Origin of the sequence: Pseudomonas sp. B21-017 (genome assembly GCF_024749245.1) — a bacterium.
In the GTDB taxonomy this organism is placed as follows: Bacteria; Pseudomonadota; Gammaproteobacteria; order Pseudomonadales; family Pseudomonadaceae; genus Aquipseudomonas.
Map to the genome: position 1 here is coordinate 4,327,430 of NZ_CP087194.1, position 230,686 is coordinate 4,558,115.

The following is a 230,686-nucleotide window of genomic DNA, read 5'->3' on the forward strand; positions in this document are numbered from 1 at the left end:
TGCTTAGCGGAGCAACGATTGTCTAAAACGGCTACAGATTCATTGACCATCATCTCGGGAGAAAGTCCCGCCGGAGCAAAAATCAAAAGGTCACCGCCCGTGGCAGCGCCTAAAGATGACCGCGCCCCCTCCCTGAAAGCGCTAGCGCAGGCTGCGATCTTTTCGTTTCCCCCATAAAAAAACCCCAACCTTTCGGCTGGGGTCCTTTGTGTCGCGCAAAAACTCAGTCAGGCATCAGAAACGCTTGATCTCAGCCTCACGCTCCAGCAGCTTGCGGTAGGCCGCGAAGTCTTGCTGGCCAATGCGCGAGGCGAGGAAGCGACGGTATTGAGCCTTCTCTTCTTCGGTCGGCGCAGCGCCTTCATTCACGCCGTTCAGACGCACGACCACCAGGCTACCATCGGCCAGGGTCACGCTGCTGAAGGTCGGCTTGTCCTTGGAGACTGGCTTGGGCATGCGGAACAACGCTTGCAGCACGGTTGGGTCGACCCCTTCCTGAGCGCGAGTCGCGGTTGCAGTGACTTTCCAGTTCTGACCATCGATCGCCTTGTCCAGCGCGGTCTTGCCATCACGCAAGCTGGCGATCAGTTGATCGGCCTTGGTCTTGGCGGCGGCACTGGCGTGCTCCTTGGTCAATTGCACGCGGATGCTGGCAGCCACGCTTTCCAGCGGCAGTTGCTCAGGCTTGCGGTGCTCCTTGGCGCGCAGCACGATCACGGTTTCCGGATCCAGCTCGATGGCGGTGCTGTTGGCACCCTCATCCAGCACTTCAGGACTGAATGCAGCGGTCACCACGGCACGATTGGCCGCAACGCCTTCGCCACCTTCACGGCCGAATGGCGCGGACGTGTGAACGGTCAGCTTCAGGTCTTGTGCCGGCTGGGCCAGATCAGAGGACTCGAACGAGGAGTCTTCCAATTGCTTGGTCGCTTCGACGAAACGCTGCTCGACTTGCTGGGTTTTCAACTCGCGGGTCAGCTTGTCTTTCAGGCTGGCGAACGTTGGCACTTCAGGCGCTTCGACACCCAACAGCTTGATCAGGTGGAAACCGAAGTCAGTGCGAACCGGCTCCGAGACCTGATCCTTGGCCAACGAATACAGGGCTTTTTCAAACGCTGGATCGTAGACGCCAGGACCTGCAAAACCGAGGTCACCGCCGTTGTTCGCCGAACCAGGATCCTGAGAGAACTCCTTGGCCAGGGCCTCGAAACTCTCGCCTTTGGCCAGGCGCGCCTGAACTTCTTCGATCTTGGCCTTGGCTTGCGCCTCGGTCACCTTGTCGTTCACTTCGATCAGAATGTGCGCAGCCCGGCGTTGCTCGGACAGGTTCGCGGTTTCTTTCTGATACGCCGCTTGCAAGTCTTCGTCCTTGACGCTGACCTGATCGAAGAAAGATGCCTTCTTCAATTCGAGGTAATCGATGACCACCTGATCCGGCGTCATGAACTCCTTGGCGTGTTCGTCGTAGTAGGCCTTGACCTCATCGTCGGTCAGTTTCACTGCCGCCGGGTCTGCCTTGATGTTCACAGTGGCGAAATCGCGGGTCTGTTTTTCCAGACGGGCGAAGGCCAACACCTGTGCATCGGTGACGAAACCGCTACCGGCCAGGCCAGCGCGCAGCTGACCGATCAGCATTTCCTGAGCCAGCATCTGACGGAATTGCAGACGGCTGTAGCCCAGTTGACGGATCACCTGGTCGAAACGCTCGGGGCTGAACTTGCCGTCCACCTGGAATTCAGGCGTTTGCAGGATCACCTGATCCAAAGCGGCTTCGGAGAAAGCGAATTTCGATTTTTCTGCGCCTTGCAGCAGCAGTTTGCGATCGATCAGGCCTTTGAGGGCCGATTCGCGCAGCATTTTTTCGTCGAGCAAGGAAGCATCGAAATCCTTGCCCAGCTGTTGCATGAGCTGACGGCGTTGCATATCGACCGCCTGGCTCAGCTCGTTCTGGCTGATTTCTTCGCCGTTGACCTTGGCCGCGTCATTTTTATGCGTCGTGGCCTTGAAAATAGCGTCGAAACCGGTCAAAGCCATCAGTGCAACGATGACCCCGATAATGGTCTTGGCAATCCAGCCTTGTGAATTGTCCCTGATATTCTGCAGCATGCGTCCCCCAGAAACGGTTGAACTTCAAAATTAGGCAACCGTGGAGCGTGGGTAGAATCCGGATAGAAGAAAGGCGCATCCGAGGATGCGCCTTCTCGTAACTGGCGGAGCGGACGGGACTCGAACCCGCGACCCCCGGCGTGACAGGCCGGTATTCTAACCGACTGAACTACCGCTCCGCTGCCAAGTCAGGAATGACCCCGACCCGGATAGGCAAAAACCTGAATCGAACTTAGTTGACAGCTTCTTTCAGTGCTTTACCGGCTTTGAAACCTGGTTTTTTGGCTGCTGCGATTTCCAGCGTCTTACCGGTCTGTGGGTTACGACCGATGCGAGCTGGACGATCAGTCACGGAGAAAGTACCGAAACCAACCAGAACAACAGAATCACCAGCCTTGAGAGCGCCAGTGACGGATTCGATTACAGCGTCCAGCGCACGGCCAGCAGCAGCTTTCGGGATATCAGCGGATGCAGCGATAGCATCAATCAGTTCCGACTTGTTCACTCTAAGTCCCCTTATATCTATTTGAGTTTGATTCTAAGTTTTTTGGTGAAAGCAAAAAAAACGAGTGCTGAATGGCCTACAGACACTTAAGAGCCGCTTTATAACAAGGGCTCTAAAAAACTGTCAAGGAAGCCCCCCAGGCAAATGCGTACTAATGCGTGCTAATTCTTTCCTTAGAGTCAGACTCGCGTTTGTCATCCTTTGCAACGATCTCCGGAACCACATCCGGCAAGGGTTCCGGCGCGTATTGCAGCGCAATTTGCAGGACCTCGTCAATCCATTTAACGGGTTTAATCTGTAGATCTTGCTTGATGTTGTCAGGAATTTCCTTCAGATCGCGTACGTTCTCTTCAGGAATGATCACCGTCTTGATTCCGCCACGGTGAGCAGCCAGCAGTTTTTCCTTCAAGCCACCGATCGCCAGCACCTGCCCACGCAAGGTGATTTCGCCGGTCATGGCGACGTCCGCTCTTACAGGAATGCCAGTCAATGCCGACACCAGGGCCGTGCACATGCCTACACCGGCGCTAGGGCCGTCTTTCGGTGTTGCCCCTTCAGGCATGTGGATATGCGTGTCGCGCTTCTCGTGGAAGTCCAGGGGAATCCCCAGGCTCTTAGCACGGCTGCGAACAACGGTCAGGGCTGCGGTGATCGATTCGACCATCACGTCACCCAGAGAACCGGTCTTGATCAGCTGGCCTTTACCCGGCACGACTGCGGCTTCGATGGTCAGCAATTCGCCGCCCACCTGGGTCCACGCCAGGCCGGTGACCTGACCGATCTGATCCTGCTGTTCAGCCAGGCCGTAACGGAATTTACGCACGCCCAGGAAGTGTTCCAGCATCTCGGCTGTCACCTTCACCGAGAAGCGTTTTTCCAGCGCATGCTCTTTGACCGCCTTGCGGCAAACCTTGGCAATCTGGCGCTCCAGCCCACGCACACCGGCTTCGCGGGTGTAGTAGCGAATGATGTCGCGAATCGCTTCGGCGTCGAATTCCAGCTCGCCTTTCTTCAGGCCGTTGGCAGCAATCTGCTTGGGCGAAAGGTATTTGACGGCGATGTTGATCTTCTCGTCTTCGGTGTAACCCGGCAGACGAATCACTTCCATCCGGTCCAGCAGCGCCGGTGGAATATTCATCGAGTTGGAGGTGCACAGGAACATCACATCGGACAGGTCGTAGTCGACTTCCAGATAGTGATCGTTGAAGTTGTGGTTTTGCTCGGGGTCGAGCACTTCCAGCAACGCCGACGCTGGATCGCCACGCATGTCGCTGCCCATTTTGTCGATTTCATCGAGCAGGAACAGCGGGTTACGGACGCCCACCTTTGTCATCTTTTGAATCAATCTTCCTGGCATCGAACCGATATAAGTCCGGCGATGACCACGAATTTCCGCCTCATCGCGCACGCCACCGAGGGCCATGCGGACGAATTTGCGGTTGGTTGCATGCGCAATCGACTCCGCCAGAGAGGTTTTACCCACCCCTGGAGGACCGACCAGGCACAATACCGGGCCGCGAATCTTCTTCACGCGCTTCTGCACGGCGAGGTATTCGAGGATCCGCTCTTTGACTTCTTCCAGACCGTAGTGGTCGGCGTCGAGAATGTCTTCGGCACGGGCCAGGTCCAGGCGCACTTTGCTCTGGGCTTTCCATGGCACTTGAACCAGCCAGTCGATGTACGAACGCACCACGGTCGCTTCCGCGGACATTGGCGACATTTGCTTCAGCTTGTTCAGTTCGGCCTGAGCCTTGGCCAACGCATCTTTCGGCAGACCGGCGGCATCGATGCGCTTTTTCAGCTCTTCGATTTCGTTGTGGCCTTCGTCGCTGTCACCCAGCTCTTTCTGAATGGCCTTCATCTGCTCATTCAGGTAGTACTCGCGCTGGCTGCGCTCCATTTGCTTCTTAACGCGGCCGCGAATGCGTTTTTCGACTTGCAGCAGATCGATCTCGGCATCCAGCAACGCCAGAACGTGCTCGACCCGGGCCGACAAATCGATGATTTCGAGGATTTCCTGCTTCTGCTCGATCTTCAGGGCCATGTGCGCGGCCATGGTGTCGACCAGGCGGCCCGGCTCGTCGATGCTGTTGAGCGACGACAGGACTTCAGCGGGGACTTTCTTACCCAGCTGCACATATTGTTCGAACTGAGCCAGCAGGCTGCGGACAAACACTTCCGATTCGCGCTCTGGCGCTTCGGTTTCGTCGATCAACGAGACTTCGGCACGGCAGTGGCCGTCGACTTCGCTGAAGCGCTCCACGGCGCCCCGCTGCTCGCCTTCGACAAGAACCTTGACGGTGCCGTCAGGCAGTTTGAGCAGCTGCAGAACGGTAGCAATGGTGCCTACGCGATAAAGTGCTTCTTCACCGGGATCGTCGTCAGCAGGATTCCGCTGAGCCAGCAGAAGGATCTGCTTGTCGCCCGTCATCGCTGCCTCGAGAGCTTCGATGGATTTCTCGCGCCCCACGAACAGCGGGATAACCATGTGCGGATAAACCACGACATCACGCAATGGCAGGAGAGGCAATTCGATGGTCGTCTTCATGATTTCGCCTCTACGGCGGCCATAAGGCCGTAAACAGATGGAAGTAAGCTTGAAACCAAGATGGGGGCTGTTTTCAAAAAAAACAAGCGGATAAAAGAATCACTTAAAAAATCAGAGCTTACGGTAGCGCCTGCATTTATCCCGGCGCATCCAGAAATTCAGGTTAGCTGCCCCGTCTCCCACAATAGCAAAGGGGCCCGAAGGCCCCTTCTTTATTCCAGCAGTGTGACGCTTAAGCGTCTGGCGCCGCCTTGGCAGTCGGCTCACTGTTCTCATAGAGATACAGAGGCTTGGACTTGCCTTCTATAACGCTTTCGTCGATCACTACTTTACTCACCTCGGACTGCGAGGGGATTTCATACATAGTGTCGAGCAATACACCTTCGAGAATCGAGCGCAGGCCACGGGCACCGGTTTTGCGTTCCAGGGCACGTTTGGCGACCGATTTCAGCGCGTCGGCCCGGAATTCCAGGTCCACGCCTTCCATCTCGAACAGCTTGGCATACTGCTTGGTCAGGGCATTCTTCGGCTCGGTGAGAATCTGCATCAGCGCAGCCTCATCAAGCTCGTCCAGCGTGGCAAGTACCGGCAGACGCCCGACGAATTCCGGGATCAGACCGAACTTGACCAGATCGTCAGGCTCGACTTCACGCAGGGATTCACCGACTTTCTTGCCTTCTTCCTTGCTGCGCACTTCTGCGTTGAAGCCGATGCCGCCACGGGTGGAACGGTTTTGAATAACCTTTTCCAGACCGGAGAACGCACCACCGCAGATGAACAGGATGTTACGGGTGTCGACCTGAAGGAATTCCTGCTGCGGATGCTTGCGACCACCTTGAGGTGGAACGGAAGCGACCGTGCCTTCGATCAACTTGAGCAGGGCCTGCTGCACGCCTTCACCGGAAACGTCCCGGGTAATCGACGGGTTGTCAGACTTGCGCGAGATCTTGTCGATCTCATCGATGTAGACAATGCCCATCTGGGCCTTTTCTACGTCGTAATCGCACTTCTGCAGCAGCTTCTGAATGATGTTCTCGACATCTTCGCCCACATAACCCGCCTCGGTGAGGGTGGTTGCGTCGGCGATGGTGAACGGAACGTTCAGCAAGCGGGCCAGAGTTTCGGCAAGCAGGGTTTTACCCGAGCCTGTCGGGCCGATCAGCAAGATGTTGCTTTTGCCGAGTTCGACGTCGTCATTCTTTTTGTCGCGCTGGTTCAGACGCTTGTAGTGGTTATACACCGCTACGGCCAGAACCTTTTTCGCACGTTCCTGACCAATCACGTACTGATCAAGGATGCCGCTGATTTCTTTAGGCGAAGGCAATTTATGCGCGCTGCTTTCGGCCTGGGCTTCCTGCACCTCCTCACGGATGATGTCATTGCACAGGTCGACGCACTCGTCGCAGATAAAGACCGAGGGGCCGGCAATCAATTTGCGCACTTCATGCTGGCTTTTGCCACAGAAGGAGCAATAGAGCAGTTTGCCGTTGTCCTCGCCGTTGCGGGTGTCAGTCATTCGATCGATCCAAATCCGATAGGCTTGCAACACAAGATGAAGGCAATTGCAGGCTTTTTCAAGCCCGCAGGCGGTCAGTTACCCCGACCACCTACATTTGGGCTGCTTAGGCGGGCATTTTACGCTTGTCGATCACAGAGTCGATCAGGCCATATTCAGCCGCACGCTCAGCGCTCATGAAGTTGTCGCGCTCGGTATCGCGCTCGATGGTTTCGAGGCTCTGACCGGTGTGATGAGCCAACAGCTGGTTCAAACGCGAACGAATGTGGAGGATTTCCTTGGCATGGATGTCGATGTCCGACGCCTGACCCTGGAAGCCGCCCAACGGCTGGTGAATCATCATGCGCGAGTTCGGCAGGCAGAAACGCTTGCCGGCAGCACCACCGGCAAGCAGGAAGGCACCCATGCTGCAGGCCTGACCGATGCAGGTGGTGGAAACGTCTGGCTTGATGAACTGCATGGTGTCGTAGATCGACATGCCCGCAGTCACCGAACCGCCTGGTGAGTTGATGTAAAGATGGATGTCCTTGTCCGGGTTTTCCGCTTCAAGGAACAGCAGTTGCGCCGCAACCAGGTTGGCCATGTAGTCTTCTACCGGACCTACCAGGAAGATCACTCGCTCCTTCAACAGGCGCGAGTAGATGTCATAGGCACGTTCGCCACGGGCAGACTGCTCGATAACCATCGGGACCAGACCGCCTGCGGCCTGGATGTCAGAGCTCTGATAATAAGAATTGCGGGACATGTCTCGCAGTCACTCCCAAATAGTTATGTCTTGAATACGCATAAGCCAGCACGAAGGCTGGCTTATGGTGTGTACTTCTTACCGCAAAACCAATCAGTCGGCTTGTGGAGCTTCTACCGGCTTGACCGCTTCTTCGTAAGAGACCGATTTGTCGGTCACGCTAGCTTTCTGCAGAACAGTATCCACAACTTGCTCTTCCAGCACAACCGAACGGACTTCGTTCAGTTGCTGGTCGTTCTTGTAGTACCAGGACACAACCTGCTCAGGCTCTTGGTAGGCCGAAGCCATTTCCTGAATCGTCTCGCGAACGCGGGCTTCGTCAGGCTTGAGGTCGAATTGCTTGACCACTTCAGCCACGATCAGACCCAGCACGACGCGGCGCTTGGCTTGCTCTTCGAACAGCTCGGCCGGCAGTTGGTCAGGCTTGATGTTGCCACCGAACTGCTGAACAGCCTGCACGCGCAGACGGTCGACTTCGTTGGACAGCAGAGCCTTAGGCACTTCGATCGGGTTGGTGGCCAGCAGACCATCCATCACCTGATTCTTGACCTTGGATTTGATCGCCTGACGCAGTTCGCGCTCCATGTTCTTGCGAACTTCGGTGCGGAAGCCTTCCAGACCGGTTTCCTTGATGCCGAATTGAGCGAAGAACTCTTCGGTCAGCTCTGGCAGTTTAGGCTCGGAAACGGTGTTCACGGTCACGCTGAACTCAGCAGTTTTGCCTGCCAGGTCGAGGTTCTGGTAGTCCTCTGGGAAGGTCAGGTTCAGAACGCGCTCTTCGCCGGCTTTAGCGCCAACCAGACCGTCTTCGAAACCAGGGATCATGCGGCCGGAACCCAGCACCAGCTGAGTACCTTTGGCAGAACCGCCTGCGAACACTTCACCGTCGACCTTGCCGACGAAATCGATGTTCAGCTGGTCTTCGTTCTGGGCAGCGCGTTCGGCCACTTCAAAACGGGTGTTCTGCTTGCGCAGGACTTCCAGCATCTTGTCCAGATCGGCGTCAGCCACTTCGGCGCTCAGGCGCTCGACGGTGATGCCTTCGAAACCGGCAACGGTGAACTCAGGGAACACTTCGAATACGGCTACGTATTCCAGGTCCTTGCCCGCTTCCAGGGTTTTAGGTTCGATCGAAGGCGAACCAGCCGGATTCAGCTTCTGCTCGACGACAGCTTCGTAGAAGGAAGACTGGATCACGTCGCCCACGGCTTCTTGACGTGCATCAGCCCCGAAACGCTGACGGATCACGCTCATTGGCACTTTGCCTGGACGGAAGCCAGCGATCTTGGCCTTTTGGGCAGTCTGCTGCAGACGCTTGTTGACCTGAGTCTCGATGCGCTCAGCCGGCACGGTGATGCTCATGCGGCGCTCAAGAGCAGAAGTATTTTCAACAGAAACTTGCATGGATATTCCTCGTTGCACAGACGTTAGCCGGCCGTTTCCGACCCCAGAATCAAGGGCATGCATTCTAGTGGGTCAAACTCAAGAAGTCACCCTACTGAAAACGGGTAAAAAAACAGCAGGCAATTTATAGGCGGGGACAAACGGTTGTGCCTCGCCCTGTTAGCAAATACAGCCAATCAAGCCAGGGCTCTGCACCCACCTTCCTATATATAGAAGGAATCGGCAATCCGTCCCTGACAGCCAACCCCGCGAGGGGATCGGCGGGCAAATCAGGCATCATCGAGAAACATAAATACGACGAAGCGACCTGCCCCTGCGGCCCACAACCTGCAGCCACCAACACTCAAACCACTGAAACAAAAAAGGCGCCAGACTGTTAAATCTGGCGCCTTTCGGAATATGGGGTGGACGATGGGGATCGAACCCACGACAACGGGAGTCACAATCCCGTGCTCTACCAACTGAGCTACGCCCACCATATTGCGTGACAAAGAAGCCAAACAACTTCTTTGTTGAACCTCAATCATGCCAATCGGCATGAGTGAAGCTTTATTTGGTGCGGATGAAGAGACTCGAACTCTTACGCCTCGCGGCGCTGGAACCTAAATCCAGTGTGTCTACCAATTCCACCACATCCGCGGGTTGAAGCTGTTAAAGCAAAGGCGCCAGACTATTAATCTGGCGCCTTTCGAAATATGGGGTGGACGATGGGGATCGAACCCACGACAACGGGAGTCACAATCCCGTGCTCTACCAACTGAGCTACGCCCACCATATCGCGCTACTTGTGCCAATGCTGCCTAATGGCGCACCCGGCAGGACTCGAACCTGCGACCATCCGCTTAGAAGGCGGATGCTCTATCCAGCTGAGCTACGGGCGCCTTGTTAATCTGTACCCTTGAAGGACTACAAACTAAGTGCTTTTCAGTCTTGCGGAACCGTAACTCCGCTCGACCTTCTTAACCAGTGCTAGGCTGTGCCCGACAAGTGCGACGAATAGTATAGAGCCCCCTGAAGGTCGTCAAATCCTTTTTGAAAAAAATTCATTTAATTAAAGGAGTTAGGGGAATTTGCAGACCAAGCGCCTTTGCCCTCACCTCGTGACATGCGAGAATGCGCTCTCTTTTTTTCCCCTCTCGATGGTTAATCACGCGCAATGACTGCACAACTAATCGACGGCAAATCGATCGCCGCCAGCCTGCGCCAGCAGATCGCCAAACGAGTTGCCGAGCGTCGCCAGCAAGGCCTGCGCACACCCGGCCTCGCGGTGATCCTGGTCGGCAGCGATCCTGCCTCTCAGGTTTATGTCTCGCACAAGCGTAAAGACTGTGAAGAGGTCGGCTTCCTATCCCAAGCCTATGACCTGCCTGCCGACACCACTCAAGCAGCGCTGACCGATCTGATCGATCGCCTGAACGACGACCCGGCAATCGACGGCGTTCTGCTTCAGCTGCCTCTACCTGAACACCTGGACGCCTCCAAATTGCTGGAGCGCATTCGTCCCGACAAGGACGTCGACGGTTTCCACCCTTATAACGTCGGTCGCCTGGCCCAGCGCATTCCGCTGCTGCGCCCGTGCACGCCCAAAGGCATCATGACGCTGCTGGAAAGCACCGGCGTCAATCTTTACGGGATGGACGCGGTCATTGTCGGGGCTTCCAACATTGTTGGTCGTCCGATGGCGATGGAACTGCTGCTGGCCGGTTGCACCGTGACTGTCACCCACCGCTTCACCAAGGATCTGGCCGGCCACGTCGGTCGCGCCGACCTGGTAGTGGTTGCCGCCGGCAAGCCGGGCCTGGTCAAAGGTGAGTGGATCAAGGAAGGCGCGATCGTGATCGACGTCGGCATCAACCGTCAGGCAGACGGCAAACTGGTCGGCGACGTGACTTACGAATCCGCCCTGGCCCGTGCCGGCTGGATCACTCCGGTACCGGGTGGCGTCGGCCCGATGACCCGCGCCTGCCTGCTGGAAAACACGTTGTACGCCGCCGAAACACTGCACAGCTGAGTTAACTCTCACCCTGCTGCACCCAAAAGAACCCCGCCCATCGCGGGGTTCTTTTTGCCTGTAGCAAACAGCTCGATCACAGAGGTCGGACAACTGCAAAGCCAAATAGTAAAGAAAGAGTTACAGCATTAAATATTCTTCACTTTTACCCCCCGTCTTGCAGGCGCCTATGGCTTTCCTGGCACATACTCCTAAAATGCGTCGTTTTTAAGAAACAGCCCGTTACAGAACGGCATATCCACCCTTTATGAGTCTGCCAGCGTGAAAATCCGTCTTTCCATCCTGAGCCTAGTTTTTGCAGTTACAGGGACTTTCATCACGCCAACGGTCAACGCCGGTGAAACCACCGCGGCACCACGAGACACTGCACAACTGAAGATCGCTTCCGGCAGCGCTTTGCTGATGGATCTGCAAACCAACAAAGTCATCTATGCCAGCAATCCTGACGTCGTCGTACCCATCGCCTCCGTCAGCAAACTGATGACCGGCCTGGTGGTCGTAGAAGCGCGGCAGAACATGGACGAATATATTCCCGTCAACATCAGCGACACCCCGGAAATGAAAGGCGTGTTCTCCCGAGTCAAACTCCAAAGCGAATTGACGCGCCGCGAGATGCTGCTGATCGCCCTGATGTCATCGGAAAACCGTGCCGCCGCAACCTTGGCGCATCACTATCCGGGCGGTTACGTCGCGTTCATTGCCGCCATGAACGCCAAAGCCAAGGCGCTGGGCATGACCAGTACCCACTTCGTCGAACCGACGGGTCTCTCCCCGCGCAACGTGTCCACCGCCCGCGACCTGAGCAAACTGCTGATCGCCGCGCACAAGTACCCACTCTTGACCGAGCTGAGCACGACCAAGGAAAAAACCGTTACATTCCGTAAACCCAACTACAGCCTGGGTTTCCACAATACCGACCACTTGATCAACAAGCCGAACTGGGACATCAAGCTGACGAAAACCGGGTTTACCAACCAGGCCGGTCACTGCCTGGTGCTGGTGACCAGCATGGGCAACCGTCCGGTTGCGCTGGTGATTCTCGATGCCTTCGGCAAGTACACGCACTTTGCCGATGCAACCCGTATTCGCAGCTGGGTTGAAACCGGCAAGAGCACCAACGTGCCGTCCGTCGCCCTGCAATACAAGTCAGACAAGAACCTCAAGCATCGCCAGAGCGGTGTGATTGAAGCCTCAAAATAAGGTCGAAACATCCGTAAATAAAAAGCCCCGAATATTCGGGGCTTTTTTTGTCCGGCGGTCAATCATTGGGCAACGGCATCTGATCGTCATCCGGAATGCCGTCCCCGGCACTCGGGTCTCGCCAGCCCTGCGGATGCTTCGTCGGCACCACCATCGGCCTGGCCAAGGGATCCCTTAACGGGCTGTCTGGGTCCATCACCGGATCCACGTCCGGCTCAAGGGTTGTTGGAACACTGTCGGGAGAGTCCGGATGTTTGTCATCGAAGCTCGAATCGGTAGACATATGCACCTCTCACTAAGACTTGGGTCTCAGATTACCGAGTGGGTCGTAAGGCTTGGCCGGCTTCTTCTTGCCCTCCTCACCCGGCTTTATGTCCCTGGGCGCCCTGGCAGGTCCGATGGGGTCGACCTGAGGATCAGCAACGTCTGGAGAATCGGGGTCAAACCCCAACTCATTATCGGACGAATGCTCGGACGAGTGCGGGCCGTCGGGGGTATTGGGATGAGCCATGGGCGCCTCCTGGTCACGACCCGGCGAGAATCCGGGCCCTTTATATAAGAGACCAAAAACGCTGAGTCGTGCCTTGCAGATGACGAGCGGAAACTACTGCGCGGTCAGCGCCTTCTTCGCCCTGGCTGCCGCCTGCTCCTGACCTGACTGGGCAAGATCGTTCGCCGCTTTCAGCCAGCGCTGCTGATCGACGTTGGCCGGAATCTGGTCCGGCTTCTGGATCAAAACGGCCCAACCGCCTGCATTCTCGAGCGCCGACTCAAAGGCGCTGAACCCCATCAGCAACCGACGATCCATCCCGGTGCGCAGCAACACGGTCTGCTTCTGACGGTTGTAACCGGCAAGAATGGCGTATCGCGGCCCGGCCCAGAATGCCGAGCCTTCAGTAATGCGTACCATCACCGGATAACCGGCTGCGACCTGGGTCAGCAGCGCCGGCAATTGGCTGTCGAGGGGATAGACCACCATCCCGTATTCGCGGGCGAGGTTTTGCATGTTCTGCTGCAACCGGTCTTCGGCGCCCGGTAAATTCAGGGGCTTTTCGAGCAACCCCGGAGTTATCACGATGTCCTGTTGGGACAACAGGCTGGCCAGCACTTGAGGCCCGCTCTGATAACTTTGCCCACGGTAGAACGTACCGCTGAGTTCGACACGCTCCGGCAGACGCTTGATCTCAGGCGCTACGCTCCCCGCGCAGCCAGCCAGGCCGGCAACGCAGCCAACGATCAGTGCCAAAGATCGAATTCGAGAAAATACCCGCACCATCATCACTCTCTTGTTCAGACGCCAGGCGATCACGCAGCCGGCTTGGCCGTCGATCATAGGATGCCGCGCGACAGCGGTATAGCCTTAACCGGCAGTTGTTTGCATTTGATAGAGCGAACGGGTTGATGACAGGCGACCTTTGGTCAATAGCCTGAAACACAGCAACGGCTAGACTGTCCTTTACCAAGGAAGAGTGTGCGCCCGCGGCAGGGCAAAGAGGAGGCACTGATGAGCCTGACAATGACCATTGTGATGTTGATTTCCGGCTGGCTGGCAGTGGCCGCCGCCATGTTGTGGGGCGTTTTGCGCATTACCCGTCGGCACCATCACCACCCGATTCAATCGGCGCCCGCGGCCAAAACCGATAAACCGGCTACACACCCCATCACCGCGCACTGACTGGCGCTTTTCAGTCGTACAAACAAAAAACGGCCGCCTGGACTCTCGCGAGTTCAGGCGGCCGTTTCGTTTATCGGCGATTAAGCTTCTGCGGCAACGCGCCTCTGTTTGGCCCGCCGCGACAGCATGTTCAAGCCTTCGATCGTCGCCGAGAACGCCATGGCCGCGTAGACATAGCCTTTCGGTACGTGGGCGCCGAAACCTTCGGCGATCAGCGTCATGCCGATCATGATCAAGAAGCCCAGCGCCAGCATCACCACCGTCGGGTTGTCGTTGATGAACTTGGCCAACGGGTCAGCAGCCAGCAACATCACCAGGACCGACACCACCACCGCAATGATCATGATCGGCAAATGCTCGGTCATGCCGACGGCGGTAATGATGCTGTCGATGGAGAACACCATGTCGAGCATCAGGATCTGACCGATGGCGGCGGCAAAGCCCAGGGTCACGGTCGAGGTGGCCGACGTCGCATCTTCCGGCGACGGGTCCATGCTGTGATGAATCTCGGTGGTCGCCTTCCACAACAGGAACAGGCCGCCGGCGATCAGGATCATGTCCTTCCAGGAGAACGCGTGGCCGAGAATGTCGATCACCGGTTCAGTCAACTGGACGATGAACGCGATGGTACTCAACAGCGCCAGGCGCAGGATCAACGCCATGCCGATACCAATGCGCCGCGCCTTCTGGCGATGCTGCTCGGGCAGCTTATTGGTGAGGATCGAGATGAAGATCAGGTTATCGATGCCGAGCACGATTTCCATCACCACCAACGTGGCCAGGGCGACCCAGGCGGTGGGGCTTGCAGCGAGTTCTAAAAGGTATTCCATGGGTCAGTCCTGACTCGTTGTAGACGGTTTAGATTTCCTGGGACGAAGAGTCGGTTTTGCCCGTCTCTTTGGCCGGTTGTTCTTTCTTGCTGATCAGGCCACTCGTGGCCTCGCTCAACGCTTGTTCGGCGGCTTTGTGGGTATCGTCGATCGCCTGTTTGGCGCTTTCGGCGGCCTTGCCCATCAATTGCTGAGCACTTTTCTCGGCCTGGTCGCAACCGGCCAACACCAGTAAAGAGGTGATCAGCAGCGCGGTGGTTTTAAGCTTCATGATGCTTTCCTCGATAGAACAGACAGAACCGAAAGGCAATCCGTCGATAGCGAGGCAGTCTAAAGAGGCAAATACTTCAGGAAAATTCGTATTTTCAGCGGTTATACTTCGGTTTTTACGAATCCATAGCAAAACAGACGCTACGGGGAACATGAATGCTGAATTATCGACAGCTGCATTATTTCTGGGTGGTGGCCAAGACCGGCAGCATCGTGCGCGCCTGCGAGCAGTTGAACCTGACACCACAGACCATCAGCGGGCAGATTTCCCTGCTCGAACAAACCTATGGCATTGAATTGTTTCGCCGGGTCGGGCGGCAGCTGGAACTCACCGAAGCCGGGCGTCAGACCCTGCCCTACGCCGAGCAGATGTTTCAACTCGGGGGCGAGCTGGAGCTGATGCTGCGGGCGCAGCCCAATGAGCAACAGATTCTGTTTCGGGTGGGCGTCGCCGATGTGGTGCCCAAATCCATCGTCTATCGCCTGATCGCGCCGACCATGGAGTTGAGCGAGCCGCTACGCATCACCTGCCGCGAAGACAAACTGGAACGATTGCTCGCCGACCTGGCGATTCAACGCCTCGACCTGGTGATTTCCGACAGCCCGATGCCCTCGCATCTGGACATCAAGGGCTACAGCCAGAAGCTCGGCGAATGCGGTATCAGCTTCTTTGCCACCGCTGAATTGACGGCGCGATACGGCCAGGATTTCCCCCGCAGCCTGCACGGCGCCCCGTTGTTGATTCCCGGGCCGGAAACCGTGGTGCGCAGTCGCTTGCAACGCTGGTTTGCCGAACAGCAGATTCAGCCGCGAATCGTCGGTGAGTTCGACGACAGCGCTTTGATGCAGGCCTTCGGCCAATCCGGTAGCGGGATTTTCATCGGCCCGAGCGTGATTGCCGACGAGGTGAAACGCCAATGCGGCGTGGAGTTGATCGGCCAGACCGACGCGGTGCGCGAGTCGTTTTATGCCATTTCGGTGGAACGCAAGGTCAAGCACCCCGGCATTGTCGCCATTACCGAAGGTGCCCGACGCGAGCTGTTCACCGAGATGTGAAGCCTCAGGCGCAGATTTCGCGAGGTTTGAAGGTCATCAGCGCCATGGCCAGGAGAATCGAAACCAGGATAAAACCGGCTGCGGCGAAACCCAGTCCGCCCAGGCCCACACTGTCGATCACCCGGCCGCCAACCATGGCGCCCAGGCCGATCCCGAGGTTGGCCCCGGCAATGTTCAACGACGCCGCGAAGGCCGGCGCTTCAGGTGCCGCCTTCATCAACCGCACATGACTGACCAGGAACAACGCCGCCTGGGTCACCCCCCAAATCCCCATCGCCGCCGCCAGCCCCAGCGGCGAGTGAATGTTCGGCACCAGCGTCACCATGCCGGCAATCATGAACGCGCAAAACGTCATAGAAGCGATCAGCGGGTGACGATCCACCGCGCGACCGCCCAGCGAGTTGCCGATCAGCCCGACCGCGCCGAAGCCCATCAGACACCAGCCGACCACGGTGCCGTTGAAACCGGCGAGGCGTTCAAGAATGTCGGCCAGGTAGGTGTAGGCGGTGAACATGCCGCTAAACACCAGGATCGACAGCAGAACATGACCCAGCATCAGCGGGCTGCGCAAGATCTTGAATTGCGAACGAAAACTTACCTGATGCTGGTGCAGGCTGGTTTTCGGCAAATAGATAAACAGCAGCAGCGCCTTGGCAAACGCAATCACCGCCAGAATGCCGAAAGCACTGCGCCAACCGAACGCATCGGAAATCAACGTGCCGACCGGAATGCCGAATACGGTGGCGCAGACGATGCCGAAACCAATCTTGGCAATCGCCCGCCCGGCGTAGTCCGGCCCGACGATGTCCACCGCGGTTTCACTGGCCAACGCCCAGAACACCGGCAACCCCAGCGCCGGAATCAACCGGGCAATGGCCATCACCCAAATGTTCGGCGCAAACGCCGCCAGCGTGTTGGCCAGGCCGAACATGATCAACACGCTGATGAACAGTTTGCGCCGTTCAAACCTTGCGAAATACGCTGTCAGGAACGGCCCGAACGCGGCCACGGTGAACGCAAACAGGGTCACCAGCAAACCCGCTTGAGGGATGCTGACGTCCAGGTCACGGGCGATTGCCGGCAACAGGCCGACGATGATGAATTCCGTGGTCAGCACCGTGAAACCGGCGGCGGACAACAGAAGAATGGGCAACAGCATGCAGAACTCCAGGAAAACGACGACACCAGCGACAGCCCGAAGGCCCACTGGCAGAACTAGAAAATGAGGATGGCGAAGCTTAACAGAGTGTTTCCAAACGAAGTTGCACGAACCTGCAAATCGCGTTGAACAATCGGGTGGCAGATCGTCACAGGTCTGAAGGATCGCGGCTACGCTGTGATAAAGTCCGCGACCCGCGAGATTGACACCTTGCTCATCGGCCATTGATTGGCATTGATGTGGCGACCCCTTCGGTTCCCTCCATGTAGCCTGCCCGGCTTTTTGCTGCATGAGCCAAGGAACCCTGCACCCTAATAAAATCAGAGATACCGTTATGACCGCTTCATCCCCTTCTCTTTTGCAACGCCTGAAACGCAGCAGCCTGGTCACGCAAATCATCATCGGCCTGATCGCCGGGATTGCCCTGGCCCTGTTCGCGCCTGAGGTGGCGAAGTCCACCGCCTTCATTGGCAAAGTATTCGTGTCGGCGCTCAAGGCTGTCGCGCCGATTCTGGTGTTCGTGCTGGTCATGGCCTCGATTGCCAACCATAAGCACGGCCAGGAAACCCATATCCGGCCGATCCTGTTTCTGTATCTGCTGGGCACCTTCGCCGCAGCCGTGGTTGCAGTGATCGCCAGTACGCTGTTTCCGTCGAGCCTGGTGCTGTCGACCCAGGACGTTGCGGTCACCGCGCCGGGCGGCATCAGCGAAGTGCTGCAAAGTCTGTTGCTGAGCGTGGTCGATAACCCGGTCAGCGCACTGATGAACGCCAACTTCATCGGCATTCTGGCGTGGGCGATCGGCATGGGCATTGCGATCCGCCATGCTGGCGAGACGACGCGCGAAGTGCTGGGCGACCTGTCCAATGGCGTGACCGTGATCGTGCGCCTGGTGATTCGCTTTGCGCCGCTGGGGATCTTCGGTCTGGTGGCTTCGACCCTCGCCACTTCCGGTTTCGGCGCATTGATCGGCTATATGCACCTGCTGGCGGTGCTGCTGGGCTGCATGCTGTTCGTCGCGTTGGTGATGAACCCGGTCATCGTGTTCTGGAAACTGCGCCGCAACCCGTATCCGCTGGTACTCACCTGCCTGCGCGAGAGCGGCATCACCGCCTTCTTCACCCGCAGCTCGGCGGCGAACATTCCGGTCAACCTGGAATTGAGCAAACGCCTGGGCCTGCATGAAGACACCTATTCGGTATCGATCCCGCTCGGCGCGACCATCAACATGGCCGGCGCGGCGATCACCATCACTGTGCTGACCCTGGCCGCCGTGCACACCCTGGGCATCGCCGTGGATATTCCGACGGCCATTCTGCTCAGCGTCGTCGCGGCAATTTGTGCCTGTGGCGCCTCGGGCGTGGCGGGCGGTTCGTTGTTGCTGATTCCGCTGGCGTGCAGCCTGTTCGGCATCCCGAGCGAAATCGCCATGCAAGTGGTGGCGGTCGGCTTCATCATCGGTGTATTGCAGGACTCGGCGGAAACCGCGCTGAACTCCTCCACCGACGTGCTGTTCACCGCGGCGGCTTGCCAGGGTGAAGAGTTGAAGGCGCAGCGTTTGGCGTAAACGCACCGACGAAAACGAAAAAGCCCGCCAAGGCTTACACCTTGGCGGGCTTTTTTGTACCTGGGTGGTTTAGAACGCGCCCATGTAATCGCGCTTGCCCACTTCCACACCGTTGTGACGCAGCAGCGCGTAGGCGGTGGTGACGTGGAAGAAGAACTGCGGCAGACCGTAGCTCAGCAGGTAAGCCTGGCCAGTGAAGCGCTTCTCTTTAGGGGTGCCAGGACGGGTCACGATTTCGATGCCTTCCTTGCCGTTGATTTGCTCGGGTTTGATCTCGCCGATGAAGGCCAGAACCTTGGCGATCAACGCTTGCAGTTCGGCGAAGGTGGTTTCGGTATCGTCGTATTTCGGCAGTTCGATTTCAGCCAGACGCGCCGAAACACCCTTGGCGAAATCAACGGCGATCTGCACCTGACGCACCAGCGGGAACATGTCCGGGTACAGACGGGCCTGCAGGAATGCGTTCGGGTCGATGTTTTTCGCGGTAGCGTGGGCTTCGGCCTTGCTCAGGTTGTTGCTCAGGGCGTTGAGCATTTGCTGGAAAACCGGAACGGATGCGGCGTACAGGGAAATAGTCATGGCAGTCTCGTGTGGTGACGGGAGTAAAAAACGTGGAGCGATTATAGCCATGCCGGCGCGCCCTGCGACTTGTCTTTTATCCAGCAAGGATTAGGCTAGGCGGCTCGACTGCCTAGGGAAAAGCGCGATGAGCACTGAACAAGAGACGACCTTCGACGAACCGCGGCTCAACAGCACGGAAATCCGCATTTTGGGCTCGTTGATCGAAAAACAGGCCACCAGCCCGGAAACCTATCCGCTGACCCTCAATGCCCTGGTGATTGCCTGCAACCAGAAAACCAGCCGCGAACCGGTGATGAACCTCAGCCAGGGCCAGGTTGGCCAGAGCCTGCGCGCCCTTGAAGGTCGCGGCTTCACCCGGCTGGTGATGGGCAGCCGTGCCGACCGCTGGGAACATCGGGTCGACAAGGCGCTGGAACTGGTGCCGGCCCAGGTGATTCTGACGGGGCTGTTGTTCCTGCGCGGTCCGCAGACGGTCAACGAACTGCTGACCCGCAGCGGCCGCATGCATGACTTCGAAGATGCCGAACAAGTGGTGCATCAACTGGAGCGCTTGATCGCCCGAGGCCTGGCGCTGTTGATCCCGCGCCAGGCCGGTCAGCGCGAAGATCGTTACATGCATGCGCTGGGTGATCCGGCGGATATCGAAGCGATCCTCGCGGCCCGACAGAATCCGGTGGAACGTGGCACCGGTGGCGGTGTGTCGGTTGAGCGAATCGAAGAGCTTGAAGCGCGAATCGCGGCACTGGAAGAACGCCTGGCGCGCCTCGAATAACCCTTCCCGATGTACCGACTTCCCTGTGGCGAGGGAGCTTGCTCCCGTTCGGCTGCGAAGCAGTCGAAAGGCCGGCAAACTCGGTGTGCTGACTGCTTTGGGGCCGCTTCGCGACCCAACGGGAGCAAGCTCCCTCGCCACAGGTCCAACCGATAATCGGAATTCAGCTCCGGGCAAACGCCACGGCTTTCTGAAACTGCTCATCGGTCGGACGCACGCCGGTGTACAACACGAACTGCTCCAGCGCCTGGATGGCAATCACTTCCAGCCCGGTGATCACCCGTTTGCCTTCGGCACGAGCACGCACGATCAGCGGTGTTTCCGAGGGAATCGCCACCACATCGAAGACCGTTTCAGCGGCAGCGATGGCTTCAGGGGGAAACGCCAGTTGATCGGCTTCCGGGCCACCGGTCATGCCGATCGGCGTGACGTTGATCAGCATCTGCGGGCGTTGAGCACCCAGTTCCGCCTGCCATTGGTAACCCAGCGATTCGGCCAGGGCACGCCCGGCGCGTTCGTTACGGGCCACGATCAAGCCGTTTTTGTAGCCGCCATCGCGCAAGGCACTGGCCACGGCCTTGGCCATGCCGCCGCTGCCGCGCAGGGCAAAGGTCGAATCCTTGGGCACCTGGTGGGTTTCGAGCAACTGGGCGACGGCGATGTAATCAGTGTTGTAGGCCTTGAGGTGGCCGTTGGTGTTGACGATAGTGTTGATCGATTGAATAGCCTCGGCCGATGCATCCAGCTCATCGACCAGCGCGATGCAGGCCTCCTTGAACGGCATCGACACGCCGCAACCGCGAATACCCAACGCACGAATGCCGCTGACAGCCCCCGTCAGGTCCTGGCTGCTGAAGGCTTTGTAGTAAAAATTCAGCCCCAGTTGTTCGTACAGATGATTGTGAAACCGCAGGCCGAAATTGCCGGGACGGCCCGAGAGTGACATGCACAACTGGGTGTCTTTGTTGGGGTTCATCTGCATCCGAATCTCCTTCAGTAGCACTTTCAGATGGACGGAATTAACAATTCCACCGGATTGTGGTCGATCATAAGGGTATGTCTGTACCAGACAGCACCGTAAAGAAACCGGTACAGACCTTACACAAAATTTACCCAACGGCTGTGCTGATTTTCAAAAAATTGCTGTCTTAGAAGTATCCCCGCGACAACTTGTGTCTATTGCAGACCCAAGCGCCGGGTCGAAGAACCGAGGACTTATCATGATCCGTAAAATCCCCACAGTAGCCTTGCTGATCGGTGCTCTCGCTATCGCAGGGCAGGCAGAAGCAGGTGGTCGTGGCTGGGAAGGTCCGGCTGTGTTTGGTGCGATCGTCGGCTCGGCAATCATCGGCTCGGCAATTATCGGCCGCGACCGGCCGGTGTATGTAGAGCAACCGGTTTACGCTCAGCCTCAACCGGTTTACGTACAGCCACCGCCCGTTTACTACCAACCGGCGCCGGTCTATGTCCAACAACCGATGTACTACCGCCCGGCACCGATTTATTACGGTCCACCACGCGGCTACTATGGCCCACCGCGCGGCTACTATGGCCATCCCCATGGTTATTACCGTGACGACCGCTGGTAACAGACTCATCAGGCCCCGCCTCAACAGCGGGGCCTTTTTTGTGGCCGCAAGGCGAACGGAGTCTGAATAAATCTCGTCAAGGTCGCTGTCGGGACAGTACCGGCAGGTAAAGTCGGTCATATTTATGTCATGACAGGCCCGCAAGCTTGATCTGTCCATAAACAACAGGTTGATAAAAACAAGGACGACCTCATGCCCACACAAAACCCGCACCGCATTGTCGGCTTGTGCACATCCAGCAAGGCGTACAACGCACTGACCGAGCTCAAGCACCTGGAAGGCCATCGCAGCGCCAAGTTTCTCTCGCTGCTGGCGGAAAACCTGGTGCGCAAAGGCCTGCTCAATGAACAGGAAGTCGTGCATATGCTCGATCAAGTCGTGGACTGATCGCCAACACTCACTGGCATCAATGACGACTATCGAAAGCGTTGATTTTCCACTCAAGCGTCCGATCCGTAAGGTAACCCCACAGATTGATGGAGGTACTTATGGCTCAGGTTCAGATTATGTCCGTTATCGGCAGCGCCGTTCCCGCACCGCTCAGAGCACTGGGATTGCTTGCCTGCTGGTATCTCGTACAGGACGGCGAACCGATCAGCGGCCCGCTCACTTCGCTTCCCGACGCCCAAGCCCTGTCGCAACGTATCGGCTCAGGCCAGCTCAACGCTTAAGGCAGCTGAACCCGCTGTTTGGTATCGACGAAAATCGCCCAGCTCGACATAAACAACGCGGCAATCAACGGGCCGATGACAAAACCGTTCAGGCCGAAAATCGCCAGGCCGCCCAGGGTCGAGATGAGAATCAGGTAGTCAGGCATTTTGGTGTCCTTGCCCACCAGAATCGGTCGCAGGATATTGTCCACCAACCCGATCACGAACACCCCGAACAACGCGAGCACCGCGCCCTGCCAGATCGCACCGCTGAGCAGGAAATACGCCGCCACCGGCACCCAGACGATACCCGCCCCCACCGCCGGCAACAGCGACAGGAATGCCATCAACACCGCCCAGAGCAGCACGCTCGGGATATCCAGAAACCAGAAAATCAACCCGCCCAACGCCCCTTGCGTGATCGACACCAGCAAACTGCCCTTCACCGTGGCCCGCACCACCCGATTGAATTTGAGTTGCAAGCGACGCTTCTGGTTATCTTCCAGCGGTATCGCCGCGCGCACTTTGCGCGCCAGTTCAGACCCGTCCCGCAGAAAGAAAAACAGCAGATACAGCATGATGAAAAAACCCACCACGAAATCGAACGTCCCCTGGCCAAAACTGAACGCCTGGGACGCCAGAAACTGACTGCCTTGCATCATGCTCTTGATGATTTTCTCGCGAAGCCCACTCAGTTCACCCATGCCGAAACGATCGAGCAAGTGCTGAAAGTACGGCGGTAAGCTGTGTTTGAACTGCGACACATGCCCGGCAATGTCCAGTTCGCCGCTTTCGATTCGGCCATAAAGCGCCGCACCCTCCTGAACCAGCAAGGTACTGATGATGATTACCGGCAGGATCGCAATCAGCACACATAGACTCAAGGTGCACAGGGCCGTCAGGTTGCGTGACCAACCGAATCTCAGCTGCAACTGATGCTGCAAGGGCGCAAACAGAATGCCGAGGATGGCCGCCCAGAACACCGCACCGTAGAACGGCAGCAGAATCCAGACGAAGGCAACGGTCACCACAGCCAGCAAGACCATCAGCGAAGTGTTCTGGAGCTTCGTTTCGTTCATGTCCGGTCCATGCCAATGCGCAGAGGCGAAAATTCGCGTCCTTATGTTTAGTCCGCCACGGTTGGCGCGAGTGCCATCTGTTTGTTGGTCAAGCATAGATCCAGATCAATAAACCCCGCGTGCAGGCCGCTTACCCTTGCCGGCTTTTGCGATCGACACTGCCATGACTTGCGCCATGCCACTCATCCCCCCGGAACTGCTCGCCCCTGCCGGCACCCTGAAAAACATGCGTTATGCCTTCGCCTACGGCGCCGATGCGGTATACGCCGGCCAACCGCGCTACAGTCTGCGGGTGCGCAACAACGAATTCGATCACGCCAATCTCGCGCTCGGCATCAGCGAGGCCCAGGCTCAGGGCAAGCGCTTTTATGTGGTGGTCAATATCGCCCCGCACAACGCCAAGCTGAAAACGTTCCTCAAGGATCTGGAACCGGTGATCGGCATGGCGCCGGACGCGCTGATCATGTCCGATCCCGGCCTGATCATGCTGGTGCGCCGGCACTTCCCGCAAATGCCGATCCACCTGTCGGTGCAAGCCAACACAGTGAACTGGGCCAGCGTCGAGTTCTGGCAGCAACAGGGCTTGAGCCGGATCATCCTGTCCCGCGAACTGTCGCTGGAAGAAATCGCCGAAATCCGCCAGCACGTCCCGGCGATGGAGCTGGAAGTGTTCGTACACGGCGCGTTGTGCATGGCCTATTCCGGGCGCTGCCTGTTGTCGGGCTACATGAACAAGCGTGACGCCAATCAGGGCAGCTGCACCAATGCCTGTCGCTGGAAATACTCGGCGACACCGGCCAGCGAAAATCAACTGGGTGAAATCGTCCAGCACCACTCACCCGAACCGACCCTGGGCCTCGGCACGCCGACCAATCAGATGTTCCTGTTGCAAGAGGCCAATCGCCCCGGCGAACTGATGCCGGCATTCGAGGATGAACACGGCACGTACATCATGAACGCCAAGGACCTGCGCGCCGTCCAGCACGTCGAACGCCTGACACAGATGGGCGTGCACTCACTGAAAATCGAAGGCCGGACCAAATCGCATTTCTATTGCGCGCGCACCACCCAGGTTTACCGCCGCGCGATTGATGATGCGGTGGCTGGCCGAGTGTTCGATCGCAGCTTGATGACTGATCTGGAGTCCCTCGCTCAGCGCGGCTACACCGAAGGTTTTCTGCGCCGGCACGTGCATGACGAATACCAGAACTACCAGAACGGCAGCTCGGTTTCAGAGCGCCAACAGTTCGTTGGGGAGTTGACCGGTGAACGCCGCGACCGGCTGGCCGAGGTACGGGTGAAGAATCGTTTTGGCCTGGGCGATCACATGGAACTGATGACGCCCAAGGGCAACTTCCACTTCGACCTGCATCAACTGCAGAACCTCAGGGGCGAGGTGATTGAAGTGGCGCCTGGGGATGGGCACACGGTGTATTTGCCGATTCCGGATGCGGTGGATTTGCGTTATGGATTGCTGATGCGCGATATAGCGCCCCTGTAGGAGCGAGGCTTGCCCGCGAAGAACGATGACGCGTAATACCTGAAAAAACGCGGTGTATTCTTCGCGGACAAGTCGGATCGCCGCACTGCTCGCTCCTACGCACTGACGAATCAGCTGCCGCCCGCCGAAAAGCGGTCGCGGCTGTTGGTCAGGTGCAACCACATGGCTGCCCGCGCAGCATCCGGATCCTGGCGCTTGATGGCGTTGAGAATCGCCTCGTGTTCGAGGTTGGCGAGCTGCCCCAGCTTGCTCAAGTCCGCTGACCCGCGCTCGGCGGCATTGACGCGGGTGCGGGGAATCATCGCATTGCCCAAGTGCTGCATGATCTCTGTGAAGCATACATTGCCGGTGGCTTCGGCGATCAGCAGGTGGAAACGTTTGTCGGCCTCGACGCAGCTGTCATTGTTGGCCAGCAAACTTTGATAGTCATCCAGCGCTTCACGCATCTGCGCCAATTGCTGATCGGTACGACGCACCGCCGCCAGCGCGGCGGCCTGGGTTTCCAGGCCCATGCGCAACTCCAGAATGCTGCGCACCCCCAGCGCGGTATCGACATTCAGCCGCAACCCCTGCTCCGGTGCGCGCTCGATGACAAAGGTGCCGATACCGTGACGGGTTTCCACCAGCCCAGAAGCCTGCAATTTCGAAATCGCCTCGCGCACCACCGTACGGCTGACCCCATGCTCCTGAACAATCGAGTTCTCCGACGGCAGCTTGTCCCCCGGCAGCATCTGGCCGAGCAGGATGCTCTGGGTCAGCTTGGCCACCAGATCATGGGCCAGGTTGTGAGCGCGCTTGCGGGCGGGTGCGTCGATGTCTTCTTGCATGGTGATTATCCGTAAAACAGGGCTATCCGGATCGTAGCACCGGAATCGATTGGAATCCCCAGAAAACAGCCTCAAGCTTGTATGACAACACTCAACAAATTGACCACTCGAACACTATCACAACCCCACACCCGACCCAAAAAGGCATAGAAAACACCCGATAAATAGCCATTTTATTGGAGTACAGTGCTTGTCGAATCAAAAAAACCAGTTGTATGATGTCTATCAACAACGCTACGCCCAGCCACACCCCGCATAAAAATAACGAGTGGGAGAAAAACAAGTGAATACATCCATATCCGGGATGAACGATGGCGCCGATTCGGTCCTGAAGTCCGCCATCTCAAAAGTGAAACGCCACGTCCTGCCGCTGTTCGTGATCATGTTCATCGTCAACTACATCGACCGGGTGAACATCGGCTTCGTCCGCGCCCACATGGAACATGACTTGGGGATTGGCGCTGCCGCCTACGGCCTCGGGGCCGGTCTGTTCTTCATCGGGTACGCGCTGTTCGAAGTGCCCTCCAACATCCTCCTGCAAAAAGTCGGCGCGCGAATCTGGCTGACCCGCATCATGCTGACTTGGGGCCTGGTGGCCGCCTGCATGGCGTTCATCCAGAACGAAACCCACTTCTACATCCTGCGTTTTCTGCTCGGCGTGGCTGAAGCCGGGTTCTTTCCCGGGGTGATCTATTACTTCACCCGCTGGTTGCCCGGTGTGGAACGCGGCAAGGCGATTGCGATCTTCCTCAGCGGCTCGGCGATTGCTTCGCTGATCTCCGGCCCGCTGTCGGGGCTGCTGCTGCAAATCAACGGTTGGGGCATGCACGGCTGGCAGTGGATGTACTTCATCGAGGGCATGTTCTCGGTCGGGTTGTGCGTGTTCGTCTGGTGCTGGCTGGACTCCAAACCCCACGACGCCAAATGGCTGACCCTGGCTGAACAGGACGCGCTGGTCAAAGCCATCGATGACGAACAACTGGCCCGCGAAGCCGCGACGCCGATCAAACCGTCGCTGGGCACACTGCTCAAGGACCGCCAGATCATCCTGTTCTGCCTGATCTACTTCTTCATTCAATTGACCATCTATGCCGCGACCTTCTGGCTACCGAGCATCATCAAGAAAATGGGCGACCTGAGCGACATCCAGGTCGGCTTGTTCAACTCGATTCCGTGGTTGCTGTCGATCGTCGGCATGTACGCCTTTGCCTCACTGTCTGGCAAATGGAAGCACCAGCAAGCCTGGGTCGCCACTGCCCTGCTGATCGCTGCGGCGGGAATGTTCATGTCCACCACCGGCGGGCCGATCTTCGCCTTCGTTGCGATCTGCTTCGCCGCATTGGGTTTCAAATCGGCTTCGTCGCTGTTCTGGCCGATTCCCCAGGCGTACCTGGATGCGCGGATCGCTGCCGGCGTGATCGCGCTGATCAACTCGGTGGGCAACCTCGGCGGCTTCGTGGCGCCGACCACCTTCGGTTTGCTGGAAGAGCACACCGGTTCAATCCAGGGCGGGCTCTACGGCCTGGCCGCTACCTCGATCATCGCCGCGATCATCGTTTTCGCCGCGCGCAATAAACCGAAACCCGCACCGGCCGTTGCACTGGGCAAACCAGCGCCGAATCACGCTTGAATATTGGTTGAAAGGACAAAAAAATGAACCCACAAGAAGCCGCAAAAGCCCCGATCATCACCAGCATGCAGGTTGTGCCGGTGGCCGGCCACGATGGCATGCTGCTCAACCTGAGCGGCGCCCATGGCCCGTTCTTCACCCGCAATATCGTGATCCTCAAGGACAACGCCGGTCACACCGGCGTCGGCGAAGTACCCGGTGGCGAGCGCATTCGCCAGACCCTGGAAGACGCGCGCGCACTGGTGGTCGGCAGCCCGATCGGCACCTACCAGAAGATCCTCAATCAAGTGCGCCAGACCTTCGCCGATCGCGATGCCGGCGGTCGCGGTTTACAGACGTTCGACCTGCGCATCACCATTCACGCGGTCACCGGCCTGGAAGCGGCCCTGCTCGACTTGCTTGGCCAGCACCTGGACGTGCCGGTGGCCGCACTGCTCGGCGAAGGCCAGCAACGCGATGAAGTGAAGATGCTCGGCTACCTGTTTTACGTCGGTGATCGCAACGAAACCGATCTGGCTTATCGCGATGAACCGGATGCCGACAATGACTGGTTCCGCGTACGTCACGAAAAAGCCATGAGCGCCGACGCCGTGGTGCGCCTGGCGGTCGCCGCTCACGCCCGCTATGGCTTCAAGGACTTCAAACTCAAGGGCGGCGTGTTGAGCGGTGACGAGGAAATCGAAGCGGTCACGGCCCTCGCCGAGCGCTTTCCCGATGCGCGCATTACCCTCGATCCGAATGGCGCCTGGTCGCTCAAGGAAGCGATCCGCCTGTGCCGGGATCAGCATCATGTTCTGGCTTATGCCGAAGACCCTTGCGGGGCGGAAAACGGTTACTCGGGCCGCGAAGTCATGGCTGAATTTCGTCGTGCCACGGGCCTGAAAACCGCGACCAACATGATCGCCACCGACTGGCGAGAAATGGGCCACGCGATCCAGCTACAGTCGGTGGACATTCCTTTGGCCGACCCGCACTTCTGGACCATGCAGGGCTCGGTGCGGGTGGCGCAGATGTGTCACGAGTGGGGCCTGACCTGGGGCTCGCATTCCAACAACCACTTCGATATTTCCCTGGCCATGTTCACCCACGTCGCGGCCGCCGCGCCGGGCGAGATCACAGCCATCGACACCCACTGGATCTGGCAGGACGGCCAGCGCCTGACCCAGTTACCGCTGCAAATCGTCGACGGCTGCGTGAAAGTACCGAAAAAACCTGGCCTGGGGGTTGAGCTGGACATGGATCAACTGGCCAAGGCCCATGAGCTGTACCAAGGCATGGGGTTGGGCGCGCGGGATGACAGCATGGCGATGCAGTTTCTGATTCCGGGATGGAAGTTCGATAACAAGCGGCCGTGCCTGGTGCGCTAAACCTCTGGAAACACCGCTCCCACAAGGAGTGGTGTTCACACTATTGCATCTGGGCTGCTTGCAGCAGCCAGCCCCGGAACGCCGCCATCGCCGACGTTTCGGGACGCGACTGCAAGCGGGTCAGCCAGTAGCTGCCGGTGGTGATCCCGATGGCGAACGGTTGCTCGATTGCGCCCGCCGCCAGTTGCCGGGCAAACATCAGCGGCGGCGCCAATGCCACTCCTGCACCTTGCAACGCAGCCTCCATCATCGCCAGCGAGGAATCGAAGACGATGCTTCGGGGCAGCACGGCATGGGCCGAAAGACCGGTCGCCTGAAACCACTCCGGCCACTCATCCGTGCGATAGGAGCGCAACAGTGTTTGCTGCAACAGATCCTCTGGCGCCTGCAATTGCCGGGCGATCTCCGGCACACAGAGCACCGACAGTGGTGCCTCGATCAACCGCACCGCTTCAATCCCATGCCACGCCCCCGCGCCAAAGCGGATGGCGTAATCCAGGCCTTCAGCGGCCACGTCCACCCGGTTGTTATTGGTCGACAGGCGCAAATCTATGTACGGATGTTTCTTCTGAAAATCCGCCAATCGCGGCAACAGCCAACCGACCGCGAACGTCCCCACAGCGCCCACCGTCAACACTTCACGAAAATGTCCACCCTCGAAACGCTCCAGGGTTTCGGCAATCCGGTCGAAGGATTCGCGCAACACCGGCAGCAGGGTTTCACCTTCGCTGGTCAGCATCAGGCCGCGGGGCAGGCGTTTGAACAAAGTCACGTTAAGCTGAGCCTCAAGGCTTTTGACCTGATGACTCACCGCCGCCTGCGTGACGCACAACTCCACGGCCGCCCGGGTGAAACTCAAATGGCGCGCCGAAGCCTCGAAAGCGCGCAGCGCATTCAGCGGCAAATGAGGTCGAATCATGCCAGCCCCCAAAATTTTCTAATGGCTCATCCGAAATATCGTCGTTTGCCGGTCTTCGCCAAACTGCCTAGATTTGGCTCGCCCAACAGCGGACCGCCTTGAAAAACCGCTCGGAGTGTAGCGGTTAACACCACGAACAATCATGGACAGCGTCTCAATCATGCGTAAAAAAAATCAGAAGAAACTCATATCCTACAGCGCTTTCGCACTTCTCCTCGGTGCCAGCCACAGCTTTGCTGACGAGCGCATCGAAACCATCGTTAAAGCCGCCATCGAACCGGTGATGCAGCAACAGAAGATCCCCGGCCTCGCGATCGCAATCACCGTCCATGGTCAGCCGCATTACTTTAACTACGGTGTGGCCTCGAAAGAAAACGGTAAAGCCGTCACCGAAAACACCCTGTTCGAGATCGGTTCGGTGAGCAAAACCTTCACCGCCACCCTCGCCGCCTATGCCCAGGCGAGCGGCAAACTGTCCTTGTCGGACAACGCCAGCCAGGTACTCCCGGCCTTGCACGGCAGCGCGTTCGATAACATCAGCGTGCTGCAACTCGGCACCTACACCGCCGGCGGTCTGCCCCTGCAATTCCCCAGCGAGGCAGACCATCAGGACAAGATGCTCGGCTATTTCAAGCAGTGGAAACCCACCTACGCCGCCGGCACTCATCGCCAGTATTCAAACCCCAGCCTCGGGTTGTTCGGCTATCTGGCGGCCCAAAGCATGGGGGTGCCGTTCGATGAGCTGATGGCAAAAACCTTGTTGCCGAAACTCGGCCTCAAGCACAGCTACCTCAAGGTGCCGCAGGATCAGATGGCGCTTTACGCCCAGGGTTACAGCAAGGATGACAAGCCTGTGCGGGTCGAGCCGGGTGCGCTGGATTCCGAAGCGTACGGCGTGAAAACCAGCGCCGCGGACCTGCTTCGCTATGTTGAGGCGAACATGAATCCCGCGTCGCTGGAAAAGCCTTTGCAGCAAGCCATCGCCAGCACTCACACCGGGTATTACCGGGTTGGCGAGATGACTCAAGGGTTGGGATGGGAGCTCTACAATTACCCGGTGACGCTCGACACCCTACTGGCCGGCAACTCGTCGCAGATGGCATTTGAGGCCCATGAAGTCCGGTGGCTGACCCCGCCACAACCTCAACGCGACACCGTGCTGATCAACAAAACCGGCTCAACCGGCGGCTTTGGCGCCTACGTCGCTTTTATCCCGGCGAAGGACATCGGCATCGTGATCCTGGCCAACAAAAACTACCCGAACCCGGAGCGGATCAAAATCGCCTACCAGATTCTGAGTGCGCTGACCAAATAGCCGAGGGCGACGCCCCGTAGCAGCTGCCGAGCCTGGAAATCATTGGCCGGATTGGCACAGAACCTGTGGCGAGGGAGCTTGCTCCCGCTGGGCTGCGCAGCGGCCCCAAACCAGTCACCGCGGTACATCAGATAGGCCTAGGGTGCAGGGTTTACGACTGCTACGCAGCCGAACGGGAGCAAGCTCCCTCGCCACAATGGATCACCAAGTTTCAGATTTCCGTTGGTAAACAAAATGGGCGACCTGTTGAGGTCGCCCATTTTCGTTACTGCATTTAAATCTGTGCCTGCAATCGTCGCCCGATCACATCCATCAAATCACAGCCGTCGCGCAGCGGAATCGCCAGCACCCGCGCGAAGTCCTGCAACAGCAATGCATCGCGGCTGATCCCCTCGCCGATGGAGAGGGTTTCCAGTAGTTGAGTCACGCTTCTGATGCGGTAGGCCGCCGTGTCATGCAACACATCCACAGGTGCTTCGGTATCAATCAGCAACGACGGGATTTTGCAGTCGATGCCCGTTATCGGCATGTATCGAGCCATAACTGAACCTCCCTGATCAATGTTGAGTGCCTGGCTGAACTGCAGTTGCGCCTTCGGGCGGATCGATAGTGTCCAGTGCGCGGTTCACCAACAATTCGGCGACTACCGCCAACTGCTGAATCGTCAGCGCCACGTTGCGGTTGGAGCTTTCCAGCTTGCAGGCCAGATCGGTGATCAGGACATTCAGGGACGCGAGGGTTTCGCAGGCGTGGCTTAGCAGGGTTTCTGTGTGGACACCGGGGACGATGGTGAAGATGTGGCTGATCGGGTCGGCGCGCCTGGGGTTACGTAAGCGAGCGCTGATGGCGGGTTCGGTCACTTCGGAAAGTTCGACGGGATCTAGGGAATCGTCATCGGCTTGGGTTTCGGGAGGGTTAGGCGTTTGTTTCTTCATATGGGAAGTACTCTGTTGAGTTTCAGGGGGAGCTACCCATCTCACTTCCACATGAGGGTGGCAGCTGTACGCAGGTGTGGAAGACCAGGGAAACTCACCAAAACCCGGCGCACCCGAAGGTGCTCCCGCGCACAGCCGCCATAACGCGGCAATGTTGACATAAAAAATGTCGCCATGCGCTTTACAAGCGTTGGTAAGTATCTCTGACCACGGACTTCCACATCCGACCACTGATTTTGCAGCGGCAGAAGAAGGTTATCCGGGCAGTCGACGGGGCGATAGTTCATGGAATGCGCTACGTCTTGCAGGAAATGTCCGACGCAAACGAAGGCGCAGACTTAACGTCCTAGGACGCCCCAATTCCGTAGCAGCTGCCGAGCCTGGAAATCATTGGCCGGATTGGCACAGAACCTGTGGCGAGGGAGCTTGCTCCCGCTGGGCTGCGCAGCGGCCCCAAACCAGTCACCGCGGTACATCAGATAGGCCTAGGGTGCAGGGTTTACGACTGCTGCGCAGCCGAACGGGAGCAAGCTCCCTCGCCACAATGGGTCACCAAGTTTCGGATTTCCGTTGGCAAACAAAATGGGCGACCTGTTGAGGTCGCCCATTGGGGTAAGCCTTCTCACCACTACTCAGCTCAATTCAATCATCCGGCTGCTCAGCCGGCTTGGCGGGCTTCGCCGGTTTGCCTTTGGTGCCTTTAGCACCTTTGACCGGTGCGACTTCAGCCACCGGCGCTGGCACCGGTACTGTTGCTTCCTTCTCGGCCGTCGGCAGCTGGTCGACGGTGTTGAATATCTCTTTCAACTCGACCGCATCCGACTGCTCAAGCTTCTTTTCGCCATCCTTGCCGATCAGGATGATTTTGCTCTTCGCCCCGGCGCCCAGCTTGAGTGAGCGGATCAACGCCATCGTCGATTGCGGGTCGAGGTCTTTGCCGTCCCGTTGGCCCATCGTATTGATCACGGTGTACAGCACCATGTTTCGATCGGTGAAACCCTTGTGGTTGGCAGAGTCGTCCAGTGACTTTTTCAGGTTGAGCCAAACCGGGTCCACCGAACTGGGCGCGATGACTATCAGGGGACGAGCCCGGCCCACGTCTTTAACCAGAGGGGAATCGTCATCGGCGGCAAATGAAGGACCGACGAAAGCCAACAGGGTAGCCAGGGTCAAAGACCTGATGAGCATGCGCATCTCCTTTTGATATCCACGCTCTAATGATTGCGCATCGCGGTGATCGTTCCGGGCGATGCACCGCGATTGTGTTCCGCCTTGCCCAAGCTTAGGTCAGGGCGGTCATTGCGCAACAGCCTGAGCTAATCTCATAGCTGATTCATCGTGAGGGTTTATCCATGAGCGCTCAGCTGAACCACACCATCGTCTGGTGCCGTGACAAACAGGTTTCGGCACGCTACCTGACCGACCTCCTCGGCCTGCCCGATCCCGAGCCGTTCGGGCCGATGCTGGTGGTCAAGTTTGATAACGGGGTGTCGCTGGATTTCTACAACAACGACCCGCCCATCGCGTCCCAGCACTATGCGTTCTTGATTGGAGACGACGACTTCGATGCGGCCTTCGCTCGCCTGCAGGCGATCAAGCAGCCGTGGTGGGCCGACCCCGGTAAGCAGCGGCCCAACGAGATCAACGATTACGCCGGTGGCCGGCGGGTGTATTTCGATGACCCGGACGGGCATCTGCTGGAGTTTTTTACTCGGGAAGCGGTATCGGATCAGAACGCCAGTTTATAGCCGATCAGCACCAGCATCGTGGCCAGGCACGGACGCAGCAGTTCGTCGGAGATGCGCCCGGTCAAATGGCTGCCCAGGTAAATCCCTGGCAGCGAACCGACCAGCAAGAAGCCCAGGACGTGCCAATCCATATTGCCCATGCTCGCGTGGCCCAGGCCGGCGACCAGGGTCAGGGGCACCGCGTGGGCGATTTCGGTGCCGACCAGGCGACGAGTGGGCAGCAGCGGATACAGAATAAACAGCGCAACGGTGCCCAGGGCGCCAGCGCCGATGGAGGTCAGGGCCACCATGGTGCCTAGCACCAGACCGGTGATCACGGTCAGTGCATTCAACCGGGAACCGCTGGGGTTGTAGTGACCGCCCGCCCGTTTGTGAGCGAAATCGAGCAAGCGTTTCTTGAAGAAAATCGCCAGCGCCGTGGCGAACAATACGAAGCCCAGCGCCTGTTTGATGACGGCGTTCATCGCCTCGGGCGAGGTCTGCAAAGTGCTCAGGAACCACAGCGTCAGGGCTACCGCCGGCACGCTGCCGAGGGTCAACCAACCGGTGATCGCCCAGTCGATGTTCTTGTTCTTGCGATGAACCAGCACACCACTGGATTTGGTAATGGCCGCGTACAGCAAATCCGTGCCCACCGCCGTGGCCGGGTTAACGCCGAACCACAGCAGGATTGGCGTCATCAACGAACCGCCCCCAACACCGGTCATGCCGACAATAAAGCCGACCACCAGACCCGCTACGACCAACCCGAAATTACCGAAATCCATTAATACGCCCAGAAATTCGCAGGAAACAAACCGGTCAGCAGCATAGCGATTTTTCTTATAACCACATATATCGATGCGGTCTATCGTTATGCCAATTCACCGATTTGAAACAGCGACTCCCCACTCAATACCAACCCCACAAGAATTGCGCTTTATCCGACATCTCACTGCACCGGCAAAAAATTCAGGAACAGCAGACTCTGGGCGTAGTTCAGGCCGATCCGCCGGTACCGCTCATCGAGCATCTGGGTCAGCAGGTCCAGTCGCGCGACGATTTTGCCGAACTCCACGGCAAAACTCAGGTTGCTGCCCTCCTCCGAAATTTCATTGGAGAACAGCAAAGGCTCGCCTTGCCTGTTTTGCCGTTGGCTCAAGATCCAGGTGGCTTTTTCGATGTTGCGCGCGGCATTGCTGACGAAGGTCGGGTTGAGCGCATCCGTCATGTAGAACTCCAGCCGATTGCCATGGGCCGTCACCAGCATGCTGCCAATCGCATAGATGAATGCGCCGACCCGGTCACCGAGGAATTCCGGGCTCATGGCGAAGCTCAGCGCCGCGAGGTCTTTTTTGCCGCCGAGGGTGGGCAGCGGCTCTTGCTGTTCGATGGCCATGCGCACCTGCTTTTCTGCGGTACCAACATCGAGGAAGCCGGATTTTTTCAGCTCCTGCGGGTTGCGCAGGTAGAGCTTGTTCATCAGCAGGTAGAGGCTTTCGAGGTTGTCGCGCATCGTCAGGGTCGCCATGCGGTCGACGCTGGTCTGGAGGAATTCCTGGGGTTTGCCATCGCGAAACTGGCTGATGACATCGTTGCCCGGCTGATGGCTGCAACCACTGGCGAGGAGCATCGACAGGCTAATCAGCAGCAAGCAATGACGGCGAATGTGCAGAGTAAAACGGGGTAAAACTCGAGCCATGGGTTCTTGAACTTGGGCATGGGCCGGCAGTGGGGATCGCCGCGGGCTGGCCAAGGATAGAACCGTGAAAGCTGAAAAAGTGCAGTGCCGGTGGTCCGTAAGCTCTGGTCACCATGAAAGCGATCTCTTATTAGTCATACTTTTAATTGCAAAGCTCGAGACATAAGCTATAAATCCTTCCTTGATCGCACTTAAACACGATCATTAGTATGACTACTTCTTAAAAACAACAAAAAGGAAGGTCAACCATGCTTCAATCCCGACACCTGCTCTCCGGCCTCGGACTGTCCCTGATGATCGCCACCCTCTCCGCTCACGCCACTGGCTTGTCCAGCGAACAAAAAGCCTTCGGCAAAACCAATGACGGCACGCCCGTCGAGCAATACATTTTGCGCAACAGCCACGGCCTGCAGGCCACGGTCATTACTTACGGCGGGATTCTCCAGTCGCTGAAAGTGCCGGATAAAAACGGCAAGCTCGACGATGTGGTGCTCGGTTTCGACGACGTGCAGGGTTATCAAAGTGGCACGGCGTTTTTCGGCGCGACCATCGGCCGCTTCGGCAATCGCCTAGCCAACGGCGCCTTCGAGCTGGATGGCAAGCGCTTTCAAGTGCCGCTCAACGACGGCAGCAATTCGCTGCACGGCGGGGCTCAAGGTTTCGACAAGCGGGTGTGGAAAGCCGAACCGAGCAAGGGCAAGGATTCGGTGGGCGTGACGCTGACGTACCTGTCGTCGGATGGCGAAATGGGTTTCCCCGGCAACCTGAAAACCGAGGTCACCTACAGCCTCACCGAGAACAATGAGCTGCGCATCGACTACAAGGCCAGCACCGATAAGCCCACGGTGCTGAACCTGACCAACCACAGCTATTTCAACCTGGCCGGCGCGGGTAACGGCGATGTGTTGAAGCAGTTGGCGACCTTGCACGCCGCCCGTTACACGCCAGTCACCGGCAAACTGATCCCCACCGGTGAACTGGCCCCGGTCGCCGGCACGCCCATGGACTTCACTCAACCGACCGCCATCGGTCAACACATCAAGGCCGATCACCCACAGTTGAAATTCGCCGAACCGAAACAAGGCGGTTTTGACTTCAACTGGGTGCTGGACGCCAAGGGCGACCTGGGCAAACTCGCCGCCGATGTCAGCGATCCGCAATCCGGCCGTCGCTTGCAGCTCTACACCACCGAACCTGGCGTACAGTTCTACACCAGCAACTTCCTCGACGGCTCGGTCAAGGGCAAGGCCGGCAAGATTTACCCGCATTGGGGTGCCTTTACTCTGGAAACCCAGCATTATCCGGACTCGCCGAACCAGCCGAGCTTCCCGTCCACGCGGCTGGATCCGGGCAAGACCTATGCCCAGACCACCGTGTTCAGGTTCTCCGCCCGGTAGATCAAAAGATCGCAGTTTTCGGCAGCTCCGGGGGGCTGGGTACACCCGTGATATCGCGGGTGTGCCCCGCCCTCGCAGGAGCTGCCGCAGGCTGCGATCTTTCATGATGACGACGGAACCACCCTGCTATTTTGCTGCCAACTGTAGTATCGATCGGACTTCGACAAGGAGGATTCATGCGGACTCTTGAGCTGGCCGGCCGCCCTGTGCCGGTCATCGGCCAAGGCACCTGGCACATGGGAGAGGAACGCTCCCGACACACCAGGGAAGTTGCAGCGCTGCGCCTGGGTATCGAGTTGGGCATGACCCTGATCGACACCGCTGAGATGTACGCTGAAGGGGGCGCCGAAGAGGTGGTGGGTGAAGCCATCACAGGCCTGCGCGACCAGGTTTTCCTGGTGAGTAAGGTCTACCCTCACAACGCCAGCCGCAGAGGCATCCCCCAGGCTTGTGAACGCAGCCTGCGTCGGCTGAATACCGATTACATCGATCTCTACCTGTTGCACTGGCGCGGCGAGTATCCCCTTGAGGAAACCGTCGAGGCCTTCGAACGCCTGCGCGAAGACGGCAAGATTGGCCGTTGGGGCGTGTCCAATTTCGACCTGGATGATCTGGAAGAGCTGGCCTCACCGGCCTGCGCCACCAATCAGGTGCTGTATAACCTGGAAGAGCGCGGCATCGAATTCGATCTGCTGCCCTGGAGCCAACGGCAAAAGATGCCGGTGATGGCCTACTGTCCGATCGGCCAGGGCGGACACATGCTGGCCAATCCAATACTCAAACAAGTTGCCGCCCGTCACGAGGCGACACCTGCGCAGGTAGCGCTGGCATGGATTCTGCGTCAGAGCGGAGTGATCGCCATCCCCAAAGCGGCCCACCCCGAGCATGTGCGGCTCAACGCACAAGCGGCGCAATTGCGTCTGGAGGCTGGGGATCTGGAGGCGCTGGACCAAGCGTTTCGCGCGCCACAACGCAAGCAGCGGTTGGCCATGGTCTGAGCCATCGCGGATCTATCAGAGGGCATCGGCATGAGAAGTACCGATCAGCTCGACTCTTTCAATTTGCCACGCTTCGTCCAGGCGCAGGATCCTGTGTTCGAGTGGGTTCAGGATGAACTGCGCGCCGGCCAAAAGCGCCGACACTGGATGTGGTTCATCTTTCCGCAGTTTGCCGGATTGGGTGACAGCGAAATGTCCCGCTACTTTGCCATTCGCTCCAGTGAAGAGGCCGCGGCGTACCTCGAGCATCCGTTGCTGGGGCCGCGCTTGCGCACCTGCACGCAATTGGTGCTGGATGCTCCTCAACGTTCGATCACCAAGATTTTCGGGCACCCCGACAACCTCAAGTTTCATTCATCGATGACGCTGTTCGCCCAGGTCTCGCCAAAAGGCAGCCTGTTCCATCAGGCGCTGGATCAGTACTTTCACGGCATACCGGATGACTGGACGCTGTCGCTGCTGGACTCAAAACAGGCCCAGCTGCCCCCCAATCAGCGTTGAGAAATCGTCATCCACGAACGGCAGGATAGCGTCCGCCACCGGTTGCAGCTGCCGGGTGATGTAATGGTCGTAGTCGATGGGCGTGCTGCGCACTTCCAGCGGCTCGGGGCCAGCAACCGTGATCACGTAACGGATCCAGCCGCCGTTGTGATACTGCCGCGGTCGCCCCTGTTGGTCGTTGTAGTCATCGGCGATCCGCGCGGCCCGCACATGGGGCGGCACATTGCGCTGATAGTCATCGAGGGGCCGACGCAGGCGTTTGCGGTAGATCAGGCGCTCATCGAACTCACCGGCCAACGTCTTGCGCACATAGTCACGCACGTAATCCTGATAGGGCTTGCGGTTGAAGATGCGCAGGTACAACTCCTGTTGGAATTGCCGGGCCAGCGGCGACCAGTCGGTGCGCACGGTTTCCAGGCCTTTGTAGACCATCTCGTCGGTGCCGTCGGCGCGGGTGACCAACCCGGCATAGCGTTTCTTGCTGCCCTCCTCGGCACCGCGAATGGTCGGCATCAGAAAGCGTTTGTAGTGGGTTTCGAACTGCAACTCCAGGGCACTTTCCAACCCGTACTCCTGCTTCACATGCTCGCGCCACCATTGGTTGACGTGGTCCACCAGCGCATGGCCGATTTGCGCCGCTTCGACCTGACCGTGGGGGCGACGCAGCCAGACGAAAGTCGAGTCGGTATCGCCGTAGATCACCGCGTGGCCCTGAGCTTCGATGAGTTGGCGGGTACGCAGCATGATCTCGTGCCCGCGCAAGGTGATGGACGAAGCCAACCGGGTATCGAAGAAGCGACAACCGCTGGAACCCAGTACACCGTAAAACGCATTCATGATGATTTTCAGCGCCTGGGACAGCGGCGCGTTGTGTTCGCGCTTGGCGGTTTCGCGGCCTTCGGCGACTCGGGCGACAATGGCCGGCAGGCAATGCCGGGTCCGTGAGAAACGTGCGCCGCGAAAGCCTGGCACCGACTCGCTGTCGTCAGGATGCTTGAGCCCCTCGATCAAGCCCACCGGGTCGATCAGGAAGGTGCGGATGATCGACGGATAGAGGCTTTTGTAGTCGAGCACCAGCACCGACTCGTATAACCCCGGCTGCGAGTCCATGACAAAACCGCCGGGGCTGGCCTGCGGTGGTTTATTGCCAAGGTTCGGTGCGACGAAACCCTGGCGGTGCATCAACGGCATGTACAAATGGGTGAACGCCGCTACCGAGCCGCCGCTGCGGTCCGCCGGCAATCCGGTGACGCTGGCGCGCTCCAGCAGGAAAGTCAGCAACTCGGTCTTGGCGAAGATTCGCGTCACCAGTTCGCAGTCCTTGAGGTTGTACTTGGCCAGGGCCGGTTTGTCCTCGGTGAACATGCGATTGATTTCGTCCATGCGCTGGTACGGGTTGTCGATCGACTTGCCCTCGCCCAACAGGGTTTGCGCGACGTTTTCAAGGCTGAACGAGGGGAAGCTCCAGGTGGCCGAGCGCAACGACTCGATGCCGTCGATGATCAACCGGCCGGCAGCCGAGGCGAAATAATGATTGCCGCTGCCGTGCTCGCGCCACTGCATTTCTTCGCCGCCACGCCCCAGCTTCAGCGGCACCGCCAGGCGGCGGGCATGTTCGTGCAGGACGCGCAGGTCGAACTGCACGACGTTCCAGCCGATGATGGCGTCGGGGTCATGCCGGGCGAACCACTCATTGAGTTTTTTCAGCAGCAGGGTTCGCGAATCGCAGTATTCGAGCTGGAAATCCACCCCACTGTCATCACCATTGGGCGACCCGAGCATGTACACCTGACGCTCGCCGCAGCCTTCCAGGGCGATGGAGTACAACTCGCCCTGGGCGGTGGTTTCGATGTCCAGCGAGACCAGCCGCAGGTTCGGCCGATAGCCGGGGGTGGGTTTCATTTGCGCGTCGAGCAGCAGGCCGTCGGCGCCAGCCGTGCCACCGAACAAAACCGGCGCGGTGATGAACCGCTCCATCATGTAGCGTTCCGGCGGGCGGATGTCGGCTTCAAACACCTCGACGCCTGATTTGCGCAGTGCGGTTTCCAGGCGCATCAGCTGGCCGTGCTGCTGGCAATACAGGCCCAGCACCGGGCGGTGCTCGAAGTCCAGCAGCGCCAACGGCCGCAGTTCAACGTTCTTTTCGCCGCGCAACACCGCTTCGGCTTGCTCGCGCATGGCCTGTGGAATGAACGCGACCGACGGTTGATGCGGCAGGCGGATGCGCCGGGGACCGGCATCGGTCGCCAGCCAGAACTCGACTTCGGTGCCGGCCGGGGTATCGCGCCAATGCCGGGTCAGGACGAAGCCCTGCTGTAAATCCACCACTGCGACCTCAACGATTTGATTCAAGGGGTGATTCTACGCGTGATCGCCGGTGTGGCGAGGGGCTTGTCGGAACGCCGCACCGCCCCGTTGGCCTGCGAAGCGGGCCTCAAACCTGCCAACACGGTCTCTCAGGCACACCGCGTTTATCGGATTGCGACTGCTACGCAGCCGAACGGGAGCAAGCTCCCTCGCCACAATTGCGCAGGGTGCCCGGGAGGGCTGCGGACTTTTACAAAGAAAAATCACTGAATGACGCTATTTGCGTGTTATCTGCCGCTTTGCACCTTGCTCTGTGAGCGTGTCTCTACGATTCTTCAAGAACAACGACAACACCCGAGAAGCCGTCATGAAAACCGTCGCCCAGTTGCTCAAGTTAAAGGCCCAACAGAATCAGGCAGTCCACACCATTGCGCCTCATCAAATGGTGCTGGAAGCGCTGATGGTGATGGCCGCCAAAAACGTCGGCGCGTTACCGGTCCTCAAAGACGGAAAGGTCGTCGGCATCATCAGTGAGCGGGACTATGCGCGCAAACTGGTGCTCAAGGGGCGCTCCTCCGTCGGCACACCGGTCAGCGACATCATGGTGTCGCCGGTGATCACCGTGGACACCCATCAAACCGTCGAAACCTGCATGGGCATCATGTCCGACAAACGCCTGCGGCATTTGCCGGTGGTGGAGGACGGTGAGCTGATGGGCTTGCTATCGATCGGCGACCTGGTCAAGGAAGCCATTGCCGAACAGGCTGAACTGATTCGGCAGCTGGAGCAGTACATTCGCGGCGAGTGATTGCACACTGTGCGAGGGGCTTTTGTGGCGAGGGGGCTTGCCCCCTCGCCACAAAAGCTCCCTCGCCACAGATAAGCCCGCCCCTCCCCCACAACATATGTTTGGCGGTGTTCCTATGGCCAATGCCGAGAGAAGACCGGCGCCAATGCAGGGTGGCGGTCGAAGCGTTCGAGCCAGGCGAAGAACCCCGGCCGCGCAATGCGCAAGTGTTCCCGGGTGCCCGCCCACCGCGTTACCACCGCTGCCAGAATATCCAGCGCGCCCGGTTTTCCATCGTCCAGGTACAACTTGCCGGCGAACTGATCGGCAAACACCTCCCAATGCCAATGCAGGCGTTGGCGGGCACCGGCCATGAGGTTTTGCCGGGACGACTCGTCCGCCTCGGCCAGCCAGCGTTCGGGGTAATCGATGATGCCGATGGCGGTGTAACAATTGCTGACGATATACACCAGGCCATGAATCACCTGATCGCGCTTGATCGGATTTTCCGGCAACAGATTCGACTCCGGAAACGTAAGGCCCAGGTGAATCAGGATGGCCGCACTCTCGGTAAGAACGCCGCCATCAGGCAGTTGCAGAGTGGGAACCTGCTTCAGCGGGTTGAGCTTCTCCAGCGCATGCAGCGCCTGCGGGGACGATGAAACGTCGATGAAGCGATAAGGAACCTCGCACAGTTCCAGCGCGGCTTCGATGGCGGCCGCCCCCGAATTCTGATGCCCATAGAGCTGGTACATGACTAAATCTCCTCTGCGACTCTCTCTTTGTAGCAGATGCCAAAGACTGCGCACGAACCATGTGGGAGCGAACTTGCCCGGTTACCCTCCCGCGCGCTTCATACAGCGCTGATAGCGCTCGTCGACCCGCTTGGCAAACCACGCCGTGGTGAGTTTTCGGGTGATTTTCGGGCTTTGCAGCACGATCCCCGGCAACACCGCCCGGGGTAATGGCCGGCCTTCGGCCTGTTCGGCCAAAGCGAAGACGCGTTGATAGAGCGTGGTGTCCTCGAACTGAAGACTTTTGCCCTCCTCCAGTTGATCCCGAATGGTCGGGTTGCGCATGTCCAATTGCTTGCCAAGGGTGCGCACCGCCAGTTCCGTGGTGCCGGGCATGATCGAGTCGTAGCGCACCAGGTCGCCATCCAGCGCCAGCGGGATACCCGTCGCACGACTGACCGCGTTCTGAAACGCCGCATTGCGGCTGGCATACCAACCGGCGTTGAAATCGGCGAAGCGATACAGCGGCTGCTTATAGCTCACCGGATAGCCGAGCAAGTGGGCGATACCGAAATACAGGCCACCGCGACGGGTGAACACTTCGTGACGAATCGAGCCGTTCACCGGGTAGGGATAATCCCGCGCCTGCTGCTCGGCAAAGTCGATGCTGACCTGCATCGGCCCGCCGGTGTGCACCGGGTTGAAGCCACCGAACAAGGTCCGGCCCATGGGCACCATGCCGATGAAGTCATCGAAAATCTCGCTGAGCTCTTTCTCGCTGCGCACGGCATTCAGCCGGTCGCTGTAGCTTTTGCCGTTGGGTGAACGCACCTGCAACGCACCGCTGACCAGCAAGCTGGGGATGTGGGCCTTATCGGCGCGGCGGTCGATTTCATCCCGGGCGATCTTGCCCAGGCCTGGCACCAGCGGGTCAGCCTGAAACGTCGACTCCTGCTCAGCGACCGCAAGTACCGAACACAGGTTTTGCGTGGTCGGCGAAATCTTTTGCGCGGCAAACGCCGCGTAGATGTCGGTGGCCCAACCTTGGCGGTCGACCGTTTTGGCCGGCAGCAGGCTGACGATCTCGGCCTTGACCTCGGCAGGCTTGCGGGCCGGCGGTTCCTGAGGGCGCTGAGTGCCGCAACCGGCCAGTACCAACAGCGCGGCCACGCTCATGATCAATCGATTGGCTTGCATGGTGCTCCATCAAATCCGTTGAGCCGGGTTAACCATACGATCAATGGCATGGCGCAGGCTATGACTATCCCGCCCTCTCCCTGTTCCGTAGCCGCTGTCGAGCCTGCGAGCGCGTCCCGGTTGAACCATACTTGATCCACACACCGAGGAGGACAGGCTCATGAACCGTAGCGACGTGCTGATCATCGGCGCCGGCCCGACCGGGCTGGTCCTGGCGCTGTGGCTGAGCAAGCTGGGGATTGGGGTGCGGATTATCGACAAGACCTCGGCCCCCGGTACTACCTCACGCGCGTTGGCAGTACAGGCCCGAACGCTGGAGCTGTATCGCCAGCTCGACCTCAGCGACGCCGTGGTGCAGAACGGCCATAAAGTGTGCGCCGCGAATTTCTGGGTCAAGGGCGAACCGGTCGCACACCTGCCGCTGAGCGCCATCGGCGAGGGGTTGACGCCCTATGCGTTCCTGGAAATCTATCCGCAAGACGAGCATGAACAACTGCTGATCGAACGCCTGGAGACCTTTGGCATTACGGTGGAGCGCAACACCGAATTGCACAGTTTCGAGGAAACTGGCGATGGCATCACCGCAACGCTGCGCTTGCCCGATGGCCAGCAGCAAACCTGCCAGGCCTGCTACCTCGCTGGCTGCGACGGCGCCCGCTCGATCGTGCGCAAATCCCTGGACACCGATTTTCCGGGGGGCACCTACCAACAGATTTTCTACGTGGCGGATGTGCAGGCCCGCGGCCCGACGTTCAACGGTGAATTGCATGTGGACCTCGACGAAGCCGACTTTCTCGCCATTTTTCCTTTGTCCAGCGAAGGTCGCGCCCGACTGATCGGCACGGTTCGCGACGAACGCGCCGAGCGCGCCGAAACCCTCCAGTTTGCAGACGTCAGTAGACGGGCCATCGAGAATTTAAAGGTGCAGATCGATCAGGTGAACTGGTTCTCGACCTACCGCGTGCATCACCGGGTAGCGGATCACTTTCGTACCGGACGCGCGTTTCTGTTGGGTGACGCCGCCCATGTCCACAGCCCGGCGGGTGGCCAAGGCATGAACACCGGGATTGGCGACGCGATCAATCTGGCCTGGAAGCTCGCGGCGGTGTTAAGTGGCAGCGCCACGGCCAAACTGCTCGACAGTTATGAAACCGAACGCATCGCCTTTGCCCAGCGTCTGGTGGCCACCACTGATCGGGTGTTCAATTTCGTCACGGCCGATGGGCCAATTGCCGACGTGATGCGCATGCGCGTGGCGCCCTTTTTGATCCCGAAAATGATCTCGTTCGAGGCCGTCCGCGAGTTCATGTTTCGCACGGTGTCACAAACCACCCTCAACTATCGCGGCATGCCATTAAGTGAGGGCGTTACCGGCCATATTCACGGCGGTGATCGCCTGCCCTGGGCCCACGACGATGAAGGGGACAACTTCGAATCGCTGAAATACCTGACCTGGCAGGTGCATGTGTATGGCGAAACCAGCGACGAGATGATCGCCTGGTGCAAGGCGCATCACCTGCCGCTGCAGGTGTTCGACTGGCGACCGGTATTTGAAACCGTGGGACTGGCGCGCAACGGGTTTTACCTGCTGCGCCCCGATACCTATGTGGCGATCGCCGATTACAGCGCCGATCCGAAGGTGATCGAACGGTATTTCCGCGATCATGGGATACGGCCTTATATCACCTGAAGATCTTTTGATTTGTTAGATCCCGGCCAGGGCCAGGTCCATTGCGAAGTAGGTGAAGATCAAATCCGCCCCCGCCCTTTTGATCGCCCCCAGACTCTCACGCACGACGCGATCTTCATCGATCGCCCCAGCCTGGGCGGCGAATTTGATCATCGCGTATTCACCGCTCACCTGATACGCCGACAACGGCAGACGCGAGGCTTCGCGGATGTCGCGGATGATGTCCAGGTACGCGCCGGCCGGCTTGACCATCAGCGCGTCGGCGCCTTCCTGTTCGTCCAGCAACGACTCACGCACCGCTTCACGACGGTTCATCGGGTTCATCTGATAGCTTTTGCGGTCACCCTTGAGCGCACTGCCGCCGGCTTCGCGGAACGGGCCATAAAGCGCCGAGGCGAATTTGGTCGAATAGGCCATGATCGCGGTCTGGCTGAAGCCCGCTACATCGAGCGCCCGGCGAATCGCCTGGACCTGCCCGTCCATCGCCGCCGACGGCGCGATCACATCGGCACCGGCCCGGGCGGCGGCCACGGCTTGTTTGCCGAGGTTGATCAGGGTCTGGTCGTTATCGACTTCGTGCTGGTGCAACACGCCGCAATGGCCGTGGTCGGTGTACTCACAAAAACAGGTGTCGGACATCACGATCATTTCCGGCACGGCGTTTTTGGCGATGCGCGACATGCGCGACACCAGGCCGTTATCGTTCCAGGTGTCGCTGCCGTTGCTGTCCAGATGATGAGACACGCCGAACGTCATCACCGACTTGATCCCGGCCCGGGCGTAACGCTCGATCTCGCCGGCCAGTTTCGACTCGGGAATGCGCATTACCCCGGGCATGCTCTTGATCGGCACGAAATCGTCGATCTCTTCCTCGACGAAAATCGGCAGCACCAGGTCGTTCACGCTGAACTCGGTTTCCTGGAACAGGCTGCGCAGGCTCGCATTGCGGCGCAGACGGCGTGGACGTGCTTCGGGGAACTGACTGGACATGGACCTTCCTGAAGAGACGAAATTCGTAGGGCGCAAAGCTTATGCCCTGCAAGGTGCGGGACACAAACCTCGATCGCTCAAGACAACGTTACCGCGGCGGCAACAATCGCCCGCATCGAATACCGCCTGCTCTCACAGGTTAGATCGTCAGCGTTCCGGTAATACACGTCACTACAGAACCACCAATCCAGATCTCATCCCCCACCTGCTCCACCCGAATCCGCCCGGCGCGGCCCATGGTCAGGCCCTGACTGACGACATAAGACGCCGGAGCCAACCCTTCGCTGAGCAACCATTGAGCGATCCCGGCGTTCAGGCTGCCGGTGGCCGGGTCTTCCGGCATGCCGTCGCCGGAGATGAATGCACGCACCTCGAACTGCGCGTCAGCACCATCATTCTCGGGGTGCCATGGCGCGATGACACCAACGGCGAGGCCGAGCATCTGTGCATGATCCGGCTGCAAGTCCAGAATCTGCTGGCGGTCCTCGACCATCACCGCAAGCCAACCGGCACCGTTGTCGACCCATTGCGTGCGCACAATCGCTCCCGGCGCCAATCCGAGGCCCAGCCGTACACGCTCGACCAGTCCGGCATCCACCGGACCGGACCTGAGCAGCGGTGGCGCGAGAAACGCCAGCTCCGCCCCCTGCCGACGCACCCGCACCAGGCCGACACCACACTCCTGAATGATCTCCTCACCCTTGGGCACCCCACCGGCCTCGAGCCAGGCATGGCACGTGCCCAGCGTCGGATGACCGGCGAACGGCAACTCTTGCAGGGTGGTGAAGATACGTACTCGATAGTCGGCCCGGGGGTCTCGAGGCTCGAGCACGAAAGTGGTTTCGCTGAGGTTGGTCCAGTTCGCGAACGCCGCCATGCGTTCATCGCTGAGCCTGTCTGCGCCGAACACCACCGCCAGCGCGTTGCCCTTGAGCGCGACGGGGCTGAAAACATCTACTTGCTTGAAATCGAATGCGCTCATTGCCTGCCTTGGTGATGAAGGATTCAAAGGGATTGCTTGGGGATTTCCAGACCGCGAATTACCGCCGGTCTTGCCAGGAAACGCTCCAGCACACGGGTGACGTTGGGGAAATCCTGGATACCGACCAGGTCGCCGGCCTCGTAGAAGCCGATCAGGTTGCGCACCCACGGAAAAGTCGCGATGTCGGCAATGGTGTAGCGCTCGCCCATGATCCAGTCGCGCCCTTGCAGACGGCCATCGAGGACCTTGAGCAAGCGCTTGCTTTCGTCGACGTAGCGATCACGGGGACGCTTGTCTTCGTAGTCCTTGCCGGCGAATTTGTTGAAAAAACCGAGCTGGCCGAACATCGGCCCGATACCGCCCATCTGAAACATCAGCCACTGAAGGGTCTCGTAACGCGCTGCCGACTCCTGCGCCAGCAGTTGCCCGCTCTTGTCGGCGAGGTAAATCAGAATCGCCCCGGACTCGAACAGCGCTAGCGGTTGGTCGCCCGGGCCGTGGGGGTCGAGGATCGCCGGAATCTTGTTGTTGGGGTTCAGCGACAGAAACTCAGGGGACAGCTGATCCTGAGTGTCGAAGCCCACACGATGCGGCTCGTAGGGCAGCCCGATCTCTTCGAGCATGATCGAAACCTTGACGCCATTGGGCGTTGGCAAGGAATAGAGCTGGATCCACTCCGGGTACTGGGCCGGCCATTTTCGAGTGATGGGGAATGCAGACAAATCGGTCATCGGGAGCTTCCACGGGAAAATCGGAGTGAAGATCATAAGGGGGACGGGGCTAAGATGTGTACTGTGTCCATAAATCCGAAACATCCTGTCGATAACCTTCCCCCCAATCCGTTCAAGGTTGCCGCTAAAGTGCCAGGCACCTCGCTCGGATCGAAGCTCGAATCGAACCAAAAGGGCTTCATCGGACTCTGAGCATTGCCCTGTTAGAAATGGACCGGGTCAACGACATGGAAAACACCCTATGCTAGGAGCTTGAGGTGTCAATGTTTGTCAGCCTTAACCAAATGCGCTGAAGATCACCTATTCGATGATGAATCCTTTGAAATTCACCAACCGCTTCAAACATCGCGCTTATATCTTCCTGCCCGCTCTGTTGGCGGCCAGCGCGTTGCTTTTGTCGCTGGAGTCCAGTGTAAGCCGCGCCCAGCCGGTGGACGGTACACAGACGCTGGTGTTTTTGCGTCACGCGGAAAAACCGGCCGGCGGCCTGGGTCAGCTCAATTGTCAGGGACTGAACCGCGCCATCGACCTGGCCACCTTGCTGCCGGAAAAATTCGGCAAGGCCAACTACGTGTTTGCCGCCAACCCGACGCGCAATGTAGAGGAAGGCGAACTGGATAATTCATACAGTTACATTCGCCCCCTGATGACCATCAGCCCCAGCGCGATCAAACTCGGCTTGCCGGTGAACATCGAATTTTCGGCCAACGACACCAGCGACCTGGCCGATGAACTGCTTCGCGACAAGTATCACAACTCGATCATCTATACCGCCTGGTCCCATGGCTACCTGCCCGAGCTGATCAACAAGGTCGCCGGGGAAGCCGTCGGCTCAGAACAGCGCATTACCGATGACTGGGCATCCAGCGACTATGACTCGCTGTACGTGCTTACGCTGACCTGGCACAACGGCAAGGCCAGCCTGCAGAGCCACAGCTACAAGCAAGGGCTCAATAACGGTCAGGAGACTTGTCCGACGTAAGCGGTCGGGCACCTGCCAGCCCCCATCGTGAGCAAGCCCGCGATGAGGCCAGCAAAAACAACATTACCCCCGCCGTTTACCCCGCTCCCGCAGATATTCGAGAACGGCGCTCCGTTCCCCGACAAACTCGATACGCGCGCCCTTTTTCTCCCGCTGAAACACATACATCGGGTCGTAATACTCGCGCAATAACCCTTCGATCCAGCCCCGGTGCAAGTCCACCGCGCCGCTATTGGCCTGTTCCGCCAGCGCGTCTTCCATCAAGGTCAGCATCCGCCGATGGCGTTCGCCGCCCAGGCGTTTCTGGACATTGTTCAGGCTCGCCAACATCCGCTCGGAAAACAGCGCGAAGCCTTCATCGCCATACACCTCGGTGAACTCGGCGCATAAATCCACCACGTAATCGCGCAGGATCCGCTCGACGCGCCCTTCCAGGCTGTCTTCCAGCCAGACCATCGGAAACTGCTGCATGCCCTGATACAGCGGCAACGGCAGCGCACAACTGCCGATCGCGCGGCTCTCGTCTTCGAGCACAAACTGCTCGATACCGCTGGCACGCTTTTTCAGCACGTCCACGGCCAGGCGGTTTTCAAAGTCGATGTTGGAGGGTTGGCCGGTGGCGCGTTTGCCGAAGCTGGAGCCGCGATGATGGGCATGACCTTCAAGGTCCAGCGCGTTGCTCAATAGCGTGAGCACCTCGGTCTTGCCGGTGCCGGTCATGCCGCCCAGCAAAACGAAATCGCACTGGGCAACGGCCTGGTCGAGCGTGTCGAGCAAGAAGGTGCGCATGGCCTTGTAGCCGCCACCGACCCGCGGATAGTCGATGCCCGCTTCGTCCTTGAGCCACTGCTGGGTGATCTGCGAACGCAGCCCACCGCGAAAACAATACAAATAGCCATCCGGATGCGCCCGGGCAAAATCGGCCCAGGCCTGGATACGCTCGGCCTTGGTCGCGCCGGCCACCAATTGATGCCCCAGCGTGATGGCTGCTTGCTGACCGTGTTGCTTGTAGCAAGTGCCGACCCGTTGCCGCTCGTGGTCATTCATCAGCGGCAGGTTGACCACACCAGGGAATGAGCCCTTGAGGAATTCGATCGGCGCGCGCACATCCATCATCGGCCGGTCGTTGAGGAAGATGTCGCGGTAATCGGTGAAGTCTCTGGACATCAAACCACCTCAACCGCGTGGGTCTGTCGCTCAACCAGTTCGCCGATCGGCTGAAGGGCCAGCCCAAGTTCGGCCGCCACCGCCAGGAACGCTGCGTCGCCTTCGGGCGTGACTGCAATCAGCAAACCGCCGCTGGTCTGCGGGTCGCAGAGCACGCGTTTGTGCAACTCCTGGAGCCGACCGACCTTGCTGGCGTAGCTGTCGAAATTGCGCAGTGTGCCGCCGGGCACGCAGCCCTGATCGAGGTAATACTCGACGCCCGGCAGGCGCGGCACACGGTCATAGCCGATGCGGGCGGTCACGTTGCTGCCGTCGGCCATTTCCACCAGATGCCCGAGCAGGCCGAAACCGGTGACGTCAGTCATTGCGGTCACGCCATCGAGCTTGCCAAAACGGCTGCCGGGTTTGTTCAGGGTGCACATCCAGTCGCGGGCCAGGCCGATGTCGGCATTGCGCAACTTGCCCTTTTTCTCGGCGGTGGTGAGGATGCCGATGCCCAAGGGTTTGGTGAGATAGAGCCGGCATCCGGCGGTGGCGGTGTCGTTGCGCTTCATGTGGCGCTTTTCCACCAGTCCGGTCACGGCCAGGCCGAAGATCGGCTCAGGTGCGTCGATGGAATGGCCGCCGGCCAGGGGGATTCCCGCTTCATCGCAGACCGACCGCCCGCCGCGAATCACTTCCCGGGCAATCTCCGGCGCCAGCACATTGACCGGCCAGCCGAGGATCGCAATCGCCATCAACGGATCGCCGCCCATGGCGTAAATGTCGCTGATGGCGTTGGTGGCGGCGATACGGCCGAAATCGAACGGGTCGTCGACGATCGGCATAAAGAAGTCAGTGGTCGACACCACGCCACGTTCTTCGTCGATGGCATACACCGCCGCGTCATCGCGCGAGGCGTTGCCAACCCAGAGTTTCGGGTCCAGGTTCTGCGCCCCGCTGCCGGCCAGAATCACCTCCAGCACCTGGGGCGAAATCTTGCAGCCGCAACCTGCGCCGTGGCTGTATTGGGTCAGACGTATCGGCTCGCTCATGGGATGCACCTTGTGAAGTCAATGGCGAGGATTCTACAGCAACCCCATTTGGCAGAAGCCGCGTAAGAACGATCTTTGTGCAGCGAAACTCACTTTGGTGCATTCAGCTCCCCCGCCTTTCCCCCGCCCCTCGAAATCCTTGACCAAAAGGACAGCAAAACCGCCAATTCCTCCGGCTTTTCAGCGCATTGCGAAAATTGGTATAGCTTATGCAAACGTTTGCGAGCCGCCGATACCGGCCTGTTCGCCACTTAAACCGCACAAGCCCGCACCACCGGGGCTTCGATCCGCACGAAAAGGGACTTTTAATGCATTGCACCCCCAGTCGCGTGACTTGCTCGCGCACGTTTGCTGTTTCCTTGCTGTTGGCCAGCGTTACAGGACTACTCAGCAGCTCCGCGTTGGCCCAACCGGCCACCACCGAAGAATCCGCCCAGGGCGAAGCCCTCAGCCCTGAAGCCAACCCACCAAAAAAAGGCGCGTACCTGTCGGACTGGTTCAATCAGGACCTGACCGTCATCGGCAGCAAGGACATCAGTTTCGGCCCGCAACCGGCCGACGACATCTACTTGGAATACGAGTACTTCGGCCGCAAGGGGCCGTTCGAGTTGTACGGCTACATCGACATTCCGAAGATCTTCGACATCGGCAACAGCCATGACAAAGGCGTATGGGACCACGGCTCGCCAGTGTTCATGGAGCACGAACCGCGGATTTCCATCGACTACCTCGCCGGCCGCAGCCTGGCCGTCGGGCCGTTCAAGGAATGGTACGTGGCGTTCGACTGGATCTACGACCACGGCAGCAACAGTGCCAACCGCGCCAACACGCTGTACAGCGGCCTCGGCACCGACATCGACACCCATTCGCGGGTCAACCTGTCGGCCAACTTCTACGGTCGCTACCAGTGGGAAAACTATGGCGCCAGCAACGAGTATTCGTGGGACGGCTACCGCGCCCAGCTCAAATACATCGTGCCCATCAGCAGTTTCAGCAACGGCGCTTCGTTGACCTACATCGGTTTCACCAACTTCGACTTCGGCTCCGATCTGCACAAGGACAACCCGGCCCGCACCGCCAATGCCACCGTGGCCACCAACGTGTTGCTCTACGCCTTCACCCACTTGCGTTTCACCCTGGTCGGCCGTTACTTCCACAACGGCGGCAACTGGGAGGACGGCAGTGAGTTGAATTTCGGCGACGGCGACTTCCGCGCCCGTTCCAACGGCTGGGGTTACTACGCCGGTGTCGGCTATCAGTTTTAAGGCTCATTTGAATCAGGAGGTTTTATGAAAGCAATGACGCGTATTTCCCTGTCTGTCGGTTTTGCGGCAAGCACCCTGCTCTCTTCCTGTGCCTGGGCGGTAGAAGCGCCGATCCAGCCGAAAGTGATGCTGATCACTATGTTCGCTCCCGAGGCGCAGAACTGGATCGATCGCCTGGAACTCAAGCAGGAAGTGCGAGTACCGGGCCTCTCCGCCGAGTACCCGAACATTCGCTGCAACATCGAACAGGTATGCCTGATGGTCACCGGCATGGGCCAGACCAATGCGGCGGCCTCAACCCTGGCCCTGGCGCTGTCGCCGAAATTCGACCTGCGCAAAAGTTACTTCCTGATCGCCGGGATTGCCGGCATCAGCCCGAAACACGGGACCATCGGCACCACCGCGTGGGCGCACTACCTGGTGGAGTTCGGCACCCAGTGGGAACTGGACTCCCGGGACGCGCCGAAAGACTGGCCGACCGGTTACCTGGGCATCAACACCAAAGGCCCGAACGAAAAACCGCCGCTGGATTACAAGACCGAAGTCTTCGAACTCAATCCGAAGTTGCAGGCCAAAGCCTTCGCCCTGAGCCACAAGGTCGAACTGAGCGAGAGCAAGGAGTCGGCGGCGTGGCGCTTGAAGTATCCGTCGGCCCCGGCCAATCAGCCGCCGGTGGTGACCCAGTGCGACACGCTGGCGGGCAATACCTGGTTTTCCGGGACGCGCTTGAGTGAGCGGGCGGAAGTCTGGACAAAATTGCTGACCAACAACGAAGGTGTCTACTGCACCACTCAGCAGGAAGACAACTCCACCTACGAGGCACTGCTGCGGGCCAGTCGCGAAGGTCTGGTGGATGTCCGCCGTTTGGCGGTGGTACGCGCCGGTTCCGACTTCGACCGGCCCGCGCCGGGCCAGAGCGAGGTGGATAACCTGCTCAAATACGCCGATCAGGGCGGGTTTGTGCCGGCACTGGAGAACCTGTACCGCACGGGGAATCCGTTGGTGCAGGAGATTTTAAAGAATTGGTCGGCTTGGGAGAAAGGCGTGCCTGAGGTTTGAGTTCGGCTTGAGGACGCTTTCGCGGGCAAGCCTCGCTCCTACGGTTCGAAATCGACACCAACCTGTAGGAGCGAGGCTTGCCCGCGAAGCTCTTTACGGCAACAAAATCACCTTGTCGCCACTGCCCTGATTCACCTCGGCATACCGTTCCAGCCCCTCGGCCAACGGCGATTCAACTAGCCCTTCCGGCAACGGCAACAGGCCCTGATCGAAAAAGCTTCCGAACTGTTCGAGCATCGCCGCACACGCCTGAACCCCGTACAGCAACGAATTGATCCCCACCACCGAACCGCCCTTGCGATACAGCGCCAGGGCCGGCAATTGCACATGCCCATCCGCCGGCGCGGCGATGATTGCGATGCGACCGAACGCGGCCAGCGCCGGGACCGAGGCCGGTAGCCAGAAACCGGTGGTGTCGAAGATCACATCGGCGCCGCCGGCATACACGGCGTTGACCTGTGCGCCCAGGTCCTCAGGCTTATCCAGTTGCAGCGTCTGATAACCCTGAGCCTGCAAATCCTTGACCTGCTCTGGCCGCCGCGCCGCCGCCAGCACTTGGGCGCCCCGGACTTTGGCCAGCGCCAATGCTGCGCTGCCCACCGCCCCGCCGCCGATCACCAACAACCGCGTTCCGGTCGTGACAAGACTGCGTTCCAACGCATCCCACGCCGTGGTGTACGGCACACCGAGGCTGGCAGCCTGGGCAAAGCTCAGATGCGTCGGCTTCAGCGCCACGCCATTGGCTGGCAGTTTGACGAATTGCGCGTGGGAACCGTCGGCAAAGAAGCCCAGCTCCCGGCCGGTGCCCCAGACTTCCTGGCCGATCAGCGCCTGCGGGCCTTCGACGACGATGCCGGCGAAATCACGCCCGGGAATCCGCGGCAATGTGGTGTAGGGAAAGCGCCCCAGTACGTTTTTCACATCGCTGGGATTGAGGCCCGCCGCCTTGATCTGGACCAGCACTTCGTCAGCGCCGGGAACGGGGGTGGGCACCTCAACGTAGCGCAGGGCCGAGAGGTCGCCGGTTTTGTCGAATTGCAGTGCTTTCATGGGCATTTCCACCAAATGGATAAGAGGTTTCAGGAGATCCAGCCCGCCACCAGTTGCCGACCCAAGGGCCACAACTGCTCACCGGCAAGCATGCCCAGCAGGCCCACCAGCGCGATGGCCGGCGGTGCGGGGGAACGAAAATCCAGCGCGCCATAGAGCAGGCCGACGCCCAGACCGATACCCAACGAGATAAGGTAGTTCATGACAGACTCCGTGGCATAAGGGGGTATGCGCAGAGTCTAGAGAGAGGTCGCCACGGACGTCGGCCAAGTACTTCTGAATGTCGGCCAAAGCGCTTTTTACGCAGCGCCGCCCCGTTGCTGGCTCACGCAAAACTGCGAAGGCGCGACACCCAGTTCCCGGCGGAACATGTCGCTGAAGCTGCTCGGCGAATAACCCAGTTCCCGGGCTATCGCACTGACCGGTACGCCCTGAATCAATTCGGCCGCCGCGGTCGCCAGTTGCACCTGCCGCCGCCATTCGGCGAAGCCCATGCCCAAACCGTCCTTGAACAACCGCGCCAGGGTACGCACGCTGGCACCGGCATTTTCGGCGTGCTGCTCGAAGGGAATGTCCAGCGACGGTGAGGCCATGACCGCCTGGCACAGGTTCATCAGCCGCCGGTCGGAATCGTCCGGTAGCGGTATTTTCAGCAATGAGCGCCGGGCGCGCTTGAGCTCCAGCAAGGCCAGGCCGACCAGCGCGTCGTAGTAATCCGGGGCACCGTCGTCGCCCTGCTCCACCAACCCGACGATCAGTTCGCGCAGCAAGCCGCCGACTTCAATCACTTGCACACTGTCGTCCAGTGTCGCCGCCAATGACGGCCGCAGGTAGATGTTGCGCATCTGCAAGTCAGAGACCACGCGAATCCCGTGCGGCACACCCGGCGGCAGCCAGACCGCCCGTTGCGGCGGCACCACCAGTGCTTCATGGGGTGTCTCGACCCACATCACGCCGCTCATCGCGTACAGCAACTGGCCCCACACATGTTCGTGAGGCTCGATATACAACCCACGCGGGTAAGTACGTGCCAGCGGTTGCACCGGCACATCGGTATCGCTTAAATCAGGGGGTGCGGCCTTGGCCATAGGCTAGGATCATTGAGGGGCGGAAAGGCTCCATGGTAGCGAGGCCTGCGACGTGTCGCCAGTCGCTGTAACCGACTGACAATCCGACTGAATTTTTCGCGCGCCTGGCGATCCTTCTATTACAACAGGGAGGAATACAGGTTTTATGAACAACGCAAAACTTTTCGTCATTGAATACACACTTCATGGCAAGCCCAAGTCTTTCATCATCCGCCAGGACAAAATGGACAACGCAGAAGCCTGGCACTGGGCAAGTTGCGACGCCGGAATAGGCCGGATCCCGCGTTTTGGCCGTGAGCGGGTGCAAAAGACCAGCAAACCTGTGGCGGAAAAATTCGGCGTCGAGAATGTGACCTGGCGGCCGACGAGTTGAGCTTTGAAAGGGAGAGTGAATATTCAAACTGAAAGTGGAGCCGCAGCGGCTCCACTTTTTTGGGTGAGCGGTCAGGGCTTAGCGCACTTGCAGCCTTTGGTGGAGCATTCTTCGCCGTGTTGGTGATGGTGGGCGCAGGCTTCACAGCAATAGTGCTTGCCGTGACGCACGATGGGGTGATCGCCCAGTTTGCAGGAGCATTTCGGGCAGTCGCAGGTACCGTCGTTCATGAGTCTGACTCCATGGTTAGGGTCGTCCGGGTGCCGCGGGTGCGCGGCACCTGAAGCAAATGACCGCCCGTTGCAGAAACCGGTTCAAACAGATGCCTGGACGGAGTTTGCTTACTATTGAGGGTAGTCGCGATGTGGCTCCCCCGTAGCAGCAGCCTCGCGGGCTCGGCAGCTGCTACAGATCGCATAACTCTCTCAGCGACATCAATCAAATACGGAATTGCCCGACCAATTGCCCCAGGCGCTGACCGAGATCGGCCAGGCTGCGCGAGGTTTGTGCGCCGCGCTGGGTCTCGTCGGCGACGCTGTCTACCGCCACGGCGATCTGGTGCACGCTGCGGTTGATCTCTTCGGCCACGGCGGTTTGCTCTTCGGCGGCGCTGGCAATCTGCGCGTTCATCGAGTTGATGGTGCCGATCAACTGGGCCATGGCGTCCAGCGACGCCCCGGCCTCGTTGGCCTGGGCCGATGTGCCGTCGCCGGCCTCGCTGGAGCGGCGCATGGACTCGACCGCCGATTGGGTGCCGGCCTGCAAGCGGTCGATCATGCCCTGGATTTCCTGGGTGCTGATTTGCGTGCGACTGGCCAGCGCCCGCACTTCGTCGGCAACCACCGCAAAACCACGTCCGGCCTCACCGGCGCGGGCCGCTTCAATGGCGGCGTTGAGCGCCAGCAGGTTGGTCTGCTCGGCAATCGAACGGATCACCCCGAGCACGCTGACAATCGACGACACGTCTTTCTGCAGGCTGTCGAGGGACACGCCGCTGCTGCGAATGTCGTTCACCAGTGCATGAATCTTCACGATGCTGCCGGCCACCACGCGCTTGGCGGCCTGGCCTTCTTCGTCGGTCTGCTGGGCAGCGACCGCGGCGTTTTGCGCGCTCTTGGCCACTTCCTGGGCCGCCGCCGACATTTGGTTGATCGCCGTGGCCACCTGATCGGTCTCGTGACGCTGGCGCTCCATGGCCTGATCCGAGCGTTGGGCCTGATCGGAAACCTGATTCACCAGCCCGGTCAGTTGCGAGGTCATTTCGGTGATCTGCCGCACCAGGCCGTGGATCTTGTCGACGAAACGGTTGAACGAGCCGGCCAGTTCGCCGAGTTCATCCTGGCTGGTGATGGTCAGGCGCCGGGTCAGGTCGCCCTCGCCCGCCGCGATGTCGTCGAGGTTGGCTTTCATCAGGTTCAGCGGACGCAGAATGGTATTGGCCAGCAGCATCCCGGCCGCGGCGATCACCAACAGCACCAGCACGGCAATCCCGACAATGCTCAGCACCACGCCTTGCATGCGTTCCTGGACCTTGATCTCGACCAGCGCCACTTGCGCTTCAATGCCGTCGAGGTTGACCGAGGTGCCGACCGCCATGTCCCACTTCGACAGGTATTCGGTGTAGCCGAGCTTGGGCACCTGTACTTGGGTATTACCAGGCAGTGGCGAGCTGTATTGCAGGTAGTGGGTACCGTCCTTGGCGACTTTCACCAGGTCGCGGTTAACGTAGATGCCGTTCGGGTCGCGGTTGTCCTTGAAGCTCTGGCCCACGCCTTCGGGGCTGTTGGCCTTGAACAGGCGCACGGTGTTGGAGTCGTAGCCGAAGAAGTAGCCGTCCTTGCCGTAGGTGATGCTCGACAGCAACTTGATCACCTGCGCCCGCGCCGCGTCATCGCCGGGAGCGGCCGCGTCGTAGAGCGGTTTGATCGCGGTCATGGCCACGGCAACGTAGCTTTGCAGGGTTGCCTTGGCATCGCTGAGCAGGCGCTGACGGGTTTCCTCGACTTCCTTACGGGCCTGTTCCTGCAGGATGAACAGCGTGGTCAGGCTGATGACCAGCGCAAAGAGCAACACCGGGAGGACGGCAAGGGACAGGACTTTGGCCTTCAGGCTCATGCGCATGACGTTCACTCTTTTGATTTTATTGGCGTGGTTAAAGGCTATAACGGCACGCCAGATCAAAAGTTGAACGCGGTCCCACAAGGTAGAGTGGTTACAGAACCATCGCCGCCACCCAACCGAACGCCAGCAACGGCAGGTTGTAGTGCAGGAAGGTCGGGACCACGGTGTCCCAGATGTGGTGATGCTGGCCGTCGATGTTCAGACCGGAGGTCGGGCCCAGGGTCGAGTCCGACGCCGGTGAACCGGCATCGCCCAGCGCGCCGGCCGTGCCGACGATGCACACGATGGCGATTGGGCTGAAGCCCAGTTGCACGCACAACGGCACGAAAATCGCCGCCAGAATCGGTACGGTGGAAAACGACGAGCCGATGCCCATGGTCACCAACAGGCCCACCAGCAGCATCAACAGCGCCCCGATGCCTTTGCTGTGGTCGATCCACGAGGCCGAGGACTCCACCAGTGTCTGCACATGACCGGTGGCTTTCATCACTTCAGCAAAACCGGATGCGGCGATCATGATGAAGCCGATCATCGCCATCATCTTCATGCCTTCGGTGAACAGGTCGTCGGTTTCACGCCACTTGACGATGCCCGACGCCGAAAAGATCAGGAAGCCCACCAGCGCCCCGATAATCATCGAGTCCAGCAACAGCTGAATAATGAACGCCACGACAATCGCCAGACCGGCGACCATCAGGCTCAAGGGGTTGTACTGCACCGCGACCTGTTCGACTTGCTCGATCTTTTCCAGGTCGTAAACGCGCTTCTTGCGGTAGCTGATGAAGGCTGCCGCGAGGCCAAACACCATGCCCAGCGCCGGAATGCCCATGGCATGGGTGACGTTGATGCCGCTGATGTCCACCCCGCTACGGGCGACGTTGGCCAACAGGATTTCATTGAGGAAGATGTTGCCGAAGCCCACCGGCAGGAACATGTACGGCGTGATCAGCCCGAAGGTCATCACGCAGGCGATCAACCGCCGGTCCAGTTGCAGTTTGGTCAGCACATATAAAAGAGGCGGCACCAGCAACGGGATAAACGCGATATGAATCGGCAAAATGTTCTGCGAGGCGATGGCCACCACCCAGAGCAGGCCGATCAGCAGCCATTTGACATTGCCGCCACCGTTGGCGTGCTGGCGATCGACCATGGCCAGGGCTTTATCCGCCAGGGCGTGGGCCAGGCCGGACTTGGCAATGGCCACGGCGAACGCGCCGAGCAAGGCGTAGGACAACGCCACTGTCGCCCCGCCGCCGAGGCCGCTGTTGAAGGCTTTGAGGGTCGCATCGATCCCCAGGCCACCGGTCAAACCACCGACCAGCGCGCCCACAATCAGCGCGATTACCACATGCACGCGGGACAGGCTGAGTATCAGCATGATGCCGACCGCGGCAATTACTGCATTAATCATCGTTACCTCAAGGCAAGCGGAAAGAGTCCGTCCGGCAGTGCGCACAAGCGCCGCCAGCGGATTGAAGAGAGGGTTTTATTAGAGGGCGCGCACTGTGCCGCAGCATCGTCCCCTTGTCAAAGCGAACGGCTATTGCCGATATTTAACGGATTGTGCTCCCACAGGGTTATGGGTTGGCTTCCGCTCTGTGTCAGCGTTTGGGCAGTTCGATCATCACTTTCAAGCCGCCCCACTCGCTTTCCTCCAGCCTCAACACCCCGCCCCACGTGTCGACGATGTCGCGCACGATGCCCAATCCCAATCCATGCCCATCGGTCTGTTCATCAAGCCGTGTACCGCGGCTGAACACCTGGTCTCGCTGGTCTTCGGGAATCCCCGGCCCATCGTCTTCCACGCTCAACTGAAAACTTTCAGCCGTTTCAACCACGCTTAACCGAACCTCGGCATCCGCCCATTTGCAGGCGTTGTCCAGCAGGTTGCCCAGCAACTCCAGCAGATCTTCGCGATCCCACGGCAGTTGCAAACCGGCCGGTGCGCGGTAGCTCAGGTCGAGGTGTTCACCGTGAATCATGTTCAGCGTGGCCAGCAACCCCGGCAGCTCGGCATCGCAATCAAACAACGCACCCGGCAGTGCATCGCCGGACAACCGGGCGCGGTTGAGTTCGCGATTGAGTCGCTGCTGGACCTGCTCCAGTTGCGCTTGAATCACCTTGCGCAGCTGCGGGTGCGCATCGAGCTTCTCGCTGGAAGCCAGGCTCAACAACACCGCCAACGGGGTTTTCAACGCATGCCCCAAGTTGCCCAAGGCATTGCGCGAGCGCTTGAGGCTGTCTTCGGTGTGGGCCAGCAAATGGTTGATCTGCGCCACCAGCGGTTCCAGCTCCACCGGCACGGCTTCGTCGAGTTGCGAACGCTGGCCCTGCTGCAACTGGGCGATTTGCTCGCGGGCCTTTTCCAGCGGGCGCAAGGCGCGGCGCACGGTGATCCGTTGCAACAGCAAAATCAGCAACAGCCCCGCCAGCCCCAACCCGAGACCGACTTGTTGCATGCGACAGAAACTCTCGCGCACCGGCGTGTAGTCCTGAGCGACGCTGATGGAAATCGCCTGGCCCAGCCGCCGGTAGTCCGAACGCAGCACCAGCAACTGCTGCCCTTCCGGCCCCAGTTGCAGGTTGCTGTTCAGGCCCGGGTGTTCGAGCCGCGGTAGGTCCTGATCCCATAACGAGCGGGAGCGCCAATGGCTGTCGGCAAAGTCGATACGAAAATAGTGCCCGGAAAACGGGCGCTGATAGGCCGGCGACAGATGGCGCTCATCCAGCTGCAACCCCTGCGGGCCACGCACCAGCGCCACCAGCAGGTTTTCACTGTCGTTGCGCAACCCGGCTTCGAGGTAGCGCTGCAAACCCATTTCGAACAGCCACAGGCTGGTTTGCGCCAGCACCAGGCCGACGATCACCATCACGCTGATCAGGCCCAGGCTCAAGCGACGCTGGATCGACCTCACTGGGCTTGCCCGCCGAACAGGTAACCCTGACCGCGACGGGTTTCGATCACGCTGCGGCCGAGCTTGCGGCGCAGGTGATTGACGTGGACTTCTAGCACGTTGGAGTCGCGCTCGGTTTCACCGTCATAGAGGTGTTCGGCGAGGTGGCTTTTGGAAAGGATCTGTTCGGGGTGCAGCATGAAATAGCGCAGCAGGCGAAATTCGGCGGCGGTGAGCTGGATGTCGGCGCCGTCGCGGGTCACGCACTGGCGACCTTCATCCAGGTGCAGCCCGGCGGCCTTGAGTGTCGGCTGATTGGCCTGGCCGTGGGAGCGGCGCAACAAGGCCTGAATGCGCAGGTGCAGTTCTTCGGGGTGGAAGGGTTTGCTCAGGTAATCGTCGGCGCCGGCCTTGAGGCCTTCGATCCGCTCGGCCCAGGAACCGCGCGCGGTGAGAATCAGCACCGGCGTGGCCAAGCCACCGGCCCGCCACTGCGCCAGCACCTCAAGCCCCGGCAAACCCGGCAGGCCGAGGTCGAGGATGATCAGGTCATAAGGCTCGCTGCTGCCCTGGTACACCGCATCGCGGCCGTCGGCCAGCCAGTCCACGGCGTAGCCTTGCCGATTGAGGCCGGCCATCAATTCGTCGGCCAGCGGCACGTGGTCTTCCACCAGGAGCAAACGCATCGATCAATCTTCCTTGTCTTTCAGCACGTGGCCGGTGGTGGCATCGACGTCCAGCTCGCGCACCACGCCTTCGGCGGTCAGCAGCTCGACTTCATAAACATAGACGTCGTGTTTTTCTTCAAGCTCGGCTTCCAGCAACTTGGCCCCGGGATAGCGGTCCAGCGCTTGCTGCAAGAGCTGCTCCAGCGGCAGGATCACGCCCTGTTGGCGCAGGCGCAGGGCTTCGTCCTGATCCAGGTCGCGGGCCACGGCCACCGAGCAAAAAGCCAGAAGCACCAGCGCCATGCTTGAAAATGAAAGCACCTTCATTACGTATCCTGATGATCCCTGAGAACCTGCCCGCTGACCGCATCCAATTCCATATCCCACTCAATGCCTTGCGGGTCGCGCAGTTCCATCTGGTATTTGTACTTGCCGTACTCTTCTGCAAGCTCGGTGCCGGTGATGGTCGAGCCGGGGTGTTTGGCCAGAGCGGTGGCGTTGAGCTTCTCGAAAGACACAATGGTACCAGCGTCGCGCAGTCTCAGGGTTTCGTCGGGACCCAGGTCGCGGGCATGAGCGAGGCTGGCGGTCAGGCAGATGAGGGACGCGGTGAACAGGGCAGTCAGGATTTTCATGGGGTGGCTCCGTATTTTCTTATGTGTTGCCGACGGCGCGACCTTAGCGATTCGAACTTAACTGAAACTGAATTGCCATCATTGGGAATAGCTTACGCATAACCCGGAGCTGCCGAAGGCTCGGGCCGCGATCGGACGATCTTTTGATTTGGATTTTTTGCGTGCATGACGCAGCCAAAGATTAAAGCATCGCAGCCTTCGGCAGCTCCTGCATTGATCGGGGACAATCGCAGCCCAAGAGGTGCTTATAATCCCTGCTTGCCAGACATCGAGACCGGTATGACCGCTATCCACATCAAGTTCCCTTCCCTGACCCTCAAGGCCGGCCCGCGTGCTCTGGCGCGCATCCGTGCCAACGGCTTGAACGCTGCCGATGTGGGCACGTTGCCGGGCGCCGCCGGTGGCCCGAAAGCGCTGGGGATTCAGGGTCTGGACCTGGCGCTGTTTGGCGAATGGCTGCCGGCGGCGCCCCGGGAGCGTTCGCTGATCGGCGCCTCGGTGGGTTCCTGGCGGTTCGCCAGCGCCTGCCTGCCGGATGCCGCCGAAGGCATCCGCCGCCTCGGTCATCTGTACACCGAGCAGAACTTCGCCAAAGGCGTGACCATGGCGCAGATCAGCCAGAGCTCCCGACGCATGCTCGATGACTTGCTCGACGGCCGCGATGCCGCGATTCTGGATAACGCCCACTACCGCCTGAACATCATGGTGGTCAAAAGCCACGGCCTGTTGGCGGACGATCATCGCGGCCGGTTGGGGCTGGGCCTGTCGTCAGTGATCGCCGACAACCTGCGCGGTCGTTCACGGCTGTCGCGGCATTTCGAGCGGCTGATCATCCACGACCCGCGCCTGGCACCACCGGTCAACGCGCTGAACGACTTCCCGTCGCGCTTCATCTCACTGAATGCCGGCAACCTGCGCCAGGCCCTGCTGGCCTCGGGTTCGATCCCGATGGTCATGCAAGGCGTACGCGACTTGCCGGGGGCCGGCGCGGGGACGTTCCGCGATGGTGGTCTGCTGGACTATCACCTCGACCTGCCCTACAGCGGCAACGACATCGTGCTGTATCCGCACTTCACCGACCGGGTGATCCCCGGCTGGTTCGACAAGACGCTGCCATGGCGCCGCGCCTGCCCTGAGCGCTTGCAGGATGTTCTGCTGCTGGCCCCGTCGAAGGAATACCTGGCACGCCTGCCCTACGGCAAGCTGCCGGACCGCAACGACTTCAAGCGCTTCATGGGCGATGCCCCGAGCCGACAGAAGTATTGGCGCGCAACGATGGATGAAAGCCGTCGCCTGGGCGATGAATTCCTTGAACTGACCGCCAACGGTCGCCTCGGCGAGCGCTTGCTGACCCTTTAGTCAGTGTTTTGCCCGGAGCTCTGGTAAACTCGCCACCTGCCCACATCGCCGCGGCGATCGCCACCTGAAAGAGCTGAACATCACTGTGGAAATCTTCAAAGAATTTACCTTCGAATCCGCCCATCGCCTGCCCCACGTACCGGACGGCCACAAGTGCGGCCGCCTTCATGGTCATTCGTTCAAAGTGGCGATTCACCTGAGCGGCGACCTCGATCCGCACACCGGCTGGATCCGCGATTTCTCGGAAATCAAAGAGATCTTCAAGCCGCTCTACGAGCGCCTCGATCACAATTACCTGAACGACATTCCCGGCCTGGAAAACCCGACCAGCGAAGTGCTGGCCAAGTGGATCTGGAATGAGTTGAAGCCGTTGTTGCCGGAACTCAGCGCGATCCGCATCCACGAGACCTGCACCAGTGGTTGCATCTATCGCGGTGAGTAAACAGCCTAAAGCAACGCAAATCCCTGTGGCGAGGGGGCTTGCCCCCGTTTGAGTGCGTAGCGCTCACAAGATTTTTGGTATATCAGAGATTTTGGGGCTGCTTCGCAACCCAACGGGGCGATGCGGCGTTCCGATAAGCCCCCTCGCCACAGGGCTCCCACCAGGAAAATGCGTTTCGTCAGTGATATGAAAAACAGCCTTCAATGGCTGTTTTTTTATGCCTATGCTTTTGGGCTCGCACACGCCAAGAGGACGCACCCATGACTGACTGGCCGCTGGCTCAGACCTATCGTTTCAACGGGCACTCCGTTCGCTACGCCGTACGTGGCGACGGTCCGCCGCTGGTGTTCGTGCATGGCACGCCCTTCTCTTCTCATGTGTGGCACAGGATCGCGCCGCACTTCATCACCACGCACCGGGTGTATTACTTCGATTTGCTGGGTTACGGGCAGTCCGCACAGCCGGACGGCGATGTGTCGCTGGGCGTACAGAACCAACTGTTGGCGCAATTGCTGGAGCACTGGGGCCTGGAACGGCCAGACGTGGTAGCCCACGATTTCGGCGGCGCCACTGTGTTGCGCGCGCATCTGCTCAATGGCAAGGATTACCGCAGCCTGACGCTGATTGACCCGGTGGCGCTGTCGCCCTGGGGTTCGCCGTTCGTGCAGCATGTGCGTCAGCATGAAGCGGCGTTCAGCGGGCTGCCTGATTACATTCAACGGGCGATTGTGCCGACCTATATTCGTGGCGCGATCAAGCGCGAGATTTCCGATCAGGAGCTGGCGCCTTACGTGCAGCCCTGGCTGGGTGATCCGGGGCAAGCGGCGTTCTATCGGCAGATCGCGCAGATGGATGAGCGTTATACCCGCGAGATCGAAACGCTGTACCCGACGATTCGCTGCCCGGTGCAGATTCTCTGGGGGGAAGACGATCAGTGGATTCCCATTGAACGCGGGCGGGCGTTGCATCAGATGATTGCGGGGTCGCAGTTTCATCCCGTTGCGAATGCCGGGCATCTGGTGCAGGAGGATGCACCGGAGGCGATCATGGCGGCGATATTGCGGTTTTTGCCGTTGGCACAGAACGCCTGATCGACGGAGACCCTGTGGCGAGGGGGCTTGCCCCCGTTGGGTCGCGAAGCGGCCCCAAAATCTCTGATATACCAAAGATCTTGTGAGCGCTACGCACTCAAACGGGGGCAAGCCCCCTCGCCACAGGACTTTGTGACTACCTGATTGCTGCGTTCCAATTTGAACCACTGCCGCACTGCTTTCGTGCCCCTCTTCAGGCTAAATCCGCCGGCTCGGCTATAAAGAACAACACCCTCGCGCCATTGGCACGAGCACTGCAACACCCTCGCGTCCTCCATCCAGCAAGGAATGCCACATGACGCAGAACGATCCGGGCAACGATTACCCTTTAAGCGAAGTCCCGATGCATGCCCGCAAGGGGCTCGCCTCCACAGCCATGGTGCTGCTGGGTTTTACCTTCTTCACGGCGACCATGTTTGCCGGCGGCAAGCTCGGGGTGGCATTCAGTTTCAGCGAGATGCTGGCGGTGATCATCGCCGGCAATCTGCTGTTGGGAATCTACGCAGCCGGACTTGGCTACATCGCCTTCAAAAGCGGCCTCAATTCGGTGTTGATGGGCCGTTTCTGCTTCGGCGAAGTGGGCAGCAAGCTCAGCGACCTGATCCTCGGCTTCACCCAGATCGGCTGGTACGCCTGGGGCACCGCGACCGCAGCCGTCGTACTCGGCAAATATTTCGAACTGAATGAAAGCACCGTTCTGGGGCTGATGGTGCTGTTCGGCCTGGGCTTTTGCGCCACGGCGTACATCGGCTATCGCGGGCTGGAGATTCTGTCGTACATCGCCGTACCCGCCATGATGTTGCTGCTGACGCTGTCGATGTGGGTCGCGACGGTGAAGGTCGGCGGGCTCGAGGGTTTGCTCGCCGTGGTGCCGACGGCAACACTGGACTGGTCGACCGCGATTACCCTGGTGTTCGGCACCTTCGTCAGTGGCGCGACCCAGGCGACCAACTGGACACGTTTCTCCCGTTCGGCGCGAGTCGCGGTGCTGGCGAGCCTGATCGGCTTTTTCATCGGCAACGGCCTGATGGTGTTGATCGGTGCCTATGGCGCGATCGTCTATCAGCAACCGGACGTAGTCGAAGTGCTGTTGCTGCAAGGCTTCGCCATGGCCGCGATGGCGATGTTGCTGCTCAACATCTGGAGCACCCAGGACAACACGATCTACAACTTCGCCGTCGCCGGCTGCAATCTGTTGCGCACCGGCCGGCGCAAAACCGTGACCCTGGCCGGCGCGGTGATCGGCACGCTGCTGGCGCTGCTGGGCATGTACGACATGCTGGTGCCTTACCTGATTCTGCTGGGCACGGTGATTCCGCCGATTGGCGGGGTGATCATGGCGGACTTTTTCTTCCGTTACCGTGGGCAATATCCACGCCTGGCCGATGCCCGGTTGCCGGCGTTCAACTGGCCTGGCCTGAGCGCTTATGCGGTCGGCACCGTCGCAGCATTCAGCTCGCCGTGGATCGCGCCGCTGGTAGGGATTGCCACTGCCGCGCTAACGTATGTGTTATTGACCGGCGTACTGGGTGCCCGTACCGCCGAAGCACCACTACAAGATCTCTAAAAGGACTCGCCTGATGCATATCATCAACGCCCGCCTGCGCAACCAAGAAGGCCTGCATGAGTTGCACCTGGAAAACGGCCTGATTCACAGCATCGCCCGGCAAACCGAAGCCCCGTCACTGGGGCCGGATGACCTGGACGCCGGCGGTAATCTGGTGGTGCCGCCCTTCGTCGAACCGCACATTCACCTCGATGCCACCCTGACTGCCGGCGAACCGCGCTGGAACATGAGCGGTACGCTGTTCGAAGGTATCGAGTGCTGGGGCGAGCGCAAGGCCACCATCACTCAGGAAGACACCAAGACCCGCGCCAAAAAAACCATCCAGACCCTCGCCGCCCACGGCATTCAGCACGTGCGCACCCACGTCGATGTCACCGACCCGGAACTGATCGCGCTCAAGGCGATGCTCGAAGTCCGCGAGGAAAGCCACCACCTGATCGACTTGCAAATCGTCGCGTTCCCCCAGGAAGGCATCGAGTCGTACCGCAACGGGCGCGAGCTGATGGAAGAAGCGATCCGCCTGGGCGCCGATGTGGTCGGCGGCATTCCGCATTTCGAATACACCCGGGACCAGGGCGTAAGCTCGGTGAAGTTCCTGATGGACCTGGCCGAACGCACGGGCTGTCTGGTGGACGTGCATTGCGACGAAACCGACGACCCGCACTCACGCTTCCTTGAAGTGCTGGCCGAAGAGGCCCGCAGCCGCGACATGGGTTCGCGCGTCACCGCCAGCCACACCACGGCGATGGGCTCCTACGACAACGCTTACTGCGCGAAACTGTTTCGCTTGCTCGGGCACTCGGGGATCAGTTTTGTTTCTTGCCCCACCGAAAGCATTCACCTGCAAGGCCGCTTCGACAACTTCCCGAAACGCCGTGGCGTGACTCGCGTGAATGAGTTGCTCGAAGCGGGGATGAACGTGTGTTTCGGTCAGGACTCGATCGTCGACCCGTGGTATCCGCTGGGCAATGGCAACATCCTGCGGGTGCTCGAGGCCGGTTTGCACATCTGCCACATGCTCGGTTATCGCAATTTGCAGAGTGCGCTGGACCTGGTCACGGACAACAGTGCCAAGGCGATGAACCTGGGCGATCGCTATGGTCTGGAACGGGGCCGGCCGGCGAATCTGCTGATTCTGTCGGCGGACAGCGATTACGAGGTGATCCGCAGCCAGGGTCTGCCGCTGTATTCGATTCGCGGGGGCAAGGTGTTGATGAAGCGACAGATGCCGGTGGTTGAGTGGGCGGATCGGCTCTGAATCTTCGCTGACCGTTCGGGCGTCATCGCGAGCAGGCTCGCGATGACGGTCTCAAAATCACCCCATCAACCGCGCCGTCCCAAACAACCTGACCCGACTCAATTCGCCCTCCCGTTCTTCCAGCAGAATCGGCGCCGTGCCGCCGGGCATGACCACTTGCACTTCCCCCGCCGCCACCCAACCCACTCGCCACGCCGCGCACGCCACCGCACTGGCGCTGGTACCCGACGACGCGGTCGGCCCTTCGCCACGCTCGAACACCCGCGCAACGATTCGCCCTTCGGATTCAAGCATAGCCCATTGCAGGTTCACCCCGGCCGCACACGGCTGCCCCGCCCCGGTCGGCGTGGCGTAAGCGATGCGGGTCAACCCTCCAGACAACTCCGGCTCGCGCATTTGTGCGTTGCTCGGCAACGCATCGGCGCCTGTCACTAACGTCACACAATGGGGGTTACCGATGCGCACGAACTGGCTGCGGTTCCAGGCTGGGTCGAGCGTCGACAATGGCCGCACGTGACTGACATCACGCCCGTTCAACACCACGGTTTCGACCCCTTGCGCACCCACCGCTTCAGGCCCGAACGAAGGCTGCCCCAAGTCCAGCCAGAACCCTTGCACGCCATCGATTTCGGCGGGGTTCACCGAAGTCGCCACTGGCGAGAGCGCATCGCGCTTGTCGTGATGAACCCTGAGCAGGCAAGCCTCCTCCCTCGGCATCAGCCCTTGTTCACTCAGGGCCTGGGAAAAAATCGTCAGGCCATTGCCACTGCGCTCGGCCAGGCTGCCGTCGGTGTTGACGATCAGCAGGTCAAACGGCGGCGAAGATTGAAACGGCCCCACCAGCAAGCCATCGCAACGATGCGCCTTGCTGCCGGGCGGTTGTGTCCCGGGAGCCCAGCCGCAGAATGCCTCGATGGCCGACAACGCCCAGGCCTCACGGGTTTGCGCCGCCTGGCTGGCCTGTTCAGGCAGCTCGATACCGCTATCGCGCAGGGCGTCAGGCGCCACCACCGCGTAGATATTGCCTCGAGCATCGTACATCCGCGTCATGGCGCCCCCCCTATGAACAATTGATGCGTCGACAATATCGCGAAACAACGGCTGGCTGTGCAAGGATGTCACTCTGCGTGACTGCTGCCCCCGCCTGAACGTGGTGATCGAACCCTTTGCGGTTGTTCACTGTCCTTTGGGACGCGACGTTTTTTGCCAAGGATCGATATGACCAACCTCAACACCCAAGCCACCTTCGTCCCCGGACGTCTGGAACAGATGTCCACGCGCATCGCCTTCTTCATCGCCGGTTTCGGCATCGCGGCCTGGGCGCCGCTGGTGCCTTACGCCAAGGCGCGGGCCGGGCTGGATGAAGGCACCCTCGGGCTGTTGCTGTTGTGTCTGGGGGTGGGTTCGATTCTGGCGATGCCCATGGCCGGGATTCTGGCGACGCGTTTCGGCTGCCGTCGGGTGTTGAGCGGCGGCACCTTGTTGATCTGCGCGGCGCTGCCACTGTTGGCGACGGTATCCTCGATTCCGGCGTTGATCGCGGCATTGTTCATGTTCGGCGCCGGCCTGGGCACGGTGGATTCGACGGTGAACCTGCAAGCGGTGATCGTCGAGCGGGCCAGCGGCAAGACCATGATGTCGGGTTTTCATGGGCTGTTCAGCCTCGGCGGGATCGTTGGCGCGGCGGGTGTCAGCGGCCTGCTCGGTCTGGGTTTTTCGCCGCTGGGGGCGATGTGCGTGGTGATCGTGGTGCTGGTGCTGGCATTGCTTAAAGCCGCGCCGCACCTGTTGCCTTACGGCAGTGAAAGCTCCGGCCCGGCATTTGCCGTGCCCCATGGCATCGTGCTGTTTATCGGCGGGATGTGCTTCATCGTATTCCTGGCTGAAGGTGCGGCACTCGACTGGAGCGCGGTGTTCCTGGCGCAGGAACGCGGGATCGACACCGCGTATGCCGGGCTGGGTTATGCGGCATTTGCGCTGACCATGACCGCCGGGCGATTGACCGGTGACGCGATTGTCCGGCACCTGGGCGCCACGCGGGTGATTCTGTTCGGCGGACTGATGGCTGCGGCAGGATTGTTTCTGGCGACCTTCGCACCGGGATGGCAAGCCGCGCTGCTCGGTTATGCGCTGCTCGGTGCCGGTTGTTCGAACATCGTGCCAGTGCTGTACACCGCCGTGGGCAAGCAGACGGTGATGCCGCAAAGCATCGCGGTGCCGGCCATCACGACCCTGGGTTATGCCGGGATTCTGGCGGGACCGGCGGTGATCGGTTTTGTGGCTCATGGCAGCAGCCTGAGCTTCGCGTTCGGTCTAATGGGGGGCCTGCTGGTGGCGGTGGCGATTGGAGGGAAAGTGCTGAAGGTCTAATGCTCAGCAGCACGAAAAACGACAGGAGGTCGTATTTTTCGCCGCTTTACTATCAGTTCTGACAGTAGACACGTTTTGGCTGCGCATCGACCATGAGTTGAATATCCCAGGCGGGTGAGCTCCTCATGAACACGTTCAACCTCAAGGTTCTGCTGGTTTTGTTGCTGCTGATGGGCGCGAACGGTTGCAGCAAATCGCCGCTTGCCCAACATGACTGGGGCGAAGGTATTGAAAATTTCGCACCGGCACGTCTCTTGTCCAATGCCGACGGGCGATACAACCATTGGCAGTCCATCGCCAGGGTCAAGGTTGATGAAGGCCGGATCTGCAGCGGCAGCCTGATCGATACCCGTGGAGCAAACGATGATCGCAGCGGCCCAGCGTATGTGCTCACCTCAGGTCATTGTGCAAAAGGTAATGTCGGTCGATTTATCGTGAACGAGCCTGCGTCCGGACAGGCTACCTTCAATTTTTTCCGGGACACGACGCCACAACAAAAAAACTATCCCGTCACCAGAATCGCCTGGAGCACCCTGCGTGGCCAGGACATTGCGCTGCTGGTACTCGATCGCACCCTCGGCCAAGTGATGAACGATGGCATCCAGCCCTTGAAAGTTGCGAGCCATGCCCTGACCGAAGGCACCGATACGCTGGTGGTTGGCGCCGCTGTCGATGATTTTATCCAGCGTTCGGCATGTCCGCAGGAACACCGCGCAGGAATTCTCGAAGCCGGGTGGGTTTGGGTGGATCAAATCAGCAATCGATGCCTGGGGGTCATCAATGGAATCTCTGGCTCTCCACTCCTGAATCGCTACACCAACGAAATCGTCGCGGTGATTGGCACCACCACGCGCGACAGCGGGCGATCGCGATGCAGTATCAGCGCACCTTGCGAAGTCATCGAAGGCATGCCCAATAAAGCGCAAGACACCAATTACTCGACGCCCGCCAATGGCCTGGATACCTGTTTTAGAGGGGGGCGCTTCGTTGGGGACCGCGAGCCCTGTGTACTGGGGCCCGTGTCGGAATTCGGCTCGAAGTATGGCGATCACTTCCTCAAACAGCCCCGAGATGAACAAGGGAACTACCTGCCGTTGTTGTGGGAGCATCGTTTTTCGAGCAACCAACCCTTCTTTCGCTTCAAGTACACGCGCACTGCCGAAAATTGTGCAGATATCAGGGATTACAGTGAGGTGCGTACCACTGACTCAGGCGGCGAGAGCGAGTTACGCTATGAACTGCGCCAAGGACCAGGGCTGTATTTCTTGTGCGTGATGGGGCAAAACCATCAGGCGGGACCACCCGGAAAATGGGATGCGCGAAACGCCAGGATTTTTTGGCGGTGGGTATTGGCAGAACCCGCTCAAATGGCGCCAGTATTCAACATCACGAATAGAGGAGAGGGCGTCTATTCTGTAGCGCCTTCTCAGGTCACGCCCGATCTGGATGTAGCAGGGCATCAATACAAGATCGGTACATCGGCCACGATTGATTGCCAACAAGCTGAGGGATATAAGCAGGTCAGGCCGCCACTGCTGGATTTTGAAGTGGACACGAGCGACGGCGAGAAAAAAATCTGCCTCAAGACCGTGGACATGGCAGGTAATCCTTCGCCCGTCATCGACTTCCGACTGCCAGACGCCGCCCCGTAAGCCTGTGTCGACACCTATCAGAAGCTGATCGGCAACCCGGAATTGCCGACCAGTCACTCATCAGAATCCGACGCTGGCCTGCACAAAGAACGTGCGTGGCGCACCGACGTACATCCCCGAGTTGTTGTCGCTGGAACGGGTGAAATACTGCTTGTCGAAGATGTTTTTCACCCCGGCGCCGACTTTCAGGTTCGACAACTGCGAACCGAAGTCATAACCACCGCGCACGTTCCAGGTCACGTAACCCGGAATGTCACCGTACTGCCCGTCTGCGGAACCTTCGGTGATGTAGTTGCCGCTGAAGCTGCCATCGGCATTCACTCCGGTCCCCGGTGAACGCTGCCTGGACTGGGCAAAGGCATCGAGGTTGTAGGTCCAGCGGTTGATGTCGTAACGCAGCCCGGCGGTGGCCACCTGACGCGAGTAGAACGGCAGATCACGGCCCTTGAAGCCCGGGATCTCGCCTTCATACGTGGCGCGGGTGTAGGTGAAACCGGCGTTGGCGGTCAGGCCATCGAGCATCGGGTTGAGCGCCGACAGGTCGTAATGCACCGACGCTTCAAGGCCCTGGTGCTTGGTCGCGCCGAGGTTGGTCCAGCCCACGTCGTTGCTGATGTATTGCAGTTCGTCATCGAAGTCGATGTAGAACAGCGTCACTTCCCCGCCCCACACGTCATCGTTGTAGCGCGTACCGAGCTCGTAGGTCTTGGCTTTTTCCGGGCTCAAGCCATTGGCGGTGTTGTCACCCGAGCCACCCTGGCCGAGCTGGAAATATTGCAGGCTGCCGAATGAGGTTTCGTAGTTGGCGAACAGTTTCCAGGCGTCAGACAAGTGATACATCACGCTCAAGGCCGGCAGCGGTTCGTTGCTGTCGATGCTGCGGCGTTTTTCCTGCACGCGTTTGCCGGCGGTGTCGAGCACCGGCCTGTCGTGCCATTCGGTGCTGATGCTTTCAAAACGGATGCCGGGGGTCACGGTCCAGTTGCCGACGTCGATCTTGTCATCGATGTAAACGGCGTGGGCCTCGGTGCCACCGGTGCGGTCCTGGAACACATGGCCATCGGACGTTTTGCTGACCACCGGCTGATTGTTCACCAGCGCCAGACGGCTCGACTCTTCGTTCATGCCTTCTTTCAGATAGCGATAACCGACGCTGGCTTCCTGCGTGGTCGGGCCCAGGTCGAACACATGGGACACCCGCGGTTCGATGCCGAAGGTGTAGTAAGTGCGTGGATAAGAGCTGAGGGTTTTCTGGTCGCGCGCGGCGATGGTGCTGCCACGGAAGCTGTCGGAATAGTAGGTCAGCACTTCGGCCTGGGTACGGTCATCGATCTGTCGCGCCCATTTGAACGACACGTCCTTGCGGCGGCCGCTGAAGTTGTCATGGTCGCGGTCGGACTGGAACGGATCGGCGTCGTACTGCTTCTGCGTCAGGCCGCCGGGCATGTCGGCGCTGGCGTCGTAGTAATGGAAGTTGAGGCTGAAATCGTCCTGATCGGTGGGCGCCCAGTGAGTCTTGAGGATCACGTCGTCGATGTCATTGCCGTTGTTGCTTTTGCGATAACCGTTGCCGTTCACCCCGGAATACAACAGCGCCACGCCCATGCCGTTATCGGCGGTGCCACCAAGAAACGCGGTGTCGATGTGTTTCCAGCCACCGCGCTGGGTGGTTTCCAGGGTGGTGCCGATTTCACCGGTGGCTTTCTCCGGGATCGCGCGGGTAACGAAGTTGATCACGCCACCGACGTTCTGCGGCCCGTAACGCACGGAACCGGCGCCGCGCACCACGTCGATGCTGTCGAGGTTGCCGGAGGAAATCGGCGCCATCGACAGCTGTGGCTGGCCGTAAGGGGCGAAGGCAGCCGGCACACCGTCGATCAGTACGGTGGAGCGTGGCGACAGGCGCGAAGTCAGGCCGCGCACACCGACGTTCAGGGAGATGTCGCTGCCGCCAGTGCCGTTGGCGTCCTGCACTTGCACGCCGGGAACACGCCGCAATACGTCGCCGACATTCATGGCGCCCTGCTCGACCATCGCTTCACGGCGGATCACCGTGCGCGCGCCGGGATGGTTTTGCACCACGGCGGCATCGGCGTCACCGAGCCAGTCACCCACCACCTTGATGTCGGTCACGCCCAGTTCCAGCGGGCCATTTGAGGCGGAATTCGGTGCCGGCATCAGCGTGACCGAACCCTCATCGATCTGGTATTGCAGACCGCTGCCTTGCAGCAATTGGCGCAAGGCCTGTTCCGGCGAGAGGTTGCCGTCCACTGCCGGAGCCTGTTTGCCGGCCACCAGTTCCGGGCTGAAAAAAACCTGCAGCGAGGTTTGCTGGCCCAGCTGACTCAAGGCCTGGCCCAATGGCTGCGCCTGAATATGAATGGCATCGGCGGCGAATGCCTGAGGCAGCGCCGAGCTGACCGCCAGGGCGAGCGCGAGGGGCAGCCAGGATGACTTGTTATTTTTAGCGGTGGTTTTCTTCACGTCGAACGTTGTCCTGTGGATCGCAAGAGTGTGCGTCTGTTAATGCAAACCAGTTGCAGTTGGACAAGAAGACGAAGAACTCGAAAAAAACCTGAATCTATCGGGAAATTATTTCCTGGCTGCCGTCATCAAGGGTGCGGATGGCCACCGGCAGAATGCTCGGAAAGGCCTTGAGCAGCGCATCGGTGTTGTCGGATTTGAACACGCTGGTCAGGCGCAGGTTGCCCACGTTGGCGCTGCCGACTGTCAGCGGTTTCTCCCGATAACGCGACACTTCTTCGGCCACTTCGCTGAGGCTGGCGTTGTTGAACACCAGTTTGCCGCTGCGCCATGCGGTCAGTTCCGCAGGGTTGACCATATAGGCGGTGGCCACCTTGCCCTGGGCATTGATGCGAGTGCCGAAGCCGGCGGTGAGGCTGACGAAATCATCGCCACCCCCTTGAACCCTGACCGTGCCCTGCTCCACCGCGACCCGGGTTTCGGCGCTGTCGCGGCGCACATCGAACCGGGTGCCGGTGACCGTGACCCTGCCGCTGCCCGCCTCGACCACAAACGGTCGACTGCTGTCGTGCTCGACGCTGAACATCGCCTCGCCTTGCATCAACTCGATGCCACGACGGTCCTTTTCATAGCGCACCTGCACCCGGCTGCGGCTGTTCAGATCAATCACCGAACCGTCCGGCAACGCCACATGACGACGCTCGCCAAGGGCCGTGGAATATTCAGCCGTGTAGGTCGCCGGATGGTTCAAGCCGCTGAACAGCCCCAGGCCGAGCGCCACCGCCAACACGCTGGCGGCCACCGCGTAACGCACCAGCGGACGACGTTTACTGCGCGCCACCGGAGTTTCACACAGTGCGTGCAGACGCTTGGCCGGCAATCGATCGGCCGCCACCCACAGGTTCTGGAGTATCTGATATTCGTTGCGATGCTGAGGGTGTTCGTCCAGCCAGCTCTCGAAGCGGCGCTGCTCTTCGGCGCTGGCGGCAGGTTCCTGCAAACGCACAAACCACCGCGCCGCGTCGTCGCGAACCGTTGTTTGCCCGCACGCACAATCACGAGTATCCATCATGGCTGTGCCCCGTCTAGACGATCACGCAGATGCCGCAGGGTGCGGATCATATACTTTTCCACCATGTTCCTGGACAGCCCCAGGCGCTCGGCGATTTCGGCCTGGGTCAGGCCTTCGATCTTCTGCCAGACGAACACTTTGCGGCAGTTGAGCGGCAACTCGGTGAGCGCCCGTTCGATGGAATCGGCCAACTGGATCGCGTGCATGAAATGCTCCGGGTCGCCGGACGACGACACACTGTGATCGATCGCCTCCGACTCCATGGCGCCCCGCCGATCCTCACGCCGATAACCATCCACCGCTATGTTGCGCGCGGTCTGGTGCAAATACGCCCGAGGTTGCTGCACCGCCGCCGAATCGGACTCGAGCACCCGCACGAAGGTGTCATGGGCCAGGTCCTCGGCCTGCTGACGATTTCTCAGGCGACGGGTCCAGGTGCCGATCAACTCTTCGTAATGCTCGAAAAAGCCAGGTCTGCGGGGCAGCTTGGGGGTCATTGCGGCATGCTGTAGGGATGAGGTGCGAATAGTAATGCTTCCTATTAACCGGAGGCAATGGATTCCACTTGGGAGCACCAGACGACCGGTAGCCAAAACCCGTTGCCACAAAATATTACCTGCGTCATATTACACTCATAATAACGCCTCGTTTCCCACAGGTATTTCTCCATGACCAGCATGCCCAGCCTTGAACCCGACCTTGCCGTCGCAGCGCCCCCACCCAAGCCTCCCCTGCTAAAACGGCTGGTGCTGCTGACCACAGCCATCGCAGCCCTGGTGTTCATCGGGCTGTACGCGAACCATTGGTGGACTGCCGGGCGCTTCATCGAAGAAACCGACGATGCCTACATTGGTGGCGACGTCACGGTGATCGGCCCGAAAGTCGCCGGCTATATCGAAGAAGTGCTGGTGACCGACAACCAGAAGGTCAAGGCCGGCGATGTGCTGATCCGGATCGACGCCCGTGACTATCGCGCCAACCTGGCCAAGGCTGAAGGCGCGGTGGCCGCTGAAGAAGCGTTGCTCGCCAACCTCGACGCCACCGAACAACTGCAACACGCGGTGATCGGCCAGGCCCGCGCCGGCATCGATGCCGCGGGCGCCGAAACCGCGCGCTCGCGGGACGACAATGCCCGCTACAAACGCCTGGTGGGCAGCAATGCCGTCTCGGTGGAAAGCGCGCAACGTGCCGACGCCACCTTCAAGACGGCCCAGGCGCAAAGTGCCCGGGCCCAGGCCGAACTGCTGGCCGCGCAACGCCAGTTGAACGTGATCGAAACTCAGAAACAACAAGCCCGTGCCGCATTGGTACAGGCGCGGGCCGAGCGTGATCTGGCGCAGTTGAACGTCGGCTACACCGAGTTGAAAGCCCCCGTCGACGGCGTGATCGGCAATCGTCGGGCGCGGGTCGGCGCTTACGCCCAGGCCGGTTCGCAACTGTTGTCGTTGGTGCCGGCCAGCGGATTGTGGGTCGATGCCAATTTCAAGGAGGATCAGCTAGCGCGGATGACGCCGGGCCAACGTGTGATCGTACATGCCGACGTGCTCAAGGGGCGAGAGTTCCACGGGCATCTGGACAGCCTCGCGCCGGCCAGCGGTTCGCAGTTCAGCGTGCTGCCACCGGAAAACGCCACCGGTAACTTCACCAAAATCGTCCAGCGGGTGCCGGTGCGGATCCTGCTCGACCCGGCGGATGGCGTACTCGGTCATCTGCGTCCAGGCCTGTCGGTGACGGCCGAAGTGGACACCCGCGCCGAGCCTGAAGCGCAAACCCCAACCGTGGCCAGCGCGCCATGAGCCGCGCCCTCGCCGCCCCCGCGCAACCGTTCAACGCCGCCAACATGGCGACGGCGACCAAGGTGTTCGCCTTCGCCACGATGTGCATCGGCATGTTCATTGCGCTGCTGGATATCCAGATCGTCTCGGCGTCGCTGCGTGACATCGGCGGCGGGCTCTCGGCGGGCACCGACGAAACCGCCTGGGTGCAGACCAGTTACCTGATCGCCGAAATCATCGTGATTCCGCTGTCGGGCTGGTTGTCCCGGGTGTTCTCGACCCGTTGGCTGTTCTGCGCCTCGGCGATTGGCTTCACCCTGGCCAGCCTGCTCTGCGGTGTGGCCTGGAACATCCAGAGCATGATCGCCTTCCGCGCCCTGCAAGGGTTTCTCGGTGGCTCGATGATTCCGCTGGTGTTCACCACCGCCTTCTTTTTCTTCACCGGCAAGCAACGGGTGATCGCCGCCGCAACCATCGGCGCAGTGGCATCGCTGGCACCGACGCTGGGGCCGGTCATCGGTGGCTGGATCACTGACATTTCGTCCTGGCACTGGCTGTTCTACATCAACCTGGTGCCGGGGATTTTCGTCGCGGTGGCAGTGCCGATGCTGGTGAAAATCGACCAGCCGGAATTGTCGCTGCTCAAAGGCGCCGACTACCTGAGCATGCTGTTCATGGCGGTGTTTCTCGGTTGCCTGGAATACACCCTCGAAGAAGGCCCGCGCTGGAACTGGTTCAGCGACAGCACGATTCTGACCACTGCGTGGATCAGCGGCCTGGCCGGATTGGCCTTCATCGGTCGAACCTTGTACGTGGCCAACCCGATCGTCGATCTGCGCGCCTTGAAAGACCGCAACTTCGCCCTCGGTTGTTTCTTTTCGTTCGTCACCGGGATCGGCCTGTTCGCGACGATTTACCTGACGCCGCTGTTTCTCGGCCGGGTACGCGGCTACAGCGCGCTGGACATTGGCCTGGCAGTGTTTTCCACCGGGGTGTTCCAGATTATGGCGATTCCGCTGTACGCCTTTCTGGCCAATCGCATCGACCTGCGCTGGATCATGATGACCGGCCTTGGGCTGTTCGCCCTGTCGATGTGGGACTTCAGCCCGATCACCCACGACTGGGGCGCCAGGGAATTGATACTGCCGCAAGCCTTGCGCGGGATCGCGCAACAACTGGCGGTGCCGCCGGCGGTGACCCTGACCCTTGGCGGGTTGGCACCGTCGCGGCTCAAACATGCTTCGGGGTTATTTAACCTGATGCGTAACCTTGGCGGCGCGATGGGGATCGCCGCGTGCGCGACCATCCTCAATGACCGCACCAACCTGCACTTCACCCGGTTGGCGGAGAACCTCAACAGCACCAACGAAGCACTCAATCAGTGGCTGTCCCAGGTCGGCCATAACTTCGCCGCCCTCGGCCAGAGCGGTGACATCGGCGTCACCGCCAGCCTGCGTCAGCTGTGGCTGCTGACGTATCGCGAAGCGCAGACGCAAACCTACGGCGACGCGTTCCTGATGATCATGGTCTGCTTCATTCTCGCCACGGCGATGGTGCCCCTGATGCGCAAGGTACAACCACCAGCCGCGCCGAGTGCCGATGCTCATTGAGCCTGATTGTTACTCCTGAGGCATCTTGCGGAACCCCACGGCCAGGCGGTTCCAGCTGTTGATGGTGGAAATCGCCACCGTCAGGTCGACCATTTCCTTGGGGCTGAACTCGGCGCTGAGCAGCGCATAGTCTTCGTCCGGCGCGTGGGTCAGGCTCACTTGGGTCATGGACTCGGTCCAGGCCAGTGCGGCGCGCTCGCGATTGGTGAAAAACGGTGCCTCGCGCCAGGCGGTCACGGCGAACAGCCGGCGTGGCGTTTCCCCGTCCTTCATGGCATCGGCAGTGTGCATGTCGATGCAGAAGGCGCAGCCGTTGATCTGCGAGGCGCGCAGCTTGACCAGTTCGATCAGCGACTTTTCCAGGGGCAGTTTCGAGACAGCGGTTTCCAGGGCCATCATGGCTTTGAAGGCGTCTGGGGAGGCAGTGTAGAAATCGATACGGGTTTGCATGGCGAGCTCCAATCACAATGGGTGTTGGCGCTACGTTAATGCGGACCTGAGGTTGAACAAATAGCCAATTATTGGGAAGTTGAGGATGCCAATAGACCAGAAGAATTTCAGTGACAGTGCCGACGCCGACGCCTGCTCGCGAAGGCGCCGGAACAGGCAACCAACCTATTGGTGACTACGATTGCGCAACCACTGCAAAAACCCTTTTTTCTCCACCACCTTGGGTGTTTCCTGACTCAGCGCCTGAGCCTTGTTCAAGCGGAAATCCAGCAACGTCTTCATCGCTTCACCGATGTCATGCCGCGCATCCAGGCACGGTTGGAGGTATTCCCTTTCAATCCGGTACAAGCTGCAGGTCGTCTTGGCTTTAAAGTCCGCCGGCATCGCCATATCGGACAAAACCCCGCCCTCGCCGATCACCTCTCCCGGCCCCATGCGCCCGCTTTCGATCTTGACCCCGCCGCGGCTCAGCTCCACCGACACGACGCCGGATTCAATGATGAACAGATGATCGCTGACCTCCCCCGCTGGCAGGATCATTTCTCCGGCGCGGAAGGTTTGCAGCTTCATGTTCTGGCTGAAGGTTTCTTTCTCTTCCTGACGCAGGGTCGAGAAGATGTTCGAGCTGTCCAACAACGCCCGTTGCCGTGACAAGGCCGCAGGAGCGTTGGGCTCGACGTTCGACAACAGGATGACGCCGGATGCCTGCAAGTGCCGGAACGCCAGGTCGAACAGCAGATTGCGCACCATGCGTTTCTGATCCATGGAGACCACGAAGCCGCTGATTTCATACTCCACGCCGGTGCTGCCGGAGCTTTTCAACGCCACGCACGGTGCCGGTTTGTCCAACAGAAAGCGGCACCCCTGCATGGCCCGCTCCAGGGCATCGATCACCGTTTGCGGACGCGCGTGGGGGCTCACTTGCAAACTGATCGAGACGCCGAAAATATCGCTGGGCCGGCTGAAATTGATGATCTTGGCCTTGGCCGCCAGGGAGTTGGGGATCACCGCCATGCTGCCTTGGGAGGTTTGCAGGCGTGTGGCGCGCCAATCGATGTCGGTGACCCGACCTTCGGTGCCATCGATGGAGATCCAGTCACCCAGTTGATAGGGTTTGGTGGTGTTCAGGACGATCCCGGAAAACACGTCGCTGAGGGTACTTTGCAAGGCCAGGCCGACGACGATCGCCAACGCGCCGGATGTCGCCAGCACGCCCTTGACCGGCAATTCGAGCACGTACGCCAGGGCAGCAATGACCGCGATCAGGAAAATTACCGCGCCGAGCAAGTCCTGCAACAAGCGCCCGGTGTGCCCGACCCGTTGCATCATCACCGCGCCGAGCAATACCGTCAGGGTGCGCGCTGCGTATAGCCACCAGCCAATCTGCAAACCGGTTGCCGCCAGGTGCAACGGCACATTGTCGGCCCAGGGCGCCGGCGCCATGGGGTTCAAGCCTTCGTTGAACAGCAGCACGCTGAATAACGCGAAAATCACCACTCGCGCGGCCAGTTTCCAGTTACTGCTACTGGCCGTGATCAAACGCCACAACACCAGATCGATCAGGATCAGGATCAGCGCGCTAAGCAACGGGTGATTGGTGAGCAGTGACAGCATCAAGCAACTCCAACAAAGGCCAATGGCGTGAAGATCTCACAGATTGTAGGAGCTGGCGAAGCCTGCGATCTGCAAAACACCACAAAACCAATGTGGGAGATACCAGGTTGCAGAGCAACCCACTACTGCGTCGTATTCAACCGCTCATCCGGCCGAACCGGCCCGACTGGAAGTCGCTGAAGGCCTGATGAATTTCCTGCTCGGTGTTCATTACAAACGGGCCGTGGCCGACGATGGGCTCGTCGATCGGCTCGCCGCTGAGCAGCAGCACGACTGCATCGTTGTCGGCTTCGAGGCTGAGCTGATCACCGTTGCGTTCGAACAACGCCAACTGCCCGTCACGCACCAGTTCCTGACCATTGACCTGAACCGTACCGCGCAGCACCACCAGTGCGGTGTTGCGTCCTTCATGCAGATCCAGGGTCAGCAACTTGCCGGCGTTCAAGCGCACATCCCACACGTCGATCGGCGTGAAGGTCCGCGCCGGGCCTTTGTGGCCGTCGAACTCACCGGCGATCAAGCGCAGGCTGCCAGCATTGTTTTTCAGCGGGATACGCGCAATGTCGCCGTCGAGAATCGTCTGGTAACCGGGCTCGGCCATCTTGTCCCTGGCCGGCAAGTTGACCCACAGCTGCACCATTTCCAGGGTGCCGCCGGTTTTGGCGAAACCTTCGGAGTGAAACTCCTCATGAATGATCCCCGAGGCCGCGGTCATCCATTGCACATCGCCGGGGCCGATCTTGCCGCCGCTGCCGGTGGAGTCACGGTGTTCCAGCTCGCCCTTGTAGACGATCGTCACGGTTTCGAACCCGCGGTGCGGATGCTGACCCACGCCACGACGCTCGGTGGTCGGAGTGAATTCGGCGGGACCTGCGTGATCCAGCAGCAGGAACGGGCTGATGTGTTTGCCCAGGTTGTCGTAGGAAAACAGCGTGCGAACCGGAAAACCGTCGCCGACCCAATGAGGTCGTGGACTGGTGTAGATACCGATGATGTTTTTCATCTTGGCCTCTGAATCTGTTGTGTGACGCGATGGATAAAGCTTAAAACCATGACCTTTGGCGCACTAGACTGCAAAAATCAGCCTCATCGTTCTATCTGGAGAACGATGGAGGAAGATTTTTTGATCTTCCAACAACCCATTCATGACTTGCGGTAAACAGTGCTTTGCCAAACCAGCGGTTTTTCTCAAGGGTGCAGCCGGGGATACTCCCGCCCATTCCCACTGCAATCCCTGGAGTCATTGATGTCTATTCCCGCATTCGGCCTTGGTACGTTTCGCCTGCAAGGCCAAGTGGTCATCGATTCGGTAAGCACCGGTCTTGAGCTGGGTTACCGGGTCATCGACACCGCGCAAATCTACGAAAACGAAGCCGAGGTCGGCCAGGCCATCGCCGCCAGCGGCATTGCCCGTGAAGAGTTGTTCATCACCAGCAAAATCTGGGTCGCCAACTTTGCCAAAGACCGGTTGATCGACAGCCTCAAAGAGAGCCTGGATAAGCTGCAAACCGACTATCTGGACCTGACCCTGATCCACTGGCCGTCACCGGAAGATCAGGTGCCGGTCGAAGAGTTCATGGGGGCGCTGCTCGAGGCCAAACGACTGGGCCTGACCCGTCGGATCGGCGTGTCCAACTTCACGGTCGACCTGATGAAGCAAGCCATTGCTGCGGTCGGCGCCGAGAACATCGCCACCAACCAGATCGAACTGCACCCGTACCTGCAAAACCGCAAGGTCGTCGAATTTGCGCAAAGCCAGGGCATCCAGATCACCTCTTACATGACCCTGGCCTATGGCGAAGTGCTGAAAGATCCGCTCATCCAGCAGATCGCCGATCGCCTGCAGGCGACACCGGCCCAAGTCACCCTGGCCTGGGCCATGCAACTGGGGTACGCGGTGATCCCCTCTTCCACCAAACGCACCAACCTGCAAAGCAATTTGCACGCCTGCACGCTGACCCTGAGCGACGCCGACATGGCGCTGATCGCGGGCCTGGATCGCGGCCAGCGACTGACCAGCCCCAACGGCATTGCGCCGCGGTGGGATTGAGTTTCAGCCCTGACTTAAATCTTGGCTCAAGCGTTCATCCAGCGATGACATCGCGCGCTGCAATTGATCGACGGCTTCGTCGAGCAGCGCTGAATCCCCCACATCGATGACACGCTCCAGTTGCTCGCAATGCTCAACCAAGCGCTGTGCCCGGACCATGCGCGCACCGCCCTTGATGCGGTGCGCCAGGTCGCGCAGCACACAGTGATTGCCATTGGCGTGCGCCTGGAGCAGATCATCCCGATCCACCCGGTTGGTCACCGTCAGTTCGCGCACCAGACGATCAATCAACGTGCGGTCCGCACCGACGTATTGCTCCAGGCCACTGAGGTCAATCTCCGGCGTCAAGGGCTCTGCGACAGGTTCTGGCGTCTGGTTCAAAAACCTGGAGGCCAACCAAGTGTTCAGATCCGCCAGCAGGATCGGTTTGAACAGGCAGTCGTCCATGCCCGCCTCCAGGCATCGGGCCTTCTCCTCGGGCTGCGCATTGGCGGTACAGCCCAGAATCAATGTAGGTGGCAATCCCTTGGCACACTCTTCATCGCGGATTGCACCCGCCAGTTCATAACCGCTGAGCCTGGGCATATTGCAGTCGGTAACCACCAGATCGAACTCATGTTTGCGCCACAGCTTAAGCGCCCGTGCGCCCTCTTCGGCCTCCAGAACATGATGCCCAAGGTGGCTCAGTTGCCGTGAAAGCAACAGTCGATTAGGCGGGTGATCGTCAACCACCAGAATCGTCAGTGGCCGCGTTGGCGCCTGCAATCCGCTCTCCACGGCCTCAATGGAAGGCAACGACGACAATGCGATCAGCTCAAGATTGATGTCGACCTGCGTGCCTTGTCCAAGGACGCTGTCGAGTTGCAACCGCCCGCCCATCATTTCGCACAGCGTGCGGCTGATCACCAACCCCAGGCCAGAACCGCTTCGAGCGGACTGTCGGCCGTTATCGGCCTGGCTGAACGGGCTGAACAGCCGTTGCCGGTCGACGGCGCTGATGCCAATGCCGGTGTCTTCAATGCGCACGCTGACCGCCAGATGCCCCGACATGGCGGGCGCCACTCGCAGCGTCAAGCTCACTTCACCCTCACGGGTGAACTTGATGGCGTTGCTCAGCAGATTGGACAGCACCTGTTTGAAGCGTGTGGGATCGATCAACACATCACAGTCACTGTGTTCGTCCAGATCGATTCGCCACGCCAGCGCTTTCTGCCGTGCCAGGCCTTCGAAAACCCGACACACCGATTCCACCAGCCCCCGCAGATTGGCGCGCTCAGGGGTCAGGGATAAATGCCCTGACTCGATACGCGCGATATCCAGAATGTCGCCGATCAGCGCCAGCAATTGTTGTGCGGCACTGGACGCCACCTCAATGGCGCTACGGTCGGTGACGCCCTCGTCCGCACGCTTCAAGGCCAGTTCGAGCATGCCGATCAGGGCGTACAACGGTGTGCGTAGCTCGTGACTCATGGTCGCCAGAAAAGTGGTTTTGGCGCCATTGGCATCCTCCGCCTCAGCCTTGGCGTCCTGCAATTGCCGCAACCATTGCTGGCGCTGGCGGATCTGCCGACGCTGCCAGGCGATCCAGCCCAAGGCGAGCAACAGCAAGGCTCCCGCCACGGCAAACGCTTGAACAATGCCTTGGCGATGACGCAACCAATAGCTGTCATCCACCACCACGTCATTGCTCCAGCGGGCCACCAGATCGTCCATCTCCTGGGGCGAGATGCTCAGCAATGCCTTGTTCAGAATCGAGTGCAGCTCCAGCGCATCACTTCCGGTCGCCAGAGCGATGCGTGCCGGTTCATCGCCCACGGTACTGCTGATGCGCAGACGCCCGCTGTAATACCGGGCAATCAGGTAGCGGGTCATGAACAACGAACTGAGCGCGGCATCGGCTTCCCCCTTCATGACCATTTCCAGGCCTTGGGCCGGGCTTTGCACATCCAGCATCCGCACCTGCGGTGCCCTGGCAAGAATGAATGCGCGCATGGGATGACTGTGATAAATCGCCAGGCGTTTGCCGGCCAGATCGTCCAGCGTTCTCGGGCTGCCGGGGGTGACTGCACTGACCAGCGTGTATGGATTGGTGACGTAAGGGCTGGTAAAACGCAGCGCGGCCACACCTTCAGTCGTGGGGATGAGCGCCGGCAATATGTCGATCTCGCCAGCCTTGAGTCGCTGGATCTGCTCGTCCAGGGATTGGCCCCGCTGCACGTCAAAGTTCAAACCGCTACGCTGGCTGATCAGCGTCAATAATTGCGCGGTCAACCCGCTGAATCGCCTTTCGGCGTCATAGAAAGTCAAAGGCGCAAAGTCCCCGACCACTCCGACGCTCACCGTCGGATGCTGATCCCGCCAGTGCTGTTCACTGGCGCTCAGACTCACCCGCTGCAGACCCAGTCGATTGGCGCGGCCGGCACTCCATCGTTGCTCGATGGCAGAGCGTTGCTCCATCGGGATCGCCGCCAGTGCCTGGTCGACGATGTTTTTCAGGCGCGTATTGTCCCGCACCAATGCGAAACCGAACGGGTTGGCGTCAAGGCCGGATGGCCCCATCAACTGAACGTTATTGTGGTAGTTGTTGTTGATCAGGTAATTGGCACTGATAAGGTCGCCGAGATACACATCATCCTGCCTGTATGCCACGGCTCCGAGTGCATCGAGCGCCGACGGGTAACGTTGCAGATCAGCCTTGGGATAGAAGGCTTTGACGGTCTGCTCCGGCAGATAGTCGGCGACCATGGCGATGCGTTTACCCGCCAGATCCTCGGGCATGCGCTCGTCCAGTCTGGTGACCAGCATCGGCTGATCTTCGGCATAGGCGCTGGTTCGATTCAGTTCGGGATCGGCGGCCTCGAAGCTGTTGGAGGTTCCCAGCAGATCCAGGTCTTTGCGTTTGAGTGCCTCCATCGCCGACTCGCGTGTGCCGTAGCGCAGCACCTCGACGTTGACGTGCAGCAGTTGCGCAAGCAGCTCGACGTAATCGGCGGTAATGCCCTCCAGTTCATCGTGATTGCGCGTCAATTCGAAGGGCGGGTAGTCCGGCCCCGTTACTCCGACGCGCAACACCCGTTTGCTGACCAGCCAATTGCGGTCATCCATGCCCAGCTGGACGGCATAGCCATCCACCGTGGAGCGCCCCAGCAGGCGCAATGACTTAGGCTCGTCGGCTACCGCGACCAGGGCCTGCGATACAAGACATAGCATCAAGCCCCACTGGAAGATGCGCACGGTCGAGTTCACTCAGAGATCAGAAGATTACGCTTGGCGAAATCGCGCAGGTGTACCGCAGCGTTCACGCCCAGTTTTTCGATCAAGCGGGTCTTGTAGGTGCTGACGGTCTTGTGACTCAGGTGCATACGTTCGGCGATCGCCTTGTTGCTCATGCCCTGGGCCAAATACCGCAGGATTGTCAGTTCGCGGTTGGAAAGTTTATCGATCATCTCTTTTTCGCTGCGTTGCCGGGGGTCCTGCGATCCCGCAGGCAACCGCGCGAAAAAGGTGTAACCGGCCATGACGGCGTGCACGGCTTTTTGCAATTGTTGCAAGGAGCGGGTCTTGGCGACATAAGCCATGGCCCGGGCGCGCATGCAACGCTCTTGAAAAAAAAGCGGATCCAGGGAAGTGAAAACCAGTACCAGACATAGCCAACCATTGGCCCTGATCCGGTCCAGCAGCTCCAGCCCATCGCCACCGGGCATAACCAGATCCAGTATCACCAGATCGACTGCATGCTCACGAAGTATCGATAAGGCCTCGCCAACACTGGACGCCTCAAAAATGAGTTTGAAGCCTTCCCGCTCGAGTACAAGTGTGACTGCGGCACGTACCACCGGATGATCGTCCACAATCAGCGCTTTCTTCATGGCAATTCCTTTGCAAAAACTCAACGATTGCCCGCCGGTAACCGCCGGGATAGACGCAGCGGCTGCGCAATGACTTTTGCACGGAAAGCAGGAGAAATGTACCTATCAGAAATGATAGTACCGACGAACGGTAACCCTGGACTCAACCGATCCGTTGTCGACTCCGCTCCTGATCCAGTGGCGATGCAGCTTCACACGCAGGCGGATCGATGAGCTCCATCAGCCGTCGAATGGCGGCTAAATCCGGCAGCGCCGCGTGGTCTTCGTAGATCAAGGCGTGGTGAACCTGGCGGTTATCGCGCAAGAACCCGGACAGATCCAATGCCCCTGCCGCCAGAGAGGCATTGATGATCACCAGGTCGAACGGCTCGCAACCGTACTCGACCAAGGTCAGCATCTGCACAAGGCTGTGCACCGGTGCCACCCGGTAATAACCGAGCTGATTGAACAACCGCTCGGTTTTCAGCCGGTGAAAATGCTGTTCGTCGGCGATCAGGATGCGCAAGGCTTTATTGGTCATCGCGGGCCTCCAGGTCAATGGCTGATGAGTGAGGCGGCAAGGCTACGGAAGACTCGGGAAGCGTTCTGTAGGACTTTTCCTAAAAATAGGGCGCTCTGTCCGACTTAAAGATCAAAAGATCGCGGCCTTCGTAGGAGCTGACGCAGCTTGCGACAGCTCCTACTTTTGGCAGCCTTACTGCCAGCCAAACCGCCGAATATAGAAACCTTTCACCGCCTGGGTCAGTGCCATGTACGCCAGCAGAATCACCGGCAGGAACACAAAATACAGCGACGGCAGCGCCTGCAATTTGAAGTAATGCGCCAGCGGCCCCATCGGCAGGAAAATCCCCACGGCCATGATAATGCCCGTCATCACCAGCAGCGGCGTGGCGGCGCGGCTTTGCAGGAACGGCACCTTCGGCGTGCGGATCATGTGCACGATCAGCGTCTGGGTCAGCAGCCCGACCACGAACCAGCCGGACTGGAACAGGGTCTGGTGGTCCGGGGTGTTGGCATCGAACACGTACCACATCAAGGCAAAGGTGCTGATGTCGAAGATCGAACTGATCGGGCCGAAAAACAGCATGAAGCGTCCGACGTCCGCTGGCTGCCAGCGTTGGGGCTGTTTCAGCATGTCTTCATCGACGTTATCGAACGGGATGGCGATCTGCGAAATGTCATAGAGCAGGTTCTGCACCAGCAGGTGCATCGGCAGCATGGGCAGGAACGGAATGAACGCACTGGCCACCAGTACCGAGAACACGTTGCCGAAGTTCGAACTGGCGGTCATTTTGATGTACTTGAGCATGTTGGCGAAGGTCCGTCGCCCTTCCAGCACGCCCTCCTCCAGCACCATCAGACTTTTTTCCAGAAGAATGATGTCCGCCGCTTCCTTGGCGATGTCCACCGCGCTGTCCACCGAAATGCCGATGTCAGCAGTGCGCAGGGCCGGCGCATCGTTGATGCCGTCGCCCATGAAGCCGACCACGTGACCGTTGCCCTTGAGCAGGCGGACGATACGCTCCTTGTGCGACGGCGTGAGTTTGGCGAAGACGTTGGTGGTCTCCACCGCCACCGCCAGTTCGGCGTCGCTCATGCGCTCGATGTCGTTGCCCATCAGCAGGCCTTGCTGTTCCAGCCCGACTTCACGGCAGATTTTCGCGGTCACCAGTTCGTTGTCGCCAGTCAGCACTTTCACCGCCACACCGTGCGCGGCCAGGGCCTTGAGTGCCGGCGCGGTGCTTTCCTTCGGTGGATCGAGGAAAGCCACATAACCGATCAGCGTCAGCGCCTGTTCATCGGCCAGGCTGTAAGTGTCGCGGCCCTCGATCATTGGCCGCGCCGCCACCGCCACCACCCGCAGGCCTTCGGCATTGAAGGTGGCGGTGACCTGGCGAATCCGCGCCAACAATTCATCGCTCAGCGCCTCGTCGGCATCGCCATGGCGCACCCGGGTGCACACCGCCAGCACTTCTTCCACCGCGCCTTTGCAGATCAGCAGATGCGGCTGATCACGCTCGGCCACCACCACCGACATGCGCCGACGGGTGAAGTCGAACGGAATCTCGTCGACCTTGCGAAACGCCGTGCCGACTTTCAGTTCACGGTGGATCTCCACGTGTTCCAGCACGGCCACGTCCAGCAGGTTTTTCAGGCCGGTCTGGTAGTAGCTGTTGAGGTAGGCCATTTCCAACACGTCATCGGAATCGTTGCCCCAGACATCGACGTTGCGCGCGAGGAAGATTTTGTCCTGGGTCAGCGTGCCGGTCTTATCGGTGCAGAGCACGTCCATGGCGCCGAAGTTCTGGATCGCATCAAGGCGTTTGACGATGACTTTTTTGCGCGACAGGAACACCGCGCCATTTGCCAGGGTCGAGGTGACAATCATCGGCAACATTTCAGGGGTCAGGCCCACGGCGATCGACAGCGCGAACAGCAACGCTTCGGTCCAGTCACCCTTGGTGAAACCGTTGATGAACAATACCAGCGGCGCCATGACGAACATGAAGCGGATCAGCAACCAGCTGACTTTGTTGACCCCGGTCTGAAACGAAGTCGGCGCACGATCGGTGGCACCGACCCGCTGCGCCAGCGCGCCGAAATAGGTGTTGTTGCCAGTGGTGAGAATCAGCGCCATCGCCGTGCCGGACACCACGTTGGTGCCCATGAACAGGATGTTGTCGAGGTCCAGCGGGTTGTGGGTGTGGTTGTCCTGCTGACGTGGGAATTTTTCCACCGGCATCGATTCACCGGTCATCGCGGCCTGGCTGACGAACAGGTCCTTGGCGTTGAGCACTCGGCAATCGGCAGGAATCATGTCACCGGCCGAGAGCACGATCAGGTCACCCGGCACCAGTTGCTTGATCGGCAATTCGAGGCGTTGCGCACCGTTGTTCGCCACCTCCCGACGCATCACCGTGGCGGTGTTGCTGACCATCGCCTTGAGCGCGTCGGCGGCCTGGTTGGATTTGGTTTCCTGCCAGAAACGCAGCAAGGTCGAGAGCACCACCATCGAGAAAATCACGATGGCGGCTTTCATGTCTTCGGTCAGCCAGGAGATCACCGCCAGCAAGGTCAGCAGCAGGTTGAACGGGTTTTTGTAGCAGTGCCACAGGTGGGTCCACCACGGCAGCGGTTGCTCGTGCTCGACTTCATTGAGGCCGTATTGTTCGCGCAGCGCATCGGCCTCGGGTTCAGTCAGGCCGTCAGGGTGGCTGCCGAGGTTATCCAGCAATTGGCCGGTGTCGCTGTTGGCAGCGGCGACCAGGGTTTGCGCGAGCGTCGGCGGGACTTCACGGCTGACCGTGGTGTCGGTGAAGCTTTCCAGCAGCGCCAGTCGACGGAAGTGCCGGGCGATGTGACGGTTTCGCAGGAATCCGGCGAAGAATTCTTTCAGCCAGGTCAGGTTCATGGCAGTGCCCCCCAGGGTCAGCCGGGAAACCGTCGAGCAGGCGTGTCGAGGCGCTGCGATGACGACACGGGGTCGAACATCACACGCTGTTCAGCGTCGATGAGAGGACGTCGGGAGTCGGGCCAAAACCGGCCACGATCGGGATGCCGCTGCTCGCTTTACGGCGAGACAACGGCAGAAAAAGGCTGCGCGTTATCTTGCCGGGAAAATGCCGGTTACCGAGACCGGCCGACAACTGTCACTCGAACAAGTACCCACTGTGGGTCTCCGCTAATTGATGAAAACGCGCGAAGCTTACGCCGCGATATCTAGAGAGTAAACGCTGCGCAGGGGTGTTGCGGGGGGAATCGCGGGGTTCTTCAGGAAGGGTTCAGGTTGATCGCAAACCTGTGGCGAGGGGGCGTTCCGACAAGCCCCCTCGCCACAAAATCTTAGCTGGCAGTAGCCAACAACAAGTCCCTGACCGACCGGCCATGCCCGCGGGATTTGCCATGGTCATACAACGAGCCGGCAATTTCATCGGCGCGGATCGGCAGGATCGACAGCAAGGTGTCGCTCAAGCCGTGGCTGGCCTGGCAGAAACCCTGCATGTAGATCCCGGCCTTGCAACGCTCGTCGGTGATCAGCCTGTAATTGCGATCGACTTCGAAATCGCCGAGGTATTGCTCCAGCGGCGCCAACAGTTTGCGGTGCATCTGCCGCTCGTAACCGGTGGCCAGCACCACGGCGTCGTAGCGGTGAACCGTGACTTCGCCGGTGGCGTTGTTGCGCATCGCCAGCTCGATACCGCGCTCGGTCGCGGTGGCTTTTTCGACGGTGGTCAGGGTACGGAACGCATGGCGCGCGATGCCCGAGACTTTCTGCCGGTAGAAGATCCCGTAGATGCGTTCAATCAGGTCGATGTCCACCACCGAATAGTTGGTGTTGTGGTACTCGTTGACCAGACGCTCGCGTTCACTGCTGGCCTGCTGGAACACCAGGTCGGTGAACTCCGGCGAGAACACCTCGTTGACGAAGGGGCTGTCATCGGCCGGTTTGAGGGCCGAACCGCGCAGGATCATGTCCACCTGCACCGACGGGAAGCTGTCGTTGAGGTCGATGAAGGCTTCCGCTGCGCTCTGCCCGCCGCCGATGATCGCGATGTTCATCGGTTGGTTGTTCACACACGGTTGCCTGGCCATGCGCTCCAGGTACTGGGAATGGTGGAACACTCGACCGTCATCCTTCAGTGCCTTGAACGCTTCGGGAATCCGCGGTGTACCGCCCGCGCTGACCACCACCGAACGGGTGGTACGCACATGCTGCAAACCCTGGGTATCACGCGAGATCACTCGCAACGCCTCGACCTGCTGGTTATGCAGCACCGGCTCGATGGTCAGCACTTCCTCGCCGTAGCGACTCTGCCCGGTGAATTGCCCGGCGACCCAGCGCAGGTAGTCGTTGTACTCCATGCGGCACGGATAGAAGGTGCCGAGGTTGATGAAGTCCACCAGACGACCATGGTGCTTGAGGTAGTTGACGAAGGAATACGGGCTGGTCGGGTTGCGCAGCGTCACCAGGTCCTTGAGAAAAGAAATCTGCAGTTCGCTCTGGGTGACCAGGGTGTTGCCGTGCCAGCGGTAGTCCGCCTGCTTGTCGAGAAACAGCACATCCAGCTCGCCCTGGCTCGGCCCGCGCTCTTGCAGGGCGATGGCCAGGGCCAGGTTCGAAGGGCCGAAACCAACGCCGATCAGGTCGTGAACGATGGGCGATGCAATTGCCTGTGTCATTTCCAGTGTCCTCTGGATAAACCCCGCAGCTGCGGGGATAAAGCCTGGGTGACCTGACCGGCCTTTGGCGGCAGCAGATCGTCTGTTGAATAGGAACGAGGACCATGAAAAAAAATTTAACGAGGACTGATTTAAGCGACGTCCCACTGGCGCATACGCACCCGGCAATGCTTCATGGCATTGACGATGTGTTTTTCCACCAGCGCCTTGGAAATCCCCAGGTGCTCGGCGATTTGCGGGTGTGACAGGCCTTCGATCTTGCGCAGCAGAAAGCTCTCGCGACACAGCCGTGGCAACTCCGCCAGCGCGCGCTGGAGCATGTCCAGGCGCTGACCGTGATCGAGGCTGTTGTGGGGCGAAGGGATGAAGTAGCGTTCTTCGCTGTCGAGCACATCCAGAGACTCGACCTGACGCAAGGCATTGCGTCGATGGTCGTCGATCACCAGGTTGAGCGCGGTGCGATAAAGGAACGCCCGGGGTTGTTCGATCGGCGTGTCGCTGGAACGCTCCAGTACCCGCAGATACGCGTCATGCACCACATCTTCGGCCACCTGGCGGTTGCCTAGCCTGGCGTTCAGGAAACACACCAGCTCGCGATAGTAGTTTTCCAACATGACTCCCGGCCGCACGGGGTGCGGTTTCTATCCTTGAACCAGATCTGCCACCGCCCAAGTAGGCAGTGGCACGATGATGGCGATTTCGAGTGTGTAATTTATAGTAATTCTCATATAGATTTAAAGCGCTGTTTCTATTTGCCTGCTAAATAGTGCTGTCCTATACCTTTGACTTTGTCTGTCACTCAAAGCCTCAACGCTTAAATTCCCCGCCCCTTCCCTCGTCTACAGGACAGCTCCCCGTGGCTGTCGGTCCTCCGACAGCGTTCAGCTGTCGCCAGGTTTGGCACGCCTGCTGAATGACGGGCCGAATCCCATTGGCCGGAACCCTGCATGAAACGTCCCCGTCACACCCGACGCGCCCTGCTTGTTGCCCTTTGTCTGATCCCCGTTATCGCCATCGCGGCCTGGCAGGTTTTGCCGCCCGGTCGTGATCGGTTCGCCACGGTCCAGGTCGCGCGCGGCGACATCGAAAGCAGCGTCACGGCGCTGGGAACCCTGCAACCGAGGCGGTATGTCGATGTCGGCGCCCAGGCCTCCGGGCAGATCCACAAGATCCATGTGGAGGTCGGTGACGTGGTCAAGGAAGGCCAGTTGCTGGTGGAAATCGATCCCTCCACCCAACAGGCCAAACTCGACGCCGGGCGTTTTTCCATCGACAACCTCAAGGCGCAGCTGCAGGAGCAACGGGCACAACACGACCTGGCCCGGCAGAAATATCAGCGTCAACAGAACCTCGCCGCCGGCGGCGCGACACGGGACGAAGACGTGCAAACGGCCCAAGCCGAACTGCGCACCACCCAGGCGCGCATCGACATGTTCGAGGCGCAGATCCGCCAGGCCCAGGCCAACCTGCGCAGCGATCAGGCCGAACTCGGCTATACGCGCATTTACGCACCGATGAGCGGAACGGTCGTGGCCCTCGATGCCCGCGAAGGCCAGACCCTCAACGCCCAGCAACAAACGCCGCTGATCCTGCGCATCGCCAAACTGTCGCCGATGACGGTCTGGGCCGAGGTCTCGGAGGCTGACATCGGCCACGTCAAACCCGGCATGACCGCCTGGTTCACCACGCTCAGCGGCGGTAACCGGCGCTGGAGCAGCACGGTGCGGCAGATTTTGCCGATACCGCCCAAGCCGCTGGATCAGACCAGCCAGGGCGGCGGCAGTCCAGCCAGTTCCAGTAAAAGCGGGACGGCCCGCGTGGTGCTGTACACGGTGCTGCTGGACGTCGACAACGCCGACAACGCGCTGATGGCGGAAATGACCGCCCAAGTGTTCTTCGTTTCCAACCAGGCAAAAAACGTCCTTACCGCGCCGGTCGCCGCCTTGCAGGGCGGCCCGCAGGCCGACAGTCAAACGGCTCGGGTGGTCGCCCAGAACGGCAGCATCGAGCAACGGACCGTGCGCACCGGCATCAGCGACCGCCTGAAGGTGCAGATCCTCGACGGACTGGCCGAAGGCGATCACCTGTTGATCGGCCCCGCCGACGGCAGCGGAGGTTGAATGCAAACGCCTCTGATCGACCTGCAGGACATTCGTAAATCCTACGGTGGCGGCGACGCGCCTGAAGTTCATGTGTTGCGCGGCATCGACCTGTCGATCCACGCCGGGGAGTTCGTGGCGATCGTCGGTGCTTCCGGCTCCGGCAAATCGACGCTGATGAACATCCTCGGCTGCCTCGACCGGCCAACGTCCGGCGAGTATCGGTTCGCCGGCGAAAATGTCGCGGCACTCGACAGCGATGAACTGGCCTGGCTGCGCCGCGAGGCATTCGGTTTCGTGTTTCAGGGGTATCACCTGATTCCGTCCGGTTCGGCCCAGGAAAACGTCGAGATGCCGGCGATCTACGCCGGCACCCCAGCGGCCGAACGCCACGCCCGCGCCGCCGCCCTGCTCGACCGTCTCGGCCTGGCAGCACGCACCGGCAACCGTCCGCACCAGCTCTCCGGCGGCCAGCAGCAACGGGTGTCCATCGCTCGCGCATTAATGAATGGCGGCCACATCATCCTCGCCGACGAACCCACCGGTGCCCTCGACAGCCACAGCGGCGCCGAGGTCATGGCACTGCTCGACGAACTGGCGAGCCAGGGCCATGTGGTGATCCTCATCACCCACGACCGCGACGTGGCGGCCCGGGCCAAACGCGTGATCGAAATCCGTGACGGCCTGATCATCAGCGACAGCGCCCGCGACAACCCCGCCGTGCAGGCCTCGGCCAATCCCGGTGCGCTGCAAGCGGTGGATTTGCGCAAGCGGCTGAGCGAAGGCAGCGAGGCCACCGGTGCCTGGAAAGGCGAATTGGTGGATGCGATACACGCGGCCTGGCGGGTGATGTGGATCAACCGCTTCCGCACCGCCCTGACGCTGTTGGGGATCATCATCGGCGTCGCCTCGGTGGTGGTGATGCTGGCGGTCGGCGAAGGCAGCAAGCGTCAGGTCATGGCGCAGATGGGCGCGTTCGGCTCGAACATCATTTACCTCAGCGGCTCCGCTCCCAACCCGCGCACGCCGCCGGGCATCGTGACCCTGGATGACGTCGCCGCGCTGGCCAGCCTGCCGCAAGTCATGCGAATCATGCCGGTCAACGGCGCCGAAGCCGGGGTGCGCTTTGGCAATCTCGACCATCTGAGCTACGTCGGCGGCAATGACACGAATTTTCCGGCGATCTTCAACTGGCCGGTGGTCGAGGGCAGTTACTTCACCGAGGCCGATGAACGCAACGCCGCGGCGGTCGCGGTGATCGGCCACAAGGTGCGCAGCAAATTGCTCAAGGACGTCACCAACCCCATCGGCCAATACATCCTGATCGAAAACGTGCCCTTTCAGGTCGTCGGCGTGCTCGCAGAAAAAGGCGCCAGCTCCGGCGACTCCGACAGCGACAACCGGATTGCCGTGCCCTACTCGGCCGCCAGTGTCCGGCTGTTCGGCACCCACAACCCCGAATACGTGGCCATTGCCGCGGCCGACGCGCGCAAGGTCAAAGCGACCGAAAAGGCCATCGAGCAGTTGATGCTGCGCCTGCACGACGGCAAACACGATTTCGAACTGACCAACAACGCCGCGATGATTCAGGCCGAGGCGCGCACGCAAAATACGCTGTCGCTGATGCTCGGTTCGATTGCGGCGATCTCGCTGCTGGTGGGCGGCATCGGCGTGATGAACATCATGCTCATGACCGTGCGCGAACGGACCCGGGAGATCGGTATCCGCATGGCCACCGGCGCTCGTCAGCGCGACATATTGCGCCAGTTCCTCACTGAAGCCGTGATGCTCTCGGTGGTCGGCGGGATCGCCGGCATCGCCCTGGCGCTGATCGTCGGCGGCGCATTGGTGCTCAGCAAAGTCGCGGTGGCCTTTTCCCTGGCGGCGGTCATCGGCGCCTTCGCCTGCGCACTGATCACCGGCGTTGTCTTCGGCTTCATGCCGGCCCGCAAAGCTGCCCGACTCGACCCGGTCACGGCCCTTACCAGTGAATGATCGATCTATGAAACCGCAACTGAGCCTGTTGACCCTTTGCCTGTTACTCGGCGCCTGCAGCCACCCGGCTGCGCGCCCGGACAGCGGCATTCCACCACCGCCGGCCTGGCAATCGCCACACGATGAAAGTGCCTCCCGGACGAGTCGACAATGGTGGACGCAGTTCGGCAGCCCGCAGCTTGATCGCCTGATCGAACAGGCCCGCGTCGGCAGTTATGACCTCGCCGCAGCCATCGCTCGGGTGCATCAGGCCCGGGCCGACACGGTGATTGCCGGCGGCTCGCAGTTGCCGGAGATCAAGGCCGGCATGAACGCCAACCGCCAGAAATTGCTGCGCGGCAACGGCTATAGTCAACTCGATGCCGACAGCAGCAACAAGGCCGTGGACTACTTTGACGCCAACCTCAGCGCCAGTTACGAGATCGACTTCTGGGGCGGCAAACGCGCGTCCCGGGACAGTGCGCAATTCGGGCTGCGCGCCAGCGAGTTCGATCAGGCCACGGTTGAATTGACCTTGCTCAGCGGCGTGGCCAACAGCTACGCGCAAGCCTTGTCGCTGGATGAACAAAGTCGCATTGCCGAGCTGAACCTGGCCAATGCACAGAACGTTTTGAAACTGGTGCAGACCCGTTTCGACTCAGGCTCGGCCACCGCGCTGGAACTGGCCCAACAAAAAAGCCTGGTGGCGGCGCAACAACGGCAATTGCCGCTGATTCGCCAGCAAGCCGAGGACGCCCGGATCAGCCTCGCCGCCCTGCTGGGCCGACCGGTTCAGCAACTTCCGCCCAGCCACGAATCCTTCGAGCAACTGCAATGGCCTGCCATCGATGCCGGATTGCCCAGCGAACTGCTCAGCCGCCGCCCGGACATCGCCCGCGCCGAAGCGCAACTGGCCGCCGCCCAGGCCAACGTCACGGTCGCACGCGCAGCCATGTTGCCCGCCGTGACCCTCAGCGCCGACATCGGCTCGGGCGCCAACACGGCCAGCGACATTCTGCGCAGCCCGTTCTACAACCTCACCGCCGGGCTGGTCGCACCGATCTTCAACAACGGCCGCCTCGGTGCCGAGCGCGACAAGGCCACGGCCCGCCAACAAGAACTGCTGGAAGCCTACCGAGGCGCGATCATCAATGCGTTTGCCGACGTCGAAAAAGCCCTCAACAGCATTCGCGGCCTGGATGAACAGCGGCAGTGGCAACGCGAAGAACTGAACCAGGCCCAGGCCGCGTTCAACATTGCGCAAAGCCGCTATCAGGCTGGCGCCGAGGATTGGCTGACGGTGCTGGAAACGCAGCGCACGCTGTATGCGGCGCAGGACTCGAATGTGCAACTGCGGTTGTCGCGGTTGCAGGCGAGCATTGCGTTGTACAAGGCGTTGGGTGGGGGGTGGCAGGTGCTTTGATCGAGGTTATCCGTCACCAAAAACTGTGTGGCGAGGGAGCTTGCTCCCTTGCCACAAGTGCCTGGCTTACGAACTCAGCGGCTTGACCTTCAGATTCCGCGCATACCATGGCCGTTGCGGCACTCGCCGGAACAAATCCGCGAGTTTCTTTTCATCCGTACCGAAGGTAATGCGCAGCGCCAGCTTCATGGTTTCCGGGTCCATTTCCACCGACTTGCCGACCTGCAATCCCGGCGTAGTGCTGCAACCGTGGGTGCTCGGGCCGAGCCACGGATCATCGACTTCAACCCAGCGCCCCGGGGCGAACCAAGGCACGCCATTGACCTCAAGCCGACTGAGCTCCCCCGGATGGAAACGCTCGTGGGCGCGGAACCAGTCTTCCAGGCGATCGTCGATCCAGCCATGGAAGTGCCAGAACACCGGGTTCACGTGGGATGAAAACGGGTCACCGAGGAAGTCGTTTTCCGGCGCATACCAGCGCGCGGCAAAGTCCGCCGGATCCCGGGCAAAAGGCACCGGCTGACCGTTGGAGGGATCCCGTGGCACCGAGGCCCAGCGCATGTGCAGCCAGTCGTGCAGCCCCAGTTCCACCTCCGAACCGAACTGCCCCAGGGTCAACTTCGACAGATAACGCGGGTCGCGGTAACGGGATTCCCATACCTGAAAATTGCTGTGGTAGGTCTCGGCAGTCTTGATGTCGCTGACCCACTGGGTGTACTCGGTGTCTTCGGCGGCCAGCCAGGTGGGCGGCAGCGCCGTGCCATCGTGATTGTCGAAATAGCGGGCGAAGCCCTGACGGTCGCGTTCAAGCTCCGGCTGCGGCATCGGGAAGCTCGACCAGGACGGCAGGTCCTGCATCGAACGCGCCGTGCCGAGCATGTGCCGGTGCATGAAGAAAAAGTCGATCCCCGAGCCGTTACGGTCTTTGCGCGGCCCCCGGGCATCGCGCTCATTGCCTCGCGGGCCCGGCTGCCAGCCGATGCCGCGCAAGGCGCCCTGTTGGTCCTTGGAGAGTTTGTGCCATTTGTCCCGCGAGGCGTGCCAGAGCTGGTGGAACAAACGGTGCTCGGGGGAAATCAGCCACGCCAGTAACGGCGGATTCAACCCCACACGCTCACGGGCTTCGGGAAACAGCCGTTTGCGCGCGACAAAGCGATTGTCCAGTTCCAGCAAACCGAGCGGGCGATCCAGGCGCAGGATCCGCCCGCTGAGGGTGCCACTGCCGGCATTGCCGAAATCGGCCCAGACCTCATCGAACGTGACCGCCAGCTCATAAGCCGGCGCGCCGTTGGCCGATTGCCGATCGATCAGGCGCCAGTACAGCTGGCTGGCGTCAGGCGACACCAGGTCGCCGATCACCCGATAACGCGGCTCGGCTTCACCGCGTAACTGCTGCGCGGTATCGAGGCAGCCACGCAGGCCACGGCCGCGCTGAGCGATGTCGAGAAACAGCTCCAGCCCGTGCTGCGGTAAACCGTCGAGGCCCGCTTGCGAACCTTCGAAGCGGATATCCCAGATGCCTCGCAGCGAGTTGGCCAACTGCTGACCCGCGGTGTCCGCGAGGTCGACCGTCGCCTCGCCGGGGGTAATCGTCGGGTCCGGCTTCGTCCATTCGCGATGCCCATAATAAGCCGCAGGCACGGCAGCGCCAGTCAGCGCCAGGCCTGCCATGAACCATCGTCGAGAAATCGTCATTGCCCTACCTGTGTCAGCCATGAAGCAGGCTTTATCCAAGCTAGAACGTTTGTTGTGCGGGGAAATTTAAGCGTGCCAAACACATTCCCCTGTGGCGAGGGAGCTTGCTCCCGCTCGGCTGCAAAGCAGTCGTAAATCCGGCGCATGCGGTGTGCCTGGCAGAACGAGGTTGCAGGTTTCAGGACTGCTTCGCAGTCCAACGGGAGCAAGCTCCCTCGCCACAGGTATCTCGCTATCTCCTAATTTTTTCTGCCAGCCACTCGTTCCTCCCAGATAGCAAAGGCCCCTGCGCCTGCACCGGGGCGGCGAACCTGACAGAGATGGCAATGACAAAACCACGTTCGAAAAAGGCTCTTTACATCGGCCTGCCGCTGGCCCTGGCGATCAGCGCCGGCGCGGGCTTCGCAGTCTGGTATTACGGGTTCAAGGACAACCCCGGTTACCCGATCAAGGTCATGCAACAGGCCGACGAGTTGCACGAGCGCATGCTCTCCTTCGATAGCCACATCAGCCTGATGCAGAACTTCGGCACCCAGGGCAATGAAGCCGACAAGGATGGCGAGGGCCAGTTCGACCTGGTCAAGGCCAACCGCGGACGCCTGTCCGGTGCGGCCCTGACGATTTTCGGCTGGCCGGAACTGTGGAATGGCGCCAACGCGCCGCACAAGCCCACCGCCGGTTTTGTCGAAGAGGCACGCAACCAGCAGGAGATCCGCTACAAGATTATTTCCGGGATGGTCCGTGATTTTCCCAATCAGGTCGCCATTGCCTACACCCCCGACGATTTCCGTCGCTTGCACGGCGAAGGCAAGTTCGCGATTTTCATCAGCATGCTCAATGCCTACCCGCTGGGCCACGACCTGAACCTGCTGGACCTGTGGACGGCACGCGGCATGCGCATGTTCGGCTTCAGCTACATCGGCAATAACGACTGGGCCGACTCTTCGCGCCCCTTGCCGTTTTTCAACGATTCGCCGGATGCCCTCGACGGCCTCTCGGACCTGGGCAAGCAAGCGGTGCATCGTTTGAATGATCTGGGCGTGATCATCGACGTATCGCAAATGTCGACCAAGGCCCTGGAGCAAGTCGCGCAATTGAGCCGCACACCGATGGTCGCTTCGCACTCGGCGCCACGGGCGATGGTCGATATCCCGCGCAATCTCAGCGACAAGGAAATGCAGCTGATCAAGAACAGCGGCGGCGTGGTGCAGGTGGTCGGTTTCTCCCAATACCTGCGCCCGCTGACCCAGACCACCCAGGACAAACTCAACGAACTGCGCAAAGCGTTCGACCTGCCGCCCCTGCCGAACCTCGCCATGGCATTGATGCCGGGCGATCCGGTCATCGCTGCCTGGCCCGAGAAAAAATTCGGCCAGTACGCCAGCCGTCTCTACGCGATTCTCGAAGAAGAACCCAAAGCCAGCCTCAAGGACCTCGGCGACGCCATCGATTACACGGTGCGAAAAATCGGCATTGACCATGTCGGCATCAGCTCCGACTTCAACGAAGGGGGCGGCGTCAAAGGCTGGGAAAACGTCGGTGACATTCGCAATGTCACGGCGGAACTGATCTCGCGCGGCTACTCCGAAGCAGACATCGCCAAGCTCTGGGGCGGCAACTTCCTGCGGGTCTGGGATCAGGTGCAGAAAGCCGCCAAGCCGGCGCTGATTTCACAACAAGGCACGAGCACACCATGAGCGATCGTCGCACTTTTCTGAAACAGGCCGGAATCCTCGCCGCCGGCCTGCCGTTGACTGCCGGCCGGGACAACGTCGCCAACGCCACGCCAGTGCCCTCGCTGCCTGGGGACAAATGGGCGCAACTGCGGCAGCTGTTCAACCAGGATCCGGATTACCTGCATTTCTCCAATTTCCTGATCACCTCGCACCCAAAACCTGTGCGTGAAGCGATCGAGATGCACCGTGCCGCCCTCGATAAAAACCCCGGGTTGGCGATGGACTGGGACCTGGGTGTGATCGAGCAGCGCGAAGAAGAGGTGCGTGTCTGGGCCGGTCGTTACCTGCAAGCCAATGCCAGACAGATCGCCTTGACCGGCAGCACCACCGAAGGCCTGGCGATGATTTACGGCGGCGTTCATGTACGCCCCGACCAGGAAATCCTCACCACCGCCCACGAGCATTACGCGACCCACACCATTCTCGATCTGCGCACCCAACGGGACGGTACTCGGGTGCGCAAGATCAGGTTGTTCAAGGATCCGCAGACGGTGTCCAAAGCGGAGATCCTGGCCTCGATCGACCAGAACATCAAACCGCAAACCCGTGTACTCGGCATGACCTGGGTGCACTCCGGCAGCGGCGTGAAACTGCCGATCGCCGACATCGGCGCACTGGTGGACAAGCACAATCGCGGCCGCGCCGATCAGGACCGCATTATTTACCTGGTCGACGGCGTGCACGGCTTTGGTGTCGAGGACTTGAGTTTTCCCGCCATGAACTGCGACTTCTTCATCGCCGGCACCCATAAATGGATGTTCGGTCCCCGTGGCACAGGCATCGTTTGCAGCCGCAGTGAAGAGGTCAAATACGTCACGCCGATCATCCCGACCTTCTCCGAAGCCACGGCCTTCTCCACCACCATGACGCCGGGCGGCTACCACTCGTTCGAGCACCGCTGGGCGCTGAACGAAGCCTTCAAGCTGCATTTGCAATGGGGCAAGGCCGATGTTCAGGCGCGTATCCATGCCCTGAACAGCCATATGAAAAAACGCCTGCAAGCGCACCCGCAGATCGAACTGGTCACGCCCGTGAGTCCCGAGCTGTCATCCGGTTTCAGCTTCTTTCGGGTCAAGGGCAGAAGCAGCGACAAGATCGCCGCCTGGCTGATGCAAAACCGCGTGATCGCCGATGCCGTGGAGCGCGACGTGGGCCCGGTGATCCGCACGGCGCCGGGGCTGCTCAACACCGAAGCTGAAGTCGACCGCTTCATCGCGTTGCTCGGCAAACAGCTCTGATCGCCAGCCCCATGGTTAATGTCGTAATGCGATCTGTAGCAGCAGGCTTCGCCAGCTGCTACAGAGATTTGCGTCGCGGCGGAAGTTGCCCCCTGATCCCTTTTCTTTTTATCGAGAGCAATGATGAACAGTGAGCTGCGTAGCTTTTCCCTGAAGACGCTCCCCGCACTGGCCTTCGCCGCCGTGGTTGCAGGCCTGCTGCCGGGTGCCGCTCAGGCCGCCGCCCCCGCCCCGCCCGGCAAAGTGTTCAAGGACTGCAAGCACTGCCCGGAGATGGTCGTGCTGCCCACCGGGACTTTCACCATGGGCACCCCGGACAATGAGGTAGGCCGCGAGCCCGACGAAGGTCCATTGCACCCGGTGACCTTCGCCAAACCGCTGGCCATCAGCCGCTTTCAGGTGCTGGCCGGCGAGTGGGACGCGTACCTGCGCGACAGCGGTTACCTCATGCCCGACGGCGACACCCGGCCGGGCCGCGAGTGCAAGGCCGGCGTGCCGCGCTATGAACGCACGGCCAGGCATCCGGCGGTGTGCATGAACTTCCCCGAGGTCAATGCCTATGTGGCCTGGCTCTCGAAGAAGACCGGCAAGCACTATCGACTGGTCAGCGAATCGCTGCGTGAGTATGCCGCCCGCGCGGGCAGCAGTGGCCCGTTCCCCTTCCCGTTCGATGAAGGCAAGGAATACAGCATCGCCAAACACGCCAACACCTACGGCGCCGCCGATGGCTACAACTTCACCTCACCGGCGGGCAGCTTCCCGGCCAACGCCTTCGGCGTGTACGACATGCACGGCAACGTCTATGAGTGGACCGCCGATTGCTACAACGACAACTACGTCGGCGCACCGAGCGATGGCAGCGCCTGGTTGACCGGCGAATGCACCGCCCGGCGCATTCGCGGCAATGACTGGGGTGAAGCACCGGTGTTCTCGCGTTCGGGCAACCGTAATGCCACCTTCCCCGACACCCGTGGCGACTGGCTCGGTTTTCGCGTCGCGCGGGATCTTTGAGGCTCCCACCTCCTGTCGCATGACCTGCAACAAACCCGTGCGCGGCTAAATCGCCGCCCACGGGTTTCGTCTTTCAAGCAGCCAAACTCTTGAACCTTTGCCCTTTAGCGGCACTTGAAGCGGAAACTTCCATGACCTCAAAATCCCGCGGAGCCTTCAGTGAAGTCCTCGGCCTGCTCAGGCCTTTCCGGGTCATCGTTGTGGTGTCGATCATGCTCGGCATGCTCGGTGGCCTCAGCATCACCGCGTTACTGGCGACCATCAATGACGCGCTGAACGCCGCCGATACCCCGTCGACCCGGGTGTTGGCAACGTTTATCGGCCTGTGCGCAGTGGCGTTGCTGACGTCGATCCTGTCGGACATCGGCACCAACCATGTCGGGCAACACATCATTGCCGGGCTGCGTAAATCCCTGGGGGAAAAAGTCCTGTTGGCACCGATCGTACAGATCGAGCGCTTCCGCAGTTATCGACTGATTCCGGTGCTGACCCATGACGTCGACACCGTCAGTGATTTCGCCTTTTCCTTCGCGCCGCTGGCCATTGCGTTCACCGTCACCCTCGGCTGCCTGAGCTACCTGGCCTACCTGTCGTTGCCGATGTTTGCCTTGCTGCTGGTGGCCCTGGTGATCGGCACCGCGCTGCAATACGTGGCCCGGACCAAGGGCATCAAGGGTTTCCAGGCGGCTCGCGAAGCCGAGGACGAACTGCAAAAGCACTACAGCGCGATTGCCGCCGGCGCCAAGGAACTGCGCATCCATCGTCCGCGCCGCCAACGCATGTTCAGCCAGCGCATCGAAGGCACCGCTGACTTCATCTGCAACACGCACATCCGCGCGGTCAACACCTTCGTGGTGGCCAAGACCCTTGGCTCGATGCTGTTTTTCGTGGTGATCGGCCTGGCGCTGGCCCTGCAATCGCTGTGGCTGGGCACCGATAAAGCGGTACTCAGCGGGTTCGTGCTGGTGCTGCTGTACATGAAAGGCCCGATGGAATACCTGGTCACCACCCTGCCGGTGGTCAGCCGCGCCAACATTGCGTTCAAGCGCATTGCCGACCTGGCGGAGCAATTTTCTTCACCGGAACCGCACCTGCTGCTCAGTGACAAAGACGCGCCGAAACCGGTGGTCGAACACCTTGAAATGCGCGACGTGCATTTCGCCTTCCCGACGGTGGACGGCAGCAAGCCCTTCGCCCTCGGGCCGGTCAACCTGTCCATCGCCCAGGGCGAGATCGTGTTTATCGTCGGCGAGAATGGCGGCGGCAAGACCACGCTGATCAAGTTGCTGCTGGGGCTGTATGCGCCCCAGGGCGGGGAAATCATCCTTAACGGTAAGCCGGTCCTGGCGCATAACCGCGACGACTATCGCCAGTTGTTCACCACGATTTTCGCCGACTACTACCTGTTCGACGAATTGGTGCAAGGTGAGCAGAACGTTCCCGAAGACGCCAACCGTTACCTGGAACGCCTGGAAATCTCGCACAAGGTCTGCATCCGCGATGGCGCCTTCAGCACCACCGACCTGTCCACCGGTCAGCGTAAACGCCTGGCCCTGTTGAACGCCTGGCTGGAAGAACGCCCGGTGCTGGTGTTCGACGAGTGGGCGGCCGACCAGGACCCGGCCTTCCGGCGCATCTTCTACACCGAGCTGTTGCCGGAACTCAAATACCTGGGCAAGACCATCATCGTCATTTCCCACGACGACCGTTACTTCGATGTCGCCGACCAATTGGTGCGAATGGAAGGCGGCAAGCTCGTCGCACAAAAGAAACCGTTGGCGACCGCCTGAACGATCCACCGCCGACTACGAGAGCCCCGATGAACGACTTGATCGATGATGATGTACTGGCGCTGCTGCTGGCCGATGCCGGTGATCAACCCCAAGGGATAACCGCCCGCGTCAACCAGCGCCCGGCGCCGCTGTCTTTCGCCCAGCAGCGGCTGTGGTTTCTCCAGCAACTGTCACCGGACAACGCCGCCTACAACCTGCCCCGTGTCATGCGCATCACCGGCCCCCTGGCGCCCCGGCGGCTGGAAACAGCCCTGAACAAGGTGCTTGAGCGTCACGATATTTTGCGCAGTGCCTTCGTCGAAATCGATGGTTGCGCCATGCAGGTGGTCGATGCGCAGGCAACACTGGTGCTCGACCATGAAGACCTGTCGGGCCTGTCGGACGAGGCCCGCGCCAACCGGATCGCGCTACGTATCGAGGCCCAGGCCGGCACGCCGTTCGATCTGCGTCAGGCGCCGCTGATGCGCGCGACTCTGTTGCAGATTTCGGCCGACGAGCATCTGTTGCTGATGAACATGCACCACATCGTTTCCGATGCCTGGTCCAATGCCATTCTGATGCAAGACCTGACACGGGCCTTTGCCCAGGCCGGCAGCAGCGATACATCACCCTTGCCCCGCCCGGCCATCCAGTACGCCGACTATGCCGCCTGGCAGCGCGGCGAATACCTGCACAGTGCAACCTGCGCCAGCAGCGCCGACTACTGGCAAGAGTATCTGGGGCAAACATTGCCGGCCCTCGATCTGCCGGTGGACTTCCCACGAAATGCCCGGCACAGCCACCCTGCCGGGCAGTATGACTTCAGTGTGCCCGCCCCCCTCGCGCAAGCCCTGAACCGCTTCTGCCAGCAGCAAAAACTGACGCCTTTCGTCGTGGCCTTCGGGGCCTGGCAATTGTTATTGAGCCGCTACAGTGGCCAACACGACTTTACCGTCGGCGTACCCAACGCCACCCGCAATCGCAGCGAAACCCAGGACCTGGTCGGCTTTTTCGTCAGCGCCCAGGTGTACCGGGCGCGCATTGATCCGCTGCTGTCCTGCGCAGACTTTCTCCAGCGGCTGCGGCGCGAATCGCTGGCGGCGCTGGACCATGGCGATTACCCGTTGGAATTGAGTTTCGACGCGTTGCAATTGCACGCCAGCGAACACGCCAATCCGTTGTTCCAGGTGCTGTTCAACTGGCGCACTGAAGCCGCGCAACCGGACCGGATCGACCTGGACGGGCTGGCGCTGGAGTTCCTCGGCGCGGGTCCCGGCCAGGCCAAATTCGATCTGTCCCTGGACGTCGGCTATTCGCTCGATGGCATCCACGCGAGTCTCGAATACAGCCGGGACCTCTACGCCCCCGCCACCCTCGAACGCCTGGCCCGGCACTGGCTGAACCTGCTCCATGCACTCACGGAAGATCCGCTGCGTGCGCTCGGCGAATTGCCGCTGCTGGCAAGCGACGAACGCCAGGTTCAGTTGCAGCAGTGGAATCCGCCCGCGTCGGCGATGCCTGAGGACGGCGTGCATCAGTTGTTCGAACGCCAGGCGCTGGCAACCCCCGATTCGGTGGCCCTGATCTTCAACGACCTTGAACTCAGTTATGCGCAGCTCAACCATGCGGCCAACGGCCTGGCCTACACCCTGATTGAATGCGGGGTCGGCCCCGAGGTGCTGGTGGGCATTGCCGTGGAGCGTTCGGCGCAGATGATTGTCAGCCTGCTGGCGGTGCTCAAGGCCGGCGGCGCCTATGTCCCGCTGGATCCCGACTACCCACAGGAACGCCTGGCCTGGATGATTGAAGACAGTGGCCTGAGCGTGTTGCTGAGTCAGCGTTCGCTGCTTGATCGGCTGCCATCGATGCCCGGCGTCCAGCGACGTTGCGTCGACGACATCGATATCCGGGGGACGCTGCCCGCACTTGACCCGCCCTGCCGCACCACCGGCAAAAACCTCGCCTACGTGATGTTCACGTCCGGCTCTACCGGTCGCCCCAAAGGGGTCGGCATCACCCAGGCGGCGTTGACCCGTCACGCTCAGGTGGCGCTGGAGTTTCTCGGTCTGACCGCACAGGACCGGTCCCTGCAGTTCGCCACGTTCAACTTCGATGCCTTTGTCGAGCAACTTTACCCGGCGTTAATCTGCGGCGCCTCGGTGGTGCTGCGCGGGCCGGATATCTGGGACAGTGAAACCTGGTACCGCGAACTGCTCGATAAACAGTTCAGCGTCAGCGACCTGACCACCACCTACTGGAACATGCTGGCCAAGGACTTCGCCGCTGCCGGTCAGCGCGACTACGGTGCACTGCGGCAAGTGATCGTCGGTGGCGAAGCGATGCCACCGGAGGGCGTTGCGGCCTGGGGCAAGGCCGGGCTCGGGCACGTGAAGCTGCTGAACACCTACGGGCCGACGGAAACGACGGTCAGCGCCACAGTGCTGGATTGCAGCGACTACGTGACAGGGCAAATCGCCCTGCCCAAAAGCATGCCGATCGGCCAGCCTCTGGCCGGACGGGCGATTTACCTGCTCGATGCCGGCGGCCAGCCAGTGCCAGTGGGTGTCGTCGGTGAACTGATGATTGCCGGCGACCTGCTCGCACGCGGCTACTTCAAGCGACCTGAGCTCACGGCCGAGCGCTTCATCCCCGACCCGTTCGATGTTCAGGGCGGCGGTCGTCTCTACCGCACCGGCGATCTGGCGCGCTATCGCGCCGACGGTGTGATCGAGTATGCAGGCCGGCTGGATCACCAGGTGAAGATTCGCGGCTTCCGCATCGAACTCGGGGAAATCGAGTCATGCCTGCTGCGATCGCCGCAGGTCCGCGAGGCGTTGGTGGTTGCCCGGGAAGGCGCGGTGGGTTTGCAACTGGTCGGCTATGTCGTGGCCCAAAGCGACTCGCTGAGCGAGCAGCAACAACTCGACCTGCGCGAAACCCTCAAGGCTGAGCTCAAGGCCAATCTGCCGGACTACATGGTGCCCAGCCATCTGCTGGTACTGGCCGCCATGCCGTTGAGCCCCAACGGCAAGCTCGACCGCAAGGCCCTGCCGCAGCCCGACCTCCGCCAGACGCAGCGCCACTTCATTGCTCCCGAAACGCCCCTGGAAAAGGCGCTCGCCGAACTCTGGCAAGAAGCGTTGCAGGTCGAGCGTGTCAGCCTCGACGACAACTTTTTCGAACTCGGTGGCCACTCGATTCTGGCCATTCAATTCATCTCGACCCTAAACGCGCGCCTGGGCATCAAACTGGCGCTGCAACACATGCTGGCTCATCCCAATGTCCAGGCACTGGCCAGATTCATCGCCCTGGAGCATCAGCAGCATGTGCAATGCGTGGTCGAACTCAACGCCTCGACAGCGTCGGCGCCGCCGCTGTTCTGCCTGCACCCCAGCGGCGGTATCGTGTTCTGTTATCAGCCGCTGGCGAAAAAACTCAGTGCCCATGCCCGGACCTTCGGCGTGATGCACAAGGGCTTTGCCGACAAAGACTCGAACGCTCAGACATGGGCCGAGATGATTGCCGACTACAGCGCACAGATCGTCGAGAAGCAGCCCCACGGCCCCTACCGATTGATGGGCTGGTCATTGGGGGGCGCGATTGCCATGGACGTCGCCGCCCACCTGGAGCGCCAGGGCAAGGAAGTGACCTTCCTCGGCCTCGTCGACAGCACATTGCCCGAACATGCCTTGCCCGCCGACCTGCCGCGCAAGCCTCTGGAAGAAGACAACCCGAACCACCTCAGCGCGGAAAACGAACTGCTGGCAGCACTCGAAGTCTTCAACCTGATGTTCGCGCATCTGGAACCGGCGGCGGCGAGCTTCATCGCCCGGAACCCGACGGCCGACCTCAAGACCTTCTATCGCTGGGCCAGCGAACAGACGGCCACCGGCGAGCAAGAGATGATCGCGACCCTGGAAGGCATCAAGCAGGAAGTCATGAACGCCCAGGCCTATGCGATTCACGATCGCCTGGTGGACGCGTTCAATGCCTTCTCGCTGCCGCTGCTCAAGGTCAAGGCCAGTTGCTGGTGGTCGCTGTCGCATAAAACCCTGGAGCAAGTGCTGTATTCGGAACAACTGCTCAGGGCCCACAATGTGACAGGCCAATTGCACACCTCGATCCACTCACCACTGCCGCACCGCAGCATGATCTACACCGAGTCGCTACTGGAGTCGTTTACCGAAGTGTTCCTCGGCAGCGCGGGCGAGTCATGTAGCTGACCGAGCGACGGCAAAAAAAACGCAGAAGCCATGGCTTCTGCGTTTTTGTTTGTACTTCCGGCAATACCGTAGCAGCTGCTCGGCAGCTGCTACAAGATTAGCCCGCGCCCCTGGTAAAAGGCCGCGGACCGGGACTTTGACGCTAGTGCAAAGGACTCAGAACTGCGGTGTGTATTTCACGCTGAACATCACGTTGCGTGGATCACCGTAGTTGTTGTTGCCGTTAATCTGGTTGTAGGCCGCTGCGAAGTAGGTCTTGTCAAACAGGTTGTTGGCATTCATCGCCAGCTCGATTTCCGGGGTGAGCTGATAACCGACGCGAGCATTCCACACGGTGTAACCCGGAACGTTGACGGAGTGGTCGAAACCTATCGTGTGGGTTTGTGCGGTAAAGCCCAGGCCGGTACTCACACGGCTCCAGTCGCCGGTCATCTGATAATTGCCCCACACACGCAGCATGTGTTTAGGCGTCCACCAGCTGAAGATTTTGCCTTCGTTGGTAGGGTCGTCGAGGTATTTGGTGGTGTTGTAGGTGTAGCCGGCAAACAGTTGCAGATTGTCGATCACTTCGCCGCTGATTTCGGCGTCCAGACCCTGGCTGCGCACTTTGCCCGATGCCGTCGAGCAATACCAACCGTCGCAGGTTTGCGCACCCTGCGTATCGAGAACGGCACGGTTTTCCTGGTCGTAACGGAACAGGGCCACGGAGGTATTGATCCGGCCATCCATCAACTCGCCCTTGAGACCGATCTCGTAGTTAGTACCGACAATCGGTTTAAGTACCGAGCCGGCGGTATCGCGTTCGGTCTGCGGTGTATATACGTCGGTGTAACTGGCGTAGACCGCCCATTCGCGGCTCAGGTCATAGACGATACCGGCATAGGGCGTGACTTCTCCGGTTTCAGTGGCGGTGCTTTTTGGATCTTCTGTAATGCCGGTCGCGGTCTGGGTCGAAGACTTGTAATTGTAGTCGTACCAACTGACGCGCGAGCCGAGCACCAGGGTCAGGTCTTCAACAGGCTTGACCCTCCAGCTGCCGTACAGGCCTTTCTGGCGGATGTCGTATTGGCTGGGAGTCCCACGGCCACCGGGGCTATTGATCAAGCCTTCGTAGCTGATCTCCGGACGGTTGTGATCAATGTCGAAGATATTGTCGGAGCTGTCATTGAAGGTTCGGGCGTATTTGTCGTCCGAGGTGTATTTGGAATAGTTGCCGCCCACCATGATTTCCTGCGGCATGGACAAGGCTTCGAACTTGCCGGTGAGGTTCATGTCCAGAGCGACTTTGGTGGAGTCCATGTCCGTCACGAAGTCCGCGTATTGCACGCCGCTGCCATCGGGATTGATGCCATCGCCGGTGGATTGCACCCGCTGGTTCTTCGCCTTGTTGGTTTCCGTCATGCGCACGGCGCCGATCTTGAAGGCCCAGTCGTCGTTGAAACGGTGTTCCAGGTCGGTATAGAGCGTAGTGACGTCGATATCCGAATGGTTCCACTTCGCCCCGGTGTACGTGCTGCGCGGCAGGTCGATGGGTTTACTGTCGGAGTAACGCGGGAAGCCGCGGACATTCGAGCGCGATTCGCCGTCGGACTGGCTGACCGCCACGCCCACGGTGGTGGCTTCGCTCAGATCGAAGTCCAGCGCGCCGTACAGCGAGGTGGTCTTGTACCATTCGGAATCAACGAACGTGTGGGTGTCGTCCTGGTCGGCAAGGAAACGTCCACGGATGGTGCCGTTCTGGTTCAACGGCCCACCGGCGTCCAGTTGCAGACCGTAGTGATCCCAGGAGCCAGCCTTGCCGGTCAGGGTCACGGTCGGTACGGCCTGACCGCGCTTGCGCACCAGGTTGACCGCGCCACCCGGGCTGCCGGTGCCTTGCAGCAAGCCCGACGCACCGCGCAGCACTTCCATGCGGTCGAAGAAAATCAAGTCCTGCGTGGCCCAGTTGCCCAGCGCGTAAGTGTTGCGCGGAATCGGCACACCGTCGTACTGCCAGTCATCGATCTGGAAACCGCGCGAAGAGAGGATCAAACCTCTGCCAACGCCTTGGGCACCGACCAGTCCGGTGGTCTTGTTGGCGGCGTCCTTGAGATCGACGATGTCCTGATCATCCATTTGCTTGCGGGTCATCACCGTGACCGACTGCGGAATTTCCTTGAGGGTGTGGGTGCCCTTGCCGATGGTCACGGCATTCGAGGTGTAGGAATTCGAGCCTTCGGTGGTCGCGCCCACCTGTTGCGCGTTGATGGTGGTGGCGCCCAGTTCCAGCCCCTCGGTCGAACTGCCACGTACCACCATCAGCGTGTTGCCTTCAAAGCTGTAGTGCACGCCCGTGCCCTTGAGCAATTGGGCAATCGCCGCTTCGCTGCTCAACTTGCCGCTGACGCGTGTGCTGCGCAGGCCGGTCATATCATCGGCGCTGTAGATCACCTGCTGATTGGTCTGCGTGCCAAACGCCTGCAACGCCTGGGGCAAAGGCTGGGCAGGAATGTCGAGGGTGAAGTCTTCGGCGTGGACCTGCGCGCTGAGCGGCAGCAGGCAAGCCATGCCCAGACTGGCCAACGAGCGACGCGAGCGCAGGGTTCGGGCAATGACCAAGGCCTTGAACAGAGGTTTCAACTCATGAATTGCTGACATCGTGCTCTCTATTTTTAATTGAAATGGATAGGATCCATGGGCAACCGAGTGCCCTGCCGCTGCCTGGACCTGTGAACCGCCTGGATCGGCTGCCCTCTCGGGCAACACGTCGCAAGTCGATGACCGGCCCCTCCCCGGGCTCGATCGTTTGTCCGGGCAGCGGTAAAAATGTGTACGGCTGGGAAAACTGAACCCTGTGGCTACCCTGCCCGGCTCGATTTATCTGCTTACGTAAGTAAGACGCAGCACCGTGCAAAAACCGGAATGAGTTTATTTATCATTTACGCAAAAATTCAAAAAAAAGGCCGACGCATTGGGCGTCGGCCTTTTTTTCTGCTACTTCAACCGTTTTGTGCAGCCTTGGCGTTTTGCAGTTGCCGGGCTTTTTCGGTGAGCAACGCTTTTTCTTCGGGGCTCATATTGTCCAGACGCAACCGCGCCTGGGCGATTTTCTCCAACTGACCCGGACTGCTTTCCCGGGAGCGCAACACCGCCGCCAGACCCGCCACGGTCGGATGGTCAAACACCACGCCCGGCTGGATTTCGCACTGCAACAACTTGCGAATGCCGGCCACCAGTTTGATCACCAGCAAGGAATGGCCCCCGGCGGCGAAAAAGTCCCGGTCGATGCCCAGACGCTCAACCCCCAGCAACTGCGCCATGCGTGTCACCAGCAATTGCTCAAGAGCATCGCGGGGCTGCATGCCTTCATCGTCAGCCGAGGTGGACGCGAGTTGTTGCAAGGCCTTGCGGTCAACCTTGCCGTTGGCCAGTCGCGGGAAGCTGTCGATCAACTGCAAGTGCTGCGGCAGCATCACACTGGGCAGACGCCGCGCCAGTTCGTCGCGAACGGCATCGAGTAAAGTCGCCGAAGGCGCCTGATGCGGCACGATGAACGCGAGCATCCCGTCTTGCGCGGACGGCCCCGGCAACACCAGTGCTTGCGCGACCTGCGGCACACGCAGTAACTCGGTTTCGATCTCTGCCAGTTCGATACGGAAACCCCGCACCTTGATTTGCTGATCGCGCCGACCGTGCAACGCAATCGCCAGATCCGGGCGATAGCGGGCCAGGTCGCCGGTGCGGTACAGGCGCTCCTGCGGATTGAACGGGCTCTGGATGAACACTTGCGAATCGGCCTCGACATTCACGTAGCCGCGACACAACTGCGCGCCGCCGAGGTACAACTCGCCCAGCACACCGACCGGCGCCAGTTGCAGGTTATCGTCGAGTACAAACACCTGATTGTTGCCCAACACCCGGGACAGCACGCCGGTGTCAGGCACCGCCGCCTCCAGATCCAGCGGATGAACCAGCACGCCGACCGTGGCCTCGGTCGGGCCGTAGTGATTGAACACCCGGCAATCACTGCGCAAACCGGCGATCCGTTGCACCAATGCCTGGGCAATCGGCTCGCCACCCAGCACCAGCGTGCGCGGCAGTTGCGCGCGTTCGCTGTCGAGCAGCGCAGCCAGGTGCGACGGAACGATCTTCAGGCAATCGATGGCTTGCCGTTGCAGGAAGTCGGCAAACAAATTGCCGTCCTGCATTTGCTCATCGCTGGCCACATGCAGTGCGGCGCCGTTGAACAAGGCGCCGAACAGCGCCGTGTTGCCCAGGTCCGCCGCCACCGTGGAGGTGAAGCCGAACTGCTGGCATTGATCCAGCCCCAGGGCCTGGCTGACGTGAGCGGTGTAATTAAGTAATTGCCTATGCTCGATGACCACGCCTTTCGGCATACCGGTGGAGCCGGAGGTGAACAGCACATACGCCGCCTGATCGCCCTGTGTGTCGAGGGTGATGGCCGACGTGCTCGCCGGCGCCGATTGCAGCACACGCTCCACGGTCGCCAGGGGCAACGGATAATCGTGCCATTGCGCGATGTGCCCGGCGTCGACCAGCAGCAACGCAGCGCCGGCCTGTTCCAGCATCAAGGCTTGACGGGCCTGCGGCCATTGCGGGTCCAGCGGCAGGTACGCGGCGCCGATGCGCCACGCCGCGAGCATGGCGATCACCAGCTCCGCCGAGCGTGGCAAGGCCAGCGCGACGATAGCCCCCGGCGCCATGCCCTGGGCTTTCAATGCCTGGGCCAACACCTCGACCTTCGCCTGCAATTGCCCGTAACTCAGGCGTTGATCGCCGTCAGTCAGGGCGATGGCTTGCGGCGTGGTCCGGGCCCAGTCGGCAATGCGCTGCGGCAAGAACCGGCTATCGACCCGTGCTCGCGCTGGCGGGTTGATCGACAGCAAGCGCTGTTGTTCGGCGGCTCCCAACACGTTCAGTTGACCGAGTTCGGCGTGAAGATTGGCAACGATGTTTTCGAGCAATACGCGCAACTGCTCCAGCAACCCTTCCATCGCCTGAACCGAGTAACGGGACGCGTTGTAATGCAGGTGGAACGCGTGGGCATTGCCCGCCTCGTCCGTTTCCAGTTCAAGCATTAATTCAAACAGCGCTTCGCGCACTGCCGAACGCGGAGTCCATTGCAGATCAGCGGACGTCGCGGCTTGCATGGCCCGGCACACGGCAAAACCATACGCCGGGCGAGCCGCCGTCGGCGCCAGTTCAGGCGCCCAGTACTCCTGCCATGTACGGTGCTCATCCAGACGCGCCGCCAACTCTGCCACCCAGGTGCTGAACCCAGCATTCGCCGTCAGTGGCAGGTTCAGCGGCAGGGTTTTCTCGAACACGCCCACGGCATCGCTGAAGTATTGGTAATCTTCGCGACTGTCATGCCGCACCCCGACCAGCACCTGTTGATGCCCGCTGAGCCGACCCAGCAACAGCCACCAGGCCGCTTGCAGCACCACACTCGGCGATTGCTCCAACGCCCCGGCCACTTGCTGCAAACCGCTGCGCAGTGCCGGATCGAGCGTGAGCGCTAGCGATTCAGTGGCCGACGACAATCCAGGATTCCCGTTGCGATAGGCCAGCCACGGAGTACTCAAATCGGGATCGGCGCCTTGCAGGTGTTCCTGCCAGTAAGTACGTGCGCCGGCCGCGTCTTCGTCGAGCACCACTTCACTGCGCCATTCCAGGTACTGGGTGAATTCACCGGTCTCTTCATCATCGTCCGCCGCCGTTGGTTGCCCATAGGCCCGCACCAATTGCTGATACAGCAACCGCACGCCGCTTTGATCGAGGCTGTGCCGGGCCAGGCCCAAGACCAATTTCCATTGATCATCGGCCAGGCGATAGAGCACCGCTTGCGCGCCCTCGGATTCACCGACGACAAAAGCACGTTCCGCCCATTCGGTGAGCTGAGCCTGAATACCGGCCGGGGTATCGACCCGCGCCTGCACGCTCAGCGGGAAGCGCTCCGCCCCCCCGACGAACTGTCGGACACCATGGAATCCCGGCGCCTTGCCCAGCCGCGCAACCAGCATCGGCTGTTGCGCCAGCAAGCGATCCAGTGCGTTTTGCACCCGCTGCGGATCGAGGGCGCCGCGGATCTCGATCTCCAGGAAATGCAGCGCATCACCACAGGCCGGGGCCTTGGGCAACTGCTCCAGCAACCGTTGCTGTTCAGGCGTCAAGGCGTAACCCAGGTCCTGCTGGTCCATCGATACCTCGTTCATGCTCCGGTGTCCTCGGTGTTCATTACGCGTTCAAGGGCGCTGCGGTCGAACATGTCGCCCATGGCCACGACAATCTTGCGCGGGCCTTCGAACGGATCACGGGCGTGGGCCACCAGCATGTTGTCGAGCAGGATGGCGTCGCCTTTTTGCCAGTCGAAACGCACCGCGCATTCTTCGTACAAGTCACCGATGCGTTGCATCACTTCGTCTTCGATCGGCGTGCCGTCGCCGTAGAACACGTGGCGCGGCAAGCGGTCCAGGCCGAACATCGACAACAGGTCTTCCCGCACGTCCGGCTCCAGCCAATAGATGTGATGCAGTTGCACCTGGTTGAAGAACGATTTGGCGCCGGTCACCGGGTGACGAATGATGGCCGGCCCTGGGGTGCGGGTTTGCAGTTCATTGTTGTCGAGCCAGCGCCATTCGATGCCGCCGGCCCGGCAACGGGCCTCGACTTCGGCACGGTCTTCAGTCTTGAAGAAGTGCTGCCAGGACACGTCGAGGTTGTCGGTGAAGGTGCGCACGTAAAGCAGGCCTTTTTCCTCGAACTTGTCACGCAGGTCCGCCGGCAGTTTTTCGTACATCAACCGGCAATCCACCACTGGAGTCGCACCGCCAATGGGCGCGGCTTGCTCGCAATAGAACATCTGCTTGCGCGGCCAGCGGTCCTGATGGGAGCTCTCGTTGTGGAACAGGATCATCTTGCGTTCCGGGTACGGCGTGGAGCGGTAGGTGTTCTTGCCGCCCTCTTTCTTCGGCAGATCGCCGTACTGGCCGTAAAGCCCTGGCTGGATCGCTTCGGCAAACGCCTCGAAGCCCTGAATGCCGTCCAGTTCGAAACCACGGAACAGAATCCCGGCGTGCCTGGCGAGTTTTTCTTCGATCAGCGGCCGGTTGTTGTTGATCCACTCGATCAAGTCCAGATGCGGCTCGTTCGGTTCCAGCAGCAGCGGGAACGGCTGTGGCGCGGCGATCAGCGATTCGCGGATCGGTGCCGGTCGGGCCTTGGCCGCCGGGGCGGTGCCGCGCTTGAGGAACTTGCCGAGTTTGTCGGCCTTGGGTCCGGGGACGGCAGGCTTGGCGGCCACCGCTAAATTGTCGACTGGCATGCTGATAGCTCCCAATAGAATGTCCTGATCAGCGACGATCTGTTCCAACAGGGCTATCCAGGCCTTCACCAGGTGCTGAATGCGCTCGTGTCCGAACAAGGTTGTGGCGAATTGCCAATTACCCAGCAATTGCCCTGCTTCATCGTCAACGAACAACGCCATGTCGAATTTAGAATGGGTCTCCAGCGCCGGCAGCGATTCCACGCTCAAACCGCCCAGGGCCTGGGTACGTCCCGGCAGGTTGTTCATCACGAACAACACTTGCACCAGCGGGTTCATGCCCCTGTGCCGCGGCACGTCCGAGGCGTCGACGATCATGTCGAACGGCAGGTCCTGATGCTCGAGGGCACTGAGCAGGGATTCCTGGGTCTGGCCCAGGAATCGGGCGAACGGTGTGGCGGCGTCGAACTGCGAACGCAACGGCAAGACGTTGACGAAGAAGCCGATCAACCGTTCAAGCTCCGGCTGTTCACGCCCGGCCACGTCGGCACCGACCAACACATCCGCAACGCCGCTGACCTGGTGCAACAACACCTGGAACGACGCCAGCAGCGTGCTGTACAGCGTGACGCCCGCATCCATCGACAACTGGCGCAAGGCTGTGCTGAGTGACGTGGTGAGCTGGAACTGCACCGAGTCACCCGCATAGGACGGTGTCAAACCACGGGGGTTATCCGATGGCAACTTCAGTTGCCCGTCATAGCCCACGAGCCGCGCTTTCCAGTACTCGGCCTGACGCGCCAGCACGCCTTGCTGTTCCAGTTCCTGCTGCCACAGCGCGAAGTCGGAATACTGCACCTCCAGCGCCGGCAACGGGGTCAGGTCACCGGCCTTGATGCGGTGGTAAATCTGCACCAGTTCGTTGACCAGCAAGCCCATCGACCAGCCATCGGAAATGATGTGGTGCATCGCATAAAGCATCACATGCTCGGTCGGCCCCAGGTGCAGGATCCGTCCACGCAACAGCGGTGCGTGTTCCATATCAATCGGCGTGCGCGCGTTTTCCAGTGCCGCTTGTGCCACCCATTCTTCCTGGGCACTGCGGGACAGACCGGACAAATCGATCACCGGGAAATCCAGTTCAACCTGCTCGGCGATCACGGCAATCGGGTCACCTTCATCGTCCTGGGTATACGCGGTGCGCAGCACTTCATGGCGACGCACCACCTCGGCGAAACTGCTGATCAGTCGTTCCACCGACAACTCACCGCGCAAACGCAAGGCCATCGGCATGCCATAGGCCGCGGTGCCGCCGGACAATTGCTCGGCGATCCACAAGCGACGCTGCACCAGCGACAACGGTGCGCTGTGCCGGGTGCCATGGGCCTTGAGCACCACACCGTGGCCGTTCGGCTCAAGTGTGCCCTGCTGCGCGATCCACGCCGCCAGGTCCTTGAGTCGCGGATGGTTGAACAGGTCGCGCAGGCTCAACGTACAGGCCGTGAGTTTGCGCAGGCGCGAGACCGCTTGCGTCGCGAGCAGGGAATGCCCGCCCAGTTCGAAAAAGTGATCGTCGCGGCCGACCTGTTGCAGTTCCAGCACGTCCTGCCAGACCGTAGCGATCTGCTGTTCCAGTGCACCTTCAGGCGCGACATAGTCCAACGCCGCCAGATTGGCATCGACGCCCGGCAAGGCCTTGCGATCGATCTTGCCATTCGGGCTCAGGGGCAGGCCTTCGAGGAACAGCACATGGGCCGGAACCATGTAATCCGGCAGGCTGGCCTTCAAGCGTGCCTTGATGTCACCGCGCAACGCCGCCAGCGTGGATGAATCGGCGCTGGCTTGCGCCGGATCGTCGAACACCACGTACGCCACCAATTGCTGACCGATGGCGCCCGGTTGCGCCACCACCAGTGCCTGACGCACCGCAGGAACCCGCAGCAGATGGGTTTCTATTTCACCGAGCTCGATGCGCAATCCACGAATCTTCACTTGATGATCGACCCGCCCGACGTACTCAATCACGCCGTCGGCGCGATAACGCGCGAGGTCGCCGGTGCGGTACACGCGGCCACCGCCCAGTGGATCGAACGGGTCAGGAATGAAGCGTTCGGCGGTCAATTCCGGGCGCTGGAAGTAGCCCCGTGCGAGCAGCTCACCGCCAATCACCAGTTCACCGACCACACCGACCGGCGCCGGTTGGCCCTGGGTGTCGAGTACATGAATCGCCCGGCCGCCCAACGCCCGGCCAATCGGCATGGTCACCGGCAACGGGTTGCGGCCGGACACGTAGTCGCTGCAATCGAGCAGCGTGGCGCTGACCGTCGCTTCGGTCGGGCCGTAGGTGTTCAGCAGGCGCACATGGCCCAGCCCGGCCTGGCCCCAGGCGGCAACACCTTCCGGCGGCATGGCTTCGCCACCGACGATCACCTGGCGCAACGCGCCATAGTCACGATGACCCGCTGCCGCGAGGTCCTTGGCCAACATATTCCAGTAGGCAGTGGTCAGGTCGCTGACGCTGAACTGCTTGTCGCGCAATTCGCGATACCAGGTCTCGCTGTCCCAGATGTCCGGCCCGCGCAGCACCACCGAGGCACCGCAAATCAGCGCCGGGTAAAGCTGCTCGACAAAGGCATCGAAGTTGAACGTGGCAAATTGCAGCGAGCGGTCCTGCGGCGTGAGGCCGAGGAAATCCAGGGCCACCCGGGTATGACGGGTCAGCGCCGATTGAGTGATGCCGACCCCTTTCGGGCGCCCGGTGGAGCCCGAGGTGAACATCACATACGCCAGGTTTTGCGGGCCACTGCGCTGCGGCAGATTGTCGGTCTGGGTCGGGTAATCCAGTTGATCCAGGCTCAGGACGGTCACGCCCGCAGCTTCTGGCAACGTCGGCGCGAGGTGGCTTTGGGTCAACAGCACACGCAGACCGCTGTCCTCGATCATCGCGCCCAGCCGCTCGGCCGGGTACTCCGGGTCCAACGGCACGTAGGCGCCACCGGCTTTGAGCACCGCCAGCAGGCTGATGATCATCTGCGTCGAACGCTCGACCGCAATACCCACCAGCACTTCGGGGCCGACGCCGTGTTGCAGCAGCACGCGGGCCAATTGGTTGGCCTGGGCATTGAGCTGGGCATAACTCAGGCGTTGCTCGTCGAAAATCAGCGCCAGCGCTTGCGGTGTGCGCTCGGCTTGCCGTTCAAACAAACGCTGCACGCACATCTCATCGACCGGCAGCGCCAGCGGCTCGCGCACAGCGGTCGAGACCAGGGCCAGATCGCCTACGGCACTGACGGCAGGTGCCTCGACCATCTGCAACAGCAGGTGCGCGAGATGCCCGGCCAGTTGTTCAATCGCGGCGTCATCGAACTGCTGACGATCGAAACTCAGTTGAAACGACAACTCGGCGCCGAGGTTGACCGACAGAGTCAACGGGTAATTGGTTTGCTCGAAGTTACCCACTTCACCGAAGCGCAGGTCTTGCGGTGCGCCCTGTTGCAGGGCTTCGGAGATCGGGTAGTTCTCGAACACCAGAATGTTGTCGAACAGGGCTTCGCCGCCCTGCCCGGCCCAACGCTGGATGTCGAACAGCGCGGTGTGTTCTTGCTCACGCAAGGCCAGGTTCTGCGCCTGCACCTGTTGCAACCACTGCGCCAGCGGCTGTTCGGCCCGTGGGCTGGCGACCACCGGCAAGGTGTTGATGAACAGACCGATCTGCTGCTCGACCCCGGCCAGTTGCGCCGGGCGTCCGGATACCGTGGCGCCGAAGCTGACCGTGTCCAGCCCGGTATAGCGTTGCAACAGCAGCAGCCAGGCTGCCTGCACCAAGGTGTTGAGGGTGACTTTCTGTTCCCGCGCAAAGCCATTGAGCCCGGCGGTCTGCGCCTGGTCCAGGGTCAGGAAGTGCTCGCCCTGGGCGGCGTTGGCCGCTTCGTTGCCGGTCCACACCAGCGCCTTGGCCAACCGGGTCGGCTCATCGAACCCGGCCAACTGGCCTTTCCAGAAACCTTCGGTGACCTGCGCGTCCTGTTGCGTCAGCCATTCGATGTAGTTGCGATAACGCCCCGCCGTGTTCGCCGGCACCTGGCCGCTGTAGCGTTGCAGCACTTCCCCGAGCAGCTGCGAATTGCTCCAGCCGTCCATCAAGATGTGATGGCTGGTGTAGATCAGGTGAAAACGCGCAGTGTCGAGACGCACCACCGTCAGGTTCAGCAACGGTGCGGCGGCAAGGTCAAAACCCTGCTGGCGCTGCGCGGCCGCCAGTTCGCTGAGCGCCAGGGCCACATCGCTGTGGTCGCGCCAGTCATGGAAGGTGAACGGCACGGCCAGCTGCTTGTGAATCACCTGCAACGGACGCTTGAACTCACCGTCCCAGACAAAACTGCTGCGCAGCACATCGTGCGCATCCATCGCTGCTTGCCAGGCCTCGCGGAAACGCTCGACGTTCAAGCCTTCGACATCCACGCACAGCTGATTGATGTAATCGCCGGCCTGCTGCTCGTAGAGGGTATGGAACAGCATGCCTTGCTGCATCGGTGACAGCGGGTAAATGTCTTCGACCTGACGTGGCGTCACGGGCAATGAATCAAGCTGGCGTTGCGTCAACCCGGCCAGCGGGAAGTCCGACGGCGTCAGGCCCTGATGCCGAGCCTCACAGCAGTGCTCGATCAACAGCCCCAGTTCCTGCGCATAAGCCTGCGCCAATCGCTCGATGGTCGACGGATCGAACATCTGCCCGCTGAACGTCCAGCCAATACTCAATTCGCCGCCAAACACCCGGCCATTCAGGGTCAGCCAATTGTCCAGCGGCGCCAGCGGACTTTGCTCCGCGCCCGCCGATTCGCTGGCCGGGGTGAACAGTGCGCCCGCCTCGTCGCCAAACCCGGCATCGAACTGGCCGAGGTAGTTGAAGGTAATGCGCGGCACGGGCAAGGCTTGCAGCATTTGCCGGGTACTGTCATTGCCCAGGTAGCGCAGCGCGCCAAAGCCCAGGCCTTTATCGGGGATCGCCCGCAGTTGCTCCTTGATCGTCTTGATCGAGTCCTGCGGCGTGCTCGCCGGGGTCAGCCGAACCGGGAACAGACTGGTGAACCAACCCACGCTGCGGCTCAAATCGAGTTCGTCGAACAGCGCCTCGCGACCGTGGCCTTCGAGCTGGATCAGAGTCGAGGCGTCGCCCGTCCAGTCGGCGATCACCCGCGCCAACGCCGTCAGCAACAGGTCATTGACCTGCGTGCGATAGGCCGCCGGTGCCTCCTGCAGCAGCTGGCGGGTTTGCTGTTTGTCCAGTCGGGTGTGCGCATGCAAGGCGTGGCGATTGTGCAACTCGCCCTGGGGTCGATCGCAGGGCAAGTCATTGCGTGAACCCTGCAACTGTTCTTGCCAGAACCTCAGCTGAGCCTGCATCGCCGGGCTGTCGGCATGTTGTTGCAAGCGTCGCGCCCAGGCCTGGGTGGCGCTGGTCTTGGCCGGCAATGTGAGCGTTTGGCCCGCCTGCAACTGCTCGCAGGCCTGTTGCAGGTCTTCGAGCAGAATCCGCCAGGACACGCCGTCGACCACCAGGTGATGGATCACCAGCAACAGTCGCTGACTGCCATCGGCCATGTTCGCCAGCACCGCGCGCAGCAGATTACCGTTCGCCAGTTCGAGGCTGCGCTGTGCCTGTTCGCCCAACTGTTCGAGTGCCGCCGCATCGGCAACCTCGGAGGTCCACAGCAGCGGCGACTGTTGCCAGAGCGCCTGTTGCTCGGCCGGGGAGCGATGCTGCGCGGTCCATTTATTACCCTGACGGGTGAAGGCCAGACGTAACACGTCGTGATGGCTGACCAGTGCCTGCAACGCACGCTCCAGGTGTTCGGCGTGCAGTGGTTTGGCGGACTTGAGCAGCACCGACTGGTTCCAGTGGTGCGGCTCGGCCATCTCGCGTTCAAAGAACAACTGCTGGAATGGCAGCAACGGCGTATCGCCAGTGACCGGGCCCTGGTCGATGCGCAAGTCGCTGTCGCCGACCTTCGCCACCGCCGCGAGGCTTTGCACGTTCTGGTGCAGGAACAGGTCTTTGGGGCTGAAATGAATCCCCGCCTGACGCGCCCGGCTGACCACCTGGATCGAGATGATCGAATCGCCGCCCAGCTCAAAGAAGTTGTCGCTGATTCCCACCTGCGGCCGACCCAGCACGCTTTGCCAGATCTCCACCAATGCTTGTTCGATGGCGCTGGTCGGGGCGGTGTAAGCCTTGCTGCTGGCTGTGGTGTCAGCCTTGGGCAACGCTTTGCGTTCCAGTTTGCCGTTGGGGCTGACCGGCATTTTTTCCAGCCACAGCCAATGCTGCGGGACCATGTAGTCCGGCAATGTCTGGCTCAGGTGTTCCTTGAGACTGCGCTGCAAGGCGTTGCGAGTTTCATCGTCGGCGTGCAGCAACGCGTCACGGGCCGGCACCACATACGCCACCAGCAGCGTGCCTTCCTGGGCGATGACCACGGTTTCACGGACTTCGGCGTGTTCGGCCAGGCGCGCTTCGATCTCGCCCAATTCGATGCGCAGGCCACGGATTTTCACCTGATGGTCCATGCGCCCGGCGTATTCGATCACCCCGTCGGCGCGATAACGCGCCAGGTCGCCGGTGCGGTACAGACGCTGGCCGTCACCGAACGGGCTGGTCGCGAAGCGCTCTGCCGTGAGCGACGGGCGACGGTGATAACCCCGGGCCAGGCCTTCGCCGCCCAAATACAATTCGCCGATCACGCCCACCGGCACCGGCGACAACTCGTGATCGAGAATGTAAGTACCCAGGTTGGCGATCGGCTGGCCGATCGGCACGCTGTCGCGCCCTTCCTCGATGCACGTCCAGTGCGTGACGTCGATGGCCGCTTCGGTCGGGCCGTAGAGGTTGTACAGCCCGGCATTCGGCAGCTTGGCAAACACTTGCTGCTGCGCGTCCACTGGCAGGGCTTCGCCGCTGCAGACAATCCGGGTCAGGCTGCGGCACTGGCCCACCGCAGGGTCTTGCAGGAACGCCTGCAACATCGACGGCACGAAATGCAGCGTGGTGATGCGTTGCGCGGTGATCAACTCGATCAACTGCGCCGGATCACGATGAACACCCGGTGCGGCCACCACCAGGGTCGAACCGGTCAGCAGCGGCCAGAAGAACTCCCAGACCGACACGTCGAAACTGAACGGCGTTTTTTGCAGCACGCTGTCCGAGGCGTCGAGTCGATAGGCCTGTTGCATCCAGCACAAGCGATTGACCAGTGCCGAATGACGGTTGCCCGCGCCTTTGGGTTTGCCGGTGGAGCCCGAGGTGTAGATCACATAGGCAAGGTTTTCCCCGTCAATATCAATGCTCGGGTTACCGTCGCTGCGGCCTTCCAGCCAGTCGCCGTCCTGATCCAGCACCAGGCTGCGAATGCCGGCCGGAATCGGCAATTGCTCAAGCAAATGGCTCTGGGTCAGCAGCAACTGGATGCCGCTGTCTTCAAACATGTAGGCCAAACGTTCCTGTGGGTATTCCGGGTCCAACGGCAAATAGGCACCGCCGGCCTTGAGAATCGCCAGCAGGCCCACGACCATTTCCACCGACCGCTCGACCGCGATGCCCACCAGCACATCCGGGCCGACGCCCTGCTCGATCAGCACGTGAGCCAGTTGGTTGGCGCGGCCATTGAGCTCGGCGTAGCTGATGCGTTGCTCGGCAAACACCAGCGCACACGCCTGCGGGGTTTTACCGACCTGCTCTTCGATCAGCGCCTGCACGCTGTGATGCAACGGGTAGTCGACAGCGGTGGCGTTCCAACCGGCGACCGTCAATTGCCGCTCGCGGTCATCGAGCAACGCCAATTGCCCGACCGGACGGTGGATGTCCTCGACCAGGCCCTGCAACAGATTCAGCCAGTGCCGGCCCATGCGCTCGATGGTCGATGGCTCGAACAAATCAGTGGCGTAGGTCAGCGACGCGTGCAGGCCTTGCGGGTTATCACTGGTGTCCAGGGTCAGGTCGAACTGTGCGGTGCGGTGTTCCCAACTGAGGTTTGCCAGCTCGATGCCCGGCAACGATTCGGCCAGCGTCGAGGCCGCTTCGCTGCGATGGTTGAACATCGCCTGGAACAGCGGGCTGTGACTCAGGTTGCGTTGCGGTTGCAGCGCATCGACCAGTTGCTCGAACGGCAGGTCCTGATGCATCTGCGCCGCCATGGCCGCCTGCTTCACCTGTTGCAGCAATTGCGCGCCCGTCAGCTGGCCGTCGAACTCGGCGCGCAGCACTTGAGTGTTGACGAAGAAGCCGATCAGACGCTCGGTCTCCAGCCGATTACGGTTGGCAATCGGCACGCCGACGCGGATATCCGCCTGGCCGCTGTAGCGATGCAGCAAGGTCTGGAACGAGCCGAGCAACAGCATGAACAGCGTGACGTTTTCGCGCCGGGCCAAGGCCTTCAGGGCATTGCTCAGGGATTCGTCGAGGGTGATCGGCAGACGCGCGCCACGGAAACTTTGCTGCGCCGGACGCGGATGATCCAGTGGCAGCTCCAGCAGCGGCTGTTCGCTGCCGAGTTTTTCGCGCCAGTAGGCCAATTGCCGATCCCGTTCGCCGGCGGCCATCCATTGACGCTGCCACACCGCGTAGTCGGCGTACTGCACCGGCAATGGCGGCAGTTCAGCCGGCCGGCCCTGGCTGATCGCCGCATACAGGGCCATCAAATCGTCGATCATCACCTGCAACGACCAGGCGTCGGAAACGATGTGGTGCAGGGTCAGAATCAGCACGTGATCCTGCTCGCCCACCTGCAGCAGAACGAAACGCACCAACGAGCCGTCGAGCACATCGAACGGGCGTTGCGTCTCCTTCTCGATGAAGGCCTTGATGCTCGCTTCATCGCTGGCAGCCAGGCGTTGTTCGACAAAGCTCACGCGACCTTGCGGGCGGATCACCTGCCAGGTGCGGCCATCTTCCTCGACGAACGCTGTGCGCAGGCTTTCGTGGCGCACCACCAGCGTCTCGAAGCTGCGTTGCAGGGCATTTTTGTCCAGCGCGCCGCGCATCCGCAGCGCGGTCGGGATGTTGTAGGCGGCGCTGTCGGGGTCCATTTTCCACAGGAACCATTGACGCTCCTGGGCAAAGGACAGCGCCAGCGGTTGGTCACGGTCGACCCGGGTCATCGGCGGTGACTGTTCGCCCGGCTCGGCGCCCAGCGCCTGGACGAAATCCTCCAGGGTGCTGTGCTCGAACAGGCTGCGCAACGGCACCTGAATGCCCAGCACCCGACGCACCCGCGACACCACTTGGGTCACCAGCAGGGAGTGCCCGCCCAGCTCGAAGAAGTTGTCGGTCAGGCCCACGCGGTCCAGCTTCAGCACGTCCTGCCAGATGGCGGCGACTTGCTGTTGCCGTTCGCTCTGCGGCGCGACATAACGCGCCTGCAACTGGCTCGCGTCCACCGCCGGCAAGGCCTTGCGATTGAGTTTGCCGTTAGGTGTCAGCGGCAGGTTGGCGAGGAACAGCAGATGCGCCGGGACCATGAATTCCGGCAGGCATTCCTTGAGCCGCGCCTTGAGTTCATCGCGCAGACGCAGTTGCTCGTCGGCGGCATCGAGGTCCAGTTGCGGCGCGACCACATAGGCCACCAGTTGCTGGCTGCCCAGGGCTTCCTGCGCCAGCACCGCCACTTCACGGACTGCTGGCTGCTCCAGCAAACGCGCCTCGATTTCACCCAGTTCGATGCGGAAACCGCGGATCTTCACTTGATGGTCGATACGCCCCATGTATTCGAGCACGCCGTCGTGACGATGGCGCGCCAGGTCGCCGGTGCGGTACAGCCGCGCGCCGTTGCCGAACGGGTCGGGCAGGAAGCGCTCGGCGGTCATTGCCGCTCGGTCGTGATACCCACGGGCCAGGCCGTCCCCGCCGATCAGCAGTTCGCCAATCGAGCCCGCCGGATTCGGCGCCAGATCGTCGCCCAAAATGTACAGCGTGGTGTTGGCAATCGGCTGGCCGAGGTACGGCTGGCGCTGCTCGCGGGTCAGCTGCCAGGCCGCCGACCAGATGGTGGTTTCGGTCGGGCCATAAAGGTTCCAGACCTGCCCCGCCAGACCGAGCATGCGTTGGGCCAGGTCATCGGCCAGCGCTTCGCCACCGCAGAGGAATTTACAACCCTGGAGGGTGGGCGCCTGTTCATGGTCGAGCAACATGCGCCAGGTCGACGGCGTGGCTTGCACCACGGTGACTTGCTGCTGCCGGATCATCTCCAGCAGCGCTTGCGGATCCTGGGCGGTGTGCTTGTCCACCAGCACCACACGGGCACCGCTGAGCAGCGGGCCGTAGATTTCCAGGCCGAAAATATCGAACGAGAACGTGGTCAGCGACAGCATGCGGTCCCGGGCTTCAATGCCCGGCTCCTTGACCATGCTCACCACGAAGTTCACCAGCGCCTGATGGCGCACCATCACCCCTTTGGGCTTGCCGGTGGAGCCGGAGGTGTAAATCGCATACGCCAGGTGTTCACCGCTGAGCGCTACCTGCGGATCGGCCTCGCTGTAACCGCGAGCGTGCTCGCCTTGCGGGTCGAGCAACAGGGTCTGCACGCCGGCCGGAATCGGCAGTTGCCCGATCAAATGCGCCTGGGTCAGCAGCAGTTGCAAGCCACTGTCTTCGATCATGTGCGCCAGACGGTCTTCAGGGTATTGCGGGTCCAGCGGCACGTAGGCACCGCCCGCCTTGAGAATCGCCAACAGCCCGATCAGCATTTCCAGGCTACGGTCGATGGCGATACCGACCAACTGATCCGGGCCGACGCCCCGTTCGATCAGCCGATGGGCCAACTGGTTGGCCTGGCGATTAAGTTGTTCATAACTCAGGGATTGCCCGTCGAACACCAACGCCGTGGCCTCTGGCGTGCGCCGGGCCTGGGCTTCGATCAATTGATGGATGCAACGGTCGGTCGGGTATTCGGCGGCGCTGCGGTTCCAGTCGACCAGCACCTGCTGTTGTTCGGTTTCGTCGAGCAGCGCCAGTTCGCCCACCCGTTGCTGCGGATCGGCAACCAGGCTGCCGAGCAGGTTTTGCCAATGCCGTGCCAGACGCTCGATGGTCGCGCCATCAAACAGGTCAGTGGCGTAGGTCAGTTGTGCACCGAGGCCTTCGGGGCCATCGAACGTTTCCAGGGTCAGGTCGAATTGCGCGGTGCGCGATGGCTGATGCAAGTGGCGGATCGTCAGCGCCGACTCGCCGGTGCCCTGGCGGCTTTGGCTGGCGCCGGTGCTCTGGTGGTTGTACATGACCTGGAACAGCGGGCTGTAACTCAGGCTGCGTTCCGGCTGCAAAGCCTCGACCAATTGCTCGAAAGGCAGGTCCTGATGGGCCTGGGCAGCCATCGCCGTCTGTTTGACCTGGGCCAGCAGCGTGCTGAACGTGGTCTGAGCGTCGAACTCGGTCTTGAGCACCTGAGTGTTGACGAAGAAGCCGATCAGCCGCTCGGTCTCGACCCGGTTGCGGTTAGCGGTGGGCACGCCAACGCGAATCTCGGCCTGGCCACTGTAGCGATGCAACAAGGTCTGGAACGACGCCAGCAACAGCATGAACAGGGTGACGTTTTCACTTTTGGCCAAGGCCCTCAGGCGCTCGCCCAGTGCCGGCGGCAACGCCAGCTCATGACGGGCGCCACGCAGGCTCTGCACCGCCGGACGCGGGTAATCGGTGGGCAATTCCAGCACCGGATGTTCGCCGCCCAAGTGCGCCTGCCAATACTCCAGCTGCCGCTCGCGCTCCCCGGCTTCCATCCAGTGCCGTTGCCAGATGCCATAGTCGGCGTACTGGATCGACAGCGCCGGCAAAGCGAGTTCCTGGCCCTGGCGGTAAGCGCCGTACAGTTGCAGCAGTTCATCGACCATGACCCGCATCGACGCGCCATCCGAGGCGATGTGGTGCTGGGTCAGGGTCAGCACGTGCTCCTGCGCGCCAAGGCGCAAGAGGCTGACGCGCAACAGCGGCCCGTTGACCAAGTCGAACGGCTGCCCGGCCTGTTCGGCGACGAACGCTTGAATCTGCGCCTCTGGCGACAGGGCATCGGGGCGTTCATCCAGTTCATGCACGGCGACGGTCAGGCTCATGTGCGGATGAATCACTTGCACCGCTTGCTCATCCTGCTGCCGGAACGTGGTGCGCAGGCTTTGATGACGGGCAATCAATGCATTGAAACCGCGTTCGAGCGCCGCGACGTCGAGCTCGCCCTGCAAGTGCATGGCACTGGGGATGTTGTAGGCGGCGCTGTCGGGGTCCATCTGCCAGAGGAACCACTGGCGCTCCTGAGCAAAAGACAGCGGCACCGGATCGAACTGCGACTGGGTTTCGGGAATCGGCAGGTTCGCCGGTGAAACGCCCTCCTCGAGCATCTTCTGCAGATAGACCCTGCGCTTGTCGAGCGGCAAAGTAATGAAGCGCCGGGCGATCTTCAAAGCGACATTGGTATCCATCAAGCTTCCTCCATTTCATCAAGCAGGGCGTCCAGCTTGCTCAGTTTCAACGTATCGACCTGCTCACCCGCGGTGGCCAGACTGCTGACGAAATCCGTGAGTACGGGGTGTTGAAAAATCAGTTGCGGGGTCAGTTTCAAGCCCAGTTCCAGTTGCAGGCGTGAAACCACATTGACGGCCAGCAACGAGTGGCCGCCCAGTTCGAAAAAGTGATCCAGCAGGCCGACTCGCTCGACTTGCAGTACGTGCTGCCAGATCGCCGCGATCTGCTGCTCCCGCTCGCTCTGCGGGGCGACATAACGCACCTGCAAATGACCGCCCTCCACCGTCGGCAACGCCTTGCGGTCGAGTTTGCCGTTGGGCGTCAGCGGCAATTGTTCGAGGAACAGCAGGTGCGCCGGGACCATGAACTCCGGCAAAGACTCCCTGAGCCGTGCCTTGAGTTCATCGCGCAGGGACTGCTGATCGTCGGCAGCCTCTAGGCCCAGTGGTGAAGCGACCACGTAGGCCACCAGTTGCTGATTGCCCAGGGCTTCCTGCGCCAGCACCGCCACTTCGCGGACCGCTGGTTGCTCCAGCAGGCGCGCTTCGATTTCACCCAGTTCGATGCGGAAGCCGCGGATCTTCACTTGATGGTCGATTCGGCCTCGGTACTCGAGCACGCCATCGGCCTGATAGCGGGTCAGATCGCCGGTGCGGTACAGGCGCTCGCCGTTGCTGGCGAACGGGTTCGGCACGTACTTCTCGGCGGTCATGCCCGGCCGCCCCAGGTAACCCCGAGTGATGCCGGCACCGGCCAGGTACAACTCGGCCGATACGCCCTGCGGCACCGGGTGCAGATCAGCGTCGAGCAAATAGCTGGCGGTGTGTTTGAGCGGGCGACCAATGTTCGCCGTGCCACCCGCTTCGCGACGGGTCCAGGTGGAATAGGTGGTGTCTTCCGACGGGCCATAAAGATCGTAGACATGCGCCACGGTCGGTTGCCCATAAAGCGCATCGACCAGCGACTGCTTCAGCGGCTCACCGGCGAGGTTGATGATGCGCACGCTCGGCGGGATCTGCCCGGCACTGTGCAGCGCATTGATCGCCGACGGCACGGTGTTGATCAGGCGAACCTGATCGCGGGCGGGCAGTTGCGGCAGCTCCAGGGCGTTGCGGGCGATGATCAGCGAGCCGCCGTTGGCCAGGGTGACAAACAGCTCCCATACCGACAGGTCGAAACACACCGAAGTCGAAGCCAGCACACCCTGAATGTCGTCGCGGCTGTACACCGATTGCGACCAGTCGATCAGCGCCAGCACGTTGCGATGGGCGATGGCCACGCCTTTGGGCTCGCCGGTGGAACCGGAGGTGTAGATCACGTAGGCCAGGTTATCCGGCGTGACACCGGTCACCGGTGCGCTGCTTGGGTAAGTGGCCAGCCATGGCTCGGCGTTGTCCATCAGCAGCACTTGAGTGCCCGCCGTCACGTTCAACGTTGCCGCAACAGCCTGCTCGGTCAGCAGCACCAGCGCACGGCTGTCGTCGAGCATGTAGGCCACGCGGTCGGCTGGATAATCCGGGTCCAATGGCACATAAGCGCCACCGGCCTTGAGCACCGCCAGCAGCGCCACCAGCAGACTGTCGGAACGCTGCATCGCCACGCCGACCCGCACTTCCGGGCCCACGCCCAACTCGATCAGCTTGTGGGCCAGACGGTTGGCCCGGGCGTCGAGCTCGGCGTAAGTCAGTTGCTTGGCCGCGAAGGTCACCGCCAGCGCATCCGGTTGGGCGGCGACCTGGCGGTCGATCAATTGATGGACGCACAGATCATCGGCGAAACCTTCGTCAGCCCGGTTCCAGTCCAGCAACACTTGCTGCTGTTCGCTCTCATCCAGCAGCACCAGCTCGCCGAGGCAGCGCTCACCGGCGTCGATCATTTGGCTCAACAGGTGCTGCAAATGAGCCGCCAATCGCGTCACTGTCGCCGACGCAAAACTGCCGCGTTGATAGCTGAAGTGCAGCGACAGTTGCGTGTCGAGGCTCACCAGCAGGGTCAGCGGATAGTTGGTTTGCTCCTGACTGGCCACCGGACCAAAACGCAGCCCTTGCGGGGCGCCCTGCTCCAGGGCCTGGGCAATCGGGTAGTTCTCGAACACCAGAATGTTGTCGAACAGCGCTTCACCGCCCTGCCCGGCCCAGCGCTGAATATCGAACAGCGCGGTGTGTTCGAACTCGCGCAAGGCCAGGTTTTGCGCCTGCACCGCTTGCAGCCAACCAGTAAGCGATTGCTCGGCCCGTGGGCTGGCGATCACCGGCAAGGTGTTGATGAACAGCCCGATCTGCTGCTCGACACCCGGCAAGTCTGCCGGACGACCAGCGACCGTCGCGCCGAAGGCCACGGTGGTTTTGCCGGTGTAGCGTTGCAGCAACAGCAACCAGGCCGCCTGTACCAGCGTGTTGACGGTGACTTTCGCGGCCCGGGCGAACTCGCCCAGACGCAGGGTTTGATCGGCCTCCAGCACCTGGAAGTGATCGCCGTAACCTTGGGTTTCGGTAGACGCTTGCGGCACTGCGACGGTCTGGGCCAGGCGCGTCGGCTCTTCCAGCGCCAGCAGCGCCGGGGTCCAGAACGCTTCGCTGGCGGCCGAGTCCTGGCGTTGCAGCCAGGCGATGTAATCGCGGTAACGTCCGCTGTGAGCGCCGTTGAACTGGCCGCTGTAACGCTGCAGAACTTCGCCGAGCAACTGCGAGTTGCTCCAGCCGTCCATCAGGATGTGATGGTTGGTGTAGATCAGGTGATGACGGTGGTCGTCGATGCGCGCAATCACCAACCGCAACAAGGTCGGTGCGCTCAAGTTGAGGGCTTGGCGTTCCGTGTCGGCGAGCGTCTGCAAGGCCTGATCGCGCTGCGGATGGGCGCGTAAATCATGCAGGCTGTAAGGCATCTGCGCGTGTTTGCCGACCACCTGCACCGGGTTTTCCAGTTCGCCCTGCCAGACAAAGCGTGTGCGCAGAATGTCGTGGGCATCCACCGTTGCTTGCCAGGCCTGATGGAAACGCTCGGGGTCGAGCCCTTCCACATCCAGGCGAATCTGGTTGATGTAATCGCCGGTGGTTTCCTGGTACACGGCATGGAACAACATGCCCTGCTGCATCGGCGACAACGGATACAGGTCTTCGATCGACTGCGGCGCCAGCGGCAAACCGTCCAGGTGGGCCTGACTCAAGCGCGCCAGCGGGAAGTCCGACGGGGTGACGCCGTGCTGCCCGGCCCGGCAGCAATGGGCGATCAGCGCTTGCAGTTCCTGGGCGTAATCGTCGGCCAGCGCCTGAATGGTCGACTCATTGAACCGTTCGCGGCTGAAGGTCCAGCCCAGGTTCAGTTCACCGCCATACACCTGACCATTGAGGGCCAACTGGTTGGCCAATGGCGCACGAGCATCCAGTTCATCACCGGCCGCGTCACTGCACGGTACGAACAAGGCGCCGTCGGCTTCGGTGAAGCTGCCGTCGAACTGGCCCAGGTAATTGAAGGTCAGGCACGGCACCGGCAATTGGCTGAGGATTTGACGTGCAGCGTCGTCACCCAGATGGGCCAGCGCACCAAAACCGAGGCCCTTGTTCGGGATCGCGCGCAGCTGTTCCTTGATCTGTTTCAGCGAACCACCGAGGTCAGCGACCGGCGTCAGTTTGGCCGGGTACAGGCTGGTGAACCAGCCGACGGTGCGGGTCAGGTCAACGCCGTCGAACAGCTCTTCACGGCCATGACCTTCGAGCTGGATCAACGCGCTGTCGGTCCCGGTCCAGCGCACCATGACGCGGGCCAGAGCGGTCAGCAGCAGGTCGTTGACCTGCGTGCGATACGCCGCCGGGGCGTCTTGCAGCAGTTGCCGGGTCATTTCCTTGTTCAGTTGCGTGCGCACCGTCAGTGCATGCTTGTTCTGTTGCCCGCCCTCGGGATTGTCCTCCGGCAACGCCACGTCGGCGCCGTGTAACTGCTGTTGCCACCAGGCCAGTTCGCTGCGCAGTTCAGCACGGCGGGCGTAGGTTTGCAGGTGCTCGGCCCAAACCTTGGCCGCACTGGTTTTGGCCGGCAATTGCAGGGGCTCGCCGCTCAACAGCTGACGGTACGCGGTTTGCAGATCGTCAAACAGAATCCGCCACGACACGCCGTCCACCACCAGATGGTGGATCGCCAGCAACAGGTGCTGAGTGCCGTCATCGAGGTTCGCCAGCACCGCGCGCAGCAGCGGCCCGTGCTGCAGGTTCAAGCTGCGTTGCGCCTCATTGGCCACCGCTTCCAGTGCCGTGGCGTCGGCGACGTCAACCGCCCAGAGCAACGCCTCGGTCTGGCTGCCCGGCGCACGGTATTGCGCCTGCCAGCCCTCGGCCTGTTCGACGAAACTCAAGCGCAAGCCATCGTGGTGCACAACCAGCGCGCCCAACGCCTGCTCAAGCACATTGGCGTTCAGTTTTTGCGTCGGCTTGAGCATCACCGCCTGGTTCCAGTGCTGACGCTCGGGGATGGTCTGTTCGAAGAACGCCTGCTGCACCGGCAATAACACCAGATCGCCTGTGACCGGCCCCTGATCGATGACCTGAGCCTGCTCACCCAACCGCGCCACCGTGGCTAGTGCCTGGATGGTCTGGTGCTGGAACAGGTCTTTTGGCGTGAAGCGGATGCCGGCCTGACGGGCGCGGCTGACCACTTGAATCGAGATGATCGAATCGCCGCCCAGTTCGAAAAAGTTGTCACTCAAACCGACCTGATCGAGTTTCAGCACGTCTTGCCAGATTGTCGCCAGTTGCTGCTCCAGTGCGCTTTGCGGCGCCACATAGGCTTGCTGCAATTGGCTGATGTCCGGCTTGGGCAGGTTCTTGCGGTCGAGTTTGCCGTTGGGGGTCAGCGGGAGGCGCTCAAGCAGCAGCAAATACGCCGGGACCATGTGCGCCGGCAGCGCGACTTTAAGTTGCTCGCGCAGGCTGTCGGCGAAATCAGCCTGTTCGGCATCGAGCGCATCGGCGACCACATAAGCCACCAGGCGCTTGCCGCTGCCGGCGGTACCTTCCTGGGCAACCACCACGGCTTCGCGTACCCCATCGAGGGTTTGCAGGCGCGCTTCGATTTCCCCCAGCTCAATGCGGAAACCGCGAATCTTCACCTGATTGTCGATGCGATCCAGGTAATCGAACGTGCCATCGGCACGCTGCCGCACCAGGTCGCCGGTGCGGTACAGCAGGCCACCGACCGCGCTGAACGGATCGGCGACAAACCGTTCCGCCGTCAGGCCGGGACGGTTCAGGTAACCCCGGGCCAGGCCGGTGCCGCCCAGGTACAGCTCACCGGCCATGCCTTGGGGCAGCAGGTTCAGGTCGGTGTCCAGCACATAAGCGCTGCGGTCGCCGATGCGACTGCCGATCGGCGCGTAGGCCGCGCCGCACTGCACGTCGCGCCCGGCCTTCCAGATCAGCGGCGTGACCACGGTTTCGGTCGGGCCGTAGCCGTTGATGATGTAGTCCGGATCGAGCGCACGCTTGACCCGCTCGAAACTGGCGTTGGGCACGGCATCGCCGCCGAAACAGTAGATCCGCACCTTCGGCGGGTGGCCTTCACGCTCGGCGTGTTCGGCCAGTTGTTGCAGGTAGACCGGCGGGAACGCCACCACCGTCACGCCGTGTTCGCGCATGGCGTTGTAGGTCTGTTCCGGGGTCCACAGGCTGTCGTCGCGAATCAGCAGCGAGGCACCGTGGGTCAGGCTGGTCAGCCAACGCTCATGGGCGCCGTCGAAGGCGAAGGACATGAAGTGGAATTCGCAGTCGCTGTCACGCATTTCATAGCGTTCGCCAATGGCCTGGCAATGCATCGCCAGCGGGCCATGGGCGACGCTCACGCCTTTGGGGTTACCGGTGGAGCCGGAGGTGTAAATGACGTAAGCGAGGTTCTGCGGATCGAGCGGCACCTTGGGCGCGGTAAGGGATTGGCTGCGCAGATCGAGACGGTCGAGCTCCAGCACCGGGATCGCATCATCCACCGGCAACTGCGCAGAAACCGACGAATCGGTGATCAACAACGCCAGCCCCGAATCCTCGATCAGATAAGCCAGACGCTCGCGCGGGTAACTGGTGTCCAGCGGCACGTAGGCACCGCCGGCCTTGAGCGCCGCCAGCAGCGCGACGATCACCCCTTCGCTGCGTGGCAAGGCCACGCCGACCCGGCTTTCCGGGCCGACACCCCGCGCGATCAGGGCGTGGGCCAACTGATTAGCGCGTTGGTCGATGTCGCCATAGCTGAACCGCTGACCGGCGAAAATCACCGCTGTGCGCTCGGGGCGTTGGGCGGCGAGTTCGGCGATGCGTTGGTGCACGGCGACATTCACCGGGTACGGCTGCGGCTGGTTATCGGCCTGTTGCTGCGCCCGTTCGGCGGCGCTGGCCAGGGCAATTTCACCGAAGTTGCGTTCGGCCGACTCGGCGAACTGCTCCAACAGTTGCAGCAGGTGCGCAGCGATGCGTTCGATCGTGGACGCTGAGAAATGCGCCCGGTCGAAGCTGTAATGCAGCGCCAGGGTCTGGCCCAATGTCACGGCCACGCTCAACGGATAATGGGTTTGCTCAAGGTTGGCGACGTCGCCGAACACCACGCCTTGCTCCGCGCCCTGTTGCAGCGCTTGGGCAATCGGGTAGTTCTCGAACACCAGAATGTTGTCGAACAGGGCTTCGCCGCCCTGCCCGGCCCAGCGTTGAATGTCCGCCAGCGGCGTGTGCTCGAACTCGCGCAGGCTGAGGTTTTGCGCCTGTACCGCTTGCAACCAGTGGCCGACGCTTTGGTCCGGACGCGGCGTGCCGATCACCGGCAAGGTATTGATGAACAAGCCGACCGCTTGCTCGATGCCGGACAAGTCTGCCGGTCGCCCGGCCACCGTGGCGCCGAACGCCACGGTTGGGTGACCGGTGTAGCGTTGCAACAACAGCAGCCACGCGGCTTGCACCAGGGTGTTGAGGGTGACTTTCTGTTGCCGGGCAAAAGTTTCAAGGTGTTGGGTGCGACTGACGTCCAGGGTCTGGAAATGGTCGCCATGCCCGCTCAGGGTTTCGTTGCCGGACAGCACCCGCGCCAGTCGGGTCGGCTCTTGCAAGGAGGCCAATGGCTCGCGCCAGAAGTCCTGGCTCAGTTGCCCATCCTGACGCTGCAACCAAGCGATGTAATCGCGATAGCGTCCGCCGGTAGCTATCGGCGGGCGACCGCTGTAACGCTGCAAAACTTCGCCGAGCAACTGCGAGTTGCTCCAGCCGTCCATCAGGATGTGGTGATGGGTGTAAATCAGCTGCCAGCTATCGGCTGCGGTGTGCACCAACACCAGTCGCAGCAACGGTGCCTGGCTCAGGTCGAATCCTTGTTGGCGCTCGGCATCGGCCAGTTCATTCAAGGCTTGAAGCTGATCGTCACGCTCACGCCAGTCGAGCACGGTGAACGGCAACTGCACCTGTTTGTGGACGATCTGCACCGGTTGTTCCAGTTCGCCTTGCCAGACAAAACCTGTACGCAAGATGTCTTGTGCATCGACCGTGGCCTGCCAAGCGGCGCGGAAACGCTCCGGTTCGAGGCCTTGCACATCCACCCGCAGCTGGTTGATGTACTCACCCGCCGCCTGCTCGTACAGGGTGTGGAACAACAGCCCCTGTTGCATCGGCGACAGTGGATAGAGGTCGTCGAGTTGGCCGACGGCCACCGGCAGTGCATCGAGTTGCGCCTGGGTGATGCGCGCCAGCGGGAAGTCCGACGGCGTGGCCTGTGGCGCATCAAGGATGCAGCAATGCTCTATCAACCGGTTGAGTTCGACAGCGTATTGATCAACCAGCTGCTGGATGGTCGCGGTGTCGAACATCTCGCGGCTGAAGCCCCAGCTCATCGACAGCTCGCCGCCGTACACCTGGCCTTCGACCGTCAGCCAGTTGGCCAACGGTGCCGACGGATCCTGGGCCGCGCCGCTGCCTTCGCTGGACGGCACAAACAACGCCGCTTCGTCGAACTGACGGTCGAACTGCCCCAGGTAATTGAAGGTGATGCGCGGTTGCGGCAAGACCGCCAGTGCGGCGCCAATCTGCGGATCGGCCAGGTAGCGCAGCACGCCGTAGCCCAGACCTTTGTCTGGCACCGCGCGCAGTTGCTCCTTGACCATTTTGATCGACGCGCCGAGGTCGCCGGCCGGGCTCAGGTTGACCGGGAACAGACTGGTGAACCAGCCGACAGTGCGGGTCAAATCGATGTCGTCGAACAGGTCCTCGCGGCCGTGGCCTTCGAGCTGGATCAGCGTGCTGCCCTGCCCGGTCCAGCGGCACACGGCCCGCGCCAACGCGGTCAGCAGCAGATCATTGACCTGAGTGCGATAAGCCGCCGGCGCCTGTTGCAGCAGTTTGCGGGTTTGTTCGGCATCGAAGGTCAGTTCGACTTTCCGCTCGAAACGGTTTTGCAGTGCACCGTCTGGGCGGTCGCACGGCAAGTCGTTTTGCGGCGCGGCGCGCAATTGCTCCTGCCAATAATCGACACTGTTTTGGAACGTTGGCAGGTGGCTTTGCAGACGCGCCACCCAGCGCTGGTATGAACTGGTTTTCACCGCCGTCGTCAGCGTCGAGCCGTCGCGTGCCTGGCGATAGAACTGCTGCAGATCCTCCAGCAATACCCGCCACGACACACCGTCCACCGCCAAGTGGTGAATCACCAGCAGCAGCCGCTGAGTGCCGTCGGCCATCTGCACCGACAACGCTCGCAGCAACGGGCCGTTGCCCAGATCAAGACTGCGCTGGGCTTCGTCGCACAACGCATTCAGTTCTTCGAGCGATTGCGCCGAGCGTTGCCACAACACCGACTCAACAGACGCTGCGCCATAGGCCTGCTGCCAACCGGCGTCGGTCTGTTGATAACGCAGACGCAACCCATCGTGATGCTGGAGCAACTGCGCCAACGCCTGATCCAGCGCCCCGGCATCCAGCGCTTCGCGCGGCACCAGCAGCAGCGACTGGTTCCAGTGATGACGCTCAGGGATGGCTTGCTCGAAGAACCAGTGCTGCACCGGCGCCAAGGCCACCGCGCCAACAGCCGGACCTTGATCGATCAGGTTCTGTTCGCCGCTGCGGGCCACTTGCGCCAGGCTGCGGATAGTCTGGTGCTGGAACAGGTCTTTGGGGCTCAACAGGATGCCCGCCTGGCGCGCGCGGCTGACCACTTGCATCGACACAATGGAGTCGCCGCCCAGCTCGAAGAAGTTGTCTTCCAGGCCGACGTTGTCGATGGCCAGGATGTCTTGCCAGATCGCCGCCAGCGACTTTTCCAGCGCCGTGCGTGGCGCCACGTGTTCACGCTGTTGCTGGGTGCCGTCGACCGCAGGCAAGGCCTTGCGGTCGAGCTTGCCGTTGGGGGTCAACGGCAATTGTTCGAGGAACAGCAGATAAGCCGGGACCATGTAGTCCGGCAAATGTCGGCGCAGCGCGGCTTTCAGGGTTTCGCGCAGGTTCGCTTGAGCATCGGCATTGTCCGCCAACAGCGCTGCATCGGCGGGCACGATGTAGGCGACCAGTTGCTGACCGCTGGCGCCATCCTGGGCCAGCACCGCCAGTTCGCGTACCGCGTCCTGCTGCAACAGCCGCGCTTCGATCTCACCCAGCTCGATGCGGAAACCACGAACCTTGACCTGATGGTCGATGCGACCGACGTATTGCAACGCGCCGTCGACCTGATAGCGGGTCAGGTCACCGGTGCGATACAGGCGCTCGCCGTTGCTGGCAAACGGGTTCGGCACGTATTTCTCGGCGGTCATGCCCGGTCGCGCCAAGTAACCCCGGGTGATGCCCGCGCCGGCCAGGTACAGCTCAGCCGATACGCCCTGCGGCACCGGTTGCAGATCGGCGTCGAGCAAATAGCTGGCGGTGTGTTTGAGCGGTCGGCCGATGTTGGCGCTGCCGCCGGGCTGGCGGCGAGTCCAGGTGGAATAGGTGGTGTCTTCCGATGGGCCGTAGAGGTCGTAGACGTGCTCGATGGTCGGTTGCTGATACAGCGCGTCGACCAGCGACTGCTTCAGCGGCTCACCGGCCAGATTGATGATGCGCACGCTCGGCGGGATCTGCCCGTCCCGCTGCAATGCATTGATCGCCGACGGCACAGTGTTGATCAGGCGCACCTGATCCCGGGCCGGCAGTTGCGGCAGCTCCAGGGCATTGCGGGCGATGATCAGCGAACCACCGTTGGCCAAGGTCACGAACAGCTCCCACACCGACAGGTCGAAACACACCGAGGTCGAGGCCAACACGCCCTGAATATCGTCGCGGCTGTACACCGATTGCGACCAGTCGATCAGCGCCAATACGTTGCGATGGGCGATGGCCACGCCTTTGGGCTTGCCGGTGGAGCCGGATGTGTAGATCACATAGGCCAGGTTATCCGGCGTGACGCGGGTCATCGGTGCGCTGCTCGGGTAAGCGGCCAGCCACGACTCGGCGTTGTCCATCAGCAGCACTTGAGTGCCCGCCGTGACGTTCAACGTTGCCGCAACAGCCTGCTCGGTCAGCAGCACCAACGCGCGGCTGTCGTCGAGCATGTAGGCCACGCGGTCGGCTGGATAATCCGGGTCCAATGGCACATAAGCGCCACCGGCCTTGAGCACCGCCAGCAGCGCTACCAGCAAGCTGTCGGAACGCTGCATCGCCACGCCGACCCGCACTTCCGGCCCCACACCCAACTCGATCAGCTTGTGGGCGAGGTGGTTGGCGCAGCTGTCGAGCTCGGCGTAAGTCAGTTGCTTGGCCGCGAAGGTCACCGCAAGCGCGTCCGGCATGGCCGCGACCTGCCTGGCGATCAGCTCATGAATGCACAGATCATCGGCGAAACCTTCGTCAGCGCGGTTCCAGTCATGGACGATGCGTTGGTATTCCTCGGCTTCAAGCATCGGCAAATCGCTGATGCGCTGCTGGCTGTCATTGACCATGCCGTGCAGCAAATGGGTCCAGTGCCGCGCCATGCGCTCGATGGTCGGCGCATCGAACAGGTCATTGGCGTAGGTCAGCGCGGCGTGCAGTGTGCCGGCCTTTTCATAGGTGTCCAGGGTCAGGTCGAACTGGGTGGTGCGCCCTTCCCATTCGATCACGCCCAGCTCCAGGCCTGAGGCGGTGGTCACCGTGGAAATGTCCGCCACCTGCGGCTGATGGTTGTACATCACCTGGAACAACGGCGTGTGGCTGAGGCTGCGCTCCAGCTTCAACGCTTCCACCAGCCGCTCGAATGGCAAGTCCTGATGGGCCTGGGCGCCGAGGGCGGTTTCCTTGATGTCACTGAGCAAATCCGCCACGCGGGTCTGGCCGTCGAGCCGGGTGCGCAGCACTTGGGTGTTGACGAAGAAACCGATCAGGCCTTCGATTTCGCCGCGATTGCGGTTGGCGATCGGCACGCCGACGCGGATGTCGGTCTGCCCGGTGTAACGGTGCAGCAACGCGTTGAATGCGCCGAACAACAGCATGAACAAGGTGATGTTGTGCTTCTGCGCGGTGGCTCGCAGTTGCTCGGCCAGTGGGCCGTCGACGCCGAACTCATAACGCGTGCCGCGATAGCTGGGCATCGCCGGGCGCGGGTGATCGGTGGGCAGCTCCAGCACCGGATGCTCGAAGCCCAATTGGGCTTGCCAGTATTCCAGCTGCCGCGCCTGCTCGCCGGCCTCCAGCCAGCGGCGTTGCCACAAGGCGTAGTCGCTGTATTGAATCGGCAACGGCGCGAGCTGCGGTTGCGCGCCGGCATCATGGGCGTCGTAGCAGCGGATGAACTCGTCGATCAACACGTTCATCGACCAGCCATCAGAAACGATGTGGTGCAGGGTCAGCAGCAGCACGTGCTCCTGCTCGGCGAGCTTGAGCAGCTTGACCCGCAGCAGCGGCCCGACGGCCAAATCGAACGGCAGCAATGATTGCTGCTGGGCGGCCTCGGCCACGGCCTGTTCGCGCTCAAGGGTTGGCAGCGCGCTGAAATCGACCTGCTCGATCACCAACGGCGCACTGGCAGGTGCCTGTTGCAGGGATTCGTCGGCCTGGCGCTGGAACACCGTGCGCAGGGTTTCATGACGCGCCACCAGGCTGGCGAACGCTTGCTCCAGGGCCGGCAGGTTCAGTTGCCCAGTCAGGCGCACTGCGCCCGGCAAGTTGTAGGCGCCGCTGTGCGGGTCCAGTTGCCAGAGGAACCACATGCGCTGCTGGGCGTAGGACAGCGCTTGCCGGTCCTTGGCCTCGACCCCTTGCGGAATCGGAAAACGGGCGAAGTCCACGCCCTCCTTGTGCAAGGCCGCAAGGAACATCTGGCGCTTTTCCAGGGGCAACCCGATAAACCGGCGAGCAAGTTTCAAGGAGTCTTCAGCATTCATTTCTTAGCATCCGGATCAGTAGGCAGGAAGCACAAAGGCACGTCGTCCCTATGAAACGAATGCAGACCGGAAAAATTAGCGTTTGAGAACAAGTATCAGGAAGGGAGGTCGAAGCGGCTGGAATCGGCGGTGCGGCGAAGAAATGACGGCCGAACACAGACCTGTGGCGAGGGAGCTTGCTCCCGCTCGGCTGCGCAGCAATCGTAAACCGGCGAATGCGGTATTCCTGACACAGCGAGGTCGCAGGTTTTAGGGTTGCTTCGCAACCCAGCGGGAGCAAGCTCCCTCGCCACAGAGATCACCAAACTGAAGCATCGTGTTAACCGACAGCCGCCAAGGCATGCCGCCGATGGTGAACCTCCAGCTGATCCTTGATCACCCGCAGCACCTTGGCTTCGTGCTCATGAATGAAGAAGTGCCCACCGGCCAACATGTCCACCGAAAAGCTGCCGAGGGTTTCCCTGCTCCAGCCGATCAACTGTTCGGTGGTGGCCTTGTCGGCCTTGCCACCCAGCACATGCACCGGGCACTTGAGCAATGGCCGCTGCACCGGCTGAAAACGCCCACACAATAGAAAATCCGCACGCAGAATCGGCAGTGTCAGGCTCATCAGCTCTTCATTGGCCAGCACCTCTTCGCTGGTGCCATTGAGCGTTCGTAGCTGCTCGATCAACTGCGCATCGGTTTTCGGCTCGGCAAAGCCGCGATCGTAATCGGCCCGCATTGTTGGCGCCGCCGTCCCCGAGGCAAACAGCGCCACCGGTTCCGGACAACCCAGCGCACGAAAGGCGTGGGCCAGCTCACACGCGAGCAAGGCGCCCAGGCTATGACCAAACAGGGCGTAAGGCGCCTTGAGCGTCGAACGCAACTCCCTGGCCAATTGCATCGCCAGCGCGCGCATGTCGGTGTGCAGCGGTTCGCCGAACCGTGCGCCCCGCCCCGGCAGCTCCACCGGTTGCAACTGCAGCCACTGCGGCAACTTGCGTCGCCAACGGCTGTAGACCATGGCACTGGCGCCAGAATACGGCAGGCACAGCAGGGTCAGCTTGGTCACCACGTTTACCTCGAAAAGTCGTCTGTAGGGGAAGACGACCCGCAAGCGGCGCAAATTAGTCGGCGCCGATAAATCCCGCCTGGGAGAAAGCGTCGAATTATTGGTTGAGTGTGAACGCCGGTTCGGCGCCAAATGAACTCTCTGTGGCTTTAACCAGTCAGCTGGTTAGGCCCTCGATTCCCGGAGTTCTGCGGCAATGGCTGATCCTTCCGAACGACAAAGCGCGATCGACGCCCACGGCATCATTGGCGACATGCGCAGCGCGGCGCTGGTCAACGACAAGGGCAGCGTGGACTTTTTCTGCTGGCCGGAATTCGACAGCCCGTCGATCTTCTGCGCGCTGCTGGACAGCCCCGAAGCCGGCATCTTCCAATTGGCTCCGGACCTGCCCGACGCCCGCCGCGAGCAGATTTACCTGCCCGACACCAACGTCTTGCAAACCCGCTGGCTCAGCGATCATGCGGTGGTCGAAGTCACCGACCTGCTGCCCATCGGCGACAGCGAGGATGATTTGCCGATGTTGATGCGCCGGGTGCGCGTGGTCAGCGGTCAAGCGACGATTCAGATGTTGTGCAACCTGCGTCATGACTATGCGCGGGCTCACACCAAGGCGCGGGCGCGCGGCCGCAGTGTGTATTTCGAGGCCACCGGTCAGCCGCCCATGCAGCTGTGTGCGGATCAGCCCTTGCGCGTCGAGGGCAACGCAGCGATTGCCGAATTCACCCTCGAACAGGGCCAGAGCGCCGAGTTTTTGCTCGGCGGCGTTGACGATCCGCGCTTCAAGGAAGGCGCCGCCGATCTGTGCCTGGAGCGCACCCTGAAGTTTTGGCGCAACTGGATCGGCCAGTCCAATTACCGCGGGCGCTGGCGGGAAATGGTCAATCGCTCGGCCCTGGCGCTGAAGCTGCTGACCTCGCGCAAACACGGCGCCATCCTCGCCGCCGCCACCTTCGGTCTGCCGGAAACACCTGGCGGCACACGCAACTGGGACTACCGCTACACCTGGATCCGCGACGCCTCGTTCACCGTCTACGCCTTCATGCGCCTGGGCTTCGTCGAGGAAGCCAACGCCTACATGCGCTGGCTGCGCGGCAGGGTCAGTGATTGCCGGGGTAAACCGATGAAACTCAATATTCTCTACGCCATCGATGGCCGCCAGGAACTGCCGGAAACCGAACTTTCGCACCTGTCCGGCCATGGCGGCGCGACGCCGGTGCGCATCGGCAATCAGGCCTACGAACAAATCCAGCTCGACATCTTCGGCGAGCTGATGGACGCGGTGTACCTGGTCAACAAGTACGGTGAGGCGATCTCCCACGAAGGCTGGAAACACACCGTGGAAGTGGTCGATCAGGTCTGCGAAACCTGGCAGCAAAAGGACGTTGGCATCTGGGAAATGCGCGGCGAGCAGCATCATTTCCTGCACTCGCGACTGATGTGCTGGGTAGCGCTGGATCGGGCCATCCGGCTGGCCTCCAAACGCTCGCTGCCCGCCCCTTTTGCCCGTTGGGACCAGACCCGTCAAGCGATCTACGCCGACATCTGGAGCAACTTCTGGAACGAAGAACGCGGGCATTTCGTCCAGCACATCGGCGGCACCGGCCTCGACGGCTCGATGCTGCTGATGCCGCTGGTGCGCTTCGTCAGCGCCAAGGATCCGCGCTGGATCGCGACCCTCGAAGCCATCGAAAAACACCTGGTGCGCGCGGGCATGGTCTACCGCTACCGCAACGACGACAGCCAGATCGACGGCCTGCCCGGCACCGAAGGCGCCTTCGCTGCCTGTTCGTTCTGGTACGTCGAATGCCTGGCCCGCGCCGGCCAGGTAGAAAAGGCGCAGCTGGAGTTCGAGCAATTGCTGCGGTACGCCAACCCGTTGGGGCTGTACGCCGAAGAGCTAGACAGCCACGCGCGGCACTTGGGCAACACACCACAAGCACTGACGCACCTGGCGCTGATCAGCGCGGCGAGCTTTCTGGATCGGAAGTTGAGTGGGGAGAAGAACTTCTGGCAGCCTTGAGACTGAGGTGACTGCTTCGCGGGCAAGCCTCGCTCCTACAGATGTATACCGTTCAACTGTGGGTGGCGCTGGCTTCGGTACCGCCGTTGTGACTACCGCCAAAACTCGTCAGAAATATCTACTTTTACGACACTTTTTGTAGGATCAAGACCTACCCGCGATGAACTTAAACACACTCTGCCTGACAGGACTGACCTCCCGTGGCGAGGGAGCTTGCTCCCGTTGGGGCGCGCAGCGGCCCTGAAATCTGCAACCACATTCCTCCAGAAGCACCGTATTTACTGGCTTAGCGACTGCTGCGCAGCCGAACGGGGGCAAGCCCCTTCGCCACAGGATTGCGTAGGCCAATCGCCTACATTCACTAAACAAACCAGCCCAATCAACACCTGGTAACTGATTCCTACATCCGGAAATACCTTGTTGCCAGCACCTACATCCATCCCTACCATCCACGCTCAACGGGCACAGCGGAGCTGTCCAACAAAACCCGAATTCAAGGAACCAGAATGACCCAGCGCATCCATCGCAGCATCAACGTCCCACTCCGATCAGGCCTGAATCGGACTGAACTGTGGGAAGGCCCCGACAAAGGCTTGATCAAATGCTGGGAAATCGGCCGTCAGCGCGCCGCCCGCTTCCCCGACCTCGCCCACCAATGCCTCACCGGCGAACTCCCGGTGCTGGGTTGGAAAGGTGGCGTCAGCCGCAGCCTGAAGAAACTCGAAAAATACGGATCCCTCAAATACCTCGCCCAATGGCAAGGATTACGCGGGGAAGATCTGGATATTGATCTGAGCGCAGAACGGGCGTTGACCTGTTCCAGGACCAAAATGGTCGTGACATTTACGCCGGATCGGTCGAAGTACTTCAATCAGATGGACGTGGAAGCCTGAGGAAAGAGCCCGGGTCGATCTGAATCATCCGTTGATAGACAGCCCATGGAGCATCGAATGCAGACCCAACATGTCCTGACGCCAAACCTCGATATTGCCTGCGAAACACACGGCCCCAGCACCGGTGACCCGGTCATCCTGCTCCACGGTTTCCCCTACTCCCCCCGCGCCTACGACGACATCGCGCCAGCCCTCGCCGCAAAGGGCTACCGCGTGATCGTTCCGTACCTGCGCGGCTACGGCCCGACCCGTTTCAACTCCCCCGCCACCCTGCGCTCTGGCCAGCAGGCCGCCCTCGCCCAGGATTTGCTGGACCTGATGGACGCTCTCGCCATCAAACAGGCCGCGCTGTGCGGTTATGACTGGGGCGGTCGGGCGGCGTGCATTGTCGCGGCGCTAAGGCCGGAGCGGGTGCGCTGCCTGGTGACCGGGGACGGTTACAACCTGCAGAACATCCCCCGCTCCACCCAGCCTCTGGATCCGCAGACTGAACATCGTCTCTGGTATCAGTATTACTTCCACACCCCGCGCGGCGTGGAAGGCTTGACCCAAAACCGCCGGGCCCTGTGCGAACTGCTCTGGCGCCTGTGGTCACCGACCTGGGCGCAAAATGCCGAACGATATCCCTTGAGCGCGCCAGCCTTCGATAATCCGGATTTCGTCGACGTAGTAATTCACTCGTACCGGCACCGGTTCATGTATGCGCCCGGCGACCCGACGCTGGAATGGATGGAAGAAGCGCTGACCCGACAACCGGCAATCAGCGTGCCGACAATTTCCCTGTGCGGTGCCGATGACGGTGTGGGACCCGCGCCTGAAGTCGATGAAGACGCCGAGCATTTTACCGGCCCCTACGAACACCGAGTGTTGGCGGGCGTCGGGCATGACATTCCCGAGGAAGCACCCGAGGCGACGCTCAAGGCATTACTGGATCTGCTGGAGGGCTGACGGAAAACCGCTCGCGATAAGCCTGCGGTGTCACGCCCATGGCCCGCAGAAAACTGCGGCGCAGGGTCTCTTCGCTACCAAACCCGCATTGCACCGCGACCCGTTTGATCGGTACGCCGGTGTCGCTGAGCAGTCGTCGCGCGGTCTCGACCCGAATCAGTTCTATGGCCCGCGCCGGGGTCTGGCCGGTGTCAGCGCGGTAGTGACGGACGAAGCTGCGCTCGCTCATCCCGGCCTGCAAGGCCAAGGTCGGGATGCCAAGGTCCTTGGTGAGGTTTTCGCTGATCCAGGCGTGAAGCTCGTCGAATCGGTTGCCTTCTTTTTGCAAAGACAGGGTTACGCTGAACTGCGACTGGCCCCCCGGACGCTTGAGAAACACCACCAGTTGCCGGGCGACTTCGAGGGCCATGGTTCGGCCGAGGTCTTGTTCGACCATGGCCAGCGCCAGGTCAATGCCCGCGGTAACCCCGGCCGAGGTCCAGACCGGACCGTCGTTGATGAAGATCGGGTTGGGTTCGACCTGCAGTTTGGGATGCTGCTGCGCCAATTGCTCGCAGCGGGTCCAGTGCGTCACCACCCGTCGACCATCAAGCCAGCCGCTGGCCGCCAGCAAAAACGCCCCGGTACACACCGACGACACCCGCCGGCAATCTCGCGCATGCTCACGCACCCACGCCACCAGCGACGCGTCCTGCGCCGCCGCGTAAACGCCCCAGCCACCGGCAATGATCAAGGTGTCGCTGCCCCGATCCGGCAGCGGCTCCGCCAACAGTGCCAACCCCGCCGACGACATCACCGCCCCGCCACCGCTGGCAATCACTGACGGTGCATAGGGCGGCGGCAGACCTTGCTGGCGGGCAATGTCGTTGGCCGAGGCAAACACCTGCAACGGCCCGGTGACATCGAGCACTTGCACGTTGGCGAAGGCCAGCACATGAATGGTTTTCGGGTGGTTTGGCATGATTGGCGTAATTCGTGGGGTTATTGGCGTATTCGCCAAATCCTACGAGCCTACAGTGAAGCCGTCCACCCCAATCAGGAGAAAAACGCCATGACGTTGCAGATCGGTTTACTGTTGTTTCCACAGGTTCAACAACTGGACCTGACCGGCCCTTATGACGTGCTGGCCTCGCTGCCGGACGTGAAGGTGCACCTGATCTGGAAGGACCTGGTGCCCGTCACCGCGAGTACCGGGCTGGTGTTGAAACCGACCATCACCTTCGACGATTGCCCGCCGCTGGATGTGATCTGCATTCCCGGAGGTGGCGGCGTCGGCCCATTGATGGAGGATGAACAAACCCTGGCCTTCATCAAGACTCAGGCCGCCACGGCGCGGTATGTCACCTCGGTCTGCACCGGTGCCCTGGTGCTTGGCGCGGCAGGGCTGCTCAAGGGCAAGCGCGCCACCACGCACTGGGCGTATCACGAGTTGCTCGGGCTGTTGGGGGCGATCCCGGTGAAGGATCGGGTGGTGCGCGACGGCAATCTGCTGACCGGTGGCGGGATCACCGCGGGAATCGATTTTGCCCTGACCCTGGCCGCTGAATTGTTCGATAAGGACACCGCGCAACTGGTGCAATTGCAGCTGGAATACGCCCCGGCACCGCCGTTTGCTTCGGGCAGCCCCGAGACAGCGCCAGCCGGCGTGCTGGAGGAAGCCCGTAAACGTGCTGCCGGGTCGTTGAAATTACGTACGGAAATCACCGAACGTGCAGCGGCGAAACTCGACCTCCAGTGAAAGAGATGGCCGCGGGGGGCTATCCCCCCGCAGCCAGTCACTCACGCCGGCCATTCGGCACAAACAGCTCGAACGAGTCATCGCCATAAGCCCGCTCCACTTTAGCGATCACCACTTGATAACCCGCATACCACTTGCGGTACTGGCGCTTGGCCTCCAGGTGCCTGGGGTGGCTGGCGAATTCCCGGATAGAGGTTTCGTCCTGCCAGTAGTAACTGGCGTTGACCAGTTCGCCATCGGCCGAGCACCAGGACTGGGTACCGACGAACCCTTCGATGCTGATCGCGACTTCGTCGATCAACGTGCTCAACAGGTTGAACTCCTCGTCTCGTTGCCCGGGTTTGTAGATAAACGATGCGATGTACATGCAGAGGTTCCTTTTCAGTGAATGAGTCAGGCTGGCCGTGTCATCAGGGCCAACCGGACGGCGAGCAACAGCAATACCGCAGCCAGCCCCAATGACTGCCATGTGGCGAATGTCGACGTGCTGGAAATACGCCGGCTGACCGTGCTGCCGAAAACCCCGAGCAGGGTGTGAAACACGCCACTGACCAGGGTCAGCACCATGCCCAGCAGCACCAGCTGTACGGCAATCGAGCCTCGTTGCGCGTTAACGAATTGCGGCAGGAACACCATGAAAAACAGCAAGGCCTTGGGGTTCAGCAGGCTGTTGAGCATCGCCCGGATCAGCAGGGTCTTGAGCGGCACCTGCGCAACATCCGACGTGCCGCTGGCCGATGGCTTTTGCAACGCTTTGAACGCCAGCCACAGCAGGTACAGAACGCCGGCATAACGGATCAGGTCGAAGGCCGGTGGCCAACTGGCAACCAGTGCCGTAACCCCCATCGCGGTCAACGCGGTCAGGATCAGATCGGCCAGACCAATGCCCAATCCCGACGCCACACCACCGCGCCAGCCATAACTGGCACCATGGCTGATTACGAAGGCCATGTTCGGTCCGGGTGACAGCAGCAACAGCATCACCGCGCCGACGAAAATCGATAAGGTCGCAGGGTCAATCACAGCGAAGTCTCCGTCCTGGAAAGCCTGTAGATTAGAGCGCCAATCTGATACAAACAAAAAATTGATCCAGATACAAAGAGCGCTCACCCATGACCCGTATTCGCTACAAACGCCTGGTGGATCAGTTCGCCGGGAAGATTCGCAGCGGTGAACTGCCACCCGCCACGCAATTGCCGACCATTCGCGCGTTGATGCAGAGCGAACGGATCGCCCTGGCCACGGCTTTGCGGGTCTATCACGAGTTGGAGGCGATCGGCCTGGTGGTCGGCGAGACCGGTCGTGGCACCTTTGTGCGCGACACGTCCTTGCCTCGCGGACTGGGGTTGGAACAGCAACCACTGGGCATCGGCACGGTGGACCTGACCTTCAATTACCCGTCGGTACCCGGTCAGGACGAGTTATTGCGCGAGGGTTTGCGAGCGATTGCCGCCTCCGGGGATATCGATGCGCTATTGCATTCCGCGCCTCAGGGCGGGCGGCCGCATGAACGGCAGACGGCGGCCCGGCATTTACGCAATCGGGACATTCGGGTGGGGGGCGATCAGGTTCTGATCGTCAACGGCGCCCAGCAAGGTCTTGCCGTGACGCTGATGGCACTGCTCAAGCCGGGAGATATTCTGGCCCTCGACGCCCTCACCTACCCCGGCCTGAAAACCTTGGCCCAGGCCCATCGGCTGGACCTCGAAGCCCTCCCGCAAATCGCCGGGCACACCGACCTCGACGCCCTGGAAGCGCTGTGCAAGCGGCGCCCCGTGCGGGCGCTCTACAGCATGCCGACGATGCACAATCCGTTGGGGACGGTGATGTCCATCGCCGACCGTGAACGCCTGGTGCAATTGGCCGAGCGATACGACTTTCTGATCATCGAAGACGGCGCCTATGCCTTCCTCGCAGAACCGGCACCCAAACCGCTGTTTACCCTGGCCCCGCAGCGCACGCTGTACATCAGCGGCCTGTCGAAAAGCGTTGCCTCGGGCCTGCGCATCGGTTTCATCGTTGCACCGAAAGCGATGATGCCGGCGCTGGAGCAAGCCATCCGAGTGTCGACATGGAGCACCCCGTCGCTGACCGTCGCGCTGGCCTGCCGCTGGATCGATAGCGGCGAAGTCGACAACCTCGAAGAGCAAAAACGCCTGGACGCCCGGCAGCGACAGGACCTGGCTCGGCAAATCCTGAAAAACTGCGAACTGGTGGCGCATCCCGCTTCCTACTACCTCTGGCTCAGATTGCCCGAAGGCTTGCGGGCCGAAACGGTGGTTGCCGAGCTGGAACGAAAAGGCGTGCAGGTGACCAGCGCCGCACCCTTTGCCACGACCACTCATGTGCCTCCTGCACTGCGGGTGGCCATGGGATCGATCAGCCTCGACGTGTTGAAGCGCGCCCTGGAGACTCTGCGCGAAGTCGTGGACATCTGACGGACTTTTCTGACACCCATAAAAAAACCCGCCTAAGCGGGTTTCTCAAGACCATTGCGACATCCTGTCGGCAGCCATCCTGGCGTATGGTCGATCATCCGTGATCCTGAACACGTCCTGTGTTCAGTTGATGGATCCAGATTAAACACATTGGCAAAGCTTCAAAAGACGACATAACAGCGGCTGCGTGTAAGCCATTGACCATTCAGCACCTGAAAGCAGCCCCTGTAGCAGCTGCCGAAGGCTGCGTTCGGCAGCTGCTACTAGTACGGGTACAGGTACGGGAGATCGGTCGCAGTTTCCTGCAGACGAAAAAAAACCCGCCGAAGCGGGTTTTCCCAAGACCATATCGACTCCCTGTCGGCAGCAATCCTTGCTTATGGTCGATCATCCGTGACCCTGAGCACTTCCTGTGCTTCAGTTGATGGGGCTAGATTACGCTTCGGATCCAATCAGCAATAGACGATATAGCTACTACCGCGTGTAAGACATTCGCTATAGCCACCCTTCCGAAAACCCTTGGACGTATCCACCATCATGGGCCGAAGCCGCGAATTTCGCGGCTTGCAGCCATCAACTTCCCTGACGCTCGTGGGCCTTGGTGTTTTCTGCCAGAAACTGTTCGATGTTGTTCATCTGCTCATCCCAGCCACGGCTGTCCATGCGGAAAGCCTTGAGCCTGCGCGACTGGGGAACGTGATCGAAACCGGACTCGACGACCGTCAACAGCGTGCCTTCGTCCATGTCCTGGAGTTCGAATTTCACCAGCGTGGTGGGCTCCTGAGAGTAATCGACTTCCGGCTCCACCGCATACGGGTGCCAGCGAAACGAAAACACCCGCTCCGGCTCGACCCGCTCCACCAGTACATTCCACAACAAGTGCTCATAACCAGGATACGTAATCTGCCCCTGGGTCCACTCGCCGGCGACAAAGCGCTTGCCTTCGAGTGCCACGCCGAACCATTGTCCGAACATTTCGGCATTGGCCAGCATGCGCCAGACCCGCGAGCGCGGCGCCTTGAGCAGGATCTTCCTTTCGATGCGATCTGATGCTGGGTTCATAAGTCACCTCCTGTATTGAACAGTAGGCCCGTAAAGACCAGAAGACCAACCTAAAAGTTGTATCAAACGGCTGATGCAATCAACCGTACCTGAAATATTCGGCCTCGATTTTGGCCATAAGTTCTGGTTTGAAAGGCACAGTCAACGGATTGAAACTGCTAACGTTTGCAACGACGTGCAACCTTACAAGGAAGATTCATGCAGCCTTCACTCACGGAGCGTTATCGCGCAACCCTGTTTGGGCTTGCTTGCGCAGATGCTATCGGCACCAGTGTCGAATTCCAGCCACGCGGCTCGTTCGAGCCCCTGACCGATATGGTTGGCGGCGGCCCGTTCAATCTGAAGCCGGGGCAATGGACCGATGACACATCCATGGCACTTTGCCTGGCTGAAAGTCTGCTGAACAAAAAAGGTTTTGATGCGGCTGACCAGATGGGCCGTTACCTCAACTGGTGGCAATGGGGTTACCAGAGTTCGACCGGCGAATGCTTCGACATTGGCATGACCGTACGTGACGCGCTGGCTCGTTATCAGAAAACCGGTCAGCCATTCGCAGGCTCCTCCGATCCCGACACGGCGGGCAACGGTTCGCTGATGCGGCTGGCGCCGGTAGTCTTGTACTACTTTCCCGACCGCGACCGGATCAGGACGTTTTCCGTAGACAGTTCGCGTACTACCCATGCCGCGCCGGAGGCACTTGAATGCTGTCAGTTGCTTGCCGAACTGCTCCGCAAGGCATTGCTAGGCGCCACCAAGCCGGATTTGCAGCGCCTGCCAGAGACAATATTCCTGGAACCAAAAGTCATGGCCATCGCCCGAGGCGACTACCTCGACAAGTCCAAAGACGATATCCGGGGCAGCGGCTACTGCGTTGCATCACTGGAAGCGGCCTTGTGGTGCTTTCACCACACTGACAGTTTTGCAGCCGCCATCCTCGAAGCCGCGAACCTGGGTGACGACGCCGATACCACTGCCGCCATCGTCGGTCAGTTGGCCGGGGCTCACTATGGTGCGCAGGCCATCCCTGAAGGCTGGCTGGCGAAGTTGCACAGGCGCGCTGACATCCAGGTTTGTGCGGACCAGTTACTCGCGGCTTCAGGCGCCCTTTCTACAAGCTGAAGCCTGCGTCTTCGCTACACTGCAACCTCCTCTTTTCAATTGTCACAGCGAGAATTCCCATGCCCCCACGCTTGCTCCTGGCACTGACGCCGCTGCTGTTCACCCCTCTTGCGCATGCCGTCGACTGCGACAACGCCACCGACCAGACGACGATGAATCAGTGCGCAGCGCAGCAGAACAAGGCCGCCGACAAGGAGCTGAATGCGCTTTACCAGCAGATCACCACGCGATTGAAGGACAGCCCTGACGCCAAGAAGCTGTTGGTCGGTGCCCAGCGCTCATGGATTGCGTTTCGCGATGCCGAGTGCAAGTTCTCGGCGTCCGGAGTGGAGGGAGGCAGTGTTTACCCGCTGATCTATAGCAACTGCACCACGGCGCTGACCAAGGCGCGGGTCGAAGCCTTCAAGACTTACTTGAAGTGTAAGGAAGGGGATTTGAGTTGCCCGGTGCCTGAGGCGTGATGCTGCGGCGTTCTTGAGGCCGCCGCGTGCCAGCTTAACGATCACTATAAAAATCAATCAGTTACTTGAAATAACTGGCTTATGGGCGCGTCTGAACGAGATCGCCCGCGTCTAATATCGCGATACCTGTTGCAGTGTGAGACAAGCATAGAGGCCCCCGGCCGGAACACTTCATCGCCCGGCGATTGACGATGCTGCAGTGCAGGCGCGAAATGTGGGTTCACCGATTGCCAGTCAGAGGGTAAGAACATGGCAAGCATAACGGTCCTGGCGGGGGACTTTCTGCAGGGTGATGGAGAGTACACAGACGGCGTTTTCACGCTCAGGACGTCGCTTCACCCGTGGCCCGGCATCACCCTCCCGCTCTCATTGTTCAAGAGTGTAGAAGTGGCCAACGAGGATTCGATCAACAACATCAAGGATGTCATCGGCTTCGGCGTGGCGGGGGCCATGTTGCTGGGGCCTATCGGCGCAATTGCCGGCTTCATGTTGGCTGGCAAGGAAACCGAGGTAACCTTTCTGGCCACACTCAAGGATGGAAGAAGGTTGCTGGCGGCTGTAGACAGCGACACGTTCGATGAGATTTCCCGAAAAATCCCGTCCTGACATGACAGACGCACGCCGCACCATCGACAGGTGCGGCGTGACATCGGTTCAGCTGTAGAACGTCGGGTGAACGCCTTTGTGAGCCTCGATTTCCAACCGCATATCAGCCACCAGCGAAGCAATTGCATGGGGGCTGTCCAGTGTCCACACCGGAATGTGAGTGGCCACCAGATCCACTTTGCCGGTCATGCAATCGCAGACCCGAATCGTCAGGGACTGGTCCGCCTCCATGCTGCAGGTGCACACGGCGGGCAGAAAACTTTGCTCGATGATGTTTTGGATTTCCAGGGGTGATAGGAACATCGCTACCTCCCTCACGCCAGATGGATGCCGGGCAAATGCTCCGTCATTTCACCCTTTAGCCTGAAAATTCTAATCCTCATTAGCGGGTGTCTCAAGGCTGTGACAGGTTGCTCGTCGTCTCATCGGGCTGTCGCGATTTGCGACACCTCCAAGCGAGTCGCCCGCCCCCTCGCATCACTCAAAACCCCGCCGACACTGGGCGATCAGCCCCTTCCCGGCACTTGGCACAGCCATTGCCAAACATTGAGCAAGCCCCCGTTTTCACGCACAACAAGAGGTCTTGCCATGCCCCTCCCTTATCTGCTTCCCGCCACCTCGGCGTTCATCCAGCGCGCACCGCGCATGCTCATTGGCGGTGACTGGGTCGAGGCCGCCGACGGCCAGACCATGCCCCTGCGCCAAGGGTGATGTCTTGCAGGCCGCTGCCCTTGATACGGTCGGCGCGAACTTCGACGGCGAGGATGGTGGCGTCGGAATTGGCGAGGATGATCAGCCCTTCCTTGCCTTGGCGATCGGCCAGATAGTCGATGGCCGGCATCGCCGCATCGATCAACAACCGATTGCTCGCCAGCAGCCCGTCGAGACTGGCGCTCGAGAGTGTCGAGCTTAGCCTTTCAATACCCGCGCCAGCGTCGACTTCACTTTGCCCATGCCATCATGCAGTGCCTGTTCAATCTCGGCCATGGTAATGACCGCCGTCGATTTGCCCGCCGCGGGGTTCACCACCAGCGCCAGACAGGCATAGTCCAGTTCCAGTTCACGCGCCAATGCAGCTTCTGGCATACCGGTCATGCCGACGATGTCGCAACCGTCACGTTCCAGCCTCGCGATTTCAGCAACTGTTTCCAGACGTGGCCCTTGAGTGCAGGCGTACACGCCATGGCTGCTATAGCCGACGCCTTCAGCCGCCAACGCCGCGATTAATCGCTGACGCAGGGGTTCGCTGTAGGGATAGCTGAAGTCGATGTGTGTAACGTGTTCCAGGTCATCGGCGAAATAGGTGTGTTCGCGACCGCTGGTGTAGTCGATCAATTGATGCGGCACGCAGAAATGCCCGGTGCCCATCGCGGCATGAATCCCGCCCACGGCGTTGACCGCGAGAATCGCTTCAGCTCCGGCCTGCTTCAAGGCCCACAGATTGGCGCGGTAGTTCACCTGATGCGGCGGGAAGCGGTGCGGGTGGCCGTGACGTGCGAGAAACAGCACTTCCTTGCCGGCGTACTCACCGATCTGCACCTCGGCCGAAGGCACACCGTAAGGGGTGTCCACCGCCAATGACTGACGAATGCTCAAGCCTTCGAGTTGAGTCAGGCCGGTGCCACCGATAATCGCGTAAACCGTCATAACGAAAAGTCCTTAATCAATCAATTGAGCTTCTTTGAGCGCGCCGACGGCCGTCAGCCAGCGCGGGTCTTGACGGTATTCGGTGCTGGCGTACGCCTGCCCACGCATCCGCGCTATACGCGCCGAAGGCTTGACCTTCAACCGCTGGGCGGCACTCAAAGCCAACTCGGCAGCCGCACGGTCGTTGCACACCAGGCCCATGTCGCAACCGGCGGTCAATGCCGCTTCGATGCGACTGGCGGCATCGCCCACCACGTGCGCACCGGCCATCGACAGGTCGTCACTGAAGATCACGCCATCAAACTGCAGCTCGCCGCGCAGGATGTCCTGCAACCAGCGACGGGAGAAGCCGGCAGGCTGGGAATCGACTTGTGGATAAATAACGTGGGCCGGCATGACGGCGGCCAATTGCTTGCTCAATCGCGCGAATGGCACCAGGTCGTTGGCGCGGATCTCTTCGAGGCTGCGCTCGTCGTTGGGAATCGCAACGTGGGAATCGGCCTCGGCCCAGCCATGACCGGGGAAATGCTTGCCGGTGGCAGCCATCCCGGCGCTGTTCATGCCGCGGATGAAAGCACCGGCGAGCAAGGCTGCGCGCTCGGGATCACCTTCGAACGAACGGGTACCGACCACCGCACTGCGCTGGTAATCCAGATCCAGCACCGGGGCGAAGCTCAGGTCGAGACCGACCGCGAGCACTTCGGTCGCCATGATCCAGCCGCACTGTTCGGCCAGGTATTCGGCATTCGGGTTGTCGGCGATGGCGCGCATGGCGGGCAGTCGCACGAAGCCCTGACGCAGCCGCTGAACCCGACCGCCCTCCTGGTCGACCGCCAGCAGCAGATCGGGACGAATGGCGCGGATCGCGGCGCTCAATTCGCGCACCTGACGCGGGTGTTCGATGTTGCGGGCAAAAATGATCAGGCCGCCCACTTCGGGCTGGCGCAACAATTGGCGATCTTCAGACGTCAGCCAGGTACCGGCGACGTCCACCATCAACGAGCCTTGCAGGCCAGCAGTCATGGAAATTCCTTGAATACGATAAACCCGGCTCGCACGAATTCGCCGCCATGGGCTAAGCCCGGCAGGTCGGCGATATCAATGAGGGGGTTCAAAACGAGAGTCGGCATGGGCGCCTAGCTTAGCGGATGTCCGCCACCGCGCCCACCCGTGTGCGGTTAAACCTTGGCGGCTACCGGAGTCGATTTACTGCGCGGACGCAATTGCGCGGCGGCCATGGCGGTGTCGGTGACGCCGGTTTCGGCACGCATGCCCGCAGCCAGGAATGGCACCATCAGACGCATCACTTGCTCGATGGAAGTGTTGACGCCGAAATCGGTCTCGGCAATCGCACGCAAGGCCTTGATCCCCGACATGCTGAATGCCGCTGCACCGAGCATGAAGTGCACGCGCCAGAACAGTTCGATCGGAGGAATGCGTGGCGCGGCTTCGTTGACCAGCAGCATGTAGCGGCGGAAAACCTTGCCGTACATGTCTTCCAGATAACGACGCAAGTGCCCTTGGCTCTGACTGAAAGCCAGCCCCAGCAAACGCATGAAGATGGACAGGTCGTTGCCGCTGCGTGGTTGCACCACCAAGGCTTGCTCGACGAGGATCTCCAGCAATTCTTCGAGGGTCGGTTTGTTCTCGGGTTTGGCCTGACGGCGCTCCAGCTCTTTATCGAGACTGAGGCAGAACGGCCCGAGAAAACGCGAGAAGACCGCTTGAATCAGCGCCTTCTTCGATCCGAAGTGATAGTTCACCGCCGCCAGATTGACACCGGCCTTGCTGGTGATCAGACGCAACGAGGTTTCAGCGAAACCTTTTTCCGCGAACAATTGCTCGGCAGCATCGAGAATGCGTTCAACGGTTTCCGACTGGGCCATGGCTACTCCGCCTGACAAACACTTGTTTGAAACATACGTTTCAGCCCAGGCCTTGTCAAGTCTGGCGGGTTCGTTTTGGGAATGGTCGGTCAGCTATTTAACCATACAACACTGGCGCTTCAATCGGCGAGCTGAATGACCGTCCAGCGGCCGGCAAAAAAAGGGGCATTGCCAAGACCGGTTCACTGTATATAATCCCAGTCACTGTATAAAAAGACAGAGCGATCAATATGCTAAAGCTGACGCCACGCCAAGCAGAGATTCTGGCCTTCATCAAACGCTGCCTCGAAGACAACGGCTACCCGCCAACCCGCGCGGAAATCGCTCAGGAACTGGGCTTCAAGTCGCCCAACGCGGCGGAAGAACACCTCAAGGCACTGGCCCGCAAGGGCGCGATCGAGATGACCCCGGGCGCCTCCCGTGGCATTCGCATCCCCGGCTTCGAAGCCAAGGCCGACGATTCTACCCTGCCGATCATCGGCCGAGTGGCAGCAGGCGCTCCGATCCTCGCCCAGCAGCACATCGAAGAATCCTGCAACATCAACCCTTCGTTCTTCCACCCTCGCGCTGACTATCTGTTGCGGGTCCATGGCATGAGCATGAAGGACGTCGGCATTTTCGACGGAGACCTACTGGCCGTCCATACCACCCGCGAAGCCCGTAACGGTCAGATCGTGGTGGCGCGGATTGGCGACGAAGTGACCGTCAAGCGCTTCAAGCGCGACGGCAGCAAAGTCTGGCTGATTGCCGAAAACCCTGAATTTGCCCCTATCGAAGTCAACCTGAAAGATCAGGAACTGGTGATCGAAGGCTTGAGCGTCGGCGTGATTCGCCGCTAAAGGAGGCTTTATGCAGTTCCCACACACTTCACAGCAAGCCCAACTGCCGTTGTTCGAGGCATTCATGGCGCAGCCGCTGGCGCCGATCCTGAAAGAAGTGGTCGAGTCGCCCTGGAGCGCCGAGCCCGAAGTCTTCAGCGAGCTGTCATTGCGTGGCGCGGCCGGGAACTGCCTGAACCTTCTGGCACCAATCCTCAGGGAGCTGAGCCAGGATCAGGACGCTCGCTGGCTGACGCTGATCGCCCCGCCCGCCAGCCTGACCCAGGCCTGGCTGCGAGACGCCGGCCTGAACCGTGAACGCATTCTGCTGCTGCAACCACGCGGCACACAGAGCGCTCAGCAGCTGACCTGTGAAGCTTTGCGACTTGGCCGCAGCCATACGGTCGTCAGCTGGCTAAACCCGTTGAGCACATCGTCGCGGCAACAGCTGATCAGCGCCGCCCGTACCGGGGATGCGCAAAGTCTGAATATTCGGCTGGGTTAACTGACAAAACAGTGTTTGCACTGAACAGCGCGGGGCTTCTCCAAGGATAGAGAAGCCGGTCTGTAGAGGTATCCGCAAAATCCGACGGGCGGGATCAATGAAGAACCCGTGGCCCCTCTTCCTTATCAAATTCGCCTTCAACCAGGCGTCCTGCCATCTGAACACCGACGCTCAACATCGCCTTGGCGACTTCCACGTGCTGGCCTTGCAGGAAAGCCTTGGCATCCTCGGAGAAATCCAAAGTAACCAGAGAACCCTCGTCCTCGGCCCTACGCAGCTCGATTCGGCCGTCTGGTAACTCGACAATTTCTAGAAAGGACGTTGGCATAAAGGACTGTTCTCCACGAAAGGCAGGGATTATATAGGCATCGGCCAAGCTTCGCTCAGGATCTTGACCAGATGCCATCACGAAGAGAAATTTCTGACATCACGCTTCCTTGAGCGGACCATTCACCGAGCACTCAATCTTTCAGCACTCGTTCAGCCCGTCGCGAAACCGGATCGCCAAGCTTTTCAGATTCTGGCGCCAGCTCTCCAGTTCTTCCCGGCTCAGCTCTTCAGACGCCTCTTCTTCGTCCAGGTTGACGGCCAGAATAAGCGGCTGCGTCACATCACCCTTGGGCTTGTGTGGAGCACGCGGCGGTTGAAACAGTGCGGCATAAGCCGACAGCAGCTTGGCCAGCCAGGTTTCAGGGTTTTGCGCCAACTCGACCATCTCGGCCATTTCCGGAATAGCGATGGTTTCGAGTACTTCGCGGGTCAGCAGCATCTCTGCCCGTGGCGCATTGGCCTGAGGCAAGCGATAGAAACCGGCGATTTCATGGCACAGCCCCAACAGCGCCCCGTACAGGTGAAACAACGCCGATTCGCGACCGGCCTGAATCAGCGCCAGGGAGTTCATCGCTCGCCCCTCTTCGGCCTTGGCGAGCGCTTCCAGCGACAAGCCGGCGAAATAAATTTTCTGGTTGGTACGGGTATAGAGTTCGTGGGCCATGACGGCAGCCTCCACAACGAAATAATTGCTTCACGCAGGTCTGACAGTGTCATGGATCACCCAAGCTCACCGCAAGCCCAAAACAAAAAGGCCGCATGAAAACCCGAGGGTTGTCATGCGGCCTTTTTATGTGCAGCGGCTTTTAAGCCTTGGCTGCTGGACGCTTGTCTTCAACCGTCCACTTGCCACCATCGTAATACGCTTTCCAGCCAGTCGGCTTACCGTCGACTTCCGTCTGCACGTATTGCTCTTTGGTCTTGCGGCTGTAACGGATCACTGCTGGCAGACCGTCAGGATCTTTCTTCGGTGCTTCGCAGAGGAAGTGGTACTTCGGATCGATCTCATCCTTGTGCGGCACGATCTCGACGACCAATGGCGCACGGGTCTCGCGGTTTTTCGGGAACTGGCTGGCCGCCAGGAACAGGCCGGAAGCACCGTCACGCAGGATATAGGTGTCGTTGACCTTTTCGCATTTGAGCTCAGGCATCTTCACCGGATCCATCTTCGGCGGCGCCGCATCACCGCTTTTCAGCAGCTTGCGGGTGTTCTTGCAGGTTGCGTTGGTGCAACCGAAGAACTTGCCGAAACGGCCGGTCTTGAGCTGCATCTCGCTGCCGCACTTGTCGCATTCCAGGATCGGACCTTCGTAGCCCTTGATGCGGTAAGCGCCCTCTTCGATCTCGTAGCCTGCGCAATCCGGGTTGTTACCGCAGATGTGCAGCTTGCGCTTCTCGTCGAGCAGGTAAGCGTCCATCGCCGTGCTGCAGATCGGGCAACGGTGCTTGCCGCGCAGAACCAGCGACTCCGACTCGCCCTCGTCGTCCGCAGCGATTTCGTCGCCCGGCACCAGGTTGACGGTGGCCTTGCAGCGCTCTTTTGGCGGCAGGCTGTAGCCCGAGCAACCGAGAAACACGCCGGTCGATGCAGTACGAATCTGCATCGGACGACCGCACACCACACATGGAATATCAGTCATTACCGGCTGGTTGGCGCGCATGCCGCCTTCGGCGCTTTCGGCCACTTCGAGTTTCTTCTTGAAGTCGCCGTAGAACTCGTCGAGCACGTTTTTCCAGTCGCGCTCACCCTGGGCCACGTCATCGAGATTCTCTTCCATGCCGGCGGTGAAGCCGTAGTCCATGAGATTGGAGAAGCTCTCGGCCAGACGCTCGGTGACGATGTCGCCCATCTTTTCCGAATAGAAACGACGGTTGTGCAGCGCCACGTAGCCGCGGTCCTGGATGGTCGAAATGATCGCCGCGTAGGTCGAAGGACGACCGATGCCGCGTTTTTCCATTTCCTTTACCAGGCTCGCTTCCGAGTAACGCGCCGGCGGCTTGGTGAAGTGCTGGGTCGGATCAAGCTTGATCAGCTTCATCGCATCGCCCTGGGCCATGTCCGGCAGCACGTCGTCATCGCCAGGCTTGGTGATTTGCGGCATGACGCGAGTGTAACCGTCGAACTTCAGGATGCGGCCCTTGGCGCGCAACTCGAAGTCACCGGCACCGACGGTGACCGTGGTCGACAGGTATTGGGCCGGCAGCATCTGGCAGGCGAGGAACTGGCGCCAGATCAGCTCGTAAAGCCGCTCGGCATCACGCTCCATGCCCGACAGCTTGCTTGGCTCGGTATTGGCGTCAGACGGACGAATCGCTTCGTGAGCCTCTTGTGCGCCTTCCTTGCTGCTGTAGACGTTCGGGGTTTCCGGCAGGTACTTCTTGCCGAATTCGCCTTCAATATAAGTACGCGCCATCGTCACGGCATCGGCCGAGAGGTTGGTGGAGTCGGTACGCATATAAGTGATGTAGCCGGCTTCGTACAGACGCTGGGCCATCATCATGGTTTTCTTCACACCGAAGCCCAGGCGGTTGCTCGCGGCCTGCTGCAGGGTGGAGGTGATGAACGGTGCCGACGGCTTGCTGCTGGTCGGTTTGTCTTCGCGCTTGACGATGCTGTAGCTGGAAGCCTTGAGCTTCTCCAGCGCGGCCATGGCCTGGGCTTCGTTGAGCGGCTTGAAGGCTTCGCCTTTCTCGCGAGCCACGTCGAAGCGCACAGTCGCGCCCTTGGCGGTGCCGAGGTCAGCGTGAACTTCCCAGTACTCTTCCGGGTTGAACGCGCGGATTTCGCGCTCACGCTCAACCACCAGCTTCACGGCAACCGATTGCACGCGACCGGCGGACAGGCCACGAGCAACCTTGGCCCACAGCAGCGGCGAAACCATGTAACCCACCACGCGGTCGAGGAAGCGACGCGCCTGCTGAGCGTTTACGCGATCGATGTCCAGCTCGCCCGGCTGGGAGAAAGCTTCCTGGATCGCTTTTTTGGTGATTTCGTTGAACACCACGCGCTTGTAGCGGCTGTCGTCACCACCGATGGCTTCGCGCAGGTGCCAGGCAATGGCTTCCCCCTCGCGATCCAAGTCGGTTGCGAGATAGATGGTGTCAGCATCTTTGGCGAGCCGGCGCAGCTCTTCGATAACCTTTTCCTTGCCCGGGAGGATCTCGTACTTGGCTTTCCAGCCATGATCGGGATCGACACCCATGCGCGAGACCAGCTGCTTGCGCGCTTTCTCTTTCGGCGTGAGCACCGGACCTTCGCCTGCGGCGGCCTTGCCACGCTTGGCGGCAGGCTCTTTGCTGGCGCTAGCCGAACCGCTGGTGGGCAGGTCTCGGATATGGCCGATACTCGACTTCACCACGTATTGGTTACCCAGATACTTGTTGATGGTCTTGGCCTTAGCCGGGGATTCCACAATGACCAGCGATTTGCCCATGGATCAGAAAATTCCTGAATTCTAGAAGTGAAAGGCGGTTGGCGCCTGACGCGGCACCGCTATATATAGTGGCTACAAGGTGAGGTCAAGCGCAGGGTTCTGCGCGCACTCCCCTTATGGCTGCGGAAAAATGCTCGGTTCGGCTTGCACCAAAGCAAAGCGTGGCACCTGTTCGCCGTCAACCTCGACCGACTCCAGGAACATGCTCAAGGGACGTACCCAAAAGCCGTAATCGCCATACAGGGCTTGGTAGAAGACTACTTCTTCTTCGGTCTCCGAATGCCGCGCAACACTGAATACGCGGTACTGCGGACCTTTGTAATGTTGGTAGAGCCCAGGTTGTATCGGCATGCTTTGGCCCTCACTCAAATTTTTTCAAAATAAAAACAAAAATAAATCCGGAAAAACAAAAACCGGGGCACTTGGCCCCGGCTTCCATCGACGAAACGCTTAAACGCGTTCGAAGACGGTGGAGATACCTTGGCCGAGACCAATGCACATGGTAGCCACCCCGAAGGTGCCGCCATTCTGCTTCATCACGTTCAGCAAGGTGCCCGAAATACGTGCACCGGAGCAACCGAACGGGTGACCCAGGGCGATCGCGCCGCCGTGCAGGTTAACCTTCTCGTTCATCTTGTCGAGCACTTTCAAATCTTTCAGCACTGGCAGGGCCTGTGCAGCGAAAGCTTCGTTGAGCTCGAAGAAGTCGATATCGTTGATGCCAAGACCCGCGCGCTTCAATGCTTTCTGCGTTGCCGGTACTGGACCATAGCCCATGATCGCCGGGTCCACACCTGCCACTGCCATCGAGCGAATCACCGCCAGCGGCTGGATGCCCAGGTCCTGGGCACGCTGTGCCGACATCACGATCATGCACGAAGCACCGTCGGTGATCTGCGACGAAGTACCAGCGGTCACGGTGCCGCCCTTCGGATTAAACGCTGGTTTCAGAGCCGCCAGGCTTTCCAGGGTGGTTTCCGGACGAATGGTTTCGTCGTAGTCGAACAGTTTCAGGAAACCGTTCTCGTCGTAGCCCTGCATCGGGATGATTTCGTCCTTGAACTTGCCTTCCACGGTCGCCTTGTGGGCGAGTTGGTGGGAGCGCACGCCAAAGGCGTCCTGCTGTTCGCGAGTAATGCCGTGCATTTTGCCGAGCATTTCCGCAGTCAGGCCCATCATGCCCGAGGCTTTCGCCGCGTACAGGGACATGTGCGGGTTCGGATCGACACCGTGCATCATGCTCACATGACCCATATGCTCGACGCCGCCAACGACGAACACGTCACCGTTGCCGGTCATGATTGCTTGCGCGGCAGTGTGCAGCGCACTCATCGACGAGCCACACAGACGGCTGACGGTCTGGCCGGCCGAGGTGTGTGGAATCTGAGTCATCAGGGACGCCATGCGGGCGATGTTCCAGCCCTGTTCCAGGGTCTGGTTAACGCAGCCCCAGATCACGTCTTCGACTTCGCTCGGGTCGACCTTGACGTTGCGTTCCAGCAATTTGCTGATCAGGTGTGCCGACATGTCTTCGGCGCGGGTGTTGCGGTGCATGCCGCCCTTGGAGCGGCCCATCGGCGTACGACCGAAGTCGACAATCACGACGTCTCTAGGATTCAAGCTCATATACTTTCACTCTCGCTCTAGTGTGGGCGCTTAACCGAAGAAGCTCTGACCGTTCTTGGCCATTTCACGCAGCTTCGCGGTCGGGTGGTACAGCGCGCCCAAATCAGCGTACTGGTCAGCCAGGGCAACGAACTCTGCAACACCGATCGAATCGATGTAGCGCAGCGCACCGCCACGGAATGGAGGGAAACCAATACCGTAGACCAGACCCATGTCGGCTTCGGCGGCGGTTTCGACGATGCCGTCTTCCAGGCAGCGCACGGTTTCCAGGCACAGCGGGATCATCATCCAGTTGATGATGTCTTCGTCAGTGACTTCGAGCTGTTGGAAAACGATCGGCTTGAGCACTTCCAGCACCGACGGATCGGCGACTTTCTTCTGCTTGCCGCGCTTGTCGGTCTCGTAGGCGTAGAAACCCTTGCCATTTTTCTGGCCCAGGCGCTTGGCTTCATAGAGCACGTCGACGGCCGAACGGCGATCGTCCTTCATGCGATCCGGGAAGCCTTCAGCCATGACGTCACGACCATGGTGGCCGGTGTCGATGCCGACCACGTCCATCAGGTATGCCGGGCCCATTGGCCAGCCGAACTTCTCCATGACCTTGTCGATGCGGACGAAGTCCACGCCGGCGCTGACCAGCTTGGCGAAACCGCCGAAGTACGGGAACAGCACACGGTTGACCAGGAAGCCCGGGCAGTCGTTGACGACGATCGGGTTCTTGCCCATTTTCTTGGCGTAGGCAACGGTGGTGGCAACGGCCACTTCGCTGGACTTCTCGCCACGGATCACTTCAACCAGCGGCATCATGTGCACCGGGTTGAAGAAGTGCATGCCGACGAAGTTTTCCGGACGCTTGAGGGCTTTGGCCAGCAAGGTGATGGAAATGGTCGAGGTGTTGGACGCCAGAATGGTGTCCTCTTTGACCTTGTCTTCGACTTCGGCCAGAACGGCTTGCTTGACCTTCGGGTTCTCGACCACGGCTTCGACCACCAGGTCGACGTGACCGAAATCGCCGTAGGACAGGGTCGGACGAATGCCGTTGAGCACTTCGGCCATCTTCGCCGGGGTCATGCGACCTTTATCAACGCGGCCAACCAGCAGCTTGGCGGCTTCGGCCAGACCTTGCTCGATACCGTGCTCGTTGATGTCCTTCATCAGGATCGGCGTGCCTTTGGAGGCCGACTGATAAGCGATACCGCCACCCATGATGCCGGCGCCCAATACGGCGGCCTGCTTCACTTCCTTGGCGATTTCGTCGTAGGCCTTGGCCTTTTTCTTCAGCTCCTGATCGTTCAGGAACAGACCGATCAAGCTCTGTGCGGCAGAGGTCTTGGCCAGTTTGACGAAACCGGCGGCTTCGACTTCCAGGGCCTTGTCGCGACCGAAGTTCGCAGCTTTCTGGATGGTCTTGATCGCTTCGACCGGCGCCGGGTAGTTCGGGCCTGCTTGGCCGGCCACGAAACCTTTGGCGGTTTCGAACGACATCATTTGTTCGATGGCGTTGAGCTTGAGCTTTTCGAGCTTCGGCTGACGCTTGGCCTTGTAGTCAAACGTACCGGAGATGGCGCCTTTGATCAGGTTCAGCGCCGCTTCGTGCAACTTCTGCGAGTCGACCACCGCGTCGACGGCACCGACTTTCAGTGCGTCTTCAGCGCGGTTTTCCTTACCGGCGGCAATCCATTCGATGGCGTTGTCGGCACCGATGATGCGCGGCAGGCGCACGGTACCACCGAAGCCTGGGTAGATGCCCAGCTTGACTTCCGGCAGACCGATTTTGGCGGTGCTGGCCATGACGCGGAAATCCGCCGCCAGGCACATTTCCAGACCGCCACCCAGTGCGATGCCATTGATCGCGGCAACAGTCGGGACGTTGAGGTCTTCGAAATCGCTGAAAATCTTGTTGGCTTCGAGGTTGCCAGCAACAAGCTCGGCATCCGGCAGCTTGAAGTTGTCGACGAATTCGGTGATGTCGGCGCCGACGATGAATACGTCCTTGCCACTGCTGACGATCACACCCTTGATCGAAGCATCTGCCTTGATGGTGTCTACAGCCTGACGCAGCTCGTTCAGGGTAAGACGGTTGAACTTGTTGACGGACTCACCCTTGAGGTCGAACTTCAGTTCGACGATGCCACTTTCAAGAGCCTTAACCGTGATGGCTTTACCTTCGTAAATCATCAACTGATCTCCACGATATGGAAGCTGAACAGTACACGTCGGACGCAGGCGGCTGGCTCGGCAGGGACGTTTATCGTCAATGCTAACGCCAACTCACCCGGCACACCCGCCAACGCGATAGTCGGGATTCTGTAGGAGCAGTCTGTAATACAAACGCTCAATTCATACGCCCGTTTGATTTGGGTGTGTCACCTTCACGGAATTTCCGGCAATTGTCAATCGCCCAAAATACTGGTTGAAACGCGACTTTCCGGTCACTTCCGTACCACGAAGCCCTGCAACATGCGGATGCATGTGAGGCCATTCATAGAATCAATAGTTAGAAAAGTCGCCCTAATTCGCGGCAACCTGTGTTTAACAGGCTACGCTGGCGTGACCCTGAAGAAAAAATTTGAACGCTTTGACGAATGCCCAGCGTAAGATCTGTGCCACAAAGAATTACCGGCCTGCCTGGCCAACCCCAGCCCGATGATGATGTCGGGCTTTTTATTGCCTTCCGTAACAGATCGGGGTTCAGGCGAGCGCCTTGAGCGTAGCGTCGATCTGTTGCAGAACCTCGGCTTCGCCCTTCTCGCCCCAATACAGGGCAATCATTTGCTTGTCTGCCTCGACCTTGTAGACGTTGGCAGGCAGTTTTTCGAAATGATTCAGAAGCACTCCATCCTCGCAGACTTCCTGCCACTGATTGACCCACACACCCGGCGCCTTCTGCCAATAGCTCCAGCACGCTGGCTGAGTGCCACGGCGCGGTCGGTGGTACTGGGCGCAAGGGCTTGGCGGCTCCTGGCTCAGCCAGTGCGGCCACTCCTGGGGCGCCAATTGCATGGCAAGGCCGATGCGCCGCGCCTCCATGCGCAGAGCCATGCGACCGCTCTGGACACGAGACGGTCGCAACCAAGCCAGCGGGCTCAGCACCACCAGCAGGATTGACACCACTATCCAGACCGTCATATCTGTACTCCCGATTCTTGATGAGCCCATTGGGTCACGTTGAAACCAATGCGCTTGAAACCAGCCATACTTACCAATATTGCAATCCTCAGGAGGAGCACCTCATGCCCTACCACCATATTCTGGTCGCTGTAGATCTAACCGAAGAGTGCGATCCTGTAATCCACCGCGCCCGCGAACTTTCGGTGAGCAATGGCGCAAAGCTGTCCCTGGTGCATATCGTCGAGCCGATGGCCATGGCCTTTGGCGGCGACGTGCCGATGGACCTTTCCCAGTTGCAACAGCAACAGTTCGATCAGGCCAAGGAGCGCCTTGAGCGATTGATCCTGAAATACCCGGAGCTCTCCAAGGAATACAGCCACTTGACCTACGGCCAGCCGCGACAGGAGATTCACCATCTCGCCAAGGAGCAAACGTGCGACCTGATCGTGGTGGGCAGTCATGGCCGGCATGGCCTGGCACTGTTGCTCGGCTCCACTGCCAATGACGTGCTGCACGGCGCGCCTTGCGATGTACTTGCCGTGCGCCTGCAAAAAAACTGACAACAAGCAACAATAAACCCCTTACGAAAAGCCCGGCATTCACACGAGTGAAGCCGGGCTTTTTTATAGCCGGATCAATCAGGCATCCAGTTCGGCCCAGCGCTCGACCATCACGTCGAGTTCAGCCTGTAACTGCTCAAGCTGAGCGATCACTGCAGCCGTCTCGGCAGGAGGACGCTGATAGAAGCCGGCGTCCGCCATCTGCGCTTCAACCACCGCGATCTGCTGCTCCATGGCTTCGATCTGGCCAGGCAAGGCTTCCAGCTCACGCTGCAATTTGTAGCTGAGTTTCTTTTTCGCCACCGGCGCTGGCGTTTCCACTGCAGCAACTGGCGCAGGTTCGGCCGTCACGACAGCCGAGTTCAGGTCGGCCTTGCCGGACTTGCTCTCGGTCACACCCAGCAGGCGCGGCGAGCCGCCCTGACGCAGCCAGTCCTGATAACCACCGACGTATTCGCGAACCTTGCCTTCACCTTCGAAGACCAGGGTGCTGGTGACCACGTTGTCGAGGAATGCCCGGTCGTGGCTGACCATCAGCACAGTGCCGTTGAAGGTCAGCAAGACCTCTTCCAGCAGTTCGAGGGTTTCCACGTCGAGGTCGTTGGTCGGTTCGTCGAGCACCAGCAGGTTCGCCGGTTTGCTGAACAGTTTGGCCAGCAGCAGACGCGCACGCTCACCACCGGACAACGCCTTGACCGGCGTGCGGGCACGCTGCGGGCTGAACAGGAAGTCGCCGAGGTAGCTCAGCACGTGACGGCTCTGGCCGTCGATATCGATGAAGTCGCGACCTTCAGCGACGTTGTCGATCACGGTCTTTTCCAGGTCCAACTGATGGCGCAACTGGTCGAAATAGGCCACGTCGATGCGCGTCCCCTCTTCCACTGTGCCGCTGGTCGGTTGCAGACCGTTGAGCATCAGCTTCAACAGCGTGGTCTTGCCGGTACCGTTGGCGCCGAGCAGACCGATGCGGTCGCCGCGCTGCAGGACCATCGAGAAATCCTTGATCAGGAACGGGCCGCCCGGGTGAGCGAAGCTCACATTCTCGAGCACCATCACCTGCTTGCCGGACTTGTCGGCGGTATCGAGCTGAATGTTGGCCTTGCCGGTACGCTCACGACGCTCGCTACGCTCGACGCGCAGGGCTTTCAGTGCACGGACACGGCCTTCGTTACGGGTGCGACGCGCCTTGATGCCCTGGCGGATCCAGACTTCTTCCTGGGCCAGTTTTTTATCGAACAGCGCGTTGGCGGTTTCTTCAGCGGCCAGTGTGGCCTCTTTGTGCACGAGGAAGCTGGCGTAATCGCCGTTCCAGTCGATCAAGCCGCCGCGATCCAGTTCCAGGATACGGGTTGCAAGGTTCTGCAGGAATGAACGGTCGTGCGTGATGAACAGTACGGCGCCCTGGAAATCCTTCAGCGCTTCTTCAAGCCAGGCGATGGCACCGATGTCCAGGTGGTTGGTCGGTTCGTCGAGCAGCAGCAGGTCCGGTTCGGAAACCAGCGCCTGAGCCAACAGGACGCGACGACGCCAGCCGCCGGACAATTCGGCGAGGGTCTTGTCGGCAGGCAACTGCAGACGGCTCAAGGTGCTGTCGACCAGTTGCTGCAAGCGCCAGCCATCTCGGGCCTCGAGGTCGTGCTGGACGTGCATCAGCTTGTCCAGATCGGCGTCAGTGACGATGTTCTGGCTCAGATGGTGATATTCGGCAAGCAACGCGCCAACGCCGTCGAGGCCTTCGGCGACCACGTCGAACACGGTCCGCTCGTCGGCTACCGGCAATTCTTGCGGCAATTCACCAATCTTGAGGCCAGGTGCGCGCCAAACGGAGCCATCGTCGGGCTTCTGGTCGCCCTTGACGAGCTTCATCATGCTGGACTTGCCAGTGCCGTTGCGGCCGATGATGCACACCCGCTCACCACGGGCGATCTGCCAGGACACCTTGTCCAACAACGGCATAGCGCCGAAAGCAAGGGACACATCGCTGAATTTGAGCAGGGTCATGAGCTTCTCCAAAAACCGGGCGCGCATTCTACCTGACTTGAGGCTACAGAAGGCCGGCAATTTCAATGTCGAAGCACTCTGCACAACAATTGTTGCGAACTTATGCTGGCATGTCGGCAAAGCTTTCACCCGCTGCTGGCAAAAGGCTAAGCTACATATAATTAGGTGCCGGTCTTACCAGCACTTGTCATGATTTTTCTGCCCGGATGTCTCATGCGCAGTCGCCTTTTCAGTCTTTTTTCATGTTTGCTTCTTACAGCCGCTGCCGTTCAATCCGCCCAGGCGGTAGACCTGTCTACCCAACGCCAGTATTACGACGAAGCCAAGCGTGCCTTGGCCAAGGGCGATTCCGGCCCTTATTTCCGTTATAGCCAGGCGCTCAGCGATTATCCGCTGACCCCCTACCTGGCTTATGACGAACTGACCGCGCGGCTGAAAACCGCAAACAATGCCGAAATCGAGAACTTCCTCGCCGAACACGGCGACCTGCCACAAGCCAACTGGATGAAATTGCGCTGGTTGCGCTGGCTGGCCGAACGCGGCGATTGGGAAACGTTCGTCAAATATTATGACCCCAAGCTCAATTTCACCGAACTGGACTGCCTGAACGCGCAGTATCAGATCAGCCATAACCGTAAGACCGAAGGTTACGCCAACGCCGACAAACTCTGGTTGAGCGGCAAAACCCGGCCCGAGGCATGCGATGCAGTGTTCGGCATGTGGGCCGCCGATGGTCAACTGACTGAACAGAAACGCTGGGAACGCACCAAGCTCGCCGCCCAGGCCGGCAACTACCCGCTGGCAAACAGCCTGATCAATGGCCTGACGACCCTCGCCCCGCGCGGTCGCCTGCTGGTGGATGTGGCGCAGAAACCCGAACTGCTGAATCAGCCGTCGCGCTTTACCCCGGCCGATGAGCCGATGTCCGACATCGTCAGCCTTGGCCTGCGCCGCCTGGCCCGTCAGGATCCGGACAGGGCCATGGCCCTGCTCGACGGCTACGCCAGCAGCATGCACTTCTCCCGGGACGAAAAAGTCGCGATCGCCCGGGAAATCGGGCTGACCCTCGCTCGACGATTCGACAGTCGCGCGCTGGACGTGATGACCAAATACGACCCGGAGCTGCGGGACAACACCGTTTCGGAATGGCGCTTGCGCCTGCTGTTGCGTCTGGCCCGTTGGGACGACGCCTATCAGTTGACCCGCCGCCTGCCTCAGGACCTGGCCACCACCAACCGCTGGCGTTATTGGCAGGCTCGCACCCTGGAGTTGGCGCAGCCACAGAATCCGCAAGCGCAAACGCTTTACAAGGGCCTGGCTCGCGAACGCGACTTCTACGGCTTCCTGGCGGCCGATCGCTCGCAGTCTCCCTATTCGCTGATCAACAAACCGCTGATGCTCAGCCAGGCGCTGATCAACAAGGTACGCAATACCCCCGGTGTGCGCCGCGCGCTGGAGTTCCATGCACGCGGACAGATCGTCGACGGCCGACGCGAGTGGTACCACGTCAGCCGGCACTTCAGCCGTGATGAAATGGTTGCCCAGGCGAAACTGGCTTACGACCTGAAATGGTATTTCCCGGCGATCCGCACCATCAGTCAGGCGCAGTACTGGGACGACCTGGACATCCGCTTCCCGATGGCTCACCGCGATACCCTGGTGCGTGAAGCCAAGGTCCGTGGCCTGCACTCTAGCTGGGTGTTCGCGATCACTCGTCAGGAAAGCGCCTTCATGGACGACGCCCGTTCCGGCGTTGGCGCCAGCGGCCTGATGCAACTGATGCCCGGCACTGCCAAGGAAACCGCTCGCAAGTTCAGCATTCCCCTGGCCTCGCCGCAGCAAGTGCTCGATCCGGACAAAAACATCGAGCTCGGCGCCGCTTATCTGAGCCAGGTCCACAGCCAGTTCAACGGCAACCGCGTGCTCGCCTCCGCCGCCTACAACGCCGGCCCCGGCCGCGTGCGTCAATGGTTGCGCGGCGCCGACCACCTGAGCTTCGATGTGTGGGTGGAAAGCATCCCGTTCGACGAAACCCGCCAGTACGTGCAGAACGTGCTGTCATATTCGGTAATCTACGGCCAGAAGCTCAATTCACCGCAGCCGCTGGTGGATTGGCATGAACGTTACTTTGACGATCAATGAGCCTGCTTTGAAACACTGAAAAAATGCCCGCATCGATTGATGCGGGCATTTTTTTGGGTGCTCGACTTGGTCGGTTACTTAGTCAGTTACTTGGTCGGTTGGGGCATGGCGCCCATCACTAAACTGCAACGCCGCCAATCGCGCATACAACGCATTGCTCGCAATCAACTCCTGATGCGTCCCCACCGCCACCAGTTTCCCTTGGTCCATCACCGCGATTCGGTCAGCGTTTTTCACTGTCGCCAGTCGATGGGCGATGACCAGTGTGGTGCGGTTTTTCATCAGGCTGGGCAGGGCTTGCTGGATCAGGTGTTCACTTTGTGCATCGAGGGCGCTGGTGGCTTCGTCCAGCAGCAGGATCGGCGCGTCCACCAACAGTGCCCGGGCGATGGCCAGGCGTTGGCGTTGCCCGCCGGACAAACCGAGCCCGGCGTCGCCGAGGTGGGTCTGGTAGCCATTGGGCATTTGTTCGATGAAGTCGTGGGCGTAGGCAATTTTCGCGGCCTCCTGGACCTGCGCCGACGTCGCCGTCGGATGGCCATAACGAATGTTCTCTTCAATGCTGCCGAAGAACAGCGCCGGGGTTTGCGAGACGAGGGCGAAGCAGCGGCGCAGGTCCAGAGGGTCGAGTTGGGTCAGCGGCACACCGTCCAGCAGGATGCGTCCTTCAGCGGGGTCGTAAAAGCGCAACAGCAGGTCATACACCGTCGATTTGCCGGCACCTGACGGCCCGACCAGAGCGAGGGTTTCGCCGGCATTGATCGTCAGACTCAAACCATCGACGGCATAGCTCTCAGGACGCGACGGGTAGGAAAAGCGCACATCTTGCAGCACCAGATCGCCCTTCACCCGTTCAGGCAGGGTCACCAGCCCATGGGTCGGTGGCTGGATGATGTTTTCCGAACGCAACAGCTCGGCAATCCGCTCCGCCGCCCCTGCTGCTCGCTGCAGTTCGCCGATCACTTCACTCAATGTGCCAAAGGCGCCACCGACGATCAGGCTGTAAAAGACGAACGCTGCCAACTCACCCGCGGAAATCCGCCCGGCGATGACGTCCATTCCGCCGACCCAGAGCATCACCCCGACCGCGCCCAACACCAGCAGGATCACCAGGGTGATCAACCAGGCTCGCTGGAAAATGCGTTTGCGGGCGGTATTGAAAGCCTCTTCTACGGTCGCGGAAAAACGCTGTTCGTCCTGCACCTGATGGTTGTAGGCCTGCACGGTTTTGATCTGACTCAGGGTTTCGGACACATAACTGCCGATATCGGCAACCCGATCCTGGCTCTGGCGCGACAGGGTGCGTACCCGGCGGCCAAAAATCAGGATCGGCGCGACCACCAACGGCAATGCGACCACTACGATGCTGGTCAGCTTGGGGTTGGTGATAAACAACAAGACAATCCCGCCGATCACCATCAGCCCGTTGCGCAGGAACAGCGATAGCGAAGAGCCGATCACCGATTGCAGCAGCGTGGTGTCGGCAGTCAGTCGTGACTGGATCTCGGAGCTGCGGTTGTCTTCATAAAAACCCGGATGCAGATAGACCAGGTGGTTGAACACCCGACGGCGAATGTCCGCGACAACGCGCTCGCCAATCCACGACACCAGGTAAAAGCGCACAAAGGTGCCAATCGCCAGACCGATCACCAGCAACATGAACAGGCCGATGGATTGATTGAGCAAATGCGTCGACTGGGTCATGAAACCCTGATCCACCAATAGGCGAATCCCCTGCCCCATGGACAAGGTGATGCCGGCAGTGACAATCAACGCCAGCAAGGCGCCGAAGGCCGGCCAGCGATAAGGCGTGATGAAACGGCTGGCCAGGCGAATGGCGCGGCGGTGACGGGCAGAAAGCATGAAGATCATCCGAAGGCGTAACCCATGGTTTTGACCCGATCAAGCCTACACTGCTCAATCGGATTGAACGCTGTAAATCACAATGAGTCGGGTTAATTATGACCGCCTAGACTAGTGGCTAGAGAATATTGGTCTAAAGTCCGGGTGGAAACATCAGGGTATTTCTGATGGACTGAAGAGGCCGACCTGAAAGATCGCAGGGAATTGTCACAGCCCGGTCACCTGGCGGTTTTACAGTAAGCGCACAACCTGATGAGGAGACAGGCCATGTCCTTGCAAAACAGCAGCGATGACAAGATTCAAGTGATCCGCACACAGCCAGACCAGTCTCTGGGTTGCTCGATTATCGATGAGGATGGGCGTGAAGTACCGATCACTGAAAGCATGATCCAGGACGCTTGTCGCGAACTGGAAAAGCGATTGGTCAAGCCTGCCGAACAAAAGTGATATAGCCACCGTCTTCTTGACCCGGCCCTGTTGGCCGGGTTTTTTATGGGTGCCTGTTTTGTGTGGCTTTTGTAGGGATCCGGTCAGTTTGCTAGGCCGAGGTTGCGCCTAAGGCCGCCACGATCTGCTGCAACGCCGGCGAATGCCCTTCAATTCGCACTTTCAACCCATCGATCTCACGCCGCAGCGGGTAATGCTTGCGCAGCCCATCGAACGCCGCACGCTGTTCACTCACATTGCCTACGAGGCTGCGACGGAAATCCGCGTCATCACGGCGCGGGTCGTACACGCCACGGCACAACATCGCCAGCGCCCAGGCCGGATCGGTATCAGCATTCAACGTAACAGCCGACAGCCATGGCGCTGGCAGCAAATCGTTCAGGCTGACCTGTTCCGGTTGCCCAAGAAATTTGCAAAACGCCTGATAGATCTGCGCCGTCCCGCGCTGTTTGCCGTCGAGGCTGTAGCCGGCAATGTGCGGCGTCGCGATGACACACAACTCCGCCAGCGCTACATCGACTTCAGGCTCAGCCTCCCAGACATCCAGCACCGCTTGCAGATCTTCACGTTGCAACAGCACCTGACGCAGGGCGGCGTTGTCGATCACCGGGCCACGACTTGCGTTGATCAGCCAGGTGCCGGGTTTGAGTTGGTTCAAACGGTTTTTATCGAACAGATGCCAGGTTGCCTGAGGGCCTTGCTTGTCCAGCGGCGTATGCAGGCTGATGACATCGCATTGCTCGATGATCTGCTCGAGACTGACGTAATCGCCCCCTTCAGCGGCTTGCCGTGGCGGATCGCAAACCAGCACATTCCAGCCCAGGCCTTGCAGAACCTTGACCAGCCGCCCGCCCACCTCGCCGGCGCCGACCACGCCGTAAGTGCGCTGAGCCAGGTCGACCCCTTCGATTTCGGCCAGGGTCAGCAGACTGCCCAGCACGTAATCGACTACACCCCGGGCATTGCAGCCTGGCGCACTGGACCAGGTGATGCCGGCCTGCTGAAAGTAGTCCAGGTCCAAATGATCGGTGCCGATGGTGCACGTGCCGACAAAGCGCACGTTGCTGCCTTCGAGCAATGCACGGTTGACGTTGGTCACTGAGCGCACCAGCAGTACATCGGCCTGCTCGACGGTGGCGCGGTCGATGGAACGTCCCGGCACTCGGCGGATTTCACCGAAACCTTCGAAGAAGGCATCGAGCAACGGGATATTTTCGTCGGCAACAATCAACATGGCAGGCTCCTTTGGCGGACCGGCAGTTTAGGCGCAGATGGAGGTGATGGGCCAGCAGGTATTAAGCACCTTAGTCGCCCCCCTGTGGCGAGGGAGCTTGCTCCCGTCCGACTGCAAAGCAGTCGCAAAGACTGATGCCGCGGTGTGTCTGAAGGAGCTGGACAGCTGCTTTTGGGGCTGCTGCGCAGCCCAGCGGGAGCAAGCTCCCTCGCCACAGGGAGTGGGGGATGCCTGTAAAACCGATTACAAATCCGCAACACAGGATTTTTCCTGACCATTGCGTCAAGGCGTAGAATGCGCCGCCTCGCGCATCAAAATCCTTTGGACGTTTCGCCTTGAATTCCGTGACTGACCCCACCGCCGCTATTTCCCTCAACCGCCCGGCCCGGGTTCGCCTGGAGCTGAAAAACCTGCTCGGCCTGGCGTTGCCGATCATGATCGCGCAACTGGCGACCACCGCCATGGGCTTCGTCGATGCGGTGATGGCGGGACGGGTCGGGCCTCGCGATCTTGCGGCCGTCGCGCTGGGCAACTCGATCTGGGTGCCGGTGTTTCTGTTGATGACCGGTACGCTGCTGGCCACCACCCCGAAAGTCGCTCAGCGCTTCGGTGCCGGCACTCACAGCGAGATTGGCCCGATAGTGCGTCAGGCCTTGTGGTTGGCGCTGGTGGTGGGTTTGATGGCGACCGGCCTACTGTTCAGCGCCGAACCGATCCTGCATTTCATGAAGGTCGATCCCGAGCTGATCGGCCCGTGCATGCAGTACCTGCACGGCATCGCCAGCGGCCTGCCCGCCGTCGCGTTCTATCACGTATTGCGCTGTTTCAGTGATGGCCTGGGTCGCACGCGTCCGGCCATGGTCCTTGGTTTGTGCGGGCTCGCGCTGAATATTCCGCTCAATTACATTTTCATCTATGGCCACTTTGGTGTGCCGGCGATGGGCGGTGTCGGCTGCGGCTGGGCCACGGCAATCGTGATGTGGGTGATGGCGCTGGGGATGGCCGGCTGGGAACGCTGGGCACCGGCCTATCAGTCGAGCCAGTTGTTCAGCCGATTCGACTGGCCGCAGTGGGCAGTGATCAAACGCTTGCTGGGCATCGGCCTGCCGATCGGCATCGCCGTTTTCGCCGAGTCGAGCATCTTTGCGGTGATCGCCCTGCTGATCGGCAGCCTCGGCGCCACTGTGGTCGCCGGGCACCAGATCGCCCTGAATTTCAGCTCACTGGTGTTCATGATCCCCTACTCCCTGGGCATGGCCGTGACCGTGCGGGTCGGCCAGGCACTGGGCCGCGAAGAACCACGCGAAGCACGCTTCGCCGCCGGAGTCGGCATGGGCACGGCACTGGCTTATGCGTGTATTTCCGCAAGCATGATGCTGTTGCTGCGTGAACCCATCGCCGCGATCTACACCGCCGACCCGACGGTGATTCACGTGGCCGCGATGCTGATTGTGTACTCGGCGCTGTTCCAGTTTTCCGATGCGATCCAGGTGACGGCGGCCGGTGCACTGCGCGGCTATCAAGACACGCGAGTGACGATGATCCTGACGCTGTTCGCTTATTGGGGCATCGGTTTGCCGGTGGGTTACGCCTTGGGCCTGACCGATTGGTTCGGCGCGCCGAGCGGCCCGAGCGGGCTGTGGCAGGGTTTGATCGTCGGCTTGAGTTGTGCGGCGCTGATGCTGTCGATCCGCCTGGCGCGCAGCGCACGCAAGCGGATCCGCACCAGCCGTTCGGCCGGTTAAGCGAGCGCAAAAAAAGGGCCTGCACATGCAGGCCTTTTTTGTGCCCGTTAAGCGAGCTTCTTGCGGATCCAGTACAGGTAGGTGCCTGCCTCTTCATGCTGCGCGACGAGTTCGTGGTCGAGGAACACGCAGAACTTGGGAATATCGCGACGGGTCGACGGGTCAGTGGCGATCACCTTCAGCAGGCCGCCAGGCACCAGGTCACGGATGTGCTGGTGCAGCATCATCACCGGTTCCGGGCAATTGAGGCCGGTGGCATCGAGGGTGCCGTCAACCGGCGTATCGATCATTTCACTCATGGTTTACTCCTGAAACTTGCCGGCATTGTCGCGCATTGCCGGGTGTTCGGTCACCTATGGGAGCGGGACCGTATGAATCAGCGGGATTTCGGTTTTTTCACGTCAAGCCGGCGTAAATGGCAGGTCACTTCTTCACGGTCGTGATACAGCTGCTTGCAGCCGATTTCAACCCGAATGCCCCGCGCCTTGAACCCCTCGGCAATACGCTCCAGCAAGCGCTTCACTTCGGCATAACGCTGTTTCATCGGCAGCTTGAGGTTGACCACCGCTTCCCGGCAATGCCCCTCGCCAATCCATTCTTCCAGCATCGCCGCGTTGCGCGCCGGCTTCTCGACGATGTCGCAGACCATCCAGTCCACCGGCTGTTTGGGCTTGAAGGTGAAACCGTCGGCCATCAAGTGCTGCACCAGACCGGTATCCATCAGGCTTTCGGCCATCGGGCCGTTGTCGATGGCGGTCACCAGCATGCCGCGGTTGACCAGTTGCCAGGTCCAGCCGCCAGGGGCGGCGCCGAGGTCGACACCGGTCATGTCGCTGTGCAGACGCTCATCCCACTGGTCGCGGGGAATGAAGTGATGCCAGGCCTCTTCCAGCTTCAACGTCGAACGGCTCGGCGCTTCACGGGGGAACTTCAGGCGCGGAATGCCCATCGGCCACATCGCCGAGTTGTTCGACTCCGCCAGCCCCATGAACACTTCGCGGCCGCTCTTGAAGGTCAGCAGCAGACGCGGCTTGTTGGGGTCTTCCACCAGTTTGCCGGCCGCCATCAACGCCTTGCGCAGGTGCACTTCAAACTTCTTGCAGAAGTTCGACAGCTCTTTGCCATCGTTGGTGTCGACCATTTCCAGCCACAGGCTGCCGCACAGCGGAAAGTCCGCCATGTGGGCGAGGATCACGCTGATGCGGTCGGTTTCCGGCAGATCAATAAAGATCCCACGGGCCCACTGGCGCGGGAAGATCAGGTCGGCGAAACGCTGGCCACGCATCAGGCGTTCGGCGCCGTCTTCTTCGGTGCAGATGAATTCGGCATAGGCGCTGGCGGTTTTGGCCTTGGCATAACCGGCCACGTTCAGCCGCGCGGCATGTTCGGAAATCTCGGAACAGACTTCGCCTTCGAAGCCCGGTCGGCAATGCATAAAGAGGGTGTTCATTCTTACTCCTGGGCAGTTGGCGGAAAAATTGCGCCACTGCGCGATGCCCAGGCTTGCGTTGAAGCAAAGCCTGTCACGAAAACCGGCGCATGATAGCCGAGTTCGGAACCTTGGACTTGCCCTTAGGGTCCAGTTATTAGCCTTAAGCACCAAACAGGACTAGGTTTAAACCTCTGCCCTTCCCTCCGTCCGTAGCCGTGCGGACTTAAAGGAGTCATTTCAATGCCGTCCCTCGATAGCCTGAAAACCCTTAAAACCTTACAAGTCGACGACAAGACCTACCACTATTTCAGCCTGCGCGAAGCCGCCAAGAGCCTGGGTGACCTCGACAAGCTGCCCATGTCGTTGAAAGTGTTGCTGGAAAACCTGCTGCGCTGGGAGGACGAGAAAACCGTCACCGGCGCCGACCTCAAGGCGATTGCCGCCTGGCTCAAGGAGCGTCGCTCCGACCGCGAAATCCAATACCGCCCCGCGCGGGTATTGATGCAGGACTTTACCGGCGTCCCCGCCGTGGTCGACCTGGCCGCCATGCGCGCCGCCATGGCCAAGGCCGGTGGCGACCCACAGCGCATCAATCCGCTGTCGCCGGTGGACCTGGTGATCGACCACTCGGTGATGGTCGACAAGTTCGCCAGCTCAAGCGCCTTCGAACAGAACGTCGACATCGAAATGCAGCGCAACCACGAGCGGTACGCCTTCCTGCGCTGGGGTCAGAGCGCCTTCGCCAACTTCAGCGTGGTGCCGCCGGGCACCGGTATCTGTCACCAGGTCAACCTTGAATACCTAGGACGCACGGTCTGGACCAAGGATGAGGACGGCCGCACCTATGCTTTCCCCGACACCCTGGTCGGCACTGACTCCCACACCACCATGATCAACGGCCTCGGCGTACTCGGCTGGGGCGTCGGCGGGATCGAAGCGGAAGCGGCGATGCTTGGTCAACCGGTGTCGATGCTGATTCCGGAAGTGATCGGCTTCAAACTCACTGGCAAGCTCAAGGAAGGCATCACCGCCACCGACCTGGTGCTGACCGTCACCCAGATGCTGCGCAAGAAAGGCGTGGTCGGCAAATTCGTCGAGTTCTACGGCGACGGCCTCGCCGACCTGCCGCTGGCCGACCGCGCGACCATTGCGAACATGGCTCCGGAATACGGCGCCACCTGCGGCTTCTTCCCGGTGGACGAGGTGACCCTGGAGTACCTGCGCCTGTCCGGCCGTACCTCGGAAACCGTGAAACTGGTGGAGGCCTACAGCAAGACCCAGGGCCTGTGGCGCCTGCCCGGCAAAGAGCCAGTGTTCACCGACAGCCTGGCCCTGGACATGGGCAGCGTCGAGGCCAGCCTCGCCGGACCGAAACGCCCACAAGACCGCGTCTCGTTGCCGAATGTGGCGCAAGCGTTCACTGACTTTCTCGGCCTGCAAATCAAACCGACCAGCAAGGAAGAAGGTCGCCTCGAAAGTGAGGGCGGCGGTGGCGTCGCGGTAGGCAACGCCGATCTGATCGGTGAAGCGGACTACGCCCACGAAGGCCATACGCATCGGCTGAAAAACGGTGCGGTGGTGATTGCCGCGATCACCTCCTGCACCAACACCTCCAATCCCAGTGTGATGATGGCGGCCGGGCTGGTGGCGAAAAAAGCCGTGGAAAAAGGCCTCAAGCGCAAACCCTGGGTCAAGAGCTCCCTGGCCCCCGGTTCGAAAGTGGTCACCGACTACTACAAGGCAGCCGGCCTGACCCAATACCTCGACCAACTCGGTTTTGCCCTTGTCGGTTATGGCTGCACCACCTGCATCGGCAACTCCGGGCCGTTGCCGGAGCCGATTGAAAAAGCCATCCAGAAAGCCGACCTGACCGTCGCCTCGGTGCTGTCGGGCAACCGCAACTTCGAAGGCCGCGTGCATCCGCTGGTGAAAACCAACTGGCTGGCCTCCCCGCCCCTGGTCGTCGCCTACGCGCTGGCCGGCACGGTGCGCATCGACATCAGCAGCGAGCCCTTGGGAAACGACAAGGACGGCCACCCGGTTTACCTGCGAGACATCTGGCCGAGCACCAAGGAAATCGCCGACGCGGTAACTCAGGTGAACACCGCAATGTTCCACAAGGAGTACGCCGAAGTGTTCGCCGGCGACGAGCAGTGGCAAGCCATCGAAGTGCCGCAAGCAGCGACTTATGTCTGGAACAACGATTCGACGTATATCCAGCACCCGCCCTTCTTCGATGACATTGGCGGCCCTGCGCCGGTGGTCAAGGATGTCGAAGGGGCGAAAGTCCTCGCGCTGCTCGGCGATTCGGTAACCACCGACCACATATCCCCCGCCGGCAACATCAAGACCGACAGCCCTGCCGGCCGTTACCTGCGCGAACAAGGGGTGGAACCACGGGACTTCAACTCCTACGGCTCGCGTCGCGGTAACCACGAAGTGATGATGCGCGGCACCTTCGCCAACATCCGCATTCGCAACGAAATGCTCGGTGGTGAAGAAGGCGGCAACACGATTTACATTCCGACCGGGGAAAAACTGCCGATCTACGACGCGGCCATGCGTTACCAGGCATCGGGCACGCCGCTGGTGGTGATCGCCGGGCAAGAATACGGCACTGGATCGAGCCGTGACTGGGCGGCCAAGGGCACCAACCTGCTGGGGGTCAAAGCCGTCATCGCAGAAAGCTTCGAGCGGATTCACCGTTCAAATTTGGTGGGCATGGGCGTGTTGCCGCTGCAGTTCAAGCTGGATCAGAACCGCAAGAGCCTGAACCTCACTGGCAAGGAAACCCTGGACATTCTTGGCCTGACGGGCGTCGAACTGACTCCGCGGATGAACCTGACGCTGGTCATCACCCGTGAAGACGGCAGCCAGGAGAAGGTCGAGGTATTGTGCCGGATCGATACCCTGAACGAAGTGGAGTACTTCAAGGCCGGAGGGATTTTGCATTACGTGTTGCGGCAGTTGATTGCCTCGTAACGCCTCCACCGACAACGACACCGCCTTCGGGCGGTGTTTTTGTTTGGGCGGTGTATGTCTCTATAATTGCGCGCCCCAAGAAAACAGGCACCTCCGCCCTCAAGGACTTCAAATGATCGCTCTGCCATGGATCTATCTGGCACTTCTCTCGCTCGGCTACAGCCTGGCTTTGATCTACGGCCATCTCGGCTGGCTGGCTGCCATTTCTTTCGGGTTACTGCTGATCGCCGGTTTCGCCGTTCGCCAACAACAGATCCCCCTCGGCCGCTACCTCGGCCACGGCTTGTTCATCGTCCTGGCGGTGGCGCTGGCGACACACTGGCTTCCCGGTTTCTACAACGGTCGCGCTATCGATCCCCTGCGTTTCACCGACGATGCCGTGCGGTTCGCCATGTACCTGAATCTGGACAAACCCCTGATCGGCTTCTGGCTGTTGCTGGTTTGTCCGTGGATCATCGGTCGGCGCTCCCTGCGCCTGTCCGTGTATGCCACCGCCCTCGCCCTGACCGTGAGTGCCGTACTGGCTCTGGGTGGTGCGCTGTTGCTGGGGGTGATCAGTTGGGCACCGAAATGGCCGGATCAGGTCTGGCTGTGGATGCTGAACAATCTGTTGCTGGTGACGCTGGTGGAAGAAGCGCTGTTTCGCGGCTACATCCAGGGCGGTCTGAGCCGGCAGTTTAAACACCTGCCTTATGGCGAAAGCCTCGCGCTGGTGCTCGCATCATTGCTATTTGGCCTCGTTCATCTGGGCGCTGGCTGGCAATGGGTGTTGCTGGCCAGCCTGGCCGGTGTCGGCTATGGCCTGGCCTACCGGTTCGGTGGGCTGGGTGCGGCCATCGCCACCCATTTTGGTTTGAATCTGCTGCATTTCGGCTTGTTCACGTATCCGATGCTCGCGGGATGATGACGCAGCGGTCGTTTTGCGACGCGTTACTGATTTATTGAAAAAAAACTTCAATAAATGCCCAACGATGCCGATACACCATCAAAGCCTTGCGGATTGAAAAAGCCATGCGTAACAACCAGCCCATTACACAACGCGAACGGACCTTCCCGGCGCAGCAACGGTTGATTTCCACCACCGATGCCAAGGGCATGATCACCTACTGCAACGATGCTTTCGTCGAAATCAGCGGGTTTTCGCGTGAAGAACTGATCCGTGCGCCGCATAACCTGGTTCGTCATCCCGACGTCCCGTCTGCGGTGTTCGCGCACATGTGGGGCACACTGAAACAAGGCTTGCCATGGATGGGCATTGTCAAGAATCGCTGCAAGACCGGCGACCACTACTGGGTTAACGCCTATGTCACACCGGTGTTCGAAGGCAATCAGGTGATCGGTTACGAGTCGGTGCGGGTCAAGCCCACCGCCGAGCAGATCCGCCGTGCCGAAGCGCTCTACCAACGCATCAATCAGGGCAAGTCAGCCGTTCCTCAAAGGGATAAGTGGTTGCCGGTGCTTCAGGACTGGCTGCCGTTCATTCTGGTCAGCCAGTTGAGCTTCATGATCGGCGCCACCCTGACGTCGCAATGGGGCTTCGCCCTCGCCGCCGGTCTTTCGGTGCCGTTGGGCTTGATGGGCTTGAGCTGGCAACAGCGCGGCATCAAGCGCTTGCTGCGCCTGGCCGAACAGACCACGTCCGACCCGCTGATCGCGCAGATGTACACCGACAGCCGCGGTGCCCAGGCACGCTTGGAAATGTCCATTCTCAGCCAGGAAGCTCGCCTGAAAACCTGCCTGACGCGCCTGCAAGACACCGCCGAGCATCTGAACGAACAAGCGAAACAGTCCGACACGCTGGCCCATAACAGCTCCACCGGCCTGGAACGTCAGCGCGTCGAAACCGAGCAAGTGGCGACCGCCGTCAATCAGATGGCCGCTACCACTCAGGAAGTCGCCAGTCACGTGCAGCGCACCGCCGACGCCACTCAGGAAGCCAATCGCCTGACCGGTCGCGGTCGCGACATCGCAGGTGAAACCCGCGAAGCCATTCAACGCCTGTCGGTGGTGGTCGGTGAAACCGGTCTGACGGTCACTCAACTGGCCAAGGACAGCGACGAAATCGGTGGCGTGGTCGATGTGATCAAAGGCATTGCCGACCAGACCAACCTGCTCGCCTTGAACGCTGCGATCGAAGCCGCCCGTGCCGGTGAGATGGGCCGTGGTTTTGCGGTGGTGGCCGACGAAGTGCGCCAATTGGCGCAGCGCACCAGCGAATCCACCGGGCAGATCCACGCCCTGATCGCCAAGCTGCAACAAACCGCCAGCACGGCGGTGCAAACCATGGAGGCCGGCCATCGCCAGGCTGAAGAAGGTGTGGCGCGGGTATTGGAAGCGGATCAGGCGCTGGTGGGCATCAGCGAAGCGGTAGCCCACATCACCGACATGACCACCCAGATCGCTGCCGCGACCGAAGAGCAAAGTTCGGTGGCCGAAGAAATCAGCCGCAACATCAGCAACATCTCGCAACTGGCTGATCAGACCTCGGAACAGGCACAGAACTCGGCGCTACTGAGTGAAGAACTGACCAAGACGGCGAATACCCAGTATTCGTTGGTGGAGCGGTTTAACCGCTGACAACAAAGTCAAAAGATCGCAGGCTGCGCCAGCTCCTACATTTGAACGGCGTCCACGCTGTAGGAGCTGCCAAGGGCTGCGATCTTTTGATCTTGCTTCTCACAGAAATCCGGCGACCTTCTTCGCTGTCGCGTCCAAATGCTGCTCATGCGTAAACCCTGAAGCCTTCAACGGCTTCAAATCATGATCCGCCGCCTCAAGCCAGAACACCTCGATACCCGGCGCCAACGTATAAGCCTCAACGGCCTCACGATTGCCCAGCGCATCGCGCTCACCCTGCACAATCAACGTCCGTGTCTTTAGCGCAGCCAAATGCTCAACCCGAGGTTTCTCCGGTTTGCCGACGGCATAAAACGGATAACCGAGGCACACCAGCGCATCCGCTTCCAGCTCATCGGCCAAAAGACTGGCCATCCGCCCGCCCATGGACTTGCCGCCAATGGCCAGACGCCCAGTGACATGGCGTCGCACCACGGCGTACACCTCACGCCAGCACTCCAGCAGTTTCGGCGCCGGGTTCGGTGGGCGCTTGCCGCCGTCCACTCGCCGTTGGGCCATGTACGGAAACTCGAAGCGCAGCACGTTGACGCCTTGCGTGGCAAGGCGCGCAGCCATGTCGCTCATCCAGCCGCTGTCCATCGGCGCACCGGCGCCATGGGCGAGAATCAGTGTCGCCGAGGCCGGCACCGAGGCGGCATTCCACAACCATCCGTGATCCCGCACGCACTGCGCCCATTGATCCCCGTCAATACTGGCCTTGTGCTGTTTGTCCATGCTTGCCTCGCTTTTAGTCTGCCTATAACTCCAGGCGAAGGGAGCGTCTGCCTTGCGCGGCTTACTCGCAAAGACGGGCCCTCACTTCGGCTGAACCGTGGATGGGGAACCATGAACACTTCTATCAGTACCGCCTACAACTACAAGGTGGTCCGCCAATTCGCCATTATGACGGTGGTGTGGGGCATCGTCGGCATGGGGCTCGGGGTTTTTCTCGCCGCCCAGTTGGTCTGGCCCGAACTCAACTTCAATCTGCCATGGACCAGTTTCGGCCGGTTGCGCCCGCTGCACACCAACGCGGTGATCTTCGCCTTCGGCGGCTGTGCGTTGTTCGCCAGTTCGTTCTACTCGGTACAGCGTACCTGCCAGACTCGATTGTTTGCGCCGAAAATCGCCGCGTTCTGCTTCTGGGGCTGGCAACTGGTGATCCTGTTGGCGGCGATCAGCCTGCCGCTGGGTTACACCAGCTCCAAGGAATACGCCGAACTGGAATGGCCGATCGACATCCTGATCACCATCGTCTGGGTGGCGTACGCCATCGTGTTCTTCGGCACGATCATGCAGCGCAAGACCAAGCACATCTATGTCGGTAACTGGTTCTTCGGTGGATTCATCATCACCGTGGCAATCCTGCACATCGTCAACAACCTGGAATTGCCGGTGAGTCTGACCAAGTCCTACTCGCTGTACTCCGGTGCGACCGATGCCATGGTGCAGTGGTGGTACGGCCACAACGCCGTAGGCTTTTTCCTCACCGCCGGTTTCCTCGGAATGATGTACTACTTCGTGCCGAAACAGGCCGAACGCCCGGTGTATTCCTATCGCTTGTCGATCGTGCACTTCTGGGCGCTGATCACCCTGTACATCTGGGCCGGTCCCCACCACTTGCACTACACCGCGCTGCCGGACTGGGCACAGTCGCTGGGCATGGTGATGTCGCTGATCCTGCTGGCGCCGAGCTGGGGCGGGATGATCAACGGCATGATGACCCTGTCGGGTGCCTGGCATAAGTTGCGCAGCGACCCGATCCTGCGTTTCCTCGTGGTGTCCCTGGCGTTCTACGGCATGTCGACCTTCGAAGGGCCGATGATGGCGATCAAGACGGTCAACGCCCTCTCCCACTACACCGACTGGACCATCGGCCACGTTCACGCCGGCGCGCTCGGCTGGGTGGCAATGATTTCCATCGGTGCGCTGTACCACATGATCCCGAAAGTCTTCGGCCGCGAGCAGATGCACAGCATCGGCCTGATCAACGCGCACTTCTGGCTCGCCACCATCGGCACCGTGCTGTACATCGCCTCGATGTGGGTCAACGGCATCGCCCAGGGCCTGATGTGGCGCGCAGTCAACGAGGACGGCACGCTGACCTACTCCTTCGTCGAAACCCTGGTGGCCAGCCATCCTGGCTTCATCGTGCGACTGGTGGGCGGCGCGATCTTCCTCAGCGGCATGCTGCTGATGGCTTACAACACCTGGCGCACCGTGCGGGCCTCGCAGCCTGCCGAAGCCGTCGCTGCCGCGCAGATCGCCTGAGGAGTCCGCCATGAAACACGAAACAATCGAGAAAAACGTCGGCCTGCTGATGTTGCTGATGGTGTTCGCCGTGAGCATCGGCGGCCTGACCCAGATCGTCCCGCTGTTCTTCCAGGACGTGACCAACAAACCGGTGGAAGGCATGAAGCCCTACACCGCGCTGCAACTGGAAGGTCGCGACATTTACATCCGCGAAGGCTGCGTCGGTTGCCACTCGCAGATGATCCGCCCGTTCCGCGCCGAAACCGAACGCTACGGCCATTACTCGGTGGCCGGGGAAAGCGTGTGGGATCACCCGTTCCTCTGGGGCTCCAAGCGCACCGGGCCGGACTTGGCGCGAGTCGGCGGGCGCTACTCCGAAGACTGGCACCGCGCGCACTTGTACAACCCGCGCAACGTGGTGCCGGAATCGAAGATGCCGGCGTATCCATGGCTGGTGGCCAACCCGCTCGACAGCAGCCACACCGAAACCAAGATCCGCGCCATGCGCACCCTCGGCGTGCCGTACGCCGACGAAGACATTGCAGGCTCGGTCGCTTCGCTGAAGGGCAAGACCGAGATGGACGCGCTGGTTGCCTACCTGCAAGTGCTCGGCACTGCCATCAAGAGCAAGAGGTGAGTCATGGTCATTGATATGAGCACAGGCCTGATCCGCGGCCTCGGTACAGTCGTGGTGTTCGTGGCCTTCGTCGGTCTGACACTGTGGGTGTTCAACAGCAAGCGCAATCCGCAATTCGCCGAAGCGCGCCTGCTGCCGTTCGCTGACGAGCCGCAACCCGAAACTACCCAAGAATCTGCAACAACAAGGAGTGCCCAGCCATGACCACCTTCTGGAGTGCGTGGATCTGCGTACTGACCATCGGCAGCCTGATCGGCCTGACCTGGCTGCTGATCGGCACCCGCCGGGGCGAAACCAAGGGCAGCGTCGACCAGACCATGGGCCACAGCTTCGACGGCATCGAGGAGTACGACAACCCGCTGCCGCAGTGGTGGTTCATGCTGTTCGCCGGCACCCTGGTGTTCTCGGTCGGCTACCTGATTCTTTATCCGGGCCTGGGCAACTGGAAAGGCATCCTGCCCGGTTATGAAAACGGCTGGACTGGTGTCCATGAATGGGAAAAGGAGATGAGCAAGGCGGACGCCAAATTCGGGCCGATCTTCGCCAAATTCGCGGCAATGCCGGTGGAAGAAGTAGCGAAAGACCCGCAAGCGCTGAAAATGGGCGGACGCCTGTTCGCCTCCAACTGCTCGGTGTGCCACGGCTCAGATGCCAAGGGCGCATTCGGCTTCCCCAACCTGGCCGACAGCGATTGGCGCTGGGGCGGCAGTGCCGAGACCATCAAGACCACCATCATGGGTGGCCGGATGGCGGCCATGCCGGCCTGGGGTGAAGTGTTGGGTGAGACCGGGGTGAAGAACGTCGCCGCGTACGTGCGTCACGAATTGGCCGGCCTGCCGCTACCAGCCGACAGTGGTGCCGACGTGCAAGCCGGACAGCAACTGTTCAGCACCACCTGCGTAGCCTGTCATGGGGCAAACGGCCAGGGCACTGAAGCCATGGGCGCGCCGAATCTGACGCACCCGGCCGGTTTTATCTACGGTACCAGCCTGGCGCAACTGCAACAGACTATTCGCCATGGCCGCCAGGGCCATATGCCGGCGCAAAACGAACTGCTGGGCAACGACAAGGTGCAATTGCTGGCCGCTTATGTGTACAGCTTGTCCCACGGAGTCGGCACCGAGCGTTTGCAGGCACAAGGCAAAAACGAATAATTTTTGACCGCTCTGCTGCCGCATTCTGCGGAATGCGGCAGTTCCCTGCCTCTTTGCGACCCATTGTCGCACCCTGCCGTTCCCCTTCCTTTCGGTTCACCAGATTCGGGTCTAAGCTTCCTCGGTGCGGACTGGCATGAGCCGGTTCCAGGTCGATTTTACCCGATGTGTTCGACGATTCTGTTCGATGACAGGCCGCAAAGGCTGGTAGACACCGGCTGTCGCGCAAATTGCCGTCTGTCCCTCGATCGTTGCGTTTGAACACACCCCGTTACATCTGACTTGAACCCCTCGCCTTTTTCATCCGCTGCGACATTTTGTCAGAGGGCAATTTTGTCCTTACGCGGCGCATGGAAAGGCCGCAGAATCAGGTTTTGAAAGCATTGACCCAGGTCATGGCGCGTTGCAATGACCCCCCGCTTTCTCCATACTTGCGGCCGATTTTTACTCCTAATAAAACACCCAAACCGTGGAACCTTAGAATGAGCACAGCAATCAGTCCGACTGCTTATAACTATAAGGTAGTCCGCCAGTTCGCCATCATGACGGTGGTCTGGGGGATCCTTGGCATGGGGCTTGGTGTCTTCATCGCCTCACAGCTCGTATGGCCGGAATTGAACTTCGGTCTGCCGTGGACGACTTTTGGACGCTTACGCCCGTTGCACACCAACCTGGTGATTTTCGCCTTCGGTGGTTGTGCTCTGTTTGCCACTTCTTATTACGTCGTGCAGCGAACCTGCCAAACGCGACTGATCTCCGACAGCCTCGCGGCCTTCACCTTCTGGGGTTGGCAAGCGGTGATCGTCGGCGCGATCGTGACCTTGCCGATGGGTTTCACCACCACCAAGGAATACGCGGAACTGGAATGGCCCCTGGCTATTCTGCTGGCCATCGTCTGGGTCACCTACGGTCTGGTGTTCTTCGGCACCATCGTCAAGCGCAAGACCAAGCACATCTATGTCGGTAACTGGTTCTACGGTGCCTTCATCGTCGTGACCGCGATGCTGCACATCGTCAACCACATGTCGCTACCGGTCAGCCTGTTCAAGTCCTACTCGGCCTACGCGGGTGCGACCGACGCGATGATCCAGTGGTGGTACGGCCACAACGCCGTGGGCTTCTTCCTGACCACCGGTTTCCTGGGGATGATGTACTACTTCGTGCCGAAGCAGGCCGAGCGTCCGATCTACTCCTATCGCCTGTCGATCGTGCACTTCTGGGCGCTGATCACCCTGTACATCTGGGCCGGTCCGCACCACCTGCACTACACCGCACTGCCGGACTGGGCTCAGTCCCTGGGCATGGCGATGTCGATCATCCTGCTGGCTCCGAGCTGGGGCGGCATGATCAACGGCATGATGACCCTGTCGGGCGCCTGGCATAAGCTGCGCACCGACCCAATCCTGCGCTTCCTCGTGGTATCGCTGGCGTTCTACGGCATGTCGACCTTCGAAGGCCCGATGATGGCCATCAAGACCGTCAACTCGCTCTCGCACTACACCGACTGGACCATCGGCCACGTACACGCCGGCGCCTTGGGCTGGGTAGCGATGATCTCGATCGGCGCCATCTACCACATGATCCCGAAACTGTTCGGCCGTGCACAAATGCACAGCACCGGTCTGATCAACGCGCACTTCTGGCTCGCGACCATCGGTACCGTGTTGTACATCGCTTCGATGTGGGTCAACGGCATCACCCAGGGCCTGATGTGGCGTGCAATCAACGACGACGGCACCCTCACCTACTCGTTCGTGGAAGCGCTGCAGGCCAGCCACCCTGGTTTCATCGTTCGTGCCCTGGGCGGCGCGTTCTTTGCCAGCGGCATGCTGTTGATGGCCTACAACGTGTTCCGTACCGTTCGTGCCTCGGACCCGGCTGAAGCTGAAGCCGCCGCCAAGATTGCTGTAGTTGGAGCTCACTGATGAAGCATGAAGCAGTCGAGAAGAATATTGGCCTGCTGGCCTTCTTCATGGTTATCGCCGTCAGCATCGGCGGCCTGACCCAGATCGTTCCGCTGTTTTTCCAGGACGTTACCAACAAGCCGGTCGAGGGCATGAAGCCTCGTACCGCCCTTGAACTGGAAGGCCGCGACATCTACATCGCCAACGGTTGTGTCGGCTGCCACTCGCAGATGATCCGCCCGTTCCGTGCTGAAACCGAACGCTACGGCCACTACTCGGTCGCCGGTGAAAGCGTCTGGGATCACCCGTTCCTGTGGGGTTCCAAGCGTACCGGTCCGGACCTGGCCCGTGTCGGCGGTCGTTACTCCGATGACTGGCAGCGTGCGCACTTGTACAACCCGCGCAACGTGGTGCCCGAGTCGAAAATGCCGGCTTACCCGTTCCTCGTGGAAAACAAGCTCGACGGCAAAGACACCGCCAAGAAAATGGAAGTCTTGCGCACGCTCGGCGTCCCTTACACCGACGAAGACATCGCCGGCGCCAAGGATGCTGTGAAGGGCAAAACCGAAATGGACGCGCTGGTGGCCTATCTGCAAGGCCTGGGCACCATCATCAAAAGCAAACGGTGATTTAGATGGATATCGGGATGATTCGTGGCCTGGGCACCGTTGTTGTGATGGTGGCCTTCATCGGTCTGGCGTTGTGGGTATTCAGCCCCAAGCGCAAGTCGGAGTTTGAAGACGCGACCTTGCTGCCTTTCGCGGATGATCCCGAAGCCATCAAGCACGTCGAGCAAGCTTCTAGGAGTAACAAAGAATGACTACGTTCTGGAGTCTGTACGTCACAGTCCTCAGTCTCGGCACCATCTTCGCCCTGACCTGGCTGCTGCTGTCCACCCGCAAGGGCCAGCGCGCCGAGCAGACCGACGAGACGGTCGGCCACTCCTTCGACGGGATCGAGGAGTACGACAACCCACTGCCGAAATGGTGGTTCATGCTGTTCGTGGGCACCATCATCTTCGCCCTTGGCTATCTGGTCCTGTACCCGGGCCTGGGTAACTGGAAAGGCCTGTTGCCAGGTTACAACTACCTGGATAACGAGAAGCAGACCGCGTTCGCCAACGGCCAGACCGGCTGGACCGGCGTCCACGAGTGGGAAAAGGAAATGGCCAGGTCGGACGCCAAGTTCGGCCCGATCTTCGCCAAGTTCGCTTCCATGCCAATCGAAGAAGTCGCCAAGGACCCGCAAGCCCTGAAGATGGGTGGCCGCCTGTTCGCCTCCAACTGCTCGGTCTGCCACGGTTCCGACGCCAAAGGCGCTTATGGCTTCCCTAACCTGACCGACGCCGACTGGCGCTGGGGCGGTGAAGCGGCAACCATCAAGACCACCATCATGGGCGGCCGTCACGCCGTGATGCCGGCCTGGGCCGAAGTGATCGGCGAACAAGGCGTCAGCGACGTTGCCGCTTACGTGCTGACCAGCCTCGATGGCCGCAAACTGCCGGAGGGCGCCAAGGCTGACCCGGTTGCCGGCCAGAAGCTGTTCGCTGCCAACTGCGTGGCTTGCCACGGTCCGGAAGGCAAAGGCACCCCGGCCATGGGCGCCCCTAACCTGACTCACCCGGCAGCGTTCATCTACGGTTCGAGCTTCGCTCAACTGCAGCAGACCATCCGTTACGGCCGTCAGGGCCAGATGCCTGCGCAGGAACAGCTGCAAGGCAACGACAAGGTTCACCTGCTGGCCGCTTACGTCTACAGCCTCTCTCACGGTGAGAAAGCGCCGGTGGCAGACGCCCAGTAAGGCAAACGCTCGATGCAACAAAAAAGGCCCCGCCAGTGATCTGGCGGGGCCTTTTTCATGGGCGACTGGTGAAAATTGATTTCACCGGCACTTTCGCTACAAGCTTGCGGTTATGCCACTGGTTGTTTTCGACCAGATCGACCTGCAGCTGCTTGCGATCCGCGGAAAAACTGGCAATCAGATAGGTCTCCTGGGAAGCGCTGCCACTGAGGAAAACGGGCACATTCCCCCTATAGGACATGGAACCGCCGTTTTCATGAAGATGACCGGCGAATATGGCCGTCACTTCATATTTTGCGATCATATCCCTGAAACGACTTTCCTGACTCCAGTCACCCTGCCAGTCATAGGGTTTATGCATGTTGATAATGATCGCGTAACCTTGGGCCCGGGCGACTCGTAAATCATTTTCAAGCCAATCCAGCGCAGCGGTAATGTTAAAAGTTGTAGGATTCAGGGGATGGGAAATTTTGGTTGCGTAAGTCGGCTCATTATTAAGCTGGACCAGATGAACCTCCCCTATATTTTTGGAATAGGCAAGACTGCCCGAATACATCTTATTGAACAAAAAGCCCGTAATCTTCAAATCGAAATCATCTACCTTGCCGGCATGATGCTCTTGATATTCGACAATACTGCCCGCCGCACAACTATTAGTGAAACAATCATCTACATTGTTCTGATAGTCATGATTACCCAAGCCGTACAGATAGTCTTTATTAAAGTACTTCTGCAGCGTCGAATTGATATACGAACGCTGCCAACCATGACCAAACGCCGTCATGTCACCGTTGATCATCAATGGCACCTGCGACTGACCGCCCATCTTGCTTCTGAAATCCGCAATACTCGCGAACTGGGTCTCCACCAGCCATTTGGCACGCTGTTCAAACTCGCTGTCAGGTTCATATTCCTCACTGTCCGTTTTATCCGTCCACGGATACTGCGGATCAGACGCGAAGACCATATGAATAGGTGTACCTTCATTTGAATGTGCGATAGATGCCAGTGACAGGATCCACATGCATGCGAATAACTTCGCACCTTTTACAATGTTCATAGAATTCCATTTCCGTAATATTAGATAGGCACGCCGCTATATAACAACGGCATGCCAGAACAACTTATTCCAGAAAATAGAAAACCGCAAACATCAAACAGCGGGCAATTCAGTTAATATATTTCCGACTTGCTTATAACAACTGACGTCGATGCTTTCGCCAGCAGCATAGGACTCCCGTACAGGGAAACGTAATGCGCGCCTGGCTGAAGCGTCACCGCGTCATACCGCCTTCGATGCCAGGATTTTGCCGGTCGATGCCACCGTAGCGCTCGAATGAGCTCGCCGCCCCCACAAAACCGTCCATAATTCACAAGTCAATTGATTCAAGTCATTACACTGTCAGTTGATTTCCACCAACGTGACCAAAGGTCGCACCCTTGAGTTAGAGCTACAGGCGTATCATTGCGCCACTGCAACACCTCTTTTTGACCGCGGTCGGCACGTACTGACCGAGGCATTTTTCCACTGCCGTGGGATGCAATGATGAGCAATCAGATTCCGGTACACGACGTCACTCCACCCGCCAAGAACGCGAACAACAGCGTCGACCTCTACGCCTCTCGAGAAAAGATCTACACCCGCGCCTTCACCGGTCTGTTCCGCAACCTGCGGATGACGGGTGGTGCCGCACTGTTTCTGCTGTATTTCGGCACGGTGTGGCTGAGCTGGGGCGGTCATCAGGCCGTCTGGTGGAACCTGCCGGAGCGTAAGTTCTTCATTTTTGGCGCGACCTTCTGGCCCCAGGATTTCATCCTGCTCTCGGGCATTCTGATCATCAGCGCCTTCGGCCTGTTCTTCATTACCGTGTATGCCGGTCGGGTCTGGTGCGGCTACACCTGCCCGCAAAGCGTCTGGACCTGGATCTTCATGTGGTGCGAAAAGGTCACCGAAGGCGACCGCAACCAGCGCATCAAGCTCGACAAGGCGCCGATGAGCGCCAACAAATTCCTGCGCAAATTCAGCAAGCACACGATGTGGCTGCTGATCGGCTTCGTGACTGGCATGACCTTCGTCGGCTACTTCTCGCCGATTCGTGAACTGGTGATCGACTTCTTCACCGGTGAAGCCGATGGCTGGTCGTATTTCTGGGTCGGTTTCTTCACCCTCGCCACCTACGGCAACGCCGGCTGGCTACGCGAACAGGTGTGCATTTACATGTGCCCGTACGCCCGCTTCCAGAGCGTGATGTTCGACAAGGACACGCTGATCGTCTCCTACGACCCGCGCCGTGGCGAAAGCCGTGGCCCGCGCAAGAAAGGCATCGACTACAAGGCTCAGGGCCTGGGCGATTGCATCGACTGCACCATGTGCGTCCAGGTCTGCCCCACCGGCATCGACATCCGCGACGGCCTGCAAATCGAATGCATCGGCTGTGCGGCCTGCATCGACGCCTGCGACAGCATCATGGACAAGATGGATTACCCGCGCGGCCTGATCAGCTACACCACTGAGCACAACCTGTCGGGGCAAAAAACCCATAAACTGCGCCCTCGCCTGATCGGCTACGCCCTGGTGTTGCTGACCATGATCGCGTTGCTGGTGACCGCGTTCTTCATGCGCTCGCTGGTCGGTTTCGATGTCAGCAAAGACCGCGTGCTGTACCGTGAGAACGCCGAAGGCCGGATCGAAAACGTCTACAGCCTGAAGATCATGAACAAGGACCAGCGCGACCACACCTACGTGCTCGAAGCCACCGGCCTGCCGGACCTCAAGCTGCAAGGCAAGCGCGAGATCAAAGTCGCCGCCGGGGAAATTTTCAGCCAGCCGGTCGAGTTGTCCAGCTCGCCGGAGCAACTGCCGTCGAGCACCAACGAGGTGAAGTTCATCCTCAAGGATGCCGATGACGCCAGCGTCCACGTTGAAGCCAAGAGCCGATTCATCGGCCCACAAATTCGTTGAGAGAAGTGATCATGCCCGCAGCAACTGCCGCAAGTCCTTGGTACAAGCACCTTTGGCCGTGGATCATCATCGCCATCCTGGCCTGCTCGGTGACCTTGACCCTGTCGATGGTGACCATCGCGGTGAACAACCCGGACAACCTGGTCAACGACAACTATTACGAGGCCGGCAAAGGCATCAACCGCTCCCTGGACCGTGAACTGCTGGCCCAGACCCTGCAACTGCGAGCCAGCGTGCACCTGGATGAGCTGACCGGCGAAGTCGACCTGCGCCTGAGCGGCAACAGCCAACCGAAAACCCTTGAGCTGAATCTGATTTCGCCGACCCAGCCGGAGAAGGATCGCAAGATCACCCTGGCCCGCAGCGAAACTGAACAGGGCCGCTACATTGGCCAGTTGAGCGACAAGGTCGAAGGCCGCCGCTTCGTCGAATTGCTGGGTGTGCAGGATGACAAGACCTGGCGCATGTTCGAAGAAGAACAGGTCAGCCATGCCAAGGATCTGTTGCTCGGTGATGAGCCGTTGCAAGGTGCCGAAGACCTGAAGAAATAGTCACAACGATCTCCTGTGGCGAGCGGGCTTGCCCGCGTTCGGTTGCGCAGCAGCCGCAAGTTGTCTACTCGATCTATCGAGAAGTTCGCGCTGACTGTCTTTGGGACCGCTGCGCGGTCCAACGGGGGCAAGCCCCCTCGCCACAGAGGCCTTTGGGCCTGCCACAATGGTTTTCATGGCAACAAACATGACCAGTCCAACCCCCTGCTACCACTGCGCCCTGCCCGTCCCGGCCGGTAGACGCTTCACCGCCGCTGTCCTCGGGGATACCCGCGAATTCTGCTGCCCGGGTTGCCAGGCGGTGGCCGAGGCCATCGTGGCCGGTGGGCTGGAAAGTTATTACCAGCATCGCAGCGAAGCCTCGGCCAACCCCGAAGCCTTGCCGGTGCAGTTGGTCGACGAGTTGGCGCTGTATGATCGCGCCGACGTGCAGCAACCCTTTGTCCGTCACGAAGGCGAACTCGCCGAAACCACCCTGTTGATGGAAGGCATCAGCTGCGCCGCCTGCGGCTGGCTGATCGAAAAGCATCTTCGCAGCCTGCCGGCGGTGGCCGAAGCACGCCTGAACCTGTCCAACCATCGCCTGCACGTGCGCTGGGCCGACGCGCAATTGCCGTTGAGCCAGGTGCTCAGCGAATTGCGCCACATCGGTTACGCCGCTCACCCTTATCAGGCCGACCGTGCCAGCGAACAACTGGCCAGCGAAAACCGTCTGGCCCTGCGCCAACTCGGGGTCGCCGGGTTGCTGTGGTTCCAGGCGATGATGGCGACCATGGCCACCTGGCCGGAATTCAACATTGACCTCAGCCCCGAACTGCACACCATCTTGCGTTGGGTCGCGTTGTTTCTCACCACGCCGATCGTGTTCTACAGCTGTGCGCCGTTCTTCAAAGGGGCGATGCGCGATCTGCGCACCCGGCACCTGACGATGGACGTCTCGGTGTCACTGGCAATTGGCAGTGCCTATATCGCCGGGATCTGGACCTCGATCACCGGGGTCGGCGAGCTGTATTTCGATGCGGTGGGAATGTTTGCGCTGTTCCTGCTGGCTGGGCGCTACCTGGAACGCCGCGCCCGGGAACGAACCGCCGCCGCGACCGCACAACTGGTCAATCTGTTGCCCGCCTCCTGCCTGCGGCTGAGTGCCGACGGCCAGAGCGAGCGGATTCTGCTCAGCGAGCTGCGCGTGGGCGATCAGGTGTTGGTGCACCCCGGTGCGATCCTGCCGGCCGACGGCAAGATCCTCGACGGTCAGTCGAGCATTGACGAATCCCTGCTCACCGGCGAATACCTGCCGCAGCCACGAACCCTGGGCGACGCTGTCACCGCTGGCACCTTGAACGTCGAGGGTGCGTTGACCGTGGAGGTCCTGGCGCTGGGTCAGGACACGCGCCTGTCGGCCATCGTCCGCCTGCTGGATCGCGCCCAGGCCGAAAAGCCACGGCTGGCGGAAATCGCCGACCGCGCCGCGCAATGGTTCTTGCTGCTGACGCTTATCGCAGTGGCCGCCATCGGCCTGCTCTGGTGGGAGCTGGATTCATCGCGAGCGTTCTGGATTGTCCTGGCGATGCTGGTTGCGACCTGCCCGTGCGCCTTGTCCCTGGCCACGCCGACCGCTCTCACCGCCGCCACCGGCACGCTGCACAAACTGGGGCTTTTGCTGACGCGCGGCCATGTACTGGAAGGCCTGAACCAGATCGACACGGTGATTTTCGACAAAACCGGCACCCTCACCGAAGGTCGGCTGGCCTTGCGTTCGATCCGGCCGCTTGGGGCACTGGCGAGCGATCAATGCCTGAGCCTCGCCGCCGCCCTGGAAAACCGTTCCGAACACCCGATCGCCCGGGCTTTTGGCCGCGCGCCGCTGGCCGCCGAAGAGGTCCACAGCACGCCGGGCCTGGGCCTTAAAGGCTTGGTCGGCGCGCAACGCCTGCGCATTGGCCAACCGGGTTTTGTCTGCGAGCTCAGCGGTGCTCAAGTGCCGATGATGCCCGATGAACCTGGCCAATGGCTGCTGCTCGGCGACAGCCAGGGACCACTGGCGTGGTTCGTCCTCGACGACCGTTTGCGCGCCGACGCCCCCGCTCTGCTGGCGGCCTGCAAGGCTCGCGGCTGGCGCACCTTGCTGCTGTCCGGCGACAGCTCGCCGATGGTCGCCAGCGTCGCCGCCGAACTGGGCATCGACGAGGCCCGTGGCGGTTTGCGTCCGGACGATAAATTGCAGGTGCTGAAACAACTGCACCAGGAAGGCCGCAAGGTGTTGATGCTCGGTGACGGGGTCAACGACGTGCCGGTGCTGGCCGCCGCCGACATCAGCGTGGCGATGGGCTCGGCCACCGATCTGGCAAAAACCAGTGCCGACGCGGTGTTGCTGTCGAACCGCCTCGACGCGCTGGTGCAAGCCTTCAGCCTGGCCCGTCGCACCCGTCGGGTCATCATCGAGAACTTGCTGTGGGCAGCGCTGTACAATGGCCTCATGTTGCCATTCGCCGCCCTCGGCTGGATCACTCCGGTGTGGGCCGCGGTCGGCATGTCCATCAGTTCGTTGACCGTGGTGTTGAATGCTTTGCGCCTGACTCGCCTGCCGAGCGCGCCAGCCACCAGCGCCACGCCAGAAACCCGCCCGCTGCCGGCCTGAGCCGCGCGGGCATGGAGTCCAGATGCCAGCTCTCTACGTGATGATCCCGGCCGCGCTGCTGATCGTGGCCATCGCTATCTACATCTTCTTCTGGGCGGTCGACAGCGGTCAGTACGACGACCTCGACGGCCCGGCCCACAGCATCCTGTTCGACGACCAGGACCCGAAGCACACGGCAGCGGTCGACGAGGCCAGCGGCCATCCGGCCAAACCCGACGACAAGGCGCCACCCCATGCTTGAGTTGGCGCCACTGTTGGTCTCTGCGCTGATCCTCGGCCTGCTCGGTGGCGGCCATTGCCTGGGCATGTGCGGCGGTTTGATGGGCGCGTTGACCCTGGCGATCCCCAAGGAACAGCGCAGCCGACGCTTGCGCTTGTTGCTGGCCTACAACCTGGGGCGGATTCTCAGCTACGCCGCGGCCGGCCTGCTGATCGGCCTGGCTGGCTGGGCCGTGGCCAATAGCCCGGCGGCGATGTTCATGCGCATCCTCGCCGGATTGCTGCTGATCGCCATGGGGCTGTACCTGGCCGGTTGGTGGAGCGGCTTGACCCGCATCGAAAGCCTCGGTCGCGGCCTGTGGCGGCATATCCAGCCGGTGGCCAACACACTGTTGCCAGTGTCGAACCTGCCCCGCGCCTTGCTGCTCGGCGCGCTGTGGGGCTGGCTGCCGTGCGGGCTGGTTTACAGCACATTGCTGTGGTCGGCGAGTCAGGGTAATGCGCTGGACAGTGCGTTGCTGATGCTGGCGTTCGGGTTGGGCACCTGGCCGGTGCTGCTCGCCACAGGCCTGGCCGCCGAGCGGGTCACGGCGTTGTTGCGTAAACGCAGCGTGCGCATGACCGGCGGCTTGTTGGTGATGGTGTTCGGCATCTGGACCTTGCCGGGGCCGCATCAGCATTGGCTCATGGGGCATTAGCCCCCTCGCCACAAAAACTATCGCTATCGCCAATCACCGTTGATGCAAATCAAGATGCCGCAACGCCGCACCCCCTAGACTCGCCGACACTGCCAGCCTATCCGGGGGAATGCCCGCATGCTCGACGCCATTCGTTGGGACACAGATCTGATCCGCCGTTACGACCTGGCGGGGCCGCGCTACACCTCGTATCCGACGGCCGTGCAATTCGACAGCCAGGTCGGCACCTTCGACCTGTTTCATGCCCTGCGCGACAGCCGCAAGGCGTTGCGGCCGTTATCCCTGTATGTGCACGTGCCGTTCTGCGCGAACATCTGCTACTACTGCGCCTGCAACAAAGTCATCACCAAGGACCGAGGCCGCGCCCTGCCCTATTTGCAGCGCCTGGAACAGGAAATCCAGCTGATCGCCTGCCACCTCGACCCCATGCAAAAAGTCGAGCAACTGCATTTCGGCGGCGGCACACCGACCTTTCTCAGCCACGATGAACTGCGTCAGCTGATGGCCCGGCTGCGCAAGCATTTCAATCTGCTGGACGACGATTCCGGCGACTACGGCATCGAGATCGACCCGCGCGAGGCCGACTGGTCGACCATGGGCCTGCTCCGGGAACTGGGCTTCAACCGGGTCAGCATCGGCCTGCAAGACCTTGACCCGGCGGTACAGCGGGCGGTCAATCGCCTGCAAAGCCTGGAAGAAACCCGCGCGGTGATCGACGCCGCCCGGACTCTGCAATATCGCTCGATCAACATCGATCTGATCTACGGCCTGCCCAAGCAGACGCCCGAGAACTTCGCCCGCACCGTCGACGAAGTCATCAACCTGCAACCGGACCGGCTCTCGGTGTTCAACTACGCCCATCTGCCAGAGCGCTTCATGCCGCAACGGCGGATCAACAGCAACGATCTACCGGAACCGGCGCAGAAGCTGGAAATGCTCCAGCGCACCATCGAACAACTGACGGCCGCCGGTTACCGCTACATCGGCATGGACCACTTCGCCCTGCCCGATGATGAACTGGCGATTGCCCAGGAAGAGTCGACCTTGCAACGCAACTTCCAGGGCTACACCACCCACGGTCATTGCGATCTGATCGGTCTGGGGGTATCGGCCATCAGCCAGATCGGCGACCTGTACTGCCAGAACAGCAGCGACCTGACCCAGTACCAGAACGCTTTGGCGTCCGCGCAACTGGCCACCGCCCGTGGCCTGCTGTGCAATGCCGACGATCGCTTGCGCAGGGCGGTGATTCAGCAACTGATTTGCCATTTCAACCTGGAATTCGCGGAAATCGAGCAGGCCTTCAACATCGATTTTCGCGGTTACTTCGGCGAGCTCTGGCCACAGCTGCAGGACATGGCCAAGGACGGGTTGATCGAGCTCGACAATGAACGGATCACCGTACTCCCCGCAGGCCGACTGCTGGTGCGCTCGGTGTGCATGGTGTTCGATGCATACCTGGAACACACCAATCGCCAGCGCTTTTCACGAGTGATTTAATGCCTTGCGGTTAAATTGTCGCAGGCTGGCCCGAATGTCCTCCCGTGGGGTACCCTTACGGCTTATGTGTGTTTTTTCCCACAAGGATTAAAGAAATGTCCGAGCCAGTAAAACTGCGCGCTCATAACCAGGCCCATTGCAAGGATTGCAGCCTGGCCCCTCTCTGCCTGCCACTTTCTCTGAATCTGGAAGACATGGATGCGCTGGACGATATCGTCAAACGTGGTCGCCCGCTGAAAAAAGGCGAATTCCTGTTTCGCCAGGGCGACACGTTCGATTCCGTTTATGCAGTACGCTCCGGCGCCCTGAAGACCTTCAGCCTGAGCGATGGCGGCGAAGAACAACTCACCGGTTTCCATTTGCCGAGTGAATTGGTCGGCCTGTCGGGCATGGACACCGAAAAGCATCCGGTCTCGGCGCAAGCCCTGGAAACCACTTCGGTGTGCGAGATCCCGTTCGAGCGCCTCGACGAACTGGCCCTGCAACTGCCACAACTACGCCGTCAGTTGATGCGCGTGATGAGCCGCGAGATTCGTGACGATCAGCAAATGATGTTGCTGCTGTCGAAGAAAACCGCCGACGAGCGCATCGCCACCTTCCTGGTCAACCTGTCGGCCCGTTTCCGCGCCCGAGGCTTCTCGGCCAACCAGTTCCGGCTGAGCATGTCGCGCAACGAAATCGGCAATTACCTGGGCCTGGCGGTGGAAACCGTGTCCCGGGTGTTCACCCGCTTCCAGCAAAACGAACTGATCGCCGCCGAGGGTAAGGAAGTGCACATCCTCGACCCGATCCAGCTCTGCGCCCTGGCCGGTGGCTCGATCGAAGGCTGACTCTGTTGACGGTGGCTGAGCGAAACGGTTCAGCCACCGTTATACTGCGACGTTTGCAGCCCGCCAGGACACTTCGACGATGGTCATCGACTCCTTCGACATCAAATCACTGATCCGCCCCGTGATCGACTTCCCCAAGCCGGGCGTGATCTTTCGCGACATCACCCCGCTGTTCCAGTCGCCCACGGCCCTGCGCCTGGTGGTGGACAGCTTCGCCCATCGCTACGTCGAGGCCGACTTCACCCACATCGGCGCCATGGACGCGCGCGGGTTCCTGATCGGTTCGATATTGGCGTATCAGCTGAACAAGCCATTGGTGTTGTTCCGCAAGCAGGGCAAATTGCCTGCCGACGTGCTGGCCGAAGGTTACGCGACCGAATACGGCGAAGCCTTCCTTGAAGTCCACGCCGACAGCCTGTGCGAGGGGGATTCGGTGGTGCTGTTCGATGACCTGATCGCCACCGGCGGCACGCTGATTGCGGCGGCCAACCTGGTTCGGCGCATGGGCGCGCGGGTGCATGAAGCGGCGGCGATCATTGACTTGCCGGAGCTGGGTGGTTCGCAACGGCTGGAAGACATGGGGATTGCGACTTTCTGTCTGACGCAGTTTGCGTTGAGCGATAAGTAAGGCAGCGCCTGGAAGGCGTCAGCCCAGACAGCACCGTTACAGCGAAATCGGCTTACGCCCGGCAAACGAATGCGCCAATGTCCCGCCATCCACCAGTTCCAGCTCGCCACCCAACGGCACGCCGTGGGCAATGCGCGAGGCAATCAGGCCCTTGTTGCTGAGCAACTGGGCGATGTAATGCGCCGTGGCCTCGCCTTCCACCGTCGGGTTGGTGGCGAGGATGACTTCGGTAAACGTGCCCGCCTCTTCGATCCGCGCCATCAGTTGTGGAATGCCGATGGCTTCCGGCCCCAACCCGTCCAGAGGCGACAAGTGGCCCTTGAGCACGAAGTAGCGACCGCGAAAACCGGTCTGCTCCACGGCGTAAACGTCCATCGGACCTTCCACCACACACAGCAAGGTGTCGTCGCGGCGTAAATCGGCGCATTGCGGGCACAGATCGTCTTCGGTCAGCGTGCGGCACAAACGGCAGTGGCCCACCCCTTCCATGGCCTGGCTCAGCGCCTGGGCCAGTCGCGAACCGCCGCTGCGATCGCGCTCAAGCAGTTGCAACGCCATGCGCTGGGCAGTTTTCTGACCCACACCCGGCAAAATTCGCAGGGCATCGATCAGTTGGCGAATCAAAGGGCTGAAGCTCATGGGGAAAAAGTCCGACATAACAACGAGACGCGGTTTATACCCGCGCCTCTGTTTAGCGTCAAATAGCAGCGCCAATTACTCAGTCGGCGCCACCCGCACCACCAGTTTGCCAAAGTTGCGTCCTTCCAGCAGGCCAATAAATGCCTCGGGCGCGTTCTCCAGGCCGTCGACCACGTCTTCACGGAATTTCACCTTGCCGTCACGCACCCAAGGCGCCATGGCGCTGATGAACTCTGGCTGACGGTCGCCGTAGTCGTCGAACACAATAAACCCCTGAATCCGCACGCGCTTGGTCAGCAGCGTGCGCTGCAATTGTGGCAAGCGATCCGGCCCGCTCGGGGCTTCATGGGCATTGTAGGAAGCGATCAGACCACAAAGAGGAATCCGCGCCTTGGGGTTGAGCAGCGGCAACACCGCATCGAACACCTTGCCACCGACGTTTTCAAAGTAGATGTCGACGCCTTTGAAGCAGGCCAGCGCCAATTCGTCGGCGAAGTCCGGGCGCTTGTGGTCGATGCAGGCATCGAAGCCCAACTCCTCGACCACGTAACGACATTTTTCCGCACCACCGGCCACGCCGACCACCCGCAGGCCTTTGAGCTTCGCCACCTGGCCGACCACCGAACCCACCGCGCCGGAAGCGGCCGCCACTACCAGGGTTTCGCCCTCTTTGGGTTGGCCGATGTCCATCAGCCCCATGTAGGCGGTCATGCCGGGCATGCCCAGCACCCCCAGCGCCATCGATGGACTTGGCAGCCCGGACGGGAGCGGAATGATGTTGCGCCCGTCGCTGATGCTGTGGCTCTGCCATCCCGTGGCGCCGACCACCAGATCGCCCTCCTGGAATTTCGGATTCAGCGAACGCTCGACACGACTGACAGCCCCACCGGTCATTACTTCGCCGATTTCTACCGGTGCCGCGTAGGACGGCGCGTCACTCATACGACCGCGCATGTAGGGATCCAGCGACAGATACAGCGTCTTGAGCAGCACCTGACCGTCGGCCAGATCCGGCAACGCTACCCGTTCCAGGCGGAAATTCTCCGGTGTCGGCGCGCCCACCGGGCGAGACACCAGGACGATTCGTTGGTTGAGGGTCAATGCTTGTGGCATGTGAGCGTCTCCTTTGATCGATGAATTTCGGCGGTATAGGGAGCAGACCATTGTGGGGATGGCGCGTTCGATGTTTCTACTTTTCACTGTGGCGAGGGAGCTTGCTCCCGCTGGGGCGCGTAGCGGCCCCACTCTCTCTACCTGAAAAGAGGGGGACTGCTGCGCAGTCCAACGGGAGCAAGCTCCCTCGCCACAGGGGTTGGCAAAAACCAGCCGGAAACAAAAATGCCAGGCGCGATGCCTGGCATTTTTTTAACCCATCCGACGCGCGCTGGCGAATCAGAATGGCAATTTCATACCCGGTGGCAGTTGCATGCCAGCGGTCATGCTGCCCATTTTTTCCTGGCTGTTGGCTTCGATCTTGCGCACTGCATCGTTGACGGCGGCGGCAAATACAGCCTCCAGCATCTCTTTGTCGTCTTCGCTCAGGCCTTCGACCAGGCTTGGGTCGATGGTCACGCGCTTGACGTCGTGACGACCGGTCATTACCACGGTGACCATATCGCCACCGGCCTTACCGGTGACTTCGGCGTTGGCCAGCTCTTCCTGCATCTTGGCCATTTTTTCCTGCATCTGCTGCGCCTGCTTCATCAGGCCGGCCATGCCACCTTTCATCATGGGAATCACCTCAAAAGTACTTGGATAAAAACAGCGCCCGGCGAGTGCGGCCAAGCGCCTTCAGTTATTAGCCCTGACTGACCAGGGCTTCGACAGGTTCAATAGTATCGTGACGGACCACCGCCCCGAACTGCTGCATCATTTGCTGGATGAACGGATCGCCATGGATCGACTCCTCGGCCTCGCGCTGACGGTCGGCACGACGCCGGGACGCTGCCTGGGCCGGGGTTTCCTGCTCAGGCTTGATCAGCTCGATGCTCAGGGTCAGCGTGCGCCCGTGGTGCTGGTTCAGCGCATCGTTGAGGCGACGTTGTTGCGTCGCGTTGAACAGGGCGCTGTGAGCCGGGTCCAGATGCAACAGCCAATTGTCGCCATCGACGGCGATCAGCGTGCAGTTGGCGGCGATGCTGCCGGTCATGCCGGACACCGGCAATTTCGGGAACAACTCCAGCCATTGCAGGGCCAGGCCGGTGGCCGGCATCGCGGCCGGTTCAGGCTCGGGCTGCGCCGCAGGTTCGGCGGTGTGCTCACTGGCCAGATCGTCGAGGTAGCTGTAGGCCGAATCCATGTCCGGCTCGATGTAATCCTCGTCCAGCGGCGGCTCGTCATCCAGGTCGATGCCTGGCGTGGCGGCATCGACTTCGGCCACGGACGGTTCCGGAATCGGCGCAGCGGCCCACTCAGGCGCATCCGGCACCACGCTGTCCGGCGTCGGCATGGGCATCGGTGGTAATTCGGGTTGTTCGCCGGCCGTCTCCAGCATTGGCTCGACGGCGGGCTGCTGGACAACCTCGGGCTCTACCGGATCGTTCCAGGGCAGATCGACGACTTCTTCGACCGCTACAGGCTCGACCACGGGCTCGGGCTCAGGCACCGCCACCAGCGCAACAGGTTCAGGCGCAACGGCCGGGACAGGTGCGGGTGCAACCACGGGCGCCACTGGAACCGGTACCACGGCCGCAGCGACTACCGGCGCAACAATCGGCGCGGCAGCCACTGAGTTTGCGGAATCAACTGTGGCCTGGCTGATCCCCACTGGCTTTAGCGGTTGCCTCGGAGCGTCCTCGGTGTCTGCTGGCCTGAATGCGAGCATTCGCAGCAGGACCATTTCGAAACCGCCGCGCGGATCCGGTGCCAGCGGCAAATCCCGGCGACCAATCAGGCCCATCTGGTAATAGAACTGCACATCTTCGGCCGGCAGTGCCTGGGCCAGTGCCAATACTCGATCACGGTCGCCATGACCGTTGTCGACACCTTCAGGCAGGGCCTGGGCGATGGCAACACGGTGCAACACGTTGAGAATTTCCGAGAGCACGCCGTTCCAGTCCGGGCCTTGCTCGGCCAGATGGCGCACGGCTTCGAGCAACGCCTTGGCGTCGCCTTCGATCAGCGCATGCAGGACGTCGTAGACCTGGCCGTGATCGAGGGTGCCGAGCATCGCCCGCACGTCGGCGGCCAGAACCTTGCCTTCACCGAAGGCGATGGCCTGGTCGGTCAGGCTCATGGCATCGCGCATCGAACCGTCGGCGGCGCGACCCAGCAACCACAGCGCATCGTCTTCGAACGGCACGTTCTCGACGCTCAGCACATGGCTCAGATGCTCGACCACCCGCTCAGGGGTCATGTTCTTCAGGGAGAACTGCAGGCACCGCGAGAGAATCGTTGCAGGAAGTTTCTGCGGATCGGTGGTAGCCAGGATGAACTTGACGTAGGGAGGCGGCTCTTCGAGGGTTTTCAACAGCGCATTGAAGGAATGGCTGGAAAGCATGTGCACTTCGTCGATCAGGTAGACCTTGAAGCGCCCGCGGCTCGGCGCGTACTGCACGTTGTCGAGCAGTTCGCGGGTGTCTTCGACCTTGGTCCGGCTCGCGGCGTCGATCTCGATCAGGTCGACGAAGCGGCCTTCATCGATTTCGCGGCACACCGAGCACTCGCCACAAGGCGTCGAAGTGATACCTGTTTCACAATTCAGGCATTTGGCGATGATCCGCGCGATGGTGGTCTTGCCGACCCCGCGGGTACCGGTAAACAGGTAGGCGTGGTGCAGCCGCTGGCTGTCCAAGGCATTGATCAGAGCCTTGAGCACATGGGTCTGGCCGACCATTTCGCGGAACGAGCGCGGACGCCATTTACGTGCAAGAACCTGATAACTCATCGAAAACCGTCGCAGCGAAGGAAGCAGAAGCGGCTAATGCTAGCGGAGCAAGGCCAAAATTGCATCCGGTGCGCTCGTCTATTCTGGCTAAGCTGCACTTTGAGGAGCTTTTATCAGCTCAGGCTTGAGCCGTACCGGAGCATTTATGCACTTTGCCTTGGGGGCACTGCTATTCGTCAGCCTGAGCGTCGCGGCCGCCGAAGTGCCGTTGCGCTTTGTCGTGCCGGACAGCTGGGCCATGCCCTTGGTGCAAATCGAGCGCGACCGGCCGACCCAGGGCATTCTGCACGACATCATGCTTAGCCTGGCGACTCAGGTCGGCGCGCCGGCGCAATTTCACGTGTTGCCTCGGCCGCGAGTACAGAACGCCATGGAGCACGGCGAAGCCGATGTGCGCTGTTTCGTCTCACAAGACTGGTTGTCGACCCCGTCCGGCGACTATATCTGGAGCGTTCCGCTGCTGGTTCAGCGCGACATGCTGATTGGCCGGCAAGGCCCACCCGACTCTGTCAATCCAGCGGACCTGCCACGACAGTCGATCGGCACCGTGCTCGGCTATAGCTACCCGACCCTGCAACCGCTGTTCGACGCCGACCGGCTGCACCGCGAGGACGCACGCAATCAGGAACAGGTGCTGGAAAAACTGCTGGCTGGACGCTATCGCTACGCGGTGAGCAACCAATGGACCCTGGACTGGTTCAACCAGCGCCTGCTGCCCGACCAGCAACTGAAAAGTGTCGCGCTGGTGCAGGAACAGCCTATCAGTTGTTACATGCGCAATGACCCCAAAGTGCCAGTACAACGCATTTTGCGTACGTTGCAGCAAATGAAAACGTCGGGGGAGATCAATGACATCATCCGACTCTATACCGGTAACCCGACCCCGTAGCAGCTGCCGAAGGCTGCCATATAGAGCGAGTCAGGCTATTTGATCGAGTGCCTGCCATTGCGACGGGGCGACAAACCCCGCCACCCAGGCCGGCACCTCGGCGGGCGGCATCGGGCGGGCGATGAAATAGCCTTGAGCGACTTCGCACCCCAGTCGCAACAACAGCTCACCGTGCTCAAGGCTTTCCAGCCCCTCGGCAATCACCTGCCGGCCGAATGCGCGGGCCAGGCCAATCACCGCCGTGGTCAGGGCCAGGTCATCCCGGTCATTCAGAATGTCACGCACAAATGACTTGTCGATCTTGATAGTCTGGGTGCGTAAACGCTTGAGATAACTCAGGGACGAATAACCGGTGCCGAAATCACCCAGGGAAAACTGCACCCCCAACGCCTGACAGGCCTGCAAACAGGCGCTGACATGCTGGATATTCTCGATCGCCACCGACTCGACGATTTCCAGGTCGAGCATCCGCGGGGCAACCTGAGCATGCCGAGCGAGTACCTGTCTGAGCCGGTCGACGAAATCCGCGCGCTGAAAATGTCGCGCCGCGATGTTGATACTGATCGGCCAGCCCTGCCCCACTTGCTGCCAGCGGTGCAACTGCGCCAGCACCTGGTCCATCACCCATTCGCCGATATCGATGATCAGGTCGGTATCCTCTACCAGCGGCAAAAACTCCCGGGGCGGCACCATGCCGTTTTGCGGGTGCTGCCAACGCAACAAGGCCTCGAAACCGACGACCTCGCCACGACGCATGTTCACCTTGGGCTGAAAGTGCAGGCGAAATTCACCGGCGACCAGCGCCTGACGCACCCGCTCGACGGTCTGGTGCGTGGCCTTGACCTCTTGATCCAGGGACACATCGAACAGATGAAAGCGGTTTCGCCCGCGCTGTTTGGCCACATACATCGCCTGGTCGGCGTGGCGCAGCAGGGTTTCGGCATCTTCGTTGTCGTGGGGAAACAGGGTGACGCCGATACTGGCAAACACATTGATGTCCTTGCCGTGCAATGTGTAAGGCGCCGAGATCGCCCCCAGCACGCGACTCAACGCCGCGCGCAATTCCGGCAGATCACGCACGTAACGCAACACCAGCACGAACTCGTCACCGGCCAATCGCGCCACCACATCTTCGCCGCGCACAATGTCACGCAGACGCTTGGCCACTTCCACCAGCAACATATCGCCACTGGCGTGACCGTAGCCGTCGTTGACCGCTTTGAACCCGTCGAGGTCAAGCATGCACACTGCCAGCGGAATATTTTCCTGCCGGGAAAACTCCAGCGCCTGATCCAGCAGATCCGACAGGAACGCGCGATTGGGCAGCCCGGTCAGCACGTCATGCCCGACCCGCCATTGCAGGGATTGCAGCAATTGGCGTTTTTCGCTGATGTCGAAACGAATCGACAGGTATCGGTCAACGAGCCCGGTGGTGTCGTCGAGCACCGGCACCATTGTGCTGTCGACCCAATACAACCTGCCATCCTTGGCGCGATTACAGATTTCGCCCTTCCAGACATTGCCCAGAGCAATGGTGCGCCACATGGCAGCGAAGAAATCGGCGGAATGCAGGCCGGAGTTCAGCAGGCGATGGTTTTGCCCCAGCAATTCCTCGCGGCTGTAGCCGGACACGACGCAGAATTGATCGTTGACGTAAGTAATCCGGCCGTTGAGATCAGTCTCGGAAAAAATTGCGGCGGCATCCACGGCCCTGCGGTATTTCTCATCCATGAGTGAGGCTCACTGTCGCTAGCGGAGGTACCGCTCGACCAGTGCAGGATGCCCGGAAGAGATGTTTTGAGACGTACAGCGCAGAGACACGTTATCACTCCATGAACAGCATTTGATGGCCCCTGGACCGCCGAAGATCAACTAGTCTCGGGCAAGGTAGCAACACCGACTCTGGTAACATTTCGCGAGGGTTTCAGACCGCCAACGACTTCTCTGCACACCCGGCAAGGGAAGACAATGCTGGCTGTTTCATATCGCCTAAACTTCAGACAGCAGATCACCAAAACCCCCTCCGAAGCGGCGATTCTACGAAATGCATCACATTTTGCAAAGCAAGGTGATGGATCATGCAGTTGCCTAATGCAAAAATCTATCGTTAAGTTCTTGATTCTAAATGGGAATTGAGCGATGCAAATTTCAAGTTTGGGTCCAGCCATCCGACGCTACCGCAAGGTCGCAGGGCTTACTCAGGCTGAACTCGGCGAAAAAACCGGTTTTGACCCCAAAACCATCAGCCGCTTCGAAACTGGCACCTATACCCCCAGCGTGGAAGCATTGTTCCTGCTTGCCGACGTGCTGGGTGTGAAGCTGAAAGCCTTTTTCGCAGATCTAGGCGACGAGGATGAACAGCGAGCGTACCTGTTCAACGTCATACACAAAGCCACCCCGAAGGATCTGGGAAAGCTGATCGCAGCGGTTGACCAGGCCTTGTCCAAGCCTTGATGCTAACAAATAAAAAAAGGAGGCCGACCTGTCGAACGCGACAGATCGGCCTCCTTTTATATATCCCGCTGTTTCATTCGGAAACGACGAAAAGCCGCCCTGGATGAACTCCATGGCAGGTAAAGAAAAACAGTATTTTTAGATAGAAAACACGAGAGAGGGTTCGTGTTGCGTTATGGAGGCAACCCCACCAGCCACACCCCGGCACACAATGTTCCCGCTGTGGCTGCTTCCTTCCGGATCTGACCAGGTTCACGGGTAATCGTTGCGGGGGGACCGATGGGGTCACCATAACGACGCTCACCTGACGGCGAGCCGCGCCATTGTACCTATCTGAGACGAAGTTACAACCGTTCGGGCGGATTAAAAAACATGAGCTGCTTCAAGGACATGCGCCGACCTTCAAAAGATCGCGACCAGGCCGCGGTCTTTTGATCCTATTGCACCAACACTTCATCCGCCCGGCCGCCCTCTTGCTGGATCACCAGGTGAATGAAGTGCAGCCTGGCGATCACCGCCGGCGGCAAGACGAACGGATAGAAGTCCGGCTGGCCCATACTGCGTGACAACTCGTTGAGCATGCCGGCCAGTTCGATCCACGCGTTGACGAACGACAGGAACGCCGGCCCGCCGGGATGCTGCGGATCAAACAGCGTGCTAGGTGGAAACGGCTGATAGTCGAACTCCATTTCCTGGGCACTCATGCCAAAACACAGAGCGGTGTCCACCGCATCCATCATGTGCAGGTAGTGAGCCCAGGTTTCCGCCCAGTCTTCCCAAGGGTGCATGGTGGCGTAGGCGCTGACGTAATGTTGCTGCCAGTCGAGCGGCGCACCTTGTTGATAATGCTGCTCAAGAGCCTCGGCGTAGCTGGCACGCTCGTCGCCGAACAGGCCGCGGAACGGTTCCAGCCAGGCACTGTTGGCGATCAGTCGGTCCCAGTAGTAATGCCCTGTCTCGTGCCGAAAGTGACCGAGTAGCGTGCGATAGGGTTCGTGCATCTGCACGCGAACCTGCTCGCGGTGAGCGTCGTCGGCTTCTTTGATATCGAGGGTGATCAGGCCGTTGGCGTGCCCGGTGGTCGGCGGCTTGCCTTCGAGGTCGATACCGATGAAATCGAAGGCCAGACCAGCCCCTTCGTCCACCGTTTTGGGAATGACCTGCAAGCCCAGGCTGAGCAACTGCGCCACCAGACGACGCTTGGCGGTTTCCACTTTGCGCCAGCGTTCGTGATTCTCGGGAATCGACAGGTCGGGGATGGTGCGATTCAGGCTACAGGCGATGCACAACCCATCGTGATGATTGGCCGGCAATAACCAGTTGCACGCAGCCGGGGAATCGAGATTGGCGCAACGGCGGAAAATACCGGCGTCAGGGTCGGCATCGAGCAACCAGGTATCCGCTTGCGGGCCGGGTTGCAGCGATGACAAGCGACTTTGCTGCGGCTGATAGCCCAGTGCCGCCGAACAGGCCAGGCACTGGCTGTTGCGAAAGAACAGCGACTGCCCGCAGCGACAATGCCAGACCTTGCTGTTGCGCGAACGCTCACCCATGAAGGGCGCGGCGATGCGTGAACTGAGCTGTTCGAAGAAGCGGTACATGGCGATCTCTCTTTGGGGACTGCCAAGACTAGATCATTGCTCAGACATGATCGTTCCCGCACCAAACAGCCTCCTGATGAAGATCAGCTTTTGTGGCGAGGGGGCTTGTCGGAACGCCGCATCGCCCGGTTCGGCGGCGAAGCTGTCGCAAATCCTGCCAGCATGGTACGCCTAAAAAATCGCGAGTACCGGTTCCAGGGCCGCTACGCGACCCAACGGGAGCAAGCTCCCTCGCCACAGGCCCGGGTTAGATCGGGATGTTGTATTCCTTCAGACGAGCGACAAACGCCTCTTCATCCAGCACTTTCAACCCCAGCTCATTGGCCTTGGCCAGCTTCGAACCTGCGCCCGGCCCGGCGACCACGCAATGGGTCTTGGCCGACACCGAACCGGCCACCTTGGCCCCGAGGCTTTCAAGTTTGTCCTTGGCAACGTCGCGACTCATCAGTTCCAGCGAACCGGTCAGCACCCAGGTCTGCCCAGCCAGCGGCAATCCTTCGACGACTTTTTTCTCGCTCTGCCAATGCATGCCGAAATCGCGCAGCTGCTTTTCAGCGGACTCGGCGAGCTGACGGTTTTCTGCGACCGCAAAAAACTCACGCACCGAGGTCGCCTGCTTCTCCGGCAACGCCTGGCGCATGTCCAGCCAGTCAGCATTCATCACCGCTTCAAGCGAGCCGAATTTGTCGGCAAGCTTCTGCGCCCCGCCCGGCCCGACCGAAGGAATGTTCAGCTTGTCGAGAAAACCGCCAAGCGTGGTGCTTGCAGCGAATTCAGCCCCCAACGCCCCCTGATCCTGAATCTGCAAGCCGTGCTTCAACAGATTGGCAATCACCTGCTGGTTATGCGGGTCTTCAAAGAAGCTGTGAATTTCGTGAGCCACTTCCAGCCCGACATCCGGCAAGTACGTGAGTACTTGCGGCAATGCCTGCTGAACCCGCTCCAGCGAGCCGAGAGACCGTGCAAGCACCTTGGCCGTCTCTTCGCCGACATCAGGGATACCCAAGGCGTAGATGAACCGCGCCAGACCCGGCCGCTTGCTGTCTTCGATAGCGCCGAGCAGGTTCTTGCTCGACAGCTCGGCAAAGCCTTCGAGGTCGACGATTTGTTCGAAGGTCAATGCGTACAAATCGGCTGGCGAATTCACCAGACCTTCGTCCACCAGTTGCTCGACGCTCTTCTCGCCCAGCCCTTCGATGTCCATGGCGCGGCGTGAAACGAAGTGAATGATCGCCTGCTTGAGTTGCGCACCGCAGGCCAGACGGCCGACGCAGCGATACACCGCACCTTCGCTGACAGTCTCGCGCCCCTTGCTGCGCTTGACCAGTTGCGTACGCTCGACATGCGAACCGCAGACCGGGCAATGCTCGGGAATCTGTACCGGTCGTGCATCCTCAGGACGACGCTCGATGACCACTTGCACCACTTGCGGAATCACGTCACCGGCGCGACGGATGATCACGGTGTCGCCGATCATCAGCCCCAATCGCGCAACTTCATCCATGTTGTGCAGCGTCGCATTGGCCACGGTAACACCGGCGACCTTGACCGGTTTCAAGCGTGCCACCGGCGTCACGGCACCGGTGCGGCCGACCTGAAACTCCACATCGAGCAACTCGGTGAGCTCTTCCATCGCCGGGAATTTATGCGCGATGGCCCAACGCGGTTCGCGAGCACGGAAACCCAACTCGCGCTGGGAGGCAATGCTGTTGACCTTGAACACCACGCCGTCGATTTCATAGGGCAGCGCATTGCGGCGTTCGCCGATGTCGCGGTAGTAATCCAGGCACTCATCGATGCCACGAGCCGATTTCAATTCATGACTGATCGGCATACCCCAGGCTTTGAGTTGCTGCAGATTGCCAATGTGCGTGTCGGCGATATCGGCGGAAACCTGGCCGATGCCGTAGCAGCAGAATTCCAGCGGACGGTTGGCGGTGATCTTTGAATCCAGCTGCCGCAAGCTACCTGCCGCCGCGTTCCGCGGGTTGGCGAAGGTCTTGCCGCCCATTTCCAGTTGCGTGGCGTTGAGCCGCTCGAAACCGGCCTTGGACATGAACACTTCGCCGCGCACTTCCAGGGTCGCCGGCCAGCCGCTGCCATGCAGCTTGAGCGGGATATTGCGCACGGTGCGCACGTTGACGCTGATGTCTTCGCCCGTGGTGCCATCGCCGCGAGTGGCGCCGCGCACCAGCATGCCATCCTGATACAGCAGGCTGACCGCCAGGCCATCGAGCTTGGGTTCGCAGCTGTACTCCACCGCTGCGCCGCCACCGAACAGGTCGCCGACCGGCAAGTCCAGACCTTCCGTCACCCGGCGATCGAATTCGCGCATGTCGGTTTCTTCGAAGGCGTTGCCAAGGCTGAGCATCGGCACTTCATGACGCACCTGAGTGAACGCCGACAGCGCCGCACTGCCGACGCGCTGGGTCGGCGAGTCGCTGGTGATCAGTTCGGGATGGGCCGCTTCGAGCGCCTTGAGTTCATGGAACAAGCGATCGTATTCGGCGTCCGGAATGCTCGGTTCATCCAGCACATGGTAGCGATAGTTGTGCTGATCGAGCTCGGCGCGCAGCTCTAGAATGCGGGTTTCGGCGGCAGTCATGGGTGTTCTCTCATAAAGCAAAAGAGCAGCCGAGGCTGCTCAATCTTTTAAATACGGTAGCGCAAAGCTGTGGACACTGTGGCGAGGGAGCTTGCTCCCGCTCGGCGGCGAAGCCGTCGTAAAACCAGTGAATGCGGTGTATCTGGATGGGGCTGCTTCGCGGCCCAGCGGGAGCAAGCTCCCTCGCCACAGAAGCCTGCCCCAGTCATTCGTTTAGCGCTTCTGGGTCAATGCGCGGCGTTCGAACTCGACGATGCGCTGACGGTAGTGCTCAATCGTCTGGGCGGTCAGCACGCTGCGCTGGTCGTCCTTCAGTTCGCCGTTCAGCTCCTGGGACAGCTTGCGTGCCGCCGCCACCATCACGTCGAAGGCTTGCTTCGGATGACGCGGGCCTGGCAGACCGAGGAAGAAGCTCACCGCCGGGGTGCTGAAGTGGTCGATATCATCCAGATCGAAAACGCCCGGCTTGACCGCGTTGGCCATCGAGAACAGCACTTCGCCGTTACCGGCCATGCTTTCGTGGCGGTGGAAAATGTCCATCTCGCCGAAACGCAGACCGCTTTCCAGAATGTTCTGCAACAGCGCCGGGCCCTTGAAGCCGGCCGGGTCGCGGCAGATCACACTGATCACCAGCACTTCTTCGGCTTGTGGCTGATCTTTTTCAGGTGAGCTGGCGGACTTGCGGTCATCCGGGAAATCGTTGTCACGGCTGCTGAAGCTCGGGCCACCGTCCAGGTCCAGGCTGAGGTTCATATCGCCTTGCGACGGCTCGCCATGGCCACGCTTGCCGCGCTTGGAACCCGATTCGCGCGGTTCACGGGCAGGCATGCTCACCGACGGCAGGTCGTGCTCGTCCAGTTGCGGTTCTTTCTGGGTATCCAGCACGCGGGGCGGGCCCAACAGCTCGGCGCTGGTGTCCTCGTCCGGCAGGTTGGACAGACTTCGGTCAAGACGGAATTTCAGTTTTCCCTTGCCGCCGCGCATGCGACGCCAGCCATCGAAAAGAATACCGGCAATGACAATAATGCCGATGACGATCAGCCACTCGCGCAGACCGATTTCCATGTAATCCCGTGCCTCTATAAAAAATGCTGAAAAATAAGGGGTTTACATTGTGTAAACCGCTTTAAAACGTGGCGCCAACTCTATGTTCTGACAGGCGTTTTGCCCACGTATACGAAAAATTGACATTAAACTAGCACGACCAAAGATAACTTTACACCGTCTGTCACAATGGCTTGCGCGAATATGTCGATTGGCCAGCAAGTCAAGCCAGGTAAAAAAGCCCTACAGCTTAAAATTACCTGTCCTACATGCAATGACTCAGGCGTCCACCATGGCCATCGCCTCCTCCACATCCACTGCCACCAGACGCGAGCAACCCGGTTCATGCATCGTCACCCCCATCAATTGATCGGCCATTTCCATGGCGATCTTGTTGTGGGTGATATAGATGAACTGCACCGTCTGCGACATCTCTTTGACCAGCCGCGCGTAGCGTCCAACGTTAGCGTCATCCAATGGCGCGTCAACTTCATCGAGCATGCAGAACGGCGCCGGATTCAACTTGAAGATGGCAAATACCAGGGCCAATGCGGTCAGGGCTTTTTCGCCACCGGAGAGCAAATGGATGGTGCTGTTCTTCTTTCCTGGCGGCCGCGCCATGATCGTTACCCCTGTATCGAGTAGATCTTCGCCCGTCAGTTCCAAATAGGCGCTGCCTCCACCGAAAACTTTTGGGAAAAGGGCCTGTAAACCGCCATTGATCTGATCAAAGGTATCTTTGAAGCGGTTTCGGGTTTCCTTGTCGATCTTGCGAATCACGTTCTCGAGAGTGTCCAGTGCTTCCACCAGATCGTCGTTCTGGGCATCCAGATAACGTTTACGCTCGGATTGTTGCTGGTATTCGTCGATGGCCGCGAGGTTGATCGCGCCGAGGCGCTGAATCCGCGCGGCAATACGCTCGAGTTCTTCTTCGGCGTCTTTCTCGCTGGCCCCGGCCACCAGTGTGGCGAGCACGCCATTGAGATCGTAGCCATCTTCGAGCAATTGATCCTGCAAGGTCTTGCGCCGCACCGTCAACGCTTGCCATTCCATGCGTTGCTGTTCGAGCTGGCTGCGAATCAACTGGGATTGCTGCTCGGCCTGAGTCCGGCGCTTTTCAGCATCGCGCAGTTCACGGTCGGCGTCTTCCATGGCGATTTGCGCGGTCTTGAGCTCTTCGTCGACGGTCATGCGTTTGTCGAGCAACTCTTCGAGCTTCAGCCGCAGCTCTTCCAGCGGTGCCTCGCCCTCTTCCAGATTGAGGCTCAGCTGTTCGCGCTTCTCGGTCAGGCGCTCTGCCTGCATTTCCAGCCGCTCAAGGGCCTGACGGGTGGAATCGTGTTGCGCCTTCAACGACCCCAGGCGCACCGCCAATTGATGCGCATGGTCCTTGTGCTGCCGGGCTTCCTGGCGCACCCGGTCGAGGCGTTCGCGCAGGCTGTCGCGCTGGGCCAGCAGCAACTCGCGCTGCTCGGTATCCAGCGCCATGCTGTCGAGGGCTTCCTGCAATTGCAGGCGCGCTTCGCCGATGTTTTCGTGTTCCAGGGCGCGCTGCTCGCCGAGCTCGGTGAGTTCTTCATCGAGACGGCTGCGGCGCAGGGTCAACTGTTCGACCTTGGCTTTACCAGCCGACAACTGGGCTTTCAATTCGCCCTGCTGACGCGCTTCGTCTTGCAGCAGACGGCGCAAATGTTCGCGGCCGTTTTCCTGCTGACGCTGTTGCGCCCTTAGATTCTGAAGTTGGGTTTCCAGAGTTTCAACCGTGGCTTCGCGTTCTTCACGCTCCAGGCCCAGCCGTTGGATTTCCTGGCCACGGGCGAGCACGCCGCTTTCTGCCTCGCTAGCCCGACGTACGCGTAAAAAGTGCCTGCCAACCCAGTAGCCGTCGCGGCTAATCAGGCTTTGGCCGGCAGCCAATTGCCCGCGCAAGGCCAAGGCCTGTTCAAGGCTGTCGACCGGTTTGACCTGCCCCAGCCAAGGCGACAGATCGATCTGCGCCTCGACCTTGTCGAGCAAACTGCCGGGCATGCGCACGCCATCGCTGGCCGGGCTGAGCAGGCGCAGATCGCCTTGGGCGAACCCGGCCAGATCGAAATCACCGAAGTCGTCCACCAGCACCGCTTGCAGGTCGGCGCCGAGCACGGTTTCCACCGCCAGCTCCCAACCCGCTTCAACTTTCAGGCCTTCGGCCAAACGCGGACGATCCGCCAGATGCTGTTCGCGCAGCCATTCGGCGGTGCCGGTGCCCGGATCGAGCGCAGCTTGCTGCAAGGCTTCCAGCGATGCCAGCCGACCGTTGAGCCGCTGCAAATCACCTTGGGCTTGCTGCTGCGCCGACAACGCTTGCTGCAACTCCTGACGCAGTTGCTCAAGACGTTCGACTTGCGCCTCTTCACTGGCCTGCAAGTCTTCCAGCGTCGCCTCGGACGCGGCCAACTGCTCGCTGAGCTCCATGATCGCCGCGTCTTCCGGGTCCGCCGAAAGCAGCGCGCGCTCTTCGGCCAGACGCTTCTGACGATCGGCCAATCGCTCCATGCTGGTTTCCAGCTGCTGGATCCGCGACTGCTGAACTTCAGCCTGGCGACGGGGCTCGGCGGCGGTGAGGTTGAAGGTGTCCCACTGCTCCTGCCAGCCATGCATGGTGGTTTCGGATTCTTCCAGTGCGGCGGCGGCCTCTTCGGCGGCGGCGCTGGTGACTTCCTGTTCCGGCGTGAGCATGTCCAGCTCTTCGCCCAAAGTCAGCAGTAAGGTGCGGTCATGGCCCAAGTGCGATTCGGTTTCCAGCCGCGCGCGCTCGGCTTCTTTTAGATCGTCCTGCAATTGACGCAAGCGCTGCTGACCGTGCTGGATACTCTGCTCGACCCGGGCGATGTCGCCGCCGACCGAATAGAAGCGCCCCTGCACCAGATTGAAGCGCTCGGACAGGTCGTGATGCCCGTCACGCAGGCGTTCAATGGCCGCGTCGGCATTGCGCTGCTCGGCCACCAGAGCTTCGAAGGTGATTTCCTGGGTGCCGATGATCGCTTCGCGCTGGCCAACCTGCTCGTTCAGCGCCTGCCAGCGCAGGGCTGACAACTGGGCCTTGAGCTGACGCTCTTCGCCCTTGTATTCCTGATACTTCTTGGCGGCCTCGGCCTGGCGGTGCAAGCGTTCAAGCTGACGCTCGAGCTCTTCGCGCAGGTCGGTCAGGCGGGCCAGGTTTTCGTGGGTGCGGCGGATGCGGTTTTCGGTTTCGCGTCGACGCTCCTTGTACTTGGAGATGCCCGCCGCTTCTTCGATAAAGTTGCGCAGGTCTTCCGGCTTGGCTTCGATCAGCTTGGAGATCATCCCCTGCTCGATGATCGAATAGCTGCGCGGGCCGAGACCGGTGCCGAGGAAAATGTCAGTGATGTCACGACGACGGCATTTGGCGCCGTTGAGGAAATAACTGTTCTGGCTGTCGCGGGTCACTTTGCGGCGGATGGAAATTTCCGCGTAGGCGGCGTATTCGCCGATCAAGGTGCCATCGGAGTTATCGAACACCAGCTCGATGCTCGCCTGGCTCACCGGTTTACGGCTGGTGGAGCCGTTGAAGATGACGTCGGTCATCGACTCGCCGCGCAAGTTCTTGGCCGAGCTCTCGCCCATCACCCAACGCACGGCGTCGATGATGTTCGACTTGCCGCAACCATTGGGCCCGACCACCGCCGCCATGTTACTGGGGAAGTTCACCGTGGTCGGGTCGACGAAGGATTTGAACCCCGCCAGTTTGATGCACTTGAGCCGCACGCTTAAGCGACCGTCAAGGCAGAAACCACCAGATCGCAACTGCGCTGGGCATACGCCGTCAGCACCACGCGGATCTGCGCAAAGTCACGGGCCAGCACGGCGGCCAGCAGGCGTTCGAACAGTTCCAGGAACTCGCTCATCGAGGCCTTGCGCTGCTCCAACGCCAGGAAATACGCACGGCTCATGGCCGGCTGCAGATTCTCGACGGTTTCCTGCAAGTACGGGTTGTTGGCGAACGGATACGCGGCACGCATCACACTGAAGCTGTCGTCGACGAACGTGCGGATGTCCTGCCGTTCGTAGCTGGCGGTCAGGCGCTGCTGGATCTGCAGGAATGGCGCCATGTCGGCCTGGACTTGCCAACCGCTGGCCACGGCGTTGCCGAGCAATATGTACAACTCGCTCATCAGCGTGCACAGGCTCTGCACCTTATGCGCCGTCAGTTCAGTCACGTGGGCGCCACGTCGCGGTAAAATCGCGATCAAGTGGCGGCGCTCGAGGATCAGCAAGGCCTCACGGACTGAACCGCGGCTGACATTGAGGGCCAGCGTGACCTTCTGTTCCTGGATGCGCTCCCCCGGCTTCATTTCGCCGCGAATGATACGTTCGGCGAGGTGGTGAGCGATTTGCTCGGCGAGGCTGTCCGGCGCCTTGAACGTCATGGTTGTCCTTCAAACTCTTCGATCTGCACAAGCGGCGCAGTGTAGCGCAATTGAGGGGTCATGGCGGAGTGCCCACCCAGCGGTTTTTGGCACGATTCAAGCAAAAAGCAGGCTATCCCGTGAGGGTCAATAATGAAGGAACGAGTCGTTGATCGACAAAATGCCATTTCCTGACCTTTAAGTCAGAAAATCATTGACCGGAAAGTCAGACCTGATAAATTCGGCTCATGTCGGTTAACAACAATAATGAGTTTGCGAGGCCATCCGTGATCCAGTTTTTACTCAACCAGGAACTCCGTAGCGAGCACGCCCTGGACCCGAACCTGACTGTGCTCAATTACTTGCGCGAACATGTGGGCAAATCCGGCACCAAAGAAGGCTGCGCCAGCGGTGACTGTGGCGCGTGCACTGTGGTGGTCGGCGAGCTGCAGACGGATGACGATGGCCGCGAACACATTCGCTATCGCAGCCTCAACTCGTGCCTGACCTTTGTTTCGTCGCTGCACGGCAAGCAACTGATCAGCGTCGAAGACCTCAAGCACAAGGGCGAGTTGCACAGCGTGCAAAAAGCCATGGTTGAGTGCCACGGCTCGCAGTGCGGCTTCTGCACCCCAGGCTTCGTCATGTCGCTGTTCGCCCTGCAAAAGAACAGCGATCAACCGGACGCCCACAAGGCTCATGAAGCCCTGGCCGGCAACCTCTGCCGCTGCACCGGTTATCGGCCGATCCTGGCCGCCGCCGAGCAATCCTGCTGCGACAAGCAACCGGACCAGTTCGATGCTCGCGAAGCGCAAACCATCGCTCGCCTGAAAGCCATCGCCCCCACCGACATCGGTGAACTCAACAGTGGCGACAAACGCTGCCTGGTGCCGTTGACCGTGGCCGATCTGGCCGACCTCTACGACGCTTATCCACAGGCCCGCCTGCTGGCCGGCGGTACCGACCTGGCGCTGGAAGTCACGCAATTCCACCGCACCTTGCCGGTGATGATCTACGTCGGCAACGTCGCCGAAATGAAGCGCATCGAACGCTTCGACGATCGCCTGGAAATCGGCGCCGCCACCGCCCTCTCCGACTGTTACGACGCTTTGAAGGCCGAGTACCCGGACTTCGGCGAATTGCTGCAGCGCTTCGCTTCGTTGCAGATTCGCAACCAGGGCACCCTCGGCGGCAATATCGGCAACGCCTCGCCGATCGGTGACTCGCCACCGCTGCTGATCGCCCTTGGCGCGAAGATCGTGCTGTGCAAAGGCGAGGCTCGCCGCACCCTGGCCCTGGAAGATTACTTCATCGATTACCGGGTCACCGCGCGCCAGGAAAGCGAGTTCATCGAGAAGATCATCGTGCCCCGCGCCAGCGCTGAACAACTGTTCCGCGCCTACAAGGTGTCAAAGCGTCTGGACGACGACATTTCCGCAGTCTGCGCAGCCTTCAACCTGCGCATCGACAATGGCGTAGTCGCCGACGCCCGCGTTGCTTTCGGCGGCATGGCGGCCATCCCGAAACGTGCGAAAAACTGCGAAGCCGCGCTGGTTGGCGCACCGTTCCACAACGCCACCATTGAACGCGCCTGCGCCGCACTGGCCGAAGATTTCACACCGCTCTCGGACTTCCGCGCCAGCAAGGAATACCGCCTGCTCAGCGCGCAGAACCTGCTGCGCAAATACTTCATCGAACTGCAAACACCGCACATCGAGACTCGGGTGACCGCTTATGTCTAATCATCACGCCGTAGAGAAGACCCAAGCCGAACTGGCTGAATTGTTCGCCAAGGACCTGACCACCGGCGTCGGCCGCAGCGTCAAGCACGACAGCGCCGCCAAGCATGTGTCCGGTGAAGCGCAGTACATCGACGATCGGCTGGAATTCCCCAATCAGCTGCACGTTTATGCACGGCTGTCGGACCGCGCCCATGCGAAAATCATCAGCATCGATACCAAGCCCTGCTACGCCTTTGAAGGCGTGCGCATCGCCATCACCCACGAAGACGTGCCGGGCCTGAAAGACATCGGCCCGTTGTTGCCGGGCGATCCGCTGCTGGCCATCGATGATGTGCAGTTCGTCGGCCAACCGGTTCTCGCCGTCGCCGCGAAAGACCTGGAAACCGCGCGCAAAGCCGCGATGGCGGCGATCATCGAATACGAAGACCTCGAACCGGTTCTGGACGTGGTCGAAGCCCTGCGCAAACGCCATTTCGTGCTCGACAGCCATACGCACCAGCGCGGCGATTCGGCCAATGCCTTGGCCACTGCCGAGCATCGCATCCAGGGCACGCTGCACATCGGCGGCCAGGAACACTTTTATCTGGAAACCCAGATCTCTTCGGTGATGCCGACTGAAGACGGCGGGATGATCGTTTACTGCTCGACCCAGAACCCCACCGAAGTGCAGAAACTGGTGGCGGAAGTGCTGGACGTGTCGATGAACAAGATCGTCGTCGACATGCGCCGCATGGGCGGTGGTTTCGGCGGCAAGGAAACCCAGGCGGCAAGCCCGGCGTGCCTGTGCGCGGTGATCGCGCACCTGACCGGTCAACCCACCAAAATGCGCCTGCCGCGTGTCGAAGACATGCTGATGACCGGCAAGCGTCACCCGTTCTACGTCGAGTACGACGTGGGCTTCGACAGCACCGGCCGCCTGCACGGCATCGCCCTGGAGCTGGCCGGTAACTGCGGTTGCTCACCGGATTTGTCGGCGTCGATTGTCGACCGCGCGATGTTCCATGCCGACAACTCGTACTACCTGGGCGATGCGACCATCAATGGTCACCGCTGCAAGACCAACACCGCATCGAACACCGCTTACCGTGGCTTTGGTGGCCCGCAAGGCATGGTCGCCATCGAAGAAGTGATGGACGCCATCGCCCGCCATCTGGCCCTCGATCCGCTGGCGGTGCGCAAGGCCAACTACTACGGTAAGACCGAGCGCAACGTCACCCATTACTACCAGACCGTCGAGCACAACATGCTCGAGGAAATGACCGCCGAACTGGAAGCCAGCAGCCAGTACGCCGAGCGCCGCGAAGCGATCCGTCGCTACAACGCCAGCAGCCCGATCCTGAAAAAAGGCCTGGCGCTGACCCCGGTGAAATTCGGTATTTCCTTCACCGCCAGCTTCCTCAACCAGGCCGGTGCGTTGGTGCATGTCTACACCGACGGCAGCATCCACCTGAACCACGGCGGCACCGAGATGGGCCAGGGCCTGAACACCAAGGTTGCACAAGTGGTGGCTGAAGTATTCCAGGTGGAAATGGACCGGGTGCAGATCACCGCGACCAACACCGACAAAGTGCCGAACACTTCGCCGACCGCCGCTTCCAGCGGCGCCGACCTCAACGGTAAAGCCGCACAGAATGCCGCGGAAATCATCAAGAAACGCCTGGTGGAATTTGCCGCGCGACAATACAAGGTCAGCGAAGAAGACGTGGAATTCCACAACGGTCATGTGCGGGTTCGCGATCACATCCTGACGTTCGAAGCGCTGATCCAGCAGGCGTATTTCGCCCAGGTGTCGTTGTCGAGCACTGGCTTCTACAAGACTCCGAAAATCTACTACGACCGCAGTCAGGCTCGCGGTCGGCCATTCTACTACTACGCCTTCGGCGCGGCCTGCGCCGAGGTGATCGTCGACACCCTGACTGGCGAGTACAAGATGCTGCGTACCGACATCCTCCACGACGTCGGCGCCTCGCTGAACCCGGCCATCGACATCGGTCAGGTCGAGGGCGGCTTCATCCAGGGCATGGGGTGGCTGACCATGGAAGAACTGGTGTGGAACGACAAAGGCAAACTGATGACCAACGGCCCGGCCAGCTACAAGATCCCGGCCGTGGCGGACATGCCGTTGGACCTGCGGGTGAAACTGGTGGAAAACCGCAAGAACCCGGAAGACACGGTGTTCCATTCCAAGGCTGTGGGTGAGCCGCCGTTCATGCTTGGCATCGCCGTCTGGTGCGCGATCAAGGACGCCGTGGCGAGTTTGGGCGACTACCGGCATCAACCGAAAATCGACGCGCCGGCGACGCCGGAGCGGGTGTTGTGGGGCTGTGAGCAGATGCGTCAGTTGAAGGCGGTGAAGGCCGTCGAAACTGAGTCGGAAGTAGTGGTTTGATCGTTCCCACGCTCTGCGTGGGAATACAGCCCGCGACGCTCTGCGTCGCATTGTGAACAGCGGACGCGGAGCGTCCAGAGATGCATTCCCACGCCGAGCGTGGGAACGATCTTGAGAGGTGAACATGTATAACTGGATCGACGCCCTCGCCGACCTGCAAAACCGGGGTGAACCCTGTGTGTTGGTGACCATCATCGAAGAGCTCGGCTCGACGCCGCGCAATGCCGGCTCGAAGATGGTCATCAGCGCCACGCAAACGTTCGACACCATTGGTGGCGGGCATCTGGAATACAAGGCCATGCAGATCGGCCGCGAGATGCTTGCCAGCGGCCGGCAGGACACCCATCTGGAGCGCTTCAGCCTCGGCGCCAGCCTGGGCCAGTGCTGCGGCGGCGTGACCGTGCTGCTGTTCGAACCGATGGGCCAGGTGCAAGCGCAGATTGCTGTATTCGGCGCCGGACACGTCGGTCGGGCGCTGGTGCCGCTGCTCGCCAGCCTGCCCTGCCGGGTGCGCTGGATCGATTCGCGGGAAGCCGAATTCCCCGAACAGATCCCCCACGGTGTGCGCAAAATCGTCACCGAAGAACCGCTGGATGAAGTCGATGACCTGCCCGCTGGCAGCTACTGCATTGTCATGACTCACAACCACCAGCTCGACCTCGAACTCACCGCCGCGATCCTCAAGCGCAACGACTTCGCCTACTTCGGCCTGATCGGTTCGAAAACCAAACGGGTGAAATTCGAACACCGCCTGCGTGATCGTGGTTTCGACAGCGCCGTGCTGCAACGCATGCGCTGCCCGATGGGGCTGGGCGAAGTCAAAGGCAAGTTACCTGTGGAAATCGCCATCTCCATCGCCGGCGAAATCATCGCCACCTATAACGCGAATTTCGGCCAGCACACCGCCAGCGCCGGATCATCGATCGCCAAACTGCTGCCTGCTTCGCGCCGCAGCCAAGCTTCTAACTGAAGAGCTTCGAACTGAAAAGCCTCGAATTGAAAAGCTTCGAACTAATTGAGAACCCAAGCCAATGACTCGCAAAGCCTACCGCGCCGCCATTCTGCACAGCATCGCCGACCCTGCCGAAGTGGGTATCGAAGCCTCGTATGAGTATTTCGAAGACGGCCTGCTGGTGGTCGAGAACGGCCAGATCAACGCCATCGGCCACGCCAGCGAATTGCTGCCAACGCTGCCGGCCGACATCGAGATCACCCATCATCAGGACGCACTGATCACCCCCGGTTTCATCGATACCCACATTCACCTGCCGCAAACCGGCATGGTCGGCGCCTACGGCGAGCAACTGCTGGACTGGCTGAACACCTACACCTTCCCGTGCGAAAGCCAGTTCGCCGACAAGGCTCACGCTGACGAAGTGGCGGATATTTTCATCAAGGAACTGCTGCGCAACGGCACCACCACCGCCCTGGTCTTCGGCAGCGTGCATCCGCAATCGGTGAACTCGTTTTTCGAGGCTGCCGAGCAACTGGATCTGCGGATGATCGCCGGCAAGGTGATGATGGATCGCAACGCGCCGGACTACCTGACCGACACTGCCGAATCGAGCTACGTCGAAAGCAAGGCGCTGATCGAACGCTGGCACGGCAAGGGCCGCCTGCATTACGCCGTCACCCCGCGCTTCGCCCCGACCAGCACCCCGGAGCAACTGACCCTCGCCGGCCAGTTGCTCAGCGAATACCCGGATCTGTACATGCAGACCCACATCAGCGAAAACCTCAAGGAAGTCGAGTGGGTCAAGGAACTGTTTCCGGAGCGCAAGGGCTACCTGGACGTCTACGATCACTACCAACTGCTCGGCGAGCGCTCGGTGTTCGCCCACGGCGTGCACCTGTGCGACGACGAATGCGCGCGCCTGGCGCAGACCGGATCGGCGATTGCGTTCTGCCCGACCTCGAACTTCTTCCTCGGCAGCGGCTTGTTCAACCTGCCGATGGCCGAGAAGCACAAACTGAATGTCGGACTGGGCACGGACGTCGGCGGCGGCACCAGTTTCTCGCTGCTGCAAACCCTGAACGAAGCGTACAAGGTCATGCAGCTGCAAGGCGCACGGCTGAGCCCGTTCAAGTCGCTTTACCTCGCCACCCTCGGCGGTGCCCGCGCGCTGCGCCTGGAAGACCAGATCGGCACCCTGCAACCGGGCACCGACGCGGACTTCCTGGTGCTGGACTACAACGCGACGCCGCTGCTGAGCTATCGCCTGAAGCAGGCCAATAACATAGCCGAGACGTTGTTTGTGTTGATGACGCTGGGGGATGATCGGACTGTGCTGCAGACGTACGCGGCGGGGAATCTGGTGCATCAGCGTTAAGGTTTTTCGGGCATAAAAAATCCCCCGCATTCATTGATTGCGGGGGATTTTTTTGTCGCCTGTCAGACCGCTATCGCGACTCGGCCCGATTTATAGCTTGGCAGTCGAGCGCCCTGGCTTCTTGGTCTGCAACAGATGCGAGAACACCGCATGCAAATCATCCGACGCGCTTTCTTCGTCGAGGTTGAGTTTGCTGTCGATGTGGTCCATGTGATGCATCATCAAATCCACCGCCAGCGTCGCGTCCCGCGCTTCGATGGCGTCGATCAGCTGGGTGTGTTCATCGTAGGAACAGTGGGAACGGTTGCCGCTCTCATACTGGGCGATGATCAGCGATGTCTGGGACACCAGGCTGCGCTGGAAGCTGATCAGCGGCGCGTTCTTCGCCGCCTCGGCCAGTTTCAAGTGAAACTCGCCCGACAGACGAATACCGGCACCGCGATCGCCACGGGAGAAGCTGTCGCGCTCGTCGTTGACCATCTGCCGCAAGTCGGCAATCTGCTCGGCAGTGGCGTGCTGCACCGCCAATTCAGTGATCGCCCGCTCCACCAGACGCCGCGCCATGAACACCTGACGGGCCTCTTCAACACTCGGGCTGGCGACGACAGCGCCGCGATTCGGACGCAGCAACACCACGCCTTCATGGGCCAGACGCGACAGCGCGCGGCGAATGATGGTGCGACTGACCCCGAAAATTTCCCCCAGCGCTTCTTCGCTCAACTTGGTGCCGGGCGCCAGACGCTGTTCGAGGATGGCCTCGAAGATATGCGCGTAGACAATATCGTCCTGGGTACCGCTGCGGCCGGCTTTGCCTGCTCGCGGTTGTTTCTTGAGGGGTTGCAACTGTTCGTTCATGGGCACTCGAGTCGGGAGAACTGCGGCGAATTGACCGTGACTGTAATACGGCACAGTGGGTCACTGGCAAGTATCGCGTAAAAAACACTGCAATTGTACACAATGGCGGGTGGCAACACGACTGTACGGCTGTTTGTCGCCTTTGCTGTATCGCAACGCCCGGTTACGTTTCAGTTTAGGCTTGAACGCACAAACCTGTGGGCGGGAACTGAAATGAAGAGACCATTGTGGCGAGGGAGCTTGCTCCCGCTCGGCGGCGAAGCCGTCGTTGATGCTGCTAACGCGCTTCATCTATCTGAGCGCATTGGATTGTTTGGGGGGCCGCTTCGCAGCCCAGCGGGAGCAAGCTCCCTCGCCACAAAAGCTCCCCGGAGTTGATTATTTCTATAAAACAAGGAACACCGCTGTCATGACCGACGCCACGCACACGCAGCTTCGTCCCCTGACCGACACGTCGCCCTCGGCCATCGTCGCCGGGTTCATCGCCATGATGACCGGTTACACCAGTTCGCTGGTGCTGATGTTCCAGGCAGGCCAAGCGGCGGGCCTGAGCAGCGGGCAGATTTCGTCGTGGATCTGGGCGATCTCCATCGGCATGGCGGTGTGCTCGATCGGCCTGTCCTTGCGCTATCGCACCCCGATTACCATTGCCTGGTCGACCCCCGGCGCGGCGTTGCTGATCACCAGCCTGGGCGGTGTCAGCTACGGCGAGGCCATCGGCGCCTACATTACTTGCGCAGTGTTGGTGACCGTGTGCGGCCTGACGGGCAGTTTCGAACGGCTGGTGAAAAAGATTCCGGCCTCGTTGGCGGCGGCGTTGCTGGCGGGGATTCTGTTCAAGATCGGCAGCGAGATTTTCGTCGCCGCCCAGCACCGCACCGCGCTGGTCCTGTGGATGTTCTTCACGTATCTGCTGGTCAAGCGCCTGTCACCACGCTACGCCGTGCTCGCGGCACTGCTGATTGGCACCGCGCTGGCCGGTTTCATGGGGTTGCTGGATTTCAGTGGCTTTCACCTGGAAGTCGCGACGCCGGTCTGGACCACGCCGCATTTCTCCCTGGCCGCGACCATCAGCATCGGCATCCCGCTGTTCGTGGTGGCGATGACCTCGCAGAACATGCCGGGCATCGCCGTTTTGCGCGCCGACGGCTACAACGTCCCGGCCTCGCCGCTGATCACCACCACTGGGATTGCCTCGCTGCTGTTGGCACCGTTCGGCTCCCACGGCATCAACCTGGCCGCCATCAGCGCAGCGATCTGCACCGGGCCGCACGCCCATGAGGATCGCAACAAGCGCTACACGGCAGCGGTCTGGTGCGGGATTTTCTACGGGATTGCCGGAGTGTTCGGCGCGACACTGGCGGCGTTGTTTGCCGCGTTGCCTAAAGAACTGGTGCTGTCGATTGCCGCGCTGGCGCTGTTCGGCTCAATCATCAACGGGCTGAGCATTGCCATGGCGCAAGTGCAGGAACGGGAAGCGGCGCTGATTACCTTTATGGTGACGGCATCGGGGCTGACGCTGTTTTCCATCGGTTCGGCGTTCTGGGGGATTGTCGCGGGGGTGTTGACGCTGGTGATTCTGAATTGGCGCAAGGCCTGAAAAAAACGGCGACCCTTGGGTCGCCGTTTTTTAGAACATCAGGCTACCGGATTGATCGGCTTTTCCGGGTACCAGACGTCGATCAGCGGGCTGACAGTAGCTTCTGTCAGTTCGCTGCGGCCCTTGAGCCAGGCTTCAACAGCGGCACGCTGTGCTTCGGTCACCGAGCCACGCTTCTGCAGGCAAACCAGACCGAAGTCATCGCCGCCCACATAACCCAGACCGTTGGCTTCCATGGCTTCTTTCAGGAACGCGTCGAGGAAAGCATCAATGGCTTCATCAGCCAAATCTTCTTTGAAATCCAGGTTCAGTTCGAAACCCAGCTCTTGAAATTCATCGACGCACAGTTTTTTGCGCAGACGCTGGGAACGGTTAGTCGCCATTGGAACAATCCTCATAAGTAATAACGGGCGGCACTTTAGCAGTTTAAGGCGCCGATTACCCGCCTCAGAACGGCGCGACGTCTACCGTCGGTAAAAAAATAGCGGATTAGTCGACCAAGGTGCGGCACAAGCCCTTGCACCTTGGGGCATAATGCCGACACTTTCATGACCGCTGAGGGAATTTATCACCATGCCCTCGTCTTTTTTCCCCTCGGCTGTAGGGTTTTATTTCAGATGATCAAATCTTTGCGTCCATTGCTGCTGGCCAGCCTTCTTCTGCCCCTGGCCCTCCCCGTTTCCGCCGCACCGATCAACACCGCCCTGTCGCCCAACGTTGAAAAGGCCCTCAAGGCCAGCAAATTGCCGGACAGTGCCTTGTCGCTGGTGATGATCCCGCTTAATGGCCCGGGCACCCCAACCGTTTATAACGCTGACGTTTCGGTCAACCCGGCCTCGACCATGAAACTGGTCACCACCTATGCGGCGCTGGAAATGCTTGGCCCGAACCATCAGTGGAAAACCGAGTTCTACACCGACGGCACCCTCAGCGGTGGCATCCTCAACGGTAACCTCTACCTCAAGGGTGGCGGCGATCCGAAGCTGAACATGGAAAAACTCTGGCTGCTGATGCGCGACTTGCGCGCCAATGGCGTGACCCAGGTCACCGGCGACCTGGTGCTGGACCGCGGCTTCTTCGTGCAGCCGCAACTGCCCGAGTTCAACGACGACGGCAATGACGAGAACAAACCGTTCCTGGTCAAGCCCGACGCACTGCTGGTCAACCTCAAGGCCCTGCGTTTCGTGGCCCGCAACGATTCGGGCAAGGTCCTGGTGTCGGTCGAGCCGCCGATTGCCAGCATCCGCATCGACAATCAGGTCAAGGCGCTCAACTCCAAGCAATGCACCGGGGGCGTGCGCTACAACCCGGTGACCCAGGCTGATGGCAGCGTCACCGTGACCGTCGGCGGCCAGTTGGGCGAAGGTTGCAGCTCCCAGACCTACCTGTCGCTACTCGACCATGCGACCTACACCGCCGGCGCCGTGCGCGCGATCTGGAAGGAACTGGGCGGCAGCATCCAGGGCCAGGATCGTCTGGCACCGACGCCGAGCAGCGCCAAGGTGCTGGCCCGGGCCTACTCGCCAGACCTGGCGGAAATCATTCGCGACATCAACAAGTACAGTAACAACACCATGGCTCAGCAGTTGTTCCTGAGCCTGGGCCAGAAATTCCGCACCGACGCCGACAGTGATGACGCCAAAGCGGCCCAGCGCGTGGTGCGTCAATGGCTGGCGCAGAAAGGCATCACCGCACCGCACCTGGTGATGGAGAACGGCTCCGGCCTGTCCCGCGCCGAACGGGTAAGCGCGCGTGAAATGGCCGCGATGCTGCAAGCCGCCTGGCGCAGCCCGTACGCCGCCGAGTTCATCAGCTCGATGCCGATTGCCGGCACCGACGGCACCATGCGCAAACGCCTGAAGCGCACGGCCATGACCGGTGAAGCCCACGTCAAGACTGGCACCCTGAACACTGTGCGTGCCATCTCCGGCTTCAGCCGCGATGTCAATGGCAATACCTGGGCGGTGGTGGCGATCCTTAACGACAAGGCTCCGTTTGGCGCGTCTTCGGTGCTGGATCAGGTGCTGCTGGACCTGTATCGCCAGCCGAAGCTGCCGACCACGGCATCGGTGTTGTAACCGGATCCATAGAACACCTCAGATCCAATGTCGGAGATTCTATGTTGCAGGGCAACCCTGCAACATAGAATCTCCAACAGGGTCTGTATGCAGACCTAGCTCATCTGCCCTTCAACCCGATCCCTTCCCGCCTGCTTCGCCGCGTAAACCCCCGAATCCGCCCGCAACAGCAACGCATCCGCGCCTTCCCCGGCCCGCCAGCTGGCAATCCCGAAACTCGCGGTAACGATCCCCACCTCGTCGATCGGCGAACTGCGCAACCCTTGCCATAGTTCCAAGGCCAGCACATGAGCCTGCTCGCCGTCGATGTCCGGACAGAGCACCATGAACTCTTCGCCCCCCAGGCGACAGAACACATCGGTGCGCCGCAGGCGACGGCCAATACGCTCACACACCGCCTGCAATACCCGATCGCCCACGGCATGGCCGTGCTGGTCATTGATGCGTTTGAAGTGGTCGATGTCGAGCATGATCACCGACAACTCGCCACCGCCGCGCTCGACCCGGGCCATTTCGGTGGTCAGGCGCTCCTGGAAGTAGCGGCGGTTATAGATCCCGGTCAATGAGTCGGTCACCGACAGTGCGCGCAACTCCTCTTCCACCCGCTTGAGGTCGGAAATGTCCGAAATGTAGCCATGCCACAGCACACCGCCACCGGGCAGTTCCTCCGGCGTTGCTTCGCCGCGGACCCAGCGCAGGCCACGCTCGGGCAATT

At 60.5% G+C, this 230,686-nt stretch carries 176 protein-coding genes, 5 tRNA genes, 1 other RNA gene and 3 pseudogenes (1 of these 185 only partly in view); 82 read left to right on the forward strand and 103 right to left on the reverse strand.

Translation table 11 applies throughout. The features are described 5' to 3' along the window. Positions 1-234: 234 nt before the first annotated feature. The 11 genes from LOY28_RS19540 to LOY28_RS19590 all read right to left on the reverse strand — a co-directional run bounded on the left by LOY28_RS19540 (position 235) and on the right by LOY28_RS19590 (position 9,705). The gene (locus LOY28_RS19540; protein ID WP_019580009.1) at positions 235-2,106 is read right to left on the reverse strand and encodes a SurA N-terminal domain-containing protein; all 1,872 of its coding nucleotides are present in this window, start codon (positions 2,104-2,106) and stop codon (positions 235-237) included. 102 nt (positions 2,107-2,208) lie between these two features. Continuing rightward, a tRNA-Asp gene (locus tag LOY28_RS19545) sits at positions 2,209-2,285 on the reverse strand. Between the two features lie 53 nt (positions 2,286-2,338). Further along, positions 2,339-2,611, reverse strand: coding sequence for an HU family DNA-binding protein (locus LOY28_RS19550; RefSeq protein ID WP_002552737.1), 273 nt, complete (start codon positions 2,609-2,611; stop codon positions 2,339-2,341). A 151-nt stretch (positions 2,612-2,762) separates the two neighbouring features. Continuing rightward, a complete protein-coding gene (gene lon, locus LOY28_RS19555) occupies positions 2,763-5,159 on the reverse strand; it encodes an endopeptidase La (RefSeq protein WP_007940400.1) in 2,397 nt (798 codons plus the stop codon). 232 nt (positions 5,160-5,391) lie between these two features. Further along, entirely contained in the window at positions 5,392-6,675 is a 1,284-nt protein-coding gene (clpX, locus tag LOY28_RS19560; protein WP_018925424.1) for an ATP-dependent Clp protease ATP-binding subunit ClpX, read from the reverse strand. A gap of 106 nt (positions 6,676-6,781) precedes the next feature. After that, positions 6,782-7,420, reverse strand: a complete 639-nt coding sequence (clpP, locus tag LOY28_RS19565) for an ATP-dependent Clp endopeptidase proteolytic subunit ClpP (RefSeq protein ID WP_018925423.1) — start codon at positions 7,418-7,420, stop codon at positions 6,782-6,784. 93 nt (positions 7,421-7,513) lie between these two features. Then, positions 7,514-8,824, reverse strand: coding sequence for a trigger factor (tig, locus tag LOY28_RS19570; protein WP_258612392.1), 1,311 nt, complete (start codon positions 8,822-8,824; stop codon positions 7,514-7,516). A 400-nt stretch (positions 8,825-9,224) separates the two neighbouring features. Then, a tRNA-His gene (locus LOY28_RS19575) sits at positions 9,225-9,300 on the reverse strand. A 78-nt stretch (positions 9,301-9,378) separates the two neighbouring features. Continuing rightward, positions 9,379-9,463 (reverse strand) — tRNA-Leu (locus LOY28_RS19580). Between the two features lie 57 nt (positions 9,464-9,520). Beyond that, positions 9,521-9,596: transfer RNA gene (locus LOY28_RS19585), tRNA-His, on the reverse strand. A gap of 32 nt (positions 9,597-9,628) precedes the next feature. Then, positions 9,629-9,705, reverse strand: a tRNA-Arg gene (locus tag LOY28_RS19590). A gap of 275 nt (positions 9,706-9,980) precedes the next feature. On the opposite strand from LOY28_RS19590, the gene folD reads away from it, so the two are divergent. After that, positions 9,981-10,835, forward strand: a complete 855-nt coding sequence (gene folD, locus LOY28_RS19595; protein WP_018925421.1) for a bifunctional methylenetetrahydrofolate dehydrogenase/methenyltetrahydrofolate cyclohydrolase FolD — start codon at positions 9,981-9,983, stop codon at positions 10,833-10,835. A 261-nt stretch (positions 10,836-11,096) separates the two neighbouring features. After that, on the forward strand, positions 11,097-12,035 hold the full coding sequence (pbpG, locus tag LOY28_RS19600) for a D-alanyl-D-alanine endopeptidase (RefSeq protein ID WP_018925420.1): 939 nt from the start codon (positions 11,097-11,099) through the stop codon (positions 12,033-12,035). Positions 12,036-12,093: 58 nt separating this feature from the next. On the opposite strand, the gene LOY28_RS19605 is transcribed toward pbpG, so the two are convergent. The 3 genes from LOY28_RS19605 to LOY28_RS19615 all read right to left on the reverse strand — a co-directional run bounded on the left by LOY28_RS19605 (position 12,094) and on the right by LOY28_RS19615 (position 13,368). Further along, complete coding sequence (locus tag LOY28_RS19605) at positions 12,094-12,318, reverse strand: hypothetical protein (protein ID WP_019580005.1); 225 nt, start codon at positions 12,316-12,318, stop codon at positions 12,094-12,096. A gap of 12 nt (positions 12,319-12,330) precedes the next feature. Continuing rightward, positions 12,331-12,546, reverse strand: coding sequence for a DUF6021 family protein (locus tag LOY28_RS19610; protein WP_019580004.1), 216 nt, complete (start codon positions 12,544-12,546; stop codon positions 12,331-12,333). 93 nt (positions 12,547-12,639) lie between these two features. Then, a complete protein-coding gene (locus LOY28_RS19615; protein WP_018925417.1) occupies positions 12,640-13,368 on the reverse strand; it encodes a hypothetical protein in 729 nt (242 codons plus the stop codon). Positions 13,369-13,539: 171 nt separating this feature from the next. Between LOY28_RS19615 and LOY28_RS19620 the strand changes: the two genes are divergently transcribed. Beyond that, positions 13,540-13,710: a hypothetical protein gene (locus LOY28_RS19620; protein WP_019020874.1), complete on the forward strand. Its 171-nt coding sequence runs from the start codon at positions 13,540-13,542 to the stop codon at positions 13,708-13,710. Between the two features lie 80 nt (positions 13,711-13,790). Here LOY28_RS19620 and LOY28_RS19625 read toward each other — a convergent pair whose 3' ends face one another. Both LOY28_RS19625 and LOY28_RS19630 read right to left on the reverse strand, forming a co-directional pair. Further along, positions 13,791-14,540: a TerC family protein gene (locus LOY28_RS19625; protein ID WP_258612393.1), complete on the reverse strand. Its 750-nt coding sequence runs from the start codon at positions 14,538-14,540 to the stop codon at positions 13,791-13,793. Positions 14,541-14,568: 28 nt separating this feature from the next. Next, complete coding sequence (locus tag LOY28_RS19630; protein ID WP_007940414.1) at positions 14,569-14,811, reverse strand: hypothetical protein; 243 nt, start codon at positions 14,809-14,811, stop codon at positions 14,569-14,571. Positions 14,812-14,966: 155 nt separating this feature from the next. Here LOY28_RS19630 and nhaR point away from each other — a divergent pair, with 155 nt between their 5' ends. Next, a complete protein-coding gene (gene nhaR / locus LOY28_RS19635; protein WP_018925414.1) occupies positions 14,967-15,866 on the forward strand; it encodes a transcriptional activator NhaR in 900 nt (299 codons plus the stop codon). Positions 15,867-15,870: 4 nt separating this feature from the next. Here the strand turns inward: nhaR and LOY28_RS19640 are convergent, their stop codons facing one another. Continuing rightward, positions 15,871-17,025 carry an MFS transporter gene (locus tag LOY28_RS19640; protein ID WP_138867944.1) on the reverse strand — a complete coding sequence of 385 codons (1,155 nt, stop codon included), beginning with the start codon at positions 17,023-17,025 and terminating at the stop codon, positions 15,871-15,873. Positions 17,026-17,359: 334 nt separating this feature from the next. Between LOY28_RS19640 and sstT the strand changes: the two genes are divergently transcribed. Next, on the forward strand, positions 17,360-18,592 hold the full coding sequence (gene sstT / locus LOY28_RS19645) for a serine/threonine transporter SstT (RefSeq protein WP_064618915.1): 1,233 nt from the start codon (positions 17,360-17,362) through the stop codon (positions 18,590-18,592). A 69-nt stretch (positions 18,593-18,661) separates the two neighbouring features. Here the strand turns inward: sstT and LOY28_RS19650 are convergent, their stop codons facing one another. Continuing rightward, positions 18,662-19,171, reverse strand: coding sequence for a DUF1993 family protein (locus LOY28_RS19650; RefSeq protein ID WP_019579999.1), 510 nt, complete (start codon positions 19,169-19,171; stop codon positions 18,662-18,664). A gap of 127 nt (positions 19,172-19,298) precedes the next feature. Here LOY28_RS19650 and LOY28_RS19655 point away from each other — a divergent pair, with 127 nt between their 5' ends. After that, the gene (locus LOY28_RS19655; RefSeq protein WP_018925410.1) at positions 19,299-19,946 is read left to right on the forward strand and encodes a YceH family protein; all 648 of its coding nucleotides are present in this window, start codon (positions 19,299-19,301) and stop codon (positions 19,944-19,946) included. 163 nt (positions 19,947-20,109) lie between these two features. On the opposite strand, the gene LOY28_RS19660 is transcribed toward LOY28_RS19655, so the two are convergent. Beyond that, on the reverse strand, positions 20,110-20,928 hold the full coding sequence (locus LOY28_RS19660; RefSeq protein ID WP_018925409.1) for a shikimate 5-dehydrogenase: 819 nt from the start codon (positions 20,926-20,928) through the stop codon (positions 20,110-20,112). Positions 20,929-21,166: 238 nt separating this feature from the next. On the opposite strand from LOY28_RS19660, the gene LOY28_RS19665 reads away from it, so the two are divergent. The 3 genes from LOY28_RS19665 (at position 21,167) to LOY28_RS19675 (ending at position 22,206) form a co-directional block, all read left to right on the forward strand. After that, positions 21,167-21,535 (forward strand): hypothetical protein, encoded by a 369-nt coding sequence (locus tag LOY28_RS19665; RefSeq protein ID WP_018925408.1) that lies wholly within the window; start codon positions 21,167-21,169, stop codon positions 21,533-21,535. 192 nt (positions 21,536-21,727) lie between these two features. Then, positions 21,728-21,922: a hypothetical protein gene (locus LOY28_RS19670; RefSeq protein WP_258612394.1), complete on the forward strand. Its 195-nt coding sequence runs from the start codon at positions 21,728-21,730 to the stop codon at positions 21,920-21,922. Positions 21,923-22,023: 101 nt separating this feature from the next. Then, complete coding sequence (locus LOY28_RS19675) at positions 22,024-22,206, forward strand: hypothetical protein (RefSeq protein WP_018925406.1); 183 nt, start codon at positions 22,024-22,026, stop codon at positions 22,204-22,206. Here LOY28_RS19675 and LOY28_RS19680 read toward each other — a convergent pair. Beyond that, complete coding sequence (locus tag LOY28_RS19680; RefSeq protein WP_258612395.1) at positions 22,203-23,264, reverse strand: AI-2E family transporter; 1,062 nt, start codon at positions 23,262-23,264, stop codon at positions 22,203-22,205. The genes LOY28_RS19675 and LOY28_RS19680 overlap by 4 nt on opposite strands. A 175-nt stretch (positions 23,265-23,439) precedes the next feature. Here LOY28_RS19680 and yegQ point away from each other — a divergent pair, with 175 nt between their 5' ends. Then, on the forward strand, positions 23,440-24,765 hold the full coding sequence (yegQ, locus tag LOY28_RS19685) for a tRNA 5-hydroxyuridine modification protein YegQ (RefSeq protein WP_258612396.1): 1,326 nt from the start codon (positions 23,440-23,442) through the stop codon (positions 24,763-24,765). Positions 24,766-24,875: 110 nt separating this feature from the next. On the opposite strand, the gene LOY28_RS19690 is transcribed toward yegQ, so the two are convergent. Beyond that, positions 24,876-25,592 carry a FadR/GntR family transcriptional regulator gene (locus tag LOY28_RS19690; protein WP_007940425.1) on the reverse strand — a complete coding sequence of 239 codons (717 nt, stop codon included), beginning with the start codon at positions 25,590-25,592 and terminating at the stop codon, positions 24,876-24,878. A 283-nt stretch (positions 25,593-25,875) separates the two neighbouring features. Here LOY28_RS19690 and LOY28_RS19695 point away from each other — a divergent pair, with 283 nt between their 5' ends. Both LOY28_RS19695 and gudD read left to right on the forward strand, forming a co-directional pair. Further along, positions 25,876-27,222, forward strand: coding sequence for an MFS transporter (locus LOY28_RS19695; RefSeq protein ID WP_026286354.1), 1,347 nt, complete (start codon positions 25,876-25,878; stop codon positions 27,220-27,222). Positions 27,223-27,245: 23 nt separating this feature from the next. After that, positions 27,246-28,589 (forward strand): glucarate dehydratase, encoded by a 1,344-nt coding sequence (gene gudD, locus LOY28_RS19700; RefSeq protein WP_258612397.1) that lies wholly within the window; start codon positions 27,246-27,248, stop codon positions 28,587-28,589. Positions 28,590-28,629: 40 nt separating this feature from the next. Here the strand turns inward: gudD and LOY28_RS19705 are convergent, their stop codons facing one another. Continuing rightward, positions 28,630-29,508, reverse strand: coding sequence for a LysR family transcriptional regulator (locus LOY28_RS19705; protein ID WP_258612398.1), 879 nt, complete (start codon positions 29,506-29,508; stop codon positions 28,630-28,632). A 160-nt stretch (positions 29,509-29,668) separates the two neighbouring features. Between LOY28_RS19705 and ampC the strand changes: the two genes are divergently transcribed. After that, entirely contained in the window at positions 29,669-30,823 is a 1,155-nt protein-coding gene (gene ampC / locus LOY28_RS19710; RefSeq protein WP_408981050.1) for a class C beta-lactamase, read from the forward strand. Positions 30,824-31,097: 274 nt separating this feature from the next. Here ampC and LOY28_RS19715 read toward each other — a convergent pair whose 3' ends face one another. From LOY28_RS19715 to LOY28_RS19725, 3 genes are all read right to left on the reverse strand, one after another. Then, positions 31,098-31,364, reverse strand: a complete 267-nt coding sequence (locus LOY28_RS19715; protein ID WP_007941174.1) for a hypothetical protein — start codon at positions 31,362-31,364, stop codon at positions 31,098-31,100. A 16-nt stretch (positions 31,365-31,380) separates the two neighbouring features. Then, positions 31,381-31,758: a DUF6124 family protein gene (locus LOY28_RS19720; protein WP_018930331.1), complete on the reverse strand. Its 378-nt coding sequence runs from the start codon at positions 31,756-31,758 to the stop codon at positions 31,381-31,383. Positions 31,759-32,400: 642 nt separating this feature from the next. After that, positions 32,401-32,946 (reverse strand): DUF4174 domain-containing protein, encoded by a 546-nt coding sequence (locus LOY28_RS19725; protein ID WP_018925399.1) that lies wholly within the window; start codon positions 32,944-32,946, stop codon positions 32,401-32,403. Positions 32,947-33,110: 164 nt separating this feature from the next. Here LOY28_RS19725 and LOY28_RS19730 point away from each other — a divergent pair, with 164 nt between their 5' ends. After that, the gene (locus LOY28_RS19730; protein ID WP_258612400.1) at positions 33,111-33,506 is read left to right on the forward strand and encodes a VOC family protein; all 396 of its coding nucleotides are present in this window, start codon (positions 33,111-33,113) and stop codon (positions 33,504-33,506) included. Here the strand turns inward: LOY28_RS19730 and LOY28_RS19735 are convergent. Further along, a complete protein-coding gene (locus LOY28_RS19735) occupies positions 33,488-34,273 on the reverse strand; it encodes a sulfite exporter TauE/SafE family protein (protein ID WP_018925398.1) in 786 nt (261 codons plus the stop codon). The genes LOY28_RS19730 and LOY28_RS19735 overlap by 19 nt on opposite strands. A gap of 164 nt (positions 34,274-34,437) precedes the next feature. After that, on the reverse strand, positions 34,438-35,187 hold the full coding sequence (locus LOY28_RS19740) for a hypothetical protein (RefSeq protein ID WP_026345722.1): 750 nt from the start codon (positions 35,185-35,187) through the stop codon (positions 34,438-34,440). Positions 35,188-35,435: 248 nt separating this feature from the next. Here LOY28_RS19740 and LOY28_RS19745 point away from each other — a divergent pair, with 248 nt between their 5' ends. From LOY28_RS19745 to LOY28_RS19755, 3 genes are all read left to right on the forward strand, one after another. Continuing rightward, on the forward strand, positions 35,436-36,584 hold the full coding sequence (locus LOY28_RS19745; protein ID WP_111454109.1) for an aldose epimerase family protein: 1,149 nt from the start codon (positions 35,436-35,438) through the stop codon (positions 36,582-36,584). A 176-nt stretch (positions 36,585-36,760) separates the two neighbouring features. Further along, positions 36,761-37,582, forward strand: coding sequence for an aldo/keto reductase (locus LOY28_RS19750; RefSeq protein WP_096479865.1), 822 nt, complete (start codon positions 36,761-36,763; stop codon positions 37,580-37,582). A 30-nt stretch (positions 37,583-37,612) separates the two neighbouring features. Further along, positions 37,613-38,083: a DUF1810 domain-containing protein gene (locus LOY28_RS19755; protein ID WP_018925394.1), complete on the forward strand. Its 471-nt coding sequence runs from the start codon at positions 37,613-37,615 to the stop codon at positions 38,081-38,083. Here the strand turns inward: LOY28_RS19755 and LOY28_RS19760 are convergent. Continuing rightward, a complete protein-coding gene (locus LOY28_RS19760; RefSeq protein ID WP_258614492.1) occupies positions 38,048-40,408 on the reverse strand; it encodes a DNA polymerase II in 2,361 nt (786 codons plus the stop codon). The two genes, LOY28_RS19755 and LOY28_RS19760, sit on opposite strands and share 36 nt — an antisense overlap. 349 nt (positions 40,409-40,757) lie before the next feature. Between LOY28_RS19760 and LOY28_RS19765 the strand changes: the two genes are divergently transcribed. Next, positions 40,758-41,198 (forward strand): CBS domain-containing protein, encoded by a 441-nt coding sequence (locus LOY28_RS19765; RefSeq protein ID WP_007939416.1) that lies wholly within the window; start codon positions 40,758-40,760, stop codon positions 41,196-41,198. A 113-nt stretch (positions 41,199-41,311) separates the two neighbouring features. Here LOY28_RS19765 and LOY28_RS19770 read toward each other — a convergent pair whose 3' ends face one another. Next, positions 41,312-41,932: a glutathione S-transferase N-terminal domain-containing protein gene (locus LOY28_RS19770; RefSeq protein WP_018925392.1), complete on the reverse strand. Its 621-nt coding sequence runs from the start codon at positions 41,930-41,932 to the stop codon at positions 41,312-41,314. 81 nt (positions 41,933-42,013) lie between these two features. After that, the gene (locus LOY28_RS19775) at positions 42,014-43,108 is read right to left on the reverse strand and encodes a DUF1615 domain-containing protein (protein ID WP_258612401.1); all 1,095 of its coding nucleotides are present in this window, start codon (positions 43,106-43,108) and stop codon (positions 42,014-42,016) included. Between the two features lie 160 nt (positions 43,109-43,268). On the opposite strand from LOY28_RS19775, the gene LOY28_RS19780 reads away from it, so the two are divergent. Continuing rightward, the gene (locus tag LOY28_RS19780) at positions 43,269-44,798 is read left to right on the forward strand and encodes an FAD-dependent monooxygenase (protein ID WP_258612402.1); all 1,530 of its coding nucleotides are present in this window, start codon (positions 43,269-43,271) and stop codon (positions 44,796-44,798) included. Positions 44,799-44,813: 15 nt separating this feature from the next. Here LOY28_RS19780 and hemB read toward each other — a convergent pair whose 3' ends face one another. The 3 genes from hemB to LOY28_RS19795 all read right to left on the reverse strand — a co-directional run bounded on the left by hemB (position 44,814) and on the right by LOY28_RS19795 (position 47,501). After that, a complete protein-coding gene (gene hemB / locus LOY28_RS19785; protein WP_258612403.1) occupies positions 44,814-45,788 on the reverse strand; it encodes a porphobilinogen synthase in 975 nt (324 codons plus the stop codon). A gap of 139 nt (positions 45,789-45,927) precedes the next feature. Further along, positions 45,928-46,770, reverse strand: coding sequence for a PhzF family phenazine biosynthesis protein (locus tag LOY28_RS19790; RefSeq protein ID WP_258612404.1), 843 nt, complete (start codon positions 46,768-46,770; stop codon positions 45,928-45,930). Positions 46,771-46,793: 23 nt separating this feature from the next. After that, positions 46,794-47,501, reverse strand: a complete 708-nt coding sequence (locus tag LOY28_RS19795) for a glutathione binding-like protein (protein ID WP_018925387.1) — start codon at positions 47,499-47,501, stop codon at positions 46,794-46,796. Between the two features lie 307 nt (positions 47,502-47,808). On the opposite strand from LOY28_RS19795, the gene LOY28_RS19800 reads away from it, so the two are divergent. Continuing rightward, complete coding sequence (locus LOY28_RS19800; protein WP_258612405.1) at positions 47,809-48,483, forward strand: histidine phosphatase family protein; 675 nt, start codon at positions 47,809-47,811, stop codon at positions 48,481-48,483. 63 nt (positions 48,484-48,546) lie between these two features. Here LOY28_RS19800 and mnmH read toward each other — a convergent pair whose 3' ends face one another. After that, positions 48,547-49,650: a tRNA 2-selenouridine(34) synthase MnmH gene (gene mnmH / locus LOY28_RS19805; RefSeq protein ID WP_258612406.1), complete on the reverse strand. Its 1,104-nt coding sequence runs from the start codon at positions 49,648-49,650 to the stop codon at positions 48,547-48,549. Further along, positions 49,650-50,684, reverse strand: coding sequence for a selenide, water dikinase SelD (selD, locus tag LOY28_RS19810; protein WP_138867956.1), 1,035 nt, complete (start codon positions 50,682-50,684; stop codon positions 49,650-49,652). Before selD ends, mnmH begins: the two co-directional genes overlap by 1 nt. A 308-nt stretch (positions 50,685-50,992) precedes the next feature. On the opposite strand from selD, the gene LOY28_RS19815 reads away from it, so the two are divergent. Together LOY28_RS19815 and LOY28_RS19820 are read left to right on the forward strand one after the other, a co-directional pair. Next, a complete protein-coding gene (locus tag LOY28_RS19815) occupies positions 50,993-51,949 on the forward strand; it encodes a nucleoside-specific channel-forming protein Tsx (protein ID WP_258612407.1) in 957 nt (318 codons plus the stop codon). Between the two features lie 24 nt (positions 51,950-51,973). Further along, positions 51,974-53,008 (forward strand): purine nucleoside permease, encoded by a 1,035-nt coding sequence (locus tag LOY28_RS19820; RefSeq protein ID WP_258612408.1) that lies wholly within the window; start codon positions 51,974-51,976, stop codon positions 53,006-53,008. A 93-nt stretch (positions 53,009-53,101) separates the two neighbouring features. On the opposite strand, the gene LOY28_RS19825 is transcribed toward LOY28_RS19820, so the two are convergent. From LOY28_RS19825 to LOY28_RS19835, 3 genes are all read right to left on the reverse strand, one after another. After that, a complete protein-coding gene (locus LOY28_RS19825; protein WP_018925381.1) occupies positions 53,102-54,058 on the reverse strand; it encodes a zinc-binding alcohol dehydrogenase family protein in 957 nt (318 codons plus the stop codon). A gap of 29 nt (positions 54,059-54,087) precedes the next feature. Beyond that, the gene (locus LOY28_RS19830; RefSeq protein ID WP_007933035.1) at positions 54,088-54,261 is read right to left on the reverse strand and encodes a DUF1427 family protein; all 174 of its coding nucleotides are present in this window, start codon (positions 54,259-54,261) and stop codon (positions 54,088-54,090) included. Positions 54,262-54,357: 96 nt separating this feature from the next. After that, positions 54,358-55,146 carry a helix-turn-helix domain-containing protein gene (locus LOY28_RS19835; RefSeq protein ID WP_018925380.1) on the reverse strand — a complete coding sequence of 263 codons (789 nt, stop codon included), beginning with the start codon at positions 55,144-55,146 and terminating at the stop codon, positions 54,358-54,360. A 145-nt stretch (positions 55,147-55,291) separates the two neighbouring features. Here LOY28_RS19835 and LOY28_RS19840 point away from each other — a divergent pair, with 145 nt between their 5' ends. Next, positions 55,292-55,519, forward strand: a complete 228-nt coding sequence (locus LOY28_RS19840; RefSeq protein ID WP_018925379.1) for a DUF6555 family protein — start codon at positions 55,292-55,294, stop codon at positions 55,517-55,519. A 71-nt stretch (positions 55,520-55,590) separates the two neighbouring features. On the opposite strand, the gene LOY28_RS19845 is transcribed toward LOY28_RS19840, so the two are convergent. From LOY28_RS19845 to LOY28_RS19875, 8 genes and pseudogenes are all read right to left on the reverse strand, one after another. Further along, positions 55,591-55,749: a metallothionein gene (locus LOY28_RS19845; RefSeq protein WP_018925378.1), complete on the reverse strand. Its 159-nt coding sequence runs from the start codon at positions 55,747-55,749 to the stop codon at positions 55,591-55,593. 208 nt (positions 55,750-55,957) lie between these two features. Further along, the gene (locus tag LOY28_RS30170; protein WP_370695268.1) at positions 55,958-56,779 is read right to left on the reverse strand and encodes a methyl-accepting chemotaxis protein; all 822 of its coding nucleotides are present in this window, start codon (positions 56,777-56,779) and stop codon (positions 55,958-55,960) included. Positions 56,780-56,815: 36 nt separating this feature from the next. Further along, positions 56,816-57,640 (reverse strand): annotated as a pseudogene (locus LOY28_RS30175) (cache domain-containing protein); the annotation flags it as partial. Between the two features lie 91 nt (positions 57,641-57,731). Then, positions 57,732-59,048, reverse strand: coding sequence for a Na+/H+ antiporter family protein (locus LOY28_RS19855; RefSeq protein WP_167331173.1), 1,317 nt, complete (start codon positions 59,046-59,048; stop codon positions 57,732-57,734). A 193-nt stretch (positions 59,049-59,241) separates the two neighbouring features. Next, positions 59,242-60,555, reverse strand: a complete 1,314-nt coding sequence (locus LOY28_RS19860) for a sensor histidine kinase (protein WP_018925375.1) — start codon at positions 60,553-60,555, stop codon at positions 59,242-59,244. After that, positions 60,552-61,220: a response regulator transcription factor gene (locus LOY28_RS19865; protein ID WP_018925374.1), complete on the reverse strand. Its 669-nt coding sequence runs from the start codon at positions 61,218-61,220 to the stop codon at positions 60,552-60,554. The genes LOY28_RS19860 and LOY28_RS19865 overlap by 4 nt, the downstream gene beginning before the upstream one ends. 3 nt (positions 61,221-61,223) lie before the next feature. Continuing rightward, entirely contained in the window at positions 61,224-61,529 is a 306-nt protein-coding gene (locus LOY28_RS19870) for a PepSY domain-containing protein (protein WP_018925373.1), read from the reverse strand. Then, the gene (locus LOY28_RS19875) at positions 61,529-61,837 is read right to left on the reverse strand and encodes a PepSY domain-containing protein (protein ID WP_064618979.1); all 309 of its coding nucleotides are present in this window, start codon (positions 61,835-61,837) and stop codon (positions 61,529-61,531) included. Before LOY28_RS19875 ends, LOY28_RS19870 begins: the two co-directional genes overlap by 1 nt. Positions 61,838-62,116: 279 nt before the next feature. On the opposite strand from LOY28_RS19875, the gene LOY28_RS19880 reads away from it, so the two are divergent. From LOY28_RS19880 to codA, 5 genes are all read left to right on the forward strand, one after another. Then, complete coding sequence (locus tag LOY28_RS19880) at positions 62,117-63,196, forward strand: patatin-like phospholipase family protein (protein WP_111454121.1); 1,080 nt, start codon at positions 62,117-62,119, stop codon at positions 63,194-63,196. An 85-nt stretch (positions 63,197-63,281) separates the two neighbouring features. Next, positions 63,282-63,638: a 6-carboxytetrahydropterin synthase QueD gene (gene queD, locus LOY28_RS19885; RefSeq protein ID WP_007933061.1), complete on the forward strand. Its 357-nt coding sequence runs from the start codon at positions 63,282-63,284 to the stop codon at positions 63,636-63,638. A 260-nt stretch (positions 63,639-63,898) separates the two neighbouring features. Continuing rightward, positions 63,899-64,729, forward strand: coding sequence for an alpha/beta fold hydrolase (locus LOY28_RS19890; protein WP_258612409.1), 831 nt, complete (start codon positions 63,899-63,901; stop codon positions 64,727-64,729). A 295-nt stretch (positions 64,730-65,024) separates the two neighbouring features. Then, entirely contained in the window at positions 65,025-66,296 is a 1,272-nt protein-coding gene (gene codB / locus LOY28_RS19895) for a cytosine permease (RefSeq protein ID WP_064618988.1), read from the forward strand. A gap of 13 nt (positions 66,297-66,309) precedes the next feature. Beyond that, a complete protein-coding gene (gene codA, locus LOY28_RS19900; RefSeq protein WP_018925368.1) occupies positions 66,310-67,554 on the forward strand; it encodes a cytosine deaminase in 1,245 nt (414 codons plus the stop codon). Positions 67,555-67,611: 57 nt separating this feature from the next. On the opposite strand, the gene LOY28_RS19905 is transcribed toward codA, so the two are convergent. Beyond that, positions 67,612-68,604: a diaminopimelate epimerase gene (locus LOY28_RS19905; protein WP_258612410.1), complete on the reverse strand. Its 993-nt coding sequence runs from the start codon at positions 68,602-68,604 to the stop codon at positions 67,612-67,614. A 168-nt stretch (positions 68,605-68,772) separates the two neighbouring features. Here LOY28_RS19905 and LOY28_RS19910 point away from each other — a divergent pair, with 168 nt between their 5' ends. Together LOY28_RS19910 and LOY28_RS19915 are read left to right on the forward strand one after the other, a co-directional pair. Further along, positions 68,773-69,924 carry an MFS transporter gene (locus tag LOY28_RS19910; protein ID WP_018925366.1) on the forward strand — a complete coding sequence of 384 codons (1,152 nt, stop codon included), beginning with the start codon at positions 68,773-68,775 and terminating at the stop codon, positions 69,922-69,924. Between the two features lie 125 nt (positions 69,925-70,049). Further along, positions 70,050-71,576, forward strand: a complete 1,527-nt coding sequence (locus LOY28_RS19915; RefSeq protein WP_258612411.1) for a serine protease — start codon at positions 70,050-70,052, stop codon at positions 71,574-71,576. Positions 71,577-71,636: 60 nt separating this feature from the next. Here LOY28_RS19915 and LOY28_RS19920 read toward each other — a convergent pair whose 3' ends face one another. The 3 genes from LOY28_RS19920 to LOY28_RS19930 form a co-directional block, all read right to left on the reverse strand. After that, positions 71,637-74,060: a TonB-dependent receptor gene (locus LOY28_RS19920; RefSeq protein WP_258612412.1), complete on the reverse strand. Its 2,424-nt coding sequence runs from the start codon at positions 74,058-74,060 to the stop codon at positions 71,637-71,639. A 97-nt stretch (positions 74,061-74,157) separates the two neighbouring features. Next, positions 74,158-75,132: a FecR family protein gene (locus LOY28_RS19925; protein WP_258612413.1), complete on the reverse strand. Its 975-nt coding sequence runs from the start codon at positions 75,130-75,132 to the stop codon at positions 74,158-74,160. Then, the gene (locus LOY28_RS19930) at positions 75,129-75,629 is read right to left on the reverse strand and encodes a sigma-70 family RNA polymerase sigma factor (RefSeq protein WP_064619006.1); all 501 of its coding nucleotides are present in this window, start codon (positions 75,627-75,629) and stop codon (positions 75,129-75,131) included. Before LOY28_RS19930 ends, LOY28_RS19925 begins: the two co-directional genes overlap by 4 nt. Before the next feature lie 171 nt (positions 75,630-75,800). Between LOY28_RS19930 and LOY28_RS19935 the strand changes: the two genes are divergently transcribed. Both LOY28_RS19935 and LOY28_RS19940 read left to right on the forward strand, forming a co-directional pair. After that, entirely contained in the window at positions 75,801-76,928 is a 1,128-nt protein-coding gene (locus LOY28_RS19935) for an HlyD family secretion protein (RefSeq protein ID WP_258612414.1), read from the forward strand. Continuing rightward, positions 76,925-78,517 carry a DHA2 family efflux MFS transporter permease subunit gene (locus LOY28_RS19940; protein WP_258612415.1) on the forward strand — a complete coding sequence of 531 codons (1,593 nt, stop codon included), beginning with the start codon at positions 76,925-76,927 and terminating at the stop codon, positions 78,515-78,517. The genes LOY28_RS19935 and LOY28_RS19940 overlap by 4 nt, the downstream gene beginning before the upstream one ends. Before the next feature lie 9 nt (positions 78,518-78,526). Here LOY28_RS19940 and LOY28_RS19945 read toward each other — a convergent pair whose 3' ends face one another. The 3 genes from LOY28_RS19945 to LOY28_RS19955 all read right to left on the reverse strand — a co-directional run bounded on the left by LOY28_RS19945 (position 78,527) and on the right by LOY28_RS19955 (position 81,584). After that, positions 78,527-78,967 (reverse strand): carboxymuconolactone decarboxylase family protein, encoded by a 441-nt coding sequence (locus LOY28_RS19945; protein ID WP_018925362.1) that lies wholly within the window; start codon positions 78,965-78,967, stop codon positions 78,527-78,529. Between the two features lie 165 nt (positions 78,968-79,132). Beyond that, positions 79,133-80,581 (reverse strand): mechanosensitive ion channel domain-containing protein, encoded by a 1,449-nt coding sequence (locus tag LOY28_RS19950; protein WP_258612416.1) that lies wholly within the window; start codon positions 80,579-80,581, stop codon positions 79,133-79,135. A 136-nt stretch (positions 80,582-80,717) separates the two neighbouring features. Beyond that, positions 80,718-81,584, reverse strand: a complete 867-nt coding sequence (locus LOY28_RS19955) for a pirin family protein (protein WP_018925360.1) — start codon at positions 81,582-81,584, stop codon at positions 80,718-80,720. Positions 81,585-81,827: 243 nt separating this feature from the next. Between LOY28_RS19955 and dkgB the strand changes: the two genes are divergently transcribed. Next, a complete protein-coding gene (dkgB, locus tag LOY28_RS19960) occupies positions 81,828-82,631 on the forward strand; it encodes a 2,5-didehydrogluconate reductase DkgB (RefSeq protein ID WP_064619017.1) in 804 nt (267 codons plus the stop codon). Positions 82,632-82,634: 3 nt separating this feature from the next. Here the strand turns inward: dkgB and LOY28_RS19965 are convergent, their stop codons facing one another. The 6 genes from LOY28_RS19965 to LOY28_RS19990 all read right to left on the reverse strand — a co-directional run bounded on the left by LOY28_RS19965 (position 82,635) and on the right by LOY28_RS19990 (position 92,295). Further along, positions 82,635-85,841: an ATP-binding protein gene (locus LOY28_RS19965; RefSeq protein WP_258612417.1), complete on the reverse strand. Its 3,207-nt coding sequence runs from the start codon at positions 85,839-85,841 to the stop codon at positions 82,635-82,637. A 32-nt stretch (positions 85,842-85,873) separates the two neighbouring features. After that, entirely contained in the window at positions 85,874-86,500 is a 627-nt protein-coding gene (locus tag LOY28_RS19970; protein WP_018925357.1) for a response regulator transcription factor, read from the reverse strand. A 142-nt stretch (positions 86,501-86,642) separates the two neighbouring features. Beyond that, complete coding sequence (locus tag LOY28_RS19975; protein ID WP_258612418.1) at positions 86,643-87,020, reverse strand: response regulator; 378 nt, start codon at positions 87,018-87,020, stop codon at positions 86,643-86,645. A gap of 174 nt (positions 87,021-87,194) precedes the next feature. Next, positions 87,195-89,912: a magnesium-translocating P-type ATPase gene (gene mgtA, locus LOY28_RS19980; RefSeq protein ID WP_258612419.1), complete on the reverse strand. Its 2,718-nt coding sequence runs from the start codon at positions 89,910-89,912 to the stop codon at positions 87,195-87,197. 431 nt (positions 89,913-90,343) lie between these two features. Continuing rightward, the gene (locus LOY28_RS19985; RefSeq protein ID WP_258612420.1) at positions 90,344-91,681 is read right to left on the reverse strand and encodes a lysine N(6)-hydroxylase/L-ornithine N(5)-oxygenase family protein; all 1,338 of its coding nucleotides are present in this window, start codon (positions 91,679-91,681) and stop codon (positions 90,344-90,346) included. A gap of 131 nt (positions 91,682-91,812) precedes the next feature. After that, on the reverse strand, positions 91,813-92,295 hold the full coding sequence (locus tag LOY28_RS19990) for a sigma-70 family RNA polymerase sigma factor (protein ID WP_018925353.1): 483 nt from the start codon (positions 92,293-92,295) through the stop codon (positions 91,813-91,815). A 333-nt stretch (positions 92,296-92,628) separates the two neighbouring features. Here LOY28_RS19990 and LOY28_RS19995 point away from each other — a divergent pair, with 333 nt between their 5' ends. Genes LOY28_RS19995 through LOY28_RS20005 form a run of 3 tightly spaced genes read left to right on the forward strand, consistent with a single transcriptional unit; the run spans position 92,629 to position 97,177 of the window. Continuing rightward, positions 92,629-93,801 (forward strand): efflux RND transporter periplasmic adaptor subunit, encoded by a 1,173-nt coding sequence (locus LOY28_RS19995; RefSeq protein ID WP_258612421.1) that lies wholly within the window; start codon positions 92,629-92,631, stop codon positions 93,799-93,801. Further along, on the forward strand, positions 93,802-95,775 hold the full coding sequence (locus LOY28_RS20000; protein WP_258612422.1) for a MacB family efflux pump subunit: 1,974 nt from the start codon (positions 93,802-93,804) through the stop codon (positions 95,773-95,775). It abuts the gene before it with no gap. Between the two features lie 7 nt (positions 95,776-95,782). Further along, entirely contained in the window at positions 95,783-97,177 is a 1,395-nt protein-coding gene (locus LOY28_RS20005) for an efflux transporter outer membrane subunit (protein ID WP_258612423.1), read from the forward strand. A gap of 66 nt (positions 97,178-97,243) precedes the next feature. Here the strand turns inward: LOY28_RS20005 and LOY28_RS20010 are convergent, their stop codons facing one another. Then, on the reverse strand, positions 97,244-98,872 hold the full coding sequence (locus LOY28_RS20010) for a PvdJ/PvdD/PvdP-like protein (RefSeq protein ID WP_258612424.1): 1,629 nt from the start codon (positions 98,870-98,872) through the stop codon (positions 97,244-97,246). A gap of 326 nt (positions 98,873-99,198) precedes the next feature. On the opposite strand from LOY28_RS20010, the gene pvdM reads away from it, so the two are divergent. The 5 genes from pvdM to LOY28_RS20035 all read left to right on the forward strand — a co-directional run bounded on the left by pvdM (position 99,199) and on the right by LOY28_RS20035 (position 108,852). Continuing rightward, a complete protein-coding gene (pvdM, locus tag LOY28_RS20015) occupies positions 99,199-100,569 on the forward strand; it encodes a pyoverdine-tailoring dipeptidase-like protein PvdM (protein ID WP_019579940.1) in 1,371 nt (456 codons plus the stop codon). Further along, complete coding sequence (locus LOY28_RS20020; RefSeq protein WP_258612425.1) at positions 100,566-101,846, forward strand: aminotransferase class V-fold PLP-dependent enzyme; 1,281 nt, start codon at positions 100,566-100,568, stop codon at positions 101,844-101,846. The genes pvdM and LOY28_RS20020 overlap by 4 nt, the downstream gene beginning before the upstream one ends. A 123-nt stretch (positions 101,847-101,969) precedes the next feature. Then, complete coding sequence (locus LOY28_RS20025) at positions 101,970-102,857, forward strand: formylglycine-generating enzyme family protein (protein ID WP_258614493.1); 888 nt, start codon at positions 101,970-101,972, stop codon at positions 102,855-102,857. A 131-nt stretch (positions 102,858-102,988) separates the two neighbouring features. Beyond that, entirely contained in the window at positions 102,989-104,647 is a 1,659-nt protein-coding gene (locus LOY28_RS20030) for a cyclic peptide export ABC transporter (protein WP_258612426.1), read from the forward strand. A 29-nt stretch (positions 104,648-104,676) separates the two neighbouring features. Further along, positions 104,677-108,852: a non-ribosomal peptide synthetase gene (locus LOY28_RS20035; RefSeq protein WP_258612427.1), complete on the forward strand. Its 4,176-nt coding sequence runs from the start codon at positions 104,677-104,679 to the stop codon at positions 108,850-108,852. A 156-nt stretch (positions 108,853-109,008) separates the two neighbouring features. Here the strand turns inward: LOY28_RS20035 and LOY28_RS20040 are convergent, their stop codons facing one another. The 5 genes from LOY28_RS20040 to LOY28_RS20060 form a co-directional block, all read right to left on the reverse strand. After that, on the reverse strand, positions 109,009-111,489 hold the full coding sequence (locus LOY28_RS20040) for a TonB-dependent siderophore receptor (RefSeq protein ID WP_258612428.1): 2,481 nt from the start codon (positions 111,487-111,489) through the stop codon (positions 109,009-109,011). A gap of 341 nt (positions 111,490-111,830) precedes the next feature. Then, the gene (locus LOY28_RS20045) at positions 111,831-115,067 is read right to left on the reverse strand and encodes an amino acid adenylation domain-containing protein (protein WP_258612429.1); all 3,237 of its coding nucleotides are present in this window, start codon (positions 115,065-115,067) and stop codon (positions 111,831-111,833) included. Next, a complete protein-coding gene (locus LOY28_RS20050) occupies positions 115,064-128,578 on the reverse strand; it encodes a non-ribosomal peptide synthase/polyketide synthase (RefSeq protein ID WP_258612430.1) in 13,515 nt (4,504 codons plus the stop codon). The genes LOY28_RS20045 and LOY28_RS20050 overlap by 4 nt, the downstream gene beginning before the upstream one ends. Further along, positions 128,578-140,958, reverse strand: a complete 12,381-nt coding sequence (locus tag LOY28_RS20055; RefSeq protein WP_258612431.1) for a non-ribosomal peptide synthetase — start codon at positions 140,956-140,958, stop codon at positions 128,578-128,580. Before LOY28_RS20055 ends, LOY28_RS20050 begins: the two co-directional genes overlap by 1 nt. A 319-nt stretch (positions 140,959-141,277) precedes the next feature. Further along, positions 141,278-142,015 carry a thioesterase II family protein gene (locus tag LOY28_RS20060; RefSeq protein ID WP_064619070.1) on the reverse strand — a complete coding sequence of 246 codons (738 nt, stop codon included), beginning with the start codon at positions 142,013-142,015 and terminating at the stop codon, positions 141,278-141,280. Positions 142,016-142,208: 193 nt separating this feature from the next. Between LOY28_RS20060 and LOY28_RS20065 the strand changes: the two genes are divergently transcribed. The 3 genes from LOY28_RS20065 to LOY28_RS20075 all read left to right on the forward strand — a co-directional run bounded on the left by LOY28_RS20065 (position 142,209) and on the right by LOY28_RS20075 (position 145,873). Further along, positions 142,209-144,032: a glycoside hydrolase family 15 protein gene (locus tag LOY28_RS20065; RefSeq protein WP_258612432.1), complete on the forward strand. Its 1,824-nt coding sequence runs from the start codon at positions 142,209-142,211 to the stop codon at positions 144,030-144,032. 506 nt (positions 144,033-144,538) lie between these two features. Then, positions 144,539-144,925, forward strand: coding sequence for a hypothetical protein (locus LOY28_RS20070; protein WP_064619081.1), 387 nt, complete (start codon positions 144,539-144,541; stop codon positions 144,923-144,925). Between the two features lie 57 nt (positions 144,926-144,982). After that, on the forward strand, positions 144,983-145,873 hold the full coding sequence (locus tag LOY28_RS20075) for an alpha/beta fold hydrolase (RefSeq protein ID WP_258612433.1): 891 nt from the start codon (positions 144,983-144,985) through the stop codon (positions 145,871-145,873). On the opposite strand, the gene LOY28_RS20080 is transcribed toward LOY28_RS20075, so the two are convergent. Further along, on the reverse strand, positions 145,842-146,834 hold the full coding sequence (locus tag LOY28_RS20080; protein ID WP_258612434.1) for a GlxA family transcriptional regulator: 993 nt from the start codon (positions 146,832-146,834) through the stop codon (positions 145,842-145,844). The two genes, LOY28_RS20075 and LOY28_RS20080, sit on opposite strands and share 32 nt — an antisense overlap. A 90-nt stretch (positions 146,835-146,924) precedes the next feature. On the opposite strand from LOY28_RS20080, the gene inhA reads away from it, so the two are divergent. Further along, positions 146,925-147,611 carry an isonitrile hydratase gene (gene inhA, locus LOY28_RS20085; RefSeq protein WP_064619088.1) on the forward strand — a complete coding sequence of 229 codons (687 nt, stop codon included), beginning with the start codon at positions 146,925-146,927 and terminating at the stop codon, positions 147,609-147,611. Between the two features lie 37 nt (positions 147,612-147,648). Here the strand turns inward: inhA and LOY28_RS20090 are convergent, their stop codons facing one another. Continuing rightward, positions 147,649-147,978 (reverse strand): antibiotic biosynthesis monooxygenase, encoded by a 330-nt coding sequence (locus tag LOY28_RS20090; protein ID WP_018925331.1) that lies wholly within the window; start codon positions 147,976-147,978, stop codon positions 147,649-147,651. A 26-nt stretch (positions 147,979-148,004) separates the two neighbouring features. Then, a complete protein-coding gene (locus LOY28_RS20095) occupies positions 148,005-148,634 on the reverse strand; it encodes a LysE family translocator (RefSeq protein ID WP_018925330.1) in 630 nt (209 codons plus the stop codon). An 89-nt stretch (positions 148,635-148,723) separates the two neighbouring features. Between LOY28_RS20095 and LOY28_RS20100 the strand changes: the two genes are divergently transcribed. After that, positions 148,724-150,049: a PLP-dependent aminotransferase family protein gene (locus LOY28_RS20100; RefSeq protein ID WP_258612435.1), complete on the forward strand. Its 1,326-nt coding sequence runs from the start codon at positions 148,724-148,726 to the stop codon at positions 150,047-150,049. Between the two features lie 573 nt (positions 150,050-150,622). On the opposite strand, the gene LOY28_RS20105 is transcribed toward LOY28_RS20100, so the two are convergent. Beyond that, entirely contained in the window at positions 150,623-151,111 is a 489-nt protein-coding gene (locus LOY28_RS20105) for an SRPBCC family protein (RefSeq protein WP_018925328.1), read from the reverse strand. Positions 151,112-151,309: 198 nt separating this feature from the next. Here LOY28_RS20105 and LOY28_RS20110 point away from each other — a divergent pair, with 198 nt between their 5' ends. From LOY28_RS20110 to LOY28_RS20120, 3 genes are all read left to right on the forward strand, one after another. Continuing rightward, entirely contained in the window at positions 151,310-152,230 is a 921-nt protein-coding gene (locus tag LOY28_RS20110) for an ADP-ribosylglycohydrolase family protein (protein ID WP_018925327.1), read from the forward strand. Between the two features lie 59 nt (positions 152,231-152,289). Then, complete coding sequence (locus LOY28_RS20115; protein WP_258612436.1) at positions 152,290-152,691, forward strand: lysozyme inhibitor LprI family protein; 402 nt, start codon at positions 152,290-152,292, stop codon at positions 152,689-152,691. Positions 152,692-152,940: 249 nt separating this feature from the next. Beyond that, positions 152,941-153,297 carry a hypothetical protein gene (locus LOY28_RS20120; RefSeq protein ID WP_019579919.1) on the forward strand — a complete coding sequence of 119 codons (357 nt, stop codon included), beginning with the start codon at positions 152,941-152,943 and terminating at the stop codon, positions 153,295-153,297. 48 nt (positions 153,298-153,345) lie between these two features. Here LOY28_RS20120 and LOY28_RS20125 read toward each other — a convergent pair whose 3' ends face one another. From LOY28_RS20125 to LOY28_RS20145, 5 genes and pseudogenes are all read right to left on the reverse strand, one after another. Next, positions 153,346-153,600 carry a DUF1652 domain-containing protein gene (locus tag LOY28_RS20125; protein WP_007933158.1) on the reverse strand — a complete coding sequence of 85 codons (255 nt, stop codon included), beginning with the start codon at positions 153,598-153,600 and terminating at the stop codon, positions 153,346-153,348. 370 nt (positions 153,601-153,970) lie between these two features. Further along, positions 153,971-154,195 (reverse strand): annotated as a pseudogene (locus tag LOY28_RS20130) (sigma-54-dependent Fis family transcriptional regulator); the annotation flags it as partial. An 11-nt stretch (positions 154,196-154,206) separates the two neighbouring features. Continuing rightward, positions 154,207-154,944 (reverse strand): S-methyl-5'-thioinosine phosphorylase, encoded by a 738-nt coding sequence (locus tag LOY28_RS20135; RefSeq protein ID WP_258612437.1) that lies wholly within the window; start codon positions 154,942-154,944, stop codon positions 154,207-154,209. Between the two features lie 12 nt (positions 154,945-154,956). Beyond that, positions 154,957-155,967 (reverse strand): beta-N-acetylhexosaminidase, encoded by a 1,011-nt coding sequence (nagZ, locus tag LOY28_RS20140; protein WP_019579917.1) that lies wholly within the window; start codon positions 155,965-155,967, stop codon positions 154,957-154,959. A gap of 155 nt (positions 155,968-156,122) precedes the next feature. Next, entirely contained in the window at positions 156,123-156,830 is a 708-nt protein-coding gene (locus LOY28_RS20145) for a TetR/AcrR family transcriptional regulator (protein ID WP_018925321.1), read from the reverse strand. A gap of 230 nt (positions 156,831-157,060) precedes the next feature. Between LOY28_RS20145 and lexA the strand changes: the two genes are divergently transcribed. Next, positions 157,061-157,669, forward strand: a complete 609-nt coding sequence (gene lexA, locus LOY28_RS20150) for a transcriptional repressor LexA (protein ID WP_026286346.1) — start codon at positions 157,061-157,063, stop codon at positions 157,667-157,669. 10 nt (positions 157,670-157,679) lie between these two features. After that, complete coding sequence (gene sulA / locus LOY28_RS20155; RefSeq protein ID WP_018925320.1) at positions 157,680-158,153, forward strand: SOS-induced cell division inhibitor SulA; 474 nt, start codon at positions 157,680-157,682, stop codon at positions 158,151-158,153. A gap of 94 nt (positions 158,154-158,247) precedes the next feature. Here the strand turns inward: sulA and LOY28_RS20160 are convergent, their stop codons facing one another. The 7 genes from LOY28_RS20160 to LOY28_RS20190 all read right to left on the reverse strand — a co-directional run bounded on the left by LOY28_RS20160 (position 158,248) and on the right by LOY28_RS20190 (position 166,672). Next, positions 158,248-158,481 (reverse strand): hypothetical protein, encoded by a 234-nt coding sequence (locus LOY28_RS20160; protein WP_007933173.1) that lies wholly within the window; start codon positions 158,479-158,481, stop codon positions 158,248-158,250. 141 nt (positions 158,482-158,622) lie between these two features. Next, positions 158,623-159,147: a DUF6586 family protein gene (locus LOY28_RS20165; protein ID WP_064619098.1), complete on the reverse strand. Its 525-nt coding sequence runs from the start codon at positions 159,145-159,147 to the stop codon at positions 158,623-158,625. Between the two features lie 142 nt (positions 159,148-159,289). Further along, the gene (gene topA / locus LOY28_RS20170; protein ID WP_258612438.1) at positions 159,290-161,917 is read right to left on the reverse strand and encodes a type I DNA topoisomerase; all 2,628 of its coding nucleotides are present in this window, start codon (positions 161,915-161,917) and stop codon (positions 159,290-159,292) included. A 114-nt stretch (positions 161,918-162,031) separates the two neighbouring features. Further along, a complete protein-coding gene (locus LOY28_RS20175; RefSeq protein WP_007933188.1) occupies positions 162,032-162,268 on the reverse strand; it encodes a DUF1653 domain-containing protein in 237 nt (78 codons plus the stop codon). A 99-nt stretch (positions 162,269-162,367) separates the two neighbouring features. Beyond that, positions 162,368-163,543, reverse strand: a complete 1,176-nt coding sequence (gene fadA, locus LOY28_RS20180) for an acetyl-CoA C-acyltransferase FadA (protein WP_007933190.1) — start codon at positions 163,541-163,543, stop codon at positions 162,368-162,370. 30 nt (positions 163,544-163,573) lie between these two features. Next, entirely contained in the window at positions 163,574-165,721 is a 2,148-nt protein-coding gene (fadB, locus tag LOY28_RS20185) for a fatty acid oxidation complex subunit alpha FadB (RefSeq protein WP_018925315.1), read from the reverse strand. Positions 165,722-166,234: 513 nt separating this feature from the next. Then, positions 166,235-166,672, reverse strand: a complete 438-nt coding sequence (locus LOY28_RS20190; RefSeq protein WP_007933194.1) for a hypothetical protein — start codon at positions 166,670-166,672, stop codon at positions 166,235-166,237. Between the two features lie 104 nt (positions 166,673-166,776). Here LOY28_RS20190 and LOY28_RS20195 point away from each other — a divergent pair, with 104 nt between their 5' ends. After that, positions 166,777-167,214, forward strand: a complete 438-nt coding sequence (locus tag LOY28_RS20195) for a universal stress protein (RefSeq protein WP_258612439.1) — start codon at positions 166,777-166,779, stop codon at positions 167,212-167,214. A 78-nt stretch (positions 167,215-167,292) separates the two neighbouring features. Here LOY28_RS20195 and LOY28_RS20200 read toward each other — a convergent pair whose 3' ends face one another. Further along, a complete protein-coding gene (locus tag LOY28_RS20200) occupies positions 167,293-169,215 on the reverse strand; it encodes an ATP-binding cassette domain-containing protein (protein ID WP_018925314.1) in 1,923 nt (640 codons plus the stop codon). 213 nt (positions 169,216-169,428) lie between these two features. On the opposite strand from LOY28_RS20200, the gene LOY28_RS20205 reads away from it, so the two are divergent. Further along, the gene (locus LOY28_RS20205) at positions 169,429-171,357 is read left to right on the forward strand and encodes a transglycosylase SLT domain-containing protein (protein WP_258612440.1); all 1,929 of its coding nucleotides are present in this window, start codon (positions 169,429-169,431) and stop codon (positions 171,355-171,357) included. Between the two features lie 78 nt (positions 171,358-171,435). Here LOY28_RS20205 and LOY28_RS20210 read toward each other — a convergent pair whose 3' ends face one another. After that, complete coding sequence (locus LOY28_RS20210; protein WP_408981023.1) at positions 171,436-173,220, reverse strand: ABC transporter transmembrane domain-containing protein; 1,785 nt, start codon at positions 173,218-173,220, stop codon at positions 171,436-171,438. A gap of 267 nt (positions 173,221-173,487) precedes the next feature. On the opposite strand from LOY28_RS20210, the gene LOY28_RS20215 reads away from it, so the two are divergent. Further along, the gene (locus LOY28_RS20215) at positions 173,488-173,667 is read left to right on the forward strand and encodes a PA1571 family protein (protein ID WP_018925311.1); all 180 of its coding nucleotides are present in this window, start codon (positions 173,488-173,490) and stop codon (positions 173,665-173,667) included. 91 nt (positions 173,668-173,758) lie between these two features. Here the strand turns inward: LOY28_RS20215 and pdxB are convergent, their stop codons facing one another. Then, positions 173,759-174,901: a 4-phosphoerythronate dehydrogenase PdxB gene (gene pdxB, locus LOY28_RS20220; RefSeq protein ID WP_018925310.1), complete on the reverse strand. Its 1,143-nt coding sequence runs from the start codon at positions 174,899-174,901 to the stop codon at positions 173,759-173,761. 335 nt (positions 174,902-175,236) lie between these two features. On the opposite strand from pdxB, the gene LOY28_RS20225 reads away from it, so the two are divergent. Next, positions 175,237-176,646, forward strand: coding sequence for an MATE family efflux transporter (locus tag LOY28_RS20225; RefSeq protein ID WP_018925309.1), 1,410 nt, complete (start codon positions 175,237-175,239; stop codon positions 176,644-176,646). Positions 176,647-176,693: 47 nt separating this feature from the next. Here LOY28_RS20225 and tusA read toward each other — a convergent pair whose 3' ends face one another. Both tusA and rlmM read right to left on the reverse strand, forming a co-directional pair. Beyond that, complete coding sequence (tusA, locus tag LOY28_RS20230) at positions 176,694-176,945, reverse strand: sulfurtransferase TusA (protein WP_007907805.1); 252 nt, start codon at positions 176,943-176,945, stop codon at positions 176,694-176,696. Positions 176,946-177,022: 77 nt separating this feature from the next. Beyond that, on the reverse strand, positions 177,023-178,096 hold the full coding sequence (gene rlmM, locus LOY28_RS20235; RefSeq protein ID WP_018925308.1) for a 23S rRNA (cytidine(2498)-2'-O)-methyltransferase RlmM: 1,074 nt from the start codon (positions 178,094-178,096) through the stop codon (positions 177,023-177,025). Between the two features lie 222 nt (positions 178,097-178,318). Here rlmM and acnA point away from each other — a divergent pair, with 222 nt between their 5' ends. The 3 genes from acnA to LOY28_RS20250 all read left to right on the forward strand — a co-directional run bounded on the left by acnA (position 178,319) and on the right by LOY28_RS20250 (position 183,637). Beyond that, positions 178,319-181,060 (forward strand): aconitate hydratase AcnA, encoded by a 2,742-nt coding sequence (gene acnA, locus LOY28_RS20240; RefSeq protein WP_018925307.1) that lies wholly within the window; start codon positions 178,319-178,321, stop codon positions 181,058-181,060. A 112-nt stretch (positions 181,061-181,172) separates the two neighbouring features. Beyond that, positions 181,173-181,964 (forward strand): CPBP family intramembrane glutamic endopeptidase, encoded by a 792-nt coding sequence (locus LOY28_RS20245; RefSeq protein ID WP_258612442.1) that lies wholly within the window; start codon positions 181,173-181,175, stop codon positions 181,962-181,964. Between the two features lie 107 nt (positions 181,965-182,071). Next, positions 182,072-183,637, forward strand: a complete 1,566-nt coding sequence (locus LOY28_RS20250; RefSeq protein ID WP_018925305.1) for a PAS domain-containing methyl-accepting chemotaxis protein — start codon at positions 182,072-182,074, stop codon at positions 183,635-183,637. Between the two features lie 99 nt (positions 183,638-183,736). Here the strand turns inward: LOY28_RS20250 and LOY28_RS20255 are convergent, their stop codons facing one another. Then, a complete protein-coding gene (locus LOY28_RS20255; RefSeq protein ID WP_258612443.1) occupies positions 183,737-184,411 on the reverse strand; it encodes an alpha/beta family hydrolase in 675 nt (224 codons plus the stop codon). A gap of 111 nt (positions 184,412-184,522) precedes the next feature. Here LOY28_RS20255 and ccoN (LOY28_RS20260) point away from each other — a divergent pair, with 111 nt between their 5' ends. The 8 genes from ccoN (LOY28_RS20260) (at position 184,523) to ccoP (LOY28_RS20295) (ending at position 191,424) form a co-directional block, all read left to right on the forward strand. Next, positions 184,523-185,947 carry a cytochrome-c oxidase, cbb3-type subunit I gene (ccoN, locus tag LOY28_RS20260; protein ID WP_007942213.1) on the forward strand — a complete coding sequence of 475 codons (1,425 nt, stop codon included), beginning with the start codon at positions 184,523-184,525 and terminating at the stop codon, positions 185,945-185,947. A gap of 10 nt (positions 185,948-185,957) precedes the next feature. Then, positions 185,958-186,566 carry a cytochrome-c oxidase, cbb3-type subunit II gene (ccoO, locus tag LOY28_RS20265; RefSeq protein WP_258612444.1) on the forward strand — a complete coding sequence of 203 codons (609 nt, stop codon included), beginning with the start codon at positions 185,958-185,960 and terminating at the stop codon, positions 186,564-186,566. Between the two features lie 3 nt (positions 186,567-186,569). Then, a complete protein-coding gene (locus LOY28_RS20270; RefSeq protein ID WP_258612445.1) occupies positions 186,570-186,770 on the forward strand; it encodes a cbb3-type cytochrome c oxidase subunit 3 in 201 nt (66 codons plus the stop codon). After that, the gene (gene ccoP, locus LOY28_RS20275) at positions 186,767-187,720 is read left to right on the forward strand and encodes a cytochrome-c oxidase, cbb3-type subunit III (protein ID WP_258612446.1); all 954 of its coding nucleotides are present in this window, start codon (positions 186,767-186,769) and stop codon (positions 187,718-187,720) included. The genes LOY28_RS20270 and ccoP (LOY28_RS20275) overlap by 4 nt, the downstream gene beginning before the upstream one ends. Positions 187,721-188,202: 482 nt before the next feature. Next, entirely contained in the window at positions 188,203-189,645 is a 1,443-nt protein-coding gene (gene ccoN / locus LOY28_RS20280) for a cytochrome-c oxidase, cbb3-type subunit I (protein WP_007942208.1), read from the forward strand. Then, the gene (gene ccoO, locus LOY28_RS20285) at positions 189,645-190,253 is read left to right on the forward strand and encodes a cytochrome-c oxidase, cbb3-type subunit II (protein WP_018925301.1); all 609 of its coding nucleotides are present in this window, start codon (positions 189,645-189,647) and stop codon (positions 190,251-190,253) included. The genes ccoN (LOY28_RS20280) and ccoO (LOY28_RS20285) overlap by 1 nt, the downstream gene beginning before the upstream one ends. Before the next feature lie 5 nt (positions 190,254-190,258). After that, positions 190,259-190,444: a CcoQ/FixQ family Cbb3-type cytochrome c oxidase assembly chaperone gene (locus LOY28_RS20290; RefSeq protein WP_003175465.1), complete on the forward strand. Its 186-nt coding sequence runs from the start codon at positions 190,259-190,261 to the stop codon at positions 190,442-190,444. Further along, complete coding sequence (ccoP, locus tag LOY28_RS20295; RefSeq protein WP_018925300.1) at positions 190,441-191,424, forward strand: cytochrome-c oxidase, cbb3-type subunit III; 984 nt, start codon at positions 190,441-190,443, stop codon at positions 191,422-191,424. Before LOY28_RS20290 ends, ccoP (LOY28_RS20295) begins: the two co-directional genes overlap by 4 nt. Positions 191,425-191,479: 55 nt before the next feature. Here the strand turns inward: ccoP (LOY28_RS20295) and LOY28_RS20300 are convergent, their stop codons facing one another. Further along, positions 191,480-192,484, reverse strand: coding sequence for a metallophosphoesterase (locus tag LOY28_RS20300; protein WP_258612447.1), 1,005 nt, complete (start codon positions 192,482-192,484; stop codon positions 191,480-191,482). Positions 192,485-192,970: 486 nt separating this feature from the next. Here LOY28_RS20300 and ccoG point away from each other — a divergent pair, with 486 nt between their 5' ends. From ccoG to LOY28_RS20340, 8 genes are all read left to right on the forward strand, one after another. Next, a complete protein-coding gene (gene ccoG, locus LOY28_RS20305; protein WP_007933370.1) occupies positions 192,971-194,386 on the forward strand; it encodes a cytochrome c oxidase accessory protein CcoG in 1,416 nt (471 codons plus the stop codon). Positions 194,387-194,397: 11 nt separating this feature from the next. Beyond that, positions 194,398-194,937, forward strand: a complete 540-nt coding sequence (locus tag LOY28_RS20310; protein ID WP_018925298.1) for a FixH family protein — start codon at positions 194,398-194,400, stop codon at positions 194,935-194,937. A gap of 187 nt (positions 194,938-195,124) precedes the next feature. Further along, positions 195,125-197,575, forward strand: a complete 2,451-nt coding sequence (locus LOY28_RS20315) for a heavy metal translocating P-type ATPase (protein ID WP_258612448.1) — start codon at positions 195,125-195,127, stop codon at positions 197,573-197,575. Positions 197,576-197,597: 22 nt separating this feature from the next. Further along, positions 197,598-197,816, forward strand: coding sequence for a cbb3-type cytochrome oxidase assembly protein CcoS (gene ccoS, locus LOY28_RS20320; RefSeq protein ID WP_007933363.1), 219 nt, complete (start codon positions 197,598-197,600; stop codon positions 197,814-197,816). Continuing rightward, entirely contained in the window at positions 197,809-198,492 is a 684-nt protein-coding gene (locus tag LOY28_RS20325; protein ID WP_018925296.1) for a sulfite exporter TauE/SafE family protein, read from the forward strand. Before ccoS ends, LOY28_RS20325 begins: the two co-directional genes overlap by 8 nt. A 117-nt stretch (positions 198,493-198,609) precedes the next feature. Continuing rightward, positions 198,610-199,992 carry an oxygen-independent coproporphyrinogen III oxidase gene (hemN, locus tag LOY28_RS20330; protein WP_018925295.1) on the forward strand — a complete coding sequence of 461 codons (1,383 nt, stop codon included), beginning with the start codon at positions 198,610-198,612 and terminating at the stop codon, positions 199,990-199,992. 95 nt (positions 199,993-200,087) lie between these two features. Next, a complete protein-coding gene (gene fnr, locus LOY28_RS20335) occupies positions 200,088-200,822 on the forward strand; it encodes a fumarate/nitrate reduction transcriptional regulator Fnr (protein ID WP_018925294.1) in 735 nt (244 codons plus the stop codon). A gap of 79 nt (positions 200,823-200,901) precedes the next feature. Then, positions 200,902-201,450, forward strand: a complete 549-nt coding sequence (locus tag LOY28_RS20340) for an adenine phosphoribosyltransferase (protein ID WP_258612449.1) — start codon at positions 200,902-200,904, stop codon at positions 201,448-201,450. A gap of 36 nt (positions 201,451-201,486) precedes the next feature. On the opposite strand, the gene recR is transcribed toward LOY28_RS20340, so the two are convergent. From recR to dnaX, 5 genes and pseudogenes are all read right to left on the reverse strand, one after another. Then, positions 201,487-202,089 carry a recombination mediator RecR gene (gene recR, locus LOY28_RS20345; RefSeq protein WP_018925292.1) on the reverse strand — a complete coding sequence of 201 codons (603 nt, stop codon included), beginning with the start codon at positions 202,087-202,089 and terminating at the stop codon, positions 201,487-201,489. Positions 202,090-202,164: 75 nt separating this feature from the next. Then, positions 202,165-203,163 carry an NADP-dependent oxidoreductase gene (locus LOY28_RS20350; protein ID WP_370741117.1) on the reverse strand — a complete coding sequence of 333 codons (999 nt, stop codon included), beginning with the start codon at positions 203,161-203,163 and terminating at the stop codon, positions 202,165-202,167. Next, positions 203,135-203,248 (reverse strand): annotated as a pseudogene (locus LOY28_RS30180) (hypothetical protein); the annotation flags it as partial. The gene LOY28_RS20350 and the pseudogene LOY28_RS30180, both read right to left, overlap by 29 nt. Before the next feature lie 233 nt (positions 203,249-203,481). After that, complete coding sequence (locus tag LOY28_RS20355; protein ID WP_018925290.1) at positions 203,482-203,820, reverse strand: YbaB/EbfC family nucleoid-associated protein; 339 nt, start codon at positions 203,818-203,820, stop codon at positions 203,482-203,484. A 67-nt stretch (positions 203,821-203,887) separates the two neighbouring features. Next, positions 203,888-205,975, reverse strand: coding sequence for a DNA polymerase III subunit gamma/tau (dnaX, locus tag LOY28_RS20360; protein ID WP_018925289.1), 2,088 nt, complete (start codon positions 205,973-205,975; stop codon positions 203,888-203,890). Positions 205,976-206,120: 145 nt separating this feature from the next. On the opposite strand from dnaX, the gene LOY28_RS20365 reads away from it, so the two are divergent. Next, positions 206,121-206,864 (forward strand): ABC transporter substrate-binding protein, encoded by a 744-nt coding sequence (locus LOY28_RS20365; RefSeq protein ID WP_018925288.1) that lies wholly within the window; start codon positions 206,121-206,123, stop codon positions 206,862-206,864. A gap of 30 nt (positions 206,865-206,894) precedes the next feature. Here LOY28_RS20365 and LOY28_RS20370 read toward each other — a convergent pair whose 3' ends face one another. Then, complete coding sequence (locus tag LOY28_RS20370) at positions 206,895-208,595, reverse strand: bifunctional diguanylate cyclase/phosphodiesterase (RefSeq protein ID WP_258612450.1); 1,701 nt, start codon at positions 208,593-208,595, stop codon at positions 206,895-206,897. A gap of 408 nt (positions 208,596-209,003) precedes the next feature. On the opposite strand from LOY28_RS20370, the gene LOY28_RS20375 reads away from it, so the two are divergent. Continuing rightward, the gene (locus tag LOY28_RS20375; RefSeq protein ID WP_018925286.1) at positions 209,004-209,318 is read left to right on the forward strand and encodes a helix-turn-helix domain-containing protein; all 315 of its coding nucleotides are present in this window, start codon (positions 209,004-209,006) and stop codon (positions 209,316-209,318) included. Positions 209,319-209,503: 185 nt separating this feature from the next. On the opposite strand, the gene ffs is transcribed toward LOY28_RS20375, so the two are convergent. The 6 genes from ffs to LOY28_RS20405 all read right to left on the reverse strand — a co-directional run bounded on the left by ffs (position 209,504) and on the right by LOY28_RS20405 (position 218,998). Then, an RNA gene (gene ffs / locus LOY28_RS20380) (signal recognition particle sRNA small type) lies at positions 209,504-209,600 on the reverse strand. A 155-nt stretch (positions 209,601-209,755) separates the two neighbouring features. Then, a complete protein-coding gene (locus tag LOY28_RS20385) occupies positions 209,756-210,919 on the reverse strand; it encodes a putative zinc-binding metallopeptidase (protein ID WP_018925285.1) in 1,164 nt (387 codons plus the stop codon). Positions 210,920-211,166: 247 nt separating this feature from the next. Continuing rightward, positions 211,167-213,524: an NAD-dependent DNA ligase LigA gene (gene ligA / locus LOY28_RS20390; protein ID WP_258612451.1), complete on the reverse strand. Its 2,358-nt coding sequence runs from the start codon at positions 213,522-213,524 to the stop codon at positions 211,167-211,169. A 213-nt stretch (positions 213,525-213,737) separates the two neighbouring features. After that, positions 213,738-214,589: a cell division protein ZipA gene (zipA, locus tag LOY28_RS20395; RefSeq protein ID WP_018925283.1), complete on the reverse strand. Its 852-nt coding sequence runs from the start codon at positions 214,587-214,589 to the stop codon at positions 213,738-213,740. A gap of 258 nt (positions 214,590-214,847) precedes the next feature. Then, a complete protein-coding gene (smc, locus tag LOY28_RS20400; RefSeq protein WP_258612452.1) occupies positions 214,848-218,336 on the reverse strand; it encodes a chromosome segregation protein SMC in 3,489 nt (1,162 codons plus the stop codon). Positions 218,337-218,338: 2 nt separating this feature from the next. After that, a complete protein-coding gene (locus LOY28_RS20405; RefSeq protein ID WP_064619154.1) occupies positions 218,339-218,998 on the reverse strand; it encodes a GntR family transcriptional regulator in 660 nt (219 codons plus the stop codon). A 266-nt stretch (positions 218,999-219,264) separates the two neighbouring features. Here LOY28_RS20405 and xdhA point away from each other — a divergent pair, with 266 nt between their 5' ends. The 4 genes from xdhA to guaD all read left to right on the forward strand — a co-directional run bounded on the left by xdhA (position 219,265) and on the right by guaD (position 225,438). Then, the gene (xdhA, locus tag LOY28_RS20410; RefSeq protein ID WP_258612453.1) at positions 219,265-220,719 is read left to right on the forward strand and encodes a xanthine dehydrogenase small subunit; all 1,455 of its coding nucleotides are present in this window, start codon (positions 219,265-219,267) and stop codon (positions 220,717-220,719) included. After that, entirely contained in the window at positions 220,712-223,108 is a 2,397-nt protein-coding gene (gene xdhB / locus LOY28_RS20415) for a xanthine dehydrogenase molybdopterin binding subunit (protein WP_258612454.1), read from the forward strand. Before xdhA ends, xdhB begins: the two co-directional genes overlap by 8 nt. Positions 223,109-223,232: 124 nt before the next feature. Next, entirely contained in the window at positions 223,233-224,078 is an 846-nt protein-coding gene (gene xdhC, locus LOY28_RS20420; protein WP_019579882.1) for a xanthine dehydrogenase accessory protein XdhC, read from the forward strand. Between the two features lie 61 nt (positions 224,079-224,139). After that, a complete protein-coding gene (gene guaD, locus LOY28_RS20425) occupies positions 224,140-225,438 on the forward strand; it encodes a guanine deaminase (RefSeq protein WP_258612455.1) in 1,299 nt (432 codons plus the stop codon). Positions 225,439-225,528: 90 nt separating this feature from the next. Here guaD and LOY28_RS20430 read toward each other — a convergent pair whose 3' ends face one another. Continuing rightward, positions 225,529-226,293, reverse strand: a complete 765-nt coding sequence (locus tag LOY28_RS20430) for a GntR family transcriptional regulator (RefSeq protein WP_007941070.1) — start codon at positions 226,291-226,293, stop codon at positions 225,529-225,531. A gap of 409 nt (positions 226,294-226,702) precedes the next feature. On the opposite strand from LOY28_RS20430, the gene LOY28_RS20435 reads away from it, so the two are divergent. Beyond that, complete coding sequence (locus LOY28_RS20435) at positions 226,703-227,893, forward strand: benzoate/H(+) symporter BenE family transporter (RefSeq protein WP_258612456.1); 1,191 nt, start codon at positions 226,703-226,705, stop codon at positions 227,891-227,893. Between the two features lie 38 nt (positions 227,894-227,931). Here LOY28_RS20435 and LOY28_RS20440 read toward each other — a convergent pair whose 3' ends face one another. Further along, on the reverse strand, positions 227,932-228,276 hold the full coding sequence (locus tag LOY28_RS20440; protein WP_007941073.1) for a YggL family protein: 345 nt from the start codon (positions 228,274-228,276) through the stop codon (positions 227,932-227,934). A 234-nt stretch (positions 228,277-228,510) separates the two neighbouring features. Here LOY28_RS20440 and dacB point away from each other — a divergent pair, with 234 nt between their 5' ends. Beyond that, positions 228,511-229,971, forward strand: coding sequence for a D-alanyl-D-alanine carboxypeptidase/D-alanyl-D-alanine-endopeptidase (gene dacB, locus LOY28_RS20445; protein WP_018925274.1), 1,461 nt, complete (start codon positions 228,511-228,513; stop codon positions 229,969-229,971). A 95-nt stretch (positions 229,972-230,066) separates the two neighbouring features. On the opposite strand, the gene LOY28_RS20450 is transcribed toward dacB, so the two are convergent. Next, on the reverse strand, positions 230,067-230,686 hold the 3' end of the coding sequence (locus tag LOY28_RS20450) for a diguanylate cyclase (RefSeq protein WP_258612457.1). The gene runs 1,771 nt beyond the window's last position; the window shows 620 of its 2,391 coding nt (coding positions 1,772-2,391); the start codon falls outside the window, past its right edge; it ends in the stop codon at positions 230,067-230,069.

What these genes read in the sequence shown, in the direction of transcription:
- LOY28_RS20075 (WP_258612433.1), top strand. Translation starts at nt 144,983, where the DNA reads ATGCAGACCCAACATGTCCTGACGCCAAACCTCGATATTGCCTGCGAA.
- LOY28_RS19610 (WP_019580004.1), bottom strand. Translation starts at nt 12,546, where the DNA reads ATGGCTCATCCCAATACCCCCGACGGCCCGCACTCGTCCGAGCATTCG.
- xdhC (WP_019579882.1), top strand. Translation starts at nt 223,233, where the DNA reads ATGTATAACTGGATCGACGCCCTCGCCGACCTGCAAAACCGGGGTGAA.
- ligA (WP_258612451.1), bottom strand. Translation starts at nt 213,524, where the DNA reads ATGACTGCCGCCGAAACCCGCATTCTAGAGCTGCGCGCCGAGCTCGAT.
- LOY28_RS20045 (WP_258612429.1), bottom strand. Translation starts at nt 115,067, where the DNA reads ATGAACGAGGTATCGATGGACCAGCAGGACCTGGGTTACGCCTTGACG.
- ccoP (WP_258612446.1), top strand. Translation starts at nt 186,767, where the DNA reads ATGACCACCTTCTGGAGTGCGTGGATCTGCGTACTGACCATCGGCAGC.
- LOY28_RS19745 (WP_111454109.1), top strand. Translation starts at nt 35,436, where the DNA reads ATGCTTCAATCCCGACACCTGCTCTCCGGCCTCGGACTGTCCCTGATG.
- dacB (WP_018925274.1), top strand. Translation starts at nt 228,511, where the DNA reads ATGATCAAATCTTTGCGTCCATTGCTGCTGGCCAGCCTTCTTCTGCCC.
- LOY28_RS20315 (WP_258612448.1), top strand. Translation starts at nt 195,125, where the DNA reads ATGACCAGTCCAACCCCCTGCTACCACTGCGCCCTGCCCGTCCCGGCC.
- LOY28_RS20165 (WP_064619098.1), bottom strand. Translation starts at nt 159,147, where the DNA reads ATGGCCCACGAACTCTATACCCGTACCAACCAGAAAATTTATTTCGCC.
- LOY28_RS19675 (WP_018925406.1), top strand. Translation starts at nt 22,024, where the DNA reads ATGGCTCAGGTTCAGATTATGTCCGTTATCGGCAGCGCCGTTCCCGCA.
- LOY28_RS19845 (WP_018925378.1), bottom strand. Translation starts at nt 55,749, where the DNA reads ATGAACGACGGTACCTGCGACTGCCCGAAATGCTCCTGCAAACTGGGC.
- LOY28_RS19905 (WP_258612410.1), bottom strand. Translation starts at nt 68,604, where the DNA reads ATGACGCGGATGTACGATGCTCGAGGCAATATCTACGCGGTGGTGGCG.
- LOY28_RS19955 (WP_018925360.1), bottom strand. Translation starts at nt 81,584, where the DNA reads ATGAAAAACATCATCGGTATCTACACCAGTCCACGACCTCATTGGGTC.
- LOY28_RS20090 (WP_018925331.1), bottom strand. Translation starts at nt 147,978, where the DNA reads ATGTACATCGCATCGTTTATCTACAAACCCGGGCAACGAGACGAGGAG.
- LOY28_RS20245 (WP_258612442.1), top strand. Translation starts at nt 181,173, where the DNA reads ATGATCGCTCTGCCATGGATCTATCTGGCACTTCTCTCGCTCGGCTAC.
- fadA (WP_007933190.1), bottom strand. Translation starts at nt 163,543, where the DNA reads ATGAGCTTGAATCCTAGAGACGTCGTGATTGTCGACTTCGGTCGTACG.
- lexA (WP_026286346.1), top strand. Translation starts at nt 157,061, where the DNA reads ATGCTAAAGCTGACGCCACGCCAAGCAGAGATTCTGGCCTTCATCAAA.
- LOY28_RS20200 (WP_018925314.1), bottom strand. Translation starts at nt 169,215, where the DNA reads ATGACCCTGCTCAAATTCAGCGATGTGTCCCTTGCTTTCGGCGCTATG.
- gudD (WP_258612397.1), top strand. Translation starts at nt 27,246, where the DNA reads ATGAACCCACAAGAAGCCGCAAAAGCCCCGATCATCACCAGCATGCAG.
- LOY28_RS19670 (WP_258612394.1), top strand. Translation starts at nt 21,728, where the DNA reads ATGCCCACACAAAACCCGCACCGCATTGTCGGCTTGTGCACATCCAGC.
- LOY28_RS20145 (WP_018925321.1), bottom strand. Translation starts at nt 156,830, where the DNA reads ATGGCCCAGTCGGAAACCGTTGAACGCATTCTCGATGCTGCCGAGCAA.
- lon (WP_007940400.1), bottom strand. Translation starts at nt 5,159, where the DNA reads ATGAAGACGACCATCGAATTGCCTCTCCTGCCATTGCGTGATGTCGTG.
- LOY28_RS20205 (WP_258612440.1), top strand. Translation starts at nt 169,429, where the DNA reads ATGCGCAGTCGCCTTTTCAGTCTTTTTTCATGTTTGCTTCTTACAGCC.
- LOY28_RS19950 (WP_258612416.1), bottom strand. Translation starts at nt 80,581, where the DNA reads ATGCTGTCACTGCTCACCAATCACCCGTTGCTTAGCGCGCTGATCCTG.
- LOY28_RS20030 (WP_258612426.1), top strand. Translation starts at nt 102,989, where the DNA reads ATGACCTCAAAATCCCGCGGAGCCTTCAGTGAAGTCCTCGGCCTGCTC.
- LOY28_RS19925 (WP_258612413.1), bottom strand. Translation starts at nt 75,132, where the DNA reads ATGATGGATACTCGTGATTGTGCGTGCGGGCAAACAACGGTTCGCGAC.
- clpP (WP_018925423.1), bottom strand. Translation starts at nt 7,420, where the DNA reads ATGTCCCGCAATTCTTATTATCAGAGCTCTGACATCCAGGCCGCAGGC.
- nhaR (WP_018925414.1), top strand. Translation starts at nt 14,967, where the DNA reads ATGCTGAATTATCGACAGCTGCATTATTTCTGGGTGGTGGCCAAGACC.
- acnA (WP_018925307.1), top strand. Translation starts at nt 178,319, where the DNA reads ATGCCGTCCCTCGATAGCCTGAAAACCCTTAAAACCTTACAAGTCGAC.
- LOY28_RS19820 (WP_258612408.1), top strand. Translation starts at nt 51,974, where the DNA reads ATGAAAGCAATGACGCGTATTTCCCTGTCTGTCGGTTTTGCGGCAAGC.
- folD (WP_018925421.1), top strand. Translation starts at nt 9,981, where the DNA reads ATGACTGCACAACTAATCGACGGCAAATCGATCGCCGCCAGCCTGCGC.
- dnaX (WP_018925289.1), bottom strand. Translation starts at nt 205,975, where the DNA reads ATGAGTTATCAGGTTCTTGCACGTAAATGGCGTCCGCGCTCGTTCCGC.
- LOY28_RS19990 (WP_018925353.1), bottom strand. Translation starts at nt 92,295, where the DNA reads ATGTTGGAAAACTACTATCGCGAGCTGGTGTGTTTCCTGAACGCCAGG.
- LOY28_RS20160 (WP_007933173.1), bottom strand. Translation starts at nt 158,481, where the DNA reads ATGCCAACGTCCTTTCTAGAAATTGTCGAGTTACCAGACGGCCGAATC.
- LOY28_RS20020 (WP_258612425.1), top strand. Translation starts at nt 100,566, where the DNA reads ATGAGCGATCGTCGCACTTTTCTGAAACAGGCCGGAATCCTCGCCGCC.
- LOY28_RS20105 (WP_018925328.1), bottom strand. Translation starts at nt 151,111, where the DNA reads ATGAACCCAGCATCAGATCGCATCGAAAGGAAGATCCTGCTCAAGGCG.
- LOY28_RS20035 (WP_258612427.1), top strand. Translation starts at nt 104,677, where the DNA reads ATGAACGACTTGATCGATGATGATGTACTGGCGCTGCTGCTGGCCGAT.
- LOY28_RS19890 (WP_258612409.1), top strand. Translation starts at nt 63,899, where the DNA reads ATGACTGACTGGCCGCTGGCTCAGACCTATCGTTTCAACGGGCACTCC.
- LOY28_RS19775 (WP_258612401.1), bottom strand. Translation starts at nt 43,108, where the DNA reads ATGCAAGCCAATCGATTGATCATGAGCGTGGCCGCGCTGTTGGTACTG.
- tusA (WP_007907805.1), bottom strand. Translation starts at nt 176,945, where the DNA reads ATGAGTGAAATGATCGATACGCCGGTTGACGGCACCCTCGATGCCACC.
- LOY28_RS19750 (WP_096479865.1), top strand. Translation starts at nt 36,761, where the DNA reads ATGCGGACTCTTGAGCTGGCCGGCCGCCCTGTGCCGGTCATCGGCCAA.
- LOY28_RS20110 (WP_018925327.1), top strand. Translation starts at nt 151,310, where the DNA reads ATGCAGCCTTCACTCACGGAGCGTTATCGCGCAACCCTGTTTGGGCTT.
- fnr (WP_018925294.1), top strand. Translation starts at nt 200,088, where the DNA reads ATGTCCGAGCCAGTAAAACTGCGCGCTCATAACCAGGCCCATTGCAAG.
- LOY28_RS20270 (WP_258612445.1), top strand. Translation starts at nt 186,570, where the DNA reads ATGGTCATTGATATGAGCACAGGCCTGATCCGCGGCCTCGGTACAGTC.
- LOY28_RS20115 (WP_258612436.1), top strand. Translation starts at nt 152,290, where the DNA reads ATGCCCCCACGCTTGCTCCTGGCACTGACGCCGCTGCTGTTCACCCCT.
- LOY28_RS19705 (WP_258612398.1), bottom strand. Translation starts at nt 29,508, where the DNA reads ATGATTCGACCTCATTTGCCGCTGAATGCGCTGCGCGCTTTCGAGGCT.
- LOY28_RS19540 (WP_019580009.1), bottom strand. Translation starts at nt 2,106, where the DNA reads ATGCTGCAGAATATCAGGGACAATTCACAAGGCTGGATTGCCAAGACC.
- LOY28_RS19965 (WP_258612417.1), bottom strand. Translation starts at nt 85,841, where the DNA reads ATGCTATGTCTTGTATCGCAGGCCCTGGTCGCGGTAGCCGACGAGCCT.
- LOY28_RS20125 (WP_007933158.1), bottom strand. Translation starts at nt 153,600, where the DNA reads ATGTTCCTATCACCCCTGGAAATCCAAAACATCATCGAGCAAAGTTTT.
- LOY28_RS20310 (WP_018925298.1), top strand. Translation starts at nt 194,398, where the DNA reads ATGCCCGCAGCAACTGCCGCAAGTCCTTGGTACAAGCACCTTTGGCCG.
- fadB (WP_018925315.1), bottom strand. Translation starts at nt 165,721, where the DNA reads ATGATTTACGAAGGTAAAGCCATCACGGTTAAGGCTCTTGAAAGTGGC.
- LOY28_RS19800 (WP_258612405.1), top strand. Translation starts at nt 47,809, where the DNA reads ATGATGAATCCTTTGAAATTCACCAACCGCTTCAAACATCGCGCTTAT.
- LOY28_RS20210 (WP_408981023.1), bottom strand. Translation starts at nt 173,220, where the DNA reads ATGCTTTCTGCCCGTCACCGCCGCGCCATTCGCCTGGCCAGCCGTTTC.
- ccoN (WP_007942213.1), top strand. Translation starts at nt 184,523, where the DNA reads ATGAACACTTCTATCAGTACCGCCTACAACTACAAGGTGGTCCGCCAA.
- nagZ (WP_019579917.1), bottom strand. Translation starts at nt 155,967, where the DNA reads ATGACTGCTGGCCTGCAAGGCTCGTTGATGGTGGACGTCGCCGGTACC.
- LOY28_RS20325 (WP_018925296.1), top strand. Translation starts at nt 197,809, where the DNA reads ATGCTTGAGTTGGCGCCACTGTTGGTCTCTGCGCTGATCCTCGGCCTG.
- LOY28_RS19770 (WP_018925392.1), bottom strand. Translation starts at nt 41,932, where the DNA reads ATGTACCAGCTCTATGGGCATCAGAATTCGGGGGCGGCCGCCATCGAA.
- LOY28_RS20365 (WP_018925288.1), top strand. Translation starts at nt 206,121, where the DNA reads ATGCACTTTGCCTTGGGGGCACTGCTATTCGTCAGCCTGAGCGTCGCG.
- LOY28_RS19915 (WP_258612411.1), top strand. Translation starts at nt 70,050, where the DNA reads ATGAACACGTTCAACCTCAAGGTTCTGCTGGTTTTGTTGCTGCTGATG.
- LOY28_RS19875 (WP_064618979.1), bottom strand. Translation starts at nt 61,837, where the DNA reads ATGAAAATCCTGACTGCCCTGTTCACCGCGTCCCTCATCTGCCTGACC.
- LOY28_RS20405 (WP_064619154.1), bottom strand. Translation starts at nt 218,998, where the DNA reads ATGACGTTCAAGGCGCCGGACAGCCTCGCCGAGCAAATCGCTCACCAC.
- ccoS (WP_007933363.1), top strand. Translation starts at nt 197,598, where the DNA reads ATGCCAGCTCTCTACGTGATGATCCCGGCCGCGCTGCTGATCGTGGCC.
- LOY28_RS20430 (WP_007941070.1), bottom strand. Translation starts at nt 226,293, where the DNA reads ATGAACGAACAGTTGCAACCCCTCAAGAAACAACCGCGAGCAGGCAAA.
- LOY28_RS19935 (WP_258612414.1), top strand. Translation starts at nt 75,801, where the DNA reads ATGACCAGCATGCCCAGCCTTGAACCCGACCTTGCCGTCGCAGCGCCC.
- LOY28_RS19825 (WP_018925381.1), bottom strand. Translation starts at nt 54,058, where the DNA reads ATGAAAGCACTGCAATTCGACAAAACCGGCGACCTCTCGGCCCTGCGC.
- LOY28_RS19970 (WP_018925357.1), bottom strand. Translation starts at nt 86,500, where the DNA reads ATGAAGAAAGCGCTGATTGTGGACGATCATCCGGTGGTACGTGCCGCA.
- LOY28_RS20190 (WP_007933194.1), bottom strand. Translation starts at nt 166,672, where the DNA reads ATGACGGTCTGGATAGTGGTGTCAATCCTGCTGGTGGTGCTGAGCCCG.
- pvdM (WP_019579940.1), top strand. Translation starts at nt 99,199, where the DNA reads ATGACAAAACCACGTTCGAAAAAGGCTCTTTACATCGGCCTGCCGCTG.
- LOY28_RS19835 (WP_018925380.1), bottom strand. Translation starts at nt 55,146, where the DNA reads ATGGCCAAGGCCGCACCCCCTGATTTAAGCGATACCGATGTGCCGGTG.
- yegQ (WP_258612396.1), top strand. Translation starts at nt 23,440, where the DNA reads ATGCCACTCATCCCCCCGGAACTGCTCGCCCCTGCCGGCACCCTGAAA.
- LOY28_RS20005 (WP_258612423.1), top strand. Translation starts at nt 95,783, where the DNA reads ATGAAACCGCAACTGAGCCTGTTGACCCTTTGCCTGTTACTCGGCGCC.
- LOY28_RS19790 (WP_258612404.1), bottom strand. Translation starts at nt 46,770, where the DNA reads ATGAGCGCATTCGATTTCAAGCAAGTAGATGTTTTCAGCCCCGTCGCG.
- LOY28_RS20440 (WP_007941073.1), bottom strand. Translation starts at nt 228,276, where the DNA reads ATGGCGACTAACCGTTCCCAGCGTCTGCGCAAAAAACTGTGCGTCGAT.
- LOY28_RS20175 (WP_007933188.1), bottom strand. Translation starts at nt 162,268, where the DNA reads ATGCCGATACAACCTGGGCTCTACCAACATTACAAAGGTCCGCAGTAC.
- LOY28_RS20355 (WP_018925290.1), bottom strand. Translation starts at nt 203,820, where the DNA reads ATGATGAAAGGTGGCATGGCCGGCCTGATGAAGCAGGCGCAGCAGATG.
- LOY28_RS19795 (WP_018925387.1), bottom strand. Translation starts at nt 47,501, where the DNA reads ATGACCGATTTGTCTGCATTCCCCATCACTCGAAAATGGCCGGCCCAG.
- LOY28_RS20055 (WP_258612431.1), bottom strand. Translation starts at nt 140,958, where the DNA reads ATGAATGCTGAAGACTCCTTGAAACTTGCTCGCCGGTTTATCGGGTTG.
- ccoP (WP_018925300.1), top strand. Translation starts at nt 190,441, where the DNA reads ATGACTACGTTCTGGAGTCTGTACGTCACAGTCCTCAGTCTCGGCACC.
- LOY28_RS19765 (WP_007939416.1), top strand. Translation starts at nt 40,758, where the DNA reads ATGAAAACCGTCGCCCAGTTGCTCAAGTTAAAGGCCCAACAGAATCAG.
- codB (WP_064618988.1), top strand. Translation starts at nt 65,025, where the DNA reads ATGACGCAGAACGATCCGGGCAACGATTACCCTTTAAGCGAAGTCCCG.
- LOY28_RS30170 (WP_370695268.1), bottom strand. Translation starts at nt 56,779, where the DNA reads ATGACCTCGCAACTGACCGGGCTGGTGAATCAGGTTTCCGATCAGGCC.
- LOY28_RS20385 (WP_018925285.1), bottom strand. Translation starts at nt 210,919, where the DNA reads ATGTACCGCTTCTTCGAACAGCTCAGTTCACGCATCGCCGCGCCCTTC.
- LOY28_RS19910 (WP_018925366.1), top strand. Translation starts at nt 68,773, where the DNA reads ATGACCAACCTCAACACCCAAGCCACCTTCGTCCCCGGACGTCTGGAA.
- LOY28_RS20195 (WP_258612439.1), top strand. Translation starts at nt 166,777, where the DNA reads ATGCCCTACCACCATATTCTGGTCGCTGTAGATCTAACCGAAGAGTGC.
- LOY28_RS19985 (WP_258612420.1), bottom strand. Translation starts at nt 91,681, where the DNA reads ATGACACAGGCAATTGCATCGCCCATCGTTCACGACCTGATCGGCGTT.
- LOY28_RS19740 (WP_026345722.1), bottom strand. Translation starts at nt 35,187, where the DNA reads ATGGCTCGAGTTTTACCCCGTTTTACTCTGCACATTCGCCGTCATTGC.
- codA (WP_018925368.1), top strand. Translation starts at nt 66,310, where the DNA reads ATGCATATCATCAACGCCCGCCTGCGCAACCAAGAAGGCCTGCATGAG.
- sstT (WP_064618915.1), top strand. Translation starts at nt 17,360, where the DNA reads ATGACCGCTTCATCCCCTTCTCTTTTGCAACGCCTGAAACGCAGCAGC.
- LOY28_RS20010 (WP_258612424.1), bottom strand. Translation starts at nt 98,872, where the DNA reads ATGACGATTTCTCGACGATGGTTCATGGCAGGCCTGGCGCTGACTGGC.
- LOY28_RS20120 (WP_019579919.1), top strand. Translation starts at nt 152,941, where the DNA reads ATGGCAAGCATAACGGTCCTGGCGGGGGACTTTCTGCAGGGTGATGGA.
- pdxB (WP_018925310.1), bottom strand. Translation starts at nt 174,901, where the DNA reads ATGTTGATTGTTGCCGACGAAAATATCCCGTTGCTCGATGCCTTCTTC.
- LOY28_RS19630 (WP_007940414.1), bottom strand. Translation starts at nt 14,811, where the DNA reads ATGAAGCTTAAAACCACCGCGCTGCTGATCACCTCTTTACTGGTGTTG.
- rlmM (WP_018925308.1), bottom strand. Translation starts at nt 178,096, where the DNA reads ATGAACACCCTCTTTATGCATTGCCGACCGGGCTTCGAAGGCGAAGTC.
- LOY28_RS19945 (WP_018925362.1), bottom strand. Translation starts at nt 78,967, where the DNA reads ATGCAAACCCGTATCGATTTCTACACTGCCTCCCCAGACGCCTTCAAA.
- LOY28_RS20290 (WP_003175465.1), top strand. Translation starts at nt 190,259, where the DNA reads ATGGATATCGGGATGATTCGTGGCCTGGGCACCGTTGTTGTGATGGTG.
- LOY28_RS19680 (WP_258612395.1), bottom strand. Translation starts at nt 23,264, where the DNA reads ATGAACGAAACGAAGCTCCAGAACACTTCGCTGATGGTCTTGCTGGCT.
- LOY28_RS19880 (WP_111454121.1), top strand. Translation starts at nt 62,117, where the DNA reads ATGACCGCTATCCACATCAAGTTCCCTTCCCTGACCCTCAAGGCCGGC.
- topA (WP_258612438.1), bottom strand. Translation starts at nt 161,917, where the DNA reads ATGGGCAAATCGCTGGTCATTGTGGAATCCCCGGCTAAGGCCAAGACC.
- LOY28_RS19650 (WP_019579999.1), bottom strand. Translation starts at nt 19,171, where the DNA reads ATGACTATTTCCCTGTACGCCGCATCCGTTCCGGTTTTCCAGCAAATG.
- LOY28_RS19640 (WP_138867944.1), bottom strand. Translation starts at nt 17,025, where the DNA reads ATGCTGTTGCCCATTCTTCTGTTGTCCGCCGCCGGTTTCACGGTGCTG.
- LOY28_RS19605 (WP_019580005.1), bottom strand. Translation starts at nt 12,318, where the DNA reads ATGTCTACCGATTCGAGCTTCGATGACAAACATCCGGACTCTCCCGAC.
- xdhB (WP_258612454.1), top strand. Translation starts at nt 220,712, where the DNA reads ATGTCTAATCATCACGCCGTAGAGAAGACCCAAGCCGAACTGGCTGAA.
- LOY28_RS20250 (WP_018925305.1), top strand. Translation starts at nt 182,072, where the DNA reads ATGCGTAACAACCAGCCCATTACACAACGCGAACGGACCTTCCCGGCG.
- ccoG (WP_007933370.1), top strand. Translation starts at nt 192,971, where the DNA reads ATGAGCAATCAGATTCCGGTACACGACGTCACTCCACCCGCCAAGAAC.
- LOY28_RS20300 (WP_258612447.1), bottom strand. Translation starts at nt 192,484, where the DNA reads ATGAACATTGTAAAAGGTGCGAAGTTATTCGCATGCATGTGGATCCTG.
- LOY28_RS19730 (WP_258612400.1), top strand. Translation starts at nt 33,111, where the DNA reads ATGAGCGCTCAGCTGAACCACACCATCGTCTGGTGCCGTGACAAACAG.
- dkgB (WP_064619017.1), top strand. Translation starts at nt 81,828, where the DNA reads ATGTCTATTCCCGCATTCGGCCTTGGTACGTTTCGCCTGCAAGGCCAA.
- ccoN (WP_007942208.1), top strand. Translation starts at nt 188,203, where the DNA reads ATGAGCACAGCAATCAGTCCGACTGCTTATAACTATAAGGTAGTCCGC.
- LOY28_RS19665 (WP_018925408.1), top strand. Translation starts at nt 21,167, where the DNA reads ATGATCCGTAAAATCCCCACAGTAGCCTTGCTGATCGGTGCTCTCGCT.
- LOY28_RS19780 (WP_258612402.1), top strand. Translation starts at nt 43,269, where the DNA reads ATGAACCGTAGCGACGTGCTGATCATCGGCGCCGGCCCGACCGGGCTG.
- LOY28_RS20215 (WP_018925311.1), top strand. Translation starts at nt 173,488, where the DNA reads ATGTCCTTGCAAAACAGCAGCGATGACAAGATTCAAGTGATCCGCACA.
- LOY28_RS20340 (WP_258612449.1), top strand. Translation starts at nt 200,902, where the DNA reads ATGGTCATCGACTCCTTCGACATCAAATCACTGATCCGCCCCGTGATC.
- LOY28_RS19725 (WP_018925399.1), bottom strand. Translation starts at nt 32,946, where the DNA reads ATGCTCATCAGGTCTTTGACCCTGGCTACCCTGTTGGCTTTCGTCGGT.
- LOY28_RS20375 (WP_018925286.1), top strand. Translation starts at nt 209,004, where the DNA reads ATGCAAATTTCAAGTTTGGGTCCAGCCATCCGACGCTACCGCAAGGTC.
- LOY28_RS20135 (WP_258612437.1), bottom strand. Translation starts at nt 154,944, where the DNA reads ATGACGGTTTACGCGATTATCGGTGGCACCGGCCTGACTCAACTCGAA.
- sulA (WP_018925320.1), top strand. Translation starts at nt 157,680, where the DNA reads ATGCAGTTCCCACACACTTCACAGCAAGCCCAACTGCCGTTGTTCGAG.
- guaD (WP_258612455.1), top strand. Translation starts at nt 224,140, where the DNA reads ATGACTCGCAAAGCCTACCGCGCCGCCATTCTGCACAGCATCGCCGAC.
- LOY28_RS19720 (WP_018930331.1), bottom strand. Translation starts at nt 31,758, where the DNA reads ATGAAGAAACAAACGCCTAACCCTCCCGAAACCCAAGCCGATGACGAT.
- ccoO (WP_018925301.1), top strand. Translation starts at nt 189,645, where the DNA reads ATGAAGCATGAAGCAGTCGAGAAGAATATTGGCCTGCTGGCCTTCTTC.
- LOY28_RS19930 (WP_064619006.1), bottom strand. Translation starts at nt 75,629, where the DNA reads ATGACCCCCAAGCTGCCCCGCAGACCTGGCTTTTTCGAGCATTACGAA.
- LOY28_RS19975 (WP_258612418.1), bottom strand. Translation starts at nt 87,020, where the DNA reads ATGACCAATAAAGCCTTGCGCATCCTGATCGCCGACGAACAGCATTTT.
- LOY28_RS20000 (WP_258612422.1), top strand. Translation starts at nt 93,802, where the DNA reads ATGCAAACGCCTCTGATCGACCTGCAGGACATTCGTAAATCCTACGGT.
- LOY28_RS20255 (WP_258612443.1), bottom strand. Translation starts at nt 184,411, where the DNA reads ATGGACAAACAGCACAAGGCCAGTATTGACGGGGATCAATGGGCGCAG.
- LOY28_RS19815 (WP_258612407.1), top strand. Translation starts at nt 50,993, where the DNA reads ATGCATTGCACCCCCAGTCGCGTGACTTGCTCGCGCACGTTTGCTGTT.
- clpX (WP_018925424.1), bottom strand. Translation starts at nt 6,675, where the DNA reads ATGACTGACACCCGCAACGGCGAGGACAACGGCAAACTGCTCTATTGC.
- LOY28_RS20370 (WP_258612450.1), bottom strand. Translation starts at nt 208,595, where the DNA reads ATGGATGAGAAATACCGCAGGGCCGTGGATGCCGCCGCAATTTTTTCC.
- LOY28_RS19715 (WP_007941174.1), bottom strand. Translation starts at nt 31,364, where the DNA reads ATGGCTCGATACATGCCGATAACGGGCATCGACTGCAAAATCCCGTCG.
- LOY28_RS20040 (WP_258612428.1), bottom strand. Translation starts at nt 111,489, where the DNA reads ATGTCAGCAATTCATGAGTTGAAACCTCTGTTCAAGGCCTTGGTCATT.
- LOY28_RS19735 (WP_018925398.1), bottom strand. Translation starts at nt 34,273, where the DNA reads ATGGATTTCGGTAATTTCGGGTTGGTCGTAGCGGGTCTGGTGGTCGGC.
- LOY28_RS19870 (WP_018925373.1), bottom strand. Translation starts at nt 61,529, where the DNA reads ATGAAGGTGCTTTCATTTTCAAGCATGGCGCTGGTGCTTCTGGCTTTT.
- LOY28_RS20435 (WP_258612456.1), top strand. Translation starts at nt 226,703, where the DNA reads ATGACCGACGCCACGCACACGCAGCTTCGTCCCCTGACCGACACGTCG.
- LOY28_RS19755 (WP_018925394.1), top strand. Translation starts at nt 37,613, where the DNA reads ATGAGAAGTACCGATCAGCTCGACTCTTTCAATTTGCCACGCTTCGTC.
- hemN (WP_018925295.1), top strand. Translation starts at nt 198,610, where the DNA reads ATGCTCGACGCCATTCGTTGGGACACAGATCTGATCCGCCGTTACGAC.
- LOY28_RS19625 (WP_258612393.1), bottom strand. Translation starts at nt 14,540, where the DNA reads ATGGAATACCTTTTAGAACTCGCTGCAAGCCCCACCGCCTGGGTCGCC.
- LOY28_RS20050 (WP_258612430.1), bottom strand. Translation starts at nt 128,578, where the DNA reads ATGGATACCAATGTCGCTTTGAAGATCGCCCGGCGCTTCATTACTTTG.
- ampC (WP_408981050.1), top strand. Translation starts at nt 29,669, where the DNA reads ATGCGTAAAAAAAATCAGAAGAAACTCATATCCTACAGCGCTTTCGCA.
- hemB (WP_258612403.1), bottom strand. Translation starts at nt 45,788, where the DNA reads ATGTCCAGTCAGTTCCCCGAAGCACGTCCACGCCGTCTGCGCCGCAAT.
- LOY28_RS20100 (WP_258612435.1), top strand. Translation starts at nt 148,724, where the DNA reads ATGACCCGTATTCGCTACAAACGCCTGGTGGATCAGTTCGCCGGGAAG.
- LOY28_RS19615 (WP_018925417.1), bottom strand. Translation starts at nt 13,368, where the DNA reads ATGATCGACGGCCAAGCCGGCTGCGTGATCGCCTGGCGTCTGAACAAG.
- LOY28_RS19840 (WP_018925379.1), top strand. Translation starts at nt 55,292, where the DNA reads ATGAACAACGCAAAACTTTTCGTCATTGAATACACACTTCATGGCAAG.
- LOY28_RS20065 (WP_258612432.1), top strand. Translation starts at nt 142,209, where the DNA reads ATGGCTGATCCTTCCGAACGACAAAGCGCGATCGACGCCCACGGCATC.
- LOY28_RS20070 (WP_064619081.1), top strand. Translation starts at nt 144,539, where the DNA reads ATGACCCAGCGCATCCATCGCAGCATCAACGTCCCACTCCGATCAGGC.
- LOY28_RS19865 (WP_018925374.1), bottom strand. Translation starts at nt 61,220, where the DNA reads ATGCGTTTGCTCCTGGTGGAAGACCACGTGCCGCTGGCCGACGAATTG.
- LOY28_RS19655 (WP_018925410.1), top strand. Translation starts at nt 19,299, where the DNA reads ATGAGCACTGAACAAGAGACGACCTTCGACGAACCGCGGCTCAACAGC.
- LOY28_RS20080 (WP_258612434.1), bottom strand. Translation starts at nt 146,834, where the DNA reads ATGCCAAACCACCCGAAAACCATTCATGTGCTGGCCTTCGCCAACGTG.
- LOY28_RS19995 (WP_258612421.1), top strand. Translation starts at nt 92,629, where the DNA reads ATGAAACGTCCCCGTCACACCCGACGCGCCCTGCTTGTTGCCCTTTGT.
- LOY28_RS19660 (WP_018925409.1), bottom strand. Translation starts at nt 20,928, where the DNA reads ATGCAGATGAACCCCAACAAAGACACCCAGTTGTGCATGTCACTCTCG.
- LOY28_RS19830 (WP_007933035.1), bottom strand. Translation starts at nt 54,261, where the DNA reads ATGAACTACCTTATCTCGTTGGGTATCGGTCTGGGCGTCGGCCTGCTC.
- LOY28_RS19940 (WP_258612415.1), top strand. Translation starts at nt 76,925, where the DNA reads ATGAGCCGCGCCCTCGCCGCCCCCGCGCAACCGTTCAACGCCGCCAAC.
- recR (WP_018925292.1), bottom strand. Translation starts at nt 202,089, where the DNA reads ATGAGCTTCAGCCCTTTGATTCGCCAACTGATCGATGCCCTGCGAATT.
- ccoO (WP_258612444.1), top strand. Translation starts at nt 185,958, where the DNA reads ATGAAACACGAAACAATCGAGAAAAACGTCGGCCTGCTGATGTTGCTG.
- zipA (WP_018925283.1), bottom strand. Translation starts at nt 214,589, where the DNA reads ATGGAAATCGGTCTGCGCGAGTGGCTGATCGTCATCGGCATTATTGTC.
- inhA (WP_064619088.1), top strand. Translation starts at nt 146,925, where the DNA reads ATGACGTTGCAGATCGGTTTACTGTTGTTTCCACAGGTTCAACAACTG.
- selD (WP_138867956.1), bottom strand. Translation starts at nt 50,684, where the DNA reads ATGAGCGAGCCGATACGTCTGACCCAATACAGCCACGGCGCAGGTTGC.
- tig (WP_258612392.1), bottom strand. Translation starts at nt 8,824, where the DNA reads ATGCAAGTTTCTGTTGAAAATACTTCTGCTCTTGAGCGCCGCATGAGC.
- mgtA (WP_258612419.1), bottom strand. Translation starts at nt 89,912, where the DNA reads ATGAACCTGACCTGGCTGAAAGAATTCTTCGCCGGATTCCTGCGAAAC.
- LOY28_RS19620 (WP_019020874.1), top strand. Translation starts at nt 13,540, where the DNA reads ATGAGCCTGACAATGACCATTGTGATGTTGATTTCCGGCTGGCTGGCA.
- mnmH (WP_258612406.1), bottom strand. Translation starts at nt 49,650, where the DNA reads ATGTCCAGAGACTTCACCGATTACCGCGACATCTTCCTCAACGACCGG.
- LOY28_RS19690 (WP_007940425.1), bottom strand. Translation starts at nt 25,592, where the DNA reads ATGCAAGAAGACATCGACGCACCCGCCCGCAAGCGCGCTCACAACCTG.
- LOY28_RS20025 (WP_258614493.1), top strand. Translation starts at nt 101,970, where the DNA reads ATGAACAGTGAGCTGCGTAGCTTTTCCCTGAAGACGCTCCCCGCACTG.